The sequence below is a fragment of the Polaribacter aestuariivivens genome, from assembly GCF_005885675.1.
Lineage (GTDB): Bacteria > Bacteroidota > Bacteroidia > Flavobacteriales > Flavobacteriaceae > Polaribacter > Polaribacter aestuariivivens.
Genome location: NZ_VANR01000005.1, coordinates 171,962 through 364,128, shown reverse-complemented (window position 1 = coordinate 364,128; position 192,167 = coordinate 171,962). Strand labels below are relative to the sequence as shown.

174 protein-coding genes, 1 tRNA gene and 2 pseudogenes (1 of these 177 cut by a window edge) are annotated in these 192,167 nt (G+C 29.5%); 89 read left to right on the top strand and 88 right to left on the bottom strand.

Features of this window, described 5'->3' with window-relative positions; translation table 11 throughout:
* Nucleotides 1-179, top strand: a pseudogene (locus FDT66_RS14185) (IS110 family transposase); the annotation flags it as partial.
* Between the two features lie 125 nt (nucleotides 180-304).
* Here the strand turns inward: FDT66_RS14185 and FDT66_RS11295 are convergent.
* The 15 genes from FDT66_RS11295 to FDT66_RS11225 all read right to left on the bottom strand — a co-directional run bounded on the left by FDT66_RS11295 (nucleotide 305) and on the right by FDT66_RS11225 (nucleotide 14,049).
* The gene (locus FDT66_RS11295) at nucleotides 305-922 is read right to left on the bottom strand and encodes a hypothetical protein (protein WP_138536559.1); all 618 of its coding nucleotides are present in this window, start codon (nucleotides 920-922) and stop codon (nucleotides 305-307) included.
* A 156-nt stretch (nucleotides 923-1,078) separates the two neighbouring features.
* Entirely contained in the window at nucleotides 1,079-1,456 is a 378-nt protein-coding gene (locus FDT66_RS11290; RefSeq protein WP_138536557.1) for a hypothetical protein, read from the bottom strand.
* A 135-nt stretch (nucleotides 1,457-1,591) separates the two neighbouring features.
* Entirely contained in the window at nucleotides 1,592-2,023 is a 432-nt protein-coding gene (locus FDT66_RS11285) for a hypothetical protein (protein WP_171032374.1), read from the bottom strand.
* Between the two features lie 289 nt (nucleotides 2,024-2,312).
* Nucleotides 2,313-2,849, bottom strand: a complete 537-nt coding sequence (locus FDT66_RS11280) for a hypothetical protein (protein ID WP_138536553.1) — start codon at nucleotides 2,847-2,849, stop codon at nucleotides 2,313-2,315.
* 122 nt (nucleotides 2,850-2,971) lie between these two features.
* Nucleotides 2,972-3,550, bottom strand: coding sequence for a hypothetical protein (locus FDT66_RS11275; protein WP_138536551.1), 579 nt, complete (start codon nucleotides 3,548-3,550; stop codon nucleotides 2,972-2,974).
* A 159-nt stretch (nucleotides 3,551-3,709) separates the two neighbouring features.
* Complete coding sequence (locus tag FDT66_RS11270; protein WP_138536549.1) at nucleotides 3,710-4,165, bottom strand: hypothetical protein; 456 nt, start codon at nucleotides 4,163-4,165, stop codon at nucleotides 3,710-3,712.
* Nucleotides 4,166-4,315: 150 nt separating this feature from the next.
* Entirely contained in the window at nucleotides 4,316-5,011 is a 696-nt protein-coding gene (locus FDT66_RS11265; protein ID WP_138536547.1) for a hypothetical protein, read from the bottom strand.
* 358 nt (nucleotides 5,012-5,369) lie between these two features.
* Nucleotides 5,370-6,947 carry a DndE family protein gene (locus FDT66_RS11260; protein WP_246034852.1) on the bottom strand — a complete coding sequence of 526 codons (1,578 nt, stop codon included), beginning with the start codon at nucleotides 6,945-6,947 and terminating at the stop codon, nucleotides 5,370-5,372.
* A complete protein-coding gene (dndD, locus tag FDT66_RS11255; protein ID WP_138536545.1) occupies nucleotides 6,940-9,045 on the bottom strand; it encodes a DNA sulfur modification protein DndD in 2,106 nt (701 codons plus the stop codon). Before dndD ends, FDT66_RS11260 begins: the two co-directional genes overlap by 8 nt.
* Nucleotides 9,042-9,224: a DNA modification system-associated small protein gene (locus tag FDT66_RS14265; protein ID WP_138536543.1), complete on the bottom strand. Its 183-nt coding sequence runs from the start codon at nucleotides 9,222-9,224 to the stop codon at nucleotides 9,042-9,044. Before FDT66_RS14265 ends, dndD begins: the two co-directional genes overlap by 4 nt.
* Nucleotides 9,214-11,133, bottom strand: a complete 1,920-nt coding sequence (locus tag FDT66_RS11245; RefSeq protein WP_138536541.1) for a sigma factor-like helix-turn-helix DNA-binding protein — start codon at nucleotides 11,131-11,133, stop codon at nucleotides 9,214-9,216. Before FDT66_RS11245 ends, FDT66_RS14265 begins: the two co-directional genes overlap by 11 nt.
* A gap of 333 nt (nucleotides 11,134-11,466) precedes the next feature.
* Entirely contained in the window at nucleotides 11,467-12,120 is a 654-nt protein-coding gene (locus FDT66_RS11240; RefSeq protein WP_138536539.1) for a DUF4272 domain-containing protein, read from the bottom strand.
* A gap of 156 nt (nucleotides 12,121-12,276) precedes the next feature.
* Entirely contained in the window at nucleotides 12,277-12,552 is a 276-nt protein-coding gene (locus FDT66_RS11235) for a hypothetical protein (protein ID WP_222927918.1), read from the bottom strand.
* Between the two features lie 31 nt (nucleotides 12,553-12,583).
* The gene (locus FDT66_RS11230) at nucleotides 12,584-12,829 is read right to left on the bottom strand and encodes a hypothetical protein (RefSeq protein WP_138536535.1); all 246 of its coding nucleotides are present in this window, start codon (nucleotides 12,827-12,829) and stop codon (nucleotides 12,584-12,586) included.
* 59 nt (nucleotides 12,830-12,888) lie between these two features.
* Nucleotides 12,889-14,049 carry a tyrosine-type recombinase/integrase gene (locus FDT66_RS11225; protein WP_138536533.1) on the bottom strand — a complete coding sequence of 387 codons (1,161 nt, stop codon included), beginning with the start codon at nucleotides 14,047-14,049 and terminating at the stop codon, nucleotides 12,889-12,891.
* 405 nt (nucleotides 14,050-14,454) lie between these two features.
* Here FDT66_RS11225 and FDT66_RS11220 point away from each other — a divergent pair, with 405 nt between their 5' ends.
* On the top strand, nucleotides 14,455-14,826 hold the full coding sequence (locus tag FDT66_RS11220; protein ID WP_138536531.1) for a VOC family protein: 372 nt from the start codon (nucleotides 14,455-14,457) through the stop codon (nucleotides 14,824-14,826).
* A 33-nt stretch (nucleotides 14,827-14,859) separates the two neighbouring features.
* On the opposite strand, the gene recJ is transcribed toward FDT66_RS11220, so the two are convergent.
* Nucleotides 14,860-16,545, bottom strand: a complete 1,686-nt coding sequence (gene recJ / locus FDT66_RS11215) for a single-stranded-DNA-specific exonuclease RecJ (RefSeq protein WP_138536529.1) — start codon at nucleotides 16,543-16,545, stop codon at nucleotides 14,860-14,862.
* 31 nt (nucleotides 16,546-16,576) lie between these two features.
* Nucleotides 16,577-17,014 (bottom strand): OsmC family protein, encoded by a 438-nt coding sequence (locus tag FDT66_RS11210; protein ID WP_138536527.1) that lies wholly within the window; start codon nucleotides 17,012-17,014, stop codon nucleotides 16,577-16,579.
* 82 nt (nucleotides 17,015-17,096) lie between these two features.
* On the opposite strand from FDT66_RS11210, the gene FDT66_RS11205 reads away from it, so the two are divergent.
* Entirely contained in the window at nucleotides 17,097-19,277 is a 2,181-nt protein-coding gene (locus FDT66_RS11205; protein ID WP_138536525.1) for an Ig-like domain-containing protein, read from the top strand.
* Between the two features lie 17 nt (nucleotides 19,278-19,294).
* Nucleotides 19,295-19,897 (top strand): carboxymuconolactone decarboxylase family protein, encoded by a 603-nt coding sequence (locus FDT66_RS11200; protein ID WP_138536523.1) that lies wholly within the window; start codon nucleotides 19,295-19,297, stop codon nucleotides 19,895-19,897.
* A 186-nt stretch (nucleotides 19,898-20,083) separates the two neighbouring features.
* Here FDT66_RS11200 and FDT66_RS11195 read toward each other — a convergent pair whose 3' ends face one another.
* The 7 genes from FDT66_RS11195 to FDT66_RS11165 form a co-directional block, all read right to left on the bottom strand.
* Complete coding sequence (locus FDT66_RS11195; RefSeq protein WP_138536521.1) at nucleotides 20,084-21,808, bottom strand: M28 family peptidase; 1,725 nt, start codon at nucleotides 21,806-21,808, stop codon at nucleotides 20,084-20,086.
* 36 nt (nucleotides 21,809-21,844) lie between these two features.
* Complete coding sequence (locus FDT66_RS11190) at nucleotides 21,845-22,417, bottom strand: uracil-DNA glycosylase family protein (RefSeq protein ID WP_138536519.1); 573 nt, start codon at nucleotides 22,415-22,417, stop codon at nucleotides 21,845-21,847.
* Nucleotides 22,418-22,422: 5 nt separating this feature from the next.
* Nucleotides 22,423-23,784 carry a dihydrolipoyl dehydrogenase family protein gene (locus tag FDT66_RS11185; RefSeq protein ID WP_138536517.1) on the bottom strand — a complete coding sequence of 454 codons (1,362 nt, stop codon included), beginning with the start codon at nucleotides 23,782-23,784 and terminating at the stop codon, nucleotides 22,423-22,425.
* A gap of 75 nt (nucleotides 23,785-23,859) precedes the next feature.
* Entirely contained in the window at nucleotides 23,860-24,201 is a 342-nt protein-coding gene (locus FDT66_RS11180) for a HopJ type III effector protein (protein WP_138536515.1), read from the bottom strand.
* A complete protein-coding gene (locus tag FDT66_RS11175) occupies nucleotides 24,198-24,650 on the bottom strand; it encodes a DUF3997 domain-containing protein (protein WP_138536513.1) in 453 nt (150 codons plus the stop codon). The genes FDT66_RS11180 and FDT66_RS11175 overlap by 4 nt, the downstream gene beginning before the upstream one ends.
* A gap of 65 nt (nucleotides 24,651-24,715) precedes the next feature.
* On the bottom strand, nucleotides 24,716-25,387 hold the full coding sequence (rsmI, locus tag FDT66_RS11170; protein ID WP_138536511.1) for a 16S rRNA (cytidine(1402)-2'-O)-methyltransferase: 672 nt from the start codon (nucleotides 25,385-25,387) through the stop codon (nucleotides 24,716-24,718).
* 72 nt (nucleotides 25,388-25,459) lie between these two features.
* Complete coding sequence (locus tag FDT66_RS11165; RefSeq protein ID WP_138536509.1) at nucleotides 25,460-25,819, bottom strand: cupin domain-containing protein; 360 nt, start codon at nucleotides 25,817-25,819, stop codon at nucleotides 25,460-25,462.
* Nucleotides 25,820-26,001: 182 nt separating this feature from the next.
* On the opposite strand from FDT66_RS11165, the gene aspS reads away from it, so the two are divergent.
* From aspS to FDT66_RS11150, 3 genes are all read left to right on the top strand, one after another.
* Complete coding sequence (gene aspS, locus FDT66_RS11160) at nucleotides 26,002-27,756, top strand: aspartate--tRNA ligase (RefSeq protein WP_138536595.1); 1,755 nt, start codon at nucleotides 26,002-26,004, stop codon at nucleotides 27,754-27,756.
* An 83-nt stretch (nucleotides 27,757-27,839) separates the two neighbouring features.
* Nucleotides 27,840-28,547, top strand: coding sequence for a DUF6503 family protein (locus FDT66_RS11155; RefSeq protein WP_138536507.1), 708 nt, complete (start codon nucleotides 27,840-27,842; stop codon nucleotides 28,545-28,547).
* A complete protein-coding gene (locus tag FDT66_RS11150) occupies nucleotides 28,548-30,323 on the top strand; it encodes a chloride channel protein (protein ID WP_138536505.1) in 1,776 nt (591 codons plus the stop codon).
* Here the strand turns inward: FDT66_RS11150 and glpQ are convergent.
* Complete coding sequence (gene glpQ, locus FDT66_RS11145; protein WP_138536503.1) at nucleotides 30,320-31,300, bottom strand: glycerophosphodiester phosphodiesterase; 981 nt, start codon at nucleotides 31,298-31,300, stop codon at nucleotides 30,320-30,322. The genes FDT66_RS11150 and glpQ overlap by 4 nt on opposite strands.
* 135 nt (nucleotides 31,301-31,435) lie before the next feature.
* Between glpQ and FDT66_RS11140 the strand changes: the two genes are divergently transcribed.
* The gene (locus FDT66_RS11140) at nucleotides 31,436-31,675 is read left to right on the top strand and encodes a hypothetical protein (protein ID WP_138536501.1); all 240 of its coding nucleotides are present in this window, start codon (nucleotides 31,436-31,438) and stop codon (nucleotides 31,673-31,675) included.
* Here the strand turns inward: FDT66_RS11140 and FDT66_RS11135 are convergent.
* Nucleotides 31,672-32,646 (bottom strand): endonuclease/exonuclease/phosphatase family protein, encoded by a 975-nt coding sequence (locus tag FDT66_RS11135; RefSeq protein WP_138536499.1) that lies wholly within the window; start codon nucleotides 32,644-32,646, stop codon nucleotides 31,672-31,674. The two genes, FDT66_RS11140 and FDT66_RS11135, sit on opposite strands and share 4 nt — an antisense overlap.
* 239 nt (nucleotides 32,647-32,885) lie before the next feature.
* On the opposite strand from FDT66_RS11135, the gene FDT66_RS11130 reads away from it, so the two are divergent.
* The 7 genes from FDT66_RS11130 (at nucleotide 32,886) to FDT66_RS11100 (ending at nucleotide 38,573) form a co-directional block, all read left to right on the top strand.
* On the top strand, nucleotides 32,886-33,575 hold the full coding sequence (locus FDT66_RS11130; RefSeq protein ID WP_138536497.1) for a DUF2490 domain-containing protein: 690 nt from the start codon (nucleotides 32,886-32,888) through the stop codon (nucleotides 33,573-33,575).
* A gap of 36 nt (nucleotides 33,576-33,611) precedes the next feature.
* Nucleotides 33,612-34,373, top strand: coding sequence for a carbonic anhydrase family protein (locus FDT66_RS11125; protein WP_138536495.1), 762 nt, complete (start codon nucleotides 33,612-33,614; stop codon nucleotides 34,371-34,373).
* 270 nt (nucleotides 34,374-34,643) lie between these two features.
* The gene (hflX, locus tag FDT66_RS11120; protein WP_138536493.1) at nucleotides 34,644-35,855 is read left to right on the top strand and encodes a GTPase HflX; all 1,212 of its coding nucleotides are present in this window, start codon (nucleotides 34,644-34,646) and stop codon (nucleotides 35,853-35,855) included.
* Between the two features lie 89 nt (nucleotides 35,856-35,944).
* Complete coding sequence (locus tag FDT66_RS11115; RefSeq protein ID WP_138536491.1) at nucleotides 35,945-36,484, top strand: hypothetical protein; 540 nt, start codon at nucleotides 35,945-35,947, stop codon at nucleotides 36,482-36,484.
* Nucleotides 36,485-36,697: 213 nt separating this feature from the next.
* Nucleotides 36,698-37,153, top strand: coding sequence for a protease complex subunit PrcB family protein (locus FDT66_RS11110; protein WP_138536489.1), 456 nt, complete (start codon nucleotides 36,698-36,700; stop codon nucleotides 37,151-37,153).
* A gap of 17 nt (nucleotides 37,154-37,170) precedes the next feature.
* Nucleotides 37,171-37,965 carry a cation transporter gene (locus FDT66_RS11105; RefSeq protein WP_171032373.1) on the top strand — a complete coding sequence of 265 codons (795 nt, stop codon included), beginning with the start codon at nucleotides 37,171-37,173 and terminating at the stop codon, nucleotides 37,963-37,965.
* A 14-nt stretch (nucleotides 37,966-37,979) separates the two neighbouring features.
* Nucleotides 37,980-38,573: a hypothetical protein gene (locus FDT66_RS11100; RefSeq protein WP_138536487.1), complete on the top strand. Its 594-nt coding sequence runs from the start codon at nucleotides 37,980-37,982 to the stop codon at nucleotides 38,571-38,573.
* A gap of 33 nt (nucleotides 38,574-38,606) precedes the next feature.
* Here FDT66_RS11100 and FDT66_RS11095 read toward each other — a convergent pair whose 3' ends face one another.
* The 6 genes from FDT66_RS11095 to FDT66_RS11070 form a co-directional block, all read right to left on the bottom strand.
* Nucleotides 38,607-39,722: a CNNM domain-containing protein gene (locus FDT66_RS11095; RefSeq protein WP_138536485.1), complete on the bottom strand. Its 1,116-nt coding sequence runs from the start codon at nucleotides 39,720-39,722 to the stop codon at nucleotides 38,607-38,609.
* An 82-nt stretch (nucleotides 39,723-39,804) separates the two neighbouring features.
* Nucleotides 39,805-40,749 (bottom strand): DUF3078 domain-containing protein, encoded by a 945-nt coding sequence (locus FDT66_RS11090; RefSeq protein WP_138536483.1) that lies wholly within the window; start codon nucleotides 40,747-40,749, stop codon nucleotides 39,805-39,807.
* 54 nt (nucleotides 40,750-40,803) lie between these two features.
* The gene (locus FDT66_RS11085; RefSeq protein WP_171032372.1) at nucleotides 40,804-41,694 is read right to left on the bottom strand and encodes a DUF3078 domain-containing protein; all 891 of its coding nucleotides are present in this window, start codon (nucleotides 41,692-41,694) and stop codon (nucleotides 40,804-40,806) included.
* A gap of 13 nt (nucleotides 41,695-41,707) precedes the next feature.
* On the bottom strand, nucleotides 41,708-42,217 hold the full coding sequence (locus FDT66_RS11080; RefSeq protein WP_138536481.1) for a DUF2480 family protein: 510 nt from the start codon (nucleotides 42,215-42,217) through the stop codon (nucleotides 41,708-41,710).
* A 71-nt stretch (nucleotides 42,218-42,288) separates the two neighbouring features.
* Nucleotides 42,289-42,609 carry a DUF59 domain-containing protein gene (locus FDT66_RS11075; protein WP_138536479.1) on the bottom strand — a complete coding sequence of 107 codons (321 nt, stop codon included), beginning with the start codon at nucleotides 42,607-42,609 and terminating at the stop codon, nucleotides 42,289-42,291.
* A 4-nt stretch (nucleotides 42,610-42,613) separates the two neighbouring features.
* Nucleotides 42,614-43,039: a SufE family protein gene (locus FDT66_RS11070; RefSeq protein ID WP_138536477.1), complete on the bottom strand. Its 426-nt coding sequence runs from the start codon at nucleotides 43,037-43,039 to the stop codon at nucleotides 42,614-42,616.
* A 73-nt stretch (nucleotides 43,040-43,112) separates the two neighbouring features.
* Here FDT66_RS11070 and FDT66_RS11065 point away from each other — a divergent pair, with 73 nt between their 5' ends.
* Together FDT66_RS11065 and FDT66_RS11060 are read left to right on the top strand one after the other, a co-directional pair.
* On the top strand, nucleotides 43,113-44,039 hold the full coding sequence (locus FDT66_RS11065; RefSeq protein ID WP_138536475.1) for a PfkB family carbohydrate kinase: 927 nt from the start codon (nucleotides 43,113-43,115) through the stop codon (nucleotides 44,037-44,039).
* Between the two features lie 69 nt (nucleotides 44,040-44,108).
* Nucleotides 44,109-46,007, top strand: a complete 1,899-nt coding sequence (locus FDT66_RS11060; protein WP_138536473.1) for an amidophosphoribosyltransferase — start codon at nucleotides 44,109-44,111, stop codon at nucleotides 46,005-46,007.
* Nucleotides 46,008-46,078: 71 nt separating this feature from the next.
* Here FDT66_RS11060 and FDT66_RS11055 read toward each other — a convergent pair whose 3' ends face one another.
* Complete coding sequence (locus tag FDT66_RS11055) at nucleotides 46,079-46,687, bottom strand: superoxide dismutase (protein WP_138536471.1); 609 nt, start codon at nucleotides 46,685-46,687, stop codon at nucleotides 46,079-46,081.
* 109 nt (nucleotides 46,688-46,796) lie between these two features.
* Nucleotides 46,797-47,807: a class 1 fructose-bisphosphatase gene (gene fbp, locus FDT66_RS11050; RefSeq protein WP_138536469.1), complete on the bottom strand. Its 1,011-nt coding sequence runs from the start codon at nucleotides 47,805-47,807 to the stop codon at nucleotides 46,797-46,799.
* A 214-nt stretch (nucleotides 47,808-48,021) separates the two neighbouring features.
* Between fbp and FDT66_RS11045 the strand changes: the two genes are divergently transcribed.
* The 3 genes from FDT66_RS11045 (at nucleotide 48,022) to FDT66_RS11035 (ending at nucleotide 51,688) form a co-directional block, all read left to right on the top strand.
* Nucleotides 48,022-48,501 carry a GNAT family N-acetyltransferase gene (locus FDT66_RS11045; protein ID WP_138536467.1) on the top strand — a complete coding sequence of 160 codons (480 nt, stop codon included), beginning with the start codon at nucleotides 48,022-48,024 and terminating at the stop codon, nucleotides 48,499-48,501.
* 2 nt (nucleotides 48,502-48,503) lie between these two features.
* Nucleotides 48,504-49,757 (top strand): aspartate kinase, encoded by a 1,254-nt coding sequence (locus FDT66_RS11040; protein WP_138536465.1) that lies wholly within the window; start codon nucleotides 48,504-48,506, stop codon nucleotides 49,755-49,757.
* A 119-nt stretch (nucleotides 49,758-49,876) separates the two neighbouring features.
* Nucleotides 49,877-51,688 (top strand): GNAT family N-acyltransferase, encoded by a 1,812-nt coding sequence (locus tag FDT66_RS11035; RefSeq protein WP_138536463.1) that lies wholly within the window; start codon nucleotides 49,877-49,879, stop codon nucleotides 51,686-51,688.
* Nucleotides 51,689-51,741: 53 nt separating this feature from the next.
* On the opposite strand, the gene FDT66_RS14055 is transcribed toward FDT66_RS11035, so the two are convergent.
* Complete coding sequence (locus FDT66_RS14055) at nucleotides 51,742-51,888, bottom strand: hypothetical protein (protein ID WP_171032371.1); 147 nt, start codon at nucleotides 51,886-51,888, stop codon at nucleotides 51,742-51,744.
* 201 nt (nucleotides 51,889-52,089) lie between these two features.
* Here FDT66_RS14055 and FDT66_RS11030 point away from each other — a divergent pair, with 201 nt between their 5' ends.
* The 5 genes from FDT66_RS11030 (at nucleotide 52,090) to dnaG (ending at nucleotide 58,306) form a co-directional block, all read left to right on the top strand.
* Nucleotides 52,090-52,446, top strand: coding sequence for a phage holin family protein (locus tag FDT66_RS11030; protein ID WP_138536461.1), 357 nt, complete (start codon nucleotides 52,090-52,092; stop codon nucleotides 52,444-52,446).
* A 97-nt stretch (nucleotides 52,447-52,543) separates the two neighbouring features.
* Complete coding sequence (gene tig / locus FDT66_RS11025; protein ID WP_138536459.1) at nucleotides 52,544-53,866, top strand: trigger factor; 1,323 nt, start codon at nucleotides 52,544-52,546, stop codon at nucleotides 53,864-53,866.
* Between the two features lie 189 nt (nucleotides 53,867-54,055).
* The gene (clpP, locus tag FDT66_RS11020; protein ID WP_138536457.1) at nucleotides 54,056-54,718 is read left to right on the top strand and encodes an ATP-dependent Clp endopeptidase proteolytic subunit ClpP; all 663 of its coding nucleotides are present in this window, start codon (nucleotides 54,056-54,058) and stop codon (nucleotides 54,716-54,718) included.
* Between the two features lie 71 nt (nucleotides 54,719-54,789).
* Entirely contained in the window at nucleotides 54,790-56,028 is a 1,239-nt protein-coding gene (clpX, locus tag FDT66_RS11015) for an ATP-dependent Clp protease ATP-binding subunit ClpX (RefSeq protein ID WP_138536455.1), read from the top strand.
* Between the two features lie 274 nt (nucleotides 56,029-56,302).
* Nucleotides 56,303-58,306: a DNA primase gene (dnaG, locus tag FDT66_RS11010; protein WP_138536453.1), complete on the top strand. Its 2,004-nt coding sequence runs from the start codon at nucleotides 56,303-56,305 to the stop codon at nucleotides 58,304-58,306.
* Between the two features lie 298 nt (nucleotides 58,307-58,604).
* On the opposite strand, the gene nadE is transcribed toward dnaG, so the two are convergent.
* The gene (gene nadE / locus FDT66_RS11005; protein ID WP_138536451.1) at nucleotides 58,605-59,393 is read right to left on the bottom strand and encodes an NAD(+) synthase; all 789 of its coding nucleotides are present in this window, start codon (nucleotides 59,391-59,393) and stop codon (nucleotides 58,605-58,607) included.
* A 59-nt stretch (nucleotides 59,394-59,452) separates the two neighbouring features.
* Here nadE and gldB point away from each other — a divergent pair, with 59 nt between their 5' ends.
* The gene (gldB, locus tag FDT66_RS11000) at nucleotides 59,453-60,415 is read left to right on the top strand and encodes a gliding motility lipoprotein GldB (protein WP_138536449.1); all 963 of its coding nucleotides are present in this window, start codon (nucleotides 59,453-59,455) and stop codon (nucleotides 60,413-60,415) included.
* The gene (gene gldC / locus FDT66_RS10995; RefSeq protein WP_138536447.1) at nucleotides 60,415-60,753 is read left to right on the top strand and encodes a gliding motility protein GldC; all 339 of its coding nucleotides are present in this window, start codon (nucleotides 60,415-60,417) and stop codon (nucleotides 60,751-60,753) included. The genes gldB and gldC overlap by 1 nt, the downstream gene beginning before the upstream one ends.
* A 161-nt stretch (nucleotides 60,754-60,914) precedes the next feature.
* On the opposite strand, the gene FDT66_RS10990 is transcribed toward gldC, so the two are convergent.
* The 4 genes from FDT66_RS10990 to rpsO form a co-directional block, all read right to left on the bottom strand.
* Nucleotides 60,915-62,426 carry an OmpA family protein gene (locus FDT66_RS10990; RefSeq protein ID WP_138536445.1) on the bottom strand — a complete coding sequence of 504 codons (1,512 nt, stop codon included), beginning with the start codon at nucleotides 62,424-62,426 and terminating at the stop codon, nucleotides 60,915-60,917.
* A gap of 75 nt (nucleotides 62,427-62,501) precedes the next feature.
* Nucleotides 62,502-63,623, bottom strand: coding sequence for a 2-amino-4-hydroxy-6-hydroxymethyldihydropteridine diphosphokinase (folK, locus tag FDT66_RS10985; protein ID WP_138536443.1), 1,122 nt, complete (start codon nucleotides 63,621-63,623; stop codon nucleotides 62,502-62,504).
* A gap of 110 nt (nucleotides 63,624-63,733) precedes the next feature.
* On the bottom strand, nucleotides 63,734-65,980 hold the full coding sequence (locus tag FDT66_RS10980; protein ID WP_138536441.1) for a polyribonucleotide nucleotidyltransferase: 2,247 nt from the start codon (nucleotides 65,978-65,980) through the stop codon (nucleotides 63,734-63,736).
* 188 nt (nucleotides 65,981-66,168) lie between these two features.
* Entirely contained in the window at nucleotides 66,169-66,438 is a 270-nt protein-coding gene (rpsO, locus tag FDT66_RS10975) for a 30S ribosomal protein S15 (protein ID WP_138536439.1), read from the bottom strand.
* Nucleotides 66,439-66,923: 485 nt separating this feature from the next.
* On the opposite strand from rpsO, the gene FDT66_RS10970 reads away from it, so the two are divergent.
* From FDT66_RS10970 to FDT66_RS10950, 5 genes are read left to right on the top strand one after another with little or no spacing between them, the layout of a single operon-like run.
* Nucleotides 66,924-67,748 (top strand): prephenate dehydratase, encoded by an 825-nt coding sequence (locus FDT66_RS10970; protein WP_138536437.1) that lies wholly within the window; start codon nucleotides 66,924-66,926, stop codon nucleotides 67,746-67,748.
* Nucleotides 67,745-68,887 carry a pyridoxal phosphate-dependent aminotransferase gene (locus tag FDT66_RS10965; RefSeq protein ID WP_138536435.1) on the top strand — a complete coding sequence of 381 codons (1,143 nt, stop codon included), beginning with the start codon at nucleotides 67,745-67,747 and terminating at the stop codon, nucleotides 68,885-68,887. The genes FDT66_RS10970 and FDT66_RS10965 overlap by 4 nt, the downstream gene beginning before the upstream one ends.
* Before the next feature lie 36 nt (nucleotides 68,888-68,923).
* Nucleotides 68,924-69,085 (top strand): glycine zipper family protein, encoded by a 162-nt coding sequence (locus FDT66_RS10960; protein ID WP_138536433.1) that lies wholly within the window; start codon nucleotides 68,924-68,926, stop codon nucleotides 69,083-69,085.
* A 2-nt stretch (nucleotides 69,086-69,087) separates the two neighbouring features.
* Nucleotides 69,088-69,939, top strand: coding sequence for a prephenate dehydrogenase (locus FDT66_RS10955; RefSeq protein WP_138536431.1), 852 nt, complete (start codon nucleotides 69,088-69,090; stop codon nucleotides 69,937-69,939).
* Nucleotides 69,940-69,960: 21 nt separating this feature from the next.
* Nucleotides 69,961-71,043 carry a bifunctional 3-deoxy-7-phosphoheptulonate synthase/chorismate mutase type II gene (locus FDT66_RS10950; RefSeq protein ID WP_138536429.1) on the top strand — a complete coding sequence of 361 codons (1,083 nt, stop codon included), beginning with the start codon at nucleotides 69,961-69,963 and terminating at the stop codon, nucleotides 71,041-71,043.
* A 199-nt stretch (nucleotides 71,044-71,242) separates the two neighbouring features.
* On the opposite strand, the gene FDT66_RS10945 is transcribed toward FDT66_RS10950, so the two are convergent.
* The gene (locus tag FDT66_RS10945) at nucleotides 71,243-72,265 is read right to left on the bottom strand and encodes a metal-dependent hydrolase (RefSeq protein ID WP_138536427.1); all 1,023 of its coding nucleotides are present in this window, start codon (nucleotides 72,263-72,265) and stop codon (nucleotides 71,243-71,245) included.
* A gap of 81 nt (nucleotides 72,266-72,346) precedes the next feature.
* Here FDT66_RS10945 and nhaC point away from each other — a divergent pair, with 81 nt between their 5' ends.
* From nhaC to FDT66_RS10930, 3 genes are read left to right on the top strand one after another with little or no spacing between them, the layout of a single operon-like run.
* Nucleotides 72,347-73,816, top strand: a complete 1,470-nt coding sequence (nhaC, locus tag FDT66_RS10940) for a Na+/H+ antiporter NhaC (protein ID WP_138536425.1) — start codon at nucleotides 72,347-72,349, stop codon at nucleotides 73,814-73,816.
* A gap of 1 nt (nucleotide 73,817) precedes the next feature.
* Nucleotides 73,818-74,276, top strand: a complete 459-nt coding sequence (locus FDT66_RS10935) for a GNAT family N-acetyltransferase (protein WP_138536423.1) — start codon at nucleotides 73,818-73,820, stop codon at nucleotides 74,274-74,276.
* Nucleotides 74,277-74,304: 28 nt separating this feature from the next.
* Nucleotides 74,305-75,033: a phosphatase PAP2 family protein gene (locus tag FDT66_RS10930; protein WP_138536420.1), complete on the top strand. Its 729-nt coding sequence runs from the start codon at nucleotides 74,305-74,307 to the stop codon at nucleotides 75,031-75,033.
* An 8-nt stretch (nucleotides 75,034-75,041) separates the two neighbouring features.
* Here the strand turns inward: FDT66_RS10930 and FDT66_RS10925 are convergent, their stop codons facing one another.
* The 3 genes from FDT66_RS10925 to FDT66_RS10915 form a co-directional block, all read right to left on the bottom strand.
* Nucleotides 75,042-75,281, bottom strand: a complete 240-nt coding sequence (locus tag FDT66_RS10925) for a hypothetical protein (protein WP_138536419.1) — start codon at nucleotides 75,279-75,281, stop codon at nucleotides 75,042-75,044.
* Complete coding sequence (locus FDT66_RS10920) at nucleotides 75,265-75,552, bottom strand: hypothetical protein (protein WP_138536417.1); 288 nt, start codon at nucleotides 75,550-75,552, stop codon at nucleotides 75,265-75,267. The genes FDT66_RS10925 and FDT66_RS10920 overlap by 17 nt, the downstream gene beginning before the upstream one ends.
* 63 nt (nucleotides 75,553-75,615) lie before the next feature.
* A complete protein-coding gene (locus tag FDT66_RS10915) occupies nucleotides 75,616-77,586 on the bottom strand; it encodes a putative porin (RefSeq protein ID WP_138536415.1) in 1,971 nt (656 codons plus the stop codon).
* A gap of 191 nt (nucleotides 77,587-77,777) precedes the next feature.
* Here FDT66_RS10915 and FDT66_RS10910 point away from each other — a divergent pair, with 191 nt between their 5' ends.
* The gene (locus FDT66_RS10910; protein ID WP_138536413.1) at nucleotides 77,778-78,377 is read left to right on the top strand and encodes a ribonuclease HII; all 600 of its coding nucleotides are present in this window, start codon (nucleotides 77,778-77,780) and stop codon (nucleotides 78,375-78,377) included.
* Nucleotides 78,378-78,554: 177 nt separating this feature from the next.
* Nucleotides 78,555-79,607: a nucleoid-associated protein gene (locus FDT66_RS10905; protein ID WP_138536411.1), complete on the top strand. Its 1,053-nt coding sequence runs from the start codon at nucleotides 78,555-78,557 to the stop codon at nucleotides 79,605-79,607.
* 108 nt (nucleotides 79,608-79,715) lie between these two features.
* On the opposite strand, the gene lipB is transcribed toward FDT66_RS10905, so the two are convergent.
* Nucleotides 79,716-80,414 carry a lipoyl(octanoyl) transferase LipB gene (gene lipB / locus FDT66_RS10900; protein ID WP_138536409.1) on the bottom strand — a complete coding sequence of 233 codons (699 nt, stop codon included), beginning with the start codon at nucleotides 80,412-80,414 and terminating at the stop codon, nucleotides 79,716-79,718.
* 75 nt (nucleotides 80,415-80,489) lie between these two features.
* Here lipB and FDT66_RS10895 point away from each other — a divergent pair, with 75 nt between their 5' ends.
* A complete protein-coding gene (locus tag FDT66_RS10895; protein ID WP_138536407.1) occupies nucleotides 80,490-83,786 on the top strand; it encodes a reprolysin-like metallopeptidase in 3,297 nt (1,098 codons plus the stop codon).
* Between the two features lie 80 nt (nucleotides 83,787-83,866).
* Here the strand turns inward: FDT66_RS10895 and pruA are convergent, their stop codons facing one another.
* Entirely contained in the window at nucleotides 83,867-85,492 is a 1,626-nt protein-coding gene (pruA, locus tag FDT66_RS10890; protein WP_138536406.1) for an L-glutamate gamma-semialdehyde dehydrogenase, read from the bottom strand.
* 107 nt (nucleotides 85,493-85,599) lie between these two features.
* Between pruA and FDT66_RS10885 the strand changes: the two genes are divergently transcribed.
* Nucleotides 85,600-86,289 (top strand): NRDE family protein, encoded by a 690-nt coding sequence (locus FDT66_RS10885; protein WP_138536404.1) that lies wholly within the window; start codon nucleotides 85,600-85,602, stop codon nucleotides 86,287-86,289.
* On the opposite strand, the gene FDT66_RS14180 is transcribed toward FDT66_RS10885, so the two are convergent.
* The 4 genes and pseudogenes from FDT66_RS14180 to FDT66_RS10870 form a co-directional block, all read right to left on the bottom strand.
* Nucleotides 86,286-86,948, bottom strand: coding sequence for a hypothetical protein (locus FDT66_RS14180; protein ID WP_246034849.1), 663 nt, complete (start codon nucleotides 86,946-86,948; stop codon nucleotides 86,286-86,288). The genes FDT66_RS10885 and FDT66_RS14180 overlap by 4 nt on opposite strands.
* A gap of 171 nt (nucleotides 86,949-87,119) precedes the next feature.
* A pseudogene (locus tag FDT66_RS14290) lies at nucleotides 87,120-87,266 on the bottom strand (DUF3667 domain-containing protein); the annotation flags it as partial.
* 146 nt (nucleotides 87,267-87,412) lie between these two features.
* Nucleotides 87,413-87,799: a Co2+/Mg2+ efflux protein ApaG gene (gene apaG, locus FDT66_RS10875; protein ID WP_138536402.1), complete on the bottom strand. Its 387-nt coding sequence runs from the start codon at nucleotides 87,797-87,799 to the stop codon at nucleotides 87,413-87,415.
* 88 nt (nucleotides 87,800-87,887) lie between these two features.
* Complete coding sequence (locus FDT66_RS10870) at nucleotides 87,888-89,129, bottom strand: type IX secretion system plug protein (RefSeq protein WP_138536400.1); 1,242 nt, start codon at nucleotides 89,127-89,129, stop codon at nucleotides 87,888-87,890.
* A gap of 185 nt (nucleotides 89,130-89,314) precedes the next feature.
* Between FDT66_RS10870 and FDT66_RS10865 the strand changes: the two genes are divergently transcribed.
* The 6 genes from FDT66_RS10865 (at nucleotide 89,315) to nqrF (ending at nucleotide 95,430) form a co-directional block, all read left to right on the top strand.
* Complete coding sequence (locus tag FDT66_RS10865; protein ID WP_138536398.1) at nucleotides 89,315-90,664, top strand: Na(+)-translocating NADH-quinone reductase subunit A; 1,350 nt, start codon at nucleotides 89,315-89,317, stop codon at nucleotides 90,662-90,664.
* A gap of 4 nt (nucleotides 90,665-90,668) precedes the next feature.
* Nucleotides 90,669-91,880 (top strand): NADH:ubiquinone reductase (Na(+)-transporting) subunit B, encoded by a 1,212-nt coding sequence (locus FDT66_RS10860; RefSeq protein ID WP_138536396.1) that lies wholly within the window; start codon nucleotides 90,669-90,671, stop codon nucleotides 91,878-91,880.
* A 2-nt stretch (nucleotides 91,881-91,882) separates the two neighbouring features.
* Nucleotides 91,883-92,677, top strand: a complete 795-nt coding sequence (locus FDT66_RS10855; RefSeq protein ID WP_138536394.1) for a Na(+)-translocating NADH-quinone reductase subunit C — start codon at nucleotides 91,883-91,885, stop codon at nucleotides 92,675-92,677.
* A 1-nt stretch (nucleotide 92,678) separates the two neighbouring features.
* Complete coding sequence (locus tag FDT66_RS10850) at nucleotides 92,679-93,323, top strand: NADH:ubiquinone reductase (Na(+)-transporting) subunit D (RefSeq protein WP_138536392.1); 645 nt, start codon at nucleotides 92,679-92,681, stop codon at nucleotides 93,321-93,323.
* 75 nt (nucleotides 93,324-93,398) lie between these two features.
* Nucleotides 93,399-94,121: an NADH:ubiquinone reductase (Na(+)-transporting) subunit E gene (nqrE, locus tag FDT66_RS10845; RefSeq protein WP_138536390.1), complete on the top strand. Its 723-nt coding sequence runs from the start codon at nucleotides 93,399-93,401 to the stop codon at nucleotides 94,119-94,121.
* Nucleotide 94,122: 1 nt separating this feature from the next.
* Nucleotides 94,123-95,430, top strand: a complete 1,308-nt coding sequence (nqrF, locus tag FDT66_RS10840; protein WP_138536388.1) for an NADH:ubiquinone reductase (Na(+)-transporting) subunit F — start codon at nucleotides 94,123-94,125, stop codon at nucleotides 95,428-95,430.
* Nucleotides 95,431-96,041: 611 nt separating this feature from the next.
* Here nqrF and FDT66_RS10835 read toward each other — a convergent pair.
* Both FDT66_RS10835 and FDT66_RS10830 read right to left on the bottom strand, forming a co-directional pair.
* Nucleotides 96,042-96,233, bottom strand: a complete 192-nt coding sequence (locus FDT66_RS10835) for a hypothetical protein (protein WP_138536386.1) — start codon at nucleotides 96,231-96,233, stop codon at nucleotides 96,042-96,044.
* Between the two features lie 86 nt (nucleotides 96,234-96,319).
* Nucleotides 96,320-96,781, bottom strand: coding sequence for a Na(+)-translocating NADH-quinone reductase subunit F (locus tag FDT66_RS10830; protein WP_138536384.1), 462 nt, complete (start codon nucleotides 96,779-96,781; stop codon nucleotides 96,320-96,322).
* A gap of 162 nt (nucleotides 96,782-96,943) precedes the next feature.
* Here FDT66_RS10830 and FDT66_RS10825 point away from each other — a divergent pair, with 162 nt between their 5' ends.
* The 4 genes from FDT66_RS10825 to FDT66_RS10810 all read left to right on the top strand — a co-directional run bounded on the left by FDT66_RS10825 (nucleotide 96,944) and on the right by FDT66_RS10810 (nucleotide 98,823).
* Nucleotides 96,944-97,735 (top strand): alpha/beta hydrolase, encoded by a 792-nt coding sequence (locus FDT66_RS10825; RefSeq protein WP_138536382.1) that lies wholly within the window; start codon nucleotides 96,944-96,946, stop codon nucleotides 97,733-97,735.
* Between the two features lie 51 nt (nucleotides 97,736-97,786).
* Nucleotides 97,787-98,242 (top strand): retropepsin-like aspartic protease, encoded by a 456-nt coding sequence (locus tag FDT66_RS10820; protein WP_138536380.1) that lies wholly within the window; start codon nucleotides 97,787-97,789, stop codon nucleotides 98,240-98,242.
* Nucleotides 98,243-98,264: 22 nt separating this feature from the next.
* Nucleotides 98,265-98,717 (top strand): GatB/YqeY domain-containing protein, encoded by a 453-nt coding sequence (locus FDT66_RS10815; RefSeq protein WP_138536378.1) that lies wholly within the window; start codon nucleotides 98,265-98,267, stop codon nucleotides 98,715-98,717.
* Nucleotides 98,718-98,749: 32 nt separating this feature from the next.
* Nucleotides 98,750-98,823: transfer RNA gene (locus FDT66_RS10810), tRNA-Arg, on the top strand.
* 73 nt (nucleotides 98,824-98,896) lie between these two features.
* On the opposite strand, the gene FDT66_RS10805 is transcribed toward FDT66_RS10810, so the two are convergent.
* From FDT66_RS10805 to FDT66_RS10785, 5 genes are all read right to left on the bottom strand, one after another.
* Nucleotides 98,897-99,775, bottom strand: coding sequence for a pirin family protein (locus tag FDT66_RS10805; protein ID WP_138536376.1), 879 nt, complete (start codon nucleotides 99,773-99,775; stop codon nucleotides 98,897-98,899).
* Between the two features lie 28 nt (nucleotides 99,776-99,803).
* Nucleotides 99,804-101,084 carry an FAD-dependent oxidoreductase gene (locus FDT66_RS10800; protein ID WP_138536374.1) on the bottom strand — a complete coding sequence of 427 codons (1,281 nt, stop codon included), beginning with the start codon at nucleotides 101,082-101,084 and terminating at the stop codon, nucleotides 99,804-99,806.
* On the bottom strand, nucleotides 101,065-102,453 hold the full coding sequence (locus FDT66_RS10795) for a 3'-5' exonuclease family protein (RefSeq protein ID WP_138536372.1): 1,389 nt from the start codon (nucleotides 102,451-102,453) through the stop codon (nucleotides 101,065-101,067). Before FDT66_RS10795 ends, FDT66_RS10800 begins: the two co-directional genes overlap by 20 nt.
* Nucleotides 102,454-103,110, bottom strand: a complete 657-nt coding sequence (gene rpe, locus FDT66_RS10790) for a ribulose-phosphate 3-epimerase (RefSeq protein ID WP_138536370.1) — start codon at nucleotides 103,108-103,110, stop codon at nucleotides 102,454-102,456.
* A 285-nt stretch (nucleotides 103,111-103,395) separates the two neighbouring features.
* Complete coding sequence (locus FDT66_RS10785) at nucleotides 103,396-104,259, bottom strand: sigma-70 family RNA polymerase sigma factor (protein ID WP_018942691.1); 864 nt, start codon at nucleotides 104,257-104,259, stop codon at nucleotides 103,396-103,398.
* Between the two features lie 193 nt (nucleotides 104,260-104,452).
* On the opposite strand from FDT66_RS10785, the gene FDT66_RS10780 reads away from it, so the two are divergent.
* Complete coding sequence (locus FDT66_RS10780; RefSeq protein ID WP_138536368.1) at nucleotides 104,453-105,028, top strand: RNA polymerase sigma factor; 576 nt, start codon at nucleotides 104,453-104,455, stop codon at nucleotides 105,026-105,028.
* Nucleotides 105,029-105,209: 181 nt separating this feature from the next.
* On the opposite strand, the gene FDT66_RS10775 is transcribed toward FDT66_RS10780, so the two are convergent.
* The 3 genes from FDT66_RS10775 to FDT66_RS10765 all read right to left on the bottom strand — a co-directional run bounded on the left by FDT66_RS10775 (nucleotide 105,210) and on the right by FDT66_RS10765 (nucleotide 108,418).
* Nucleotides 105,210-106,001: a THC0290_0291 family protein gene (locus FDT66_RS10775; RefSeq protein WP_138536366.1), complete on the bottom strand. Its 792-nt coding sequence runs from the start codon at nucleotides 105,999-106,001 to the stop codon at nucleotides 105,210-105,212.
* A gap of 63 nt (nucleotides 106,002-106,064) precedes the next feature.
* Entirely contained in the window at nucleotides 106,065-107,675 is a 1,611-nt protein-coding gene (locus FDT66_RS10770; RefSeq protein WP_246034846.1) for an Ig-like domain-containing protein, read from the bottom strand.
* Between the two features lie 47 nt (nucleotides 107,676-107,722).
* Nucleotides 107,723-108,418: a ComF family protein gene (locus tag FDT66_RS10765; RefSeq protein ID WP_138536364.1), complete on the bottom strand. Its 696-nt coding sequence runs from the start codon at nucleotides 108,416-108,418 to the stop codon at nucleotides 107,723-107,725.
* Between the two features lie 152 nt (nucleotides 108,419-108,570).
* On the opposite strand from FDT66_RS10765, the gene FDT66_RS10760 reads away from it, so the two are divergent.
* Nucleotides 108,571-110,112 (top strand): glycine--tRNA ligase, encoded by a 1,542-nt coding sequence (locus FDT66_RS10760; protein ID WP_138536362.1) that lies wholly within the window; start codon nucleotides 108,571-108,573, stop codon nucleotides 110,110-110,112.
* Nucleotides 110,113-110,137: 25 nt separating this feature from the next.
* Here FDT66_RS10760 and FDT66_RS10755 read toward each other — a convergent pair whose 3' ends face one another.
* From FDT66_RS10755 to miaB, 11 genes are all read right to left on the bottom strand, one after another.
* Nucleotides 110,138-112,432: a hypothetical protein gene (locus FDT66_RS10755; protein ID WP_138536360.1), complete on the bottom strand. Its 2,295-nt coding sequence runs from the start codon at nucleotides 112,430-112,432 to the stop codon at nucleotides 110,138-110,140.
* Between the two features lie 154 nt (nucleotides 112,433-112,586).
* Nucleotides 112,587-113,021, bottom strand: coding sequence for a hypothetical protein (locus FDT66_RS10750; protein WP_138536358.1), 435 nt, complete (start codon nucleotides 113,019-113,021; stop codon nucleotides 112,587-112,589).
* Nucleotides 113,022-113,151: 130 nt separating this feature from the next.
* Nucleotides 113,152-113,376: a hypothetical protein gene (locus tag FDT66_RS10745; protein ID WP_138536356.1), complete on the bottom strand. Its 225-nt coding sequence runs from the start codon at nucleotides 113,374-113,376 to the stop codon at nucleotides 113,152-113,154.
* 23 nt (nucleotides 113,377-113,399) lie between these two features.
* Nucleotides 113,400-113,579, bottom strand: a complete 180-nt coding sequence (locus tag FDT66_RS10740; RefSeq protein WP_138536354.1) for a hypothetical protein — start codon at nucleotides 113,577-113,579, stop codon at nucleotides 113,400-113,402.
* Nucleotides 113,580-113,694: 115 nt separating this feature from the next.
* Nucleotides 113,695-115,326 carry a chaperonin GroEL gene (gene groL / locus FDT66_RS10735; RefSeq protein WP_138536352.1) on the bottom strand — a complete coding sequence of 544 codons (1,632 nt, stop codon included), beginning with the start codon at nucleotides 115,324-115,326 and terminating at the stop codon, nucleotides 113,695-113,697.
* 103 nt (nucleotides 115,327-115,429) lie between these two features.
* Nucleotides 115,430-115,705 carry a co-chaperone GroES gene (locus tag FDT66_RS10730; RefSeq protein ID WP_105050299.1) on the bottom strand — a complete coding sequence of 92 codons (276 nt, stop codon included), beginning with the start codon at nucleotides 115,703-115,705 and terminating at the stop codon, nucleotides 115,430-115,432.
* A 178-nt stretch (nucleotides 115,706-115,883) separates the two neighbouring features.
* Nucleotides 115,884-116,213, bottom strand: a complete 330-nt coding sequence (gene secG / locus FDT66_RS10725; RefSeq protein ID WP_138536350.1) for a preprotein translocase subunit SecG — start codon at nucleotides 116,211-116,213, stop codon at nucleotides 115,884-115,886.
* The gene (locus tag FDT66_RS10720) at nucleotides 116,210-116,983 is read right to left on the bottom strand and encodes a hypothetical protein (protein WP_138536348.1); all 774 of its coding nucleotides are present in this window, start codon (nucleotides 116,981-116,983) and stop codon (nucleotides 116,210-116,212) included. The genes secG and FDT66_RS10720 overlap by 4 nt, the downstream gene beginning before the upstream one ends.
* A gap of 19 nt (nucleotides 116,984-117,002) precedes the next feature.
* The gene (locus tag FDT66_RS10715) at nucleotides 117,003-117,509 is read right to left on the bottom strand and encodes an LptE family protein (protein ID WP_138536346.1); all 507 of its coding nucleotides are present in this window, start codon (nucleotides 117,507-117,509) and stop codon (nucleotides 117,003-117,005) included.
* A 42-nt stretch (nucleotides 117,510-117,551) separates the two neighbouring features.
* Complete coding sequence (locus FDT66_RS10710) at nucleotides 117,552-118,775, bottom strand: sigma-54 interaction domain-containing protein (RefSeq protein WP_138536344.1); 1,224 nt, start codon at nucleotides 118,773-118,775, stop codon at nucleotides 117,552-117,554.
* 82 nt (nucleotides 118,776-118,857) lie between these two features.
* Nucleotides 118,858-120,312 carry a tRNA (N6-isopentenyl adenosine(37)-C2)-methylthiotransferase MiaB gene (gene miaB, locus FDT66_RS10705; protein WP_138536342.1) on the bottom strand — a complete coding sequence of 485 codons (1,455 nt, stop codon included), beginning with the start codon at nucleotides 120,310-120,312 and terminating at the stop codon, nucleotides 118,858-118,860.
* 173 nt (nucleotides 120,313-120,485) lie between these two features.
* Between miaB and FDT66_RS10700 the strand changes: the two genes are divergently transcribed.
* The 17 genes from FDT66_RS10700 (at nucleotide 120,486) to FDT66_RS10625 (ending at nucleotide 146,388) form a co-directional block, all read left to right on the top strand.
* A complete protein-coding gene (locus tag FDT66_RS10700) occupies nucleotides 120,486-121,964 on the top strand; it encodes a sulfatase family protein (protein ID WP_138536340.1) in 1,479 nt (492 codons plus the stop codon).
* 16 nt (nucleotides 121,965-121,980) lie between these two features.
* Nucleotides 121,981-123,471: a glycerol kinase GlpK gene (gene glpK / locus FDT66_RS10695; RefSeq protein ID WP_138536338.1), complete on the top strand. Its 1,491-nt coding sequence runs from the start codon at nucleotides 121,981-121,983 to the stop codon at nucleotides 123,469-123,471.
* Nucleotides 123,472-123,494: 23 nt separating this feature from the next.
* Entirely contained in the window at nucleotides 123,495-124,235 is a 741-nt protein-coding gene (locus FDT66_RS10690) for an MIP/aquaporin family protein (protein WP_138536336.1), read from the top strand.
* 13 nt (nucleotides 124,236-124,248) lie between these two features.
* On the top strand, nucleotides 124,249-127,032 hold the full coding sequence (locus FDT66_RS10685; protein ID WP_138536334.1) for a helix-turn-helix and ligand-binding sensor domain-containing protein: 2,784 nt from the start codon (nucleotides 124,249-124,251) through the stop codon (nucleotides 127,030-127,032).
* 277 nt (nucleotides 127,033-127,309) lie between these two features.
* On the top strand, nucleotides 127,310-130,378 hold the full coding sequence (locus tag FDT66_RS10680; protein WP_138536332.1) for a SusC/RagA family TonB-linked outer membrane protein: 3,069 nt from the start codon (nucleotides 127,310-127,312) through the stop codon (nucleotides 130,376-130,378).
* Nucleotides 130,379-130,389: 11 nt separating this feature from the next.
* On the top strand, nucleotides 130,390-132,015 hold the full coding sequence (locus tag FDT66_RS10675; RefSeq protein WP_138536330.1) for a RagB/SusD family nutrient uptake outer membrane protein: 1,626 nt from the start codon (nucleotides 130,390-130,392) through the stop codon (nucleotides 132,013-132,015).
* Nucleotides 132,016-132,120: 105 nt separating this feature from the next.
* Nucleotides 132,121-133,704, top strand: coding sequence for a family 16 glycosylhydrolase (locus FDT66_RS10670; protein WP_138536328.1), 1,584 nt, complete (start codon nucleotides 132,121-132,123; stop codon nucleotides 133,702-133,704).
* Nucleotides 133,705-133,706: 2 nt separating this feature from the next.
* Nucleotides 133,707-134,552, top strand: coding sequence for an endonuclease/exonuclease/phosphatase family protein (locus FDT66_RS10665; RefSeq protein ID WP_138536326.1), 846 nt, complete (start codon nucleotides 133,707-133,709; stop codon nucleotides 134,550-134,552).
* A 4-nt stretch (nucleotides 134,553-134,556) separates the two neighbouring features.
* The gene (locus tag FDT66_RS10660; RefSeq protein WP_262709568.1) at nucleotides 134,557-136,710 is read left to right on the top strand and encodes a glycoside hydrolase family 3 N-terminal domain-containing protein; all 2,154 of its coding nucleotides are present in this window, start codon (nucleotides 134,557-134,559) and stop codon (nucleotides 136,708-136,710) included.
* Nucleotides 136,643-136,858: a fibronectin type III-like domain-contianing protein gene (locus FDT66_RS14245; protein ID WP_262709567.1), complete on the top strand. Its 216-nt coding sequence runs from the start codon at nucleotides 136,643-136,645 to the stop codon at nucleotides 136,856-136,858. The genes FDT66_RS10660 and FDT66_RS14245 overlap by 68 nt, the downstream gene beginning before the upstream one ends.
* A 109-nt stretch (nucleotides 136,859-136,967) precedes the next feature.
* Nucleotides 136,968-139,469, top strand: a complete 2,502-nt coding sequence (gene topA, locus FDT66_RS10655) for a type I DNA topoisomerase (protein ID WP_138536324.1) — start codon at nucleotides 136,968-136,970, stop codon at nucleotides 139,467-139,469.
* Nucleotides 139,470-139,507: 38 nt separating this feature from the next.
* Nucleotides 139,508-140,668, top strand: a complete 1,161-nt coding sequence (locus FDT66_RS10650; protein ID WP_138536322.1) for a formimidoylglutamase — start codon at nucleotides 139,508-139,510, stop codon at nucleotides 140,666-140,668.
* 106 nt (nucleotides 140,669-140,774) lie between these two features.
* Nucleotides 140,775-142,148: a T9SS ring complex lipoprotein PorK/GldK gene (gene porK, locus FDT66_RS10645; RefSeq protein WP_138536320.1), complete on the top strand. Its 1,374-nt coding sequence runs from the start codon at nucleotides 140,775-140,777 to the stop codon at nucleotides 142,146-142,148.
* 40 nt (nucleotides 142,149-142,188) lie between these two features.
* Nucleotides 142,189-142,833, top strand: coding sequence for a type IX secretion system motor protein PorL/GldL (gene porL / locus FDT66_RS10640; protein ID WP_138536318.1), 645 nt, complete (start codon nucleotides 142,189-142,191; stop codon nucleotides 142,831-142,833).
* A 46-nt stretch (nucleotides 142,834-142,879) separates the two neighbouring features.
* Nucleotides 142,880-144,403, top strand: coding sequence for a type IX secretion system motor protein PorM/GldM (gene porM / locus FDT66_RS10635; protein ID WP_138536316.1), 1,524 nt, complete (start codon nucleotides 142,880-142,882; stop codon nucleotides 144,401-144,403).
* 14 nt (nucleotides 144,404-144,417) lie between these two features.
* Complete coding sequence (gene porN, locus FDT66_RS10630; RefSeq protein WP_138536315.1) at nucleotides 144,418-145,272, top strand: type IX secretion system ring subunit PorN/GldN; 855 nt, start codon at nucleotides 144,418-144,420, stop codon at nucleotides 145,270-145,272.
* 72 nt (nucleotides 145,273-145,344) lie between these two features.
* A complete protein-coding gene (locus FDT66_RS10625) occupies nucleotides 145,345-146,388 on the top strand; it encodes an NAD(P)/FAD-dependent oxidoreductase (protein WP_138536313.1) in 1,044 nt (347 codons plus the stop codon).
* 5 nt (nucleotides 146,389-146,393) lie between these two features.
* Here FDT66_RS10625 and FDT66_RS10620 read toward each other — a convergent pair whose 3' ends face one another.
* From FDT66_RS10620 to FDT66_RS10610, 3 genes are all read right to left on the bottom strand, one after another.
* Nucleotides 146,394-147,026 (bottom strand): response regulator, encoded by a 633-nt coding sequence (locus FDT66_RS10620; RefSeq protein ID WP_138536311.1) that lies wholly within the window; start codon nucleotides 147,024-147,026, stop codon nucleotides 146,394-146,396.
* Nucleotides 147,023-149,059 carry a tetratricopeptide repeat-containing sensor histidine kinase gene (locus FDT66_RS10615; RefSeq protein ID WP_138536309.1) on the bottom strand — a complete coding sequence of 679 codons (2,037 nt, stop codon included), beginning with the start codon at nucleotides 149,057-149,059 and terminating at the stop codon, nucleotides 147,023-147,025. The genes FDT66_RS10620 and FDT66_RS10615 overlap by 4 nt, the downstream gene beginning before the upstream one ends.
* Nucleotides 149,060-149,136: 77 nt before the next feature.
* Nucleotides 149,137-149,520 (bottom strand): DUF983 domain-containing protein, encoded by a 384-nt coding sequence (locus FDT66_RS10610; protein WP_317130851.1) that lies wholly within the window; start codon nucleotides 149,518-149,520, stop codon nucleotides 149,137-149,139.
* Nucleotides 149,521-149,570: 50 nt separating this feature from the next.
* Between FDT66_RS10610 and FDT66_RS10605 the strand changes: the two genes are divergently transcribed.
* On the top strand, nucleotides 149,571-151,487 hold the full coding sequence (locus FDT66_RS10605) for an ABC-F family ATP-binding cassette domain-containing protein (RefSeq protein WP_138536307.1): 1,917 nt from the start codon (nucleotides 149,571-149,573) through the stop codon (nucleotides 151,485-151,487).
* Between the two features lie 155 nt (nucleotides 151,488-151,642).
* On the opposite strand, the gene FDT66_RS10600 is transcribed toward FDT66_RS10605, so the two are convergent.
* Complete coding sequence (locus FDT66_RS10600) at nucleotides 151,643-152,389, bottom strand: DUF6090 family protein (RefSeq protein ID WP_138536305.1); 747 nt, start codon at nucleotides 152,387-152,389, stop codon at nucleotides 151,643-151,645.
* A gap of 151 nt (nucleotides 152,390-152,540) precedes the next feature.
* Here FDT66_RS10600 and FDT66_RS10595 point away from each other — a divergent pair, with 151 nt between their 5' ends.
* Both FDT66_RS10595 and FDT66_RS10590 read left to right on the top strand, forming a co-directional pair.
* On the top strand, nucleotides 152,541-153,500 hold the full coding sequence (locus FDT66_RS10595; protein ID WP_394347939.1) for a 1-aminocyclopropane-1-carboxylate deaminase/D-cysteine desulfhydrase: 960 nt from the start codon (nucleotides 152,541-152,543) through the stop codon (nucleotides 153,498-153,500).
* Nucleotides 153,497-154,345, top strand: a complete 849-nt coding sequence (locus tag FDT66_RS10590; RefSeq protein WP_138536303.1) for a glucosaminidase domain-containing protein — start codon at nucleotides 153,497-153,499, stop codon at nucleotides 154,343-154,345. Before FDT66_RS10595 ends, FDT66_RS10590 begins: the two co-directional genes overlap by 4 nt.
* A 3-nt stretch (nucleotides 154,346-154,348) precedes the next feature.
* Here the strand turns inward: FDT66_RS10590 and FDT66_RS10585 are convergent, their stop codons facing one another.
* Nucleotides 154,349-155,050 (bottom strand): SIMPL domain-containing protein, encoded by a 702-nt coding sequence (locus FDT66_RS10585; protein WP_138536302.1) that lies wholly within the window; start codon nucleotides 155,048-155,050, stop codon nucleotides 154,349-154,351.
* A gap of 204 nt (nucleotides 155,051-155,254) precedes the next feature.
* Between FDT66_RS10585 and FDT66_RS10580 the strand changes: the two genes are divergently transcribed.
* From FDT66_RS10580 to FDT66_RS10570, 3 genes are all read left to right on the top strand, one after another.
* Nucleotides 155,255-157,447 (top strand): tetratricopeptide repeat-containing sensor histidine kinase, encoded by a 2,193-nt coding sequence (locus FDT66_RS10580; protein ID WP_138536300.1) that lies wholly within the window; start codon nucleotides 155,255-155,257, stop codon nucleotides 157,445-157,447.
* A 111-nt stretch (nucleotides 157,448-157,558) separates the two neighbouring features.
* A complete protein-coding gene (locus FDT66_RS10575) occupies nucleotides 157,559-158,290 on the top strand; it encodes a LytR/AlgR family response regulator transcription factor (protein ID WP_138536298.1) in 732 nt (243 codons plus the stop codon).
* A 6-nt stretch (nucleotides 158,291-158,296) separates the two neighbouring features.
* Nucleotides 158,297-158,812, top strand: a complete 516-nt coding sequence (locus FDT66_RS10570; protein ID WP_138536296.1) for a gamma carbonic anhydrase family protein — start codon at nucleotides 158,297-158,299, stop codon at nucleotides 158,810-158,812.
* A 68-nt stretch (nucleotides 158,813-158,880) separates the two neighbouring features.
* On the opposite strand, the gene FDT66_RS10565 is transcribed toward FDT66_RS10570, so the two are convergent.
* Both FDT66_RS10565 and FDT66_RS10560 read right to left on the bottom strand, forming a co-directional pair.
* A complete protein-coding gene (locus tag FDT66_RS10565) occupies nucleotides 158,881-159,339 on the bottom strand; it encodes a hypothetical protein (protein ID WP_138536294.1) in 459 nt (152 codons plus the stop codon).
* Nucleotides 159,340-159,516: 177 nt separating this feature from the next.
* On the bottom strand, nucleotides 159,517-159,915 hold the full coding sequence (locus tag FDT66_RS10560; protein ID WP_138536292.1) for a hypothetical protein: 399 nt from the start codon (nucleotides 159,913-159,915) through the stop codon (nucleotides 159,517-159,519).
* 91 nt (nucleotides 159,916-160,006) lie between these two features.
* Here FDT66_RS10560 and FDT66_RS10555 point away from each other — a divergent pair, with 91 nt between their 5' ends.
* Nucleotides 160,007-161,665, top strand: coding sequence for a mechanosensitive ion channel family protein (locus FDT66_RS10555; RefSeq protein WP_138536290.1), 1,659 nt, complete (start codon nucleotides 160,007-160,009; stop codon nucleotides 161,663-161,665).
* A gap of 6 nt (nucleotides 161,666-161,671) precedes the next feature.
* Here FDT66_RS10555 and FDT66_RS10550 read toward each other — a convergent pair whose 3' ends face one another.
* Both FDT66_RS10550 and gyrB read right to left on the bottom strand, forming a co-directional pair.
* On the bottom strand, nucleotides 161,672-162,151 hold the full coding sequence (locus FDT66_RS10550; RefSeq protein ID WP_138536288.1) for a hypothetical protein: 480 nt from the start codon (nucleotides 162,149-162,151) through the stop codon (nucleotides 161,672-161,674).
* 113 nt (nucleotides 162,152-162,264) lie between these two features.
* Nucleotides 162,265-164,202: a DNA topoisomerase (ATP-hydrolyzing) subunit B gene (gene gyrB, locus FDT66_RS10545; protein WP_138536286.1), complete on the bottom strand. Its 1,938-nt coding sequence runs from the start codon at nucleotides 164,200-164,202 to the stop codon at nucleotides 162,265-162,267.
* A 679-nt stretch (nucleotides 164,203-164,881) separates the two neighbouring features.
* Here gyrB and FDT66_RS10540 point away from each other — a divergent pair.
* From FDT66_RS10540 to FDT66_RS10485, 13 genes are all read left to right on the top strand, one after another.
* Nucleotides 164,882-165,151, top strand: a complete 270-nt coding sequence (locus FDT66_RS10540; protein WP_171032370.1) for an Asp-tRNA(Asn)/Glu-tRNA(Gln) amidotransferase subunit GatC — start codon at nucleotides 164,882-164,884, stop codon at nucleotides 165,149-165,151.
* Nucleotides 165,152-165,217: 66 nt separating this feature from the next.
* Nucleotides 165,218-166,615 (top strand): amidase family protein, encoded by a 1,398-nt coding sequence (locus FDT66_RS10535; RefSeq protein WP_138536284.1) that lies wholly within the window; start codon nucleotides 165,218-165,220, stop codon nucleotides 166,613-166,615.
* Nucleotides 166,615-169,953 carry a bifunctional amidotransferase subunit GatB/aspartate--tRNA ligase AspS gene (gatB/aspS, locus tag FDT66_RS10530; protein WP_138536282.1) on the top strand — a complete coding sequence of 1,113 codons (3,339 nt, stop codon included), beginning with the start codon at nucleotides 166,615-166,617 and terminating at the stop codon, nucleotides 169,951-169,953. Before FDT66_RS10535 ends, gatB/aspS begins: the two co-directional genes overlap by 1 nt.
* 239 nt (nucleotides 169,954-170,192) lie before the next feature.
* The gene (locus tag FDT66_RS10525; protein ID WP_138536280.1) at nucleotides 170,193-171,584 is read left to right on the top strand and encodes an anthranilate synthase component I family protein; all 1,392 of its coding nucleotides are present in this window, start codon (nucleotides 170,193-170,195) and stop codon (nucleotides 171,582-171,584) included.
* A 68-nt stretch (nucleotides 171,585-171,652) separates the two neighbouring features.
* Nucleotides 171,653-172,249 carry an anthranilate synthase component II gene (locus FDT66_RS10520; protein ID WP_138536278.1) on the top strand — a complete coding sequence of 199 codons (597 nt, stop codon included), beginning with the start codon at nucleotides 171,653-171,655 and terminating at the stop codon, nucleotides 172,247-172,249.
* 102 nt (nucleotides 172,250-172,351) lie between these two features.
* Nucleotides 172,352-173,341, top strand: a complete 990-nt coding sequence (trpD, locus tag FDT66_RS10515; RefSeq protein WP_138536276.1) for an anthranilate phosphoribosyltransferase — start codon at nucleotides 172,352-172,354, stop codon at nucleotides 173,339-173,341.
* Nucleotides 173,342-173,428: 87 nt separating this feature from the next.
* The gene (locus FDT66_RS14050; RefSeq protein WP_171032369.1) at nucleotides 173,429-173,599 is read left to right on the top strand and encodes a hypothetical protein; all 171 of its coding nucleotides are present in this window, start codon (nucleotides 173,429-173,431) and stop codon (nucleotides 173,597-173,599) included.
* A 26-nt stretch (nucleotides 173,600-173,625) separates the two neighbouring features.
* Nucleotides 173,626-173,985 (top strand): four helix bundle protein, encoded by a 360-nt coding sequence (locus FDT66_RS10510; protein ID WP_138536274.1) that lies wholly within the window; start codon nucleotides 173,626-173,628, stop codon nucleotides 173,983-173,985.
* A 29-nt stretch (nucleotides 173,986-174,014) separates the two neighbouring features.
* Nucleotides 174,015-174,803 (top strand): indole-3-glycerol phosphate synthase TrpC, encoded by a 789-nt coding sequence (gene trpC, locus FDT66_RS10505; RefSeq protein WP_138536272.1) that lies wholly within the window; start codon nucleotides 174,015-174,017, stop codon nucleotides 174,801-174,803.
* A gap of 2 nt (nucleotides 174,804-174,805) precedes the next feature.
* A complete protein-coding gene (locus FDT66_RS10500) occupies nucleotides 174,806-175,513 on the top strand; it encodes a phosphoribosylanthranilate isomerase (protein WP_138536270.1) in 708 nt (235 codons plus the stop codon).
* 61 nt (nucleotides 175,514-175,574) lie between these two features.
* The gene (trpB, locus tag FDT66_RS10495; protein WP_138536268.1) at nucleotides 175,575-176,759 is read left to right on the top strand and encodes a tryptophan synthase subunit beta; all 1,185 of its coding nucleotides are present in this window, start codon (nucleotides 175,575-175,577) and stop codon (nucleotides 176,757-176,759) included.
* Nucleotides 176,760-176,817: 58 nt separating this feature from the next.
* Entirely contained in the window at nucleotides 176,818-177,585 is a 768-nt protein-coding gene (gene trpA, locus FDT66_RS10490) for a tryptophan synthase subunit alpha (RefSeq protein WP_138536266.1), read from the top strand.
* Between the two features lie 86 nt (nucleotides 177,586-177,671).
* On the top strand, nucleotides 177,672-180,842 hold the full coding sequence (locus tag FDT66_RS10485; RefSeq protein ID WP_138536264.1) for a S41 family peptidase: 3,171 nt from the start codon (nucleotides 177,672-177,674) through the stop codon (nucleotides 180,840-180,842).
* 39 nt (nucleotides 180,843-180,881) lie between these two features.
* Here FDT66_RS10485 and FDT66_RS10480 read toward each other — a convergent pair whose 3' ends face one another.
* Genes FDT66_RS10480 through FDT66_RS10450 form a run of 7 tightly spaced genes read right to left on the bottom strand, consistent with a single transcriptional unit; the run spans nucleotide 180,882 to nucleotide 190,619 of the window.
* On the bottom strand, nucleotides 180,882-181,523 hold the full coding sequence (locus FDT66_RS10480) for a TonB-dependent receptor plug domain-containing protein (RefSeq protein ID WP_138536262.1): 642 nt from the start codon (nucleotides 181,521-181,523) through the stop codon (nucleotides 180,882-180,884).
* Between the two features lie 44 nt (nucleotides 181,524-181,567).
* Entirely contained in the window at nucleotides 181,568-183,181 is a 1,614-nt protein-coding gene (locus FDT66_RS10475; RefSeq protein ID WP_138536260.1) for an amidohydrolase, read from the bottom strand.
* Entirely contained in the window at nucleotides 183,178-183,540 is a 363-nt protein-coding gene (locus FDT66_RS10470) for a DoxX family protein (RefSeq protein WP_138536258.1), read from the bottom strand. Before FDT66_RS10470 ends, FDT66_RS10475 begins: the two co-directional genes overlap by 4 nt.
* A gap of 4 nt (nucleotides 183,541-183,544) precedes the next feature.
* Complete coding sequence (locus FDT66_RS10465; RefSeq protein WP_138536256.1) at nucleotides 183,545-184,978, bottom strand: M20/M25/M40 family metallo-hydrolase; 1,434 nt, start codon at nucleotides 184,976-184,978, stop codon at nucleotides 183,545-183,547.
* A 50-nt stretch (nucleotides 184,979-185,028) separates the two neighbouring features.
* Nucleotides 185,029-185,823 carry a hypothetical protein gene (locus FDT66_RS10460; protein ID WP_246034843.1) on the bottom strand — a complete coding sequence of 265 codons (795 nt, stop codon included), beginning with the start codon at nucleotides 185,821-185,823 and terminating at the stop codon, nucleotides 185,029-185,031.
* 3 nt (nucleotides 185,824-185,826) lie between these two features.
* Nucleotides 185,827-187,584 (bottom strand): TonB-dependent receptor, encoded by a 1,758-nt coding sequence (locus FDT66_RS10455; protein WP_138536254.1) that lies wholly within the window; start codon nucleotides 187,582-187,584, stop codon nucleotides 185,827-185,829.
* Nucleotides 187,584-190,619: a tetratricopeptide repeat protein gene (locus FDT66_RS10450; protein ID WP_246034842.1), complete on the bottom strand. Its 3,036-nt coding sequence runs from the start codon at nucleotides 190,617-190,619 to the stop codon at nucleotides 187,584-187,586. Before FDT66_RS10450 ends, FDT66_RS10455 begins: the two co-directional genes overlap by 1 nt.
* A gap of 162 nt (nucleotides 190,620-190,781) precedes the next feature.
* Here FDT66_RS10450 and FDT66_RS10445 point away from each other — a divergent pair, with 162 nt between their 5' ends.
* Nucleotides 190,782-191,468 (top strand): cell division ATP-binding protein FtsE, encoded by a 687-nt coding sequence (locus tag FDT66_RS10445; protein WP_138536252.1) that lies wholly within the window; start codon nucleotides 190,782-190,784, stop codon nucleotides 191,466-191,468.
* Here FDT66_RS10445 and FDT66_RS14175 read toward each other — a convergent pair.
* Nucleotides 191,458-192,167: the 3' portion of a glycosyltransferase family protein gene (locus tag FDT66_RS14175; RefSeq protein WP_246034840.1), read on the bottom strand. The gene runs 409 nt beyond the window's last position; 710 of the gene's 1,119 nt are visible here — the last part of the coding sequence; its start codon lies beyond the right edge, outside the window; its stop codon occupies nucleotides 191,458-191,460. The two genes, FDT66_RS10445 and FDT66_RS14175, sit on opposite strands and share 11 nt — an antisense overlap.

Sequence of the window (192,167 nt, the reverse complement as noted above, 5' to 3'; positions counted from 1 at the left end):
CTGCCTGTAAGCACAACAAAGGGTGTAGAGATATTTATGAAAGAATTGTAAATAAGGGTAAAAGTAAAAAATTAGCCTTGATTGCAGTATCTAATAAATTACTAAAACAAGCTTTTGCAATAGCAAAATCTGGACATCCATATGATCCAACTTTTGCTTCTGTTTTAAAGATAAATTAGTAAAATAATAGATGAGATTATACTTTAAAAAAGCTTAAACAAAAGTTTAAGCTTAGTATAATAATGTTCAAATTTAATGAAGAAAAATGTTGTTTTTTAGCTCAGTTCTTTGTTGGCAACAGTATTTATATTATTTCGTTCATTATTTTAAATATCTTTTTCGAGTTTTCTGCTTTTTTATTGTCACATTTCTCAACATTATGATTTATAATAAACTTGTTTGTTTCATTTCCGTTTGTAAATTCAACAAGATAAACATCTGCACAACCCCAAAAAGGTTCGCAATATTTTTCGCTGTCTTCAGTTTCAATAAAATCAGAGTCAGAAATTATTGATTTTAATTCGCTGATAATTCCTTTTTCGTTAATTCTTTTCGAGAAATTCAGTTCTGACAGTTGATTTTCCTTTTCATTTTCAAAATCCTCAATTAGGTAAGAGTGAAATGTCAGTTCAGAATTTGTTTTCTTAAATTCCAACATTTGCTCAAAAACTGCTCCACCTCCAGGAAATCTCCAAATTCTTAATGTTTCAGATTTTAATTCAGAAATAGGTTTTCGATTCAGTTTTTTTAAAGGATATTCAATCGCCTTTTCAAGATATGTTTTAAAATTCCATTCTTCATTTTCTCCTTTTTCCTTTTCGGTCAATTCAGATTTTACAGTTATTTCAATTTTCTTATTTTCTGAAATGCTATTACATCCAAATAAAACTGAAATTAGTAAAAGTGCGATTAGTCTTTTCATATTGTTGCCAACGTTTATGTATATGGAAAGTTGCGTGTTTGCGTGCGAGGATTTTCCGAAGGAAAATCAGACGTAGCAAACGTGCAACGACCTTTATTTTAGCACAACACCAGCAATTTTTTATATACGGTGTTGTGGGTAGTTTTTTATTTTTTTTCAGTCGTGGAGATAAAACATATCAGTTTCTTTTCCATTATCGACCATATTAATTCCGACATTAAATAATTCCGCAAAGAGTTTTTCTTTTGTCGAGTTGTCAAATTCCGCAAACTCTATTTCCGCTGTTGGTTTTATTAATTTATCTCCAATCAGTAATTTTTCCGAAATAAGTTTGTCAATCATAAAGTTCAGTTTTTCGGAAGGAATTTCATTTTCGGATTTTTTCCAAACGAATTCTTGCCGTTCATCCAAGTCCGCTTTATCATAAACAACAATTCCGCGAATTGAATTTTCGGTTTCATTAATCCATTCCAATTTTTCCATTCCAAATATCTTGAAATAGTGTTCCAAAAATATCTTTCTATTCGATTTCATTTCGGTTTTCTCAAATTACCCACAACGTGTTTATATATGGTTTGTTGCGTGATTTAAGTACCTAATTTATTAAATAATTACAGACAAAGAAAATCCGCGAGGATTTTCGCAAGTAGGCAATAAGCCAGCAATAAATTATATATGTTGTTGTAGTGCGTTTTTATCTTCTATAAATTCAGTTTTAAATTTTTGAACCATTTTTTTATTCGAAAACCAATTGTAAGGATTTTGCGTTTTTCCAAAAGCAAATGATATACAATTTATTAAAATATCATTCTTTTCATAAAGGACAATAATTTGTTTTCCATAATCTGTTTTCGTATCTAAAAAAGAAATATTAATAATATTTAAATTTTTATTCTCCTCAAATAGTTTCCACCCGTTTCTATTTACAATTTTTTTTAAAATTTTTGTGTTTTCAGAAATAGTTATTCCTTCAATTCTTTCAAGTTTTTTACTGTTCAGAACTAATATTATTCCTAAAACAGTAATAATTATAACTAATACAAAGAAAAATAATGTCCAACCAAATGGTTCAGATTTCATTAAATTACCGTAAAAATTCATTCCAGTTATATAAAGGAAAAATAATAGATTGCTAATAATTAATATGTTTTCCCATATATTTTCAATCAATGATTTATTGAAATATAGTTTTTCAAGATTCAAGGATTTTTTTATGTCAATTTTCAGGATGTTCATTTTTTAAATGCACTACAACGTTTCTCGTATAAGATTAGTTGCGTTTTTGTGCCCGAGGATTTTCCGAAGGAAAATCAGAAGTAGCAAAAATGCAACTAACTTTGGTTAAGCACTAAAATAGCAATTAATTTTATACAGTGTTGGCAACTGTATTTTAATTCGTTTTTATTGGTTCAAATGGAATTCCGAATATTCCCTTTTTAAACTTTAACTTAATAGTTTCTTTTTCCATTATTTTATTAAATTCAGTTTGTTTGAGTTTCACTTTATCAAGTTCTGATTCGTATTTCCGATTTGTTATTCTTCCAAGAATATAAGGTTCATTTTCCCTTTTAAAATTAACTATAAATTCTCGAGTTAAAAAATCTTTTTCAGAAAGTCTATTTATGTAAAGTCCAACTGTTGTCACTATTTTAGAATTCTGTTGAAATAGGAAATAACTCATAATTCCTATAAAACTGATTTGAACTATTTTCGTTATTTTATTTCCAGTGAAATCTTTTTTGTCAAAGAATGCTAAAAAGACAATTACAAATGAAAAAATTGCGGAAATAGGAATTAAAGAATTTGAGAATTCTTTAATGTCACTTTTTAAATAGAATTCAGATTCTTTAGGGAAAAAGAATAAAACAATCGATGTATAAATCAATGTAATTCCTATGATAAATATTATTCGATTTCGTTTTTTCATATTGTTGCCAACGTGTTTGTATAAGCTTTGTTGCGTTGTTTAAGCATTAAATTTAGTAAATAAAACACGAACGGCGAAATTCCGGAGGAATTTCCCAAGTGAGCTAAAACTAGCAATAAAGTTTATACGGTGTTGCCCAACGTTTTTCTTATTTTCAGTTCTTTTATTCTATTATTAATTACTGACAAATTATTTATAAATTCAACTTGTCCAGTGCATTTTATTTCAGCCGACAATAATATTTTATTACCGTTTTTATCAATAAATAATATTCCTTCATCGTGTCTTATTTCAATTTGTTGATCAGCAACTTCTTCTCTTGAAAGTATTAAAATCTTTGATATTATAAATTCAGAAAATGAAATGTTTGAGTTAATTCCGCTACTTGAGTTTTGTGTCAATATATTCTCAAAATTTCCTGCAAATTTTTCCCTTTCAGCAACTTTGATTTTCAAGTTATAATAATCTATAAGAGTTTCTTCTTCTTCATTCCATTCACATTGGAATTCCAATTTTTTTGATTGTTCAATTCCAAATTCATTTTTCCAGAAGAATGGAATTTCGAATAAGTTTGATGTGTAAATGTTTTCTTTCAGATTTGCTCCGAGATTTGAACATTTAATCAGCCATATTCGTTTATTAATTAAAGTACTTAATTCCTTTAATTTCTTGTCTTTTATATATTCTCCTAATATTTTCAAGAGTCAGTTTTTAATGTTGGGCAACGTTGTTGTATATGGTTTGTTGCGTGTTTTAAGCATCTAATGTAGCAAAATACAAACCAAATAGAAAATCCGCGAGGATTTTCGTAAGTAGGCTAGTACTAGCAATGGATTATATACGTTGTTGCCCACAGTATTTTATTCCGCTAACAATTTTTTCGGAACTTGATAACTTGCAGAATACATTAAATTCTTTTCACGGTTTTTAAATTCGGTAAATGCTTTTCTATACCACTTTGGGTCATTCGCAACAGTTTTATAGTCTTCGAAACTCAAAACATCATAAAAATATTTATTCAGCCAAGGTTCAATTCCGAAAATAGCGATTCCGTTTTTTTCTATTCGGTCAAGTACGATTTCAAAGTCAGATTCCGAGAAATAGTAAATCGATTCAGAGTCGAATCCGTCATTCAGATTTTCAAGTCCGTTAAAGATATTCGATTTCAGATATTGAAATTCCTTTGTTCGTTCTTCTTCTGTGTAGTTTTTTAATTCCATTTCTGCTTTCTCAAAAGTTTTTGTTTCAGCTTTGTTTTTGTTGTTACAACTCAATATTAAAAGTCCGATAAATATTAATTGAAGCAGTTTTTTCATATTGTGGGCAACGGTCTCGTATAACCGTCAGTTACGGGTTAATATGCGTTAATTTTCGGTTTGGCACAGACGTTAGCAATTCCGAGTGGATTCGGACGTAGCCGAATCCGCCGTAATTGCGGTTATACATTGTTGTAAACAGTGCTTTTTTCATTTTCTAATTCTATTCACTTTGACATAAAACCAAGGCACAGGTTCAAATCCATTAGATTCGTCATTCATAAATTCCATTATTTCGTTCCAGTTTTCATAATTTTCTATAAGTCCAAATTCATTTGTTTTGAGACCGAATTTATCTCTTAAATCATTCGCCAAGTCGTTGCAATGAAAAGAATGGAAGTCTCCACTTATTTCAATTCCGATTATATCGTAACCTAAAAACTCATCTTTTTCTAAATCAAGCTCTTTGTTTTTAAGTTTGCTATAAATTCCAATTTCTCCGCTATTCATTTCAGTCGGTTTTGTCATTTCCAAAGCTTCGCTAAAATCAGATTCGGGAAAGCTGATACTTAATATTTCAAAGTCAGAATCATTTGGAAAGAACTTTTCTTTGTATTCGGTCAATGTTTTTAAGTCAGAAAACGTATTTATCCAACCGAGTTTTTCTTCGTCCAATTTTTTGTCTGCCCAAAATTGTATTTCCTCAACATTTTTGTCAGTCAGATTAAAAGTATGTTTAGTTTCTTCTAATTCTTTCTTTTCAGTCGTTGCCCAAGAAATTGCCCAAGAGTCAAAAAAAGAGTCGTTTATACAGCGACTACAAGTATAGATTTCCGAACCTTTAATCGTTCCATATTCGACAGGTTTTAGTTTAATCAGATAATATGCTCCAATGTAGTATTTCACTTGGTTTTCGGCATTGTTTACAACGGTCTTGTGTATAAAACGTAGCGTATAAATAGACGCTAACTTTTCGGATTTAGCACGAGCCGAATTTTTTATTATTATGTTTAATTTTCTTTTATAAATATAACCAAATAAAAAATTTGACGTACTTTGTAAATAAGTAAAAACCTCTCGAAAAGCCTGTAATAGCTATGTTTTATACACGTTGTTGTAAACTGGCTTTATTCCGTTCAGTTTAGTTTTCCGATGTTTTTCTGTTAGCTCAAATGTGAGCTTTGGCGTGAAAGCTTTTTTATTTTTTAGGTTTAGCTTTTTTGGGCGTTGGAAAAAAATAAATGTGCTTGAACATAACTTCGGCTTATAAATTTTCCTCTTTTTTAGTTTTCCACCATTGTCTTAATTCAATAATTTTCGGTTCTCCAATATTTATTAAGCCTTTTCCTGATTCTAATTTTTTGATTTCAGTTTCTAATTTGTATTTACTACTTGGTGTCCCAACATAATTACTAATTGCTTTATAATCTTTATTTTGAACATTCAAGCATATAGGTAACTTAACTTGCGACGCAAAATCAAAGTCTTTTGTTTTATAATCCTCAACTCCTTGTGAGAGCATTACAATTATAACTCCTTTGGATCTTAATAATCTCAATAGCTCTTCAAGTGCTTTACGTGCATTTTTATTTTTTAAATATATGTGAGCTTCATCAATTACAATTACATATCGTAATGGAAAAATATGATCTTTTGGTTCACAATCATTTGTAGAACTAAAAAATGAGTTAAAGTAGCGTAGTAACAAAAACACAACTAATTGTCTTAAAGTATCGGATAATGCAGGTGGAAGATTTAGATATAAGCTTTTGTCTAAAATATCAGTATTAGTTGGACTACAATTAAATATATTGGTAGTTAAATCTTGGATACCTGCAAATAATGTATCTGGTCTTCTATTATTTTCATCGTAATATTCTTCTAAATTTTCAAATAATTCATTTATAGTTGGGTAAGAACCATTTTTACTGTCGAATAAATCAGTAATTACATTTGTTAAAATATTTTTTTGAGCAACACCAACACTAGGAACAAAAGTAGCTATAGTGTCAACAAATGCTTTTATACTAAAAGGTCTTTGTCTTTCATCTAAACTTATTGATAAAAATGGATTAAATTCAATACCACCATCATTTACAATGTCGACAAATTCACATTTTGTTGCATCCAAAAATGGTTTAAGTTGCTCTGGATTTCCTTCGCCTTTATAATCAAAGAATATAAATTTTAGATCATTGTCTGTGTTTTTGGAAATTTGATATAAAATATCTTTCATTAATTGAGTTTTTCCAGAACCTGCCATTCCAGCAATTGCAATATTTCTATTATCAAACTCTCTTAAATCATTAATTCTAATTTCAACATTTACACCTTCTTCTGTTTTTCCTAATTCGAATGTTAAAAGATCTTCATATTCTTTTACATTAATTTTCTTTGAACTAGAACCAGTTTTTACAGTTTTTGATCTTAATGTTAAACCTTTTTTGATTGGTTTCAATAAAAGTGAAATATGTTCGCCTTTCGTAATGTCGCTATTATTTAATTTATTATTCCAAACTTCAAGACCATCTTTTAAATGAAGTTTATAAAGTTTAATAAATTCACTTTCTGTTAATTCTTTATTATAATGCTGATCGAAAATTGTTTTATAAAGTGTAAAATTATCAATGTCATTTACTAAACGTCCAAAGATGTTGCTTGTTGGCGTATATTCTCTACCGTTTTGAGGTAGACTATTTTCGTTTTCGTGAAATAGGCGTCCTTTTTCAATACTTAATGACAATGCAATTCTTCCTGTAATTGTGTCTCTTTTAAAATTATAGATATTTGTAATTCTATCTAATAACTCTGTACTTTCTGAATCTATTTTAAATCTAATCATTGCTTGTAGTATTAAAATAACCGTTTTTTAAATTTGTGTTTGCTCCATCATTAAATAGTAGATATGATTTTGAAATGTTTTCAGAAATATCTTTGTATCGTTTTGGTGTAATCTCACTATTTGTTGAAAATAATACAACTTGTTCGGAAAGAGCAGGATAATATTTTTTAGTAATGTTATCTCTATGTTCTTCATCAAGTCTACCAAGAGGTGTATCTATAAAAATTGGTAAACTTTGTATCGATTCGTTTAAAATTGCTTTAATCAAACACGAAATATAAATCTGTTTTTCTCCAGATGATAAACTTTCTTTTCTTATTTCATTATCATGTTGATCTAATAAGGTGATTTTCATTCCTTGACCTGAAGCCAAAATGGTAACTTTCACATCTTCAATAAATTTACGGCTGTTTTCTTCACTGCCAAGTTTGTGCATTAATATTTTTAACTCGTTTAAAATTGTTTTTTCAAGACTATTTTTGTGTTTACTTTTCTGTTCTTCAAGGAATGAATTCAAGACGTCAATGTATTTTTGACTTTCTTTAATTTTAAGTTTGTTTTGTGCATTTACATCTACCTTTTTAACCAATGTCAAAAGCTGTTGATTTAAGCGAACAATATCACTTTTTAGTTTTGTGATTTGTTGATTGTTCTCTCCAATTTTCCTATTGTTTTCAGTAATATTATAATCTGCTGTTTCCTTTTTGGATGAATATTCCAATATTAATTCATCTTCTAAATCAGCATCAACTTTACTTAATGTTTTGTTTAATTCTGAAAGTTTAATTTGCACTTCATTAAACTCCTCAATTGTAGTCTCGAATAAATCTTTTGATTGTTCGTTAACTAGATTTATAGCATCTTTAATTAGATTTTTTTCTGAATTATTCAAATCGTGTTCAAATTCTAATTCTTGATAATCTCCATTATCACTAAATAATTCCGAACCTAAATTTTTAGCTTTTTCATAATAAAAGTTCTTGTCCTTAAAAGACATTGTAGAATTATCTGGTTCAGGTGGTTTGTTAAAAAGTAGTTCAATAAAGTTTTCTATTTTTTCAGAATTTTCTTTTGATGAATTTTGTGATAATTCATTTTTTTCTTGAATTTCTAAATGTTCATTAACTTCTTCTAGTTTACCAGTTAATATTGCTATTGGAATAATTTCACTTAATTCATTAAATCTTTCAGAAAGTTCAAGTTCCTTTGTTTTTAGTTTTTCTATTTCTGACAATACAGATTCTCTGTCAAAAGTTGAATTACCTTGCTTACTATGTTGAGAAATTAGATTATTATATTGACGAATTGTCTTTTTTAAATCGTCAATTTCTTTTAGTTTTTCAGCATTTTCTTCTTCAAGTTTTTCAATGTCTATATTTGAAAGTTCAATTGCTTTTTCTTTATCTACAATTTGCTCTTGTAAATTTTTAGTAGCTCCTTCTTTTTTAAGAGAATTTATGTAAAACTCTATATCTTCGATAAGTGTATCATAAGTGTCTAATCCTAAAATTTTACCTAAAGCGTCATTTATAAAACTGCCTTCTTCTTTAATTGATAAGTTGGCTATTTCAGATATTTTTTCTGCATCAAAAAAGACAAATTTTGCTGCATCTATCGGAATTATATAATCATTTATAAAGTTAATTTTATCTGCTTCATCATCAAAAATTTCCATTTTTGAATCAGAATCTAAAATCAAAAGTTTTTCATTCATACTAGTAACATTAAATGTTCTAGTAATAATTACACTTTCAGAATTTGAGTTTAATTTCTTTAGTTCAGGTAATTCGATTTCTGAAACAAGTATACTAACAGAAAAAGTGTCTTTATTTTCTTTTTTTGCAGTCCAATTTATGGATTGCTGCATAAAAGATGAATAGTTTTTTTCTTTTTGAATTTCCTTTTTGAAATTGTCATCAATTTGAGAAATTTTTTCTCCATAAAGGCACCAAACTATTGATAGTAAAAGATTTGTTTTTCCATAACCATTTCTACCACCAATTACAATGATGTTTTGATCTGAATTGGTTGATAAATTAATATTAACTTCATTGTAATATTGTCTAAAATTGTTGATTTCTATATTGGATAACTTCATTTTATAGTCTTTTCAATTACATCATTAATTTTTTGCTGGTGGTAATTGTTTCTTTTTAGCAACTTTTTAGTCTTTACAGAATCCAATAGAATTTCTAGAGAATCAAAATTTACATCTTTTTTATTGCATATTTCTTTGAGTCTTTGGCTCTGTAGTATTTTAGTTTCTTTAATTTTCATTGAAATATTTTAAATTATTTAATATTAATTTGGATTCTTCAAAAGTTAGATTGTAAGAATTTAGTAAGAAAGTTTTAATATCATTTATTGAATACCCTTTTTTATGTTTTGCAATAATAGTTTTACCTAATTGTACTGGTAAACTATTAAACTTATCATCATACTGCTCCTCTTTAATTTGTAAACCTATAAACCCTTGATTGTAAATTAAAAACCGTTTCAAAGGATCAACTTTAAGATTAGTTAGTACGCTTTTTGCATCTTTATTTCTCCTGTATTTATCCAAATATTCTAATACTAAAAGAATATGAATTGGCTCATTTTTATCTTGCAAAAATTCTATTATTACATCCTTAATAGTACCACCTTTGAAGTTTTCTAGTTCTTTTTCCCATTTTTTTAATCCAAAAACACTTTTTCTTCCTATTGGGACAAATCCATTCCTTCTAGCCATAGCAGCACGCAAACTTGCTTCATCTGTGACATAATTTGGATTTAATTCTAAAACCTTGTCTAAAATTAAATTGATTTTAGATGGATTCCCTAACTCTTCAAGAGCTTCAAGTGCATATTCGTGGACTTGTTTTTTAGTATTTCTTTCAAATGTTATGTTCTCATCTAAATCAAGATATAATTCAAATTCGTCATTAATTATTTTTTCGCCAATCGGGAAAACTAAATCTAAAAAATCAATATTATTATTACTTAAAAATCTTGATAGATAGCTTTTAAAATTGAATGAATAGGATTCTACAATTTTATCACTTTTTCTATTATCAATATCATTAGCTAAAGCATTAAAATCAATTTCTTTGACTATATCTTTGTCTATTAAATAGAAATTCTTCCAATTATGTCTATTCCGAGCGTTAAAGTACCTTGGTAGCAAAACATCTTCAATTTCTCCAATCAGAGAAAATTTATCCCATAAATATGCAAATAATATGTAGCTAATAAACTCTTTGGATAAATTTGTGTTATTTGTATTGTTTATGATATCTACAATTTCTGCGTCAATTTCTAGTTGATTAGAATTAATGTCGATATTATATTTTTGAAATAATTCATCGCTGAAATTTTGAATAAATAAGAGTTTATTAAAAATATCATCAAGACATAATTTTCTTATTTGTCTTACTCTTTCCCTAGTCAAGTTTACTTTTTCTGCAATATCATCTAGAGTTAATTCTTTCTGATTTTGATATATTTTAAAAGCTTTTTTAACAATTACTGTTTGAGTTTCATCAAATAGAGCATTTTGATTTAATAAAAAATCTGTTAACAAGAAAATTGATTCCGTTTCAAGTATTTCACTAGGGATTTTTGAAATAGAAAAAGTGCGTTGAATTAAAAAGTTATTCTTTATTGAAATAAGTTTTTTTTCATTATCTGATTGACTTACATCATTTAAGAAGTCTTTAATTATTGAAATATAAATTTCTAATTCTGGAACACATTTAGCTCCAACATTTTTTATGTTTTTGACATTAAAAGTATTGGAAAGTAATATTTTTTCAGCGAAGTTTTTAATCTTTAAATTACCTTTTAAGTGAAGTGAAATAGCGTTTTTACTTCTTACTGAAAGACTATTTGTATTTACAAGAATGAAGCTATTGATTACTTCCCTTTGCGTTCTGGTTAATTCAGTAACTATTTTCTTTAATGGATTTTCTGAAATTAATTCTTGTGTTTCATTATCAATTGAATCAATTCCTTCCAAATGATAGCTATTGCATAGCTTAATTAATTCTTCATCGGATTTTCGACCACAATTCCTAAATTTCGTAAAACTTTTATTTTTTACAAAGTATTCTTTTAGATCATAAATAGTTTCAATATTGTTGTATTTACAGACGTGATATGAGCGTATACTTAAATTCCCTTTTTTAAAAATTTCGTCTATTGTCATTCTTATTCGTGCAGATTCTTTTTATTCAATTTTTGGATTACCTAAATTACAATTTAAATTTTATTTAGTTTATGATTTTTCTCACTTTTCATTCAGCGTTGGCAAGATTAGGCTCTTTTGGTTTTTCAGCTTTGAATTTAAGCGTTGGCAAAAACCAAATGTGCCTAATGTGCGGCTGGATTCAGCTTGTTTACAACGTTGTTGTATAAGATTAGTTGCGTGATTTAAGCACTAAATTTAGTAAATAAATCACAGATAGAAAGTCCGCGAGGACTTTCGTAAGTAGGCTATAACCAGCAATTAATTTTATACGGTGTTGTGCATAGTTGTTTCTCAGGTGTCTAATGAAATTTCGTTCCATCCAAATTCTTTGTAACAAGTATATTCAAGTGCTTTTCGTCTTTCCATTATTATATCCAAATCAACTTTTTCTGATTTTTCTCCTTTTAATTCATTATTTCTCGCAAACCAATGAGCACGATAAATTTTGTCCAACATCTCAAAAATCTCTATTTTCTTCCTTAATTTGAAATTAGATATAAATTTTTCGGCTGGTTCGTTTTTCGCAATGTTCGGAATTAGCGTTGCAAGTGAATCTTCAACTCCAGTATTTAAAGTCAGATTATTATGAAGTCCACCAATCCAAGCAAAAGTCCAAATCGCTTCTACAAACCAATAAATATCGGTTTGAGTTTGTTCGGTCAGTTCAGAATATTCCGTTTCTAAATATTCCAATTCCTCAACGTTTAAATGCGTTAAAAGTCCGTTTTCATCAAGCCATTTTTTTATTACTTCTCTTGGTGCTTGAAGATGTAACTGAAATAATGCTGTCAGAACTAAAGTTCTACGAGCAATTTCTTTTGGTTCTCTAAAGTCAGGATTATCTAAATAGGGTAGATGTTCAATTACTTCAATTCCAGAAGAACGCAATTTTTTCGTATTTCTTTTTTTTATTATTTCAGGTTTAATTTTCTTTTGGAACAACATTTTTTTTTCAATTATGCACAACGTTTTTGTATATGATACGTTGCGTGTGTAAGCAACTAATTTAGCAAATAAAAACCGAATAGAAAATCCGTGAGGATTTTCGTAAGTAGGCGAGTATAAGCAATGGATTATATACGTTGTTGTAGCACGTTTTTATTACTCAACTTTCCTTTTATCTCCGCAATTCGCACACAGTTTTGCTTTTGGTGTTCTATATGGTTTTCCGCAATTTTCACAATCAGGTCCGATTTGTTCAAGTGAGTGATGCATAATCGCATTCGGTTCAGTTTCTCCAAATCCAGTCAAATTATTATAGTATTCCAATAATTCTTTAAATCTATCTTTTCTATCCGCTTTTGCTATTTTAAATCCGTTTGAGTACAATTCAGAAGCGATTGCAAACTCTTCTTTATCCAACATTGGAATTTCCATTTTACATCTCCAGCAATATTTAATTTCCATTTTATTCGATTGTTTGATTTTCTAAAACAAATTCATCGAACAGTTTTTGTTCATTTTGCTTTTCAGTCGACATTTCAGATAATTTTAAATCACTCATTCCTCTTGGTGAATAGAAAAACGTTTTCCAAATCGGTCTGTGCTTAATAAAAAGATTTTTCTCTCCAAACTCGTCGTGAGTATAGATTCCAATCCAGAATTTTGAGACGATTAAAATTCCGATTATTAAAATTCCTGCTTTTCTTTTCAATTCGTGATTTTTATCAAATGTGCTACAGCTAGTTATATACTAGTAAATATATGTTATTTTTATATGTTTTTACGGGATAACAGAACATTTTGGTTCTGTTTATCTGTTTTATTTATGTTTTGTAAAGCAGTATCCAATGGATTCTGAATATTCATTAAGTCTTTTCTTTTTACATGGGTGTAAATCATTGTGGTTTCAGGTCTTGAATGTCCTAAAAGTGATTGTATATACCTAATATCAACTCCATTTTCTAATAAATGAGTCGCATAACTGTGCCTAAGTGTATGCGGTGTTACAGTTTTATTTATTTGTGCTTTTTTTGTACTTCTTTTTAAGAATTGTCTAACACTTTCTGGACTGTATTTAATAGCGTCTTTTCCTTCTACAAAATATATTTTAGGCTTATAAGAATGGTAATAGTTGGAAAGTAATGGTAAAAAACTATCAGCTAAACTCACGTATCTGTCTTTTCTTCCTTTACCATCTTTCACAATCAGTTGCTTCCTTTCAATATGAAAATCAACTAATTTTAAATTAATTAGCTCGCTAATTCTTAATCCGCAAGAGTAAATCAATGCAATTATTGCACGATGTTTTAAGTTTTGGGTACACCTAATAATATTTAAAATTTCTTCTTGTGATAAAATATTGGGTAATTTTCTTGATTTTTTTGGTCTTTCAAGTGCTAAGTCATTAATTTTTGTTTCAGGATAAAAAACAATGAAAATTTTTAATGCACTTATAAATTGTCTTTGTGTACTTATAGAATATTTTCTTTGAATAAATATAGCTTCAATAAATAACTCAACGTCTCTATTGGTTAATTCAAAAAGTGGTTTGTTCGAATGGAAGCTTATAAAATCTGCTATAAAGAATGTATACGTTTGAATTGTACTTTTGCTGTATCTTTTTCCTTTTAAAAATAAGAAAAAATTATTTAGAATTTTTTTTTGGTCATCACTTAAATTTCTTATAGATGTTTCTTTTTTTGTGATCTTTGAGCTGTCGATTTTTGTAACACCATTAAATTTACTAAAAATAAGTGCTAGATTTTCTTTGGTATCTAATATATACCAACATCCTAAAGTTTTACTCCAGAAAGCACCATTAATAGTTTTTAATAAGGCTATAAGTTTTTTATTGTAGTTAAACCTTATAAGTAATTGTGGTTTATTTCTATGAATTTTTTGTTCTAAAAATAGGGTTGGATAATTTTCCATGATTCTCTTTTATAGCACTTTAAAAGTAAGAATTATTTTTTATTTAGAAACAATTAATTTTATATTTGAATTAAAATTATATATAAATCATCGTAAACGCTATTGTAAACAACTTTATTAAAATTAAGTAAAAAAGTGCATAAATTAAGGGGTTTTATCAAACTCACAACCCGAATATCACTGGTTCGATTCCAGTTTTTACTACTAAAAAAAGATTTTCAAAAATTGAAAGTCTTTTTTTTCTTATTAAGTAATAAGAAAAAAAAATACAAATTTTATAGTTTTATAGTTTTATAGTTTTATAGTGCTGATTTTTTAAACCTTTTAATATTTGATTTTCATTAAGTTATTTTTTTGAATCGTTTTAATTTTATAAATTTAAATGATTAATAAAAATTCAAAATCATGAAGTTAGGTGCATTTTCAATTAGTTTAGCAGTTAAAGATATTCATAAATCAAAAGAATTTTATGAAAAACTAGGATTCACAGTTTTTGCAGGTCAAATAGAAAAGAATTATTTAATTCTTAAAAACGGTAATTCTTTAGTGGGTTTATTTCAAGGAATGTTCGACAATAACATACTAACCTTTAACCCTGGTTGGGACGAATCTGCCAACAAGTTAGAAGAATTTGACGATGTGAGAACCATTCAACAACATTTAAAAACAGCAGGTGTAAAACTAGAAACTGAAGCAGACGAAACTACTTCTGGACCTGCAAGTTTTGTGGTTTTAGATCCAGATGGAAATGCTATTTTGATTGATCAGCATGTATAAGTAGGCAGATTTATTTGCTTTTTAATTAATTGTTTATTTCAAATCTTTCAACAACAATTGTACAGATTTATAACCATTCCATTCATTTTCATCTAAAGTATACACAATATCAAACTCGTCTTGTACAAATTCTAATTTATCGCCCAAATTAAATCCAATAGCGTTGTAGGTTTTTTGATTGTCACCTTGAAAAACGTTTAATTTTAAATGGGTTTTATCTGCGCCAACCTGTTTCCCATAGCCATTATCTCTCACACAAGTAGATTTAAAAACAGGTTTCATATTCATTGGTCCAAAAGGTGCCATTTGCTGAATAATTCGAAAGAATTTATCTGTAATTTCCGACAAATCTATTTCTGCATCAATGGAAATTTCTGGCGTTAGCAATTCTTTATCAATCGTATTTTTTACAACTTCTTCGAATTTATTTTTAAAATTCTCATAGTTTTCTGGTAGTAAAGTTAAACCAGCTGCATATTTATGTCCTCCAAACTGTTCTATAAACTCTTCACATTGTAAAAGCGCATTGTAAACATCAAAACCTTTTACAGAACGTGCAGATGCCGCTAATTTATCGCCACTTTTTGTAAAAACTAAAGTAGGTCTGTAATAGTTTTCTATCAACCTAGATGCTACAATTCCTATAACACCTTTGTGCCAATCTTCTTTATAAACTACAGATGTAAAACACTCTTCTTCATTATTATCAATAATTTGTATTAAAGCTTCGTCAGTGATTTTCTTATCTAAATCTTTTCTGTCTGCATTAAAAATTTCTATAGCCGCAGCAAATTCAATGGCAGTATCTAAATTCATCTCTGTTAACAATTCCACAGCATAATTACCATGTTTCATTCTTCCAGCAGCATTGATTCTTGGAGCAATAATAAAAACAACATCTGTAATTGTTAATTCTTCCTTTTTAATTTGATGAATTATGGCTTTAATTCCGTTTCTTGGTTGCGAATTAATTACTTGTAATCCAAAATAAGCCAGAGTTCTGTTTTCATCATTCATTGGAACAATATCAGCAGCAATTGCAGTGGCAACCAAATCTAAATAAGGCACAAAGTGTTCTATAGTTTGGTTTCTGGAAACTCCCAAAGCCTGAATTAATTTAAAACCCACTCCACAACCACAAAGTTCATCAAAAGGATAATTACAATCTTCTTGTTTAGGGTTTAAGACTGCTATTGCTTTTGGAATTTCTTTTCCAGGTTTGTGATGGTCGCAAATAATAAAATCGATATTTTTTTCTTTAGCATACGCTACTTTTTCGATAGCTTTTATACCACAATCTAAAGCAATAATTAAAGAAAAATCGTTGTCTTCTGCAAAATCAATTCCCATATAAGATACACCATAACCTTCTTCATATCTATCAGGAATGTATGTGGCAATGTTTGGGTGAATTGTTTTTAAATAAGAAGAAACCAAAGACACTGCAGTGGTTCCATCTACATCATAATCACCAAAAACTAAAATATTTTCATTGTTAGAAATTGCTTTTTCAATTCTTTCAACAGCCAAATCCATATCTTTCATTAAAAAAGGATTGTGAATGTCGTCTAAACTTGGGCGAAAATACTTTTTAGCTTCGTTAAAAGTTGTAATATTTCGTTGGCAAAGTATTTTTGCTATTGTTTTATCAATCTGTAAATCTTTTGCAAGTTGTATTACTTTTTCTTTATTAGGTTCATTTTTTAAAGTCCATCTCATAGCTTTATGCTAAGCATATTTTAGTAATTTTTTATTCTTTTATAGAAATATTGTGTAAAAATATTTCAGTTTCTACTTCGGCAAATTGTCTGAACATTTCCATAACCCCACAATATTTAGTTACAGATAAATTTACTGCTTTTTGAATTTTTTCAGGTTGTAACTCTGCATCTGTAAAGTGATAATCTACTTTTACCTTGTTATAAAATTTAGGATGTTCGTCTGTTAATTCTGCGGTAACTTCAATTTTAAAGTCAGCAACTTCTGCGCGCATTTTTTCTAAAAGTGAAACTACATCCAAACCAGAGCATCCTGCTAAAGAAGATAGCATCAAAGCTTTTGGTGCAAAACCAACAGTATCTCCATTATCTTGAGATTTATCAAACATTGTAAACTTATGTCCACTTGGATTGTCGGTTTCAAATTGTGATTTTCCTGTCCATACTGTTTTTACTATATTTTTAACCATTATTTTATATTTTTTTAAATTTGAAGTATTAAATTGTACTTTTTTACAAAAATAAGAAATCGCCCATAAGTTAATCCTTTAAATGAATAAATCTACCTTACTTAAAAATAATATTTTTTCAATTTTATTTTTATTAATTACAGTTCATTTGTATGCTCAAGTAGATAGTGCTCCAGAACTTTTTGCAGAAGGAAACCAAGTTTTTTGCCCAGGAAACGCAATAAATATTGTTACTAATTTTTCTATAACAGATTCAGATGACACTACTTTACCTTCTTTTTTTGTTCAAATATCTTCTGGATATCAATTAAATTTTGATGTTCTAGAACTAACAGGTAATCATCCAAATATTCGTTCTAATTGGAATGATTTAGAAGGTAAATTAACCTTAACATCTTCTAATACTGGCTCAGAAATGTTATTAACAGATTTAGAAAATGCAGTTAAAAATATTCAATTTAAAACCTCTGCCATAAATATAGAAATAAAAAAATCTTTTTCCTTAGCTATAGACAATGCCAATTACTTACCCTCTACTGATCATTTTTACGAGTTTGTTTCTGCTCCTAGAATAACTTGGAAATCAGCAAAAATAGCTGCAGAAAATCGAACTTTTTATGGTAGAAAAGGATATTTAGCGACATTAATAAGCCAAGAAGAAGCAGATTTTGCAGGAAAACAAGCTTCTGGAGCAGGTTGGATTGGTGGTTCTGATGAAGAAACAGAAGGTGTTTGGAAATGGGTTACTGGCCCAGAAACAGGTACTATTTTTTGGAGAGGACAAATTAGTGGAACAACTCCTAATTTTGCTTTTTGGAACAATGGAGAACCCAATGATTTTAGAGGAAATGATGCAGCCGGTGAAGATTATGCACACATAACAGATCCAAATGTGAATAATGTTATTATTGGTTCTTGGAACGATTTACCAAACGCAGGTGGAACAAATTTATACGTTCCTAAAGGTTATATTGTGGAATATGGAGTTCCTAGTGATCCTCCACTAAGTATTGTAGCAAGTACTCACATTTATATACCTCAAATAAATACTATTACAGAAGCAACAGTTTGCGAATCTGGAATCGCAACAATTTCAGCACTGTCAAACGAAGGTCAAATTCTATGGTACGAATCACAAACCAATGGAACTCCAATTTTTACAGGAAACGATTTTACTATCACAGTTACAGATACAACAACTTTTTATGCAACTGTTTCTGTAAATGGTTGTACAAGTTTAGAAAGAATTCCTGTGAAAATAATCGTAAATCAAAGACCTAATATAATAAGTGTTGAAAATGATTTAATTTGTTCAGGAACAGCATTGTTAACTGCAATAGCTTCTGATGGAGAAATAAATTGGTACAATTCAGCAACAAGTACAACACCTATCTTTACTGGTGAAAATTTTAGAACACCACCATTAACCACAACAACATCTTATTATGTAGAGGCTAATAACTTTAATTGTATCTCATCAACTAGAACAGAAGTAGTTGCAGAGGTAGATACTACAATTCCTAATTTTGATATCGAAAATGAAAATGTTGCTTTGTGTAAAGATATTGGTTCTGTAACTTTAAAAGTGATAAATGCACAAGGAACATATACATATATATGGAAAAAAGATGGAGCTGTTTTTCCAGAAAATAACTCAGAAATTTCTGTAACAGAAGCAGGAGATTACACAGTAAAAGCGTTTTCTGAAGCTGGTTGCGAATCTTTAGAAAAATCAATTTCTGTTACAAATTCAGAAATTGCCACTATTACAAAAGACGATATTTTAATTGTTGATGATTCTGATAATAATTCTATAACTATTCAAATAGCTAATTTAGGAACTGGTAATTATGAATTTACGCTAGATAATGAATTCGGAACTTATAAAGACATTGGTTTTTTTGAAGGAATAACAGTAGGTATACATACACTTTTTGTAAAAGACAAAGGGGGTTGTGGAACACAAAAATACGAATTTTCGATATTAGAATATCCAAAGTTCTTTACTCCTAATAACGATGGTAATAATGATTTTTGGCATCTAAAAGGATATAATAAAGATTTTTACACAATTTCAGATATTTATATTTACAATAGATTTGGTGCATTATTACACAAAATAACAAAAGAAAGTAAAGGTTGGAATGGAACTTTTAAAGGAAAATTACTACCTTCCAACAGTTATTGGTTTCAAACAATTTTAACCGATAAAAACGGATTAGCTATAAAAAAAACAGGAAGTTTTAGTTTAATAAGAAAATAATAATAAAAAGTAAAAATATGCCATTAGTAACGCCTCTTCATGCGGAACATGATTTAGAAACAAAAAAACTAGCAGAATTTTTTAATGAAACATTAGGGTTTTGTCCAAATTCTGTGTTAACCATGCAACGTAGACCCGCAATTTCAAAAGCTTTTATCAATTTAAACAAAGCAGTAATGGCTAATGAAGGACGAGTTACATCTGCATTAAAAAGAATGATTGCCTGGGTTTCTAGCAACGCAACTGGTTGTAGGTATTGTCAAGCACATGCCATAAGAGCTGCAGAACGTTATGGTGCAGAACAAGAACAATTAGATAATATTTGGGAATATAAAACACATCCTGCTTTTTCAGAAGCAGAAAGAGCTGCGTTAGATTTTTCTTTAGCTGCTTCTATGGTACCAAATGCTGTAGACGCTAAAATTAAAGAACAGTTATATAAATATTGGGATGAAGGCGAAATTGTTGAAATGTTAGGTGTAATTTCTTTATTTGGTTACTTAAATCGTTGGAACGATTCCATGGGAACAACTTTAGAAGAAGATGCTATAACTTCTGGAAATCAATTTTTAGGGAAACATGGGTTTGAAGTTGGCAAGCATGATGGCTCAAAATATTAAAAAGTAATAACAAAGCCATTTTAAAATATAAAATGGCTTTGTTAAAAATATGAAACAACCAATCAAATAGAACAACATTTAAAAAAACAATTACAATTTTCTACCAATATTTCTGGAGAATCTTCTGTAGAAAGAAAAAAGTTTTTCAATGCCATGTATCAAAAAGTTGAAAAAAGAAAAATAAGGTTAGCCCTTTAATTTCTCAATAATTTTCATTGAAATTGAATCGATTGTTTTCTGAGATTTTTCAATATAAATTTTGATTGAATTTTCGTCTGAAACCATATCTTTTGTAGTCGCTAACGATTTTTGATACCAGTTATTCCAAGCTGTAATTATTTCGATTTGAGTTTCTAAAGAATCACCATTATTTATAGCAATTTTACTTTGTTTTAATTCTTCATTTAATCTGTCAATTGCAGATTTCTCTAAGTCAGAAATAATTATTTTTGCAGTATTTTCATCAGCACTTAACAACGTATAAGCTGCAATTAAAGCAGTTGTTCCTACATTTTTTAAAGTTGTTTTAGAAACTTTATCAATTCTATCATTATCTGTATGATAAAATTGGTCAGTAAAATGCCAGAACAAAACACTTGGTATATTTTCTCTTAAAAATGGTACATGATCGCTACCACCTTCAAACGGATTTGTACTCACAACCCAATTGGCTCTTTTGCCTTGTGCTTTAAATTTATCAATTAAAAAATCATTCAAATAATGAGGTTTCATTTGCTCTAAGCTCATTTCAGAACCTCCCCATTCTGTATGTTTGTCATTTCCACGAGTCCAAATAGCACTTGGATCAGGCATTTTTTCGATTAAGAAAGTTCCGCCAGTTTTTTTAGTATCTTCTCCAACCATATCTAAAGAAATTCCCCATTTAATATTTTTTGCTCTAATGGAATCTTCTTGAACATATCTTCTGGTGGAAACAATTTCATCTCCCCATAAAAACGTTAAAGTTCTTTTAGGTTGAAACTGTTTTTGGTTGATAAATTTTGCAGTTAATGAAGCCATTTCCAAAGCAACCCCAACTCCAGTTGCATTGTCATTTGCACCAGGTTCTTGAATGTGCGCACTAAAAACCAAACGTTCTTTTGGTTTTTCTGTTCCTTTAATATCTGCAATAATTGTCAATTCTTCAGAAGGATAAATGTTGGTTTCAATTTTTACATTCAACATTGTTTTTTCATATTCCAACGATTTTTTTAAACGTTCTTTTGCTTCGTAAGACAATGCAATTGCCCAACGTTTATGAATAGAGTCATAAGGAATAGAACGAAATTGAATAGAAGTTGTGTTTTTCTCTGGCTGTAGATAATCTGGATTATTATAGGTAATTATTCCTGCTGCTTTTCCATCAATAATTGCTGATTTATAAATTCGATACGGACTTGTTTCCGCAAAAACTATTTTTCCTTTTACATCTGTTTTGTTGATGTTTTTAATGTCTTCTATATAAACTACTTCAGCAGAAATGCCTTCTTTTGGAGTGCTGTAAGAGTTTAAAGCAATCATGTTTCTGTTGGTTGCATGTTCTAATAAAGGTACTATTTCTCCTTCAATTTGTAAACTAGCATCTACAGATTCCCAAGTTGGGTTTTTGAGTGGACGTTTCTCAATCCTGTAAGTTAACATATCTTTTTCAGTAGCATTTTCTTCTAAAACAAAACCTGCTTTTTCTAAATTTTCTGCAATATTATAAACTGTTTTATTAAAACCAGTGTTTCCAACAACTCGCCAATATTTCTCTACAAACGAAGTGGTTTCATATGCTAAATCTCCTGTAAATTCTTCATTTATTACATCAGCATAATTTTTTGATGAGAGTTGTTTCGGCTTTTCTTCAGTTTTACATTGAAAAAGTATAAAAGAAAAAAATAAAAGGTAAAAGGATTTTTTAAACATGACACCAAGTTTTTTTGATGGTTTAAAAATACTTCTTTATTTAAGAATAGCAACCACTCTTTTTTGTAGTTCAGGTATTACATTTTTTTCGAACCAAGGATTTTTTGTGAACCAAAATCGGTTTCTTGGGGAAGGATGAGGAAGTACAAAATAGTTTGGTAGATATTCAGGATAATTATCTACAGTTTCTGTAAGTGTTCTTTTTGCTTTACTTTTTAGGTAATAATTTTGTGCATACATTCCTATTAAAACAACCAATTCTACGTTTGGCAATTTGTCGAATATTTGTTGATGCCAAAGAGGTGCACATTCTTTTCTTGGTGGTTTATCGCCACTTTTTCCTTTTCCAGGATAACAAAAACCCATAGGAATTATGGCAAAATTTTCTACGTTGTAAAAATCTTCATCAGAAACATTTAGCCATTTTCTTAATTGTTTTCCACTGGCATCGTTCCATGCAATTCCAGATGCATGCACTTTAGTTCCTGGAGCTTGCCCAATAATTACAATTTTAGAATTTTTATGTGCAGAAACAACAGGATTTGCACCCAAATCTAAGTGAGGTTCACAAAGCGTACATTTTTTTATTTCAGATAAAAGGGTTTTCATTGAAATTAGTCAGGATTTTTCATCATCTTTTTTAAATCGCTGGAATAAGAAGGATACGTAAAAATAAGTTTTTTAAATTGAGAAACCGTCATTTTCTGGTTGATTGCCATCATAAATATATTAATGCATTCATTCGCTTCTGAACCTAATAAATGTGCACCAACAATTACATCTGTTCTTTTATTAATAATTATTTTATACGCATAAATACTTTCATTCGATTTTTTTGCATTGTAAAAATGAGTGGCATTACCTTTATAAACTTTAATGTTTTTGTATTTTTCAATCGCTTCGTTTTCAGACAAACCCACAGTTGCTAAATTTGGATAAGTAAAAACCACAGAAGGCACTAACGGATTTGTAAATTTTTTAGAATTTTCTTTTACAATGTTGTTACCAACTATATAACCTTGCAAACCAGAAAGAGGCGTTAATGGCAATGACTTACTGGAAACATCTCCACAAGCATACACGTTTTTATTAGTTTCATTTTGAAGAAATTCGTTCACAATTATTCCTGTTTCGTCATTTTTTATGTTTGCTTTTTCCAAGGCTAACAACTCAGTTGCTGGAACTCTTCCTGAAGTATTAAATACAATTCGCGATTTTACAGAGTTGGTTTTGTCTTTTTGTTTGAAGTTGATTCGGAAGTTTTTTCTCAACTTTTCAACCGATTCAATTTCTGAATTAAAGTAAAACTTCACACCTTTTTTTTGCATGTTTTCTACTAACTTTTCCACTAAAAAAGCATCAAATTGAGACAAGGCTTGAGTACCTCTATCAATCACAGTTACTTTACAACCCAAAGTAGATAATAAATAAGAAAATTCCATACCAACATAACCTGCACCAATAAAAGTGGCAGATTTTGGTAATTTTTTCAAATTGAAAAAATCGGCACTTGTTTTTAAAAATTGAGCACCTTCAAAATGTAGTGTTCTTGGGGTTAAGCCAGAAGCAATTACAAATTTATCTGCGGAAACTGTTTTTCCTTCTACAGAAATTTCATTTTTACTGATAAATTTTGGCGATTGATGGTACAAATCAATTCCCAATTCCTTTAGGTTTTCTTCTGTTCCTTTTGGAACTTTATCTACAAAAGATTTTTTAAAACCTTGAATAGCTTCCCAGCTAATTTTTGGAATTTCTTTAATTCCTAAACCTTTTAATGCTTCTGTTTTCTTGATGATATCTGCAAATTGCAAAATCACTTTTTTAGGGTCGCAACCTCTTATGGCGCAAGTTCCACCAAAAGATTGTTTGTCTGCAATGGCAACTTTCAATCCGTTTTTTGCGCAGATTTTAGCAGCGGTTTGTCCTGCAACTCCACTTCCAATAACAAAAACATCATAATGTTTAGATTCCATAGATTTTTGAATTTTATCAAAAATAGCTTAGAATAAAAATAAAAATGAATGCTTATGAAATAATTATGGACGTTTTTACTTTAACTCTAAAGCTTCACCTTCAAAAGACAGACCATTAAAACCAGTTTTCATAAAGTTTCTAATATTCTGGTGAGAATCTCCATTTTTATCTTCTAAAACAGATTTATAGTGCTCTCCAAAACAAAATAAAGTTTCTTCTTTGGTTAGTTTTTGAAGTTTTGCAAATGCAAATAATTTGCAAGAACCAGAATTTTCGCCAGCATTGTTTTTGAGTTCTCCGTTTGTAAAAGCGGTTGGAGTGAAGTTGTAATTATCATCAATTACTTGCATTGTATCTGAAAACGTAATTGCTGTTGGGTTTGATTTTAATTTTGTTTTGAATTGTTGGATGATCATTTAATTGTATTTTCTTTTAAGATTATTGTGAAATTTAGTTTTTCAGAAATTTTTAAATCTCTCCTTTTTTTTACGTATTCAGTAAAATTCATTCCCTTACTTTTTTTAGGATTCTTTTCTCTTAAATCTAAAATATGATAAGAAATTAAATCATCTTCTTGAATTCCATTAAGAATTTCAGGATTTTTATCTTCAAACATGAATTTTGAGTTATTCGTATAACTTTTAGCGATAATAAATTTTTTATTAAAACCAATTGCAAAAACTGTTTCTTCTACAATAACATCAGAACTGTATTCGCCTGTTTCAAAAAAAACGGCAGTCTCATCAATAGAATTATTTCCAAATAAAAAATAACTATCTGGTAAATCCACTTCAACAACTCCCGCTCCAAAATAACAAGATTGAAATAAAAAAATTGATAATATTAAAACAATAATTTTTTTCATAAAGTAAGCGACTATTCTAAAACAGACAATTGTTACATTTTAAAAATGATAAATTATTACATTAATCATTTCTTCCCTTCAACAATTACCACAATTTCTCCTTTTGGTGGTTTTGCTGTATAATGAGCCAGCACTTCTGTGGCTGTTCCTCTAATGGTTTCTTCAAACATTTTGGTAAGTTCTCTAGAAACTGAAACTCTTCGTTCTGATCCAAAATATTCGATAAAATGACCTAAAGTTTTCACCAATTTGTGTGGAGATTCATAAAAAATCATCGTTCTTGTTTCTTCTGCTAACAACAGAAAACGGGTTTGTCTTCCTTTTTTAACAGGTAAAAAACCTTCAAAAACAAACTTGTCATTAGGTAAGCCAGAATTTACCAAAGCTGGTACAAAAGCTGTTGCTCCTGGTAAGCAATCAACTTCAATATTATTTTCTACGCAAGCTCTAGTGAGTAAAAACCCAGGGTCTGAAATTGCTGGAGTTCCTGCATCAGAAATTAAAGCGCAAGTTTCTCCATTCTGAATTCTTTGCACAACACCTTTTACAGATTTATGCTCATTGTGCATATGATGGCTATGCATTTGTGTAGCAATTTCAAAATGTTTTAATAGTTTTCCACTTGTGCGTGTGTCTTCTGCTAAAATAAAATCGACTTCTTTTAAAACACGAATTGCTCTAAAAGTAATGTCTTCTAGATTACCAATTGGTGTTGGAACTATATATAATTTTGACATTTTGGTTTTTGGTTTTTTGTTGGTGGTTTTTGGTAGTTGTTGCGATACTACAAACTAAAAACCATCAACCAATTAAATAGATTCATATTCTTCAACTGTAATATCTGCAATAATATCTCCTGTATGTTTTATACTTAAAGGCTCAAATAATACAATATGGACTTCTTCTTTTGCAATAGGTTTGTGTTCTACTCCTTTAGGTACAATGTAAAACTCGCCTTCGTTTAAGGTTATTGTTTTATCACGAAACTCGATATCTAAAGTTCCTTTAATAACCATAAATAACTCGTCTTCATTGTCGTGTTTATGAAAAACGAATTCTCCTTTTAATTTGGCTAATAATATTTGTTGTCCGTTTAATTGCCCAACTTTTTTTGGAGACCATAAGTCTTGAAACAATTTAAATTTCTCTTGAATATTAATTACACTCATAAAGACAAATTTACAAAGAATTGGACGGATTCTGCGTTACCGATTGAAGCAATTGTTTGAGCTCTTTTTTGTTTAAAAAAAGCGAGTGTGAAAAGCGGGGCATTTCTGTTTAGAAATGAACGCCCAAAACATTAATATTTAACGGAAAATGATTAATTTCGCAACTTAAATTATTGAAAGAAATGTATAGAAGTCATTCTTGTGGCGAGTTAAGAGATTCGCATATAAATACAGAAGTAACCTTGGCTGGTTGGGTACAAAAATCGCGCGATAAAGGTTTTATGATTTGGGTAGATTTACGCGATCGTTATGGAATTACACAGTTAATGTTTGATGAAGAACGTACACCAAAAGAAATGATGGAGAAAGCAAAATCTCTGGGAAGAGAGTTTGTAATTCAGGTAACTGGTAAGGTGATTGAACGTGAGTCAAAAAACAGTAAAATGCCTACAGGAAACGTGGAAGTTTTGGTTTCTAAATTAGAAATTTTAAACGAATCTGTAACTCCACCTTTTACGATTGAGGACAAAACTGATGGTGGAGAAGATGTAAGAATGAAATACAGATACTTGGATATTAGAAGAAATCCGGTAAAAGAAAGTTTAATTTTCCGTCATAAAGTTTCGATGGAAGTTCGTAAATACTTGTCTGACCAAGAATTTATTGAAGTTGAAACTCCTTATTTAATTAAATCTACGCCAGAAGGTGCAAGAGATTTTGTGGTTCCTTCGAGAATGAATGAAGGGCAGTTTTATGCACTGCCACAATCTCCACAAACTTTTAAGCAGTTGCTTATGGTTGGTGGAATGGATAAATATTTTCAGATTGTAAAATGTTTTAGAGATGAAGATTTACGTGCAGACAGACAGCCAGAATTTACACAAATTGACTGTGAAATGGCATTTGTAGAGCAAGAAGATATTCTAAATATTTTTGAAGGATTGACACGTCATTTATTAAAAGAAGTAAATGGAGTAGAAGTAGAGAAGTTTCCAAGAATGTTGTATGATGATGCTATGCGTTTGTATGGAAATGATAAACCAGATATTCGTTTTGGAATGGAGTTTGGTGAGTTAAATTCAGTAGCACAACATAAAGATTTTGGTGTTTTTAACAATGCTGAATTGGTGGTGGGAATTGCTGTTCCTGGAGGAAATTCTTATACAAGAAAAGAAATTGATAAGTTAATTGATTGGGTTCGTAGACCACAAGTTGGCGCGTTAGGAATGGTATATTGTCGCGTAAACGAAGATGGAACATTCAAATCTTCGGTAGATAAATTTTACGACCAAGAAGACTTAGCAAAATGGGCAGAAACTACAAGTGCAAAACCTGGAGATTTAATCTGTATTTTGTCTGGTGAAACAAACAAAGTAAGAGCACAATTATCTGCTTTACGTATGGAATTAGCAGAGCGTTTAGGATTGAGAGATCCAAAAGTGTTTGCGCCACTTTGGGTAATAGATTTTCCTTTATTGGAACTAGATGAAGAAACTGGGCATTATCATGCAATGCACCATCCATTCACATCACCAAAACCTAGGCAAATAGAATTGTTAGATACAGATCCTGGAGCAGTAAAAGCAAATGCTTATGACTTGGTATTGAATGGAAATGAAATTGGAGGAGGTTCTATAAGAATTCATGATAAAGCAACACAAGCTACCATGTTAAAACATTTAGGTTTTTCTGAAAAAGATGCAAAAGCACAATTTGGTTTTTTAATGGATGCTTTTGAGTATGGTGCTCCACCTCATGGAGGTTTGGCATTTGGTTTGGATAGATTGGTTGCTATTTTAGGCGGACAAGAAACCATTCGTGATTTTATTGCGTTTCCAAAAAATAATTCAGGAAGAGATGTTATGATTGATGCGCCTGCTTTTATTGATGATGAGCAATTGAAAGAATTAAACTTGAAGTTAGATATTCAAGAATAAAATATATTTTGTAAATATTTAGACCTCAAAGGTTATCAAATCCTTTGAGGTTTTTTTTGTTAGAATTTTACTACTTTTAAATTATGAAAAAACTACTAACACTTACCATCCTTTTTGCAACTATAATTTCATTTTCACAAGAATTAACAGGAAAACAATTATTAGAAAAAGCAATTACATTTCACGATCCAAATGGAAATTGGGAAACCTTTAAAGGTGAACTTTTTGTAACGATGGAAATACCAAATAGTTCTCCAAGAAAAAGTAGAATCCGAATTAATTTACCAGAACAATATTTTTTAGTAAAAGCTGTAAAAGATACAATCGTAACAGAATATGCAATTCATAAGGGAGATTGTAGTATGGCAATTAATGGCAATACAAATCCGTCTGAAATATTAAAAAAGAAACATGGTTTAAGTTGCGAACGCGCAAATTTGTATAAAAACTATTATACCTATTTGTATGGTTTGCCAATGAAGTTGAAAGATAAAGGAACTATTATTGATGAAAAAGTAGAAAGAAAAACGTTTAAAGGAAAAGAATATTTAGTACTAAAAGCTACCTATTCCAAAGAAGTTGGAAAAGATACTTGGTACTTTTATTTCAATCCAGAGACTTATGCAATGGAAGTTTATCAATTTTTTAAAGAAGCAAAAAATAGCGGAGAATATATTTTATTATCTGGTTTAGAAACTATTAATGGTATAAAAATGCCTAAAAACAGAGCTTGGTATTATAATAAAGATAATGGTTATTTAGGTACGGATATTTTATCAACAAAAAAATAAATGCCAACAAAATATAAAATACTTAAAAATGTTTTAATTTGGAGATATAAATATATTTCTGAAAGACAATTTGTATATATTTTAAGTGTTTTAGTTGGGTTTTTAGCAGGTTTAGGAACTTTTATTTTAAAAGATTTTACTTTTTTAATTGAAGAACTATTAGAAGGTAAATTCATTAAAGAGTATCATTTTTCGCTTTATTTTATCTTTCCTATAATCGGCTTATTTTTAGTGTATTCAATTAAGAAATTTATCATTAAAAAAGAAATAGGACATGGAATTTCAACCACTTTACATTCCATTTCTAAAAGAAACGGAATTATAGAACGTTACAAAATGTTTGCTTCCTTAATTACTGCTCCATTAACTGTTGGTTTTGGAGGTTCTGCAGGTTTGCAAGGTCCTGCAGTTAGTACAGGAGCAGCTTTGGGTTCTAATGTTGCACAATTGTTTCATATGAATGCAAAAACCCGAATGTTATTAGTGGGTTGTGCAACTGCTGGAGCAATGTCATCTATGTTTCAAGCCCCAATTGCAGCCATTATTTTTGCTGTGGAAATCTTTAGTTTAGATTTGGCTTTTGCCTCTTTAGTTCCGTTATTATTAGCCTCGGTTTCTGCAGTAATTACAAGTTATTTTTTTGTTGGAACAGATGTTTTATTCGGTTTTAAATTGGTAGATGTTTTTCAAGTAGAAGACATTCCTTTTTATATCATTTTAGCATTTTTTACAGGAATAGCTTCAGTTTATTTCTCTAAAATGTATTTTGCAATTACCCATTTTTTTGCACGTTTTAAAAGTCCGTTTAAAAAACTGATTATTGGAGGAATTGCCATTGGAATTATGTTGTATTTAATTCCTCCTTTGTATGGAGAAGGTTATGGACTAATTAATAATTTATTGAATGATGATACTGCACAAGCGTTAAAAGATATTCCTTATAATATCGATTTGCAAAACGTTTACATGGTGGTTTTTATGTTATTAATCATTGCTATTTTTAAAGCGATTGCCATGACAACTACCTTTGCTGCAGGTGGAGTTGGAGGTATTTTTATACCAACAATTTTTATGGGTTCTGCTTTAGGAAATGCAATAGCCAAAATTATAAATCAATTGGGTTTTTCGGTTTCTGAATCTAATTTTACGTTAATTGGTATGACAGGTTTAATGGCAGGAGTTTTACATGCACCATTAACTGCAATTTTCTTAATTGCAGAAATTACTGGAGGTTATGAGTTGTTTGTTCCTTTAATGTTAGTGGCAGCCATAAGTTTTGCCTTTACAAAATACTTTATATCAAACTCAATTTACACAGTAGAATTGGCAAAAAGAGGCGAATTGATAACGCATAACAAAGATAAAAATGTGTTAATGATGATGCGTATTGACAAGTTAATTGAAACTAATTTTAAACCCATTACTCCAGAAATGACGTTTGGTGAAATGCTAAAAAAGTCAGTAGCAAAATCAAAAAGAAATATTTTCCCTGTTTTAGATGAAGAAAAACGTTTTTTAGGAATTGTTTTGTTAGATGATATCAGGCCAATGATGTTTGATCAAAGTCAGTATGAAGTTACAACTGTTTCTAATTTTATGAAATCTGCTCCAGAAATTATTTTTTATAATGATACTGTGGAAAAAGTAATGCAAAAATTTAAAGAAAGCAATGCTTGGAATTTACCAGTAGTTAAAAATGAAAAATATGTTGGTTTCATATCAAAATCGAAATTATTAACTGCTTATAGAAATAAGTTAATTGAGGTGACTTCTTAATTGTATAAGTTCACAAAGCTTACTACCAAATCTGGAAAATCTGTAAAAGCACCATCTACGTTAGCGTCTATTAATAAGGTTTGCATCATTTCTTCAAACGTAGAAAATTCATCTAATTGGTCTGCTCTAAACGTATAAGGATGCACTTTTAAACCCAATTCATGCGCATCTGAAACCAAAGGCGTAAATTTCCATTCATCATTTACTTTTTTATCTAAAATTTGTTTGTACCAAGGTCCAATTCCATCTGCATAAGTTGTAAAATGGTGTAAGTTTTTAGCTTCTTCCGGAAATTCCATTAGTTGCACTAAAAATAAATCAGATTTTAATTCTTGGCGAATTCTCTTCAGTTCTTTGGCATCAAAACATTGTAAAATACAATTATCTTTTTTGGTTTTGTAACCATAATTCGCAAGTATATTTAAAACAATTTCAGTTAAATCTTTTCCTTCTTTTTTGTGAAATTCAGGTTCTTTAATTTCTGGATAAACGCCAATATTTTTTCCAGTAGCTTTATTTAAACCTTGTATCATTTCTATTTCTTGCTGTAAAGAATGCAGTTTGAAATTTCCTTTCCCTTTTGGAAATCGGTTTTTGTAAAATTGCTCGCCAGTTTTTGGATTAAAACGTTCAGAAACTGCTAAAGTTTGCAATTCTTCAAAAGTAAAATCAATCACATAATATCTGTTATCTGTTCTTTTTCTATCAGGAAATTTTGTGGCAACATTGGTAACATCATCTAAATAAATATCGTGAATTACCATAGGAACATCATCTTTACTCAATACTAAATCTTGCTCTATAAAATCTGGATTCATAGCATAAGCCATGGCTTTAGCTTCCATGGTATGTTCAGGTAAATAGCCAGAAGCGCCTCTGTGAGCAATTACTACTTTTTTATTCATTGCAGATTGTTTTTTAGTTTCATGACAAGAAATGAATAGCAAACCTATCAAAATTAATAAAATTGATTTCATTTATAAAATTTTTTGTTTTCTCGAACGAAGTCGAAAGATTTATAATTTTGAAAATAATTAGGTTTTGACTACGCTTAACCTGACATAATTACTAATTATTAAAAAATAAAGATAGACTTTTTGTAGTTTTGCAGTATGAAGATTTTATTAAAAATACTTTTTATCGTTTTTTTAGTTTGGGTTTCAATTGGAGCTTATTTGTTAAATACAGATCATGAAAAAGCAAAAATAGTGATGGGTTTATGCGTTTTGTATTTGTCTTTTATATTTATGCCCATTTTTATCTATTTTAGGTATAGAGATGGTAAATACAAAAAGTATATTATTAATGATGATAAATTAAGAAACGCTTTTAAGCAACAAGGAAAAAGTTAATCTTCCTTTTTCAAAAAAGCATACACAGGAAAATGATCCGAAAAACCACCTTGATACCAAGGCCCAATATAAGTTCTAAACGGACTTCCTTTTAATTTTCCTTTAAATACTTTTAGCCATTTTTTATTAAAAACTTCTGCATGTTTAAAATACAATTTGTCCTTTTTCTTTTCTAAAAAGTTCTTAGAAAATAAAATTTGGTCGAATAAATTCCACTTTTTATTATAACTAGTACTTCCTGTTTTTTGAGGGTTTAATAAATTTTCCATCGGATTTATAAAATCATCAGAAGCTAAAGTTTGTATACTTACACTGGCTGGATCATCATTAAAATCACCCATAATAATTATTTTAGCATCAAAACTTTGCGCTCTAATTTCATCAATAATAGTTCTATTTAGTTCAGCAGCTTTTATTCTTTTATATTCAGTAGTTTCTGCTCCATCTCTTCTAGAAGGCCAATGATTTACCAAAATATACACTAATTCTCCGTGCAAATTTCCAGTTATTTTTAAAACATCTCTTGTATAATCTCTCACTCCTGGTTCGTTTTCTATTTTTAATGCAAAAGTTTCAGAACCTAAAACTTCAAAATGTTTTTTGTTGTATAATAAAGCCACATCAATTCCACGTTCGTCAGGAGAATCATGATGTACAAAGTCGTAATGATATTTTTTTAAATAGGAAGAATTTACCAAATCATGTACAACTTTTGCATTTTCTACTTCAACCAAACCAACAATTGCTGGAGGATGTTTAGAACGATTTAATCCTAATTGAGAAATTACAGAACCTAACTTTTTAAGCTTTATGCTGTAACGTTTTTTCGTCCATTTATGTTTTCCATCAACAGTATAATCATCATCTAAAGTTTTAGGGTCGTTAATAGTATCAAAAAGATTTTCCACATTATAAAATGCGATTGTTGTAATTTTTTCACTTTGTTTTCTAGATGAAATTGATGGAAACATATATTTAATTTATATTGTTGTGTTAAAATAGCAACCCTATAAATGTAGCAAACAAACTTAACTTAATTATAAAATCGTGTTTTTAAATTTAAATAAAAGAAAATACCTTTTTATAAGTACTTGAATCTCAATGCTATTTTGTTTAATCTTTTTCAATAAATGTTAAACATTTGTTAATGTAAAGTAAAACTTTTTAAATTAATAGTAATACTTTTATATTTGTTTAAAATTTTAACATAATGAGAAAATTAGTATTTATTTTTTTAGTTTTTATAATGCATAATTCTGCATATTCTCAGGTAGATGAGAATCAAACTGGAGCATGGTATATGTATTTTTTTAATCATCAATTTAAAGATTCTCAATGGGGAATTCAAGGAGATTTTCAATACAGAGATTGGCAATTTTTAGGTGATAAAGAGCAACTTTTATTGCGTTCTGGAATCACCTACAAACCAAAAAACGCTGGAGTATTGTTTACAGCAGGTTTTGCAAACATAACCTCAGGTCAGTTTGGAGATTCAGATGACACCTCTAATGAAAACAGAATTTATCAAGAGGCTTTAATTCCGCAAAAAATTGGGAGTCGTTTTTTAATAACACATCGTTTTAGATACGAGCAACGTTTTGTAGAAGGGCAAGATTTTAGAACAAGGTATCGCTATAATTTATTTATAAATGTACCATTTAATAATAAAGATTTAAGTCCGAAAACTATTTACGGAGCATTTTATAATGAGCTTTTTATAAACGGAGAAAGAAATATAGGAAATAATAGAAACGTAGAATTATTTGACAGAAATAGAACATATTTAGGTTTAGGATATGTTTTAAACACAAAAGTAAGATTTCAATTAGGGTGGATGAGTCAAACCACAGATAATTGGAGTAAACCACAACTGCAATTTAGTTTGCACCACAATTTTTAACAATAAACATTAACATCAATTTTAAACAATTATCTTATGAACAATTTAGTAAAGTATTTAGGGGTTTTTATTTTATCATTAACGGTAATGTCGTGTAATAACGAGAAAAAAACAGCAACAGAAAAAGTAATAGTAGACACAGTAACAGTACAACAAACACCAATTAAAAGTATTTTAAGCGCAGAAGAACAAGCAAATATGAGTCCTGATGAAATCATTGGAAGACTTAAAAAAGGAAATGAAAATTTTGTAAGTAATAACTTAACACAAAGAGATCATTCTTCACAAAGAAGAGAAGCTATGATTGGGCAATATCCAAAAGCAATTGTACTTTCTTGTGTAGATAGTAGAGTACCTGTAGAAGACGTATTCGACTTAGGTATTGGAGATATTTTTGTTGCAAGAGTAGCAGGAAATATAGAAAATGCAGACATAGTTGGTTCTATGGAATTTGCAACAGCAGTTGCAGGATCTAAAGTAGTAATTGTTATGGGACACACAGCTTGTGGAGCAGTTAAACATGCAATTGACAAAACAGATGCAGCTTCTATGGAAATGGGAGCATTACAAAACCTTTTAAATGAAATTCAACCTTCTGTAAATGCAACAGAAAAAAATGGAGAAATTTCATCTAAAAATGAAGAATTTCTTACCAACGTAATTCATAAAAATGCAAAAATTACAGTAGAAGATATTCGTAAAGCATCTCCTAAAATGGCACAATTAGAAGATGAAGGAAAAATTAAAATAGTAGCAGCTGTATATAATATGGCTACAGGTAAAGTAGCGTTTTTATAAAACTAATTTTTGGTTGATTATTTGGTTGGCGTCAAAACAATAGTTGGCGTCAACCTTTTTTTAAAACTAAAAACAATTTATTAACATTCAGAAAAGCATTTCTTAATCTTCAATAATTTTTGAACACGTAAAAAGAAACTAATTTTGTAACGCAGAAAACGTTGTAAACTTTCTGTTCTTTTGAATTTGAATTAATAAAATAAAACCCGAATAATTGTTCGGGTTTTTTTGTACAATTTTATATTTTAAATCTTCGTATTTTTGTGCTCTATGATAGACGCAAAAGAAGCCATTTCCGAAAAAGCCATCTTAATTGGTGTAATTACACAACTTCAAGATGAAGAAAAATCGGAAGAATATTTAGATGAATTACAATTTTTAACAGAAACTGCTGGTGGAGTTCCTGTAAAACGTTTTGTTCAAAAAATGGACAAACCAAACCCAAAAACTTTTTTAGGTACAGGAAAATTAGATGAAGTAAAAGCATATATAGATGCTCATAATATTGGAACTGCCATTTTTGATGACGAATTATCGCCAGCACAACTAAGAAATATTGAAAAAATATTAGATTGTAAAATACTAGACAGAACCAATTTAATATTAGACATTTTTGCACAAAGAGCGCAAACAAGTTCTGCAAAAACTCAGGTAGAGCTAGCTCAAAGTGAATATTTATTACCAAGATTAACTAGGTTATGGACGCACCTTGACAAACAAAAAGGGGGTATTGGAATGCGTGGACCTGGAGAAACAGAAATAGAAACAGACAGACGTATTATTAGAGATAAAATTGCCGTATTAAAAAAACGCTTACTTACTATAGACAAGCAAATGGCGGTTCAAAGAAAAAACCGTGGTAAAATGGTACGTGTTGCTTTGGTAGGTTATACCAATGTTGGTAAATCTACCCTAATGAATGTGATTAGTAAAAGCGATGTATTTGCTGAAAACAAACTGTTTGCAACTTTAGACACTACAGTTCGTAAAGTAGTTATTAAAAATATCCCTTTTTTAATGACAGATACTGTAGGTTTCATTCGAAAGTTACCAACGCAATTGGTAGAATCTTTCAAATCTACCTTAGATGAAGTTCGCGAAGCAGATTTATTATTGCATGTGGTAGATATTTCTCACCCAAATTTTGAAGATCATATTGCTTCTGTAAATACCATTTTAAACGATATTAAATGTATAGACAAACCAACTTTAATGGTGTTTAATAAAATTGATGCTTACGAGCATGAAACCATTGAGGAAGATGATTTGGTAACTGAAAAAACAAAAGAGCATTATACGTTACAAGATTGGAAAAAAACATGGATGAATGATAAAGAAGTAGAGTCCATTTTTATCTCAGCCTTGAACAAAGAAAATTTAGATGACTTTAAGGAAAAAACCTATGAAGAAGTAAAGAAAATTCACATTCAACGTTTTCCTTATAACGACTTTTTATATTACGAATATAAAGAAGAAGAATAAAATTGTTTGGATAATAACAGTTGGCTGTAATTACCAAAAAAAAACCGTAAATTCTGATAAAACTTTTACAAATATTGAAAATTTTGAAGATGAAACCTTTAACTTATAATAACCAACCGATGGAATATGGAACAAAATGTTTCGAACTTTGTCGAGAATTAAAAATCGGAAAAAGAAACTATTATTCAGAACCTTTTTTGGAATTTACAATCGAAGAATTTGACATTTTAAAAAAGAAAAATTTAGTTTTTGACGGAACAAAAGGTGGATTAATTTTAGGCAACTCTCATTTGAATGGAGGAATTCATCTAATAAATTTCACGAATAACCAAACTGTTAAATATTTTGGAGAAATAGAAGGTTGGGAATACTTAACTTCACCTTACAATGGTTTTGATATCGATAATTTTGAGAAATTTAAATATATAAATGAAGGAACTCGAAATACGAATAGACATATAAAAACTGAATTTCGAATACCTGAAAATTGTAAAGTTTTAGATTTAAGGAATATTAAAGTTCCTTTTTTACTAATTGACAATGACGAACAACAAGCAATTATAAATAGATTTGCTACAAAAAAACATATTAGGAAATTAATTGAAATAGACGAAATAAACTACAGCTAACACCGCATAATAATAATAATAATAATAATAATAATAATAATAATAATTGCGGTTTAGTGTTTAATCAAAGGTCGTTGCGTGTTTGCTACATCTGATTTTTCTGCGGAAAATCCTCGCACACAAACCCGCAACTATTCTTATACATAAACGTTGTTGCATATTTGACGCAACCTTTTGAACCTTTTAACATCTACTTAAAAACGACAAAGTATTATGAAAAAAAATGTATTAATTATCTTGTTATCAATATTAATTTTGAGTTGTAATTCAGAAGATAACGATTCAGAAATAGTAAATATTGAATCTACTTTAATTGCTAAAGGCAATCTTTTTGGGAATGGAAACGAAGGAATTATTGAACAAAATTTGGAAATTACTAACCAAAATACATGGAACAGCTTAATATCTCAAATGAATTCAGTAAACAATATTTCTGATAATTTTTCAGAAATAAACATTGACTTTTCTCAATATAAAGTTATTGCAATATTTGATAAAATAAGAGGAAATGGAGGTCATAGTTTGGAATTAAAAATTATATCAAATTCTGAAAATATAATTGTTAATATAACTAATGTTGTTCCAGAAGGAAACGCTACAACTGTGATCACTCAGCCTTTCCATATTGTGAAAATTTCAAACTCTGATTTACCAATAATATTTAAATAAAAAAACTAATAAATCGAGTGAAAAAAACAATATTTGAAATTACTAAAATGGATTGTCCTTCTGAGGAAAATCTAATCCGAATGAAATTGGATGGTATTTCAAGTATTGCAAGTTTAGACTTTGACATTCCTAACCGAAAATTAACTATTTTTCACAACGGAGAAATTGACCAAATTGAAAAGTCCATTATTGAACTTAATTTGGGAGGAAAGAAAATTTCAACAGCAAAAACCTACCAAACTGAATTTAAAGAAAATGAAAATCAGAAAAAACTACTTTGGTCTGTACTTGCCATAAATTTTACTTTTTTTATCATTGAAATGACTACAGGAATTATCTCAAAATCTATAGGACTTGTTGCTGATAGTTTAGACATGCTTGCAGATAGTTTTGTGTACGGAATTAGTTTATTTGCGGTTGGTGGAACTTTAATTAAGAAAAAACGAATTGCCAAACTTGCAGGATATTTTCAAATAATACTTGCCATTATTGGATTTTTAGAAGTTTTAAGAAGGTTTTTTGGAGATGAGAAACTTCCTGATTTTTCCACAATGATAATCGTTTCGATTTTTGCACTAATTGCAAACGGAATTTGTCTTTACATTTTACAAAAATCTAAGAGTAAAGAAGAGGCACATATGAAAGCAAGTATGATTTTTACTTCAAATGACGTGATTATAAATTTAGGAGTAATAATTGCTGGAATTTTAGTACATTATATGAGTTCAAATAAACCAGATTTAATTATCGGAACAATCGTTTTTGTATTGGTAATTCAAGGAGCATTTCGAATTTTGAAATTAAGTAAATAAAAAACATAAATATTATGAAATTGAAAACAAAAATATTTACAATTCTACTATTAATAGTTACATCAACCGCAATTTCACAAGATTATAAGAATGAACTTAAAAAGGAATTTAATGACTATTTAAGCGCTATAGTAAATATGGAATTTGAAAAATCAATGAATTACATTGTTCCAGAATTTTTTGATATTATTCCAAAATCTCAAATGATAAAAGTTATGGAAATGACTTTTAACAATCCAGATATGGAATTTGAAATTAAAAATCCAAAAATTATAAAGGTTAACGACAAGAAACAAATTGAAAGTAAATATTACTCACTTCTTACGTATTCAAATCAACTAAATTTAAAAATAAAAGGAGAAGAAGGAGAAACAATAGACGAAAAAACAACAAGGGTAAAGCTGGTAAAATTATCTTTAGAAAAAACCTTTGGCTCTAAAAATGTTGTGTATAATAAACAAACAGGTTTTTTTGATATTCAATCTCAAAAAGATGTATATGCTATTTCAGAAAACGGAGAAAATAATTGGAAGTTTTTAGTAATCGAAAAAAAGCAAAAGTTTATTTTGGAAAAATTACTACCAAAAGAATTGATTGAAAAAATTTAAAATTACACTATTAAAAAAGCTGTATATAAAAACTTACTCTTCCTTAGTATCCTCAATAATACCCATTCTTTTTGCACGATTTTCCCAAGATTTTCTGGCCAAAGCTTGTAAATCTGCTACAGAATCTGTTTCGTCCATAATTTCTAAACCTAACAGAGTTTCAATCACATCTTCTTGAGATACAATTCCGCTTACAGAACCATATTCATCTACCACCAGCGCAATATGTTCTTTTTCTTTAATTAATTTATCAAACAAATCTGGAATAGACAGTTCTCTATCCGTAACAAAAATATTTCTTTTAATAGAAGCCAAAGTTTCTTTACCATTGCCATTTATCATGGCTTCTAACATATCGTCTTTTAAAAAATAGCCAGTTACAGCATCAGGATTTTCAGAAAACACAGGAATTCTAGAAAAACGTAATTTTTTATGTTCTTTATAAAAAGATTCTATAGTTTGTGTTTCATCTGCAATTTCTAAAACAACTCTAGGCGTCATTACATCGCTTACTTTTATTTCTTTAAAACCCAATAAATTTCTAATAACTTTACTTTCGTTTTTTTGAAAAACGCCTTCTTTTTCTGCCATATCAGCCATCACTAAAAAGCTTTCTCTACTTAAAATACTACCATGACCTTTACCTCCAATTAGTTTTGTGGTGAGTTGTAAAATCCATAAAATACCTGTGAATTTTAATGGAAAAATCATAACATTTAATGCTTTAGAAGTAAAGTTTGCTAATTGTTTCCAATAAGTTGCACCAATTGTTTTTGGTATTATTTCAGATGCAACTAAAATTAAAATGGTCATAATTGTAGATACAATTCCAACCATTACATCTTCCGTCATTTCTACTCCTAAAACAGTTCTTGTAGTAGTTCCGTACATTTCTGAATAAGCAACTTTTGCTTGTACACCTACTAAAATTGCACCTACAGTATGTGCAATTGTGTTTATAGTTAAAATAGCAATTAATGGTTTATCTACATCTTTTTTTAAAACTTCTAGATGCGAAGCATATTCTAAACCTTCACTTTTTTTCATGTTAATAAAAGTTGGGGTTACACTTAGTAAAACTGCTTCTAAAATTGAGCATAGAAACGAAAAGAAAATAGAAATAATAGCGTATGTAATTAATAAAGTCATCAACAATAATTTTAGGCAAAGTTACAAAATAAAAAACCTCAAAAATTTCTTTTTGAGGTTTCATTATAATATTGTTGTTTATTTAAAAAGCGTAGCTCATACCAAATAACCAATATGATTGTAATTTATTATCTACAGTATCAAAAGTTGGTGTAGCTCCAGGAACTGGTAACGCTGCATTTTCTTCAATAGCATTGCTCAAAGCTTCTTGTTTGTTTTTACGCAAACCAAACTCAAAACCTAAACCAATACCTTTGTATAAGGTGTAACCAAAAGAGTTTGTCCACGTCCAGTTAGATAAGTCTGAAGTTTTATAACTTTGAAATAATGATAGGTTAGATTTTACACTTAAATCACCATATTTTTTTGTGTAATCTGCAACAATTTTAGCACCTAATGATGATTCAAAAACGGTATCTCCAGAGCTAAAAACAAAGTTGTAGTTTCCAGGATGTATAACCACTACTAAATTTTCAGTTGGTGTCCAAGTTGCACCAGCACCAAAATCTAAATAACCAGGATCGTTAAAATTATCTATAATAGTGGTTCTATATTCTGCTAAAGCAGATAATGCCCAGGTTTTACTTAATCTTCTACCATATAAAGATGAAATGTTAAAAACATCTGTTGCTGTTTCAAAATCTGGACTATCAGTTGGGTCATCTTTATCATCTAATTTTACCCAAGCTAAATTCACAGTGGCAGAATTTCTCCAGAAAAAATCTTCTTCAATAAGATTTGCAAAACCATTTACAGTAATTCCAACATTTGCTGCAGATGAATTTGGAGCATTTCTAGCAAACCAATTGTTAAAGCCAGAAATGTTACCACCAATAGTTCCAAAAGCACCTTTTCTCCATCCAGGTAAAGCATCTAGCTTTTTTTGTATGCTTTTAGCTTCTCCTTGTAATTTAGAAATCGCAGCTTTTTTTTCTTTCAAATCTTTTTTTAGCTCTTCTTCTGTTTGTTGGGCATTAGTAGCAAACCCAATAAAAATAAATAATAGTAAGGTTGATAATTTTTTCATTTTTAAAATACTTAGTTTAAATTTAATTGATTTTTTTTTTAGACAAATTTAAGATTAATAAGTCACTTTTTCATGAAAGCTATAATTTACACCCAAGCCAAATAATTCACGATATTGTACTTTACCAGAAGCATTATCATCAAAAATGGTATGAAAAGTTATGTGCATTTTTAAGCTTTTATTTACTTTAAAACGAATGTTTGCTTGATATTCCACATCTATATTTTGTGGATTATCTAAATAATCAGAGTAAATGGTAAGAATGTTTTCCATTTCTACATTAGTCATTAAGCCAGTTTTGTAATAAGCTGCAAGGTTAAAACCTAAACTTAAGGCAGTATTTTCACCTTCTTCTACACCAAATTTTCCAGAAAACATATCATTTACAAAGGTAAGTCTTGTAGTTGCTGGAGCTACGTTGATATTTAAATCGTCAGATTTTTTCCATAACATTCCTGGACCAAAGCTTAAATATGCAGGTGATAAAAAATCGGAAACGGAACGTTCTGGTGTTTTAGAATAATCAAAACCCCTGGTATATTGTGTTCTTAGATTGGTAAAAAAAGAAAAAAACCAATAATTGGAAGATTTTAAACCCACTAATGAGTTAAATTCAAATCTATCGTTGGTTTTTCTATATCCTTTGTCAGTAAAATAGCTTAAACCATAACCAGTGATAAGTCTGCTATCCCAGTTCCAGTTGTTTTTTTTGTAATTAAAATCATAATTCACATTAAAATTACCTGCGACTGTATTTTGACCACCAGCAGCCCAATTTGAAAAAGCAGATTGATTAAAAAGAAACGTAAAACGTCCGTGAATTTTCCATTTTGGAACTGGTACTTTTTTCTTTTCTACTTTCTTTTTTTGCGAATAAGTAGTAACTGAAAAAGCTAAAAGTATTATTAAAAGAATATTTTTAAAATGTGAATTAAATTGAAACACGGTACTACTAATTTTATTTTTTTGCTTTGTATAAAGGAACTGTAGAGCATGCCTCTCCAAACATGATAGATTTTGCTATTGGTTGTAATTTTCCTATTAAAAAAGCGTAAGCAGCATTAGGTATTGGTTTGTTCGCACAACCTTTTATAATTACAGGTGCATCTGTAAAATCTCTAAAGTCTATAAATTCTAGTAACTCTTGGTATAAAACCGTTTCTAACAGTTCTAAGTTTCCAATAACTACTTTATTTGCGAATGGAGTTAATTCTGCAGCAACTAACATAAAAGCCCAAGAAGGTATAATGGCATCTGCAGAGCATGTAATTGCTACAAATGTATTTTTATATTGAGACCAATCATGGTTTTTTACAAATGCTCTAAAATCGGTTTCTTTCAAAATGATTTCTTGAAATAACCAATCTTTTATATCAAAAAGAACTCTTTTCCCATCAGGGTAAATTTCCTCAAGGTCAAAAGTTTTTAATTTGCTCGTGGCAACTCTATTTACAATTTCTTCAGCCATTTTTAAAGTTTCCAAGTTTTAAAGTCGAACAACTTTTAATCCGTCATTTAAAACTCAATATTCATAATTATTTACAGCATTCCTAGTTCTAACTTTGCTTCTTCACTCATCATTTCTTGAGTCCAAGTTGGATCAAAAGTGATTTCAACTTCACAATCGTTAATTTCTTTTAAAGATTTTACTTTTTCCTCTACATCTCTAGGCAGAGATTCTGCAACTGGGCAATTGGGTGATGTTAAGGTCATTAATATTTTGGCGTTGTTTTCATCAGAAACAAAAACATCGTAAATTAAACCTAATTCATAAATATCTACAGGTATTTCTGGATCAAAAATTGTTTTTAAAACACGTACTATTTTATCTCCAATTTCTTCTAGTTCTTTGTCAGTCATTATATTACTTGGCTAATTTTGTTTGTTGTGCAATTGCGTACATTTTTATTTGTTTTATCATAGAAACTAGTCCATTTGCTCTTGTTGGTGATAAATGTTCTTTTAAACCAATTTCATCGATAAAAGTAGTTTCTGCGGCTAAAATATCTTCTGGTTTTTGCTCGGAAAAAACCCTCAATAAAAGTGCCACTATACCCTTTGTTAAAATAGCATCACTGTCTGCGGTAAATTTAATTTTATCGTCTTCTAATTCTGAATACAACCAAACTTTAGATTGACACCCTTTTATTAAGTTTTCATCTAATTTAAAGCTTTCATCAATAATTGGTAAAGATTTTCCAAGTTCTATAATATATTCATAGCGTTCCATCCAATCATCAAACATTGAAAACTCATCAATAATTTCTTCTTGTATTTCTTTGATACTCATTTTTAAAACTTATTTTTGCTGCTTACTTAAAAGCATTTTTGTAAAATACAAAATTACGCATAAAATATAAGAAATGAGTAAATTATTAGCAGTAGGTACTGTAGCTTTTGATGCTATTGAAACACCTTTTGGAAAAACAGATAAAATATTAGGAGGTTCTGGAACTTTTGTGGGTTTAGCAGCCTCTCAATTTGGAGTTAAAACCGGAGTTGTTTCTGTAGTTGGTGGTGATTTTCCTGAATCATATTTAAATATGATGAATTCAAAAGGAATAAATACAGAAGGTATTGAAATTGTAAAAGAAGGAAAAACTTTTTTTTGGAGTGGAAAATATCATAATGATATGAATTCACGTGATACCTTAATTACTGAATTAAATGTGTTAGAAACTTTCACACCAGTTGTACCAGAAAGTTTTAAAGATGCAGGTATTGTAATGTTGGGTAATTTACACCCTTTAACGCAGGCTTCTGTTTTAGATCAAATGAATGAAAGACCAAAATTGGTGGTTTTAGATACTATGAATTTTTGGATGGATATTGCTTTGGAAGATTTACACACTGTTTTAAAAAGAGTAGATGTAATTACCATTAATGATGAAGAAGCGCGTCAACTTTCTGGAGAATATTCATTAGTGAATGCTGCAAAGAAAATTCACAAAATGGGTCCAAAATATGTGGTAATTAAAAAAGGAGAACATGGAGCGCTCTTATTTAATGAGGGTAAAATGTTTTTTGCACCAGCTTTACCATTGGCAGAAGTTTTTGATCCAACAGGAGCAGGAGATACTTTTGCAGGAGGTTTTTGTGGTTACTTGGCAAAAACAGAAGATATTTCTTTCGAGAATATGAAAAACGCCATTATTTATGGCTCTAACTTAGCCTCTTTCTGTGTAGAAAAATTTGGTACAGAACGCATGCAAGAGCTTACAAAAGAAGAGGTAAAAACGCGTTTGCAAGCTTTTAAAGATTTAACACAATTTGATATAAAAATATCTTAATTTTAATCCGCGTTTCATCACGCGGATTTTTTATTACAACAACACAACAAAAAAAAACTACAAATACCAATGAGTGACGCTATAAAACATGAATGTGGAATTGCACTTGTTCGATTAAAAAAACCTTTACAATTTTATAAAGATAAATACGGTTCTGCTTTTTACGGAATAAATAAAATGTATTTGTTAATGGAAAAACAACACAATCGTGGACAAGATGGTGCTGGTTTTGCAAGTATAAAATTTAATGTAGCTCCAGGTACAAGATATATTAGCAGAGTACGTTCTAATCAATCACAACCCATACAAGATATTTTTGCTCAAATTAATGAACGTTTAAATGGAGTTTTAGAAGAAAATCAAGACAAAAAAGACGACGTAGAATGGCAAGAAGAAAACATGCCTTACGTTGGTAACCTGTTTTTGGGTCACGTTCGTTATGGAACTTTTGGTAAAAACAGTATAGAAAGTGTACATCCATTTTTACGTCAAAGTAATTGGAAGCATCAAAATTTAATAGTGGCAGGTAATTTTAACATGACTAATTCTAAACAGTTGTTAGAAGAATTAATAGCGTTAGGACAACACCCAAAAGAGTTTACAGACACTGTAACTGTAATGGAAAAAATTGGTCATTTTTTAGAAGATGAAGTGGCTAAATTATATCAAAAAGCGAAGAAAAAAGGTTTTACAAAAAAGAATGCTTCTCCATATATCGAAGAAAATTTAAGCCTTAAAAAAGTATTAAAAAGATCCTCTAAAAACTGGGATGGTGGTTATGCTATGGCTGGTTTGGTAGGTCATGGAGATGCTTTTGTTTTAAGAGATCCAAATGGAATAAGACCTACTTATTTTTATGAAGATGATGAGGTTGTTGTAGTAGCTTCAGAAAGACCCGTAATTCAAACTGTGTTTAATGTTAAGATTGATGATGTTAAAGAACTAGAAAGAGGACATGCTTTAATTATCAAGAAAAATGGAAAAACTTCAATTAAACAAGTTTTAGAGCCAAAAGAAAAAAAATCATGTTCTTTTGAGCGTATTTATTTTTCAAGAGGAAGTGATGCGTCTATTTACGAAGAGCGAAAAAATTTAGGAAAATTCGTATTTCCGCAGATATTAAAATCAATAGATTCAGATATTTCAAATACTGTTTTTTCTTACATTCCAAATACTGCAGAAACCTCTTTTTATGGAATGACGGAAGCTGCTGAAGATTTATTAAATCAACAAAAAACTGCACAAATTTTAGCGGGAGGAACAAAATTATCTGCAAAAAAAGTAACGGAAATTTTATCGGAAAGACCTCGTTTTGAAAAAATAGCAATTAAAGATGCAAAATTAAGAACATTTATTGCAGATGATAGCAGTAGAGATGATTTGGTAGAGCATGTTTACGACATTACTTATGGAGTTGTAAAACCAACAGATAATTTAGTAATTATTGATGATAGTATTGTTCGTGGAACCACTTTAAAGAAAAGTATTATTAGAATTTTAGATAGGTTAAAGCCAAAAAAAATAGTTGTAGTATCATCTGCACCACAAATTAGGTATCCAGATTGTTATGGAATTGATATGGCAAGAATTGATGCATTTATTGCATTTAAAGCGGCTATAGAGCTATTAAAAGATACAAAGCAAGAGCATATTATTGATGAAGTTTATAAAAAATCAAAAGCACAACAATTAAAAACAGATGTTGAAATTGTAAATTATGTAAAAGAAATTTACAAACCATTTTCTCCAGAAAAAATTTCAGCAAAAATTGCAGAAATGTTAAAAACTAAAGATATCAATGCAGAAGTAGAGGTAATTTATCAATCTATTGAAGGTTTACACAAAGCTTGTCCTGATAATTTAGGTGATTGGTATTTTACAGGAAACTATCCAACTCCTGGAGGACATAGGGTTGTTAACGAGGCTTTTATCAATTTTTATGAAGGCAATGATAAAAGAGCTTATTAATTAAATAAAGTTTTACAAAAAAAAGCATCCAAATTACTTGGATGCTTTTTATATATATAAAATGCTGAAATTTATTTCGCTTCAGCGTAGCGTCTTTCAACTTCGTTCCAATTAATTACTTTAAAGAAAGCATCAATATAATCTGGTCTTCTATTTTGGTAATTTAGGTAGTATGCATGTTCCCAAACATCTAATCCTAAAATTGGAGTTCCTCCACAAGAAACACCTGGCATTAATGGATTGTCTTGGTTTGGAGTAGAACAAACTTCTACTTTACCTCCTTTGTGCACGCACAACCAAGCCCAACCTGAACCAAACTGCGTTGCAGCTGCATTAGAAAAAGCATCCATAAACTTTTCTTTTGAACCAAAAGCAGCTTCAATAGCATCTTTTAATTCGCCAGATAAATATCCTTTGTCTTCAGGATTCATAACTGTCCAGAATAATGAGTGATTGTAAAAACCACCACCATTATTTCTAACAGCACTATTGCTCATATCTAAATTAGTTAATATATCTTCAATAGATTTTCCTTCTAAATCAGTTCCCTCTATTGCTCCGTTTAATTTTGTGGTATATCCATTGTGATGCTTCGTGTGGTGTATTTCCATTGTTCTTGCATCTATATTCGGTTCTAAAGCATCATATGCATAACCTAATTCTGGTAGTTTAAAAGCCATTTTTTTATTTTTTAAAATTAATATTAGTTTTGTGAGGTAAATTTAATCAATATGTAACAGTTTCCCAAAATATTAAGGCTTTCTTAACTTATAGTAGTATAAAGAGTATTTATTCGCCAAATTCTTGCATAAAGGCTTCTAATTTTTCTACCATATTTTTACTTCCGCAAACAAAAGGGACTCTTTGGTGAAGTTCAGTAGGCTCTACATCCATAGTTCTTGTGTAGCCATCAGACGATTTTCCATTGGCTTGTTCAGCTAAAAAAGCCATAGGATTACATTCATATAATAAACGTAATTTACCATTCGGATTTCTAGATCCTTTTGGGTACATGTATATACCACCTTTTATCATGTTTCTATGAAAATCAGAAACTAAAGAACCAATATATCTGCTTGTGTAAGGTCTATCACCTTCTTCTTCCTGACAATATTTAATGTATTTTTTTACACCTAAAGGGAAATCTAAATAATTTCCTTCATTTACCGAATATATATTTCCATCTTCAGGAAAAGTCATATTTGGATGTGACAAGTAAAAAGTACCTATTGCAGGATTTAAGGTAAAACCATTTACACCATTTCCAGTAGTATATACCAACATTGTAGAGGTACCATACACCACATAACCAGCAGCAACTTGTGCACTTCCTTTTTGTAAAAAATCTTTTAATTGTACAGGACTTCCTGTAGGCGTAACACGTCTGTAAATAGAAAAAATGGTTCCTACTGAAACATTTACATCAATGTTAGAAGAGCCATCTAATGGATCAATTAAAACTACATATTTATTCTGGTTGTTTTCATCAATACTGTTTATAGATATAAAACTATCTTCTTCTTCACTAGCAATACCACAAACAATATTTCTTCGTGTTAAGGTTTGAATAAATTTATTATTTGCATAAACGTCAAGTTTTTGTTGATCTTCACCTTGAATGTTGGTGTCACCAAAAGCTCCTATAATATCTACTAAACCAGCTTTATTTACTTCATGGTTTACTACTTTAGCAGCCAATCTTATAGAATTTAATAGGCTTGAAAGTTCACCAGAACTGTACTTAAAAGCATGCTGATTTTCTATAATAAATTCGCCAAGAGTTTGTTTTTTTGGTAACATAATTTTTAAATGATTTGTGTTACAAAGATGCTAAAATTTCGCTTACTACACCGATTTCGTAACACTTTTTTTCGTAAAAATTTGCTTAGAAAATTATCAATCATACAATATTTATAATTTCAAAATTTAAACAAATCGAAAATAACTGTGTAAAATATTCAAATATTTTTAGAAGATACCAAAACAACTATCTTTGACCAAAATTTACCATACAATGAGTTTTATTATTAGAAAAGGAGAGGAGAAAGACGTAAGTGCTGTATTAGAATTAATTAATGAATTGGCAATTTTTGAAAAAGAACCAGAAGCTGTAGAAATAACTGAAGAAGATTTATTAAAAGATGGTTTTTCTAAAAATCCAAAATTTAACTTATTTGTAGCAGAGCAAGAAGCTAAAATTATAGGAATTGCATTGTTTTACGAACGTTACTCTACTTGGAAAGGAAAAACAATTCATTTAGAAGATTTAATTGTAACGAAGAGCAAACAAAAAATTGGAGCTGGAAAAGCATTATATACAGCTGTTTTAAAATATGCTTACGATAACAATTTTAATAGAGTTGCTTGGGAAGTTATAGATTGGAACAAAAATGCCATAGATTTTTATAAAAGTACAGGAGCAACTTATTTAAGTGATTGGTCTGTGGTGCAAATGAATAAAGAAAATTTATCAACATATATTCAAAATAATTAAAAATGAAGATTTTTAAGTTTGGTGGCGCATCTGTAAAAGATGCAGAAAGTATAAAAAACGTAGCTTCAATCATAAAAAGTGAAGGAGCAAGTGATACGTTGGTTGTTGTTTCTGCTATGGGAAAAATGACAAATGCTTTTGAAGAAGTTGTAGATGCATATTACAATAAAGAAGAAAATTTACCAGATAAGCTAAATTTTATAGAAGAGTATCATAATAATATTATGGAGGCTCTTTTTGCTAAAGATGATGAAATTTATAAAGACGTAGCCATACTTTTTGGTGAATTAGGTTGGTTTTTAGCAAGAAATACATCGCAAAGATTTAATTACGTTTACGACCAAATTATTTGCTTTGGTGAATTATTATCTACCAAAATAATAAGTGCTTATTTAACCAAAATTGGTTTAGAAAATATATGGTTTGACGTAAGAAATTATATAAAAACAGACAGTAATTATAGAGATGCAAAAGTAGATTGGAGTTTAACCGAAGAAATTATTACCAATAAAGTAGATGCTACAAAAATAAACATTACGCAAGGTTTTATTGCGGCTAATGATACTGAAAATACTACAACTTTAGGTAGAGAAGGTTCAGATTATACAGCAGGAATTTTTGCATATTGTTTAAATGCAGAAAGTGTAACAATTTGGAAAGATGTTCCAGGTGTTTTAAATGCAGACCCAAGAGTTTTTGAAAACACCACTTTACTAAATCAAATTTCTTACGAAGAAGCTATTGAAATGGCTTTTTATGGTGCTTCAGTAATACACCCAAAAACATTACAACCTTTAGAAAGAAAAGAAGTTCCATTGTTAGTCCGTTCTTTTGTGAACCCAAAAGAACCTGGAACAAAAATTTCAAAAGGCTCTAATTTAGAGCCATTAATACCTTGTTTTATTGTTAAAAAAGATCAAATTTTAGTATCAATATCTGCATTAGATTTTTCTTTTATGGTAGAAAATAACATCAGTTATATTTTTCAAAAATTACACGATTACCAATTAAAAGTAAATTTAATTCAAAATTCTGCTATCAGTTTTTCTGTTTGTATTGATAATAAATTTAAAAAATTTGATTCTTTTTATAATGATTTAAAAAACGAATTTAAATTAGAAGTTCAAAAAGGAATAGATTTATTTACAGTACGTCACTTTGATGATGAAGCAGTAGAAAGTATTGAAGAAAAAGGAACTTCTTTATTAACACAAGTAAATAAAGAAACCATTCAAATTGTTTTACAGGCAAACTAATACAATTTTAGAGTTGTAAAAGATTTGTACGTCTGAATTTGTTACCTGATTTGGCAACAATTTGGCAAATATGTAGTTCTTTTTTTTAGTATGTTTGCATTTAGGTCAATCAATAAATTATGGCATTAGTAACATCTAAAGAAATTTCGCAAGTAATTGGTTTAGAAAAACTTGGATTTCTTGGAACATTTGTTGGGTGGATTTTGTTAAGAATACTTCGTATTTCATCTATTAATAAAATTTACGATAAGAATAAAAACAAAACAGATTTAGATTTTTTAAATGGTGTTTTAGACGATTGTAATATAAAGTTTGAAATACCTGAAGAAGATTTAAAAAGAATACCAAAAGATGGTGCTTTTATAACAATTTCTAATCATCCTTTAGGTGGTATAGATGGTGTTTTACTATTAAAACTATTGATAGAAAAAAGAGCAGATTATAAAATTATTGCCAACTTTTTATTACATAGAATTGAGCCTTTAAAACCTTATGTAATGCCTGTAAATCCTTTTGAAACAAGAAAGGATGCAAAATCGAGTGTTGCAGGAATTAAAAGTGCATTATCACATTTAAAGGAAGGAAAACCATTGGGTATTTTTCCAGCAGGAGAAGTATCAACTTATAAAGATGGAAAATTAAAAGTAGACAAACCTTGGGAAGAAGGAGCTGTACGTTTAATAAAAAAAGCAAATGTTCCTGTAATTCCAATTTATTTCCATGCAAAAAACAGTCGTCTTTTTTACTTTTTATCCAAAATTTCAGATACGTTAAGAACTGCAAAATTACCTTCGGAAGTTATTTCTCAAGGTGGCAAAGTAGTAAAAGTTAGAATCGGAAAACCAATTTCTGTGGCTGACCAAAATGAATTTAAAGAAATTCCTGATTTTTATGAGTTCATTAGAAAAAAAACCTATATGTTGGCAAATCCTTTTGAGAAAGCGAACAAATTAATTTCTACTCAAAATATTAAAATTAAAAAACCAGCAAAAAAAATTACTTCTCAAAGAAATGTAGACTTATTTATAAAAGAAATTAACGCATTAAGAGAAAAAGATGCAAGATTATTAGAAAGTAAAAATTACGAAGTATTTTTTGCAAAAGCCAAAGACATTCCTAATTTAATTCACGAAATAGGTAGGTTACGTGAAATTACTTTTAGAGAAGTTGGAGAAGGAACCAACAAAGAGATAGATTTAGATAAGTTTGATAAATATTACCATCACCTATTACTGTGGGATCAAGAAGCAAATTGTTTGGCAGGAGCCTACAGAATGGGATTAGGAAAAGAAATTTATAAAAAATATGGTATCAACGGATTTTACATTCAAACCTTATTTAGAATTGAGCCAGAACTATTTCAAATGATGGAAAATACCATAGAAATGGGGCGTGCTTTTATAATTAGCGAATATCAACAAAAACCAATGCCTTTATTTTTACTTTGGAAAGGTATTGTACACGTTACTTTACGTTATCCAGAATATAAATATTTAATGGGTGGTGTTTCTATTAGTAATCAATTTTCAGATTTCTCAAAATCGTTAATGATTGAGTTTATGAAATCACATTACTACGATCCATACATAGCACAATATATTTATCCGAAGAAAGAGTACAAAGTAAAATTAAAAGACGGAGATAAAGATTTTGTTTTTGATGCAACACAATCAGACATGCAAAAGTTTGATAAAATTATTGATGAAATTGAACCAGGAGCATTAAGAATTCCTGTTTTAATAAAAAAATATGTAAAACAAAATGCACGTTTAGTAGCTTTTAATGTAGACCCTAAATTTAACAATGCAGTAGATGGTTTAATGTATATAAAAGTGGCAGATATACCAGAAAGTACTGTAAAACCTGTGATGGAAGAGTTTCAAGCAGAATTAGAAAGAAAAGCTACAGAATTACAGAATGAACATAAATAGTAATTAGTTAAATTAAAAAACGTCAATTTTTTTTAAACGGAGTGAGTAAAATATTATAAGTAATCTGAAAAATCAATTTTTTTGTTTTCAGACCCTTTTTCTTTAAGCTCTTCATAAATCAACATTTTAGTCTTAACAATTTCAATACCATCCATATCTAATAATTTCGCTTTTTTCTTTTTTTTATCTTTATTACCCATTAGCTTTCTATTATTTAAATCTTATAAAATCAAAAAAACGGATAAAAATTATTCTATTAATCAATATTCGTTGATAGCGAAGTTATAATTTTAAAATATTAAAAACAAACCAAACTACTTTATCATCTTTACAACCTGCCAAAACAGCAGACTTTACAATTTGGTATACTTTTGGTTATTTGAAATGAAAACAAATATAAAATGAAAACATTTTTAAAAATATTATTAACAGCAGTTGCAGTAATTATTTTAGCAAATATTTTACCGGGAATTTCTGTTGCAGGGTACGTTTCAGCAATAATAGTTGCAATTGTAATTGCACTGTTAAATATGATTGTAAGACCCTTACTCATCTTTTTTACATTGCCAGCAACCCTAGTAACTTTTGGCCTATTTATTTTTGTTATTAATGCCATTATAATCATGTTGGCAGATAAATTGGTGGATGGTTTTGCAGTTTCAGGCTTTTGGGCAGCATTATTTTTCAGTATTTTATTGTCAATATTTAGGTCAGCACTATTTTCATTACTTACAGATGAAAAAAAACAGCTGAATTAATAAAATAAACACTGAAATAGAACCACTTAAACATTTGTGCAATCAATTAAAAAGCGTAATTTTGCACTCGATTTTTTCAAGATAAAAGAATAAATAAATGAATATTACAAAAGAGAACATAGATGCGTTAAACGCAGTTGTAAAAGTTGATATTGTTGCAAACGATTATCAAGCGAAAGTAGACAAGTTACTAACAGATTATCGTAAGAAAGCAGACATTCCAGGTTTTAGAAAAGGGCACGTTCCTATGGGAATGATTAAAAAGCAATATGGTAAATCTATAATGATAGACGAAGTAAACAAGCTTTTACAGGATTCTTTAAATAAATTTATTACCGAAGAAAAATTAGATATTTTAGGAAATCCATTACCAAGAATTCAAGACGATTTCAATTGGGATGCAGATAAATTTTCTTTCGAATTTGAATTAGGTTTAGCACCAAAGTTTGATGTAGATTTAAAATCGAAGAAGAAAATTACAGCTTATAATATCATTGCTACAGAAGATTTATTAGACGAAGAAGTAAAAAATATTCAAACTCGTTATGGTAAAATGTCTTCTTTAGATGAAGTTACAGAAGATGCAAATGTTACAGGAACTTTTGTAAATGAAGAAAAAGAAATCAATAAAAAAGGTACTTTTTTAGTAAAAGATTTACAAGGAAAGAAAAACCAAAAGAAAATCATTGGAGCTAAAATTGGTGACGTAATTGAATTAGATACAAAAAAGTTATTTGAAGACGACCATAAATTACAACATATTTTAGGGGTTCCTCATGAAGAAATTCATGACTTAGATATCAAAGTTACTTTAACTATAGAAGATATTACAAAAACGGAACCTGCAGATTTAGATCAAGAATTATTTGATAAATTATTTCCTGATGGAAGTGTAAAAACAGCAACTGAATTAAGAGAAAAAATTAAGGAAGATGCAGAAAAGCAATTTGCACAACAAGCAGATCAACAATTATTAAATGCTGTAACAGAGCATTTAGTAGAAAACACAAAGTTTGATTTGCCGAAAGAGTTTTTGCAAAAATGGTTAGAAACAGCAGGTGAAAAACCATTATCTGCAGAAGAAGCAAAAGCTGAATTTGAAAAATCTGAAAAAGGTTTACGTTATCAATTAATTGAAGGAAAAGTGATGAAAGATAACGACATTAAATTAGATTATGCAGAATTGGTAGACTATGCAAAAGGATTTATCCGTACGCAAATGGCACAATTTGGCAATATGAATCCAGAAGAAAAAGAATTGGATGATATTGCTGGTAGAATTTTACAAAACCAAGAAGAAGCTCAAAAATTACAATCTCAATTAATTAGTCAAAAATTATTGGCTTTTTATAAAGAAAACATGAGTTTTAAAACAAAAGAAGTTTCTTACGAAGATTTCGTAAAAGAAGTTTACAAATAAATATTCTTAATTCTAAAATGTTACTTCGAGCGCAGTTGAGAAGTTTCTTTAGAATTTGATTATAAAAATTAGAAACCTGAATTGTAAAATTCAGGTTTTTTTACCGACAAACTCTAACAAAGCTGTAACAAAATAGTAAGAAAATAGTTCTTATATTTACAGTATAAAACTTAAAATAGAATCACAAAAATGGATTACGGAAAAGAGTTCGAGAAATACGCAACAAAACATCATGGAATTAGTAGTACTAATTTTACAAAAATAACAAGTAGTTTAACGCCATATATTATGGAAGAACGTCAAATGAACATCACTCAAATGGATGTTTTTTCACGTTTAATGATGGACAGAATTATTTTTTTAGGAACAGGAATTAACGATCAAGTTGCTAATGTAATTCAAGCACAATTACTGTTTTTAGAAAGTGTAGATGCTAATAAAGACATTTCAATATATATCAATTCTCCTGGAGGAGGTGTGTATGCAGGTTTAGGAATTTACGATACTATGCAGTTTATAAAGCCAGACGTTGCAACCATTTGTACAGGAATGGCAGCTTCTATGGGAGCAGTTTTAATGTGTGCTGGAGAAAAAGGAAAACGTTCTGCGTTACCACATTCCAGAATTATGATTCATCAACCTTTAGGAGGTGCTCAAGGTCAAGCTTCTGATATTGAAATTACTGCAAGAGAAATCTTAAAGTTAAAAGACGAATTGTATGCAATTATTGCACATCATTCAGGACAAACTGTAGAAAAAGTTCACAACGATTCAGATAGAGATTATTGGATGAAAGCAGATGAAGCAAAAGCATATGGAATGATTGACGAAATTTTAGCAAGAAAGAAATAGTTATTAGTTTTTAGTTTTTTGTTGATGGTTTATAGCCAACAACCAAAAACTATCAACCAAAAACCAATTAAATGTCAAAAGAAGAAAATTTAGAATGTTCGTTTTGCGGACGAAAAAAAGCAGAAACCGATTTGCTAATTGCAGGAATGGATGCTCACATTTGTGATAAATGTATAGAGCAAGCTCATGGAATTGTAGAAGAAGAAATTTCTGAATCAAAAACAAGCAATCTATCTAAAGATTTAACGCTAAAAAAACCTCTAGAAATTAAAGAATTTTTAGATCAATATATCATAGGACAAAACGAAACAAAACGTTCTATGGCTGTTGCTGTTTATAATCATTACAAAAGATTATTACAAACAAAAAATGATGAAGACGAAGTAGAAATCGAAAAATCGAACATTGTTTTAGTAGGAGAAACTGGAACAGGAAAAACATTGGTAGCAAAAACAATTGCAAAAATGTTAAACGTTCCTTTTTCAATTGTAGATGCTACCGTTTTAACACAAGCAGGTTATGTAGGTGAAGACGTAGAAAGCATTTTAAGCAGACTTTTACAAGCAGCAGATTATGATGTAGAAAAAGCACAAAGAGGTATTGTTTTTATAGATGAAATTGATAAAATTGCCAGAAAAGGAGACAATCCATCAATCACTAGAGATGTTTCTGGAGAAGGAGTACAACAAGCATTGTTAAAATTATTAGAAGGAACTGTTGTAAATGTCGCTCCAAAAGGTGGTAGAAAACATCCTGAACAAAAATTTGTAGAAGTAGATACAAAAGAAATTTTATTTATTGCTGGAGGCGCATTTTCAGGAATCGAAAAAATTATCAGCAAGCGTTTAAATATGCAAGCTGTAGGTTTTAGTGCTTCATTAGATGATGATAAAGTTGATGAGGAAAACTTGTTGCAATACATCATTCCATCAGACTTAAAAGCATTTGGTTTAATTCCAGAAATTATTGGACGTTTACCGGTTTTAAGTTACATGAATCCTTTGGATGCAACAACGTTAAGAGCCATTTTAACAGAGCCTAAAAATTCAATAATCAAGCAATATTCCAAGCTATTTACAATGGACGATGTCGCTTTTACTATTGAAGAAGAAGCATTAAATTATATCGTAGAAAAAGCAGTAGAGTATAAATTAGGTGCAAGAGGTTTACGCTCTTTATGTGAAGCTATTTTTACAGATGCAATGTTTGATTTACCAAGTTCTAACGAAAAAGAATTTAACGTAACCAAAGAATACGCAGAAGCAAAATTGACGAATACAACATTAAAAAAGTTGAGAGCTGCTTCTTAATTTTTTTGGCTCCACCTTTAAGGTCAGGCTGAAGTTTATATTGAGCGCAGTCGAAAGACACTCGCTTTTTTTGTAAAAGACAAAAAAGAGCTCAAACAATTGCTCAATCCTTAACGCATATTGTAAGCTAAAAAGAGGAAGTTCGTAAAAACAACTTTTAGAATACATACTAACCTCAAAGATTTTAAAACTTTGAGGTTTTTCATTTTATGAATTTCAAAAAATAAGGGTTCTAATTCTTATATTTGTCATTACTTTTCCAAACAAATAATAAATGATTTCAAGAAGTACTATAGACCGAGTTTTCGAATCTGCGAGAGTAGAAGAGGTAATTGGCGAATTTGTACAACTGAAAAAAGCAGGAAGTAACTTCAAAGGCTTGAGTCCTTTTGTAGACGAAAAATCACCTTCATTTATGGTTTCACCTGTAAAACAAATTTGGAAAGATTTTTCAACAGGAAAAGGAGGAAACGCAGTTTCATTTTTAATGGAACACGAACATTATACTTATCCAGAAGCTTTAAGGTGGTTAGCCAAAAAGTACAATATTGAAATAGAAGAAACCGAGCAAACATCTGAAGAAAAAGCACAGATGAATGAGCGAGAAAGTATGTTTTTGGTCTCTAAATTTGCCAAAGATTATTTTCACGAAACCATGCTAAACACCAACAAAGGAAAAGCAATCGGACTTTCTTATTTCAAAGAACGTGGTTTTACAAATGATACTATAAAAACATTTGAATTAGGATATTGTTTAGACGAATGGGATGGTTTTACAAACGCAGCTTTAGCAAAAGGTTACGGCTTAAAGTATTTAGCTTCTACAGGTTTAACCATTGTAAAAGAAAACAAACAATTCGATCGTTTTAAAGGACGTGTAATGTTTCCTATACATTCTATGTCTGGTCGTATTTTAGGTTTTGGAGGACGAATTTTAACCGCGGATAAAAAAGCTGCAAAATATTTAAATTCACCAGAAAGCGATATTTATCACAAGAGTAAAATCTTATATGGTTTATATCAAGCAAAAAAAGAAATCGCTAAACAAGACAATTGTTATTTGGTGGAAGGGTATACAGATGTTATTTCTTTTCATCAATCTGGTGTAGAAAATGTGGTTGCCTCTTCAGGAACTGCATTAACCTCAGATCAAATTCGTTTGGTAAACAGGTTAACAAAAAATATAACCGTACTTTTTGATGGTGATGCTGCAGGTGTTAGAGCTTCCATTCGTGGAATCGATTTAATTCTCGAACAAGGATTGAACGTGAAAGTGGTACAATTTCCAGATGGAGAAGATCCAGATAGTTTTGCAAAAGCACATTCAACTACCGAATTAAAAGAATATTTAGAAGACAAAGCACAAGACTTTATTAATTTTAAAGTATCACTTTTATTACAAGATTCTAATAACGATCCCATAAAAAAAGCGGGTGTAATTAGAGACATTGTTACAAGTATTTCTAAAATTCCAGACGGCATCAAAAGAGAAGTATACGTGCAAGAATGTGCGCGTATTATGGATATTTCTGAACGTGTTTTGTTTAGTGAATTAGCACAACTGCTTAAAAAAGATATTCAAGAAAAAAATAAAATAGCTAAAAAGCAACAATTTTCTCAACAAGACCCAAATGAGCCACCACCAGAATATTTTTTAGAGCAAGAACAAGCTCAAATGGGAGTGGTAAAAGGAAAAGTTGCAATTGAAAAAATAGATCAATTATCTATTTTAGAAAAAGAAATAATTAGAATTTTACTATTATTTGGCAATGAAGAGGCAGATTTTATTGAAGATATTGAAAATATAGATGAAGATGGTAGAGTAACCATTACCCATAAAAAATATTCGAATTTAGTTTCTGCTGAAATTTATGTACAATTACAAGAAGATGAAATTGAATTTACAAATACTGTTTTTCAAAATATTTATGTAGAGATAATTCACCATTTAAACCAGTTTCAAAAATTAGATTTAGATGCGCTAATAAATCATGAAGATAAAATTATTGCCACAACAGTAACTTCTATTTTAATGGATGAAGAAAAACATCAATTAAGTAATTGGGAGAGTAAAAATATTTATGTTACTTCTGCTTTAGAGTTGTTACCAAAATTAGTAAACGACGCAGTTTTTAATTTAAGAAGGGTTTTAATTGGAAAGAAAATTGATGAGTTGGTAAAGCAATCTACAGAAGATGTTCAGATAGATTTGGAAACTATCAAAAATTATACAGGCCTGAAAATGAAGCTGTTTAGAAAGCTAAACAGAGTAGTTTAATGTTATTAAATTGTAAAAAGGGGTATTTTCCCCTATAGAAATTTTAACATAATTAATAGTTTTTACGTATATTGCACCCGCTAAAGAGAAAAACCAAACGATTATGAAAAGAATTTTACAACTACTAAAAATCATTCAATTATTCATTTTATTACCTTTTGAAATCTCTAAAGGTTCAAAAAAAAGAGCTTATATGAGAATAAAAAAAATGATGATAGCTGCCAACTTGCTATAGCAAATTACAAAAAAAATAAAAATGCCTTCAGTTTAACTGAAGGCATTTTTGTTTTACAGTGTTTTATTTTAATTCATTAGGAATTTCACAAACAGGTATTGGAATCATTTTATGTTGGTTAATTCTATTTAATCTTTCATAAATTTTAAAAACCTCCTGTTTTCTTCCAGAAAAATCGTTGATGGTTTTTCCTTGATCTTGCATTTCCATAGCCCATTCTAGCTCATCATATGAAGCTCCAATTTGATCTTCATCAGTTCTACTATCTCCAAATAAACCATCTGTAGGTTGCGCTTTTTGAATTGAATTAGGAACATTTAAATAGGCCGCTAATTTATAAACTTCGGATTTCATTAAATCTGCAATAGGACTTAAATCCACACCACCATCACCATATTTTGTGTAAAAACCAACTCCAAAATCTTCTACCTTATTTCCTGTTCCTGCAACTAAATAACTATGTAAACCAGCAAAATAGTATAAGGTAGTCATTCGTAACCTAGCTCTAGTATTTGCTAAAGATAAATTTACTTTATCAGATGTTTTTACATCCGGAACCACATTTTTAAAATCTTCAAAAGTTGATGTTAAATCAACTCTTACCTCTGTGACATTCGAAAATTTTTCTTTTAATTGTTTAATATGTTCTTCTGCTCTTGTAACTTGGCTTTGTGCTTGATGAATAGGCATTTCTACACATAAAGTTGGTAAACCAGTTTTAGCACATAAAGTTGAAGTTAGTGCAGAATCAATACCTCCAGAAACTCCTACAACAAATCCTTTAACTTTTGCATTTAAGGCATAATCTTTTAACCAATTTACAATATAATCTGTAACTTTTTCAGTGTTCATTAATAAACTATTTTAGTATTTTTAACGTTCTATAATTCTATCAGCAATATACAAAGTTTATGAGGTTTTATCAATTTGTTTTATTAGTTTTCTTAGGTATAATGTCTTGTAAAAAAGATGGTTTACAAAATGTAGATGTATCTAATGTTGATGTTCAATTTTCTGTAGAAAGGTTTGATGTTGATTTTTATACATCAAATAAAGAAAATCTTCTAGAAATAAAACAAAAGTATCCTTATTTTTTTCCGCAACAAATTACAGATAGTATTTCTCTTGCAAAAATTAATAGTAAAGATGAACAAGAATTATTTGCAGAAACTCAAAAAATTTATAAAAATATTACTCCTTTAAAAGAACAGTTAACGTCACTTTTTAAGCACGTAAAATATCACAACCCTAAATTTAACTCACCTAAGGTTATAACTATGTTAACCAATATAGATTATGATAGCAGGGTACTTTATGCAGATAGTTTGTTAATTGTTTCTTTAGATGTTTACTTAGGAAAAAATCATAAGTTTTATGCTGATTATCCTAAGTATATTAAAGAAAATAATACTAAAAATCATATTGTTGTTGATGCAGCAAACGCTATTATAGCAAAACAAATTATACCATCAAACAACAGAAGCTTTATTAGTAAAATGATTGAAGAAGGAAAAAAAATGTATTTATTAGACATGTATTTACCATCCATTTCAGATAAAGAAAAAATTGGATTTGAAGCAAATAAGTATGATTGGGTTTTAAATAATGAAGAGCAAATTTGGGCTTATTTTATAGAAAAAGAACTATTATTTAGTACAGATACAAATTTGAACCAACGTTTTTTAGACGTTGCACCATTTTCTAAATTTTATATGGAACATGATAATTTATCTCCAGGAAGAGTTGGTGTATACATTGGTTGGCAAATAGTTCGATCTTATATGAATTATAATAATGATGTATCTTTGCAGGAATTATTAAATAAAAACGCAACAGATTTGTTTAAAGAATCTAAATATAAACCTAGAAAATAATGTCAGTAAAACATACTTCAGAAATAAAATTTAAAATTGGTTTAGACGAAAATAAAGTTCCAGAGGAAATATCTTGGACAGCCAAAGATGGTGGGATAAACAGTGAATCTTCAAAATCTATTATGATTTCTGTTTGGGATCATAAAAAGAAAGATACTTTACGAATGGACTTATGGACAAAAGATATGCCTGTTGATGAGATGAAGCAATTTTATCATCAAACGTTAGTTTCTATGGCAGATACTTTTGAACGCGCAACAGATGATACCAAAATGGGTGATACAATGCGTGATTTTTGTGAATACTTTGCCGAAAAATTAGAGCTTAAGAAAAAATAATATTTAAGATATTTATTTTATTATTTAAAGAGAGGTAAACTTATATCTGGTTTCGCCTTTTTTTTATTCATTAAAATCAAGTATCAATTCTTAATTCTGTGATAAAAAAAAAGAGACTACTTTAAAAGCAGTCTCTTTTTTTATTTATTAATAAAACATTGCTAATCTAATGATCCAGCAGCTTTAATTTCAACTCTTCTGTTCAACTGTCTTCCACCTTCATTATCGTTAGAAAACTTAGGTCTAGATTCTCCATAACCTTTAGCTTCTAATCTCTCGTTAGGAATACCTTGTTGTATCATATACTTTCTAACAGCATTTGCTCTTCTTTGAGATAAATATAAGTTATATCTGTCACTATTTCTATCATCTGTATGACCTTCAATAACAAACTTCACATCTGGTACTTCTTTCATAAGAGATACAATTTTATCAATAGTGTTAAAAGATATAGATTTAATTTTATCGCTATTTGTATCAAAATAAATACTAGCTGCTAACAATGCAATTTGTTGATTAATGTTTGAAGGGTTACCAGCCTCTTGTTTCGGACAACCTCTATTTTCTACAGTTCCAGGAGTTGCAGGACATAGATCTTTACCATCCATAATTCCATCACCATCAGAATCTATATTTAATGGACAACCTTCGTTTGATTCAGGGCCATATTCTAAAGGACATTTGTCTTTATAATCTGGTATTCCATCTTTATCAGAATCAACAGCTTTACCATTACCATAAACCATCACTCCAGCAGGTGTATTTGGCTCAATATCTAATTGATCCATTACACCATCTTTATCGGTATCAATAATTTTAAATTTACCTCTTTTATCTCCACCTTCATCACCCCAAATAGTGAAAACTTTTTTCTTTCCTAATTTTACAGCAACTCCTAAACTTGTCACAAAGAAAGTTTCCCAATCTTGTTTTCTAGAAATTGCAGCATCTAAGTGGTCTTCGTAGTTAAAATACATACCAGTTCTAAACTCTAAATCAATTCTTTTAGTAATTCTTCTTTTTAAACCAAATTGAGCAGATAGGTATATAGAAGTAGCATCATTTTTACTATTTCTTGAAGGGTTGTTTCCAAAATCAGCATCTGGTATAAAATTAGTACTACCATTTGCTAATTTTTCCCCTAATCTTGAATTATAGAATTGGTAACCGATACCAAAATAACCTGCAGCATGCCATTTTGTTGATGTAGTTTGATATAGATTAGAAAAACTAAATATTAAGTTTAATTCTAATCCATAAGATCTACCTTCAAAAAACATATTATTTAAGTCTCCAACATAATTATCTCTAGAAGAATCTGTTATATTAACATATGAGGGAACATGATTTGCTAAGTCTGAGTTAAAATACTGTGCTCCTCCAGACATTTGCGTATAAAAAAGTTTCCCTTCTAGACCCAGTAAAGGATTAAACATTTTATCTATATAAAAATAACCTCCAAAGTTCCAATAATTAGTATCATCTGAAGTTCCAATAGAACGTAAGTCTCCATGCATGATAAAATTACTCAAACCACCGCCAAAAGCCCAACTATTGCTATTTTCTAAGTCGATTCTGTTTCCGTAAGTAATTTCGTCTGTAGTAAATTGACCAAAAGATTTGGTTGATATTAAACAACCAAATAATAAAAGTGGTATTAAAATTCTCCTCATTTCTGTATAAAATATACTATTAATTCAACAATCGGGGGAATTATTTATTTTGCAAAAATATGATTTTTTTTTAAATTAAGCTTTTATTTTTTCAATAATGAATTTATAATCTTTTTCTTGATTTACGAAGTCTAATTCAGAGACGTCTACAATTAATAAATTTAAATCATTATGTGTATTTATAAAGCATTGGTATCCATCATGAATTTGTTTTAAATATTCAGATGTTATATTTTGCTCATATTTTCTCCCTCTGATTTTTATGTTTTCTAATAACCTGTCTGTGTTTTGATATAGATATACATACAAATCTGGCTTTTGGATTTCTTTGTACATTAAATTAAACATTTTTCTGTAAAGTAAGTACTCATCTTTAGAGAGTGTTACTTGTGCAAATATTAGAGATTTAAAAATATAATAATCTGATACAATAAAGTTTTTAAATAAGTCGAACTGCGCTAAATCATCGCTCAATTGTTGATATCTATCGGCTAAAAAACTCATTTCTAAAGGAAATGCATACCTTTCTTTGTCTTTATAAAATTTTGGTAAAAATGGGTTGTCAGCAAAACGTTCTAAAACTAATTTGGCATTAAAATCTTTTGACATCATTTTTGCTAATGATGTTTTTCCAGCTCCAATATTTCCTTCAATAGCAATGTAATTGTATTTTTCTGAAATTGGAATTGGACGAATTAAAGTGTTTTTAATTTTAGTAATTTTAGACGAATCATTACAGTTTTGTAAACAAAATGAAATGGTTTTTTGTATTACTGGGTGTGTTATGTTCTTTGCGATTTCAGCCAAAGGAACCAAAACAAACTTGCGTTGTAACATTTTTGAATGTGGTACAATTAGCGATTTAGATAAAATGATTTCTTGCCCAAATAATAGAATGTCAATATCTATATTTCTATCTTGATATTCTCCAGAATCGTTTCTTTGTCTACCTAACTCTTCTTCAATTTTTAATAAAGATTTTATGAGTTTTTGCGGAGATTGATAAGTGGATATTTTGATACATATATTTAAAAAATCATTACCCTTAAAGCCCCAAGAATCAGTCTTATAAACAGAAGATATTTTTAAAACATCACCAACTTTGTTCGCAATTGAATATATTGCTTTTTGTAGGTTTTCCAATTTATTACCTTGATTGGTTCCTAAAGATAAAAATGAGGTTTGTTGTATTTTCAAAGATTGATTTTAAAAACGGTGAAGTTAAAAATATATACAAAGAAACAAAAAAGCATAAAAAAATCGCCAATATTAATTGGCGATTTTTAAATATTTATAAAAAGAAAAAATTAATCTTCTTTTCTTGGTTCTCTAGGTTTTCTATCATCACGTCTGTTGTCACGTCCGCGATTATCTCTTCCTCTGTTATCACGTCCTCCAGAACGTTTGTCATCTCTTGGTGGTCTTGCTACATAACCTTCTGGTTTTGGTAACAAAGCTTTTCTAGAAACTTTTTCTTTACGAGTTCTTGGGTCTATTCCAAAATATTTTACATCTAAAACATCTCCCATTTTAACTACATCAGAAACATTGTCAGTTCTTTCCCAAGCCAATTCAGAAACATGTAATAAAACTTCATTTCCTGGAGCTTCTACATACTCTACAACAGCACCAAAATCTAACATTTTAATTACTTTCACTTCGTAAACGCTTCCAACTTCTGGTTTGAATAACATAGACTCAATTCTTGAAATTACAGTTTCAATTCCTTTTGGATCTGTACCTAAAATTTCAATAATACCTTCTTCTGTTACAGCATCTTCAGTAATAACAATAGTTGTTCCTGTTTCTTTCTGTAATTCTTGAATGTGTTTTCCTCCTGGACCAATAAAAGCACCAATTAAATCGTTTGGTATTCTTCTATTAATCATTTTTGGAGCGTGTGCTTTTACATCATCATTAGGAGCAGCAATTGTATCTGTTAATTTTCCTAAAATATGTAAACGTCCTTCGCGTGCTTGTTTTAATGCGTTTACTAAAATCTCGTAACTTAATCCTTTGATTTTAATATCCATTTGACAAGCTGTAATTCCGTCTGCAGTTCCAGTTACTTTAAAATCCATATCACCTAAATGATCTTCATCACCTAAAATATCAGATAAAACTGCATAATTTTCACCATTGGAAATTAATCCCATAGCAATACCAGAAACTGGTTTTTTTAACTGAACTCCAGCATCCATTAAAGCCATTGTTCCAGAACAAACTGTTGCCATAGAAGAAGAACCATTAGATTCTAAAACTTCTGAAACGACTCTTACTGTGTAAGGACAATCTGCAGGAATCATTCCTTTTAATGCTCTTTGTGCTAAATTTCCATGACCAACTTCTCTACGTGATGTTCCTCTAATTGGACGTGCTTCACCTGTTGAAAAAGGAGGGAAGTTATAATGTAAATAAAACGTTTCTTCACCTTCATAAGATGGCATATCTATTTGATTTGCTTCTCTTGAAGTTCCTAAAGTTACGGTTGCCAATGCTTGCGTTTCACCTCTAGTAAAGATAGATGAACCATGAGTTGATGGTAAATAATCTACCTCACACCAAATTGGTCTAATTTCATCTGTTTTACGTCCGTCTAAACGTAAACCTTCATTTAAAGTTAAATCTCTAATAGCAGCTTTTTCTGCTTTTGCATAATATTTTGAAACCAAACCACCATAATCTTCTAATTCTTCTTCAGAAAAAGTAGCTTTTATTTCTTCTTTTATTTCTGCGAATGCTGCGCTTCTTTCGTGTTTAGAAGAACCTGCTTTCGCAATTGCATACACTTTATCGTATGCCATATCATGAATTTTTTGTGCTAATTCGTCATCAGTTCTTTCACCTTCATATTCACGAGTTTCTTTTTTTCCGAAAGCTTCTGCTAAAGCAACTTGAGCAGCACATTGTACTTTAATAGCTTCGTGTGCAAATTTAATAGCGTCTGCCATTTCTTCTTCTGAACACTCATCCATTTCACCTTCTACCATCATTACAGAATCTGCAGAAGCACCAATCATCATATCAATATCTGCATTTGCTAATTGTGATCTATTTGGGTTGATGATAAATTCTCCATCTACTCTAGCAACTCTTACTTCCGAAATTGGAGTTTCGAAAGGAATGTCTGATAATTGAATCGCTGCAGATGCAGCTAAACCTGCTAATGCATCTGGCATCACATCATCATCATGAGACATCAACTGAATCATCACTTGCGTTTCTGCATGGTAATCTTTTGGAAATAATGGACGTAAAACTCTGTCCACCAAACGCATGGTTAATACTTCACCATCACTTGGTCTTGCTTCTCTTTTGAAAAATCCTCCAGGATAACGACCTGCAGCTGCAAATTTTTCTCTATAATCTACTGTAAGTGGTAAAAAATCAACGTCAGATTGCTTGTAGTTAGAAACTACTGTACATAATAACATTGCTTTTCCCATTTGAACAACAACAGAACCGTGCGCTTGTTTCGCTAATTTACCGGTTTCTAATGAGATGGTTCTTCCATCTCCAAGGTCTATGACCTCTCTAAATACTTTTGGAATCATAAAATTTAATTCTAATTTTTAATTACTGTTTGTTGTTGTGTTGTAGTTGTTGTGGATTTTCCAATGGAAATTCAAAAGGATTGTTAGTTCTCTTGATTTTTTTTATTAAGATTCTGTTAGTTAGGCAGAATGAAATACTTGTTAAATAAAAAAGAGGCACGTTTATAGAGCCTCTTTTTTTGTGAGAATTATTTTCTAATTCCTAATTCTTTAATAATTGCACGATATCTTAAAATATCTTTTTTCTTTAGATAATCTAATAAACTTCTACGCTTACCAACCATCATTACTAAAGAGCGCTCAGTATTATAATCTTTACGATTATTTTTTAAATGCTCTGTTAAGTGGTTAATTCTGTGCGTAAATAACGCAATTTGACCTTCTGAAGAACCAGTATCGTTTTTCCCTTTACCGTGTTTTTCGAAGATGCTTTCCTTTACTTCTTTAGTTAAGTACATGCCAATATTATTTAAATGATTTTTATGTATTTCCAATAGTTTTTCTATTGAAGGTGCAAATATAGTATTATTTTTCTTATTACAAACGCTTCAATTAAATCTATTTTAGTGTTTTTACTTTTGTTTAAAGTGTTTAGAATGAGAATATTTGAAATTTCAAAAGCAACTTTATTTTCAAAACTAAATTACAATTTGTAATTATTGAAGAAATCCATAAAATTATTAGAAAAAAGTATGTTATTTTTACCAAATTGCCAATTCTCCTGATTTTTTTTCAATAATATTTGTATATCTAAAATTAATCTTTAGATTTGTCACGCGAACAAAGAGCATAAAATGTTACACAACAATTTTACACGTTTCTATTTTTACTTTTACTTTTTTAGTAAGAGGAGAGGCTTTGTATCATGTTGTTAAGAAACATAAAATATATATAAAGTCTCGAATTTACTTCGAGGCTTTTTTTTTGATATGAATTGTAAATAATGAAAAAAATAATTGCCATACAAGGAGCAGAAGGTTCAAACCATCATAAGGTTGCAAGAGATTTTTATGGAGAGGATATTCAACTAATTGAGTGCATGTCTTTTGATACATTGGTAGGCAGTTTATTAGATAAAAGTGCTAATTTAGGAGTAATGGCTTTAGAAAATACAATTGCAGGATCTATAATTCCTAATTATGCTTTAATCGACAATAACAACCTACATATTATTGGTGAAGAATATTTAAATATACATCATCATTTAATGGCATTAAAAGGACAAAAAATTGAAGATATTAAAGAAGTTTGGTCACATCCAATGGCATTATTACAGTGCAAGGAGTTTTTTAAAAATCACACTCACATAAAGTTGGTAGAAGATGTTGATACTGCTGAAGTTGCTAAAAGAATCGCAAAAGAAAATTTAAAAGGTATTGCTGCTATAGCTCCCAAAATAGCTGCAGAAATTTTTCATTTGGCAATTATTGAAGATGAAATTCAGACAATAAAAGACAATTCAACAAGATTTGTAATAGTACAAACAAACGAGCCGTCAATAAATAAAGAAGTTAATAAAGCATCTTTAAAATTTCAGTTAAACCATAAAAGAGGAAGTTTAGCTGCCATTTTAAATGTATTAAGTGATTGCAAAATGAATTTAACCAAAATTCAATCTTTGCCAGTTATAGAAACACCTTGGAAATATTCATTTTTTGTAGATGTGACTTTTGATGATTATAAAGAATACCAAAAAGCAAAAGCAATTATTGAAATAATGGCTGAAGAATTTAAAATATTAGGAACTTATAAAAATGGGAGAATATGATTCAACCTGCAAAAAGACTAGATACTGTTCAAGAATATTATTTCTCTAAAAAATTAAGAGAAGTAAGAGGGTTAGTAGCTGCTGGAAAACCAATAATTAATATGGGAATTGGAAGTCCAGACTTACAACCACCTACAAAAGTTTTAGAAGCAATTCAAGGAAGTTTACATGATGTTGCTGCACACAAATATCAATCATATCAAGGTTTACCAGAATTAAGAAACGCAATTGCTACTTTTTATAAAAATAAATTTTCCGTAGCAACGAATTCAGAAAATGAAATTTTACCATTAATGGGAAGCAAAGAAGGAATTATGCATATTTCTATGGCTTTTTTAAACGAAGGCGATAAAGTGTTAATTCCAAATCCAGGATATCCAACATACACATCTGTGACTAAATTAGTGGGTGCAGAACCACTTTTTTACAATCTAAGTGCAAGTGATAATTGGCAACCAAATTTCGAAGAGTTAGAGCAGCAAGATTTATCTGAAGTTAAAATTATGTGGGTAAATTATCCACACATGCCAACAGGAACCAATGCAACTTTTAAAACATTCGAAAAGTTAGTTGCTTTCGGTAAAAAGCACCATATTTTAATTATAAACGACAATCCTTATAGTTTTATTTTAAATGATAATCCTATCAGCATTTTACAGGTTGAAGGCGCAAAAGACATAGCTTTAGAATTAAATTCTTTAAGTAAAACCTTTAATATGGCAGGTTGGCGAGTTGGAATGGTTTTAGGGAATTCAACCTATATCAACGAAATATTAAAAGTAAAATCGAATATGGATTCTGGCATGTTTTACGGAATTCAAAAAGGTGCTATAGAAGCTTTGCAATTATCTGATAATTGGTTTTCTAATCAGAATAAAATTTATCAAGAACGTAGAAAACTAATTTGGGAATTAGCAGATAAATTAAATGCTGTTTACGATAAAAACTCAACAGGATTATTTGTTTGGGCAAAAATACCTGAAGGAAAAAAATCTGAAGAAGTTACAGATACAGTTTTATACGAGAAAGATATTTTTATAACACCAGGAACTATTTTTGGTTCTCAGGGTGAAGGTTATATCCGTTTTTCACTTTGCGTAACATCGGAAGTTATTAAAGAAGCGATTAGTAGATTTTAATTCAGTTGGCAGTTAGTTTAAAAAAAACATAAAAAAATGAAGAAAAAATTAGGTTTGTGGATGGGTTTAGGAATTGCCATAGGAAGTGCAATTGGAGTAGTTTTTGGCAACTATGGTTTAGGAATTAGTTTAGGGCTTTCTTTGGGAGTTGCGATTGGCGTTATTCAACAAAAAAAGGAAGATCAAAAAAAAGAGTAAAAATGAAAAATATATTTTTTATTGGTGTTGGTTTAATTGGAGGTAGTTTTGCAATTGATATTAAAAATTACAATCCAGAAGCTGTAATTCATGGAATTAGTAGAAAAGACGAAACTCTAAATAAAGCGTTAGAATTAAAATTAATTGACCAAAAAGCAACAATAGACGATTTAAAAAATGCAGATTTGGTAATTGTATCAATTCCTGTAGATGCCACTGTAAAATTACTACCAACTATCTTAGATAAAATTTCTGATACTACTTTAGTTGTAGATGCAGGTTCCACAAAAGAAGCTATTTGTAAAGCAGTTGAACATCATAAAAGAAGGCGCAACTTTTTAGCTTGTCACCCAATTGCAGGTACTGAAAAATCTGGACCAACTGCAGCCATTTCTGGCTTGTATAAAGGGAAAACCAATATTATTTGTGAAGTTGAAAAAACAACTTTCAAATTACAAGAAAAAGCATTAGACCTTTTTAGAGCCATTGGAATGCGTATTAGATATATGGATCCAGTTTCTCATGACAAACATATTGCGTATGTTTCGCACTTATCTCACATTAGTGCATTTATGTTAGGTAAAACAGTTATCAATAAAGAAAAAAACGAACGTGATATTTTTGATATGGCAGGTTCTGGTTTTGAATCTACTGTACGTTTGGCAAAAAGTTCACCAGCCATGTGGACACCAATTTTTAAACAAAATAAAGAAAACGTCATAGAAACGTTAGAAGAATACATCAATAATTTACAAAACTTTAAAGAATTGATGCAACAAGATAATTTCTCCGAAATTTTCAAAGAAATGGAGAACACAAATTATATAAAACAAATTTTAAACGGCATAAAATAAAAGCCAAAACAAGTAGAAAGAATGAAGAATACAAAAGAATTAAGAACATGGTTGGACGATATGAAATTAGATCATCCACTAGTAATAGCAGGGCCTTGTAGTGCAGAAACCGAAGAACAGGTTTTAAAAATTGCACACGAATTAAAAGATTCTGATGTAAATTATTTCCGAGCAGGAATTTGGAAGCCAAGAACAAGACCAGGAAATTTTGAAGGTGTTGGTGCTTTAGGTTTAGGATGGTTAAAAAAGGTAAAAGAACAAACAGGTATGAAAACCTGTACAGAAGTTGCAAACGCAGCACACGTTAAATTGGCGTTAGAAAACGATGTTGATTTATTATGGATTGGTGCACGATCTACAGTATCACCTTTTATCATGCAAGAAATTGCAGATGCTTTAGAAGGAACAGATAAAATTGTATTGGTAAAAAATCCAGTAAATCCAGATTTGGCTTTATGGTTGGGAGGAATTGAAAGATTGTATACTGCAGGAATTAAAAATTTAGGAGCTATTCACAGAGGATTTTCAACTTACGAAAAATCTAAATATAGAAATATTCCAGAATGGCAATTAGCCATTGAGTTTCAAAATAAATTTCCAGATTTACCATTAATTTGCGACCCTTCGCACATTACAGGAAACAGAGAAATGATTTTTGACGTTTCGCAAACTGCGTTAGATTTGAATTTTGATGGTTTAATGATTGAGACTCATTTCGATCCAGATAACGCATGGAGTGATGCAGCACAACAAGTTACACCAACAAAGTTAAAGCAAATTATGGAAGATTTAAAAATTAGAAAAGAAACTGAAACCGATTCAGGTTACAGAGATTCTTTAGATAATTTAAGAGCTCAAATCAACGTAATAGATGGTCAATTAATTGAAATGTTAGGTAAAAGAATGGGTGTTGCCGATAAAATTGGCGAACTTAAAAAAGAGAAAAACGTTGCAGTTTTACAATCAAGACGTTGGAATGAAATTCTTGGAAACATGATTTTAGAAGGCGAAAGCAGAGGTTTAAGTGAAGAATTTGTATTGAAAATGTTTAAGGCAATTCACCAAGAATCTATCAATCATCAAGAAAAAATTATTAAAGGATAGTTTTTGGGCGTTAGCTAGAGGAAAAGCTAAAGTTTATCTTGAATGCAGTCGAAAGACACTCGTTTTTTTTGTAAAATAAAAAAGAGTTCAAGCAATTGCTCAATCTTAAACGCGTATTACGTATCTGAAAAGAAAGTATTTAAAAATACGACTATACAACCTCACAGTTATTAATAACTGTGAGGTTTATTTATTGTAACTAAATACCCCAAAATCGTTCTGTAAATTTTGCAAAATCTTCTTTATTTGGCGGAGTTCCATCAAAAGGTAAAATATCCCACTCTTCATTTTCAAAGAAAATTGTAAAATTAAAAACAGATGTATTTATATCTTCAGGGTTAATCATTGGATATCTCAAATCTACATATTTATAAGTACCTACTTTTTCTTTTTTGTAGATGTTATAATAGTCATTGCTAAACCAAGTTAAGATTTTCAAATTTTCTTCTTCCATATTTAATAAATCATGATTTTTAGGAATCGTTAAAATCTTACCTGTATAATTTTTACTATCAAATAACGAATAAAAAGTAGCATAATAATTATTTTTATCTTCTGCCACAGCATACCAAAGTATATTATTAAAAATAGTTGGTTGAGAAGAAAAACGTATGTAAGCTATATTTGCTTTTTTAAATGAATTTTGAAAAATAGAATTCATATAAAACTTGTTTGCAATGGTAAACAACATGTAAGTAGCACTAATGTAAATTCCAGCTTTAGTCCACAGCAAACGTTTTGGATTTTTTCTTTTAAAAAACAATACAACAATTACACAAATTAAAAAAGGCAATGTGTATAAAGGGTCTACTACAGAAATGTTATTAAAAGCAATTCTATAATCAGAAAAAGGGGCAAATAGCTGTGTTCCATAAGGTGTAAAACAATCTAAAATAGGGTGAGTAAAAATGGATAAAAAAAAGAGCCAAATCCAGTCTTTTTGAGTAGTAGTTTGTGTTCTTTTGCCTGTGTTATATAATTTATAAGCAATCCATCCAAAAATAAAAGCTCCTATAAATGCAAATAAAATTGAGTGCATGAATCCACGATGAAAAGCCATTGCTTGAATCTCATTAGCATATAAAAGTTTGCCAATAAAAACATCTAAATCTGGAATGGTACCTCCAATTGCTCCAAACAACAAAGCTTTGTTTCCAATTTTTTTACCAAGAACAATTTCGCCACAAGCAGCACCTAAAACAATTTGTGTTAATGAATCCATAAACACAAAAATAGGTCAACCAAATCAATTTGCATAACTTCTTCTAAAATCGTAACATTACAAAACAAAATATATTATAAAATGCCTGACGAAAAAAACCTTTCAGAGATAAATATCGAGGATCAAAAAATTGTAGATAATAAAGAATTAAATCTTTTTGAATCTTTAATTCCTGTTATAATTTTAATGTGTTTGTTGGCGTATAATATCTTTTTTGTTGACGGACAAGAATGGTTTGGAGCTTATACAAATCAGTACATATTATTAATGGGTGGTTTGGTTGCAGCTGGAGTTGGTTTTTTTAATAAAGTTTCTTTTGCAACAATGATTGCTGAAGTTTGGGAAAACTGGAAAAGTGTTTTTGTACCTATTATGATTCTTTTTTTGGTAGGAGCATTAGCAGGAAGTTGGCTGGTTAGTGGAATTATTCCTGCAATGGTTTATTATGGGCTGCAAGTTTTAAGTCCAGAAATATTTTTACCAGCATCTGTTATCATTGCAGCTATCATTTCTATTGCTACTGGAAGTTCCTGGACAACATCTGCAACAGTTGGTATTGCTTTAGTAGGAATTGGAAGTGCCTTAGGAATCGCCCCAGGAATGATTGCTGGAGCCGTAATTTCAGGAGCTTATTTTGGTGATAAAATGTCTCCTCTTTCAGATACTACAAACTTGGCGCCAGCAATGGCTGGTACAGATTTGTTTACACACATAAAGTACATGGCAATTACAACAGTACCAACTATTATAGTTACATTAATTGTTTTTGCAATAATTAGTGGAAATATAGATACTACTGGAAGTGCAGATATAAGTAACTTATTGGTTTCTATAAAAAACACCTTCCATATTTCTCCTTGGTTATTTTTGGTTCCAGGAATTGTAATTGTAATGATATTAATGAAAACAAAACCATTAATAGCTTTAGGAACAGGTGTTGTTTTAGCAGCAGTTTTTGCATTTATTTTTCAAGCCGATGTTTTAGCAAATTTATCAGACTCTAAATTCACTTCAATTACAAATGCTATTTTAACAGAAACAAATATCGAAACCGATAATGATAAATTATCAGAATTATTTTCTTCAGGTGGAATGAATGGAATGATTTGGACAATCTTACTAATAATTTGCGCGATGGTTTTTGGCGGAATAATGGATGCTATTGGAGCTTTGGCAAAAATCACGAAAAGCTTATTGTCTGTTGCAAGTTCTGTTTTTGGACTTTTTGCAAGTACTGTTGCAAGTTGTTTGGGGTTAAATGCAATTGCATCTGACCAGTATTTGGCAATTGTAATTCCTGGAAAAATGTTTAAAAAAGCATATGAAGATAAAGGTTTAGCACCAGAAAATTTAAGTAGAACTTTAGAAGATTCAGGAACTGTAACTTCGGTTTTAATTCCTTGGAATACTTGTGGAGCTTACCAAAGTAGCGTTTTAGGAGTTTCTGTAGCAGATTATTTTGTGTATGCTATTTTTAATTATTTAAGTCCGTTTACAACCTTACTATTTGCAGCTTTAAACATAAAAATAAGACAATTAGTAAAAAAATAACATGATTGTTAAAGCAGTACTTTCAGATGCAAATAAACTTACTGAAATAGCAATAAAATCCAAAGCTTTTTGGGGTTATTCAGATGAATTAATAGAAAGTTGGCGAGAAGATTTAACGGTAACACCAAAAATGTTTCAAGATTTTAATATCTATAAATATATTGTAGATACTGAAATTGCAGGTTTTTATATTTTATATAGAGCCAATATTAGAACAAGTTTTTTAGAATTTTTATTTGTTTCACCAAAATTCATAAATCAAGGAATTGGCAAACAGCTATTAGATCATGCAATTAGATATTGTATTGGAGGTTCATCTGCAATATTAAATGTATTGTCAGACCCAAATGCAGAGGCATTTTATGCCAAACATGGTTTTAAAGTAATTGGCAGAAGAGAAAGCTCTATAAAAGGCAGATTGCTACCAGAAATGGAATTAGAGTTTCCTGAAAATATGTAGTTTTGTTTTTATTAAGATTTGTTGAGCTATGCAAAAGGAAGTAAAATTTATTATTCAAAAATTTAGAGAATTTCTATCAAGAAAAATCAATAAATATGATGAAAAATTACCTTACATTTTCACTGTTATTATTGCTTTAATTATAGTTATTTCTGGTATTAAAATTTTTGTTGAGCTTACAGAAAACCTTCACACAGACGTATTAGGAGCTTTTGATACAAAAATTACAGATTATATTATTTCTTTCAGAAATCCTGCCTTAACAAGTTATTTTTCGTTTGTAACAGAAGTTGGAGACGCTTTAGGATATTTGGTCGTGTTTACTTTGTGCTCTATATTATTTTATTTCATTTTTAAAAGATGGAAATATGCGGGTCAATTAACTTTGGTATTACTTTTAGCATTAAGTTCTAATGTGATTTTAAAACAAATAATTAATAGAGCAAGACCTACTTTAGAGCATTTGGTAACTGTTAAAACATTAAGTTACCCAAGTGGACATGCTATGACAGCTATGGCTTTTTATGGCTTTTTAATTTATTTAATAACTACTTTTAATATTCGTAAAGTTTTAAAATTTAGTTTTATTACACTTTTATCTTTTTTAATTTTAAGTATTGGAATTAGTAGAATTTATTTGGGTGTACATTTTCCATCAGATATTTTAGGAGGCTTTATAGCAGGTTTTGTTTGGGTAATTTTTTGTGTTTTGTTACTGAATATTTTAAAATTATTTAAAGAAGACCCTGTTACCTAATTTTAAAATTATTTTTTATTCTTAGGGATATTTAAAATTCCAGAAATTAACAATAAAATCCATGGAGTTCCATGTAGTAATACATCAAACCAATCTTTGGCTTTCATTCCGTTTTCAGGTGAGAAAGCATTTCCACCCAAAATCCATTGCAATTTTCCCCAAATATGAGGTGGATTAAAAGGAGCTAACCCCAAAGTTAAGCTTGCTAGTAGAAAAATTTTCCAGTTGTTTTTAAGTTGCTTTTTCATCTTTTTTTAATTGATAGCTTTTGTAAATAGAAAAAATAAATACAGTTATTGTATGGAACATAAAGCTTAAAATTATTCTACCTAAAGCTCCTAAACCATATTCATCATGTCCCCAAATATTTTTTCCATAAAAAATAATAACATATAAATAAAAAGCTACTAAGAATGTATTCAAAAGTAAAAACCTAAAAAATTGCTTCCAATAAGATAATACGTAAATACTCACTATCCAGATAATTAAAAAAAATAAAGCAGTAAATATTAAGTACATTTTTTAATTAATTATTTAAACACTTTTTACTGTGAAAAGCATTTAGATGGAATATAGTATGTTTTAAATAAACCAATTCCAAACCAATCCAAAACGAATTGTAAAATCTCTATACGGATAATTAGGAGCAGAGAAATAGTTTTTTTTAGAAAAGCTAGAAGTAGCATTATCTATTTTTAAATACAAACGAGTTCTTCTAACTTGGGCATTAAAAAAAACATCAAACGTTGGAAAACCTATTTCTTCATCATTTTGAATTCTAAATTCCGATAATAATGGGTCGTAAGCATTTGCATTATAAGCTGTAAAATATTTAAAAGTAACTCCAATATTAACTAGCATTGGCTTCCCTTTAAACCAGTAATCAGCATAATATAAGGTGTTTCTAGTCACAAATTCTGGAACTCTAAAAACAGAACTCCCACTGCTTACATTTTGATACATGAAGGTATTGTCTAATGCAAATTTTTTATATTTAAATTCACGATTTGCCTTTACTTTTAAATAAGTAATTTGATTTGCAAATTGTTCTGGTTGACTATCTTCATTAAAATAGGTATAATTATCAATATTGGTAAAATTTAAAGAAGCATTTAACCATTTGGACTGAAAATCGAAACCTAAATCTCTCGTATTTACATTACTAAATTCGTTTTGCCAATTGTAATTATCATACTCACTTTGATGTAAAAGTGTATTAAAGTTTGGTGATTTAGAGCTAATTAATAGAGTACCTTTTACATTAAAAACGCTATCTTTTTCAAAAATAGCTTCTCCTTTTAAATAGTTTCCAGAAAGTCTTCCAGCTCCAGGAGTTATAGCAGCATCTGCATTTAATTGAAAGTTTTTAATTTTTGCATTCCAATCTGCACCAAAAGAAATAGCTCTACCAGCCAGTTTTAATTTGTTAACATTACTGCTACTATTTAAAATAGTATCGTAACCATAAGAATAATTGGTAATATTAGTTTTCGCCTTAAATTTTCCTAAAACGTATTTTGAATTAAACTCAATATTCAGTTCGTTATTTGTAATTTTATTTTTTACCTCGGTATTTCTTGGGTTAGAAGAACTAGAAGCTCCAAAAAAAGTAGGTTCTAAAGCAGTTTGTATAAAGTCGTAAGTTTTATTTTCATTGGTAAATATGTGTCCTATTTTTAGGTTGCTAAAATCTTTATCATTCACAGTATCTTTACTTGCCAATAATTTATAACTATGCTCAAGGTATATTCTGTTTCCATCAAATTGAGTTTCTGTACCATTTAAATTTACGTCTAAACGTGCTCTGGTTTCAAAATTAGGATCTTCATTTATAAAGTTTTCTAAAGCACTTGGAGTTAAACCTCCATTTTCTTGATGAAAAAAATCTTGTGTAGTTAAATGTCCTCTAATTTGATATTGATTTTCTTTAGTTCTGTAATGAAAAGCACCTCTAAAATTACCATTACTCACCAAAGCTTGTCTGTAAGCACCTAATGAACGAATGCCTTTATAGGAAAGCGAAACATTTAAGCGTTTGGAAAAATTTAGTGTAAAAAGAGCATCTAAAACCTGGCCTTGTTCCAAGCCAGTTCTATATAAAATTTCTGAAGTTGGAGTAGGAACTTCATAATATTTAATATCTTCAACCTCTAAATAACTTACCTGTTTCGCTGTAAAACCAATATCTGGTAATCTTTGTAAGTTGCTAAAATTATAGCCTAAATTATTTAGGGTTTGTCCTTGGTTATGAAACTCTAAAAACTCAAATAAATCTTTTCTCAAATAATTAAATTTGTAATCTTTTTTGATGTTTAAAGTAGTGTCTATATAGGTTGTATCTCTTTTGTGAGAAAATATTTTATAATCAGTGTATTTTGTTTTGCCAGAAAGTGTTACGTTTATTTCTCCAGAATTATTATCTAAATTTATCACTTGTCCATTTTCATCAATGGTAGTATTTTCTTTTTTTTCTCCCCCCAATTTTCTTTGCGAAAATATGGAGCTAAAAACGAATAGATTCAATAATAAAAAGAAAAATGTTTGTTTATTCATACCCAAATTGTGCGATAGCAAATGTAAAATAATTAAACGAAAACAATAAGTATTAATTACTTGGAAAACTGTTAATTATTATCAATACTTAAAGTTTATTTAAAATTTTTAATAAAATTGAATTTTAAACCACTATAAAACTAAAATTTAGAAATTTAAATTAAAAGAAAAAGATTTAGTTTCTTTGCAATATGCTAAAATTAAATTACAGTGGTTTTTTGTTAGAAGTTGGAACAGATGAAGCAGGTAGAGGTTGCTTGTCTGGTCCAGTTGTAGCTGCAGCAGTAATTTTACCAGAAAATTTTTCACATCCTTTTTTAAACGATTCAAAACAACTTTCGCTAAAAAACAGAAACTTGCTTAAACCTTTTATCGAAAAACATGCATTGGCTTTTGCAGTATCATTTGTTTGGCAGCAAGAAGTAGATAAAATTAATGTTTTACAAGCGTCCATTATAGGCATGCATCGTGCAATAGAAGCTCTTAAAATAACGCCAGAATTTATAATTGTAGATGGTAATAAATTTAAAAACTTTAAAAATATTCCACACGAAACTATTGTAAAAGGCGATTCAAAATACCTTAGTATTGCAGCAGCTTCAGTTTTAGCAAAAACGTATAGAGATGAGTATATGGCAAAAATTCATCAAGAATTCCCCATGTACAATTGGGCAAAAAATAAAGGATATCCAACAAAAGAACACAGAAATGCAATTCGCGAATTTGGAGCAACAGACCATCACAGAAAAACCTTTAAACTATTGCCAGAACAGTTAAAATTAAAATTATAAAATTATTTTTTCTGGAGCTATTTCCTGCTTTACATTATATCTTTTTTTGAGAAAAACAAAAAAAGGATGCCATTTCAATCAGGGCTAAACTTATTTGTAAACATTAGTATTATAATTTTAAAAACTAATTCGTTTATTTAAAAACTTCAACTATTTTTACGTCCTCAATTTTACAAGATGATTAAAAAAACACGCGCAGAAATTACCAAATGTATTCTACATAAAGTTGCCAATAAATTTAATAGTGGACAAAATGTTTTTTCAGAAGATTTAATTCGTTTCGACCAAGAAAGCTACGATTTAATGAAAAACTTTTTATTAAAACCATTTGGCAGTTTAACGCAAAGTTATCGTTTTACGCATCATGCAGACGTTCGTTTAAACGAATTGAATAATTACGCATCAGAAGTGTTTAAAGAAGAAACTACTTTTGTAGAATATTCTAAAAACATTGTAAATCATTTGTATGAACAATCAAATTCAGCTCAAATAAAAACAGGTGATGTTATAGTTGTTTTCATTGAAGGTATAGAGTATAAAGATGTTTTAACAGAAGCAATTGGCGTTTTTAAAATTGAAAATAAAGTCAATTTTTTTCAAACGTATTTAGATGATAATGAAAGTTTTGATGTTGTAGTTCAAAAAGGAATTTCAACAAAAAAAATTGACAAAGGTTGTTTAATTTTAAATACATCAGATACAGAAGGAACCGTTGTTTTTTCAGTAGATAATAATAATTACGATGCACAATATTGGATTAAAAATTTCTTATCAGTAAAATTAGCAGACGATTATAACTCGCACACACAAAGTTATTTAGAAATGTGTAAAGAGTTTTCTGAAGAAGTTATAAAACCCGAATTAGGTATGCAAGAACAAGGTAATTTCTTAGCAAATACAGTAGATTATTTCAAAGAACACGAAGCTGTAGATTACCACGATTTTAAAGACGAAGTTTTTGCAGAAGACAAACACAAAGAGTTATTTGACGATTATAAAAAACATTTTGAAAACTTAAACGATGTTTTAATTCGTAATAATTTTGATGTTTCTGGAGTAGTTTTAAAGAAAGAAAAAAGCAAGCTAAAAACTGAAATAAAACTCGATACAAACATTAGTATTAAATTAGATGTAGATGCACCAGAAGCCGCTTCAGAATATTTAGAAAGAGGTTATGACGAGGAAAAGAAAATGAAATATTACAAGGTTTACTTTAACGAAGAGAAGTAGGTTTGTTAGTTGTTAGTTGTTAGTTGTTAGTTGTTAGTTGTTAGTTGTTAGTTGTTAGTTGTTAGTTGTTAGTTGTTAGTTGAGGTTTTATTTTTCCCAAAATCATAACTAAATAAACTCATCAACCTCAAACAACTCTTTAAAATGCTTTAAAATTTTTTCTTTTACTTCTTCTAAGTTAACTTTTTTTCCAAGTTCAGCTTCCATAGAAGCCACTGCTTTTCCGCGAATTCCACAAGGTATAATATTATCAAAATAGCCTAAGTTTGTGTTTACGTTCAAAGCAAAACCATGCATGGTTACCCAGCGTGAAGAGCGAATTCCCATAGCGCAAATTTTACGAGCAAAAGGTGTACCAACGTCTAACCAAACACCAGTTTCGCCATCACTTCTTTCGCCTTTTAAGCCATATTCTGCAATGGTTAAAATTATAGTTTCTTCCAGCAAACGAAGGTATTTATGAATATCTGTAAAAAAATTTTCTAAATCTAAAATAGGATACCCAACAACTTGTCCAGGACCATGATAAGTAATATCTCCACCTCTGTTTATCTTGTAAAAAGTTGCATCTTTTTCTTTAAGCTGTTTTTCATTTAATAGCAAGTTGCTTAAATCACCACTTTTTCCTAGGGTGTATACATGAGGATGCTCTACAAATAAAAAGTGATTTTCCGTTTTTTGAGTAAGGTTTTTTCTCCTATTATTTATTTTTACATCAACAATTTCTTGTAATAATTCAGTCTGAAAGTCCCACGTTTCTTTGTAGTCTCTTCTGTTTAGGTCTTTTAAAAGTATGTTTCTATTCATAATTGCGACTACAAAGATAAATAATTGATTATATTTGATATTACATAAGTAACAGAATAACTTAAAAATTACTTTATGAAAAAAATTACCCTAATACTTATATTTTGCTTCTTTACAATTACTATTTTAGGCCAGCAACAACAATGGACATTACTTTCTTCTAAAGGAGAAGAAATTCCAAAAAAGGATTTAATGCTTAGAAATGATATGCCTAAAAAATATCAACTTTATTCATTAAAAACACTTGCTTTTAAAAGTAAGATTAATACCGTTAAAAAGTCTAAAACAAGTATATTAGAAATACCAACCAGAAATGGATTAAAAAAGTTTGATGTGCAATTAGCATCAAATTTTGATGAAGATTTAGCTTCAAAATATACTGATATTGTAGCATATTCTGGAATTCAAGTAGATGATGCCTCGATAAGAGTAAAATTTTCGAAAGGTTTAGATGGTTTTCATTTTTCAATATATGAACCAGGAAAACCTACTTATTATGTAGATTCCTATACAAAAAATAGTACCAAGCTTATTGCTTATGATAGATCTAATCTTGAAAAAGAAGTAAGTGATTTTAGTTGTGATGTTAAAGAATTTAAAGCAACAGAACCAGCTTTTCTTTCTAGAAATGCAAATGATGGTTTTTTAAGAACTTATAGGTTGGCATTGGCTTGTACAGGAGAGTATGCGCAATTCCATTTAAACCGTTTAGGTATTTCTGCTTCAGCAACAACACAAGTTAAAAAAGCAGCAGTACTTTCTGCAATGAATACCTCAATTACTAGAATAAATGGTGTTTTTGAAACAGAACTTTCTGTTAAGTTAGAAATTGTTGCGAATAATGAAGATATAATATTTCTTGATCCAGCAACCGATAATTTGACAAATGACGACACAGGGTTATTGATTAATGAAAGTCAAGCTGTGTGTGATGATGTCATTGGAAATGCAAACTATGATATAGGTCATACTTTTAGTACTGGAGCTGGAGGTTTTGCAGGTCTTGGTGTTATTTGTATTACAGGGCAAAAGGCTTCAGGTGTAACAGGAATTTCACAACCTTTTGGTGATGAGTTTGACATAGATTTTGTTGCACATGAATTTGGTCATCAATTTGGTGCAAATCATACTTTTAATGGTACAAGAGGAAGTTGTGCTGGTTCAAATAGAAACGACGCAACTGCAGTTGAGCCAGGAAGTGGGTCTACAATTATGGGATATGCAGGAATTTGTGCTCCACAAAACATTCAAAATGACAGTGATACTCATTTTCACAGTATTAGTATAGATGAAATGTGGGCAGTAATTAGTTCTACAGGAACATGTGGAACAGCAACACCTACAGGAAATGCAGCTCCAACTGCAAATGCCGGATTAGATTTTTCAATTCCAAAATCTACTCCTTTTGTATTAAAGGGTATTGGTACAGATGCTGATGAAAGTAATGTATTAACTTACAATTGGGAGCAAACAGATAATGAGGTTACTGTTTCCATTCCTCCCTCTTCAACTGATACTCAAGGTGCAGTTTTTAGATCATTACCATCTTCTTTTTCGCCAAATAGATATATGCCAGAGTTAAGTACTGTAATTTCTGGAAGCACAGCATCTACATGGGAAGTTGTACCTTCTGTAGCTAGAGATTTAAATTTTTCGTTGGTTGTTAGAGATAATAATGCTGGAGGAGGAAGTAGCGCAAGAGATGATATGAAAGTTACTGTAACTGATGCAGAGCCTTTTATAGTTACCTCACCAAACACAGCAGTAGTTTGGGACACGGGTTCAACACAAACAATTACTTGGAATAAAGGAACAACAGATATTGCTCCAATAAATGCACAAAATGTAAGTATTAAATTATCAGTAGATGGAGGTTTAACATTTCCAATAATTTTAAAAGATAATACCCCAAATGATGGAGCAGAAGAAGTTGTTATTCCAGACAATGCAACAAATAATGCTAGAATTATGGTAGAAGCTGCAGATAATATATTTTACAACGTAAATAGTATCAATTTTAGAATTAACTCTACAATACCAACTTTCCTAATTTCTGATGAAAGTGGTGAGCAATTTGCTTGTAACTCTGGAGGAGATTCAGCAAGCTATAGTTTAGATTTAGATTTTTTAAATGGTTTTTCTGAATCGGTTTCATTTTCTACAACTAACGAACCTGCAGGTTCAACAGTTACATTTAGCCCATCTTCTATAAATAGTGATGGTACAGTTGTAATGACAATTTCAAACTTAGATGGTAAAACACCTCAAAAATATACTATAAATATAGTAGCTGCTGGAAATACAGTTTCACAAAATATAGATGTAGCTTTAAGTTTAACAGAATCTACTTTTGATACGATAAATTTACAAACTCCAACAAATGGATCTGCAGGAGTGCCAGTTTCTGAAACCTTTACTTGGGAAGCTGAACCAAATGCCTCCACTTATGATATTGAAGTGGCAACAGATAGTAATTTCACAAATAAAATTATAACTGAAAATACACCAAACAATTCATATACATCAAATATTTTAAATTCAGGAACTACATATTACTGGAGGGTTAAACCTAAAAATAGTTGTGCAGAAGGCGTGTTTTCTAATACATTTAATTTTACAACAGAAGTTTGTGTCGTATGTACTTCTGTAGCAAATACAACATATGAAACAAGTACTACTTTGGTGAAATTCAACACGATTAACAACGCTACACCAGTTAAAAATTCTGGTTATGAAGATTTTACTTCTATTTCTACAACTGTCGTCATAAATTCATCTTACGATTTAACAATAAATGCAAATACTGCAGATGATGCTGAAGGATTTTACTCAACAAAAACGTTAGTTTGGATTGATTGGAATCAAAACTGTAGTTTTACAGACCCAGGTGAACAATATGATTTAGGAACAGCTACAGCTACAACAAATGGTGCAACTACTTTAAGTCCATTAACTATAACTGTTCCTTCAAATGCGAATTTAGGTAGTACAACAATGAGGGTAACCACTAAGTTTACGGGAGAAGGAAATCCGAGTTCATGTGAAATGGGAGCAGATGCAGAAGTAGAAGACTATACAATTATTGTAGATAATGTAAACGCAATACCAGACAATACCTTTAGTGAATTTAACTTATATCCAAATCCATCCTCTGGAGTTATAAACCTAAAGTTTGATATTGAAGAAAATTCAAGTGATATTGCTATTCAATTATTTGATGTAAGAGGAAGATTGGTAAGTGAGAAAAAATTTAATAATATTTCAAACAGATTTTCTGAGGAAATTTCTTACGAAAATGTTTCTAAAGGATTGTATTTAGTAAAAATTTCAAACGGTTCTAAGCAAACAACAAAAAAACTAATACTCAGATAAAAAGAAAAATATCATTATAAATCAAACAAAAAGCCTCAACTAAATTTATTAGTTGAGGCTTTTTTTATTTTTGTGTAAAATTATCCTAAGAAAGGATATTTATAATCTGTTGGCGAAACAAAAGTTTCTTTTATTAAGCGTACAGATGTCCAACGTAATAGGTTTTGTGCAGAACCAGCTTTATCATTTGTTCCAGAAGCTCTTGCACCTCCAAAAGGTTGCTGACCAACAACTGCTCCAGTTGGTTTGTCATTTATATAAAAGTTTCCTGCAGCATTTTCTAATGCTTTAGAAGCTTTTTCAACAATATATCTATCTTTAGAAAATATAGCTCCTGTTAATGCATATTCAGTAGACTCATCAACTAATTTTAATGAAGCTTCCCATTCTGAATCTTCATAAACGAAAACTGTCATAACAGGACCAAATAATTCAGTTGTCATAGTTGCGTATGTTGGCGATTTTGCAACAATTACGGTTGGTTCTATAAAGTAACCAACAGATTTATCGTGGTTACCACCAACAATAACTTCTGCATCTTTATCTTCTTTTGCAGCATCAATATAACTTGCTATTTTATCAAAAGAAGCTTCATGTATAACTGCATTTACAAAATTATTGGTGTCTTCAGGAGAACCCATTTTAATTTCGTTGGTTTGTGCAATTATATGCTTTTTTACTTCTTCCCATAATGATGCAGGAATATAAGCTCTTGAAGCTGCAGAACATTTTTGACCTTGATATTCAAAAGAACCTCTTACAATTGCAGTTGCAATTTGCAATGGATTTGCTGAATTATGTGCCCAAATAAAATCTTTTCCACCAGTTTCTCCAACAATTCTTGGATATGTTTTGTAGTTATGAATATTATTACCAATTTGTTTCCAAAGGTTTTTGAAAACATGAGTTGAACCAGTAAAGTGTAAGCCAGAGAAATCTGGAGAAGCTAAAACTGTATCAGAAATCATTACTGGATCTCCGTAAACAACGTTTATAACGCCATCAGGTAAACCAGCTTCTTTAAACAAATCTACAATTACTTGCGCAGAGTATGCTTGGTGATCGGAAGGTTTCCAAACAACTACATTACCCATTAAAGCTGCTGCTGCAGGCAAATTTGCTGCAATAGAAGTAAAGTTAAAAGGAGAAATTGCATATACAAAACCTTCTAAAGGTCTGTATTCAACTCTGTTCCAAATTCCTGGAGCAGATGAAGGTTGATCTTTAAAAATATCCGTCATATATTCTACGTTAAATTTAAAGAAATCTATCATTTCACAAGCAGCATCAATTTCTGCTTGGTGTACATTTTTAGATTGTGCAATCATTGTTGAAGCATTCATTTTTGCTCTATAAGGTCCTGCTAATAATTCAGCAGCCTTTAAGAAAATAGATGCTCTTTCCATCCAACTAACGCTAGACCAAGCTTCTCTTGCAGCTAAAGCTGTAGAAATTGCTTCGTCTACATGATTTTTTTCAGCAATATGATACTGACCAACAACGTGTTTATGATCATGAGGAGGAGAAATTTTTCTAGTATTACCTGTTCTTACTTCTTTTCCATTAATATGCATTGGAATATCAATATTATCATTAAACATTGATTTGTAAGTTTCCAGTAATTCTTTTCTCTCAGGAGATCCAGGAGCATATCCTTTTACGGGTTCATTTACTGCTTTAGGAACATTAAAAAATCCTCTTGCCATTTTGTGTGTTTTTTTAAAATTTATCGACTAATTTTGAAGTTACAAAGTTACAATTTTAATTCAAAGGATAAAGTTGATAAAATTGATAAAAAGTTAAATTATTTATAATGTGTACAGTTACATATCTTCCTAAAGGGAACAACGATTTTATATTAACTTCTAATAGAGATGAAACTCCGTTAAGAAAAACGATTCCACCAAAAGAATATGAAGAAGAAGGTGTGAAATTAACTTATCCAAAAGACGAATTGGCTGGTGGAACTTGGATTGGATTGAGTGATAAAAAAAGGTTGGTTTGCTTATTAAATGGAGGTTTTAAAATTCATAAAAGAAACACACCTTATAAAATGAGCAGAGGTGTTATCGTGAAAAAAATACTTTCTGTAGAGGATGCAGTTTCTTTTATTAACAATTTAAATTTTGACGGAATTGAGCCATTTACACTAGTTTTAGTAAACTGGAAAGATGTTTTAGAAACCTATGAGTTGGTTTGGACTGGAGAAAAAAAACATTTTAAAAAACTACTTCAAGAACCTAAAATTTGGTCTTCATCAACTTTATATACAGAAGAAATGATGCAATTAAGAAAAGATTGGTTTGCAGATTTTTTATCAAGTAAAAACAGTTTTACACAGCAAGAAATTTTAAATTTTCATCAAAATGAAGAATTAGGATCTACTGAAACTTCACCTAAAATGAAACGAGCATTTGTAGAAACTGTAAGTATTACTTCAGTAGAAAAAACGGATTCAGAAATAGATATGAGTTATATAGATTTTCTTGAGAAAAAGCATTAATACATTGCAAAAGAAATAAGAACTACGACAGTAATTCCAATAATTGCTATAATTGAGTAACTTAAATTCAATAATAAAAATTTAAAAAAAGTTTTAAAATAACCTTGCCTGTAAAATTTTTTCATTGCTATAAATAAATACACTAAAAATAGTATTGTAAATACCCACAAAGCAGGATTTGCTCCAAATATTTCTAATAAGAAATAAATAGAAAATAGCATGAAAAATACAGTTTGAACATGAAATACAAATATTAAATGATCTACGTAAGTATAAGTTCCCCTAATATAAAAAAGTTTTAAAAACAAGGTGAAAAGTGGCAAGAAAATAAATAATGCAACAGAGCCATATGATAATAATTGACTTAAAAACTGTTCTCTGTTTTCTTTTTTAACTAAAGAATTTGCTGTTACAGCTCTTGTGTATAAAAATCTGTTTGTAAAGTTTTTTTCATAGCCCAAAGAATCTAATGCTTGGTCTATTTTAGATTCTGGATATTTTTTCTGGTAACTTATAAATTTATCTAACCTGGAATTATCACCAAAATAGATGTTTATATCTCCTTTTTTTGACTTTGTGCTATCTTTTGCTTCTTTTTCTATTTCCTCTAAGACTTTTTTACGAGTTTTTTCTGGAATAGGAACAAGCGATTTTTTCATCTTTTCATCTAACTCTTTTTTTATAGAGTCAATATCTTTTTCACTTAATTGTTTTTTTGCCTTAGAGCTTTGTTTTTTTACTGCTTTAGCTATATCTGCCTTACTTTCCTGTGTTAATTCTTTATACTTTTCTTTTGTATTTAAAATACCTACAATTAAAAAGAAAACGATAGAAACTGTTAAATAAAAGCGAAATGGATTCGAATATCTTTGCCTTTTACCATCTATATAATTTCTTGAAACGGAACCTGGGTTTATTAAAAGAGGAATAAAGGTTTTCCAGAATTTTGCATCAAAATTAAATAACCCATTAAATATTTCGTGAATAAAGCTTTTAAAAGTAATTTTATTTCCTTTGTTTGATTGTCCACAATCAGGACAAAATTTTTCCTGTCCATTAAATGGATGTCCACAATTTAAACATTCTGGATCTTTAATAATTGCTGGCTTATTATTTTGTTTTGTTAGTTTGATAAAACAGGAGTTGTTAGTTGAAAAGTGGGTATAAATACTTTAAATTGCTCATAATTTTCTAAATTAATCATGGTGTAAAAACCTTTCATAGCTCCCATATTTGATTCTAAAAAGCAACCAGAATTATAGGTGTAAATATCATTCGGTTTTAATGTAGGAGTTTGACCTACAACACCTTCTCCGCTTACAATCTCAGTCGGTTTTAGTGAGTCATAAATTTTCCAAAAGCGATCTGTAAGTTTTACTGTATTTGTGCTTTTGTTTTCAATAGAAATTTCATAGCTAAAAACATGATAGAGTCTGTCTTCTCTAAAACTTGTACCATTATAATGGGTTACTACAGAAATTTTAATTCCTTTTGTAATTTGTTGAATCATAAGCAAGGTAAATGTAGTTTTTTTGAATAAAACATACAAGTTAGCTAATCAATTTCTAATTTTTTGTATTTTAAAAGAAAAATAAAATTTAGTTATTTTGATTAAAAAAACCTAAACCAACTCCAATAACTCTATCATACAAGCCTCCAAAAGGTTTAAAGTAAACAATTACATTGTATTCATTTTCAGTTTCAAAAAAACTACCATTTATTTCGTTAGTATTAATAATATTATTATCATCTAACGTTACAAAAGTATAATTGTAAAAGCCTTGTTTTAATAATATGCTAGTTGTGTAGGTTTTGTTTTCTGGGTTGTAGTGCATTTTGTTTTCTTCAGAAATTTCAAAATTATTAAAAGCACCATACACGTAAACCTCTTTATCTTTAAAGGGTTGTTCTGCTTCTAATATAAAATCCATTTTTGCGTAATCGGCTTCTGTATTGGCAACATTACCTTCTAAAGTTCTAATAATAAATTGTCCATTTATATCAGGATTATAGGTGTATTCTCTAAATGGATTGTAGGTAAAAGGATAAATTGTAAGGTTAAAAAGATTATTTTCCTTCATTATTCTTACAATATTCACACTTCTGTTTCTAAGTATTTTTGTGTCAAAATTCAAATATTCATTACCTCCCCAAAAGTTTGTTTTGTTGGTGTAAGTATACAAGAGTTGATTAGGCCTAAAAAAAGTAGGTTGCAAATCTGTAATTGTTTCGTTCCAATTATTATTTTTTATAATTGTTACATTAATTTCTTGACTTGGACTATTAATTTGAATGTTTGGATGATTTACTGAAAATTGAATAGTTTGTTGAGTGTTTAATGTTTTTGTGTTTCTGCTTCTAATAACGGAAACACCAACAGTACTTGCGTTTTCATATAAAACAAAACGTCTTGTAAAAACCACATCATCATGAGCATCTAAAACTGATAGTAAGTAATTTCCGCTTTTGGTTATAATAGTATTTGTATTCGGAATTTTTACAGAATAGTGAGTGTAACTTTGTAGGGTATTAAATGAATTGGTAACATCAATAATGGTATTTTGATCAAAACCATTTATATATTGGCTAGAAAGTAATCTACTTTTTTGCCAATCATGAGTCATATGTTCAATTTTGTATTGGTAGTTTTTACTATCTGCATCTAAATCATCAAAAGACAATTCTAAAACAGTACCTAAAGGAACAATGCTAGAAAAATTATTTTCCTGTAAAGGTCTTAGCTGAATGGTTTTTATGTTTTGTGCGTTTAAAAAACTAACAAAAATTGAAAAAAAGAAAAAAATAATTTTTTTAAGCATAGTTACAAAAATATTAATCATTTATTAGAATAATCAATTTTTGAGCCAAAAAAAATAATACAACTACGTTTTATGAAATAAAATTATTTAGAATTATTATAAATAAGATTAATTCCGTAAGATTACTTTCAAAATATATCACTCCTAACCCTCAAAATCTTTAAATTTGCATGATTTTTTTAGATAACTAAATATTCCAATTTACTATGTCAAAAGACATTCGTATTAAAAAAGGCTTAGATATTAAGCTTGTTGGCATTGCAGATAAAACAACTACAAACATTATTCAGAGTAGTATTTATGCAGTTAAGCCAGAAGACTTTCACGGAATAATTCCTAAACTTACCGCTAAAGAAGGCGCAGAAGTAAATGCTGGAGAAGCACTTTTTCATTCAAAAAGTGACGAACGTATTTTATTTCCAAGTCCTGTTTCCGGTAAAGTAGTAGAGGTTGTTCGTGGAGCAAGAAGAAAGGTGTTAGCAATTAAAATTTCTGCTGATGCAACTCAAACTTTTAAAGATTTTGGTGCTAAAGATGCAAACAAAATGGTTGCAGATGAAGTAAAAAATCATTTACTAGCTGCAGGTTGTTGGCCTTTTATTAAGCAACGTCCTTATGATGTTGTTGCAAATCCAAATCAAGCTCCAAAAGCTATTTTTGTATCAGCTTACGCAAGTGCTCCTTTAGCTCCAGATTTAGATTATACCTTAGCTGGTAAAGAAACACAATTACAAGCAGCAATTGATGCCGTTTCTAAATTAACAGAAGGTAAAGTACATGTTTCTGTTGGCGCAAATACAAATTCACCTTTATCAAATTTAAAGGGGATTGAATTGCATAAGGTTTCTGGACCACACCCTTCAGGAAATGTTGGAACTCAAATTGCAAAAATAGATCCTATTAACAAAGGAGAGGTAGTTTGGGTAATAACACCACAAGACTTAGTAGTTATTGGAGAGTTATTATTAACAGGAAAGTTAAACTTAACAAGAACTATAGCTTTAACAGGTTCTCAGTTCAAAAATCCACAATATGTAACTGCAATTGCAGGAGCAACTATTGCCGATTTAACAAAAGAGAATTTAGATAACAATAATACAAGAATAATCAGTGGGAATGTGCTTTCTGGAAAGGAAGTGAAAGAAGATGGTTTTTTAGGGTATTATGACAATCAAATAACTGCGATTCCAGAAGGTGATGATTATGAGTTTTTTGGTTGGAACAAACCAATTTTCAATAAAATCTCAGCTTCAAGAGCATTAACTTTTTCTTGGTTAACACCTAATAAAAAGTTTGATTTAAATACAAATACAAACGGAGAACACAGAGCTTTTGTTGTTACAGGAGCTTATGAACAGGTATTTCCTTTAGATATTTATCCAATGCAGTTATTAAAAGCATTTATGTATAAAGATTTAGATGAAATGGAAGCTTTAGGTGGTTACGAAGTAGCACCAGAAGATTTTGCACTAACAGAATTTATTTGTGTATCTAAACAACCTCATCAGAAGATAATTCGTGAAGGTTTAGATTTAATGAGAGAAGAATTAGGATAGAGTTATGAGCTTAAAACAAAACTTACATAATTTAAAAGAAAAATATAAAGGAACTAAAATGGCTCCTGCGTTTAACGCAATCCATACCTTTTTATATTTACCGAACGAAGTTACTCATGGAGGAACTCACATTAAGGCAGCAGACGATTTAAAGCGTACAATGAATATTGTAATTATGGCTTTAATTCCTTGTTTAATTTTTGGAATGTTTAACGCAGGTTACCAACATTATGCAGCTATAGAAAGAGCACAAGGAATTACTTCAGAGTTTTCTTTATTGGGTTCATTTTTAACTTGGGATAACCTTTGGATAGGAATCATAAAAGTATTACCATTAGTAATTGTTTCTTATGGAGTGGGGCTTTTAGTGGAATTTATTTTCGCAGTAATAAAAGGGCACGAAGTAGAAGAAGGGTACTTAGTAACAGGAATGTTAGTTCCATTAATTGTACCTGTAGACACACCTTTATGGATGTTAGCAGTTGCAGTGGTTTTTGGAGTGGTAATTGGTAAAGAAGTATTTGGTGGAACAGGAATGAATATCTTAAATCCAGCCTTAACCATTAGAGCATTCTTATTCTTTGCATATCCTACTTGGATGTCTGGAGATAAAGTTTGGGTATATGATGCAGTAGAAAGAACAGGAACTCCAGATGCAATTTCAGGAGAAACAATCTTAGGAAGTTACGCACAAAATCAAGAAGTAATTTATTCTACTTGGGATAAGTTTATGGGATTCATACCAGGTTCTGTTGGTGAAACATCTACATTTTTAATTCTTTTAGGAGCTGCTTTTTTAATTTTCACAAAAATTGGAAGTTGGAGAATCATTCTTTCAACTTTTATTGGAGCAGCAGTAATGGGGTTAATTTTTAACGGAGTTGTAAATGCAGATATTATTACAGAATCAAGCAAATTTTACGGATTAATGAATACAGTTTGGTGGGAACACTTAATGATTGGTGGTTTAGCATTTGGAGCAGTTTATATGGCTACAGATCCTGTAACAGCATCACAAACAAATAAAGGAAAGTGGATTTACGGTTTCTTAATTGGTTTCTTGTCAATTATGATTCGTGTTTTCAACCCAGCATATCCAGAAGGAGTATTCTTAGCAATTTTACTAATGAATGTATTTGCACCAACCATAGATCATTACGTTGTTCAAGGTAACGTTAAGAAAAGAAGAAAACGTTTAAAAGCTAAAACTGCTTAATTATGAGTAATAAAACAGATAGTAATAGTTATACAATTATTTTTGCAATCATTATGGTTGTAGTAGTTGGTTCGTTATTAGCATTTACAGCATCGTCATTAAAACCTAATATTAAGGAAAATGAACGAATGGAAAAGCAGCAAAACATTTTGTATGCAATGGGTGTTAATGAAAATGAAGAAGGAAGCATCACATTTGTTTCTACAGATAAAGTAGCTGAAATTTTTTCAACTAAAATTTCTGAACAAATTGTTTTAGAAGTTAAAGATGGTAAAATTCTTAAAGAAATGAATCGTGAAGAGTTTATGGCTGCTAACAACAAAAAAGAACCTTATTTAATTGATGTTAAAAAGCAACAAACTAGAGCAAAAGAAGGTAAATCTAGATTTTTACCTTTATTCAAAGGAGAACAAGAAGGAAACCTAGTATATGTAGCGCCAATAAGAGGTAGTGGTCTTTGGGATGCTATTTGGGGTTATGTAGCTTTAGATACAGATATGGTTGTAAAAGGTGTATTTTTTGATCATGCAGGAGAAACTCCTGGTTTAGGAGCTAACATAAAACAACGTTACTTTATGGATGATTTTTATGGTGAAAAATTATTAACAGATGCTGGTGTTTTCAAAGGTATTACAGTTGCAAAAGGAAACAACGATCCATTAAATGAAGATAAAGATGATCATGAAGTAGATGCTTTAGCAGGAGCAACAATTACTGGAGATGGTGTTGCAGCAATGATAAAAAAAGATTTAAAGTTGTACTTACCATACTTCCAAAATTTAAAAAATAAAAACTAAGATGGGACTACTTTCAAAAAAAGACACAAAGTTAATCACAGATCCATTAGCAGATAATAACCCAATTACAATTCAAGTATTAGGTATTTGTTCTGCATTAGCAATTACTGCAGAATTAAAAGCTTCTTTAGTAATGGGGGTTGCAGTATTGTTTGTATTAGGAGTTGGTAATGTTGTAATCTCTTTAATGAGAAACATTATTCCTTCTAAAATTAGAATTATTGTACAGCTAATTGTAGTTGCTTCTTTAGTAATTATTGTAGATCAAGTTTTAAAGGCATTTGCTTATGAATTAAGTAAAACACTTTCCGTATTTATTGGGTTAATTATTACGAACTGTATTATTATGGGACGTTTTGAGGCTTTTGCTTTGGCAAACGGACCTTGGAAATCTTTCTTAGACGGAATTGGAAACGCGTTAGGATACGCAGTAATTTTAATAATTGTTGGTTTCTTTAGAGAATTATTAGGTTCTGGAACTTTATTCGGAATTCCAGTTTTAGGAGATTCAATTAAAAAGACAGGTTTGTACGCAACAGGTTATGAAAATAATGGTTTTATGTTAATGCCACCAATGGCGTTAATTATTGTCGGATTGATTATCTGGGTACAAAGAAGTAGAAACAAAGCATTAATAGAAGATTAACAAATAAGTTTATAGTAACAAACAAAGTTAGCTTTAAAAAGCAAACTGATTACTGAAAACTGAAAACTATAAATTATGGAGCACGTAGAATTATTTTTCAAATCAATTTTTATTGATAATATGGTGTTTGCGGTATTTTTAGGTATGTGTTCATACTTAGCCGTATCTAAAAAAGTATCAACAGCAGTTGGTTTAGGAGCTGCAGTGATTTTTGTATTGGCAATAACAGTTCCTTTAAACTGGTTATTAGATCAATATTTATTACAACCAGGTGCATTAGTTTGGTTGGGAGATGAATATGCAGACTATGATTTAGGTTTCCTATCATTTATCATGTTTATAGCAACAATTGCAACCATGGTACAGTTGGTAGAGATAATTGTAGAAAAATTTTCACCATCATTATATAATTCATTAGGTATTTTCTTACCATTAATTGCAGTAAACTGTGCGATTTTAGGAGGTTCTTTATTTATGCAAGCAAGAGAAATTGAATCTTTAGGTTTGGCATTTAATTATGGAGTTTCATCTGGAATTGGCTGGTTTTTAGCAATTTTAGCCATTGCAGCTATTCGTGAGAAAATTAGATATTCAAGTGTTCCACCAGCTTTAAGAGGTTTAGGAATTACTTTTATCATTACTGGTTTAATGGGAATTGGTTTCTTAAGTTTTGGAGGAATGTTAACTGGAGGAGATGAAGAAGGGGAACCTTCTACAGAGCCAAAAGTTACTACTGAAAAAGTACAAGTACAAAAAGAAAAAGAAGAAATAGCAAAAAATACTAAAACTATAAATTAATATGATTTTAGCAGCAGGAACTACAGGAACTGTAATCGCAACAGTAGTAGCATTTTTAATAATAGCATTATTATTAATTACTGTTTTACTAGTTGTAAAACAAAAATTATCGCCATCTGGCCCCGTAAAAATTATGATTAATGGGGAAAGAGAAATAGAAGTAGCTTCAGGAGATTCTTTACTATCTACTTTAGGTAATAACAAAATTTTCTTACCATCTGCATGTGGTGGAGGAGGAACATGTATTCAATGTGAGTGTCATGTAAACTCTGGTGGAGGAGAAGCTCTACCAACAGAAGTACCTCACTTTTCAAGAAAAGAATTAAAAGAAGGAGCACGTTTAGCTTGTCAAGTAAAAGTAAAACAAGACATGAATATTTCTATTCCTGAAGAAGTTTTTGGAATTAAGAAATGGGATGCAGTTGTTGTAAGAAATTACAATGTAGCTTCTTTTATTAAAGAATTTGTAGTTGAAATTCCAGAAGATATGGGATATAAAGCAGGTGGATATATTCAAATTGAAATACCTCCTTGCGAAGTTAAGTTTGAAGATATGGATATTACTGCGCACCCAGAAGAGCATGATACTCCAGACAAATTTAAAGAAGAATGGGACAAGTTTAAATTGTGGCCATTAGTAATGAAAAATACAGAAACCGTAGAAAGAGCATATTCTATGGCTTCTTACCCAGCAGAAGGCAGAGAAATTATGCTAAATGTACGTATTGCAACACCTCCATTTGATAGAGCAAAAGGTGGTTGGATGGATGTAAATCCAGGAGTTGCCTCTTCTTACATTTTCAACTTGAAAAAAGGAGATAAATGTGTTATTTCTGGTCCTTATGGAGAATTCTTCATAAACGAATCAGATGCAGAAATGTTATATGTTGGTGGTGGAGCAGGTATGGCTCCAATGAGATCTCACTTGTATCATTTATTCAAAACACTTAAAACTGGTAGAAAAGTAACATATTGGTATGGAGGTCGTTCTAAAAGAGAATTATTTTATTTAGAGCACTTTAGAGAATTAGAAAGAGACTTTCCTAACTTCAAATTTTATTTAGCATTATCTGAACCAATGGAAGAAGATAATTGGAAAGTAAAAAAAGATATAAATGATGAAGGTGATGGTTTTGTAGGTTTTATTCATAACTGTGTTATAGATAATTACTTAAGTCATCATGAATCTCCAGAAGATATAGAATTATATTTCTGTGGACCACCTTTAATGAATAAAGCAGTTCAAAAAATGGGTGAAGACTTTGGTATGCCAGATGAAAACATTCGTTTTGACGACTTTGGAGGATAGACTTCAATTACTAAAACTAAAAAACCGATTCAGAAATGAATCGGTTTTTTTATTTAAATTAAATTAAATTGAAAGGTTTACAGGTTAAAAAAATAGATTTTCATATAGTTTTACAATTTAAACTTTACAAATGTAAAAAATGCTACAAAAAATATTTTTGGCATCCTTTTTTTTAACCTTTGTTTTACTACGGTTAAGGTTTAAGAAGTTTTATATTAAATATAAATTTAATTTTTTTTGAATTAATTTCTTTTTTATTTAATTTTAGTACTAAATTTTAAATTTAGTTTTTACCATCATCGATAAATATTGATTATCCAACGAGGAAATTAGTGCGTTTAGAACAATTTATGTTCATTATTTAATAATTGATATTATAATTGTAAAAAAAGAAAATGGCAAACTGCCCAAATTGTTCTAGAAAAAGAAAAGAAAAAGTTGTTTTAAACGATTTTATTCCGTGGTTTGGGTTTAAAAAATGTTTTAATTGTAGAAAAAAATATATATGGATTCGTTTTTTTCGCAAGAACTATTTCTTAAAAAAAGAATCGTTACTATAAATTTTTAAAGCAAAAAAAAACTTTAATTATTAATTAAAGTTTTTTTAGAAATTATTTTTTGTCCTTAATTTTAATGTCAACATTACCTTTATCATCTGCTTTGACACTTCCTTTCGAGGTCTCAATACTTACTTTTTTCTTTGCTTCTACTTCTGTTTTTACAGTTTTCTCCTTTTTCTCATCTTCTCTACAAGAAGTAAATGATATTGCTAAGCAAAACGCTACAAACATTAATTTTTTCATAATATATAATTTTTAGTTTACACAAAATTAAATTATTATAAGTAATGCTCTTAACGCATTAAAATTTATTATTATTCCATTTGCAACTAAGTTAAAAAAGTTTCTAGGTGGTAAACAGGTTCATCTTGCTCATATTCAAATAATTTTGAGTAATCCATTACATTTGGTACATTGTCTAACTTACATAGGTACGCAACTACATTACACAAACCATGAAATAAAATTTCTTTATTTGTTGGGTTATTAGGCTTTGAATTGTAATGGCATAATGGTGTTTTAAATCCACAAGTATCTAAAAAAATCTTTTCGATTTGTAAAATTTCTAAAGGAGAATAGCCGTTAAACTTTCTACCTAAATTTTGATGAACTCTTCCAATATAGTTCAACTCTAAAGAGCCATGATCGTTAGAAAGATGTTTCCAACTATCATGATTGTCTAAAATATTACCAACTGCGCATGCAGTACAATCTTCCGGATTTAATCTATTATTATGAAATGCATTATATAGCTTTATAAGTGCATTTTCAAGTCTTTGAGTAGTTTTCATATTCCTGTTTTTTGTAAAACACTTAAAAGTAATCAATATAAAAAAAGAAATCAAATCCTTTCATGTTAAAGTTTTTATTTAGAATCTTTAAAAATGAGTAGTTTTACATATTCTAAAGACTTAAATATTTTTGAAACAGTATTTTTATAAAAATTACCTTAGATGATTAAAAAAATTTTAATTTCCATTAGCTTTTTATTGATTTTTGGTTTGTTATTTCTCTACTTTTTTCAAGAGAAATTTATCTTTTTAAATGGAAATCAAATAGATAGAGATTACCAATTTAACTTTGAAAATAATTTTGAAGAAGTTTTTTTAAAAACAGAAGATAATCAAGAAATTAATGCTGTTCATTTAAAATTACCAAACCCTAAAGGAATAGTTTTATTTTTTCATGGCAATAAAGGCAACATTAAAAGATGGGGCAAAAGAGCAGCTCATTTTTTAAACTATAATTATGAAGTTTTTATAATAGATTATAGAAATTACGGAAAAAGTACAGGTAATTTTAATGAAAACAAAATGTACGAAGATGCATTATTGGCATATAATTATGTAAATAAAAAATATAACGAAAACGAAATTATAGTTTATGGTTTTTCTTTAGGAAGTACTTTCGCAACAAAAGTAGCTTCAGAAAACACACCAAAAAAATTAATTTTAGAAGCTCCTTTTTATAATTTAAATAAAGCTGTGGAGCACATCTTACCAATTACACCCTCTTTTTTACTAAAATACAACTTCAATACAAATGATTATATAACATCTGTTAAAGTACCCATTACTATATTTCATGGAAATGAAGACGAAACGACTTCCTTCTCAGATTCTAAAAAATTATTAAAATTAAATAACAACTCTAAAAATGAGTTTATAGCAATTAAAAAAGGTACACATCATAATATTAGAAGGTCTAGTATTTACAAGCAAAAGCTAAAAGAAATTTTAAATTGATATTACCATCTAACTTATATAAATCGTATTTTTGAAATCTTAAAATAAGATATGAAGCGTTTAGAAAAAATCTTAAAAAAAAATAAATACATTAAAATTAAGCTTAAAAAAATAGCGACCAATCATTTAGAGTTAAAAGCTAAAATTAATGATGTAAAAGGACGTTTTATTTTAGATACTGGCGCTTCAAACTCTTGTGTAGGTTTAAACGCTATAGAAAACTTTAAGTTATTAGCTACAAAAAGCGAAACAAAAGCTGCTGGCGCTGGAGCCACAGATATGGAAACGCAGCTTTCTGAAAATAACCTACTAAAAATTGGTAGTTGGAAAACTAAAAAATTCAATTTAGTACTGTTTGACTTATCTCACGTAAACACAGCTTTAACACAGCACAATGCTAAAGAAGTAGATGGTATTATTGGAGCTGATATTTTGCAAGAAGGAAAAGCATTTATAGATTATAATAAGAATGTTTTGTACCTAAAAAAAATAAAAAAGAATACATAAGAAAATATAAAAAACTAAGAATATGAGTTTGCAAAAACAAGTAATGGATAAAATGAAAGAAGCAATGAAAGCAAAAGATACAGTTGCTTTACAAGCTTTAAGAGCAGTGAAATCGGCTTTTTTATTAGCAAAAACGGAAACTGGTGTTCAAGCTGAACTAACTGAAGACCAAGAAATGAAAATTATTCAAAAGCAAGTAAAACAACGTAAAGATAGTGCAGCAATTTTCATAAAACAAGGTAGAGAAGATTTAGCGGAACCAGAACTGGCAGAAATTGCTATTTTAGAGCAGTTTTTACCAGAAGCAATGTCTGAAGAAGCAATTGAAAAAGTTGTTATAGAAACGATAGAAAAACTAGGCGCTTCAGGAATGCAAGATATGGGAAAAGTGATGGGAGTTGTTACTGGAAAATTAGCTGGTCAAGCAGATGGTAAAACAATTTCTATTTTGGTGAAAAAACATTTGTCAAAATAAAATAATTCCTTTTTTTATTATAAAACGATAAAGGCTCCATAGTTCAACTGAATAGAATATCAGATTTCGGCTCTGAGGGTTGCAGGTTTGAATCCTGCTGGAGTCACAAATAAAATCAAAACAGATTTAAAGAATTTGAGTTTACTCATTTTTTAAATCTGTTTTTGTTTTTTACATTTTTAAAATTTAGAGTTTGGTAAAGGCACAAATTCATTTTCATTTGGAACTTTAGGCCAATTTTGATTTTTCCAATCTTCTCTAGCTTTCTTAATTAAGTTCTTGTCAGAAGAAACAAAATTCCAGTGAATTGTTCTGGTTTCAGGAAAGGGTGTACCTCCAAAAATATAAATAATAGAGTTTTCTTCCATTTCAAATTCACACAAATTTGCATCTTTGGTTACTAAAATTTGTTTGGGTTTGTAGGTGTTTCCATTATTAATAACTGCTCCTTGTAAAATATATAAGCCAGATTCTCCATAAAGTTTATTGCCACAAGTAACTTTTTGTTTTTTAGTACTTTTAATTTCTATAAAAAATAAATCGCTATGTACTGGAACAGGAGATTTTTTATCAAAAGCTTTTCCAGCAATTAATTTGTATCTTAAACCACCTTCTTCCCAAGTAGGTAATTGTGTTGCTTCAATATGATAAAAGGAAGGTTCTACTTGTTCTAAGTCTTTAGGTAAAGCAATCCAAATTTGCAAACCATGCAGTGTTTTAGAAGTATTTCTTAATCTTTCTGGAGTTCTTTCAGAATGGGCAACTCCTTTGCCAGCGGTCATCCAATTAACAGCTCCAGGATTTATTTCAATTTCTGTTCCAATACTATCTCTATGCATTATGCTACCTTCAAAAAGATAGGTTAAAGTGGAAAGTCCAATATGTGGATGTGGTGGAACGTCTAAATTCTCTTCTGCAGACATTTTTGCAGGTCCCATGTGATCTATAAAAGAAAACGGACCCACCATTCTTTTTTCTTTAAAAGGTAAAAGACGCCCTACAAGAAAGTTACCAATATTTGCAGCTCTTTCAGGAATAATTGTTTCAATGTTAGACATATTTGTTTGGTTTTTAAAAATAAATTTTTTATTGATACTCTGAAGTCAACTCATCTACAATTAATCCATCTTCTAAAGTTTGTATTACGCCCATTGCAGCTCGTTCTCCAGAAATCATAGCTGCGTTTAAAGAACCGTTTAATAATTGGTCTCCGGCTAAAAATATGGTAGATTTCAATTTGGTTTCTGTACTTGAAATTTCGTATTGTAAATTGGTTAATTTTGGTAAAGCTTTTTTAATTTGATAACGCTTAACTATTTTTTTTACGTCAATATTGCAAAGTATTTTTAAATCTTCTGTTACTTTTAATATAAAATCTAAATCGTTTAAATTGTGTTCTTTTACAACAGTTACAGATAATAGCTCTTTGGTTCCTGTATTTGAATTGGCAACACTAGAATGATAAAATATATTATTAATTAGTGCATTTTTATCTGCAATTAAACCAATTAAAGGTTTTTCAATTACTCTTTTATCAGTTTCAAAATACAAAGTTTCACAACTTTTCCATTTTGTTTCTTGATTTTTTAAGTTCGAAATTAATAAACTTGCATCTGTTGCAATAATGGTTATATGACTATCTAAATTTTCTTCGTTTTCTAAAATAATTTGATTGTCTTTTACCTCTTTTACTGGAGTATTAAATTTAAAAGTTGTGTTTTTTAACTTGCTTTTTAATTGATTCGGAATTGCTTGAATTCCGTTTTTAGGAAGTACAGCCAAACCATCACCAAACATTTTATATACAAATTCAAACATTCTGCTTGACGTTTCTAGTTCAGCTTCTAAGAAAATTCCACTAAAAAAAGGCTTGAAAAAATCTTCGATAATCTCATTAGAAAAACCGAAATCTTGCAAATATTTTAACGTTGTTTTTTCTTCAGTTTCAAAAATGGAGGCAATTTTCTTTTTCTTTAAAAGAGTATTTAATTTTAATATTTTTATTTTATCAGAAAAAGTGCCAATAGAGGCTGTTAATGTTGGAAACAATAATGAAAAATTCCTTAAAGGATCTCCAATAGTATGTGATTTTTTATCTTTAAAAATGGTTGCTCCTGGTAAAAACTCTTGTAATTCTAAAGCATCATAATCTAAATATTTTTTTGCAGCTGGGTATGAAGAAAGCAATACTTGAAAACCATGATCTAAAGTATACCCATTTACAATATCCGATTTTACTCGACCACCAACAGAATCAGAAGCTTCAATAATTGTGGGATTGTAACCATAATTTTCTAAAACTTGAGCAGCAATTAAACCGCTAATTCCTGCACCAATGATGTTTATTTTATAAGCTGATTTCTTCATTTTCTAATTTTTTTAATTCTTCTTTTTTTCTGATATACGCAGTCAATATTTTTTGAATATCGCTATTGTCTTTTTGTGGTTGTACAAAAAACTGATAATCTTCTGGATTTTCTAGTTGCGCATCTTGGTCTGTATCTAAATAGCCAAAACCTTTGTAATTTCCATCTAAAATAAGTGCAAAACCAATTTCATTTGCTGTTCTTCCTCTTTCCTTTAAAACGATATTTTTAGAGCCTATACTTACAGCAATAATTGCTTCTTGAACTCTTTTGTTATAGTCTTTTGGTGTTTCTTTGTCGCAACAAACCCCTCTACATTCTTTAATTTGATGATGAAAACAACTGGCAACATTTGTTTGTAAATGACAATATTTTGGGCACAATTCAAATTCTTGACAAAGATTTTCTAAAAAAGTTCTACAAGCCGTAAGAGAAAAAAAACTCATAATTGGGTTTGGAGTTAATTTTAACTTATTAAATGCCAAATGAATAATTCCTTTTTGATCTTCGTAGGTAAAAAGCCCAATTGCTTCTCTGTTATGTTTCTGCGCACGATTGTATTTTGGATACCGATGTTTTATTTCAGAAGATTCCAATAATAAAGCCAATAACTCACTTCCAGTTTCTTTAAAAGAAATATGAGCAACTTCCATACACATTTCTTGTTCTTTTTTCTTTTTATCGTAAAAGTGACTGATTACACGTTGTTTGATATTGTTGGCTTTACCAACATAAATAATTTCTTTTTTATTATTTTCAAAATAATAAATACCATGTTTTTCAGGTAAATTATCTACTGTTTTTTTAGCTAAAAGTGGAGGTAATGTTGCTTGTCTTGATTTTGGGTTTAAAAAAGAATTAATTGTAAAATTAGTATCTCTTTCTATAATTCTTCGAAACAACTCAACAGTTGCTTCTGCATCGCCTTTTGCTCTGTGTCTTCCATTTATTGGTATATTTTCTACACTACAAATATTACCCAAACTATAAGAACGTAAACCAGGAATTATTTTTCTTGATAAACGAACTGTACAAAGTTTTTTTCGTTTAAAATCGAAACTCAATCGTTTAAATTCTTCTTTTATGATATTGTAATCGAAATTTACATTGTGAGCCACAAAAATAGTGTCTTGTGTAATTTCTTCGACTTGTTTTGCAATCTCATAAAACTTAGGTGCGTTTCTAACCATGGCATTTGTTATGCCAGTAAGATTGGTTATAAAAGGAGGAATATTTTGTTCTGGATTTACTAAAGATGTAAACTCATTAACCACAGTTTTTCCATCGAAAATTAAAACAGATATTTCGGTTATTTTCTGACCTTTATATCCGTTTCCAGTGGTTTCTATGTCTACAACAGCATATAACAATTATTCAATTATGTTTTTTAAATCTGCAATGGTTTCTATTGGATTTTCAGAGCCAAAAACATAACTTCCTGCAACTAATACATCAGCACCAGCTTCAATTAATTCGTTGGCATTTTTATTGGTAACTCCACCATCAATTTCTATTTTACAATCAGATTTTGAGAATTCAATTAAGTGTTTTAATTGAGCAGTTTTTTTGTAAGTATTTTCTATAAATGATTGTCCGCCAAAACCAGGGTTTACGCTCATAATACAAACCAAATCTAAATCTGCTATAATATCTTCTAAAACTGCAATAGGTGTATGTGGGTTTAAGGCAACTCCAGCTTTCATTCCTGCAGCTTTTATGGCTTGTACAGTTCTGTGTAAATGTGTACAGGCTTCATAATGTACAGTTAATACGTCTGCACCTAAATCTGCGAATGTTTGTATGTATTGGTCTGGATTAACAATCATTAAATGCACATCTATTATTTTTTTTGCATGTTTAGAAATCGCTTTTAAAACAGGCATTCCAAAAGAAATATTTGGTACAAAAACACCATCCATAATGTCAATGTGAAACCAATCTGCTTCACTATTATTTACCATTTCTATATCTCTTTGTAAGTTGGCAAAATCTGCCGCTAAAATTGAAGGTGCTAATAAATTACTCATTTCTTTTTTTTATTGAGTTGTTAATTTTTACAAAGATACTTGATTTTAAAAAAACGAACTGTATAGAAATATATAAAAAATACGGGTTTTATTGCTGCTTTATTTTATTTAGCCCTAATTGAAACGTCACCCTTTTCTGAAGAATGAAGAAAAGATATAGCCTTTCGACTTCGCTCAATATAAATTACAAGCTGGAAATAGCTCCAAATAAAAAACTCTCGAAAATAAATTCGAGAGTTTGTATATTTTTAAGTATAAATGAAATACTAAAAAATGATTCGTGATCTAGCCTAAGTAAGTCATTAAAATTTTACTTCTTGAAGTATGTTTTAATCTACGAATTGCTTTTTCTTTAATTTGACGAACTCTTTCTCTTGTTAAATCGAAAGTTTCACCAATTTCTTCTAAAGTCATTGGTTGGTGTTCACCTAAACCAAAGTATAACTTTACAACATCTGCCTCACGTGGAGTTAATGTTTCTAGAGCTCTATTAATTTCTATTCGTAAAGATTCGTGTAGTAAAACTCTATCAGGATTTGGAGATTCTCCAGAATTTAAAACGTCGTATAAATTCGAGTCTTCCCCTTCAATTAAAGGAGCATCCATTGATACGTGACGTCCAGAGTTTTTCATAGATTCTTTTACGTCATTCACAGTCATGTCTAATTTCTTAGCAATTTCTTCAGCACTTGGTGGGCGCTCATTTTCTTGCTCTAAGAAAGCGTACATTTTGTTAATTTTATTGATAGAACCAATTTTATTTAGTGGTAAACGTACAATACGAGATTGTTCCGCCAATGCTTGTAATATTGATTGACGAATCCACCAAACTGCGTATGATATAAATTTAAAACCACGAGTTTCATCAAAACGTTTTGCAGCTTTAATTAAGCCTAAATTTCCTTCATTAATTAAATCGGGTAATGTTAACCCTTGATTTTGATATTGTTTTGCAACCGAAACCACAAAACGTAAATTTGCTTTTGTTAATTTTTCTAAAGCTCTTTGATCTCCAGCTTTAATTAATTGTGCTAATTCTACTTCTTCATCAGCAGTAATTAAATCTACTTTTCCAATTTCTTGTAAATACTTGTCTAAGGATGCAGTTTCTCTATTAGTAACCTGCTTGGTAATTTTAAGTTGTCTCATGTATTCTAACCAGTAAGCTTTTTAAGATTATTGAGAGGCTTACAATTACTTATACGTAAGAATTAATATTTATGTTACAAAAAGTTTTAATTTTTTTTAAAAGTTGATTTTATGCCATTCAACGATAAAAAAATACCATTTGGCTTTTTATAATTTTTAAGTGTGACTTATTTTTTTTCTTAGTGTCATAAATATGATAAAAGTGAGTACAATAGCAATAGAAATTACCGATGAAGAGTTAGTTTTTGAAATAGTAAAAACTAATAATACAGAATTGTTTGCAACTTTATACGACAGATTTTCAACAGTTGTTTATAATAAATGTTATAGTTTTTCAAAAAATAGGCAAGAGGCAGAAGATTTAATGCAAGACATTTTTGTAAAGCTGTTTGTAAAGTTAAGAACTTTTAAAGGCAATTCTAAATTTTCTACATGGTTGTATTCTTTTACCTATAATTTTTGTGTAAACTACGTACAGAGAGATAGCCATAAAAAAAGAGAAAAAATAACAGTAGTTACAGATCAAATTAAAGAAAATAGTACTGTTGATGAAATTGAAGATGAGAGTTTATTTGAATTAAAATATAAAAAGTTAGCTAAAGTACTTGCTTTATTGGATCCTTCAGATAAAATGATTTTATTAATGAAATACCAAGACGATAAAAGTATTAAAGAGATAAAAGATATTTTAAATATTGGAGAAAGCGCTGTTAAAATGAGAATTAAAAGAGCTAAACAAAAAGTTTTAAAATTATATGAAGATTTATAAGTAACATGAGTAATCCGTTTAAAAAAATACTCCCAAATCACAAAGTATCTCCTCTTGTTAAAAGAAAGGTACTTTTAGATGCCAATATGATTCAACGTACATTGGATGTTGCTGATTTATATGTTTTGAAATACCCAAAAACGCTAACTGATTTTTTTATTGGAAAAAAAAATAGTTAGTTTTAATAAAATAAAGGCAAACTGAAGTTCAAGTGATAAATCAAACCAACTTGAATATTTAAACCCCATTCTGTATTTTTATTTTCAAATACTTCTGCTTGTAAACCATCAATTTTATCAGAAAAGAAATATTGATAGTTGTACTGTGCTACCAAATCTAATTTTTCAGTCAATTTAAATCGAGTTCCAACTCCTATATTAAATACAAAAGATTCACCAGAACCAACATCAATATGTCCATCTGACTGATATTTTTTTGGTAAAACAGAGATATCCTGTTGCCAATCACCCAAATCAGAAGTTAACGTATTATTGAAAAAAGAGTATTGTACTCCAAAAGTAAAAAAAGGATTGAAAGAAACATCTGAATGCGGATATACAAACTCTTCTAAAGATTTTAAGTAAAACTCAATGTTTACACCAAGGTTTAGCATTCTAACAGAGCCTTTCATAGCTCTTAGTTGCTCTCCACCAAAACTTTGTTTTTTAGCGTAAATACCATGATGTTCTAACTTTGTGTTACTTACGTATTGTAAGTCCGTTTTTATCATTAAATGATTGTGCATCACATTGTTAGGATCCCACCGTAAAGTCTTGTTGTAGAAGCTAAGGTAATGTGCCACAGAAAATGACAAACCTTCGTTGTTTAATTCGCTACCAAAATGGTTTCTCTGTCCGTAATCAGTTTGTAAACTAGTAGAGCCCACAAAACCACCAATATCATGAGTGTAATGTTGAGCCTTTATTTCTAGAAAAAAAACAATTACAAATAGAATTGTTATAGGGGTTTTCAAGATTTAGGGGTCTTAAGTAAATGTCAAATATATAAAAAAATATTTAATTATACTATGTTAAGATTAATTCACGAAAAATGTTTCGTTAAAAAAGTAGTTTGCCCTTAACTCTATAGTTGTTTCGAAATAAATAATTTTTTCTGGTTGCGACTTTTTTAGGTAGTTTCCAGTATCCCAAATATTATTTTTGTTTGTATCAATAATTGCTCTAAAAACATATGTTTTTGGTTCTAATAAATCAAAAACTAAATTTTCTGACGATTTTATATAGCGTCTTTCAACAATTTTATTTTTTTCTTTAGTAGATATTAAGTCTATTATTAGGTTTTCATTTTTTGAGTTTACAACACTTAAAGTTATTTTTCCATAATCTTCTAATTCTTTTGTTCTAAACGAATATTTTAAAGTATCTGTGCTTGTTTCATAAATGTCAACAATTGCTTTGGGTAACAATTTTAAATTGTAGGCACTTTTTTGTTTTTTATCAAACAAGATGCCTATTTTATTTTCTTTTGTAGATTTAAAGGTGGTAAAAGGTATGTTTAATGTATCAGTATCAATTAATGAAATTTTACTAGTATCAATTGCAGTTATTGGATTATTACTATTTATAAACAGTGTATCTCTAAAATTTAAAACTCTATCTGAAGGAAAATTTATTGATAAAGAATCTAATTTCTTTTTAGACAATCTTACTGTTAACGTATCAATAAAAATATCATTAGTTACTGTAAAATTTAGTGAATCTGCATCAATAGGAGTAAACCAATAGTTTAGTGTATCCTTATCTTTTTCAAAACGAGAAATACTTTTAAAAGTATCTGGTACTTTAGATAGTAAATTTATTTTTAGATTTTTTGTTTTACCTTCAAAACCAAACTGAATTTTTCCTTTCGAAATTTCTTTTCCTCTTCTAAATTCATATTTTTGAATTTCTTTAAAAAGTAAGATAGGTTTTAAAAGAATGCTATCTCTTGGCAAAGAAATGGTATCTTTTAAAAAACCAATTTTATCTAATTTTGGATTGAAAATATAATCACTAATATTTTCTTCTAAAGCAATTAAGCGATAATTACCCTCTTTTAAGTTTGTGAATTTAAAAACAGTTGTATCTAACGCAGATGTCACATAGTTTGGTTTTTGTTTGTATACAAGAGAATCTGTGTAGGTGCTGTCAATTTTATATAAAAGAATATTGGTTGTTTTTGGTTTTTCTGTCGAAAATGCATTTTGTAATTTCCCAGAAGTTGTTAAAGAATCTATATAAGAACCAGTAGAAAATACATATTTAAAACCTTCTAATGTATTATTTTCATTATTATCTTCAATGGCATTTCCAAAATTAAAAATGTAAGTTGTATTTGGTTGTAATGTATCTAATATTTTTATTTTTAAAAATTTACTAGCAGTACCTTGTGGTGTTACCAAAAGTGGGTTTTTCAAAGGAGGAGAAACCACCAATTGCTTATTTAAATCTTTTAATTTTATATATTCATTAAAATCTAATTTAATTTCTTTTTTATTAAAGTTGGTAGATTCATAAGGTGGGTCAGATGTAATAAATAGAGGAGCTTCTTCGTCTTTTGGACCACCATCAGGTCTTCCAGTTTTTGCACAGCTATTCATTAAGAAAACAACAACAAGTAATAAAATAAAATTTTGATAGTATTTCACAAACAGTAAATTTTATACAAATTAACAATTTATTTTTTACTTTAAAATTATAAATTTTGCTCAGTATAAGCGATGGTTAAAAAGCTAATTTTTATATTTTCTGTTTTTTGAAGTTCTTTACTACAAGCTTCTAGTGTAGCACCAGTTGTAATAACATCATCTACTAATAAAACATGTTTATTTTTAAAGGTATTGTAGTTTGTGAGTAAAAATTTAGTATCATTATTTGTAAATCTCTCAAAACGAGATTGTAAAGTTTGTGTTTTTGTTGAAGAGGTTCTAGTTAATAGGTTTTCAATAAAAGGTTTTTTTAAGTGAATGCTAACAGTTTTCGCAAATTTACTTACTTGATTATAGCCTCTTTGTCTAAGTTTTTTGGGATGTAATGGCACAGGAATAATGCAATCTATATCATTAAATTTTTTATTTTCTTTTAACATTTCACCTAGCCAATTGCCAAAAAAAACGCCTACATCTTCATTTCCTTTGTACTTTAACTCATGAATTAGTTTTCTTGAGATTCCTTCTTTTCTGTAAAACATCAACGAAAATGCTTTTTCTATTGATATTCTTCCGTAAAAAATTTTCGATATTTTATTATCTCTATAATCCTCAAAATTTGTCAAAGGTAAATCGTGTCTGCAAAATGTGCATAAAATTGGTTCATTTTCGATTAATTGAGCATCACAATTTGCGCAAAGTTTCGGGTAAAACAACTCAAAAAAATTATTTATGATTTTCATTTTTATGTAAATGGTTCATTTTAAAGATACTATAAAAATATTATTTCATTAAATACTTCACTAAATGATAAAGATTTTTACAGTTTGATTTTTAAAAACTCGTTATTTTTTTTATTGAAAAAATACTGTAAACGTGTATCTTTGTCGGCATTATGGCAAAACAAGAAGATCAATTTAAAAAAGTATTATCGCATGCAAAAGAATACGGTTATGTATTTCAATCATCAGAAATTTATGATGGTTTAAGCGCGGTTTACGATTATGCTCAAAATGGAGTTGAGCTAAAGAAAAATATTAGAGATTATTGGTGGAAAGCAATGGTGCAAATGCATGAAAACATTGTGGGTATAGATGCTGCAATTTTAATGCATCCAACAACTTGGAAAGCCTCTGGACATGTAGATGCTTTTAATGACCCGTTAATTGATAATAAAGATTCGAAAAAACGTTACAGAGCAGATGTATTAGTAGAAGATTTTAGAGAAAAAATTTCTGAAAAAATTCAAAAAGATATTGATAAAGCTAAAAAACGTTTTGGAGATGCTTTTAATGAAGATGAATTTAGAAATACAAATCCGAATGTTTTGCGTCGTCAAAAACAAATGGATGAGATAACTGAAAAGTTAACCAAAGTTCAAGAAGAAAATGATTTGGAAGGTTTTAGACAATTAATTATTGATTTGGGAATCAATTGCCCAGTTTCTGGATCTAGTAATTGGACAGAAGTTAAGCAATTTAACTTAATGTTTGGAACTCAAATTGGGGCTTCAGCAGAAAATGCTACTCAAGTGTATTTACGACCTGAAACAGCACAAGGTATTTTTGTAAACTTTTTAAATGTGCAAAAAACCGGAAGAATGAAAATTCCTTTTGGGATAGCACAAACAGGTAAGGCTTTTAGAAATGAGATTGTTGCAAGACAATTTATTTTTAGAATGCGAGAGTTTGAGCAAATGGAAATGCAATTTTTTGTAAAACCAGGAACTCAACAAGAATGGTATAATGAGTGGAAAGAAACACGTTTAAAATGGCATTTAAGTTTAGGAATGGGAGCAGAGAACTATCGTTTTCATGACCATGATAAACTAGCACACTATGCAGATGCAGCAGCAGATATTGAGTTTAAATTTCCATTCGGATTTAAAGAATTAGAAGGAATTCACTCAAGAACCGATTTTGACCTAAAAGCTCACGAAGAATATTCTGGAAAAAAACTACAATATTTCGACCACGAAGAAAACAAAAGTTATGTACCTTATGTTGTGGAAACTTCTATTGGTTTAGATAGAATGTTTTTAGCGGTTTTTTCAAACTCTTTACAAGAAGAAGAACTTGAAAACGGAACTACAAGAACTGTTTTAAAATTACCAGCAGTTTTAGCACCTTTTAAAGCTGCTATTTTTCCTTTGGTTAAAAAAGATGGTTTGCCTGAAGTTGCTCGTAAAATTATGGATGATTTAAAATGGGATTTCAACGTGTTTTACGATGAAAAAGATGCAGTTGGTAAACGTTACAGAAGACAAGATGCAGCAGGTACACCTTTTTGTATTACTGTAGATCATGATACTTTGCAAGACGATTCTGTAACTATTCGTCATAGAGATACTATGGATCAAAAAAGAGTGAAGATTACTGACTTAAAAGATATCATAAAAGCAGAAGTAGATGTGAAAACTTGGTTACAGAAAATGTAAAACAAAGTTTTTAATTTTTTTGCTTTTATATTTTTAATTGAGTAGCAATTATTTTCTGTGTAGAAATTAGATTTCCTTTAGAAGTTATACCCTCTATAAATAATTTCATTTCTTTTTGATTATTTATTGGAATACTAAATTTCATAGAGTTATTTGAGTCAATACTAATGTTCGGTTTCCAGAATATAGCACCATAATTTATATAAACCTCATTTGAATAGGAAGGGTATTTAGGAGTATAATATTCTTTTGCTGAAGCAAAACCAACGTTAATATTTACTCTACTAAATTTAGAATTTATGTTTAATTTTCTAAGTTCATCTCTAGAGTAGCTATAAATGTATAGAAGTGTTCCATTTCCTATTGGTACATTACCATATGCTACACCTCTAACCTCTTCTAAATCAATATCAAAAAGAGGTGAATATATATTTTCTTTTGTTATCTGTTCATTATTTAAAAAAACTCCTGATAAAGGGTGATTTGTAGAACTTTTTTCTTTAGCAAAAAAAAATATATAATCTGATAGGGTTGAGCCAGGAAATATAATATCTTTTGGTTCTCTAAATCGAAAAGAAGAAGCTAAACCCTTAACCTCGTTGTCATGTTTTGTTTTTGTTTTTACAACTACTTCATCTAAAACTATAACATTATTATAATAATTTTTAAATTTAGATGGTTCTAATTCTATCATTTCTTTTTTATCTGTTATATCTAAATTTAAAACATCATAAATACGATTTCTACTAAAAGAAAGTGCAGGCGTAATTTTATATTTTATATTTTTTTCTTTTAATGTAAATTCTATATTAGTGTTTTTTTTAACAAATGTATTTTTAAGAATAAATGTATTGTTAGTTGGTTTAATGTTTTTAATAATATTATTATCTCCAGAAAAGACTAAAACTGTTTGTTCTGGTTTTATGGATTGATTAAATTTTACCGTAATATCTATACCGTTTTTAAAATTGAAATTTGTTTTTGGAGGCGAGTTAAAAATAGAATTCCAATCATACTTGCTCCAACCTTGTGTTAACAATAAAGCATCTAAATTTTTTAGTCTATTTGAGTTATTAGAGAAATAATAGGAAACATTCTCTATGTTGCCTTTAATATATGGTTTTAATAATACAGCAGATTTAATTGTATGTTTTGAATTATTTGCTTTTGATTTTAAAGGCAAAAAAGAAGTGCTTATTTTTATTTTTTGATTAGAATTATTAGAAATGCTAACAAATAAAGAGTCTGTTGTTGTCTTAAGAATATTTGTATTTATTTTTTCTGATATATCTTCATTAAATTCATTATAGATTAGTCTTTCTAAGACAGGAGTATTGTTTTCGTTAAAAACAGTAATAATATTTATTCCATTTGGTAAATCTTTTTTATTTAAACCTAATAAATAATTGGTGCTTTTTTTATTGAAAGTAAAATATAAATTTTTAAAGCTTCTTGTGTTATGTACAAAAATTCGATATTTTTTAGAATTTAAAACTTTTAAACTTATTTTATTAGTTATAATGTTTAAGATAAAATGTTCTTTAAACCTTTTTACATTAATGGTAATTCCATTTTCTTTTGGAAATGGGGTTTGTTTTTCTATAATTTTACCACTTGGTAAAGTTGCTTCAAAAGTTAATATTTCATTTTTGGGTACAAAGATGTTTTTTACACTAAGGCCAAAATCGTTATTACTAAATTGCCCAATAATTTCACCTTTTCTATTTTTTATTACTCCTTTTTTTATTTTAACGCCATTATTATCAATATCTTTAATTAAAAGACCTATACTATTTTTTGCATCAGCAATTAAATGCCCACCTTCAGGAAACAGTTGAAAATCGAAATAATTTTTTTGAGAACTTTTGTTTGTAATTTCTTTTTTTTCTGAAGAGACAACTTTTATTTTTTGAGTGTAAGCATTATCTTCTTTAAAATTTCTCATCCAATTTGTAGATGCTTTCAAATAATAAGTTCTTTTAGTAAATGATGAATCTATTGCAATGTTACCATTTCCAATACCATTTTTTATATTAACAAGTTGTTGTTGTTTTAATATACCTTGATCATCAAAAACAGAAACATAAAGGTTAGATGTTGTTGGGTGTAGTTTGTTAGAATTTTGTTCTAAAACATATGCTTGAAACCAAATTTCTTCTCCTGAAATAAAAGAGGTTTTGTTTAGATGTAAAAAAGGGATTTCTCTTGTGTTTTCGAAATAATTAGAATATAAAGAATCTATATTTTTAAGCTCTTGAGCTGCTGTTGGTAAATAAAATAAAGCAAAAGTTAAAAATAGAATTATGTAATTTTTTTTCATTTTTGATAAATTTTATTTAAAAAAATAACAATTTTTATGCCAAAACAACAATTTGTTGAATTTTATATCTAGTTTTATGTAAAATAAAAAACCTCACAGATTTTTATAAATCTGTGAGGTTTTTTCATTTCATTAAATAATTTGTTTAAAAATTTTAAATTTTGGAGTATAAATAAATTTTCTTATCTGAACTTCGAGTATCTAAAGCTACTTTCTCAAAATCACGAACTCTGAGTTGTTCGAGTGTAAAAACCCTATTTATACCATCTCCCAAAACTTCTACATTATCATGAAAAATTCTTATAATTTTTTTAGGAGATTTACTAAACTTGCTTGAAAATCTTTCAGTATCGTTATAATTATCGTTTATCGAGTTAGACTGTTTATCTAAAACCTTATTAATCTCATAAATATTTAATTTTGATTGCATAAAATCAGTAATAAATTGGCTTTGGTTGTCAAAGTCTTTCATGTAAAAAACTTCCCAATATTTTTTTTCTGATTTTGATTTTTCAATATTTTTTTCTTGAGCAGTTACTGTAAACGCCAAAAAAAATAAAATTGCTGACAAATAAATTTTTGATTTCATAAGTATAGTTTTTTAGTTATTATCTTAAAAATTATCAATCATTATGCCAAAATGTTAATAAAAACTTAAATTAATATAAAATCCGTTAGAATATGATTTCTAACGGATTTTTTTTTAGAATTTATAATATTTATTTTTTATAAATATGAATAGTTTTATCATAACCTACATTAGATCTTGTTATTTTTTTAATAGCATCTGTTCTAATATCTTCTATAACAAAAAGCCTATTAATACCTTCCCCAAATATTTGTTCATTATCTAAATAAATGTTTGTTATACTTGTAGTTCCATTTCCAAGATTTCCTCTCAATGCATTTTGGCTGTCACTGTAACGATTTGTATTCGTTAGCATCGCCTTTAGATTTTTGCTCAAATTTAACCTTTTGTGTGTCTTCTTAAATATCTTGTTAAAAACTGTGCTGGTCTACCATTTTCTTCAGGTGTAAAAGTATCGAAGTTTTCTGATGTTGGTTCTTGTTTTTTAATTACTTCATTGTTTTGGGCAATAAAATTTAAAGAAAACAAAAATGCGAAAACGAATATTAAATTTTTCATAATAGTTGGGCTTAAAAGGTTAATAATTACTAGAAAAGTAACAAAAAATATGCCAATTACATAATAATTGGCATATTTTTTATTTATAATAATATTAGTGAAACTTATAAAAGTTTTACATCATTCCTGGCATTCCACCACCACCCATTGGAGGCATTGCAGGAGCATCTTCTTTTATGTCTATTAAAGCACATTCAGTTGTCAAAATCATTCCAGCTACAGATGCAGCGTTTTCTAATGCAACACGTGTTACTTTTTTAGGATCTATAATTCCTGCTTTTAGCATGTCTACATACTCATCTGCTTTAGCATCGTAACCAAAATCTTTTTTACCTTCTAAAACTTTATTAATAACTACTGAACCTTCTCCACCAGCATTTTCTACAATTGTTCTTAAAGGAGCTTCAATAGCTTTGTTTACAATTTGTACACCTGTAGTTTCATCTAAGTTTTCGGTAGCTAATTTTTCTAAAACTTTTTTAGCACGAACTAAAGCTACACCACCACCAGCAACAATACCTTCTTCTACAGCAGCTCTTGTTGCATGTAAAGCATCGTCAACTCTATCTTTCTTTTCTTTCATTTCTACTTCAGATGCAGCACCTACATATAAAACTGCAACACCACCAGCTAATTTAGCTAAACGTTCTTGTAATTTTTCTTTGTCATAGTCAGAAGTAGTGGTTTCTATTTGCGCTTTAATTTGATTTACTCTTGCTTTGATTGCAGCTGCATCTCCAGAACCGTTTACAATTGTAGTATTGTCTTTATCAATTGTGATTCCTTCTGCAGTTCCTAATAAATCTAACGTTGCGTTTTCTAAAGAAAAACCTCTTTCTTCAGAAATTACAGTACCACCAGTTAAAATTGCGATGTCTTCTAACATTGCTTTTCTTCTGTCTCCAAAACCTGGAGCTTTAACAGCAGCAATTTTTAATCCACCTCTTAATTTGTTTACTACTAAAGTTGCTAATGCTTGTCCATCTACATCTTCCGCAATAATTAATAAAGGTCTACCAGATTGAGAAACTGGTTCTAAAATTGGTAATATTTCTTGTAAATTAGAAATCTTTTTATCGAATAATAAAACGTACGGATTTTCTAAATCAGCAATCATTTTATCTGCATCTGTTACAAAATAAGGTGATAAAAACCCTCTATCAAACTGCATACCTTCTACAACATCTACATAAGTATCTGTTCCTTTTGCTTCTTCAACAGTAATTACTCCTTCTTTACCAACTTTACCAAAAGCTTGTGCAATTAAATCTCCAATGGTATTATCATTGTTTGCCGAAATTGCTGCTACTTGTTGAATTTTATCAGAAGAATTACCCACTTTTTTAGTTTGTTTTTCTAAATCTGATACAATAGCCTCTACAGCTTTATCTATACCACGTTTCAAATCCATTGGATTTGCACCTGCAGCAACATTTTTTAAGCCTTCTTTTACAATAGCTTGTGCTAACACAGTGGCAGTTGTAGTTCCATCACCAGCTAAATCGTTGGTTTTAGAAGCAACTTCTTTTACCATTTGAGCTCCCATGTTTTCAAGCTCGTTTTCTAGTTCTACTTCTTTTGCAACTGAAACACCATCTTTAGTTACTGTTGGAGCTCCAAAAGATTTAGAAATAATTACGTTTCTTCCTTTTGGTCCTAAAGTTACTTTTACTGCATTTGCTAAAGCATCAACTCCTCGTTTTAAGCCATCTCTAGCGTCTATATCAAATTTTATATCTTTTGCCATTTTTTTTTAATTTTAGCTTTTTGCCATTAGCTTTTTGCTAAAGGCATAGTTAATTAATAATTTACTTATTGTTTAGGGCGAAATGTGATTCGCTAAAAATTATTTAAATAATTGCAAGAATATCAGATTCACGCATCATTAAATAGTCTTTTCCTTCTAACTTTAAATCAGTTCCTCCATATTTGCTATACAAAACAGTATCACCAATTTTTACCGTTAAAGGCTCATCAACTTTACCATTTCCTATGGCAACAACTGTACCTTGTTGTGGTTTTTCTTTGGCATTATCTGGAATGATAAGTCCAGATGCGGTTTTTGTTTCTGCTGGTGCAGGTTCTACAAGAACTCTGTCTGCTAAAGGTTTGATATTTAATCCCATTTTTATATAATTTTGATTAATTAAGTTATTAATTTGTTTCAATATATTGTCAGAAATTATGCCAATTATATAAAACTGACAATTTTTCGTTGATTGAATTTTAATTAAAATTTAAAGCAAAAAAAAATGCCAACGTGTCATTTTCGTTGGCATTTTTAAAATTTTTTAAATTGAAGTTTTATTTTAAACTATCATTTGTATCTGTAGTTGTTTGTACAGGTGTAGTTGCTTCAATACCATCTAAAGTATTGTCTAATTTAAAATTATTATCACCTTCTCTTGGTATTGCAAAATTTGCTAATAATATTAACGCAAACATTGCAATTGCTAATGTCCATGTTGTATTATCTAAAAATTTATTTGTGTTTTGAACACCTCCTAAAGATTGTGCTCCACCACCACCAAAAGAAGAAGATAAACCTCCACCTTTAGGGTTTTGTACCATAACAATTAAGATTAAAGCTACTGCTACAATCAAAATTAGAATTAAAAAAGCTGTATAACTCATGATTTATTTTTTTGTAAAATTTGTATTCTTTTAATTTGGTCTGCAAAGAAACCACTTTTTTCTGGATATTTCAAACTTAAAATTCTATAAGCTTGCATTGCATTGTTATACTTTTTTTGTTCTAAATATACTTTTGCTAAAGTCTCTGTCATTAAAGCTTCATTTTGTTCATTTTTTTTGACAGGAACAACTAAGTTTTTGTCCTTTGGAAGTGGTTCTATTTTAGGGTTACTTTCTATAAATTTATTTATTAATTCTTCTTTTTTAAAGGTAGTTTTAATTGGTTTGATTTTTTCTCTTACAATAGGTTTTTTTGCAGATAATTGTAACCATTCGTTAAAAGAATGACTTTCTGAAACGTTAAAAACTATTGGTTGACCTACCTTTAATTCAGATTTTATTAGAGTGATTTTCTCGTTTAATTTTTCGACTTTTTTAGAAGGTGAAGGTGTTTCTTTTTTTGGTTCTGTTAAAGATTTTTCTTCAGATATTTTATTTGAAATTTGTTGATGTATGCCTTCTTTTTTATGGTTAAAATCATTTGAAGTTATAAAATCAAAAAGTACTGTTCTGTCTGTTGTGTGTGCTGCAGTTATTTTAAGCTCATTGTTGTATTTAAAACTGTCTTGATTTTTTAATCCTTTTAAATACAAAGCTCTTGCAGCTTGAAAATAAGGGTATTTTTCTACAATAGATTTCAATTCAACAGTTTCTAGTTGCTGAATGTGTTGTTTTTTTTCTAAAATTTCTATAAATGTGTTTGTATTCAAAGTTTTAGTTTTATACTAGCTACCATTTTCCTACAGAAGCATTAAAGATATCTTGTGTAATTCTGTCTAAAATTTCTTTAAAAGCAGCTTCCTTTACGCCTCCAATTAACTGTGAAGTTGCTGGAAAATCTGAATAAAAAGAGAATTGTTGTTCAAAGCTTTTCTTTTCTTCTAAGTTGTTTACATAGCGTACGTTTACAGAAATTGTTAATCTGTTTTGAGCAGCTGTTTGTTGTGAAGTTGCACTCATTGGCGTAATTCTGTAACCTGTAATTTCTCCACTAAAATACAAGTCGCCATTGTTAGGTGTAAGCGTTAAATTTGTTTGTCGCGTAAATAAATCTTGTAGTTCTTGTGTGAATTGTTGACTTAAATCTGGCTCAATTAATTGTGCTTGATTTTGAAAAAAATCTACCTGAATTGTTTTCGCATTTCCAACATCACCTCCTGTAAAACCATATATACCACAACCAATAAATAAAAGCGTAGTAATAGAAAATAATGTTATGTAAATAAGTTTTTTCATATGATTTAAAGTTGACTAAAAATTAGTGGAAATTAGGAGTTTTTACAAATCGTATTGTTTAATTTTTCTGTAAAGTGTTCTTTCAGAAATTCCTAATTCTTTGGCTGCCAATTTACGTTTATTGTTATTTTTTTCTAATGATTTTTTTATCATTTCTACTTCTTTCTCTTGTAAAGATAAAGATTCATCTTCTTCAATGGTCTCAATAAAATCATAATCTTTTTTTGGAGAAGAGTTTTGTGGAATATTTAAAACTTCAATATTGTGTTCTTTTAATTCTTTATCGGAATAAATTTTTTCTAATAATTGATGATTTTCTTCTTGAACTTCTTCAACATTACCACTTTTCATAAGATCAAGTGTCAACTTTTTTAAATCATTGATATCATTGCGCATATCAAACAATATTTTATACATGATATCTCTTTCGGATGAGAAATCATTGTCTTTTTTACCGCCAACAACAGCTGGTAAGTTTCCAAAATTATTTGGTAAATATTGTTTTAATTTTGCTCCAGTAATCATTCTACTTTCTTCAATTACAGAAATTTGTTCTGCCAAGTTTTTTAATTGACGAATATTACCAGGAAAATTATAATTTAATAATATGTTTATTGCATTTTCATCTAAACGAATGGAAGGCATTCTGTATTTTTGAGCAAAATCTGCAGCAAATTTTCGGAATAATAAGTGAATGTCTTCATTGCGATCTCTTAAAGCTGGTAAATGAATTTCTACAGTGCTTAATCTGTAATACAAATCTTCTCTAAAACGTTCTTTTTCAATTGCTGAACGCATATTTACGTTGGTTGCAGCTACAATTCTAACATCTGTTTTTTGTGGTTTTGAAGATCCTACTTTTATAAATTCTCCGTTTTCTAAAACACGTAACAAGCGTACTTGTGTTGTTAGTGGTAATTCACCAACTTCATCTAGGAAAATAGTACCACCATCTGCAACTTCAAAATATCCTTTTCTATCTTGTGTAGCCCCTGTAAAAGACCCTTTTTCATGTCCAAAAAGTTCACTATCAATAGTTCCTTCAGGAATAGCTCCGCAGTTTACTGCAATATATTTAGCATGTTTTCTATGAGATAAAGAGTGTATAATTTTAGGAATACTTTCTTTACCAACACCACTTTCACCTGTAACTAATACAGATATGTCAGTTGGTGCAACTCTCACTGCTTTTTCTAAGGCACGATTTAGTTGAACATCGTTACCAATAATTCCAAAACGTTGTTTTAATGCTTGTAAGTTTTCCATTTCTTTCTTTAGAATAGAGAAAAAAGAATAGAGAGAAAAGATTTGGTCTTTGTACTTGTCTCTTGCTTCTCTTTTCTAAAAATTAATTATTATCAGAATATCCAACAGCTTTACCAATTAAGGTTGCAGAAGTACAATCTTCTACTTTTACATTTACAAAATCTCCTAATTTATAATGTTCTTTAGGGAAAACAATAACGGTATTTTGAGTGTTTCTTCCTTTCCATTGACCTGGATCTTTTTTGGAAGTTCCTTCAATTAATACTTCTTCAACTTTACCTAAATGCTGTTGCGTTCTGTATAATGCGTGTTTTTGTTGCAAATCGATAACTTCTGTTAAACGACGTTTTTTTACATCTGCAGGAACATCATCATCCATTTTTTTACCGGCTAAAGTTCCAGGTCTTTCTGAATAAGCAAACATAAATCCGAAGTCGTATTTAACGTACTCCATTAATTCTAATGTATCTTGATGGTCTTGCTCAGTTTCACCACAAAAACCTACAATCATGTCTTGTGATAACGCCATTTCTGGAATAATCTTAAAAATATTGTCAACCAATTCCATATACTCTTCACGAGTATGCTGTCTGTTCATTGCTTTTAACATAGCGTTACTTCCACTTTGAACAGGTAAATGAATGTATTTACAAATATTTTTATGTTTCGCCATAGTATAAATCACATCTAAACTCATGTCTTGTGGGTTTGATGTAGAAAAGCGAAAGCGAGTTTTTGGAAATTCAGTAGCACACATGTCTAGTAATTGTGCAAAATCAACTGCAGTTGCTTGGGCTATTTCAGATGCTTTTTTGAAATCTTTTTTCAAACCACCTCCATACCATAAATAACTATCTACATTTTGTCCTAAAAGTGTAATTTCTTTAAAATTTTGATCAACCATTGATTGAATTTCTTCTACAATACTTTTTGGATCACGACTTCTTTCACGTCCACGTGTAAAAGGCACTACACAAAATGTACACATATTATCACAACCTCTTGTTATAGATACAAATGCGGAAACTCCGTTAGAATTTAAGCGAACAGGAGCAATATCACCATACGTTTCTTCTTTAGATAAAATTACATTTACAGCATCTCTACCTTCATTAACTTCTTCTAATAAATTAGGCAAATCTTTGTAAGCATCTGGTCCAACAACCAAGTCTACAATTTTTTCTTCTTCTAAAAATTGTTCTTTTAAACGTTCAGCCATACAACCTAAAACTCCAACTTTCATTTTCGGATTTACTTTTTTAACGGCGTTGTATTTTTGCAAACGTCTACGAACAGTAGTTTCCGCTTTTTCTCTAATAGAGCAAGTATTTACCAAAACCAAATCTGCTTCTTCTAAAATTTGTGTGGTATTATACCCTTCTTTATCTAAAATAGAGGCAACAATTTCACTATCGTTCATATTCATTTGGCAGCCGTAACTTTCAATGAATAATTTTTTAGAGTTTTCTGGTTTATTTTCTGTAACAAGAGCTTTTCCTTGTATTTTTTCGTCGATTACTTTTTCGATTGATTCCATATTCAAAAAATGAACTACAAATATACAACCAAAAATGAAATTTAGTGACATATTGGCAGAAAACTAATAAATGTTTTTATTGAAATATGTTTAGTATTCTTGATTAATTTTTGCATATTTATTGTTTTTATTATTATTATTTATAGATTTGAGAATCTGTTAAGTTACTTACCATGAAAAAAATTATCTATTTAACTTTTATTGTTTTTTTAATTTCTTGTAAAAAAGAAAAAATTGAAGAAGAAAAGAAACCAAATATTCTTTTTATTGTTGTTGATGATCAAGGTTATTCAGATTTTACACCTTTTAAAATCAATGATAAAAATGTTGTTACTCCAAACATTGCTAGGTTAGGAGAAAAAGGAAGAGTTTTTACTCAAGCTTATGTGACAGCACCAGTTTGTAGCCCTTCCAGGGCTGGTTTTTTAACAGGTAAAAATCAATTCAGGTGGGATAAACCCGCAAGTTGGGGTCCAGGTTTGCCTGACAAAGTAAAAACATTACCAGAATATTTAAAAGAAGTTGGTTATGCAACTGCAAAAATTGGAAAAAATGATTTAGGTAGAAACTTTCATAAAAATGACGTAAGAGAGTATCCAACTAAACATGGTTTTGATGAGTTTTTAGGATTTAGTGCACACGCACATGATTACTGGTTAAATTCACAGAAAATAAAAGACATTACTCCAGATCCTTACGGAACAAGTGCTTTACTGGGGCCTTTAATGCATAATGATGAAGAAAAAAGTTATGATGAAGGTTATTTAACAGATATTTTTTCTGATGAAGCAATAACTTATATTAAAAAAAGAGATACTACAAAACCTTTCTTTTTAATGCTTTCTTATAGTGCAGTACATCATTTGATTCACGAGGTGCCTAAGAAATATTTAGATAAATTTGGTGTAAAAGAAATACCAAATTATCATCCAGATAGTTTAATTGCTTATGGAAAGAAAAAAGCAGGAACCTATGCAGCATATTATGATAAATACTCAAGAGTTGGAGATTTAAAGTCTCAAGATTTAAGAAAATATTATTTGGCAAATTTAAATAGCTTAGATGATAATATTGGTCGTGTTTTAAATGTTTTATCTGAAGAGAAAATAGATAAAGAAACAATAATTGTGTTCATTTCAGATAATGGAGGTTCCCCTTTAACTGGTTCAAATAACAGGCCTTTAACAGGAGGTAAATACTCACTTTGGGAAGGGGGTATTCGTGTACCAATGGCAATAGTTTGGGATGAAAAAGTTATACCAAATTCCATACAAAAAGATTACGTTTCAGCTACAGATATTTTGCCAACATTGGCAGAAGCTGCAGGTATTAAGCTAAAAGACTCAACTATAGATGGAAGAAGTTTGCTAGCAAAAATTGACAAGGATAGATTGTTGGTTTGGAAATGGCAAAAAAATTGGGCAGTAAGAAAAGGAGATTGGAAATTAACCAATGCAAAAGAAAATCATTGGAAAAGTGAACCAACAGAATTTTATATTGCACCAATTGTAAATAATAAGGAATTAAAATTATTTAATATTAACAAAGATGCTGGAGAGCGTGAAGATTTAGCAGCTAAATACCCAGAAAAAGTTCAAGAATTAAAAAAAATGTACGACGATTGGTATGAAGCAAATCAAGGAAAGTATTAAGAAAAACTAAATAATTATGAGTAAATATATTTTAGCATTAGACCAAGGAACTACGAGTTCTAGAGCTATTGTTTTTGATAAAAACGGAAATATAAAGTCTGTTGCACAAAAAGAATTTACACAAATTTTTCCAAAACCAGGTTGGGTAGAGCATGATGCTGTAGAAATTTGGTCTACACAAGCAGGAGTTGCAGCAGAAGCCATTGCCAGTAAAGGTTTGGATATGGAAGATATTGCTGCAATTGGTATTACCAATCAGCGAGAAACTGTAGTTGTTTGGGATAAAAAAACAGGCAAACCAGTTTACAATGCCATTGTTTGGCAAGATAAAAGAACATCAAATTATTGTGATGAGCTAAAAGCTGCAGGAAAATCTGCAATGATAAAAGAAAAAACAGGTTTAGTCATCGATTCTTATTTTTCTGGAACAAAAGTAAAATGGATTTTAGATAATGTTGATGGTGCAAGAGAAAAAGCAGAAAAAGGAGAGCTTTTATTAGGAACAATTGATTCTTGGTTGGTTTGGAATTTCTCTAAAAAACAAAAACATATTACAGATGTAACCAATGCATCAAGAACTTTATTGTTCAATATAAATACAATGTCTTGGGATAATGAATTGTTAGAATTGCTAACCATTCCAAAATCTATGTTGCCAGAAGTAAAACAATCAAGCGAAATTTACGGACACACAAAATCTACTTTTTTTGATTGTAATATTCCAATTGCAGGAATTGCTGGTGACCAACAAGCAGCTCTTTTTGGTCAAATGTGTACCAAAAAAGGAATGGTGAAGAACACGTATGGAACAGGTTGTTTTATGCTGATGAATATTGGTAAAAAACCAATTCAGTCCAAAAACAATTTGCTAACCACAGTTGCTTGGAAAATCAATGGAAAAACTACCTATGCTTTTGAAGGAAGTGTTTTTATTGCAGGTGCTGCAGTGCAATGGTTACGAGATGGATTAAAAATTATAAGAAATTCTTCAGAAGTAGAAGCGTTAGCAAACTCTGTAGAAAATTCTGATGGTGTATATTTTGTACCATCTTTTGCAGGTTTAGGAGCACCACATTGGAACCAAAAAGCACAAGGAACCATTTTTGGAATAACAAGAGGTACTACAGATGCGCATATTGCTCGAGCAACTTTAGATGCCATTGCATATCAATCTATGGACATTTTAAAAGCCATGGAAGCAGATGCAGAAATTTCTATCAAAGAATTACGAGTTGATGGCGGTGCAACAGTAAATAATACATTAATGCAGTTTCAAGCAGATGTTTTAAATACAAAAACAATTCGACCAGAAGTTGTAGAAACTACTGCAATGGGAGCAGCTTTTTTGGCAGGTTTAGCTGTAGGTTTTTGGGACAGTGAGAAAGAAATTCAACAAATTTGGCAAGTTGATAAGGAGTTTAAACCTTCTCAAGAAAGAAAAAAAATAGAAAAAAATATTAAAGGTTGGTATAAAGCCATTGAAGCCTTAGAATATTGGACAAAATAAATCAACAGTAAACATTAATAAATATGACGCCATTTATAGCAGAAATCATTGGAACTTTTTTATTGTTACTTCTTGGAGCAGGAGTGGTAGCAAACGTGGTTTTAGAAAAAACAAAATCTAACGATTTAGGTTGGATGATAATTACAACAGCATGGGGTTTTGCTGTTTTTGTAGGTGTTTCTGTTGCAGGACCATATAGTGGTGCACATTTAAACCCAGCAGTAAGTATTGGTTTAGCTGTTGCTGGTAAATTCGAATGGAGTTTAGTTTTGGAATATGTAGTAGCACAATTTATAGGAGCTATGTTAGGTGTTTTTTTTGCATGGTTACTCTATAGAGATCATTTTAAGGCGACAGAAGATGGGGAGTTAAAGAAAGCTGTTTTTTGTACAGCACCAGCAATTCGAAACTACAGCAGTAATTTAATTAGTGAAATTATAGGTTGTTTTGTTTTAGTTTTTGTGGTTTTATATTTTACGAATGCTAATTTAAGTGATGTAGATAATGGGCCAATTCCTATTGGTTTAGGTTCTTTAGGAGCTTTACCAGTGGCAATTTTGGTTTGGGTAATTGGTTTGTCTTTAGGAGGTACAACAGGTTATGCAATAAATCCTGCAAGAGATTTAGGACCAAGAATTATGCATGCCATTTTACCCATAAAAAATAAAGTTTCTAGTGATTGGAGTTATTCATGGATACCTGTGATAGGACCCATTATTGGAGCGGTTTTAGCAGGACTTTTGTTTTTAGTTTTATCAATGTAAAAATCTTTTAAATATGAAGTTGAAAATTTTATTTTTTTTACTGATTTATTCAACTTTAAACGCTCAGGAGATTCCTCCAATATTAAAATTTCAACCAGAAGATTACCAAGCCGAAAATCAAAACTGGGGAATAGTACAAAATAAAGAAAAATTCATTTTTGTTGCCAATAACGAAGGTTTATTAGAGTATAATGGAGGTAGATGGAAAATGTATCCTTCACCAAATAATACAATAATAAGATCGTTACTTTTTCACAACAATCGTATTTATAGTGGTGCGTACATGGATTTTGGTTTTTGGACAAGAAACAAAAACGGACTCTTAAAATACACTTCATTATCAAATAAAATTAAAAACAACTTTATAGAAGATGAAAATATTTGGAATATTAAACAATTTGATAATTGGATATTATTTCAATCATTTCACAGAATTTACTTTTATAATATAGATACTGAAGAAGTTAGTTATAAAACAGATTTTAATAATTATTATAAAATATTTGAAATAGATAATAATATTTACATTTTTAAAAAAAATGGCGAATTAGTTCAACTTCAAAACGATACCGAAAAAATAATTGCAAAATTTACGCAACAACAAAAAGTAAAACTTGTTTTAAATCTCTTTAAAATACCTAATGGTTTCATCGTTTTAACAAGAAATAATGGTTTTTTCAAAATTGAAAATCAATCTATAAGCAAATGGGAGTTACCATTTTTTGATGAATTTAAAAATTATCAAATTTTTAGTGGAATTCAATTAAAAGATAAAACCTTTATGTTGGGTACAATCTCTAATGGAATTATTCATTTAAATGAAAATGGTGATTTTATGAATAGGATAGATCAAACCAATGGTTTGTCTAATAATACAGTTTTAAATTTATTTGAAGATTTAGATGGCAATGTTTGGTCAGCTTTAGATAATGGTATTAATTGTTTAAATGTACAATCTTATATTAAAGAATTTAATGATGATGATGGTCATTTTGGTACTACGTATTGCTCCATAAAATTTAACGATAAAATTTATATTGGTACTAATCAGGGGTTGTTTTACAAGTCTTTAAATAAAAATGAGTCATTAAAAAGAGTTCAAGGTATTAAAGGGCAAGTTTGGTCTTTGTTTAAAAAAGGGGAGGATTTATTATGCGGTCATACTTCAGGAAGTTTCCAAATTGTAAATGATAGGGCAATACAAATTACAGAATTTTCTGGAACTTGGAATTTTAAAGAAATACCTAAACAACCTAATTTGTTATTACTAGGTCATTATTCTGGAATGAGTATTTTAGAAAAGAAAAACAACCTATGGCAACTTAAAAATAAAATTAGTGGATTTCAAAATTCAGCTCGATTTTTCGAAATCACAAATGAAAATATAGTTTATGTAAATCATGAATATAAAGGAGTTTATAAGTTAGTTTTAGATAAAAACTATGATAAATTTATTAAAAACGAAATTTTAACTTCTGCAGAAAAAGGCAAAGGTTCAGGTTTGGAAAAACACAACAATAAGTTACTGTACAGTCAAAAATCAGGAGTATTTGTGTTGAATGAAAGTACTGATAAATTTGAAAAAGACTCAATTTTAAGTCAGCTTTTTTCAGAAAACGAGTACATATCTGGTAAGTTAATTTCAGATAAAAAAAATAGGTTATGGTCCTTTAACAAAAGTGCTATAAGTTATTTAGAGAAAGGTCCTGTAAAAGATAAAGTTTCTATAAAATTTATTCCAATTCAAAATTACTTAAGAAAATCAACCGTAAGTTTCGAAAATATTACAAACATATTTAATGATACGTATTTGGTAGGTAAAACAAACGGATATTTATTTTTAGATTTAAGTGAAAAGCAAGACTTTACGCATGAGATTTTTTTAAATAGTATCACCATTAAAAATGAAGCAAATTCAAAAGTTTCAATTGTAGAAAAAGCAACTTTTACAGATCAACAAAACTCGTTAATTTTTAAATTTAGTAGCCCAGTTTATAATAAATATGAATTTGTAAACTATCAGTACAAATTAAATAATAGTGATTGGATAAGTCTTGGAAATCAATCAGAATTGGTTTTCGAAAACTTATCTTTTGGTAATTACGATTTACAAATTAGATCAAATATTGGAAAGCAAATTTCCAATAACATCATTTCTTATAAATTTAAAATAAACCCACCTATTTATTTTACAAATACGGCTATAACATTATATATTCTGCTTATTATATTAGTTGGCTTTTTGGTACATAAACAATATAAAAAGTATTATAGGAAGCAAAATAAAGAATTAATGAAAGAGAATTTAAGGCAATTTGAGATTCAAAAAATTCAAGCAGATAAAGAGGTAATAAGGTTACGAAATGAAAAATTAAGTCAAGAGGTAGAAAGTAAAAACAGAGAGTTAGCAATTTCTACAATGAGTATTATTAAAAGAAACGAGTTTTTAAATAGTATTAAAAAGGAACTAAAGAAAACTTCCAATATTGAAGAAAGTAGTCCTGTTTACAAGTTGATAGATAAAAACTTAAATAGTACAAAAGACTGGAACTTTTTTAAAGAAGCATTTAATAATGCAGATAAAGATTTTTTAAAAAGAGCCAAAAAATTACATCCAGATTTAACACACAATAATTTAAAGTTCTGTGCATACTTAAGATTAAACTTAACCTCTAAAGAAATTGCACCTTTATTAAACATTTCAGTTAAAAGTGTTGAAATTAGAAGATATAGATTGAGAAAAAAACTAAATTTACCTCACGAAACTAATTTGACAGATTATATTTTAAGTATTTAAGATAATAATTTAACAACAATACCTCTACATTACCTCTACATTTTCATTTTAACGATTGTTTTAAAAATAAAATTAATATTGTTAAAACCCTTTGTATTCAATCGTTTTAGTGTGCTTTTTCAAAATTATTTTTTTTGTAGTTTTTTTGTAAAGGTCTTTTTTATTGAACACAACTATTAATATACATAAATTTGATTTTAAGTTAATATTACGTTAAACTTAAATTTTTGTAGTTGTGGTAATATTGAATAATAAATCAAATCAAAAATCAATAATAATGTGTAAATCAATCAAAAAAAGAAAACAGTTGCTAGTAACTTTTTTAATGTTTTTTGCAGTAAGCTTTTCAGTTTATGCTCAAAAAACAGTTAAAGGAACTGTTTTAGATGAAACAGGGCTTCCTTTACCGTCAGCATCAGTTACAGTGAAAGGAACAGCAAACGGAACATCAACCGATTTTGATGGAAAGTTCTCAATAACAGTTGCGAACGATGCTAAAGTGTTAGTTGTATCTTATATAGGATACAAAACAAAAGAAGTAGCTATTACAAATAGCGATTTAAAAATTGCTTTAGAAGTTGAAGCAAATTCTTTAAATGAAATTATTGTTGTAGGATATGGAACTCGAAGAAAAAGCGATGTTGTTGGTGCAGTTGCAAAAGCCGATTTATCCAAAGCAACAGCAACTCCAACTTCAGATGTAACAGAAATGTTAAGAGGTAGGGTTTCTGGTTTACGAGTAGATGTTGGAGGAGGTTCTTTACGACCTGGAGGAACTTCGGAAATCTTATTAAGAGGTAGAAGTTCTATAGAAGGTAATGTAAGTGGTATTTACGTAGTAGATGGTATTATTAGAGAAGGAGGAATTGAAGATATTAATCCTGATGATATAGAATCTATTGAGGTTTTAAAAGATGCTTCTGCACAAGCAATTTATGGAGCAAAAGGATCAAATGGTGTTATATTAATAACAACAAAAAGAGGAAAAAATAATAAAGTAAATGTTTCTTACCACGGATTTTTAACTACTAAAAAACTAGAAAGAAATTTTGATGTTTATAGTGGACAAGAATATGCACAGTTAAGACGAGAAGCTGTAAGAGCAACAAGAGCAGATAATTCATATCCAGATGATGCAGATATTTTTAGTAATATCGAATTAAACTCAATAGCAAATAACGAGTTTGTAGATTGGGAAAATGAATTGGTAGCTCCAGGAATTGTAAATAGTCATTCATTGAGTATTGTTGGTGGTACAGAATTTACAAAAGTATACGGAAGTGTAAATTATTTTAGAGAAGAAGGTATTATACCAACTTCAACATATACAAGAAAAAATTTAAGATTAAATGTTGATCAAAAAATTACAGATAAAATTTCTGCAAGATTTGATATAAACTTACTTAATGATTTATCTGAAAGAGCTGCAAATGTAAATGTTATTACGTTTTCACCTTTAGGAAGAGCTTATGATGACATGGGAAATATTACTCAATTTCCAAGTGGAGAAGATGGAACTGCAATAAACCCATTATGGAATTTAAGAGAAGAAGATCATGACGAAAAAGGGAATGATTTTGTGGTAAACTTTATTCCAACTTATCAAATTACAGATGATTTAAAATATCAATTAACTACTTCATTAACCAGAAAAACATCAGAAAGAGGTCAGTACCAATCTTCTTTAAGTGGAGCTGGAGATTCAGATAGAGGTATTGCAAGAATAGACAATCAATTAAGAGAAGCGTTTTTTATAGAAAACATAATCACTTATAATAAAGAGTTTAATCCAGACAATATTTTCAATTTAACATTGGCATCAACAATGGATGAAAATAAGTTTACACAAACATTTACAGAAGGTAGAGGTTTTCCTAACGAAAGTTTAGGTTACGATGGAATTACAAATGCCATTGGTGGTGTAGAAGTGCAACGTAACAAAACCAAAACAAGAAATCTTTCTTACATGGCAAGAGCTCGTTACAATTTTATGGATAAATATTTGGTAACAGGTACAGTAAGAAGAGATGGTTCTTCTGTAAATGCAAGAGACTTTAAGTGGACAACAAACCCAGCAATTGCATTTGCTTGGAAAATGCAAAATGAAAGTTTTATAGAAAATATAGAGGAAATTCAAGAATTAAAATTAAGAGTAACCTATGGTTCTTTAATCAATTCTTTAAGCAGACCTTATACTTCATTGTTTACGGCTGCTGGTCAAAATTATGTTTTTGATGGTGAGTCAGCTTCAGGATATTCTCCTTCAGTAATTTTACCAAACCCACAATTAGAGCATGAAAGAATAACTACTTTCAATATTGGTGTAGATTTTTCTTTATTTGATAGATTCTTAACAGGTAGTTTAGAATACTATGATGCAATTACAAGCAATTTATTATTAAGAAGAGGTGTGCCTTCTACAACAGGTTATCAGTACACATTCTTTAATGCAGGTGAAGCGCAAAACAAAGGTATAGAACTAAGTTTAACAGCCAACTTAATTAATAATGACGACTTTAGATGGTCAGTTTCTACAATTTGGTCGAACAACCAAAACAAACTACTTTCACTTTATAATGATGGTAATGGAAACCCAATTTTAGAAGACGATGCTTACAACTACTTTGTTGGTCAGCCAACAAATGTTTTAAGACAATATCAATTTGATGGTATTTGGCAAGAAGGTGATGATTTTGCAAATGCACCACAAGCAAACCCAGATTCTGCAATCACTCAAACAGATTTAAGACCTGGAGATATTAGAATTAAAGACACAAATGGAGTAGATGCTAATGGAAATGTAACTGGAGTTCCAGATGGAAAAATAACACAAGAAGATAGAGTGTTTATAGATCCAAATCCAGATTGGTTTGGTTCATTATCTACCACAATGGAATACAAAGGTTTTGATTTGTTTTTAGACTTTTATGCAGTTGAAGGAGCAACAAAAGTAAACCCATTCTTATCAGACTTTAATAACGGAGGTACTTTATCTGGAAAATTAAACGGAGTTAAAGTTCCATATTATACTCCAGAAAACCCATCAACAACTTTTCCAAGACCAAACTTTGATGCAGCACCACAATACTTAAATGCATTGGCTGTTAAAGATGCTTCTTACGTTAGATTAAGAACCATTAGTTTAGGGTATACTTTACCAGATGTTATAACAACAAAACTAAGTTTAAGTCAAATAAAATTATATGTTACTGGAACCAATTTATTTACAAAAACAGATTATATTGGGTATAGTCCAGAGGTTAATATTAGAAGTACATTTTCTAATGCAGATACAGGTTATCCAGACGCAACAGCGTTTACTTTTGGAGTTAAAATTAAATTATAAAAAACAAGATCATGAAATTTAAGAATAGTTATTCAACAATTAAAAAAAGTATATTACTAATAGCAGTAATAACTTTGACGGTGTCATGTGATGGTTATTTAGATGAGCAACCAAGCACATTAATAGATTCAGGTTACATATATAATACAGAAGAAGGTTTAAAATCTGGTGTTGTTAGTTTGTATAAGTTCGATAGAGATCGTTACGACAATGGCACACAAGATTATATGGGAGCAGTTTTAATGCAATCTAGAAGTGATTTAGCATTTAGTAGAACAGGTTATACAGGTTTAATGGGAAGATATCAAAGAGGTATTTCTCCAATAGATTTAGGATCAAATTTTACCTCTAGGTTATTTTGGAAACATTTTTACAACATCACCAACAAAGCAACAGATATAATTAATGCTGCAGAAGTTGTAGAAGATGTAGATCAAGCAACTAAAAATCAAATCATTGCAGAAGCAAAGTTTTTTAGAGCGCATTCCTATTTTTATTTATATAGAATGTATAAAAACATTTTTGTAACTACAAAATCTGTAACTGTAGAAAATGCTTTTGATGTAGTTGAAACCAATTCAACAAAAGAAGAAATTTTTGATTTAATAAATAGCGACTTACAATTTGCGATAGATAACTTACAATGGAATGTAAAATTTGGAAGAATTTCTAAAGGAACAGCAAAACACGTAAAAGCAAAAGTAGCTATGTGGGAAGGAGACTGGGCTGAAGCTAAAAAACAAGCATTAGATGTTATTGAAGATCCAATGAGTCCTCATAGCTTAGTAGCTACAACAGCAGATGTTTTCAAAGGTGATAGAAATAATTCTGAACAATTATACGTAATTCAATCTCAAGACGACGTTTTAGGTGGTGGAGAAGTAACCATGATGAACGCAAATTTTGTTACTCAATATTTTCAAATTCCAGGAATTGTTGAAGAAATTGAACAAGGAGGTAGAGGTTTTTCAAGAGTATTACCAAACAATTATTTATTAGATTTATTGGCAGAAGACCCAAATGACACTAGAGATGATAACACATACTTTAGATTAAATTATTTTTATAATGATGTAAATACTTTACCATCAGGTAAAAATGTAGGTGATGTAATTGATATTTACAAACCAATTTCACCAGCAAATCCAAATGGAGTTCAATATCAAAGATATTATCAAAGATTGCACCCATCTTGTATTAAATTTAATCAAGAAGATGACGACCCAAAATCTTACAGAAACAGAAGTAATATTTTAGTTTACAGATTGGCAGAAACTTATTTAATAGCTGCAGAAGCTATTATGAGATCAACAGGAGATCCTTTACCATACATTAACGCTATTAGAACAAGAGCCAATGCAGCTCCAGTTACAGCAGTAAATGAACAAGTAATTTTAGATGAACGAGCAAGAGAATTATCATTTGAAGGTCAACGTTGGTTTACGCTAAAAAGAATGGGACAAGATGTAATTAACCGTCAAATAACAAGTTTTGCAGGTGATGGCGATTTCTTTCCAGCAAATAGAGGAGCAAAAGACCCAAGAACAAACTGGCAAGATCATTTTATAAACTGGCCAATTTTTCAAGAAGATTTAGATCTTTTAGGGCCTAATTACCCACAAAATACAGGATACTAATTAACAAAGTATTTATTCTTTATTAAAATAGTATCGAAAATTAAGCCCCTAATTTTTTTTCGATACTATTTTTTATGAAACTAATTTATCATTAATATATTTCTAATGCGCTTTTCATTCATCATTTTAGTAACTACTTTATTTTTTTCATGTAATAAATTTTCATCAAATGAAAAGATAGACTTTGCTAAAAATCCAGTAATTGCTCACAGAGGAGCATGGAAAAACAATAATTTGCCAGAAAATTCTATAGCATCATTAAAAGAAGCAATTCGTTTAAAATGTTTTGGAAGCGAGTTTGATGTGAGAATGACCAAAGACGAAGTGCTAATTGTAACTCACGATAAAGATTATAATGATTTAATTATTGAAGAAACCAACTATGAAGAACTAGCAACAAAAAAATTATCAAATGGTGAAACTTTACCAACGCTAAAATCATATTTGTTAGCGGGTATGGAAAATAATACCACAACAGGTTTTATTGTAGAGCTAAAACCAACTTCTTCAAAAGAGAGAAATGTACTAATAACAGATAAAACACTAGCGCTAGTAAAAGAACTAAAAGCAGATAAATTTGTAGCTTCATACATCAGTTTTAGTTTTGATATTTTAAAACGAATTTTAAAGAAAAATCCATCAGCAAAAACACAGTATTTAGATGGTTCAAAATCTCCAAAAGAATTAAAAGAAAACGGAATTTCTGGTTTAGATTATTTAGCATATAAAATTAAAAAGAATCCTAATTGGATTTCTGAAGCAAAGGAATTAAATATTACTTTAAACGCTTGGACAGCAAATTCAACTGAAGATATAGATTGGTTATTGGCAAACGATTTTGATTATATAACCACAAATGAACCAGAATTAGTTTTTGAGAGAATTAAAAAAGCACCAACAAATAATGGTTACATTTTGGTTTGGAGTGATGAATTTAATTACAAAGGAAACCCAGATCCAACAAAATGGAACTTTGCTTATGGTTTTATAGCAAACAGAGAAAACCAATATTATACAGATAGTTTAAAAAATGCAAGAGTAGAAAATGGAACTTTAATCATTGAAGCTCATAAAGAAACCATTGCAAACAAAGATTATAACAATCCAGATTTACTCAAAAAAAGCTGGAAAAAATATGCTGCAGAAAGAAAAGTTGGTAAATACACATCTGCAAGATTAACTACAAATAACATTGTATCTTGGCAATATGGTAAATTTGAGGTAAAGGCAAAATTACCAAAAGGTGTTGGTATGTGGCCTGCAATTTGGATGTTAGGTGATAATAAAACCAAAGTTGGTTGGCCAGAATCTGGTGAAATAGATATCATGGAACATGTTGGTTTTAATAACGATTCCATTTTTGGCACAGTTCATACAAAAGCTTTTAATCATACAAAAAATACCCAACAAGGTAAAAGTGTTTTTATCAATAACCCAAATGAGGAGTTTCATGTCTTTGCATTAGAATGGACGCCAGAAAAAATAGACTTTATTTTAGATGGTAAAATTTACAATACATTTGTTAATCAACACAAAACAACTGCAGAATGGCCATTTGATCAAAAATTTTACTTAATTTTAAATGTTGCAGTTGGTGGAATGTTAGGTGGTAAAAAAGGAATTGACGATACTATTTTTCCACAAAAAATGATTGTAGATTATGTAAGGGTATATCAAAAGGAAAAGTAATAATGATGAAAAACATTTTAATAATTGCATTGATTTTTTTAGCTAGTTGTAATTCTAATAAACAACAAACTGAGCTAAAAGTAATGACATATAACATTCGTTTAGATGTAAAATCAGATGCTGAAAACCAATGGGCAAATAGAAAAGATTTTTTATTATCTCAAATCAAGTTTTATGAACCTACAGTTTTTGGAACTCAAGAAGGTAGGCCAAATCAAATTGAAGATTTAACAAATGGTTTAAAAAATTACAATTACATTGGTCATGGAAGAGATGGAGCAAACAAAGGTGAATATTCCGCAATTTTTTACGACAAAACAAAAGTAAAATTTAGTAATGTAAATACTTTTTGGCTTTCCGAAACTCCAGAAAAAATGTCTTTAGGTTGGGATGCTTCCTATCCAAGAATTTGTACATATGGCTTAATGACAGTTTTAAATTCAGATGAAAAAATTTGGGTATTTAATACGCACTTAGATCATAAGGGTGCTGAGGCTCAATTAAAAGGTATGGAGTTAATCGAAACTGAAATTAAAAAAGTAAATACTCAAAATTATCCCGTAATTTTAACGGGCGATTTTAATGTAGAACCTAACAGTAAATTAATTTCAAAATTAAAAGCAAATTTTAACGACACTAAAGAACTAGCAAATACAAACGTTTTTGGTTCAGATGGAACTTTTAATGGATTCAAATTTCATGAGCCAATTACACGCAGAATAGATTATATAATGATTTCTAAAAATGCAAACTTAGAAATAAAAAAATACGCAGTATTAACAGATTCTAAAGATTTAAAATACCCTTCAGATCATTTTCCTGTGTTTGTCCAAATTCAATTAAATTAATATTATGAAAATAAAGTCAAAACCACTTTTCTTAACCAGCTTATTAGTTATAGCAACTTTTTTAAATTGTAAAGATTCTAATCAAACAATTTCAAATTCAGCATTAGATCAAAATATAGAGCATAAAGTAGACTCTGTTTTAAATTTAATGAATTTAGAAGAAAAAGTTGGGCAAATGGTGCAATATTCTGCAGGTTGGGATTTAACAGGACCAGCATCTTCAAAAAGTGCACAAGAAAAAGTAAATAAAATAAAAAAAGGATTAGTAGGTTCTGTTTTAAATGTAGTATCAGTAAAAGAAGTTCGCGAAGCACAAAAATTAGTCATGGAAAATTCTCGTTTAAAAATTCCAATGATTTTTGCTTACGATGTGATTCATGGCTTAAAAACTATATTTCCAACACCATTAGGTGAATCTGCAAGTTGGGATTTAGATTTAATGGAAAAATCGGCATCAATTGCAGCTAAGGAATCTGCAGCTTCTGGCTTAAACTGGACCTTTGCACCAATGGTAGATGTTTCTAGAGATGCAAGATGGGGAAGAATAATGGAAGGTGGAGGTGAAGATCCTTATTTAAGTGCGCAAATTGGTGTGGCAAGAGTAAAGGGTTTTCAAGGAAATGATTTATCAGATATAAATACCATTGCAGCATGTGCAAAACATTTTGCAGGGTATGGTTTTGCTGAAGCTGGTAGAGATTATAATACTACAACTGTTGGCGAATTTGAATTGCATAATATGATTTTACCTCCATTCAAAGCAGCTGCAAAAGCAGGTGTAGCAACTTTTATGAACTCTTTTAATGATATTGATGGTATTCCAGCAACAGGTCATAAAGTATTACAAAGAGATATTTTAAAAGGCGACTGGAATTGGAACGGGCTTGTAGTTTCAGATTGGGGTTCCATAGGAGAAATGAGAGCTCACGGATTTGCAAAAGACAAAAAACAAGCAGCAGAAATAGCACTAAATGCAGGAAGTGATGTAGACATGGAATCATATGCTTATGAAGCACACTTAGCAGAACTACTAGAAGAAAATAAAATTTCTTTAGAACATTTAAACGATGCTGTTAGACGTATTTTAAGATTAAAATTTCAGTTAGGTCTTTTTGATGATCCTTATAAATATTGTGATGAAGAAAGAGAAAAAAACGAAATTTATACACCAGAACATTTGGGGGTAGCAAGAGATGCAGCAAAAAAATCAATTGTACTTTTAAAAAATGAGAACAATATTTTACCTGTATCTAAATCAGTAAAAAGTATTGCTGTTATTGGTCCATTTGCAGATAATAAAGATACTCCTATTGGAAATTGGCGAGCAAAAGGCGAGTACAACACAGCAGTTTCTTTATTAGAAGGGGTAAAAGCAAAAGTAGATAAAAATACAAAAGTGTATTATGAAAAAGGAGTTGAACTAACAATACCAACCGTAAAACCTGGTGATAATCAATTTTTATTTCCACTAAAATTTAATACAGAAGATAGAACAGGAATCAAAGAAGCAGTTGCAGCAGCAAAAAAAGCTGAAATCGTTTTGTTAGCAATTGGAGAAGATGCCTACCAATCTGGAGAAGGTAGAAGTCAAACAAACATAGGTTTTGCTGGGTTACAAAACGAATTGTTAGAAGCAGTTTACAAAGTAAATAAAAATATAGTTTTAGTTTTATCAAACGGAAGACCAATGGACATCTCTAGAGCAAACGAAATTTTACCAGGTATTTTAGTAACGTGGCAATTAGGTTCAGAATCTGGAAACGGAATTGCAGATGTACTTTTTGGCGATTATAATCCAGCAGGAAAACTACCAGTTTCTTTTCCAAGAAATGTAGGGCAAGAGCCATTATTTTACAATCAAAAAAATACTGGTAGACCTTACAACCCTAAACACGTAACTTTTTCTGGATATACAGATTCTGAAAAAACAGCACTTTACCCATTTGGTTTTGGGTTAAGTTATACCTCTTTTTCTTATGAGAATTTAAAAGTTGATAAAGAAACAATGTCTGTTGATGGTAAAATAACATTATCTGTAGATATTACAAATTCAGGAAAAACTGGTTGTGCAATTATATATAAGAGATTTAGTGGCAAGTATTGTAAGACCAGTAAAAGAGTTAAAAGGATTTCAAAAAATTACATTAAATCCAGGTGAAACAAAAACAGTTTCTTTTACAATAGATAAAGAAGTACTTCAATTTTATACAATTAATAGAAAATGGGAAGTAGAAACAGGAGAATTTATGCTTTTTGTAGGTGGAAATTCAGCTACAAAAATGAAGCAAAAAATTACTGTTGAATAATTTTTTATCCTAAAATTGATGTAAAATAGTTCAAAAAAAAAAAACTACATACTTTTGCAGTCCAAAAACTCGCAGTTTAGGTTGCGATAATTACGACAAAAAAAGATACATGGCAAAGAATTTAGTAATTGTAGAGTCTCCAGCAAAAGCAAAAACCATAGAAAAATTCCTTGGAAAAGATTTTCAAGTAGAATCTAGTTATGGGCATATAGCAGACTTACCTTCAAAAGAATTAGGTATTGATGTAGATGGAGATTTTAACCCAAAATATATAGTTTCAGACGATAAAAAACCCGTTGTTAAAAAATTAAGAGCATTATCAAAAAAAGCAGATACTGTTTGGTTAGCAAGTGATGAAGATCGTGAAGGAGAAGCAATTGCGTGGCATCTAAAAGAGCAATTAGATTTAAAAGACGAAAATACAAAACGTATTGTTTTTCATGAAATAACCAAAAAAGCCATTTTAAAAGCAGTCGAAAATCCAAGAGATATAGACTATAATATGGTAAATGCACAACAAGCTCGTAGAGTTTTAGATAGGCTTGTAGGTTATGAGTTGTCACCAGTTTTATGGCGTAAAGTAAAAGGTGGTTTGTCAGCAGGAAGAGTACAATCTGTTGCAGTTCGTTTAATTGTAGAAAGAGAAAGAAGTATACAAGAGTTTAAGCCAGAAACACATTATAAAGTAGTTGCAGAGTTTTCTAACAACGAAGGAAAAGCTTTTAAAGCAACCATTCCAAAAAATTTCGATTCTAAAAAAGCAGCAGAAAATTTTTTAAAATCTTGTGCAAATGCCAGTTTTTCAATTGCCGATTTAACAAAAAAACCAGCAAAAAAATCTCCAGCAGCACCATTTACAACATCAACCTTACAACAAGAAGCATCTCGTAAACTAGGTTTCCCAGTAGGAAAAACTATGCAGGTAGCACAACGTTTGTATGAAGCAGGTTTAATTACCTATATGAGAACAGATAGTGTAAATTTATCTGTAGATGCCAGAAACGAAGCAGAAGAAGAAATTACCAATTATTACGGAAAAGAATATAGCAAGCAACGTGTTTTTAAGTCAAAAGCAAAAGGAGCTCAAGAAGCTCACGAAGCAATTAGGCCAACAAACATGAAAATGCACTCTGTAGATACTGAGTATGACCAAAACAGATTGTATGATTTAATCTGGAAAAGAACATTGGCTTCTCAAATGAGTGATGCACAACTTGAAAGAACCAACGTAAAAATTGAAAACTCAGAAAACAGTAAAATATTTACTGCAAATGGAGAAATGATTAAGTTTGAAGGTTTCTTAAAAGTGTATTTAGAAGGAAATGATGATGATGAAGCAGAGGAACAAGCAGGAATGTTGCCAAACTTAAAAATAAACGAAAGTTTAGAGTATACTTTTATCAACGCAACTCAACGTTTTACGAGTCCACCTTACAGATTTACTGAAGCATCTTTAGTGAAGCAATTAGAAGAATTAGGTATTGGACGTCCATCAACATACGCACCAACAATTTCAACAGTTCAAAGAAGAGGTTATATAGAAAAAGGACAAAATGAAGGTGTAGAAAGAGAGTACCAACAATTAATACTTTCTAATGGTGAGGTTAAAAACCAAACATTAACTGAAAAAACAGGCTCTGACAAAAATAAATTAGTTCCAACAGATATCGGAAACATTGTAAACGACTTTTTGGTGGCTAACTTCTCTAATATTTTAGATTTTGGTTTTACCGCTAAAGTAGAAAATTCTTTTGATGATATTTCTGAAGGAAATGAAAATTGGACAGAGATGATTAAAAGTTTCTATACCAAATTTCACGATAATGTAGAAGATGTAAAAGAAAATGCAGACAGAGAAAGTGGTGAACGTATTTTAGGAAAACATCCAGAGTCTGGTAAAACAGTTTTAGTTCGTTTAGGTAAATTTGGTCCAATTGCACAAATTGGAGCGCCAGAAGATGAAGAAAAATCTTTCGCAAGCTTAAATAAAGATCAGAATTTAGGAACCATTACTTTAGAGGAAGCATTAGAATTATTTTTACTGCCAAAAACGTTAGGCACCTATGAAGGTGAAGAAGTTATTGTGTCAAATGGACGTTTTGGACCTTACATTAAGTTTGGTTCCATGTTTGTTTCCTTAGATAAAGGTGAAAATCCAATGGAGGTAGATTTGGAAAGAGCCAAAGAATTAATTGTTGCAAAACAAAAAGCTGATGCTCCAATTTATCATTATGAAGATTTACCTGTTCAAAAAGGAGTTGGACGTTTTGGGCCTTTTATAAAATGGAATGGAATGTTTATCAACGTAAACAAAAAATACGATTTTGATAACCTTTCAGACGATGATATTGTTGAATTAATTGAAGTAAAGAAGCAGAAAGAAATTGATAAGGTAATTCATAATTGGGAAGATGTTGGTATTCGTGTAGAAAAAGCACGTTGGGGAAGATTCAATGTTTTAAAAGGAAAAATTAAAATTGAACTTCCAAAAACCACTGATATCGAAAAACTTTCTAAAGATGAGGCAGTTAAAATGATAGAAGCGAAAACACCAAAGAAAAAAGCTGCAAAAAAGAAAACAACAACCAAAAAAACTGCTAAAAAAAAGTAATGATTTAGTATCTTGCATACTTTATTATTAAAAATTTGATGAATCAAGACTTTTTAACCCCTGTAAAAGAAGATGTTGTGTCACATTTAGTGAAGCAGTCATCACTTGCTTTAGCGCAAAAAGTTAAAATTCATACAGTTCAAGAAGGCTTTCCAGACCTAGAAAACGTACAAATTGCTATTTTAGGAGTTCAAGAAGACCGAAACTCAGAAAATAATTTTGGATGTGGAAATGATTTACACTTTATCAGAAAAAAATTATACGAATTATTTCCCGGTGATTGGAGTACAAATATTGCCGATTTAGGAAATGTTTTAAAAGGAAACCAAGTTTCGGATACTTATTTTGCTGTATCAGAAATTATTACAGATCTTTTAAAAAAGAACATCATTCCAATAATTATTGGAGGAGGTCAAGATATTACCTACGTAAATTACAGAGCTTATGACTCGCTAGAGCAAACTGTAAATATTACAGCAGTAGATAGTAGGTTTGATTTAGGAAATTTGGAAGATGAACTAACCTCCCAATCTTATTTAAGTAAAATAATTATGCAAGAGCCTAATAACTTGTTTAATTATTGTAACGTAGGCTATCAAACATATTTTAACGCACAAGACGAAATTCAACTATTAGATAATTTATTTTTTGATGCGTATAGGTTAGGTAAAGCAAAAGAATTAGAAAATATAGAACCCGCTTTTAGAAACGCTGATATTGTTTCAATAGATATTGGAGCAATAAGACAAAGTGAAGCACCAGCAAACAATAATGCATCACCAAATGGATTTTATGGTGAAGAAATTTGTGCTATTTCTAGGTATGCAGGTATTAGTGATAAAGTAACCTCATTTGGAATTTACGAGTACAATTCAAAATATGATAACAATCACCAAACAGCTCATTTAATAGCTCAAATGATTTGGTATTTTATTGAAGGCGTGAATTTTAGAGTAAAAGATTATCCTTTTTCTGGAAAAGATAATTATCAAAAATTTACAGTATTATTAGAGGATGACGATCCTATTACCTTTTACAAAAGTAACAGATCTGGAAGATGGTGGATAGAGATAAATATTTTATCAGATAATAAATACAAAAGACATGCGTTAATACCATGTACATATAAAGATTATACAGATGCAACAAAGCAAATAATACCCGAAAAATGGTATAAAGCAATGAGAAAACTCGTATAATTAAAAAAAATATTGAAAAGTAATAAGTTAAAATGCAATTTGAACGTTGTTTATTAGCAAAAAAAATAATAGGTTTACGAACTTTTTAGTAAAGATATATTAGAATATGAAGAAAGCAGCAATATTTGCACTCTTAATAACAGTAATTTACAGTTGTGGCTCTAATGATAGAGGAGAATTAGTTGGTGTAAAAGCCAAGAAAAAGTGGTTTTCAGAAAAACCATTTGGTATGGCTTTAATTCCTGGAGGTTCTTTTACCATGGGAAAACAAGATGAAGACATTATTGGTACCATGAATTCGCCAACAAAAACGGTAACAGTTCGCCCATATTATATGGATGAAACTGAAATTACAAATAACGAATATAAAGAGTTTGTTCATTGGGTTAGAGATTCAATTATTAGAACAAGATTAGGATATCAAGCAGAGTTTGCGGCTATGGGAGCAACACCAAACCCTGAAGGAACTCCGCTTTCTGGTGGAATTCATGATTACGCCTTTGCAACTGTAGATACAACAAATGCAACACCTTATCAAAAATACATGTATGAAAACTACTGGAGTTTAGGTGATGGAATAGATTCTATAAAACCTTTAAATTGGGAAACTGATTTAGTTTGGAAAAAAGAAGAATATCCAGATGTTGATTATGTAGAAGTTATGGATTCACTTTACATTAGTAGAGAAGAAGCTGTGGACGGAATACGATCTTTTAACACAAAATTTTTAAAGTATAGATATTCTTGGTTTGATAGAGACAATGCAGCAAGAAAAGGAGGTAATAGAAAAGACTTCGTTCAAACGGAAGTATTAAACATTTATCCAGATACAACTGTTTGGGTAAAAGACTTTAACTATTCTTACAACGATCCAATGCATCAAGATTATTTTTACCACCAATCTTATGGAGATTATCCTGTTGTTGGTGTAACTTGGGGGCAAGCAAACGCATTTTGTAATTGGAGAACTAAAAAGAAAAACGATTATTTAAGAACTAGAAAAAACGTAACACAAGTTCCAGATTTTAGATTGCCAACAGAAGCAGAATGGGAATATGCAGCACGTGGAGGTTTAGAATTTGCAACATATCCTTGGGGTACAGGAAGTACAACTAGCGATAGAGGTTGTTTTTTAGCAAACTTTAAACCAGTAAGAGGTAATTATGCAGTAGATGGCGCTTTATACACTATGGAAGCACAATCATTTAATGCAAATGATTACGGATTGTACAACATGGCTGGAAATGTTTCAGAATGGACAAATACAGCTTACAACTTATCATCATATTATATGGCTTCTACGATGAATCCAAATGTTGAGGATAGAAAAAATAAAAGAAAAATTGTACGTGGAGGTTCTTGGAAAGATGTAGCATACTTTTTAGAAGTAGCATCTAGAGATTACGAATATGCAGATACAGCAAGAAGTTACATAGGCTTTAGAACCGTACAAAACTATATAGGAACAACTAACAAATAACAAGTTTAAAAACAATACCCTTAAAAATTAGTAAAAAATTATGGCACAGTCAAGATCTTACAAAAGAACAATGAATTTCGTTTACGGAATGGGAGCAGCAGTAGTAATTATTGGAGCTTTATTTAAGATACAACATTTCTCTATTGGACCTTTAACAGGAGGTGTTATGTTAACAATAGGTTTATTAGTAGAAGCTGCAGTATTTGCTGTTTCTGCTTTTGATGCACCAGAAGATGATTTAGACTGGTCTAAAGTTTATCCAGAATTAGGTGAAGATGGTTTTTCATCAGATAAAGAACAAAAGAAATTAGGTGCAGATGGTATGTTGTCTCAAAAATTAGATAACTTATTACAAGAAGCAAAAATAGACTCAACTTTAATGGAAAGCTTAGGAAATAGCATGAAGAATTTTCAAAATGCAGCTGAAGGTTTATCAGCAGCATCAGGTTCTGTAGCTTCAACTAATAAGTACAATGAAGAAATGTCTAAAGCAGCACTTCAAATGGAGTCTTTAAACAACTTATATAAAATTCAGGTAGAAAATTCTAGCAGACAAACAGAATTAAATACAGAAGTTGTACAAAATACAGAAAGATTAAAAGAGCAAATGGATGCTTTAGCAAAAAATATGTCTTCTTTAAACGGAGTGTATGGAGGAATGCTTTCAGCAATGTCAACAAAATAATAATTAGTTAAAAATAAACGTATAACAACTTAAAAAACTAATTATAATGGCAGGAGGAAAAATGTCCGCAAGACAAAAGATGATTAACTTAATGTATCTTGTATTTATTGCAATGTTAGCAATGAATATGAGTAAAGAAGTATTGTCAGCTTTTGGTTTTATGAACGAAGAAATTGTTATTAGCAACAACGCTACTAGCAAAAAAAATACACTAAGTTATGAGGGCTTAGCATTAAAAGCAGAAGATCAACCAGAAAAGTTTAAACCATTAAACGAAAAGGCAAAACAAATAAAAGCAGCTTCAGCAAGTTTTTACAGTTATCTATCAGATTTAAAGTCTAAAATGACAGCAGATATTGAAGATAAAAAAGACTATGAAGCAATGGATAAGACAGACTTTTTAGACAATTATTTCTTTCAAGGAGATAAAAACACAAAAGAAGGTCAAGAATTTGTTGATAATATAAATAATTATAGAGAAACCGTAATCAAAACATTAGGTCCAGATTTTAAAGATTTAAATGAAAGAACTAAGTTTAGATTTAACACAACTTCGGATAACAATCAAGATTGGTTAGATAGAAGATATAAAGGTTTCCCTTTAATTGCATCATTAACAAATATTACACAATTACAAGCAAACGTAAAAAATACGGAAAGCGATGTTTTAGTATCACTTTTAGGAGGGCAATTAGAAGCAGATAGTAAATTAACAACTAATAACTATAAAGGAATTGTATCATTAAACAAAACCGCATATTTTGCAGGAGAAAAAGTTTCTGGTCAGGTAGTTTTAGGAAGATATGATTCTAACCTAGTTCCTAGTAAAGTAACTTTAAACGGGCAAGATATTACAAACAATGTTCAAAACGGACAAGTATTGTTAGATATGCCAGCAGGAAATGTTGGAGAAAAAACAATAAAAGGAGAAATTACTTTCATGCAAGATGGTAAACCAGAAGTAATACCTTTTGAGAGTAAATACTCTGTAATTGCAGAACCAAGTAGTGCTGTAGTTTCTGCAGATAAAATGAACGTAGTTTATAGAGGTTTAAACAACCCTATTTCAGTATCATTACCAGGAGTTAGTGGAAATAATTTAAGAGTTTCTGCATCAGGAGGTACATTGTCAGGAAGTAATAGTAGTTATAATTTACGTCCAGGCGCTGGAAACATTGCAACTATTAATGTAAGTGCAACTTTAAGTAGTGGTAAAACTGTAAATTCTAAAGCAACTTTTAGAATTAAAGACATACCAGCAGCAATGGGTTCTGTAAGAGAACAATTTGGTGTTGTAAAAATGCCAAAAAGTGGTTTGTCTAATGCACCTATTTCTGCAGGCTTACCAGACTTTGAATTTGACTTAAAAATAGCAGTACAAAGCTTTAAAATAAAAGTTCCTGGAGAACTTACTATTATTGTAAACGGAACCAGATTAAATGCAGCTGCTAAAAAAGTACTATCGAAAGCTAAAAGAGGAGATCAAATTAATATTTACGACATTCAAGCAACAGCAAATGGAGTAAAACTTAAAAAGGTGTTACCTGTTACTATCGAGTTAACAAACTAGAATAAAATAAAAAAATGATGAAGAATTTTGTATTACTATTTTTCGCTCTTTTAACCACAGGCATTGTAAATGCGCAGGCAAATTTACTAAATGCAAAATCTGTAGATCAAATTGGTGTAAAAAGCGATCAACAATTGGCTGCAGATAATGATGGTCCATTACCTTATGGTTATGTAGATGATAGAGACGTATTGTGGTCTAAAGTAGTGTGGGAATTTATAGATTTAAACCAAAAAATAAATTTGCCGTATTATTTTCCAATAGATACGACCAATATTTCTTCAGATAGAAAGTCTTTGTTTCATACCTTAATTAAAGGAATCAAACAAGGTAAAATTACTGAGGCATATTCAGATTCATTTTTTACTTCAAGAATAACACAAGACGAAATTGATCAAAGATTAATCAATGTTCGTGAAGAAAATGGTTACTCAGATACTTTTAGGCTTCAAGCACAAGATATTGGAGGATACATGATTAAAGGAATGTGGTATTTTGATAAACGTCAAGGTGAATTAAAATATCGTTTATTAGCATTAGCACCAATGGGAAAAGACGTACAGACTTTAGGGGTTCAAGAAATTGAAGATGAAGAGTTGTACGAATTATTTTGGATTTTCTTTCCAACAGCAAGAGATGTTTTACACGATGCAAAGGTTTTTAATCCTCAAAATGCTTCACACCCAATTTCTTTCGACCACTTATTAAATGCGAGAAGATTTAGCGGAGTTATTGTTAGAGAAGAAAATATTTATGGTAACAGAGCAATTGAAGATTATGTTCGTGGAAATTCTTTATTTCAGCTTTTAGAGGCAAATAAAATTAAAGAAGATATCAGAAACAAAGAAATTGATATGTGGAATTATTAAACATTCGCATATAAAAATTATACTAAACGTTTGTGAAAGCAAGCGTTTTTTTATTGAAAGCTATTTTGTAGTATGAAAGTAGATTATATAATTGTTGGTTTAGGGTTAGCAGGTTTGGCTTTTGCGGAAGAGTTGTTAGCAAATAATAAAACTTTTCTTGTTTTTGAAGATGCATCACAAACATCGTCTTTAGTTGCTGGTGGAGTATATAATCCAGTAATTTTAAAAAGATTTACACCTGTTTGGAATGCAAAAGAACAATTAGCAACTGCACTTCCATTTTATGAAAATTTAGAAAAAAAAATTGGTCAAAAATTCGATAAAAAGTTTGTTATAAAAAAAGCTTTTAAATCTATAGAAGATCAAAATAATTGGTTTTCAGCTTTCGATAAGCCAAAAGTAGCTTATTTTTTAGATGATAGGTTAGATAAAAATAATTACGAAGGTGTTTTTGGAGACTTTAATTTCGGAAATGTAAAAGAAGCAGGTAGAATAGATACGTTAAAATTAGTAAAAGCTTACAGAACGTATTTGCAAGAAAACAATTTAATTCGTTTCGAGAAATTCAATCATAAAAATATCATTTTTGAAAAGGAAATGATACAATATGAAAACTTACAGACAAACAGAATAGTTTTTTGCGAAGGTTTTGGTGTAAAGGAGAATCCATATTTTAAACATTTACCTTTAGATGAAGTAAAAGGAGAATTACTTACTATTTATGCTCCAGAAATTAATATCGATTTTATTTTAAAATCTACATTATTTCTAATTCCTTTAGGAAATCATCACTATAAAGTTGGAGCCACTTTTAATCATAAAGATAAAACTTCAAAACCATCAGTTGAAGGGAAAGAAGAATTGGTAGAAAAGTTAAAAAAAGTAATTACAGCTCCTTATAAAATTATAAATCAAACAGCAGGCATAAGACCAGCTGTAAAAGATAGAAGACCTTTGATAGGCGTTCATCCAAAATATTCTCAATTAAGTGTTTTAAATGGCTTAGGAACTCGTGGAGTTATGATTGCACCTACAGTTGCAAAAAACTTATACAATCATTTAGAAAATGGAGCAATTTTAGATATCGAAACAGATATTAAAAGATTTGATAAGTGATTTACTTAGTTAAATAAATGTTTGTTTTTTAAAACCCAAGTAAGTAACGCACCAGTATCGTGAGGTAAATCTAATTTTAAAATAATTTTACTTCTATGTTTTTCTACAGTTCTTGGAGAAATAAATAATAAATGACCAATTTCTTTGTTGGTTTTATGTTGTGCTATAAGTTTTAAAATTCTTTTTTCAGATAGTGATAATTCACTTAAAATAGTATCAGATTCTTGTGTAAAACCAATATGCTTTTTTATGTCTTTACTAAAATAAGGTATGTTTTTAGAAACAGATTCTATACATGTTTCAATTTCATCAAGCGCAAATTCTTTTAAAATATAACCAAAAACGCCAATTTTTTTAGCCATTAAATACAAATCTATTTCTTTATGAAGCGTAATAAGAATAATTTTTGTTTCAATTTTATTTTTTTTACAATGTTTTGCAATTTCAATACCAGTTTTTAAAGGCATTTCTACATCTAAAATGGCAATATCAGGTTTATTTTTAATAATAAAATTTAGGGCATCTTGTCCGTTTGTAGCTTTTCCAATTACATTAAATTGTTTTTCTAAAAGTAAATCTTCTAAACCTTTTAGTAAAATTGGATGATCGTCAGCAATAAAAATTTTAAAATCTCTCATGTTTTAGGAATTTGAATTGTAAACGTAGTTCCCTCGTTTTTAACGGAATCTATTTTTAAAGTACCTTTTAAAAACTTCACTCGCTCTTTAATAGTTTTTAAACCCAAGCTTTTAAAATCGTTATATTTTTCTGAAAAATCGAAACCAATACCATTGTCTTTGATAGAAATAATTATAGAATTCTTATTGTTTATCAAATTTACTTTTGCAGAATCTGCTTGTGCATGTTTTATAATATTAGATAAGCATTCTTGCACAATTCTAAATAAATTTACTTCTTGATTTTGATTTAATTCAGATGAAATATCATCAATATCACCAAAAATATACGTGTTTTTATAATTTTCATCTAACTGAGAAATTAAGTTTTCTAAAGCTCTCGAAATTCCAATATCTTCTAATTGAAATGGATGTAAAACTCTGGCAATACTTCGCATTTCTTCAATAGCATTGTTTACCAATTGTTTCGTATTATCATCTTCTTTTAAAGCAATTTTATTTTTAATTAATAACAAACTTTGTCCTAAACTATCGTGCAAATCTTTAGAAATTCGTTTGCGTTCTGCTTCTTGTGAAAGTAATAAACTTTGAGAAAATTCCTCTTGCATTTTACGCTTTTTAATGGCTTGTTGTTTATTTCTGTATAAGAAGAAAATGAGAAATAAAAATACAATACCAATACCACCAAAAACAATTAAGCGCTGTTTTGCTTCATTTTCTTTAGCTAATAAATTTATAGATGTTTTTTGTTGATTTATTTCTTTTTCTTGACGCTCAGTTTCATACAAAGTTTGGTAGTAACTCAAAGCATTTGTTTTGGTAACGCTAAAGATGGAATCTTTAATTTTTGTGTAATTTTTGTAAGATTTATAAGCTGATTTTTCGTTTCCTAATTTTTCATAAATTTTAGATAATAGCTCACTACTTTCCATAATACCTGAAACACTAGCGTTTTCTTTAAAAATTGTAAACGATTTTTTTGCAAGTTTTAAAGCTTCGTTGTAGTTTTTTGCTGCAAATAAATACCTTGCTTTTGCTTTGTAATATTCTGCAGCAAATGAGGTTTTTTCATCAATTTTGTTAAAATAAACAGTAGCTTCATCTAAATATTTTTTTGCTTCTGTAAGATTGTTTTGTTCAGCATAAAAACTTACCAAACTACTTTTTATAGTTAATAGGTTGTATGTTGGTAAATCTTGTTTAGCATCACTGTTTTCGATACTATTATTTGACTTTAAAAGATATTCTTCTTGTTTGTTTATGCTATCTAATTTTTTGTAATTTAAAGATTGATTGTAATAATCTACATACAAACCAAAATTGAAGTTATTTTCTTTTTTTCTTTCAATTAATTTTTCTCTTTCTTCAATTGTTTTAACATCAAAACCATTAATACCATACACGTTAATAATTCCAGACAAAGCATAATACATATACCGTGTGTCACCTAAGTTTTCGTAATATTTTGCTGCTAATTGGTAACCATCTATGGCTTTTATAAATTGCCCGCTATCAAAATACTCGTGCGATCTAAATTGAATAGCATCTGCTTTGTATATAGAGTCTTTACTATTGTTTTTATAGCTATTAATGGCTAAAGTAAAATTTTCAATAGCTTTTAAATAGTTTTTTGTACTTGAATAGGCACCTCCTTTTTTTAGATAAATTCCGCCAATTAAATAAGAGTCTGAGATTTTACTTTTGTGATTTTCAACTTTTTCAATCAAAGCAAGTGCACGCTCTCTTTGATTTAAAGCACTGTTTATTTTATTAAAACCTCTAATAGCAAATTCTGCAGCATCTTCATATTTTTCTAGTTCTATAGCTAAATCTACATATTGTTCTGTTCTTGAAGCAAAGTTTTCTAGATTTTTTTGATTTCGTATGTCGTAAATTAAACTATCTAAGGCAGCGAGTTTTAATTCTTTATTTTGGGTAGTATCTATAATCTTTAAATAATAATCTTCATTTTTTTGAGAAAAAACTGAAAAAAATGTAAAAAAACAGAAGAGAAAAAGTATGTATTGTTTCATAATTAAGGTAAAACCCAAATATCTACAAAAAATAGTGTAGATACTACCGTATTAATACCCAAATATAAACAAACTACCTAATTGTTATTATTTTTATGATAGCTCACAAACATATTTATCCAAAGAATTCGCGATAAACGTAAATTTACGGGAGCTAAAATAATTAATGCAATAATAATTGCGATAAAAGATTGTAATAGAGTTAAGTTGAAAAGTAGTTTTGAAATTAAAAAAACAATGATAGATAATGCTACAGTAATTCCGTAATTCACATACATAGCACCATAAAAAAATGAAGGTTCCATCATGTATTTTAAATTACAATTGGGGCAATTATCGTGTAATTGAGTAATTTTTGAAGGATTAAAAGTGAATTTATACTTGAAAAAATCTCCTTCATGACATTTAGGACATTTTCCTTTTAGAATACTATATATTTTTGTCCCTTTTTTAAACATCATAACTCTATTTTTTTGAGTAGCTTTGCGCCTTACAAAATTACAAAATTTTCATGTTAAACGTACATAATTTAACGGTTTCATTTATGGGAACTGATTTGTTCTCAGGAATTACTTTTAAACTAAATAAAGGCGATAGAATAGGATTGATTGGTAAAAATGGTGCAGGAAAATCTACCCTTTTAAAAGTGTTATCTAAAGATATAGAAACAAGTGGTGGTACCATGGCTTTTGATAAAGATATCAAAATGGGTTTTTTACGTCAAGATATAGATTTTGTAGAAGGAAGAACCATTTTAGAAGAAGCATACCAAGCTTTCGAAGAAATAAAAGCAATTGAATTAGAGCTAGATGCAATTAACGAACAATTAGCCACAAGAACCGATTATGAAAGTGAGGGTTACACACAATTAATTCACGATTTAACAGATAAAACAGAACGTTACGAACTTTTAGGAGGTTATAATTATCAAGGAGATACAGAAAAAATATTACAAGGTTTAGGGTTTCAAAGAGAAGATTTTGACAAACTAACAGATACTTTTTCTGGTGGTTGGAGAATGCGAATTGAGTTGGCGAAATTATTACTTCAAAATAATGATATTTTATTATTAGATGAGCCAACAAACCACTTAGATATTGAGTCAATTATTTGGTTAGAACAGTTTTTGAAGAATTATGCAGGTGCAATTGTTTTGGTTTCTCACGATAAAATGTTTTTAGATAATGTAACTAACAGAACTATTGAAATTTCTTTAGGGCAAATTTACGATTATAAAAAACCGTATTCAGAATTTTTACTTCTTAGAGGAGAAATTAAAGAAAAGCAGTTACAGGCACAGAAAAATCAAGAAAAAGAAATTAAGCAAAAACAGCATTTAATAAATAAGTTTAAGGCAAAAGCCAGTAAAGCTTCTATGGCACAATCTTTAATGAAACAACTAGATAAAGTTGAGTTAATTGAAGTAGATCAAGATGATAATCAAGCCATGAATGTGCGTTTTAACATTTCTAAAGAACCAGGTAAAATTATTGTAGAAGCAAAAAACTTATCTAAAAGTTACGGCAATAAGCAAGTTTTAGAAGGTGTAGATTTATTAATTGAAAGAAATAGCAAAATTGCTTTTGTAGGTCAAAACGGACAAGGAAAATCTACTTTAGCAAAAATGATGGTGGGTGAAATTCCGTTTGAAGGTCATTTAAAATTGGGGCATAATGTAGAAGTTGGATATTTTGCTCAAAATCAATCAGAACATTTACCGCCAGAAAAAACCGTCTTAGAAATTATGGAAGACGCAGCAACTGATACCAATAGAATGCGGGTTAGAGACATGTTAGGTTCTTTCTTATTTGGTGGTGATGCTGTAGATAAAAAAGCAAAAGTACTTTCTGGAGGCGAAAGAAACAGATTAGCTTTGTGTAAATTATTATTATCACCATTTAATGTGTTAATAATGGATGAGCCTACAAACCACTTAGATATTGCTTCAAAAACCGTTTTAAAAGAAGCATTGAATAACTTTAATGGAACTCTAATTGTAGTTTCTCACGATAGAGAATTTTTACAAGGTTTAACTACAACTGTTTATGGTTTTAAAGACAAAGAAATTAAAGAATATTTAGGCGATATCGATTATTTCTTGGAGCAACACAAAATGGAAAGCTTACGAGAAGCAGAAAAGAAAACCGTCGTAAAAGTTGATAAAGATACTTCTAAGAAAAAAGCAAATCAATTATCAAGAGAGCAAGAAAAAGAATTTAAAAAACTAAACAACAAGCTTTCTAATATTGAAACTGAAATTGCAGATTTAGAAAAAGAAATTGAAAAGATAGATTTAGAATTGGCTAATAATTACGACGAAGTTTCATCTAGACCAAATTTTTTCGAAAAATACAAAGCAAAAAAAGCAACACTAGATACTTTAATGGAACAATGGGAAAAAGTAGAAGAACAGATTTCTAATTTTTAAACTCCTTTTTTGAGGATTTACTAAAATTTTGTAATATGTTCTGTTACGTTGGTTTATCGTAAATTTAGCAAATACAAACTGAATAGAAAATTTGAGAAGCTTATGAAACTTGACCAAAAGAAAGTTAAAAAAATAATCGTGGTGTTATGCTTCCATTATTTTTTCATTTCTGTTAAGGTTTTAACTATTTTATCAGAAAAGTATTTCATGTTTTTTAAATGAAAATTTACATTATAATTTAGAGTAAATTCATTTTCAAAAACAGCAGTAGCCAAAGGTAGATGAACCAATTTCATATAAGATTTGTCATCACTATTCTTTATATAACTTTTTTTAGATCCTATAAACACACCACCTGAACCTGCTACTTTTTTTAATTCCCACATAGGCCCATTAAAATAAGATTCTCTACTATCATTTTGTAGATTTTGAAAGTTAGATAATTCTTCATGAAATGCATTAAAATCTTTAAATAGTTCTTTGTTTTTAAGCAGTGTTAAATTCCCATTAGCTTTGGCTTCATCATAAGATACTATAGATGGATAGAAGTAAACAGGTCTAAAAAATCCATCAGCCAATACTTTGAGTGAATCAACTGAAATTGCTAAGTTTGATAAATAAGCATTAGTTAAAAATGCATCCATTTTAAACGATAAAGTGTCACTTTGCTTTATTGCAGGTTGTAATAGTTCAATGTTTCCCTCAAAATCGTTTATAAGGTTTATTATTAATTCTTGTTTTTTGCTTTCAAGTTTTCTGGATTCATTCCAATTATTAATTTCTAGTGCAATCAAAATTCCAATCACAACAAGTACAATTTCACCAATTGCATAAAGCAGATATTTACTGAACTTATTTTCACTCAGTAATCTTTGTCTAATTTTTCTAAAGAATTTTATCATTGTTTAGTGGTTTGTTGTATAGAAGAAGTACTTAAACGATTATGATATTGTTTTAATCACTTATAATCCGTGTTAGCGAAGTTATATTTTTTAAAGTTTAGAAACAAACTAAACTATCTTTCTGTATTTTTGTTGGTCAAAATACTGTTCATTGCACAATACAGCCCATACTTTTTTTAGTCGAGAGTTTATTTCTGAAAACCAACAAATTCACCTTCCTATTTTAGAGGAAAAAAAAGTAACACTTTTTATCAAAAGAGAAGATGTTATTCATCCTTTTGTTTCTGGAAATAAGTTTCGAAAATTAAAATACAATTTATTAGAAGCTAAAAAACTTAAAAAGAAATCGTTACTCACTTTTGGTGGTGCATATTCCAACCATATTGTGGCCACTGCAGTTGCAGGAAAATTAGCAGGTTTTAAAACATTTGGTATTGTTAGAGGTGATGAGTTAGGGAAAAATCTTAAACAAACCTTAGAAGAAAACACAACTTTAAGAGAAGCTCATGAAAATGGAATGAAATTTAATTTTATTTCGAGAGAAATCTACAGGCAAAAAGATTCGTTTGGTTTTACAGAAAAAATGAAAAACAAATATGGCGACTTTTATTTAATTCCTGAAGGTGGTACAAATTGTTTAGCAGTTGAAGGTTGTCAAGAAATCTTATCTGATCAAGACAACAATTTCAATTATATTTGTTGTGCTGTTGGAACTGGAGGTACAATTGCTGGAATTATAAAATCACTTCAAAACAATCAAAAAGTAATTGGTTTTCCTGCATTAAAAGGAAATTTTTTGTCAGAAGAGATAAAAAAATATACAATTAATAGTAAAAATTGGAGTTTACAAAATGATTATCATTTTGGTGGTTATGCAAAATATAACGAAGAGTTAATTAATTTTATAAATAAATTTACAGAAAAGACAGGCATATTATTAGATCCTATTTATACTGGTAAAATGTTGTTCGGAATTGTAGATTTGGTTAAAAAAAATCATTTTCCCACAAATAGTAAAATATTAGCAATTCATACAGGTGGCCTTCAAGGAATAGCAGGTTTTAATCGAAAATTAGAGAAGAAAAATCAACAAATTATAAAAAGTTTATGAAGTTAAAAGTTTTATTTGGATGCCTTTTGTTACTGTTTTTTTATAGTTGTGGCTCCAAAAAAAAGGTAGTAAATAAAAAAAATCCTGGAGTTGTAATTGTTGAACCTAAACCAATTAAATTACCTTCAGACAAAGCAAAAGAATTAATAAAAGATTTAGAAAACGAAAACTCAAATCTTAATAAATATACATTGGCGTACATAAAAAAATATGCTCCAATTGCTATAAAAGAAATGCACGAATACAAAATACCTGCAAGTATAACTTTAGCGCAAGGTATTTTGGAGTCTGGTAAAGGTAGAAGTGAGTTGGCATTAAAATCTAACAACCATTTTGGAATCAAATGTCATACAGGTTGGCAAGGTGAACGCGTGTATCATGATGATGATGAAAAAGGCGAATGTTTTAGAAAATATGTATATCCAGAAACTTCTTACAATGATCATTCTTTGTTTTTAACTCAAAGAAAACGATATGCTTTTTTGTTTACTTACAATATTAAAAATTACAAAAAATGGGCTTATGGCTTAAGAAAAGCAGGTTATGCAACTGATAGAAAATACCCAGCAAAACTTTTAAAAATTATAAAAGAATATAAATTATACGAATTCGATAACGTAAAAGAAGGTGAATTTGCAGAGGAAATTAAAGAGTTAAATGACGGTGAAACTTTCGAAAAACCTATCGTAATAGAAAAAATGGACGACAATTACTACGAAGTTAAAAAAGGTGACACTTTATATTCCATTTCTCGTAGATTTAAAATTTCTGTGGCCGATTTAAAAGAAATCAACAATTTAACAGACAATATTATTTCAGTTGGACAAAAATTATTGATTAAATAGTAATCACTCAATTTCAAACTTTACATATATAGACGTTTGTATCGTTATTTTTTCAAATTGAACAATAGATTTGTTTCGTTTAAATTTACTGACATTACTAGATTTATAGCCATAAACCTGTACGTTATTTGCAAAAACAAAATTGTTGTTATTGGTGTCTGATTCGTTAATTTTTATGGGTTTTCCTACTTTTTCATCAATAGCGTTTAATAAATAATTAGCTTTTTCTTTTGCAGCTTTTATGGCTGCAATTCTATTTTGTTTTCTTAACTCAGTAATGTTTGAATGTGTTGCTTTAGTGATATTTACATTGGTTATTTTAAGTTCGTCTAAACAATCAAAAAACTGTTTTAATTTTTTAGAATCTTCTACTTTTAAAGTATATTTTGCTGTAGAAAGTACTTCTTTTGTAAACCAACCAGTTTTTGATAACACTGAATTGATATCCGAAATAAATAAATTATTTTCAGAAATACCTATGTTTTTCAACTCTTTTTTAAGCTGATTTTCTAAGATTTCTAATTTCAGTTTATTTCCTTTTTCCATTCTTTCTTTTAAGAAAATATCTACATAAATTTCATTGGGTATAATTTCTTTTTCTGAAGTACCTACAACCTCAATAAATGATTTCTCTTGATTTTTGTTCTGACTAAAAGAAATAGTTGTTACAAATACAATTAATAAAAGCGTTTTAAATTTCATCATGATATGTTTTTTTCATAAAAGTAAATGGCAACTTTTAAATAAAAAAGTAATAATGAGTAAACACCTCTTTTTAATGAGTGAATAGAATTAACCATTTAGTAACTGCTATAAAAACAATTACAAAACCCCAAGTTGTAGTAAAAAGACGTTTTTTTAGATGATTTTTTGTGTGTATGTTTACAAAAATTAAACAGCAATTATAACTTGAAAAATTTTATTTTTTTAATATTTCTTTTTTTAAATACAGCATTTTTTGCACAAAATAATAGTGCACTTGAAAGTGAAAAAAGCTTTGATGTAAAAGTAGTTGTAGAATCTAAAGCATCTGGAATTCCCATAAAAAATGCAGATGTTTCTGTAAATGGAAAACAGTTTCAATATTCTGATTTTATTGGATATTACAAAGTAAAAGCTAAAGTAAATGACGAGTTGGTTGTTAGACACCCAGATTTTGAAACGGTTTATTACATATTAAAATCTGATGAAGAAATAAAAATTTTAGTAAAAAATTTCCCAGAACAAAAATACACCTATAGTAAAACCAGAAAAAGTAAAAATGCTACAGCAGATTTTTATTTACAATATCTAGACTCTGCAAAATTTTATAAAAAAACAGATATAGAAAAAAGTTTGTCTTTTATTGAAAAAGCTCTAAAAAGTAGTAATGGTAAAAAAAGAAATGCAGCAACATATAAAACGTTGGCAAGCATATATGTTCACTGGAAACAGTATGATTTGGCAATTTACAACTACAAATTAAGCAATCAAATTTCAGAAAATACCGACACAAAAATTAAATTAGCACAAGCTCAATTTTTGTTGAAAGATTATAAGAATAGTAAAATTACTTTTCAAGAGTTAGAAAATAAACAGTTAAGAAATTATGAGCAAGTTATAGTGTTAGAAGGTTTGGGTGACATTGCTTTGGAAACCAAAAACTATAAAGAAGCTATAAAAATGTATCAAAATGCTTTTGATATTGCCAAAAAAAATGGAATTACCTCTAAAATTACTGATTTAAGTTCAAAATTAGGAACTGTATTTTCTGCAAAAGGAAACACAAAGCAAGCAAATTTAAGTTTTAAAAACTCTTTAAATTTTGCAGAAAAAGAAAACTTAAATCGTGTTTTAAAAGAAGAAGAAAAAGTGGCTGATTTTTTAAACGCAAACAAGCAATATGATCAAGAAATTGAACTTAGAAAAAAAAGTTTGCAAAAAACAAAAGATAAAAAAACCGATTTTAATAAAACAGATGATTTAGAAGCAGATTCTATCACATCACAAAAAATTAATTATAAAATTGGTAACGCATATATTTTAAAAGAAGCATATGAAGAAGCCATTCCTTTTTTAGAAAAAAGTAGAAAAGATGCAGAAAAAAATAAGGATATTGTTGTAGAAAAAGATGCAACAAGAAAAATATCAGAAGTGTTTGCAAACCTAGGTGAGTATGATAAAGCTTTAAAAAATTACGAAAAATATGTGTCTTTAGTAGATTCTTTATACGTTAGAAAAGAGCAGGAAATTCAACAAGTAAAACGTTTTTCTAAAAAAATTGCCGAAAATCAAAACAGAATTGCGAGCTTAGAAAAAGACAAAGAACTAACCCAAAGTAAAATTAGTTTAGCGTATATAGATCAAAAATTATCTGAAGAAAGTAATAAACGACAAAGGCTAATTATTTATTCTTTAACAGGTGGTTTTTTATTGATGATTTTGGTTTTATATTTCATGTACAGAAATAACAAACAACAAAAATTAGCCAACAATTTATTGGCTTTAAAATCTATGCGTTCTCAAATGAATCCGCATTTTATATTTAACGCGCTAAACTCTGTAAATAGTTTTATTGCTGTAAATGACGAGCGAAATGCAAACCGTTATTTATCAGAATTTTCAGTATTAATGCGTTCCGTTTTAGAAAATTCTGACGAAGATTTTATTCCACTTAATAAAGAAGTTGAACTTTTAGAGTTGTATGTAAAATTAGAACACAATCGTTTTAAAGATAAGTTCGATTATCAAATAACTATTGATGAAACTATTGATTTAGAAAAGTTTTTAATTCCGCCAATGTTATTACAACCTTATATAGAAAATGCAATTTGGCATGGTTTAAGGTACCGTAAAGAAAAAGGAAACTTAGAAATTTCAATCCAAAAAAATAATGTTGATACGTTATTAATTACAATTGTTGATGATGGAATTGGAAGAGCGAAATCGCAAGCACTAAAAACAAAAAATCAGCTAAAACAAAAATCGAAAGGAATGAGTACCATAAAAAATAGAATTATGATTTTAAACAATATGTACAAAGACCGTATTTCTGTAAAAGTTTCTAATATTCAGGAAAATGGAGAAGGTACAAAAGTAGCATTGTTATTAAAAAAGGCCTAAAGTTGGCAAACAAGGTTAGCCCTGATTGAAGCAATTGTTTGAGCTCTTTTTTCTTTTTCAGAAAAAAAGCGAGTGCGAAAAGCAGGTTTCTGCTTCTAAAAATTAAAATTTATGAAATTAAAAGCAATTATTGTAGAAGACGAACAAATAAGTAGAGAAATTCTTCGAAATTATATAGGCAAATACTGCCCAAATGTATCTTTATTAGGAGAAGCAAGTAATATTGAAGAAGCTTATACTTTAATCAAAAAACACGAATTAGATTTGGTTTTTTTAGATGTAGAAATGCCTTTTGGAAATGCGTTTGATTTGTTAGAAAAAGTAGAAAACAGAACTTTTGAAACCGTTTTTGTAACTGCTTACGATCATTATGCAATTGAAGCGTTAAACAACCATGCTAGTTATTATTTACTAAAACCAATTTCAATAGACGAGTTAATAAAAGCTGTAAATATTGTAACAGATATTAAAGAAAAAGAGAACGATTTACAGCATCAAATTTTAAAACCAAAATCAAATTCGGCAACAGGCAAAATTACCATTCCGCAACAAGATGGTTTTGAAGTTTTAGATATTAACGATATTGTTTTTTGTAAAGCTGATGATAATTATACAGAAATTCATTTGGCAAATTCTAAAAAACTGGTAAGTAAAACCTTAAAATATTTCGAAAAAGCACTAAGTGATTATACATTTGCAAGAATACATAAATCGTATTTGGTAAATGTAAATGCGATTATCAAATATAAAAAAGGAAAAGGTGGTAGTGTACTAGTTTCTAACGGAAAAGAAATTTTAGTTTCTGCCTCTCAAAAAGCGAATTTGTTATCGTATTTTAAATAGAAAATTATGCCAATTATTAAAACAGTAAACGGAAAACATCCACAAATACCAAAGGATTGCTTTGTAGCAGAAAACGCTACCATTCTTGGTGAAGTTTCGTTAGGTAAAGAGTGTTCCATTTGGTATAATGCTGTCATTAGAGGTGATGTCCATTTTATAAAAATTGGAAATAAAGTAAATATTCAAGATGGAGCTGTAATACATGCAACCTATTTAAAATCGCCCACAACTATTGGTAATAATGTTTCAATTGGCCACAATGCTATTGTACATGGTTGTACAATTCACGACAATGTTTTGGTTGGTATGGGTGCTATAATTATGGATGATTGCATTATAGAATCTAATTCAATTATTGCTGCAGGTGCAGTAGTTACAAAAAACACACATGTAAAAAGTGGAAGTATTTATGCAGGTGTTCCTGCAAAAAAAGTGAAAGACATTTCGCAAGAATTAATTTCTGGAGAAATTGATAGAATTGCCAATAACTACGTGAAATATTCTAGTTGGTTTAAAGAGTAATGTAAACATAAAAAACCCGATTTATAAGCTATAAATCGGGTTTTTTATAATGTTTTTACAAACTAAAATTATTGTTTTCTTCTCTTTTTCCAGTTGCTTTTATCCATTCTTCTCTCTTTCATTTTTTTTAACACCATCATTTTTCTTCTTTTCTGCATTTTCTCAAATTTTTCAAACTGATCTTTATTTAAGATGTTTTTCATGCTATTTTTCATAGCAATTTGATTGTCTAGCATTTTACTTTTTACAGCATAAATTTCGTCTGCAGTAGGTTTTTTATCTTCTTTTTTAGCCTCCATTCTTTTTTCCATAAAAGCTTTTCTTTCAGCTATTTTTGAAGTTAAAAGTGGCTTAATTTGCTTTTGCTGTTTTTCAGATAAATCTAAAGACAATGTCATTTTTTTTACCATTAAATCTGCATGTTGTTCTGCAGAAAGTTGTGGTTTTTTGTGGTTTCTTTTTTTCTGTGCTTGTGTTGTAAACGTAAACGCGAATACCAATACTAAAATGCTTACTAAGTTTTTCATTTTTTTAAATTTTAATGTTTTGTTTATATAATTGTAAGACTTTAAAAAGTTAAAAAGGTTTAATGTTAAATATCTCTTTAACAGAATTTTAGGTTATATATTTAAAATAAAATAGCTCAGATTCAATGAAGAATCTGAGCCTTATCAATAAACTAATCAATCAACCCAAAAAATTAGCTACTGTTTCTTTTTTCTTTTATTTTTTTGTTCTTTTTTAATTTCTTCAAACGTAAGGTATTGCTCGTTTGTTAAAATACTTTTCATTTTTTTATCCATTGCAGCTTCTTTTTCATCTCTCATTTTTCTCATCATTTTTCTTTCCTCTTTAGATGGTTTTTTATCTGCGTCTTTCAATTTTTTTCTCTTCATCATCATTTCATTTCTATCTTCTATTTGAGCAATTAATAAAGGTTTAATTTCATTTTGTTGTACGTCAGATAAATTTAAATCTGCAGTCAACTTTTTTAAAGCTCTTTGCACTTGTTTTTCAGGTGTACCTTTTTTGTTTTGTTTCTGAGCTTGAGCAGAAAATGTTACAGTTAAAAGAATTACGAATATGCTTATTATTTTTTTCATTTATTTTTTGTTTATTATTTATACATCTTTGACTCTAAAAAAATGAAAAGGTTTAAATTTGTTTTTTAATTAATATTTATCAAAAACTAATATGAAGCATTTTTTGTATTTATTATTGTTTTTTCCTTTACTTATAACTGCTCAGAGTCAAGAACAAGATTCAGTTAAGGTAGATTTAAGTAACCCTCATGCTACTATTTATACACATTTGTATTTTTTACAATCAGATTCTTACGAGCCCAAAAAAGCAGCAAAAACTATTTTTGGCCTATCAGAAAAAGTTGCGATAAAAAAGGCAATTAAAATCAAGCAAGTTTTAGATGGTAAAGGTTTGTATGTAGATGTAAATAAAATTCCAACAGACCCAAAATATAAAGATTCTACAGGGTATTCAGCCTACTCTAAATATGTATTGTTTCCTGAAAGAATGCCACAAATTTATGTAGAAAAGGTAAATGGCAAATGGTATTATTCTACAGAAACTGTAACAAAAATAGAGAGTATGTATAAAGAGGTTTTTCCTTGGTATGTACAAAAATTACAAGATATTATTCCAGTTTCTGGTCACAAAAAAGTACTAGGAATAGAATTATGGCAATTTGTAGCACTTTTATTATTGTTGATATGTACTTACATCATATTTCTTATCACTAAAAAAATAGCTTTTTTCATACTTCAAAAAATACAACATCAAATAACAAAAAATACAAATTTAGAAGTTGATAAAGTTTTAAAAAAATTGGCACATCCTATAAGTTTGTTAATTTCAGTTGCATTTGTAGATAAATTTTTTCCATCATTACAATTTGTTTTAGAAGTAAATACATTTGTTTTTCTTGCTTTAAATATTGCCAAAACAGTTTTTTGGATTTACGTGTTTTTAAAATTAGTAAAAGTTGTAATGCGTATTTATTCTGAATTTACAGAAAGAACTCATGGTAGGTTAGATGATCAATTAGTGCCTATTTTACACAGCTTTCTTACAGGTTTGGTAATTGTAATCGGTATTTTTAAAGTATTGCTCTTATTTGGTGTAAATGCTACAACTATGTTAGCAGGAGCTACAATTGGAGGTTTGGCAGTTGCATTAGCTTCGCAAGACACTGTAAAGAATTTAATTGGTACCATTATGATTTTTCTTGACAAGCCATTTCATATTGAAGATTGGATTGAGGCAGGAGAAGTTGTTGGAACTGTAGAAAAAGTTGGTTTTAGATCTACAAGTGTAAGAGCTGCAGATACTTCTGTATATAAAATACCGAATAGTAAATTATCAGAAATTGTTATTAATAATAAAGGGTTACGTTTATTTAGACGATACAATACAAACTTAGGTTTGCGTTATGATACACCACCAGAATTAATTGAAGCTTTTGTAAAAGGAGTAAGAGAAATAATTATTGCACATCCTGAAACGCGATCAGACTCTTATAATGTGGAGTTTACAGGATTTGGAGATTCTGCATTATTAGTGATGGTAAATGTTTATTTTAAAAGTTTGGCTTGGGGTGTAGAGCAATCATCAAAACATAGATTGCACATTGCTGTTGTTAAATTAGCAAAAGAGCTAGGTGTAGATTTTGCTTTCCCATCTACAACTGTAACTATAGAGCATTTTCCAGAGAAAAAAGGGTTAAACCCTAAGTATGATACTGATAAAGAAAGAATTGAGGGAGCTATAGCCAAGGTTTTAGGAGAATTTACTCAAGATATTAAAGAAGGTAAAAATGAAGAAAATAGGCTTGAGTGATAATGTTTAATTATCTAGCCAATATTTACCTTTTTTAAAAGCTTCTTTTAAAGCTAAATTTTCATCTTCAAAAATAAATTCTAATGGTTTTTCAGAATTTGAAGGTGTTAATAAGGAAGTTATGCCTGCTTTAGATTTTTCTGAAACAAGAATTAAAACTGGAAAATTAGGCTCTTCTTCAGTATTTCCACAGTCTTTAAATTGAGAGATATCTTGGAATATTCTTAATAAAGAATTTCCCCAATTATATGTCAATGCTCTAAAATCTAAAATAATTGCATCTGGATCAAAATTAATAAAGCCAGAAATAATTTGTTTTGAGATATATTTTGCAGTGTCGCTACCTGAAGAACCTTGTGGGTAATTACCAAAAAAAGATACTGTTAAAACATCAACTTCTTCAGGTATTTTTGTTTCGGATAAAAAGAATTTGCTAGAAATATTGTTAGGTCTATTTAGGTTTTTCTCTGTTGATTTATAATCCATATTTTTAAGTTATTTGTCTGTTATCGTATGCAAAATAAGATTTTAGATAAAAAAACACCTCTATAAAAATAGAGGTGTTTATATGTTATAAGTTTTATTACAATTTGTGCTAATTAAACGTCAATATTAGCATATTTTGCGTTTTTTTCAATAAAATCTCTTCTTGGTGGAACATCATCACCCATTAACATAGAGAAAACTCTATCAGCTTCAGTAGGGCTATCAATAACAACTTTACGCAAAGTTCTAAACTCAGGATTCATGGTTGTATCCCACAATTGTTCTGCATTCATTTCTCCAAGACCTTTATAACGTTGAATAGAAACAGAACCTCCCATTTGTTGAGCGATTAAATCACGTTGATTGTCATCCCAAGCATATTCTTTTTTCTGCCCTTTTTTCACTAAATATAAAGGTGGTGTTGCAATGTAAATATAACCTTGCTCTACCATTTCTCTCATATATCTAAAGAAAAACGTTAATATTAAGGTAGCAATATGCGATCCATCAACATCGGCATCACACATAATAACTACTTTATGATATCTTATTTTTGATAAATTTAAAGCTCTTGGATCATCTTCAGTTCCTATAGAAACACCCAAAGCAGTAAACATATTTTTAATTTCTTCGTTTTCAAAAACTTTATGTTGCATTGCTTTTTCAACATTTAAAATTTTTCCACGAAGAGGTAAAATTGCTTGAAAATTTCTGTCACGACCTTGTTTTGCGGTTCCCCCTGCAGAATCTCCCTCAACTAAGAAAATTTCACATTGTGCTGGGTCAGTTTCTGAACAGTCAGATAATTTTCCAGGCAAACCACCAATAGACATTACAGTTTTACGTTGCACCATTTCTCTGGCTTTACGTGCTGCATGTCTTGCTGTTGCTGCTAAAATCACCTTTTGTACAATAGTTTTTGCATCATTAGGATTTTCCTCTAAGTAATCAGTAAGCATTTCTGAAACTGCCTGTGAAACTGCAGAAGTAACTTCTCTGTTACCTAGTTTGGTTTTGGTTTGTCCTTCAAATTGAGGTTCTGCCACTTTTACAGAAACAATTGCGGTTAAACCTTCACGAAAGTCATCACCAGCAATTTCAAATTTCACGTTTTTCAATAAACCAGATTCATCAGCATATTTTTTTAACGTACTTGTTAAACCACGTCTAAATCCCGACAAATGTGTACCACCTTCGTGTGTATTAATATTATTTACATAAGAATGTAAATTTTCTGCATAAGAAGTATTGTAAACCATGGCAACTTCCACTGGAATTCCATTTTTCTCACCTTCCATAGAAATTACAGAACCAATTAATTGCTCACGAGTAGAATCTAAATATTTAATAAACTCTGGTAAACCTTCGTCAGAATGAAAAGTCTCTGTAATAAATTTTCCTTCATCATCTTTTCTTCTTTTATCTGTTAAGGTAATTGTAATTCCTTTATTCAAAAAAGCCAATTCACGCATACGAGTTGCAAGCGTTTCATAATTGTACTCTGTTGTTTGTGTAAATATAGATTTGTCTGGTAAAAAAGTTACAATAGTACCTGTAAAATCAGTTTCTCCAATAGTTTTAACTGGATATAAGGCTTTTCCTTTTTCGTATTCTTGCTGCCAAACTTTACCTTCTTTATGAACTGTTGCTGTTAAGTGATCTGATAAAGCGTTAACACAAGAAACACCTACACCATGTAAACCACCAGAAACTTTATAAGAATCTTTATCAAATTTACCACCTGCACCAATTTTTGTCATTACAACTTGTAATGCAGAAACGCCTTCTTTTTTATGAATTCCAACAGGAATTCCACGTCCGTTATCTTTAGTGGTAATCGAATTGTCTTCATTTATAATCACATCAATTGCGTCGCAATAACCACCCATTGCTTCATCAATTGAGTTATCTACAACTTCATATACTAAATGGTGTAAACCACGTATTCCAACGTCTCCAATATACATGGAAGGGCGCATTCTTACGTGTTCCATTCCTTCTAATGCCTGAATACTGGACGCATCATATTCTTTCTTTTTGTCTTCGCTCATTATAAAAGTGATTTTTTATTTTAAGGTTGATATAGCTTGCTTTTAAATAACAAGTTTCGTAAACTCAAATTTACGATTTTCAAGCTATTTTTCAAATGTTTTAAGCGGTTTAGTTTTAAAATTATCAACATTTGTTAAAAACGAAAAAGTGTCTTAAATCGCTTAAAAATGATTTAATTTTTGATTTTCAATTTTTTCTTTCAGAGTTAAAAACTGAAATTTCATAAAATTGCTTACATCTTAAATTTTCGCTTTTAAAATTTTTATTTTTTTCTAGTTTTATGGAATTTTTTTTTCTAAACCTTACTTTTTTTGTTACGAACTCGCATTAGAGATTATAACGTCATTCTTTTTGCTTTTCGCATAAAGATATGATGAAAAGTATGGCCTTTAGGGAACGCCAAAAAATACTACAAACAAAATATTTATTTGATATTTTATGATATTAATAATTTTAGTTCAAATTTTTGAAGATATTATAATGCTTACACAAAAACTTAGAAAAGAAGTTTTTGAACCATTTATTCTGCATATATTTGCTCGCATAAGAACAAAAATGACAATTAATAATAACAATCGTAATTTCAATAATCCTAAATTTTAGGACGGAAGGTTGTTGTTTAAAAATATATAAAGCCTTCCTAATTGGAAGGCTTTTTTTAATTAAAAAATTAAAGAAATGAGTAAAATAATGACAGTCGATATTTTATCGAGTATTAAAGGCGCAGTACCATCAGAATCTGTAAATAAATTATTTGACGTAATTAAAAATGCGAATCAGAATAATAATGCTAATAATAATGTCAATAATAACAATGTAGTTTCTTTAAATGACTTAAGAGAAGATGTTGTGATTGAGAGTTCTAAGATTGAAAAAGAAATAATTGTCGAGAATTTTCCAAAAGAAAAAAACGGATTTTTAGTGGTTGCTAAAGTTATAGAAGATTAAGAAATAGTTTTTAGTTGTTGGTTTTTGGTTGTTAGTTGATAACAACAAAACTAAAAAATAAAATATATGAGTCAGATTAAAAAAATACACACTCAATTAATAAATAAAGAAATTTCGTGTACTGCTTTGGTACAAGAAAAATTAAATTTATTAAAACAAAATACGCATAATACTGTCAATTCTTTGTTAGATTCTATGGCTTTGGAATTGGCTTCTAAAGTAGATGCAAAAATTACAAATGGCGAAGAAATTGGCCTTTTAGAGGGAATTCCATTCGGAATTAAAGATGTGTATATGGTTCAAGGAACTTACACAACTGCAAGTTCCGATTTATTGAAAAACTACAAATCTTCTTATACAGCAACAGCTATTCAAAAATTACTAGATGCAGGCGCAATTCCTTTAGTAAAAGAAAATTGCGATAGTTTTGGTCATGGTTCTTCTTCTGAAAATACCATTTTTGGTGCAGTAAAAAATGCAATAAATCCCGATTTAGTTGGTGGAGGTTCTTCTGGAGGTTCTGCTGTGAATGTTGCCAAAGATTTTACTGCGTTTTCAATTGGTGGCGATACTGGAGGTTCTATTCGTCAGCCAGCAGGTTACAATAAAGTATATGGTTTAAAACCAACTTACGGACGAATTTCTCGTTACGGATTAATGGCATACGCATCTTCTACAGATTGTGTTGGACCCATTGCAAAATCCATTGAAGACATTAGAATTGTATTGAATATAATGAGTGGAAAAGATGTTAGAGACCAAACTACTTTTTCTTCGGAAGAAATTTTGGAAGATACTGTCTCAAACTCATCAACAATAAAAACAGTTGGTTACTTTAAAAATTTTATAGAAAGTGAAGCAATTTCACCACAAATAAAACAAGATTTTTTAGCAACCATTGATAAAATAAAAGCCAAAGGAATTAAAGTAAAAGAATTAGATTTTTTTAATTCGGATGTTTTAGTTTCTACTTATTATACGTTGGCGATGGCAGAAACAGCTTCTAATTTATCACGTTTAGACGGAACAAATTACGGAGCAAGAATTGAAGGTGAGAATTTAAAAGACACCTATTCAATTACACGTTCAGAAAAGTTTTCTGAAGAATCTAAAAGAAGAATTATTGGTGGAAACCAAGTTTTATCGCAAGGTTTTTCTGATGAAATTTACTTAAAAGCACAAAATTTAAGAGACCAAATTTCTGCAAGATTTAGTGACGATTTTAATGAAGTTGATATTATTGTATCTCCAGTAACTCCTGCTAATCCGCCTAAAATTGGCGAGAGCTTAAATGATCCTTTAGCGATGTATTTATCTGATGCTTATACTGTTGGATTTAGTTTGGGAGAATTACCAACATTAACAATACCTAAAGGAACAGAAACAGGATTACAAATTACAGCAGACAAGAAAAAAGATGCACAAGTCTTACAATTTGCAAACTTCTTAAACGATATTTTATAATGGAATTAGATCAAATACAAGATGCTTTAAAAGCACACGATTTAGAATTAATTATCGGTTTAGAAACGCACGTTCGTTTAAATACAAACACAAAATTATTTTGTTCTTGCCCTAATGAAGAAACTGAAATTCCAAACACAAATATTTGTTCGGTTTGTACAGGACAAATGGGCGTTTTACCAGCAATTAATAAGGAAGCAATAACAAAAGCAATTTATTTTGGAAAAGCAGTAAAATCTACTTTTTCGAACGAAGTTATTTCTTGGGATCGTAAACACTACGAATATCCTGATAATCCGAAAAACATACAAATTACACAGTTTCATAACCCCGTAATTCCAGATGGAGAAGTTTCTTGTTATAGAAATGATGGGTCGCAATTTACGGTGAATCTAACACAAGTCCATATTGAAGAAGATGCCGCAAAATTGATGCACGAAAAGAAAATTTCGTTAGTTGATTTTAACAAAGCTGGTGTTCCTTTAATTGAAATTGTAACGGAACCTTGTATCAGAAATATTGAAGATGCTTCTACCTATGCACAATATATTCAACGAATTGTACAGAATTTAGGAATTTCTGAAGCGAATTTAGAAAAAGGGGAGTTCAAATCGGATGTTTCTGTTTCACTTCGTAAAAAACATACTTATAATTTAAACCCTAGAACAGAAATCAAAAACCTGAACTCCTTCAAGTTTATGGTGGATGCTTTAAAGGAAGAAATTGAAAAACAATTAAATTATTATACAGAACATAAAGAATTTAGACCTGACCAAACTACGGTTTTGTGGGATGCAGATTTAAAGCAAACCAAAACCATGCGTAAAAAGGAATTTGAAGCGGATTACCGTTTTATTTCTGAACCAGATATTCCTTTTGTATCAATAAAAGAGGTTGTAAATTCTATAAAAATTGATGCAAGTGCTTTACCTCATGCAGTAGAATCCGTCTTAATTAAAGGTGGAGTTTTACCTCAAGATGCCAAATTTTTTACGGCAGACGCCATTCGTTCTAAAACATTTATGACCATAAATAATGCTTTGCAAGATCCGTCTTTTGTGGCAAAAACGTTGGTAAATAATTTAGGTGCAGAGGAATATGAAAATATTCACGACATCAATCATTTAATTGAAATTTTTGAACTTTTTAAAGCTGATAAAATTACGTCTGTTTTAGTTCAAAACGGAATTACATCCTACTTAAAAGACAGAACTTTCGATTTTAAAAAGTATTTTGATGACAATACAATTTCCGAAGCTCAAATTTTTGAAGCTATAGAAAAAGTAATTTCAGAAAATGAAGCCATTTCAAACGATATTAAAGCAGGAAACCAAGGAAAAGCAGGAATTCTTGTTGGAAAAGTAATTGCAATTATTGGAAAAGGAGCTTCTGGGAAAGTAATTCGTGAGGGAATTCTAAAAGCTATTAGCCATTCGCCTTTAGCTATTAGTGGTCAGCCAAATGCTAAAAGCCAACAGCAAAAAGCAGATAAAGAAGGAAATAAAGTAAATTTAGAAGAAGAGGTTTTACCTGAAGTACCTATCGTAATTAAGGAAACATACAGAACGCATAAGATTTCGCAACTATCAGAAGAATCTATTACCCAAAAAGTAACTTTATCTGGTTGGGTTTCGAGTGTAAGAGATCATGGAGAATTAATGTTTATCGATTTACGAGATTCAAGCAATCAGGTTTTTCAAGTGCGTTTAAGTAGAGAATCTTTCCCGAATTTAGATGAATTGGTGAAGTTGAAACCAGAATCTGTAATTTCTGTAACAGGAGTTGTCGTTCAAAGAAATGAAGACGATTATAATGCAGGTTTAAGAACGGGTAAATTAGAGTTAGAAACTTCTGATTTAGAAATTTTAAACCTTTCTAAAACATTGCCTTTTGAAATAAAAAGAGCTACAAAATCGAATGAAACAGTACGTTTTCAATATAAATTTTTAGACCACAGAAATGATGATGTTCGTAGAGCCATTGTAAATCGTCATAAAGTAATAAAATTATTGCGTGACATTTTAGATGAAGAAGAATTTTTAGAAATTGAAACGCCTATTTTAACTGCAGGAACAGATGAAGGTGCCAGAGAATTTATTGTACCAACAAGAAAACAATCGGGTTCTTTTTACACGTTACCACAAGCGCCACAACAATTTAAGCAAATGCTAATGGTAGGTGGATTTGAAAAATATTTTCAAATTGCACGTTGTTTTAGAGATGAAGATTCACGTGGAGACAGACAGCCAGAATTTACGCAATTAGATATCGAAATGGCGTACGCAAGTATGCAACAAATCATAGATTTAAACACCAAAATGTTTAATGAAGTGGTGCGTAAAATCTATGGTAAAAAATGGATTTTACATCCTTTCGAAGTCATAACTTATAAAGATGCCATGGATAAATATGGTTGTGACAGACCAGATTTACGTTATGGTTTACAAATGCAAGACATTACAGATATTGTAAAAGATACTACTTTTCAGGTTTTTAGCAAACCCATTGAAGAAGGTGGAATTGTAAAATGTATCAAAGTTTCTGCCAAAGAACAAGGAAACAAAAGAATGTCTAAAGGGCAAATTGAAAATTTGACAGCCATTGCACAACAAAATGGTCTTGGAGGTTTGGCTTATATTATTGTAAATGAAAACGATTTACAATCGCCAATTATTAAGTTTTTAGGCGAAGAAATAGCAGAAAACATCATAAAAGTTACCGATGCAAAAATTGGTGACATTGTATTTTTCTCTGCTTCAGATTATGCAACTGCTAACAAAGCGTTAGACGCTGTTCGTCAAGAAATGGGACGCATTTTAAAGTTGATAAACCCAAAAGAATTAAGACCAGCTTGGGTTGTAGATTTTCCAATGTTTGAAAAAACAGACGAAGGAAGATGGACGTTTACACACAATCCGTTTTCGATGCCAGCAGTATATGATTTAGAAAAACATATGACTGGAGAAGGAGAAGAAATCGGAACAATAATCGCCCAACAATACGATTTAATCTTAAACGGTTACGAAATTGGTGGAGGTTCTGTTCGTGCACACAAAGCAGAAATTTTAGAAGCAACTTATAAAAATATGGGATATAATAAAGAAGAAATGCTTAAAAGTGTGGGAACTATGTACAAAGCATTCCAATATGGAGCGCCACCTCATGGAGGAATTGCTTGGGGAATAGATAGATTAATGATGATTCTAGAAAAGAAAGTATCTATTAGAGAAGTTATGGCGTTTCCAAAAACAGGTTCATCTGAAGATCTATTATTTAATGCACCTTCAATTTTATCAGATAAAAAGGTGGAAGAAATGAATGTGAAAATTATAAGATAATTTTCAATCTGAATTTATTTCAGCCTCTGTAAAATAAAAATCATTTGAAAGGTTGCTTAATTAAGAAATCTACCTTATTTTTGTGGAACAATGAAATCAAATACAAAAAATACATGGTGGTGGAACTCTCTTAATTCATAAGTGAGAACTAAACCTATATTATAAATACAAAGAAAAGGCTTATCTCACGATAAGCCTTTTTTTATGCTGAACTTGTTTCAGTATCTATAAAATAAAAGATGAACAATATAAAATTTAAAACAATCCATAAAACAAAAATTGCAGACACAGTAACACCTGTAGGTTTGTACTTACGTTTTAGAGATAAATTTGCAAATACGCTTTTATTAGAAAGTTCCGATTATCATAGTAAAGAAGAAAGTTTTTCTTTTATTGCGATTGATCCAATTTTATCAATGAAAGTAGAAGATTATCAATTTTCGGTTGCTCATAAAGGAACACAGATAAGTTCTCAAAAAATTGATAAAAATTTTTATGAATTATTCGATAAATTCACGAATTCCGTAGATTTAGATTGTCCTGCCGAATTAAAATCATTCAATGGTTTGTATGGGTATTCTACGTTTGATTCTGTTCAATATTTCGAGAATATTCAATTTAAAAACCAAAAAGCACCTTCTGCAATTCCAGAAATGCAATACAGTTTTTATCGATTTATAATTGCTATTAATCATTTTAATGATGAAATGATATTAATGGAAAATATCGAAGAAGGAACAGATTCTCGCATTAAAGAAATTCAAACAATAATCGATGCACAAGCATTTAACACGCAAAAATTTGAAATTGTCGGTGAAGAAACTTCAAATGTAACTGGCGATGAATTTATCGATTATGTTAAAAAAGCAAAATCGCATTGTAAAAGAGGAGATGTTTTTCAATTGGTTTTATCACGCCAATTTCAACAAAAATTTAAAGGCGACGAATTTAATGTTTATAGAGCTTTACGTTCTATAAATCCATCACCATATTTGTTTTATTTCGATTATGGTTCGTTTAAATTAATGGGTTCTTCACCTGAAGCACAGATTAAGATTTCCGCAGGAAAAGCGACGATTAATCCGATTGCTGGAACCTTCAGAAGAACTGGAGATATGGCAGAAGACCTAAAATTGGGTAAAAAATTATCCGAAGATAAAAAGGAAACAGCAGAACACGTAATGTTGGTAGATTTGGCACGAAACGATTTAAGTAAACATGCTGATAATGTGACTGTTGAAGTTTTTAAAGAAGTGCAGTATTTTAGCCATGTAATACATTTGGTTTCAACGGTTAGAGGAAAAATTAAAGGAAATCCAATTGAAATTGTCGGTGACACTTTCCCAGCAGGGACTTTAAGTGGCGCTCCAAAATACAAAGCAATGGAATTAATCGATAAATACGAGAACCAAACACGTGGTTTTTATGGTGGCGCAGTTGGAATTATCGGTTTAGATGGTTCCGTAAATTTGGCGATTGCCATTCGTTCTTTCGTCAGTAAAAACAACGTTTTGTATTCGCAAGCAGGCGCAGGAATCGTAATTCATTCCGACGAAAAAAAGGAATTACAAGAAGTAAATAACAAGTTAGCAGCGTTAAAAAAAGCGTTGATATTAGCGGAAAATATATAATTGGCTGTTCGCTTTTTGCCTTTAGTTATTTGCTGAAAGCCAAGAGCCAAGAGCTAAAAGCTTTAAATATGAAAATATTAATATTAGATAATTACGATTCGTTTACCTACAATTTGGTTCACATGGTAGAGAAAATTACAGGAAATTTTCCTGCAGTTTTCAGAAACGATGAAATCAGTATTGCAGATGTTGGAAATTTCGACATCATTATGTTGTCTCCAGGACCAGGAATTCCAGATGAAGCAGGAATTTTAAAAGAAGTAATTAAAACCTATGCTGGTGTAAAACCAATATTCGGAGTTTGTTTAGGCTTACAAGCCATTACCGAAGTTTTTGGTGGAAAAATTATCAATTTAGACGAGGTTTTTCACGGAGTTGCCACAGAAATGATAGTCACAGATAAAAACGCGACTATTTTTAAAGATGTTCCAGAAACATTTTTAGCAGCACGTTATCATTCTTGGGCAGCAACAGACGAAGGTTTTCCAGAAGAAATTCAAGTAACCGCAAGAGATGAAGATGGTTTGATTCAAGCGATTGAACATAAAATATTTCCAATTTCTGCAGTTCAATTTCACCCAGAATCAATTTTAACAGATGTTGGTGAGCAATTGGTTACTAATTTTATTAATTCCCATCTCAATCTTCCCAAAGGGAAGAAGTAGCAAGTTTGTGGGAAAAGAGAGAATAAATACAGCTATTAACACAAGAGTGTTTTTCCCCTTTGGGGAAAATAAAAGGGGATTTAAATTAAAAGGGCTTTTTTAATGAAAAATATATTAAACAGACTTTATAACCACGAAAGATTGTCTAAAGAAGAAGCAACACAAATTTTAATAGATATTGCAGCTGAGAAATACAATGACGCACATTTAGCTTCATTTATGACTGTTTTTATGATGCGTCCAATTACTACAGATGAACTTTCTGGATTCAGAAATGCATTAAAAGAATTGGCAATAAAAGTAGATTTTTCTGATTATAATACCATTGATATTGTTGGAACTGGAGGAGATGGAAAAGATACATTTAACATATCAACACTAACCTCTTTTATAGTTGCAGGAACAGGTCAAAAAGTAGCAAAACATGGTAATTATTCTGTGTCTTCGCAATCTGGTTCATCAGATATGTTAGAGAGTTTTGGGTATAATTTTACAAATGACGAGAACGTTTTAAAAGAGCATTTAGAGAAAGCAAATATTTGTTTTTTACATGCGCCAAAATTTCATCCAGCAATGAAAGCTGTAGGGCCAACAAGAAAGGCATTGGCATTAAAAACGTTTTTTAACATGTTAGGTCCTTTGGTAAACCCAAGTTCACCTAAAAACCATATGTTAGGGACTTTCAATTTGGAAATTGCACGTTTGTATAATTACATTTTGCAAGAAGAAAATATCAATTACGGAATTATACATGCTTTGGATGGTTATGACGAAATTTCCTTAACAAGCGGATTTAAATTTTTCACCAAAAAAGGAGAACAAATTATAAAACCAGAAGATTTAGGGCAGAAAAGAATTCAGCAATCAGAAATATTTGGAGGAAGTTCTGTTGTTGATGCTGCTAAAATATTTAAAACCATTTTAGAAGGAAAAGGAACAGATGCTCAAAATAATGTAGTATTAACAAATGCGGCTTTTGCATTAACCATTGTTGATGATGCAAAGTCTTTTGAAAATGCTTTTGAGGAAGCAAAAAGTTCGCTTTTCGGGTTGAAAGCAAAGAACACGTTAGAGAAATTAGTAAGTTTATAAGTACGATATCTCCTCGAGCGCAGTCGAGAGGTTAATTTAGGTCTCGACTGCGCTCGACCAGACAAATAGATGTTTTAAGAAAGTAATATGGCAAAAAAGAAGAACAATTTATTTTTAATTATTCCAGCATTTTTATTAATGGGAGTGGCAATTGGAATACAAACTAAAGAATTATTTAAGCATACAATTGTAGGCTTAATTGTTGGAATAATTGTTTTCTTTTTTTTAAGATATAGAAATAAAAGATTGAATAATTAACAATTACGAATTATTAATTATGAGTGATGAAAAAGGATAACATAATTCAAACTAAAAGCTATAATTTTGCAGTTAGAATTGTGAAATTATACAAGCATTTATCGCAAGAGAAGAAAGAATTTGTATTAAGTAAACAATTATTACGCTCAGGCACTTCAATAGGAGCAAATGTTGAAGAAGCAATTGGAGGACAAAGCAGAAAAGATTTTTTCGCCAAATTAACAATAGCTTACAAAGAAGCAAGAGAATCTCATTATTGGATTCGTTTATTAAAAGATACCGATTTTTTATCAGACAAAGAATCAGAATCTTTAACTACAGATATAGAAGAAATTTTAAAAATTATCGGAAGTATTCAAAAAACAATTAGAAACACAAATTCGTAATTCTTAATTTAGAATTCATAATTATTTATATGACAATTTTAGATAAAATAATCGCATTTAAAAAGAAGGAAGTTGCTAAAATAAAAGCAGAAATTCCTGTAAAGAAACTGGTAGAAAGTCCTAGTTTTGGAAGAACCACTTTTTCGTTAAAGAAATCTCTATTAGAAGTGGGGTCTACAGGAATTATTGCAGAGTTTAAAAGACAATCACCATCTAAAGGAATTATTAACGATACTGCAACAATTGCAGAAGTTACAAACGGATATTTAGATGCAAACGTTGCAGCACAATCTATTTTAACAGATACTTCCTTTTTTGGAGGAACCATGGCAGATTTAATGGAAGCAAGAGTTATCAATCAACAAAAACCTATTTTAAGAAAAGATTTTATTGTGGATGGATTTCAAATTGTGGAAGCCAAAGCCATTGGAGCAGATGTTATTTTACTAATTGCTTCTTGTTTAACTTCAAAAGAACTAAAAAACTACGGAAATTTAGCGGTAGATTTAGGTTTAGAGGTTTTGTATGAAGTGCATACACAAGAAGATTTAGATAAGATTAATGATTTAGATAATAAAATTATAGGAATTAATAATAGAAACTTGAAAACATTTGAAGTTGATTTAGAACATTCTATTAAGCTATCAAATCAAATTCCTGATACTTGTGTAAAAGTTTCTGAAAGTGGAATTTCTGATCCGAAAATTATTACCGGATTAAAAGAATTTGGTTTTCACGGTTTTTTAATTGGAGAAAATTTTATGAAAGAAGAAAATCCAGGAGAAGCTTGTCAAGAATTTATAGATCAAATTAGATAAGTATGAAACTGAAAGTTTGTGGAATGAAATTCACAGAAAATATTCAACAAGTTGCAGCAATGCAACCTGATTATTTGGGTTTTATTTTCTATGAAAAATCAAAAAGAAATTTTGAAGGAATTATTCCTGAACTTCCAAAATCAATTAAAAAAACGGGTGTTTTCGTAAATGAATATAAAGAAATTGTAATTTCTTTAGTAGAGGAATATGGTTTAAACGCTATTCAATTGCACGGTGATGAAACCGTTGAATATATAAAAGCATTAAAATGTCAGTTCGAGCGCAGTCGAGAACTAAAGATAGAGGAGAATAAAAATATCAAAAAGAAAAAAAATCAACATAAAATTCCTAAAAACGAAGTAGAAATTATAAAAGTGTTCGGAATAAAAGATGAATTTAATATTGATGTTTTAAAACCATATTTAGAAGTTGTAGATTATTTTTTATTCGATACCAAAGGAAAAGAAAGAGGAGGAAATGGAACAAAATTCGATTGGTCTGTTTTAGAAAAATACCCTTTTAAAAAACCATTCTTTTTAAGTGGTGGAATTGGATTAGAGGATCTGGATTCGGTTAAAAAAATATTAGATTCAGATTTACCAATTTATGCGTTAGACGTAAACAGTAAATTTGAAAGTGAACCTGGAATTAAGAAAATAGAAGAGTTAGAGAAGTTTAAAAATAACGTCATTACGAACGGAGTGAAGTAATCTGTTTACTTATAAATAGATTGCTTCGTAAACTCGCAATGACTGACAGAAAATAAAAAATATGAAATCAAAATTCAGCCCAGATAAAAACGGATATTTTGGACAATTTGGAGGCGCATTTATTCCAGAATTGTTGTATCCAAATGTGAAAGAATTAGAAGATAATTACATCCAAATTATTGAGTCTGATGAATTTCAAACCGAATACAAATCACTATTAAAAGATTATGTTGGTAGACCAACACCTTTGTATTTGGCAAAACGTTTGTCCGAAAAATATGGCGCTCATATTTATTTGAAACGAGAAGATTTAAATCATACAGGAGCACACAAAGTGAATAATACTGTTGGTCAAATTCTAATCGCTAAAAAATTAGGAAAAACAAAAATCATAGCAGAAACTGGTGCTGGTCAACATGGAGTTGCTACAGCAACAGTTTGTGCATTGATGGGATTAGATTGTACTGTTTTTATGGGCGAAAAAGATATTGAACGTCAAGCTCCTAATGTTGCCAGAATGAAAATGTTAGGCGCAAAAGTAGTACCTGCCACAAGTGGTTCAAAAACTCTAAAAGACGCCACAAACGAGGCTATAAGATATTGGATTCAAAATCCAGAAACGTTTTATTTAATTGGTTCTGTAGTTGGTCCACATCCACACCCAGATATGGTTGCAAGATTACAAGCGATTATTTCTGAAGAAATGAAATGGCAATTAAAAGAAAAAACAGGTAAAGAAAATCCAGATACAATTATTGCTTGTGTTGGTGGAGGTTCTAATGCTGCTGGTGCTTTTTATCATTACATGGATGATGAAGATGTAGAATTAATTGCAGTAGAAGCAGCTGGTTTAGGGGTAAATTCTGGCGAAAGCGCAGCCACTTCTCAATTAGGAGAAGTAGGAATTATTCATGGTAGTAAAACTATTTTAATGCAAGACGAATATGGGCAAATTGTAGAACCCTATTCTATTTCTGCAGGTTTAGATTATCCAGGAGTTGGTCCTTTACATGCTTTTTTATATGAGAGCAAAAGAGCAATATTTATGAATGCAACCGATAAAGAAGCGTTAACTGCAGCATATGAATTAACCAAAATAGAAGGTATTATTCCTGCTTTGGAAACTGCTCATGCTTTGGCTGTTTTACCAAAAATGGATTTGAAAAAAGATCAAGTTGTAGTAATAAATTTATCTGGAAGAGGAGATAAAGATTTAGAAACATATATTGAGCATTTAGATAAATAGTAAAAAGTTTTGGATTTGTAAGCCAACAACTAAAAACTATAAACCAACAACCAAACATATGAATTCAATTCAACAATTATTTCAACAAAAAGATAAAAACCTTTTATCTATATATTTTACTTGTGGTTTTCCAAAATTAGACGATACTACAAAAGTAATAGCAGCTTTAGAAAAAAGTAAAGTAGATTTTATTGAAGTGGGTTTGCCATATTCAGATCCTTTAGCAGATGGACCAACCATACAAGACAGTAGTCACAAAGCGTTACAAAACGGAATTAATTTAGACATTGTTTTTGAGCAATTAATGACCATAAAAGAAACCAATAAAACACCTTTGGTTTTAATGGGGTATCTGAATCAAATGTTAAAATATGGTGAAGATAAGTTTTGTGAAAAAGTAATTGATTGTGGAATTGATACGGTAATTATTCCTGATTTACCAATGGTTGAGTTCGAAAATCATTACCAGCTGTTGTTTGATAAATATGGATTGACAAACGTTTTTCTAATCACACCAAATACAGAGCAAGAAAGAATTAAAAAAATAGATAGGTATACCAAAGCATTTATTTATGTAGTTGCATCTTCTTCCATCACAGGTGCAAAAGGTGAAATCTCTAAAGAGCAAATTGCTTATTTTAAAAGAATTAAAGCCATGAATTTAAAAAGTAAATTAATTGTAGGTTTTGGAATTTCAGATAAATCAACTTTTAATACAGCTTGTCAATTTGCAAATGGTGCTATTATTGGTTCTGCTTTCATCAAAAATTTAGATAAAAACGGAGTTGATAAAATAGATGATTTTATACAACCAATACTTAATTAATGAAATCTTAAAAATTTCTTAAAGAAAGAAAACCATTAGGGTAATAGTATTGTAAAGTTTAATTTAGTTGTTTAAAAACCAGCAAAATGACTAAAAAAACTTTACTACTTCTAACCATTTTATTGAACGTTACTTTCCTTTTTGGGCAAGAAACCCTAGTAAGAACACCAACAATTAGTCCAGATGCCTCAAAAATGGCCTTTGGTTTCGATGGTGATATTTGGGTTTTAGATTTGGCTACAAATCAATCTAAAAGATTAACCATTCATCAAGCTTACGAAAGCAACCCTATTTGGAATACAGAAAGTAATCAACTAGTGTTCAATTCTAATAGAAAAGGATACACAAAACTATTTAAAACCAATTTAAATGGTGGTGTTCCAGAACAATTAACTTATTATCCAACAACAGATACACCTAGTTTTTGGAATGCTGATGGAGAAATTATTTTTTCCAGCAATCGAATTTTCAAAGGAACAGAAAGAGAATCTTCAATTTATGCAGTAAACGAAAAAGGAGGAACTCCAAATCGTTTTATGACTGCTTTAGGAAGTCAAGCAAGCATTTCTCCAAACGGAAATTTTGTAGCTTTTGTGAAAGGAACTTGTAGAATTTCAAGAGAAGATTATAATGGACCTGCACAAAGAGATATTTGGATCTATAACTTAAAAACCAAAGAATATCATCAAATTACCACAAGTAAAAAAAACGATCACACTCCACTTTGGGATGCACAAAATAATCTTTATTACATAGGGGCAGAAAGTGGTAGATACAATATTTACAAAACTTCCTTAAATGTAAATGGAACTAAAAAAGGAGCAGAAACTCAATTAACAAACTTAAAAACAGATGGTGTTTTATCTTTTTCTGTGAGTAATGATGGAACTATTATGTACAATAGTGGTATCGAAGTTTTTAAAATGCAAAATGGAGCTACTCAAAAAATAAACTTGAATTTAGCTACAGATAATAGATTTCAGCTAGAAGAAACCAAAACCACTACAAGTAATATTAGTGATGTAAGTGTTTCACCAAATGGAAAATTAGTTGCATTAAGCATTAATGGAGAAATTTTTGTCAAAGAAAATGATAAAGAAAAAACAAGAACAAACAATGTGAGTAATCACACTTTTAAAGATGAAAGTCCTTTTTGGATAGATGATAATACATTAGGATTTGTATCAGACAGAAATGGACAAAATGAACTGTATAGAGTAGTTTCTTTAGACGAAAATGTAAACTTAAGTAGAAGTTTAAAGACAGAAGTTACACAACTAACAAAAAGTGAAATTGATGTTTTTGAACCATTATTATCTCCAAATGGTGAGAAAATTTCTTACAGAGTTGGAAGAGGGAAGTTGGTAATAGCAGATGTAAAAGATGGTAAAATAACTAAGCCTAAAACGTATTCAGATTCTTGGGCAGCTGCAAGAGGTGTTTCTTGGAGTCCAGATAGTAAATACATTGCATATTCTCAGCAAGATCTAGATTTTGATAGCGAAATTTTTATTCAATCTGTAGAAAACCCATCAACAAAAATGAATGTTTCTATGCATCCAAGATCAGATGTTGCTCCAGTTTGGAGTCCAGATGGTAAAAAATTGACTTTTGTTTCCAATAGAGCAGGAGATAGAGGAGGTATAAATTATGATACTTGGATGGTTTGGTTGCAAAAATCTGATTGGGAAAAAACAAAAGCAGATTTTAAAGACGGTGCTTATTATCAACCAAAAGAAGAAAAATCGAAAGATAAAAAAGAGAAGAAAGAAATTATTGTAAAAATTGATGAAGACAAAATTTACGATAGATTAGTACAATTAACAAGTTGGGCTGGTAATGAATATGGAGCAATGTTTAGTTTAGACAGTGAAAGTGTTTACATATCTGCTACAAACCCTGCAACCAATCAAAACGGATTTTATAAAGTTGAAATTACTGGAGGAACACCAAAAGAAGTGAAAGGAGTTTCTAATATTGGGAATTCAAGTTTGCATAAAGAGACCTTGTATTATGCTTCTAGAGGAAAATTAAAATCATTAAATTTAAAGTCAGATAAAGTTACTTCTTTTAATCATTCTGCAACTTACACAACAAATTTTCAAAAGCTTAACGAACAAGTTTTTGAAGAAGGAGTAAGAGCAATTACAGCTGGTTTTTATGATCCTAATTTTCATGGTTATGATTGGGATAAAATCGTAAAAAGATATAGACCTTGGGTGTTAGCTGCATCAACCAAACAAGATTATACATTTATGTTCAATAACATGTTAGGACAGCTAAATGCAAGTCACATGGGATATAGAGGCAGAACTCCAGAAGAAACTTTTAACGATAATGTTGGTTTGCTAGGTTTAGATGTTTCGAATGTTAAAAACGGAGTAAAAATAAATTATATATTACCAAATTCGGCAGCAACAAAAAGCAATGTTTCTTTAAATGTTGGTGATGTAATTGAAAAAGTAAATGGAAAAACAATCGATAAAAACACCAATTTTTATAGTTTACTAAAAAATACTTCTGGTGATGAAATTTTATTAACCTTATCCAACAATAAAGACGTAGTTGTTAGAACACAAAGCACAAGAGCAATCTCTACACTTCGTTATGAAGAGTGGATTAATTCTCGTAAAAAGTTAGTTGATGAATATTCAAATGGACAATTGGGTTATATTCACATTCAAGGGATGAATTTACCAAGTTTTGAGCGTTTTGAAAGAGAATTAAAAGCTTCTGGTTATGGTAAAAAAGGAATTGTTATTGATGTTAGAAACAATGGTGGTGGATGGACTACAGATCGATTAATGGCAGTTTTAACAGTGCAACAACATGCATATACAGTACCAAGAGGAGCTACAAATAACTTACAAAGAGATAATAAAAAATTTGCAGAGAATTATCCTTTTAATGAAAGAGCATTGTTGTCTGTAAACACAAAACCTTTAGTTGCCTTAGCAAATCAAAGTAGTTATTCCAATGCAGAAATTTTTGCTCATGCATTTAAAAGTTTCAACTTAGGAAAGTTGGTTGGACAACCGACTTTTGGAGCAGTAATATCTACAGGATCACAAAGATTACAAGATGGTTCTATAAGAATGCCTTACAGAGCTTGGTATGTAAAAGAATCTGGAATGAACATGGAACATGGACCAGCAGTTCCAGATTATTTAGTTGAAAACAAACCTGGTTGGAGAGCTAGAGGAGAAGATGAACAACTTAAAAAAGCAGTTGAGGTTTTACTCTCAGAAATAAAATAAATAAAAAAAAGTTGAAACTTATTAAGTTTCGACTTTTTTTTAAAGTGCTGTTTTAACTTCAATAACACCATTGGCACCTCTAATGCCATAAACTGCTGTTTCTGGACCCTTTAAAATTTTTATGCTTTTTATAGTAGTTGGAACAATATCTCCAAAAGTTGTTTCGTTAACTTGAACTCCATTAAGTACAAGTAGGGGTTGTGTATTTCCATTAATACTTCCAGCTCCTCTTATAGATATTCTATTATTTGTGTCAATATTTACACCAGCAACTTTACCTCTTAAATAATCATAAATATTTCTAAATTGTTGAGCACCACCACCTACTTGGTTTGAATTACTGGGAACAATATCTAATTTAACATCTTTATCACCTCCAACAATCATATAAATGTTTTTTTGACCCACATATTTTACTTTTTTAATGCCATGTAATACAGAAAATGCAGCAATTTCATTAGGTCTTTTTTTTAACTTAATCTTAAATATACCTTTAGAGTTTGCTACTCTTTTTTGTTTGATATCATCAATTAGAATAACAGCACCAGGTATAGGCTTATTTGTGTCATCTTTTACAACAACTGTTAAATCTATTTTTTCTTGAGAAGAAACTCCTAGATAAAAGAAAAGTACTAAAACTGAGATGATTTTTTTAAATATTTTCATAACTACTAAATTCATAATTTTATTTTAACAAATTTAATTGTTTTTAAATTAATAAAATGTTAAAAAACTTTTTTACCATTTAAGTATGTAGAAATTGCTCTTGTTTTTGGTATTTCATTGCTTGAAACTTTCATGATATTCTGATTTAAAATTGCAAAATCAGCAAATTTACCTACTTCAATACTTCCTTTTTCATCTTCTTCAAAATTAGAATAAGCAGCCCAAATAGTCATTCCTTTTAAGGTTTCTTCTCTACTTAATGCATTTTCCATTTGAAAACCGTTTGTAGGAAAACCTTCAGCATCTTGCCTAGCAACTGCAGCATAAAACGTTAAAAACGGATTTACTTGTTCTACTGGAAAATCTGTACCTAAAGCAATTTTACCATATTTATTTAGTAAATCTTTAAAAGCATAAGCTCCTTTCATTCTTTCTGCTCCAACTCTATCTTTTGCCCAATACATATCAGAAGTTGCATGTGTAGGCTGAACTGAAGGTAAAATATTATCGAAATGAATAAAATCTTCTTCAGAAATTATTTGTGCGTGTTCAATTCGCCAACGTCTATTTTTAGCATCTTTTAAAACATTTTTGTAAGTTTTTAACATCCAAGTATTTGCAGAATCTCCAATAGCATGTGTATTCATTTGATAATCGGAATTTGCAATTTGTTTTGCGATTTCTTGATATCTTTCTGGTGAATAAATCAAGGCTCCAAAATGATTTTCTCTATCTGAATATGGTTTTCTCAAGGCAGCACCTCTAGAACCTAAAGCGCCATCACCATACACTTTAAAAGATCGAACATTCAGTTTATCAGTTTTTATGATTCCTTTTTTGATGTAATAATTAATTTGTTCTTGATTATCTCCAGAAACCATTGCATACACACGCATTTTTAAATCATCAGTTTGTTGTAAACTATCAATCAATTCAATCGTATTTCTGGATAATCCAGCATCATCAACTGTTGTTAATCCATAAGAAAAAGATATTTTTTGTGCATCTAACAAACCTTGAATTGCTTCTTGTTTTGAGGTTGATGGGAATTTGATAAAATCCATGGCAGCATCAATTAAAACCCCTGTCATTTTACCGTTTTTAACAATAATTTCACCACCAGAAACTGGAGTATTTTTTGTAATACCAGATAAATCAATTGCTGCTTGATTTACCAAAAGCGCATGACCATCCACTCTTCTAATTGCTACAGGAATTGTTGGAAATAAAGAATCTAATTTTTGCTTAGTAGGAAATTCTTTCACTTCCCAATCGTTTTGATCCCAACCACGTCCTGTAATAAATTTGGTGTTTTTTTCTTTTTGAAAAGCAACTAATTTTTGTAAGACTTCATCATAACTTTTTGTGCCTTCTAATGATACTTTTTGTTGTTGCAAACCCATTCTGTAAAAATGGCAATGAGCATCTATTAAACCAGGAACAATTGTTTTATTTTCAGCATCAATAATGTTTTTTGATGTGAAGTTGCTTTGAATTTCTTTGTTAGTTCCTACTGCTATAAACTTTCCGTTTTTTACTGCAAAAGCTTCTGAATTTTCAAAATTATTATTAACTGTATAGGTATTAGAATTAATAACAATTAAATCGGCTTCTTTTTTTGAACAAGAAAAAATGAAGAAAGTGATGATTAAAATTGAGATGATATGTTTCATGAATTTATATAAATTAAGTATGCACAATACATTAGTAAAAATTGTAATGGTATTCTAATAATTGCTATTTTCTTTGATCCTATTGCTGGTCTAATTCTTGTGACGTCCCAAATATGAATTGGTAGAAACAGAATCATTAGTATAAAAATACCATAAGCTGCTTCTTTTACACTTTCTGAAAAAAAAAGTCCAAAACCAAGAAGAAACTCTACAACTCCAACAATATAATTTACGGCTTTTTTTGGAAAAAAATCTGGAATAAAATTTTTGAATATTCTTGGTTTTATAATATGCATTATTCCTGCAAAACAGAAAAATACACCGAAAATAATCTTTAAAATTAGAATTGTAATTTCCATAAAATTATGGTTTAACAGGTGTGTTGTTGTACAAATATTTATCCATCAAATAAATTATACTAGCCATTGAAGCACTACCAAGTTCTAATTCACGTTTGTTTACTTTATCAAACGTATCAATACTTGTGTGGTGGTAATCAAAATATCTTTGACTGTCAGGTCTGTATCCAACTAAAGTTACATTTTCTCCTTTTAAAGGACTAATATCTGCACCAGAGCCACCTTTATCAATATCGTGTAAACCATAAGGTGAAAGTAATTTTTTCCAACTTTGTAATAGTTTTGTGTTAGCATTATTTGCATCAATAGAAAAACCTCTTGGAGTATGACCACCAGCATCAGATTCTAAGCCACCAATATGATTTTCTTTATTTTGCTTTGCTAATTCAGCATATTTTTTTGCACCTCTAGTTCCGTTTTCTTCATTCATAAAAAAGACAACTCTTATGGTATTTTTAGGTTTGATATTGTTTTTTTTGAATAAATAAGCTACCTCTAAAGATTGTACAATTCCTGTTCCATCATCATGAGCGCCATCTCCTAAGTCCCAAGAATCTAAATGACCACCAACAACAAAAATATTTTCTGGAGTTTCTGTTCCTTTAATTTCACCAACAACATTAAATGAAGGTGCATCAGGTAAGTTTTTACAGCTTTGTTTGAAGTAGAATTTTAAAGCCGAATTTTTTTTCAAGTCTTCACTTAAAATATTTGCAGCTCTACTGCTAATAGCTGCAGTAGGTATGTATTTTTCTTTTGGTAAGTTTCCATAACTCATGGTTCCTGTATGAGGGTAATCGTCTACAGCATTTGTCATTGAACGAACAATAACACCTTTTGCTCCAAATTTACCACAAACGCTTGCACCTCGAACTCTTTGATCTACACAACCACCATATGCTTTAAAAGTATTGATGAGTGTATTGTCGAAAGGACGATTGAAAAATACAATTTTACCTTCCATTTTATTACCTAAAGCTTGAGCTTCTTCTAAACTTTTCACTTCAATAACTTCTGCTAAAACTCCAGATTTTGGTGTAGCAATTGAAAATCCTAACGCACAAATAGGTACATTTTTTTGAATTCCATTTGTGGTATATGTTGCAATTTCTTTTTCTCCACGAACCCAATGTGGCACCATTACTGGTTGTAGCCAAACTGAATCTAAGCCAACTTCTGTCATTAATTTTGCACCCCATTCTACAGCTTTTGCAGCTTCAGGAGAACCAGACAATCTACCACCAATATTGGTAGTTAAATCACGAAGCCATTCATAAGACTTCCCTTCCATTAAAGCACTGTTGAATAACTTTTTTATGTTTGTTGAATCTGTTTTTTCTTCTGCAGATAATTTATTGGAATCAATAATTTTTTCTTGTTTTTGGTCGCAGGCAAACATCAAGAACGTAAGTAAGGTGAAGAGTAATATTTTTTTCATTTGGTAGTAGTGTTTAATAATTTATAAATCTACAAAAATGAAATGATAATTTACTTTATTTGGAAATGAATATGATCATCATGTCTTACAGCTTTACAACCATGAAATCTAATTTTTTCATTTTTCAATTTTAATCTTGTTTTCAAATGAGGTTCTATGAAAAGTTTGTGAATGTCACTTTTTAAAATTATTTCAATTAAAACTTTTGTAGCTTTTTCTGATATTTTTAAGTTTTTATTAGAATGTCCAAGTGTAAAATATTTAGTAAAATTGTATTGCCAATTACCATTTTGTTTGCATTTTTTATTTTGGTTTATTTCATCTGTTTTAGGTTCTTCAAAAATACCATAACCACTATTTGATGGTTTTAAATTAGTTGTTTCTTTATTTTTATTTTCATAAACAAATGATATATCAATTTTTTTTCCATCATTATGACTCAAATGTGGAATTAGAGGAAAACCATCAAAAAAAGGAAAATTTGCATCTAAATAAATAACTTTTATTTTTGGAAATTCTTTATTAAAACTTTGAGACACATTAGTAATAACATTATGCAACTTTGGAGTGACATAATTTCTATTACAAAGCTTTGTTATAAAATTATGGGCTTCAAGTTTGTTGGTGTCTTCTATTTTTACTTTCCCAAAAAATGGAGCTATTTTAGGGATAATTAGAAAGGTTGAACTCAAATAAAGTACTACAAATAAAGAAAATATTTTAACCTTATATTTTTCTTTTTTGTTTGAAATAAATAATAATGATAACCAATAAATGAAACCTCCAATTTGCGTTATTATTGTTAAGGTTATAATTAAAAATAAGTTAATAAATATTTTTATCAAAATTTAGAAATCGAACTTATATGTAATACCTCCTAAAATTTGAAAACCTTGAGTATCAAAATTAGCAAAACGTTGATATTTGGTGTTTAAAATATTGTTTGCTTTTAGAAAAGCAGAAAATTTATCGTTAAAATGATAACCACCATTTAAATTAACATCTATAAAAGAGTTTATAGTTTCTATACCTCTAAGACTAGATGGAAATTGCGCATTATAAAGCGCATCTTTTCGTTCACTAACATAAAAAATATTGGTAGTTGCAAACCATTTATCTTCTTTATATTTCCCTAAAAAAGAGGCTTGCAATGTTGGTAAATTCCATTTTTCTATGGCATTTGTCATGGTAAAATTATCAAATTGAAATTGTGTGCTAAAAGATAATTTTCTTGAATAATCATACGCTATTTCTCCGTAAAAGGAAGTAGTTTTAACATCATCATAATAGATATAGAAAGAGTTTCCATATTCATAACCTGCCAAAGTTCGTCCGTTAACTGAGGCATTTGTTCCATCAGATTTTGTGTTATTTCTTAAAAACAAAGGTTTGTCTTCTTCTTTAATACTACTACCTTTAATATTGTAGCTAATTTCGTTTGTGATATTTCCTTGTAAACCCAAAAATAAATTTGATGTTTCTGCAGTTTGCGTTATAAAAAGTGTTGGAGAAACGTATTGATTTTCTTCTGTAAATTGCTTGTAAGTATTTGTGTGTAAATTACCAGTGATTCCTGCATAAATATTTACATAATTTTTTAAAATAGCAGTTTGCGCAAATATGTCTGGATATAAAAATATATTTGTAGCGTTATTTTCAGTATCTAAAGAAGCGATTATATTTAAAGCCGTTTTAATAGAAAAACCTGCATAATTTACTTTGTATTCTGGGTTTAATTTGGCGGTGATTATATTGTAATTTACTTTACTTGTTTTTGCATAATTATTTTCAAAACTTCCGTTTAAAAACTCTACATTGGTTTTTATTGAAATGTCGTTTAAATAATCTCCTAAAAAATCTAAAGGGAAGTTTAATTTTGCATTAAAATTTGCTAAAATTTCTTTACTGTTATATAAATCTGTAAAATATGATACGGAAATTTTACCATAATCTATGTAAGAATCGTGAAATTTAAAATCACCATCAACTTTAACATAATTATATTTTTGTAATTCGTTTATGGTATTTAAAACTGGCTCATCAAAAGTCATATTTGGTAAACCATACCAATTGTATTGACTTAATTCTGTATTTAAACCTACTTTCCAATCGAAATAGCGATCAACTTGTTTGTAAAATAAAGAAGCTTGAAAGTTTGAGAAATTACTATTTAATTTTGAGTCTCTTACATTTTCTGTTGAGGCAATATATTTGGCTGATAACCCATACTCATTATCGAAACGTGTATTTTTGTATATGAAAGCTTCTGCATATGGGCTTCCGTAATTACCGTAACCAGCAGCTAAATAATTGTTGTAAACTCGTTCTTTTACACCAACATCAATACCTTTTATTGCACCTGTTTTTGGAATAAAAGTAGAAGCAACTGGAGCAGAATAAATGCTGTAAGTTAGTTTCTGTTTTTTACTTTTTCCTAATAATTTTATAACAGGATTTTTATTGATTTTTTTTGCATCAGCAATTTCTGGATTAAACTTTGTAACCACGTTTACAATTTCTGTTTCCACAGTATCTATTTTTTGCTCTTGACCATTGGTAGATAAAAAACAAAATAAAATAAGTAATAGTAAAATACCTCTTTTCATTAGTTTTGTTTTTGTGGCGTTACGGAATTATTTGTTTTGGCTTCGTTTTCTTTAATTTTAGTCAGCTCTTCTTGTGCTTCTTTTATAATGTCTTCATATTGTTTAAAGTTTTTAATAACGTTTTCTAAAACAAAAGTTGCTTGATAAATGTCCTTTAAACCGTAATAGTTTTTTCCCATGATTACATAACTTTTTACGCCCCAATATTTATAATTAGCATAGTTTGCAATCAGTTTTTGGACTATTTTATTTGATGCTGCATATTGATTTTGTTGATTTTTAAAAAAAGCATTGTAGTATAATGCCTCTGCCATTAACTCACCATTTGCAGTTTTTTCTATTTCTGAATAAAATTCTTCAGCCGTAGTAAAATCTTCATTTTTAAAAGAAGATCTTGCAATAATAATACGAGCATCATTTTCTAAATTACTATCTATTTTATCTTGTCTTAAAATCTTTTGAGCATATTCTTCAGCAAAATCATAAGCTCCAGTTTCATAATATGCTTTCATTAAATTGCTTTGTGCAAATAAAATATTTTCAGTTCCATTTGCTTCTAACTCTAACCGATCTAAAATAGGTAAAGCTTCATTGTAATTACCTTCTTGTAAATAAATTTGAGCCAATTTGCTTAATGCGTCTTCTGTATACTCGTTTCTATCTTCATTAATTACATTTTGATAGGGTGTTATTGCTTGTTTAAACTCTTTTACTTTAAAATAGACGTCTGCCAAATAATAATTGGCTTTTATTTTATGAATTCCATCAGGAAATTGTCTGTTGTAATCAATAAGACTTTGAGCTATTTCAAGTCCATTTTTTGAATTTAAATATTTTTTTTCTGCAACTGCAAAGGCTGTATTATCTATATCGGAATTACTAACATTTATAAATTTAAGATCAGAAATCCAGTTTACATAATCATTTAAGTTTCCATCATCTATGTAAACATTTCTAGCATTTACAACAGCTTCAAGAGCATCTGGAGAGTTTGGAAATCTAGAAGTTACTTGTTTGTATTTCATTAAAGCTCGTTGATTTTCACCTTCATTATAATACAGTAAACCTTGACGTAGTAATGCTCTTGAAATAAAAATACTATTTGGATATTTTTCTAACAAACGATCGTAGGCTATATGTGCATTTTTATTATCCTTAATTTTGGTGTAAGTAGTTGCGAGCTGATACAAAGCATCGTCTTTTAAGTTTGAATTTTGATATTCGTTAATTACTTTTTTAAGAGCTAATAACTTTTCTGTATCGTTTTCTATAAAACCATAACTCATACCAATTTGATATTGTGCATAATCTGAATCTGATCCAAATTCAGCAACAACTTTATCATACGCTTTTAAAGCATCTTTGTAGTTTCTTGATGCGAAATAACTATCACCTAATCTTACTAATGCATCATATTTTGTGTCGTTTTCAATAGAGTCTTTAGCTAAGTATGTTTTAAAAGCAACTATTGCTTTATCGTACTTTTTTAATTTAAAATATCCATATCCTATAGAATAATCTGTTAATTTAAATTCTTTGTTTTTTGATTGTAAGTTGTTGTTAAAAGATTCAAACTTCGTAATTGCATCTTCGTATTTTTCAAGTCTGTATAAAGTTTCAGCTTCCCAAAATTTTGCTCTTTCTTGAGCTTCTATATTTTTAGATTTTTTTGCTTCAGAAAAAAAAGGCAATGCTTGTTTGTACTTTTCTTCTGTAAATAACTGAATACCTCTGTACAAAGAAACTTCTAAAATTATGGCAAGATTTTCTTCAGATTTTTTTTGAGCAAGAAACTCCAAAGCACCTTGATAATCTTGCTGATTTATAAAGGAGCTTACTACTAACTTGTTAATTTCTTCGTAGGCTTTTGATTTTGGATAAGCTTTTAAATAATTTTGTAAAACTTCAGAAACTGGTTCAAAAGGGTTGCCAGCTTCGTAACTAAGTTTGGCGTAATTTAAAGCAGCATCTTCTTTAATTTTTTTATCAAAATCCATTTCAGAAGCTGATCTAAAAGCATTTAATGCCTCGTTTTTTTGATCAATATTTAAGTAACATTCACCTAAATGATAATATGCATTTTGTGATACATTATTTTTTTCATCAATAATTTTATTAAAATTATTAATGGCATTTTCAAAATCATTTTGCTTGTAGTAAGCATATCCTAATTGGTAATAATCAGTATTGTTCCACTTTCCTTTTTTACCTCTGTAATTTTTTAAGTAAGGTATTGCTTCAGCATACTCTTCTAAATTGAAATAACTTTCTCCAATAATTTTAGAAATATCAGACTTTAAATCTCTTTTTGCGTCTGGTAATAATTTTTTACCAACTTCAATACAACGTTTAAATTTACCAGCTTTAAAACTAATATCTAATAAGTAATAAGAAATTTCGGCTTTGTAAGTAGCATTATCGGCAATTTCTTTTAAAGTAGATTCTGCAATACCATAATCTTCTAGTTTATAGGCAATGTAACCATAATAATATCTAGAATCGTTGCCATATTTTGCATCGTTAATTAAAAGTAAAAAACGATCTTTAGCAAGTTGTAAATTATTTGTTACTAAAAAACCATAACCCATTTTAAAGTCAAGTTCTTTTTTATTTTCTTTAGAGAGTATTTTAGTATCTACTTTTTGATACCATTTTAGTGCGTAAGAAGCTTTTTTATTCGCAAAGTAATAATTTCCAACATTAAAAAAAGAAACATTTTTTTTATTGCTATTTGGGTACTCTTCAACAAAAGAAAGTACTTTTTTATCAGCGTTCGTTTGATTTAATTTTATGGCACACATTGCTTCATAATATGTGGCATCGGTTTTTAAATTAGAACCTATAACTGCATTATTTAAAACGGTTTTAAAAGTGTTTTGAGCAGCTGCATATGCTTTGCTATTGTATAATTTTAGTGCATCATTATACTCTTTTAAAATGTTTGTATCTGCAACAGTTTGTTGCGAAAACATTGTAAATGAGATAAGAAAAACAAAAAAAGATAGAAATATTTTTTTGTGAATAAGATTTTTCATACACTTATTTTTGATACTCAAAATGAATAACGAACAATTTTTTAATTTGTTGGATAGGGGTAGAAAAAATATTGCAACAATTTTAGTAAAAATAACAATTGTTTGTAATTTGTAGTTAAAAAATCAATAGAAAATTTTAAGTTTGTAGAAACTTCATAACGTATGGAAAAACCTGTTTTACAATTAGAAAATGCTGCTATTTATCAAAGAGATAATTTAGTATTATCAAAAGTTAATTTAACTATAAATACTGGCGACTTCTACTATTTAATAGGTAAAACAGGAAGTGGTAAAAGTAGTTTAATGAAAACTTTATATGGAGATTTGCCATTAAGACAAGGTAAAGGAACTATTGTAGATTTTGATTTAAATACGTTAAAAGAAAAGCAAATACCTTTTTTAAGAAGAAAAATTGGAATTGTTTTTCAAGATTTTAAGCTTTTAAGCGATAGAAATGTATTTGAAAACTTAAAATTTGTTTTAAAAGCCACTGGTTGGAAAGATAAAAACTTAATGAAAGATAAAATTTATGAAGTTTTAGATAAAGTAGGTTTAAAATCTCAATACTATAAAAAAACATACGAACTTTCTGGAGGCGAACAACAAAGAGTGGCCATAGCAAGAGCTTTATTAAACGACCCTGAATTGATTTTGGCAGATGAGCCAACTGGAAATTTAGACCCAAAAACATCTTTAGAAGTAATGGAGCTATTAAACAATATTCATAAAAGCGGTAAAACCATTTTAATGGCTACACACGATTACCAATTAATTGTAAAGTTTAAACAAAAAACATTAAAGTGCGAAGGAGGGGAGTTGTTTGAAGTTGCGCAACAAGCTAGTTCTTAAAAATAAGGTCAATTATTTTTTTTGCTGAATTATCAGGATTAAACTTAGCGAGTATTTTTAAACGATTTTTTTGATTTTCGTTAGTAAAGTTTTTATTAAAAAGTATTTTAGTTTTTTCTAAAATTTCTGATTTTGTGTCTGCAATTTCACATAAAGTTTCCAAACCAGTTTCTTCTATCATTTTAGAATTTACAATAACATGGTTACCACTATACAACGTGTTTAGCAATTTTAATTTTATACCTGTTTTTTGAAAAGTAACCAAAGTATTTACGTGAGCATTTTTTAAAAGCGTATCTAACTCTTCTTTAGTAGGCACTTCTTTTAAGATAATGTTTGGATGTTTTTTAATTTTTGAAATTACCTTTTTGTTTTTACAGCTACCAGCAATTATTAGTTTAAAATTACTTTTTTTATATGTTTTTATTAAAAAAAGAGCAGCTTTTATATTGTCTGCAACACGCAAATCTCCATGGTATAAAACAAATTTTTCATTTTTAGAATTTAAAAGATTTTGCATTTCTGTTTGATGAAATACAGGAATATATATTGCTTTTTTACCATATTTTTCAGAAAAATAGTCTTGCTCAAAAGGTGAAATTGAAAAAATACCTTTCGCTTTTTTTAAAACACTTTCAAACCTTTTTAATTTTTTTGCTTCCCAAAAAAAGAAGGTTTTTTTGAAAATATTCTTTTCGC

What these genes read in the sequence shown, in the direction of transcription:
- FDT66_RS11295 (WP_138536559.1), bottom strand. Translation starts at nt 922, where the DNA reads ATGAAAAGACTAATCGCACTTTTACTAATTTCAGTTTTATTTGGATGT.
- FDT66_RS11290 (WP_138536557.1), bottom strand. Translation starts at nt 1,456, where the DNA reads ATGAAATCGAATAGAAAGATATTTTTGGAACACTATTTCAAGATATTT.
- FDT66_RS11285 (WP_171032374.1), bottom strand. Translation starts at nt 2,023, where the DNA reads ATGAATTTTTACGGTAATTTAATGAAATCTGAACCATTTGGTTGGACA.
- FDT66_RS11280 (WP_138536553.1), bottom strand. Translation starts at nt 2,849, where the DNA reads ATGAAAAAACGAAATCGAATAATATTTATCATAGGAATTACATTGATT.
- FDT66_RS11270 (WP_138536549.1), bottom strand. Translation starts at nt 4,165, where the DNA reads ATGAAAAAACTGCTTCAATTAATATTTATCGGACTTTTAATATTGAGT.
- FDT66_RS11260 (WP_246034852.1), bottom strand. Translation starts at nt 6,947, where the DNA reads ATGATTAGATTTAAAATAGATTCAGAAAGTACAGAGTTATTAGATAGA.
- dndD (WP_138536545.1), bottom strand. Translation starts at nt 9,045, where the DNA reads ATGAAGTTATCCAATATAGAAATCAACAATTTTAGACAATATTACAAT.
- FDT66_RS14265 (WP_138536543.1), bottom strand. Translation starts at nt 9,224, where the DNA reads ATGAAAATTAAAGAAACTAAAATACTACAGAGCCAAAGACTCAAAGAA.
- FDT66_RS11245 (WP_138536541.1), bottom strand. Translation starts at nt 11,133, where the DNA reads ATGACAATAGACGAAATTTTTAAAAAAGGGAATTTAAGTATACGCTCA.
- FDT66_RS11240 (WP_138536539.1), bottom strand. Translation starts at nt 12,120, where the DNA reads ATGTTGTTCCAAAAGAAAATTAAACCTGAAATAATAAAAAAAAGAAAT.
- FDT66_RS11235 (WP_222927918.1), bottom strand. Translation starts at nt 12,552, where the DNA reads ATGGAAATTCCAATGTTGGATAAAGAAGAGTTTGCAATCGCTTCTGAA.
- FDT66_RS11225 (WP_138536533.1), bottom strand. Translation starts at nt 14,049, where the DNA reads ATGGAAAATTATCCAACCCTATTTTTAGAACAAAAAATTCATAGAAAT.
- FDT66_RS11220 (WP_138536531.1), top strand. Translation starts at nt 14,455, where the DNA reads ATGAAGTTAGGTGCATTTTCAATTAGTTTAGCAGTTAAAGATATTCAT.
- recJ (WP_138536529.1), bottom strand. Translation starts at nt 16,545, where the DNA reads ATGAGATGGACTTTAAAAAATGAACCTAATAAAGAAAAAGTAATACAA.
- FDT66_RS11210 (WP_138536527.1), bottom strand. Translation starts at nt 17,014, where the DNA reads ATGGTTAAAAATATAGTAAAAACAGTATGGACAGGAAAATCACAATTT.
- FDT66_RS11205 (WP_138536525.1), top strand. Translation starts at nt 17,097, where the DNA reads ATGAATAAATCTACCTTACTTAAAAATAATATTTTTTCAATTTTATTT.
- FDT66_RS11200 (WP_138536523.1), top strand. Translation starts at nt 19,295, where the DNA reads ATGCCATTAGTAACGCCTCTTCATGCGGAACATGATTTAGAAACAAAA.
- FDT66_RS11195 (WP_138536521.1), bottom strand. Translation starts at nt 21,808, where the DNA reads ATGTTTAAAAAATCCTTTTACCTTTTATTTTTTTCTTTTATACTTTTT.
- FDT66_RS11190 (WP_138536519.1), bottom strand. Translation starts at nt 22,417, where the DNA reads ATGAAAACCCTTTTATCTGAAATAAAAAAATGTACGCTTTGTGAACCT.
- FDT66_RS11185 (WP_138536517.1), bottom strand. Translation starts at nt 23,784, where the DNA reads ATGGAATCTAAACATTATGATGTTTTTGTTATTGGAAGTGGAGTTGCA.
- FDT66_RS11180 (WP_138536515.1), bottom strand. Translation starts at nt 24,201, where the DNA reads ATGATCATCCAACAATTCAAAACAAAATTAAAATCAAACCCAACAGCA.
- FDT66_RS11175 (WP_138536513.1), bottom strand. Translation starts at nt 24,650, where the DNA reads ATGAAAAAAATTATTGTTTTAATATTATCAATTTTTTTATTTCAATCT.
- rsmI (WP_138536511.1), bottom strand. Translation starts at nt 25,387, where the DNA reads ATGTCAAAATTATATATAGTTCCAACACCAATTGGTAATCTAGAAGAC.
- FDT66_RS11165 (WP_138536509.1), bottom strand. Translation starts at nt 25,819, where the DNA reads ATGAGTGTAATTAATATTCAAGAGAAATTTAAATTGTTTCAAGACTTA.
- aspS (WP_138536595.1), top strand. Translation starts at nt 26,002, where the DNA reads ATGTATAGAAGTCATTCTTGTGGCGAGTTAAGAGATTCGCATATAAAT.
- FDT66_RS11155 (WP_138536507.1), top strand. Translation starts at nt 27,840, where the DNA reads ATGAAAAAACTACTAACACTTACCATCCTTTTTGCAACTATAATTTCA.
- FDT66_RS11150 (WP_138536505.1), top strand. Translation starts at nt 28,548, where the DNA reads ATGCCAACAAAATATAAAATACTTAAAAATGTTTTAATTTGGAGATAT.
- glpQ (WP_138536503.1), bottom strand. Translation starts at nt 31,300, where the DNA reads ATGAAATCAATTTTATTAATTTTGATAGGTTTGCTATTCATTTCTTGT.
- FDT66_RS11140 (WP_138536501.1), top strand. Translation starts at nt 31,436, where the DNA reads ATGAAGATTTTATTAAAAATACTTTTTATCGTTTTTTTAGTTTGGGTT.
- FDT66_RS11135 (WP_138536499.1), bottom strand. Translation starts at nt 32,646, where the DNA reads ATGTTTCCATCAATTTCATCTAGAAAACAAAGTGAAAAAATTACAACA.
- FDT66_RS11130 (WP_138536497.1), top strand. Translation starts at nt 32,886, where the DNA reads ATGAGAAAATTAGTATTTATTTTTTTAGTTTTTATAATGCATAATTCT.
- FDT66_RS11125 (WP_138536495.1), top strand. Translation starts at nt 33,612, where the DNA reads ATGAACAATTTAGTAAAGTATTTAGGGGTTTTTATTTTATCATTAACG.
- hflX (WP_138536493.1), top strand. Translation starts at nt 34,644, where the DNA reads ATGATAGACGCAAAAGAAGCCATTTCCGAAAAAGCCATCTTAATTGGT.
- FDT66_RS11115 (WP_138536491.1), top strand. Translation starts at nt 35,945, where the DNA reads ATGAAACCTTTAACTTATAATAACCAACCGATGGAATATGGAACAAAA.
- FDT66_RS11110 (WP_138536489.1), top strand. Translation starts at nt 36,698, where the DNA reads ATGAAAAAAAATGTATTAATTATCTTGTTATCAATATTAATTTTGAGT.
- FDT66_RS11100 (WP_138536487.1), top strand. Translation starts at nt 37,980, where the DNA reads ATGAAATTGAAAACAAAAATATTTACAATTCTACTATTAATAGTTACA.
- FDT66_RS11095 (WP_138536485.1), bottom strand. Translation starts at nt 39,722, where the DNA reads ATGACTTTATTAATTACATACGCTATTATTTCTATTTTCTTTTCGTTT.
- FDT66_RS11090 (WP_138536483.1), bottom strand. Translation starts at nt 40,749, where the DNA reads ATGAAAAAATTATCAACCTTACTATTATTTATTTTTATTGGGTTTGCT.
- FDT66_RS11080 (WP_138536481.1), bottom strand. Translation starts at nt 42,217, where the DNA reads ATGGCTGAAGAAATTGTAAATAGAGTTGCCACGAGCAAATTAAAAACT.
- FDT66_RS11075 (WP_138536479.1), bottom strand. Translation starts at nt 42,609, where the DNA reads ATGACTGACAAAGAACTAGAAGAAATTGGAGATAAAATAGTACGTGTT.
- FDT66_RS11070 (WP_138536477.1), bottom strand. Translation starts at nt 43,039, where the DNA reads ATGAGTATCAAAGAAATACAAGAAGAAATTATTGATGAGTTTTCAATG.
- FDT66_RS11065 (WP_138536475.1), top strand. Translation starts at nt 43,113, where the DNA reads ATGAGTAAATTATTAGCAGTAGGTACTGTAGCTTTTGATGCTATTGAA.
- FDT66_RS11060 (WP_138536473.1), top strand. Translation starts at nt 44,109, where the DNA reads ATGAGTGACGCTATAAAACATGAATGTGGAATTGCACTTGTTCGATTA.
- FDT66_RS11055 (WP_138536471.1), bottom strand. Translation starts at nt 46,687, where the DNA reads ATGGCTTTTAAACTACCAGAATTAGGTTATGCATATGATGCTTTAGAA.
- fbp (WP_138536469.1), bottom strand. Translation starts at nt 47,807, where the DNA reads ATGTTACCAAAAAAACAAACTCTTGGCGAATTTATTATAGAAAATCAG.
- FDT66_RS11045 (WP_138536467.1), top strand. Translation starts at nt 48,022, where the DNA reads ATGAGTTTTATTATTAGAAAAGGAGAGGAGAAAGACGTAAGTGCTGTA.
- FDT66_RS11040 (WP_138536465.1), top strand. Translation starts at nt 48,504, where the DNA reads ATGAAGATTTTTAAGTTTGGTGGCGCATCTGTAAAAGATGCAGAAAGT.
- FDT66_RS11035 (WP_138536463.1), top strand. Translation starts at nt 49,877, where the DNA reads ATGGCATTAGTAACATCTAAAGAAATTTCGCAAGTAATTGGTTTAGAA.
- FDT66_RS14055 (WP_171032371.1), bottom strand. Translation starts at nt 51,888, where the DNA reads ATGGGTAATAAAGATAAAAAAAAGAAAAAAGCGAAATTATTAGATATG.
- FDT66_RS11030 (WP_138536461.1), top strand. Translation starts at nt 52,090, where the DNA reads ATGAAAACATTTTTAAAAATATTATTAACAGCAGTTGCAGTAATTATT.
- tig (WP_138536459.1), top strand. Translation starts at nt 52,544, where the DNA reads ATGAATATTACAAAAGAGAACATAGATGCGTTAAACGCAGTTGTAAAA.
- clpP (WP_138536457.1), top strand. Translation starts at nt 54,056, where the DNA reads ATGGATTACGGAAAAGAGTTCGAGAAATACGCAACAAAACATCATGGA.
- clpX (WP_138536455.1), top strand. Translation starts at nt 54,790, where the DNA reads ATGTCAAAAGAAGAAAATTTAGAATGTTCGTTTTGCGGACGAAAAAAA.
- dnaG (WP_138536453.1), top strand. Translation starts at nt 56,303, where the DNA reads ATGATTTCAAGAAGTACTATAGACCGAGTTTTCGAATCTGCGAGAGTA.
- nadE (WP_138536451.1), bottom strand. Translation starts at nt 59,393, where the DNA reads ATGAACACTGAAAAAGTTACAGATTATATTGTAAATTGGTTAAAAGAT.
- gldB (WP_138536449.1), top strand. Translation starts at nt 59,453, where the DNA reads ATGAGGTTTTATCAATTTGTTTTATTAGTTTTCTTAGGTATAATGTCT.
- gldC (WP_138536447.1), top strand. Translation starts at nt 60,415, where the DNA reads ATGTCAGTAAAACATACTTCAGAAATAAAATTTAAAATTGGTTTAGAC.
- FDT66_RS10990 (WP_138536445.1), bottom strand. Translation starts at nt 62,426, where the DNA reads ATGAGGAGAATTTTAATACCACTTTTATTATTTGGTTGTTTAATATCA.
- FDT66_RS10980 (WP_138536441.1), bottom strand. Translation starts at nt 65,980, where the DNA reads ATGATTCCAAAAGTATTTAGAGAGGTCATAGACCTTGGAGATGGAAGA.
- rpsO (WP_138536439.1), bottom strand. Translation starts at nt 66,438, where the DNA reads ATGTACTTAACTAAAGAAGTAAAGGAAAGCATCTTCGAAAAACACGGT.
- FDT66_RS10970 (WP_138536437.1), top strand. Translation starts at nt 66,924, where the DNA reads ATGAAAAAAATAATTGCCATACAAGGAGCAGAAGGTTCAAACCATCAT.
- FDT66_RS10965 (WP_138536435.1), top strand. Translation starts at nt 67,745, where the DNA reads ATGATTCAACCTGCAAAAAGACTAGATACTGTTCAAGAATATTATTTC.
- FDT66_RS10960 (WP_138536433.1), top strand. Translation starts at nt 68,924, where the DNA reads ATGAAGAAAAAATTAGGTTTGTGGATGGGTTTAGGAATTGCCATAGGA.
- FDT66_RS10955 (WP_138536431.1), top strand. Translation starts at nt 69,088, where the DNA reads ATGAAAAATATATTTTTTATTGGTGTTGGTTTAATTGGAGGTAGTTTT.
- FDT66_RS10950 (WP_138536429.1), top strand. Translation starts at nt 69,961, where the DNA reads ATGAAGAATACAAAAGAATTAAGAACATGGTTGGACGATATGAAATTA.
- FDT66_RS10945 (WP_138536427.1), bottom strand. Translation starts at nt 72,265, where the DNA reads ATGGATTCATTAACACAAATTGTTTTAGGTGCTGCTTGTGGCGAAATT.
- nhaC (WP_138536425.1), top strand. Translation starts at nt 72,347, where the DNA reads ATGCCTGACGAAAAAAACCTTTCAGAGATAAATATCGAGGATCAAAAA.
- FDT66_RS10935 (WP_138536423.1), top strand. Translation starts at nt 73,818, where the DNA reads ATGATTGTTAAAGCAGTACTTTCAGATGCAAATAAACTTACTGAAATA.
- FDT66_RS10930 (WP_138536420.1), top strand. Translation starts at nt 74,305, where the DNA reads ATGCAAAAGGAAGTAAAATTTATTATTCAAAAATTTAGAGAATTTCTA.
- FDT66_RS10925 (WP_138536419.1), bottom strand. Translation starts at nt 75,281, where the DNA reads ATGAAAAAGCAACTTAAAAACAACTGGAAAATTTTTCTACTAGCAAGC.
- FDT66_RS10920 (WP_138536417.1), bottom strand. Translation starts at nt 75,552, where the DNA reads ATGTACTTAATATTTACTGCTTTATTTTTTTTAATTATCTGGATAGTG.
- FDT66_RS10915 (WP_138536415.1), bottom strand. Translation starts at nt 77,586, where the DNA reads ATGAATAAACAAACATTTTTCTTTTTATTATTGAATCTATTCGTTTTT.
- FDT66_RS10910 (WP_138536413.1), top strand. Translation starts at nt 77,778, where the DNA reads ATGCTAAAATTAAATTACAGTGGTTTTTTGTTAGAAGTTGGAACAGAT.
- FDT66_RS10905 (WP_138536411.1), top strand. Translation starts at nt 78,555, where the DNA reads ATGATTAAAAAAACACGCGCAGAAATTACCAAATGTATTCTACATAAA.
- lipB (WP_138536409.1), bottom strand. Translation starts at nt 80,414, where the DNA reads ATGAATAGAAACATACTTTTAAAAGACCTAAACAGAAGAGACTACAAA.
- FDT66_RS10895 (WP_138536407.1), top strand. Translation starts at nt 80,490, where the DNA reads ATGAAAAAAATTACCCTAATACTTATATTTTGCTTCTTTACAATTACT.
- pruA (WP_138536406.1), bottom strand. Translation starts at nt 85,492, where the DNA reads ATGGCAAGAGGATTTTTTAATGTTCCTAAAGCAGTAAATGAACCCGTA.
- FDT66_RS10885 (WP_138536404.1), top strand. Translation starts at nt 85,600, where the DNA reads ATGTGTACAGTTACATATCTTCCTAAAGGGAACAACGATTTTATATTA.
- FDT66_RS14180 (WP_246034849.1), bottom strand. Translation starts at nt 86,948, where the DNA reads ATGAAAAAATCGCTTGTTCCTATTCCAGAAAAAACTCGTAAAAAAGTC.
- apaG (WP_138536402.1), bottom strand. Translation starts at nt 87,799, where the DNA reads ATGATTCAACAAATTACAAAAGGAATTAAAATTTCTGTAGTAACCCAT.
- FDT66_RS10870 (WP_138536400.1), bottom strand. Translation starts at nt 89,129, where the DNA reads ATGATTAATATTTTTGTAACTATGCTTAAAAAAATTATTTTTTTCTTT.
- FDT66_RS10865 (WP_138536398.1), top strand. Translation starts at nt 89,315, where the DNA reads ATGTCAAAAGACATTCGTATTAAAAAAGGCTTAGATATTAAGCTTGTT.
- FDT66_RS10860 (WP_138536396.1), top strand. Translation starts at nt 90,669, where the DNA reads ATGAGCTTAAAACAAAACTTACATAATTTAAAAGAAAAATATAAAGGA.
- FDT66_RS10855 (WP_138536394.1), top strand. Translation starts at nt 91,883, where the DNA reads ATGAGTAATAAAACAGATAGTAATAGTTATACAATTATTTTTGCAATC.
- FDT66_RS10850 (WP_138536392.1), top strand. Translation starts at nt 92,679, where the DNA reads ATGGGACTACTTTCAAAAAAAGACACAAAGTTAATCACAGATCCATTA.
- nqrE (WP_138536390.1), top strand. Translation starts at nt 93,399, where the DNA reads ATGGAGCACGTAGAATTATTTTTCAAATCAATTTTTATTGATAATATG.
- nqrF (WP_138536388.1), top strand. Translation starts at nt 94,123, where the DNA reads ATGATTTTAGCAGCAGGAACTACAGGAACTGTAATCGCAACAGTAGTA.
- FDT66_RS10835 (WP_138536386.1), bottom strand. Translation starts at nt 96,233, where the DNA reads ATGAAAAAATTAATGTTTGTAGCGTTTTGCTTAGCAATATCATTTACT.
- FDT66_RS10830 (WP_138536384.1), bottom strand. Translation starts at nt 96,781, where the DNA reads ATGAAAACTACTCAAAGACTTGAAAATGCACTTATAAAGCTATATAAT.
- FDT66_RS10825 (WP_138536382.1), top strand. Translation starts at nt 96,944, where the DNA reads ATGATTAAAAAAATTTTAATTTCCATTAGCTTTTTATTGATTTTTGGT.
- FDT66_RS10820 (WP_138536380.1), top strand. Translation starts at nt 97,787, where the DNA reads ATGAAGCGTTTAGAAAAAATCTTAAAAAAAAATAAATACATTAAAATT.
- FDT66_RS10815 (WP_138536378.1), top strand. Translation starts at nt 98,265, where the DNA reads ATGAGTTTGCAAAAACAAGTAATGGATAAAATGAAAGAAGCAATGAAA.
- FDT66_RS10805 (WP_138536376.1), bottom strand. Translation starts at nt 99,775, where the DNA reads ATGTCTAACATTGAAACAATTATTCCTGAAAGAGCTGCAAATATTGGT.
- FDT66_RS10800 (WP_138536374.1), bottom strand. Translation starts at nt 101,084, where the DNA reads ATGAAGAAATCAGCTTATAAAATAAACATCATTGGTGCAGGAATTAGC.
- rpe (WP_138536370.1), bottom strand. Translation starts at nt 103,110, where the DNA reads ATGAGTAATTTATTAGCACCTTCAATTTTAGCGGCAGATTTTGCCAAC.
- FDT66_RS10785 (WP_018942691.1), bottom strand. Translation starts at nt 104,259, where the DNA reads ATGAGACAACTTAAAATTACCAAGCAGGTTACTAATAGAGAAACTGCA.
- FDT66_RS10780 (WP_138536368.1), top strand. Translation starts at nt 104,453, where the DNA reads ATGATAAAAGTGAGTACAATAGCAATAGAAATTACCGATGAAGAGTTA.
- FDT66_RS10765 (WP_138536364.1), bottom strand. Translation starts at nt 108,418, where the DNA reads ATGAAAATCATAAATAATTTTTTTGAGTTGTTTTACCCGAAACTTTGC.
- FDT66_RS10760 (WP_138536362.1), top strand. Translation starts at nt 108,571, where the DNA reads ATGGCAAAACAAGAAGATCAATTTAAAAAAGTATTATCGCATGCAAAA.
- FDT66_RS10755 (WP_138536360.1), bottom strand. Translation starts at nt 112,432, where the DNA reads ATGAAAAAAAATTACATAATTCTATTTTTAACTTTTGCTTTATTTTAT.
- FDT66_RS10750 (WP_138536358.1), bottom strand. Translation starts at nt 113,021, where the DNA reads ATGAAATCAAAAATTTATTTGTCAGCAATTTTATTTTTTTTGGCGTTT.
- FDT66_RS10745 (WP_138536356.1), bottom strand. Translation starts at nt 113,376, where the DNA reads ATGCTAACGAATACAAATCGTTACAGTGACAGCCAAAATGCATTGAGA.
- FDT66_RS10740 (WP_138536354.1), bottom strand. Translation starts at nt 113,579, where the DNA reads ATGAAAAATTTAATATTCGTTTTCGCATTTTTGTTTTCTTTAAATTTT.
- groL (WP_138536352.1), bottom strand. Translation starts at nt 115,326, where the DNA reads ATGGCAAAAGATATAAAATTTGATATAGACGCTAGAGATGGCTTAAAA.
- FDT66_RS10730 (WP_105050299.1), bottom strand. Translation starts at nt 115,705, where the DNA reads ATGGGATTAAATATCAAACCTTTAGCAGACAGAGTTCTTGTAGAACCT.
- secG (WP_138536350.1), bottom strand. Translation starts at nt 116,213, where the DNA reads ATGAGTTATACAGCTTTTTTAATTCTAATTTTGATTGTAGCAGTAGCT.
- FDT66_RS10715 (WP_138536346.1), bottom strand. Translation starts at nt 117,509, where the DNA reads ATGAAAAAACTTATTTACATAACATTATTTTCTATTACTACGCTTTTA.
- FDT66_RS10710 (WP_138536344.1), bottom strand. Translation starts at nt 118,775, where the DNA reads ATGGAAAACTTACAAGCATTAAAACAACGTTTTGGAATTATTGGTAAC.
- miaB (WP_138536342.1), bottom strand. Translation starts at nt 120,312, where the DNA reads ATGGAATCAATCGAAAAAGTAATCGACGAAAAAATACAAGGAAAAGCT.
- FDT66_RS10700 (WP_138536340.1), top strand. Translation starts at nt 120,486, where the DNA reads ATGAAAAAAATTATCTATTTAACTTTTATTGTTTTTTTAATTTCTTGT.
- glpK (WP_138536338.1), top strand. Translation starts at nt 121,981, where the DNA reads ATGAGTAAATATATTTTAGCATTAGACCAAGGAACTACGAGTTCTAGA.
- FDT66_RS10690 (WP_138536336.1), top strand. Translation starts at nt 123,495, where the DNA reads ATGACGCCATTTATAGCAGAAATCATTGGAACTTTTTTATTGTTACTT.
- FDT66_RS10685 (WP_138536334.1), top strand. Translation starts at nt 124,249, where the DNA reads ATGAAGTTGAAAATTTTATTTTTTTTACTGATTTATTCAACTTTAAAC.
- FDT66_RS10680 (WP_138536332.1), top strand. Translation starts at nt 127,310, where the DNA reads ATGTGTAAATCAATCAAAAAAAGAAAACAGTTGCTAGTAACTTTTTTA.
- FDT66_RS10675 (WP_138536330.1), top strand. Translation starts at nt 130,390, where the DNA reads ATGAAATTTAAGAATAGTTATTCAACAATTAAAAAAAGTATATTACTA.
- FDT66_RS10670 (WP_138536328.1), top strand. Translation starts at nt 132,121, where the DNA reads ATGCGCTTTTCATTCATCATTTTAGTAACTACTTTATTTTTTTCATGT.
- FDT66_RS10665 (WP_138536326.1), top strand. Translation starts at nt 133,707, where the DNA reads ATGATGAAAAACATTTTAATAATTGCATTGATTTTTTTAGCTAGTTGT.
- FDT66_RS10660 (WP_262709568.1), top strand. Translation starts at nt 134,557, where the DNA reads ATGAAAATAAAGTCAAAACCACTTTTCTTAACCAGCTTATTAGTTATA.
- topA (WP_138536324.1), top strand. Translation starts at nt 136,968, where the DNA reads ATGGCAAAGAATTTAGTAATTGTAGAGTCTCCAGCAAAAGCAAAAACC.
- FDT66_RS10650 (WP_138536322.1), top strand. Translation starts at nt 139,508, where the DNA reads ATGAATCAAGACTTTTTAACCCCTGTAAAAGAAGATGTTGTGTCACAT.
- porK (WP_138536320.1), top strand. Translation starts at nt 140,775, where the DNA reads ATGAAGAAAGCAGCAATATTTGCACTCTTAATAACAGTAATTTACAGT.
- porL (WP_138536318.1), top strand. Translation starts at nt 142,189, where the DNA reads ATGGCACAGTCAAGATCTTACAAAAGAACAATGAATTTCGTTTACGGA.
- porM (WP_138536316.1), top strand. Translation starts at nt 142,880, where the DNA reads ATGGCAGGAGGAAAAATGTCCGCAAGACAAAAGATGATTAACTTAATG.
- porN (WP_138536315.1), top strand. Translation starts at nt 144,418, where the DNA reads ATGATGAAGAATTTTGTATTACTATTTTTCGCTCTTTTAACCACAGGC.
- FDT66_RS10625 (WP_138536313.1), top strand. Translation starts at nt 145,345, where the DNA reads ATGAAAGTAGATTATATAATTGTTGGTTTAGGGTTAGCAGGTTTGGCT.
- FDT66_RS10620 (WP_138536311.1), bottom strand. Translation starts at nt 147,026, where the DNA reads ATGAGAGATTTTAAAATTTTTATTGCTGACGATCATCCAATTTTACTA.
- FDT66_RS10615 (WP_138536309.1), bottom strand. Translation starts at nt 149,059, where the DNA reads ATGAAACAATACATACTTTTTCTCTTCTGTTTTTTTACATTTTTTTCA.
- FDT66_RS10610 (WP_317130851.1), bottom strand. Translation starts at nt 149,520, where the DNA reads ATGATGTTTAAAAAAGGGACAAAAATATATAGTATTCTAAAAGGAAAA.
- FDT66_RS10605 (WP_138536307.1), top strand. Translation starts at nt 149,571, where the DNA reads ATGTTAAACGTACATAATTTAACGGTTTCATTTATGGGAACTGATTTG.
- FDT66_RS10600 (WP_138536305.1), bottom strand. Translation starts at nt 152,389, where the DNA reads ATGATAAAATTCTTTAGAAAAATTAGACAAAGATTACTGAGTGAAAAT.
- FDT66_RS10590 (WP_138536303.1), top strand. Translation starts at nt 153,497, where the DNA reads ATGAAGTTAAAAGTTTTATTTGGATGCCTTTTGTTACTGTTTTTTTAT.
- FDT66_RS10585 (WP_138536302.1), bottom strand. Translation starts at nt 155,050, where the DNA reads ATGATGAAATTTAAAACGCTTTTATTAATTGTATTTGTAACAACTATT.
- FDT66_RS10575 (WP_138536298.1), top strand. Translation starts at nt 157,559, where the DNA reads ATGAAATTAAAAGCAATTATTGTAGAAGACGAACAAATAAGTAGAGAA.
- FDT66_RS10570 (WP_138536296.1), top strand. Translation starts at nt 158,297, where the DNA reads ATGCCAATTATTAAAACAGTAAACGGAAAACATCCACAAATACCAAAG.
- FDT66_RS10565 (WP_138536294.1), bottom strand. Translation starts at nt 159,339, where the DNA reads ATGAAAAACTTAGTAAGCATTTTAGTATTGGTATTCGCGTTTACGTTT.
- FDT66_RS10560 (WP_138536292.1), bottom strand. Translation starts at nt 159,915, where the DNA reads ATGAAAAAAATAATAAGCATATTCGTAATTCTTTTAACTGTAACATTT.
- FDT66_RS10555 (WP_138536290.1), top strand. Translation starts at nt 160,007, where the DNA reads ATGAAGCATTTTTTGTATTTATTATTGTTTTTTCCTTTACTTATAACT.
- FDT66_RS10550 (WP_138536288.1), bottom strand. Translation starts at nt 162,151, where the DNA reads ATGGATTATAAATCAACAGAGAAAAACCTAAATAGACCTAACAATATT.
- gyrB (WP_138536286.1), bottom strand. Translation starts at nt 164,202, where the DNA reads ATGAGCGAAGACAAAAAGAAAGAATATGATGCGTCCAGTATTCAGGCA.
- FDT66_RS10540 (WP_171032370.1), top strand. Translation starts at nt 164,882, where the DNA reads ATGAGTAAAATAATGACAGTCGATATTTTATCGAGTATTAAAGGCGCA.
- FDT66_RS10535 (WP_138536284.1), top strand. Translation starts at nt 165,218, where the DNA reads ATGAGTCAGATTAAAAAAATACACACTCAATTAATAAATAAAGAAATT.
- gatB/aspS (WP_138536282.1), top strand. Translation starts at nt 166,615, where the DNA reads ATGGAATTAGATCAAATACAAGATGCTTTAAAAGCACACGATTTAGAA.
- FDT66_RS10525 (WP_138536280.1), top strand. Translation starts at nt 170,193, where the DNA reads ATGAACAATATAAAATTTAAAACAATCCATAAAACAAAAATTGCAGAC.
- FDT66_RS10520 (WP_138536278.1), top strand. Translation starts at nt 171,653, where the DNA reads ATGAAAATATTAATATTAGATAATTACGATTCGTTTACCTACAATTTG.
- trpD (WP_138536276.1), top strand. Translation starts at nt 172,352, where the DNA reads ATGAAAAATATATTAAACAGACTTTATAACCACGAAAGATTGTCTAAA.
- FDT66_RS14050 (WP_171032369.1), top strand. Translation starts at nt 173,429, where the DNA reads ATGGCAAAAAAGAAGAACAATTTATTTTTAATTATTCCAGCATTTTTA.
- FDT66_RS10510 (WP_138536274.1), top strand. Translation starts at nt 173,626, where the DNA reads ATGAAAAAGGATAACATAATTCAAACTAAAAGCTATAATTTTGCAGTT.
- trpC (WP_138536272.1), top strand. Translation starts at nt 174,015, where the DNA reads ATGACAATTTTAGATAAAATAATCGCATTTAAAAAGAAGGAAGTTGCT.
- FDT66_RS10500 (WP_138536270.1), top strand. Translation starts at nt 174,806, where the DNA reads ATGAAACTGAAAGTTTGTGGAATGAAATTCACAGAAAATATTCAACAA.
- trpB (WP_138536268.1), top strand. Translation starts at nt 175,575, where the DNA reads ATGAAATCAAAATTCAGCCCAGATAAAAACGGATATTTTGGACAATTT.
- trpA (WP_138536266.1), top strand. Translation starts at nt 176,818, where the DNA reads ATGAATTCAATTCAACAATTATTTCAACAAAAAGATAAAAACCTTTTA.
- FDT66_RS10485 (WP_138536264.1), top strand. Translation starts at nt 177,672, where the DNA reads ATGACTAAAAAAACTTTACTACTTCTAACCATTTTATTGAACGTTACT.
- FDT66_RS10480 (WP_138536262.1), bottom strand. Translation starts at nt 181,523, where the DNA reads ATGAATTTAGTAGTTATGAAAATATTTAAAAAAATCATCTCAGTTTTA.
- FDT66_RS10475 (WP_138536260.1), bottom strand. Translation starts at nt 183,181, where the DNA reads ATGAAACATATCATCTCAATTTTAATCATCACTTTCTTCATTTTTTCT.
- FDT66_RS10470 (WP_138536258.1), bottom strand. Translation starts at nt 183,540, where the DNA reads ATGGAAATTACAATTCTAATTTTAAAGATTATTTTCGGTGTATTTTTC.
- FDT66_RS10465 (WP_138536256.1), bottom strand. Translation starts at nt 184,978, where the DNA reads ATGAAAAAAATATTACTCTTCACCTTACTTACGTTCTTGATGTTTGCC.
- FDT66_RS10455 (WP_138536254.1), bottom strand. Translation starts at nt 187,584, where the DNA reads ATGAAAAGAGGTATTTTACTATTACTTATTTTATTTTGTTTTTTATCT.
- FDT66_RS10450 (WP_246034842.1), bottom strand. Translation starts at nt 190,619, where the DNA reads ATGAAAAATCTTATTCACAAAAAAATATTTCTATCTTTTTTTGTTTTT.
- FDT66_RS10445 (WP_138536252.1), top strand. Translation starts at nt 190,782, where the DNA reads ATGGAAAAACCTGTTTTACAATTAGAAAATGCTGCTATTTATCAAAGA.